We start from the raw sequence: 199089 nt of genomic DNA on the forward strand, positions 1-199089 counted from the left end.
TTGATGCTTGGTACCACCAAGGTAGCAGTGACAACCGTGTGCCCGCCCTGCGATTCACTCAGATCGGCGAAGAACCTTTTTTTTTGCGTGTTGATTGGCAAACCCGGCTTGCCAATCCATCAAGCTGCGGCTGGCTGGCGCCTGGCACAGCTTGTTCATGAAGTCGCGCCTGCCCCGGTGCGGGTACAAGCTCGCGGCAAGGCGGGCCTGCTGCTGCCAGGGTTGGCGCATTGCTGCAGAATTGGTTACACCTGCGCCCGCCCGCGCGTCTTCGCCAGTCTCCCTGTGCCGCCGCCTGGCTTGCCTGGCGGCGGCGTCATGTTCAAGCCCCCCACGCTGCCAAGCAGTCCTGCCATGCCCTTGATTTCCGGAGCGCCCACAACATGCTGATGGCAGCTGTCCGCATCGCGCTCAGCCGCCCGTACACCTTCCTGGTGATGGCGCTGCTGCTGCTGATCGTCGGGCCACTGGCAGCCTTGCGCACGCCGACCGACATCTTTCCCGAGATCCGCGTGCCGGTGATTGCGGTGGCATGGCAATACACAGGCCTGCCGCCAGACCAGATGGCCGGCCGCATCGCCACGCTGTTCCAGCGCACCCTGACCACCACGGTCAACGACATCGAGCACATCGAGTCCAACTCCTACCCCGGCGTCAGCGTCGTCAAGATCTTCTTCCAGCCCGGCGTGAACGTGGCGGTGGCCAACGCGCAGGTCACGGCCGTGTCGCAGGTCGTCGTGCGGCAGATGCCGGCCGGCATCACGCCGCCGCTGATCCTGAACTACAACGCCGCCACCGTGCCCATCCTGCAGCTGGCGCTGTCGGGCAAGGGCCTGAGCGAGCAGCAGCTGTTCGACCTGGGCTTCAACACCGTGCGCACGCCGCTGGTCACGGTCTCCGGCGCGGCGATTCCGCTGCCTTACGGCGGCAAGCAGCGCCAGGTGCAGATCGACATCGACCCTGCAGCACTTCAGGCCCGCGGCCTGTCGGCCCAGGACGTGGCGGCGGCGCTCGCCGCGCAGAACGTGCTCACCCCCATCGGTACGCAGAAGATCGGCGAGCTGGAATACACGCTGCAGCTCAACAGCGCGCCGTCGGTCATTGCCGAGCTGGGCCGGCTGCCGGTGAAGGTCGTGGGCGGCAGCACCATCTACCTGAGCGACGTGGCCGAGGTGCACGACGGCAACGCGCCGCAGACCAACATCGTGCACGTGGACGGTGGCCGCTCGGTGCTGATGTCGGTGCTGAAAAACGGCGCGGCGTCGACGCTGGCCATCGTCGATGGTGTGCGCGCCAAGCTGGCCGAACTCAAGCCCTCGCTGCCCGAAGCGCTGAACGTGGTGCCCATCAACGACCAGTCGATCTTCGTGCGCGCCGCGGTCAAGGGCGTGGCGACCGAAGGCGCGATTGCCGCGGCGCTGACCAGCGTGATGATCCTGCTGTTCCTGGGCAGCTGGCGCTCGACGCTGATCATCGCCGTGTCCATCCCGCTGTCCATCCTGGGCGCCATCATCGCGCTGTCGGCCATTGGCGAGACGCTGAACCTGATGACGCTGGGCGGCCTGGCGCTGGCGGTGGGCATCCTGGTGGACGACGCGACCGTCACCATCGAGAACATCAACTGGCACCTGGAACAGGGCAAGGACGTGCGGACCGCCATCCTGGACGGCGCGCAGCAGATCGTCACGCCCGCCTTCGTCTCGCTGCTGTGCATCTGCATCGTGTTCATCCCGATGTTCTTCCTCGACGGTGTCTCGCGCTTCCTGTTCGTGCCCATGGCCGAAGCGGTGATCTTCGCGATGATCTTCTCGTTCCTGCTGTCGCGCACGCTGGTGCCGACGATGGCGAACTTCCTGCTGCGCCCGCACGCGCCACACACCGACCTGCACGGCCGCGATGGCGACCTGCCGCCCTCGCGAAACCCGCTGGTGCGCTTCCAGCGCCGCTTCGAGACTGGCTTCGAGCGCGTGCGCGAAAGCTACCGCGGCGTGCTGGCACTCGCGCTGTCCCGCCGCCGTCCGTTCCTGATTGGCTTTGTCGCGGTGGTCGCGCTCTCGTTCCTGCTGCTGCCCTTCATCGGCAGCAACTTCTTCCCGCAGGTCGACTCCGGCCAGATCCTGATGCACGCCCGCGTGCCGGTGGGCACGCGGGTGGAGGAGACAGCTGTGCGCTTCGCGCGCATCGAGCAGGCGATCCGCCGCGTGATCCCATCGGAAGAAATCACCACGCTGGTCGACAACATCGGCCTGCCGCCCAGCAGCATCAACCTGACCTACAACAACACCGGCGCCTCCGGCTCGCATGACGGCGACTTCCAGATCGCCCTGCGCGAGGGCCACCAGCCCACGGCCGACCATGTGCGCAAGCTGCGCGAGGTGCTGCCCAAGGAATTCCCGGACACCACCTTCTCGTTCCCACCGGCCGACATCGTCAGCCAGATCCTGAACTTCGGCTCGCCGGCACCCATCGACCTGCAGATCCGCGGCCGCGACATGGACGCCAACTTCGCCTATGCGCAGCAGCTGCTCAAGCGCGTGAAGGCCATTCCCGGCGTGGCGGACGCACGCATCCAGCAGTCCAACAAGGCGCCGGTGTTCAAGGTCGAGGTGGACCGCACCCAGGCCCAGCTGCTGGGCCTGAGCACACGCGACGTGACCAACAGCCTGGTGGTCAACCTCGCGGGCAGCAGCCAGGTCGCGCCCACCTACTGGCTGAACCCGGTCAATGGCGTGAGCTACCCCATCGTGATGCAGACGCCGCAGCGCGAGCTGGACTCGCTGTCCGCGCTGGCCAACCTGCCGGTGGGCAATGGCGCCAGCACCGGCAGCACCACGCTGGGTGGCCTGGCGCGCTTTGAGCGTGGCACCGGCAGTTCCATCGTCAGCCAGTACGACATCCAGACCATGGTGCAGATCCACGCCACCACGCAGGACCGCGACCTCGGTGCCGTGGCCGCCGACGTTCGCCGCGTGATCGCCGAGACCGCGGCCGACGTGCCCAAGGGCTCCAACGTGCAGTTGCTGGGCCAGGTGCGCACCATGGACCGCGCCTTCTCCGGCCTGCTGTTCGGCCTGCTCGGCGCCATCGTGCTGATCTACCTGCTGATCGTCGTGAACTTCCAGTCCTGGCTGGACCCGGCAGTGATCGTGTCTGCCCTGCCCGCGGCACTCGCCGGCATCGTCTGGATGCTGTTCGCGACCGACACCACGCTGTCGGTCCCGGCCCTCACCGGCGCCATCATGTGCATGGGCGTGGCCACCGCCAACAGCGTGCTGGTGATCAGCTTCGCGCGCGAACGCCTGGCCGAGCTGGGAGACGCGACCGCCTCTGCGCTGGAAGCCGGCTTCGTGCGCTTCCGCCCTGTCCTGATGACTGCGCTGGCGATGGTCATCGGCATGCTGCCGATGGCGCTGGGCCTGGGCGAAGGCGGCGAGCAGAACGCGCCGCTGGGCCGCGCGGTGATTGGCGGGCTGGTCTTCGCCACCTTTGCCACGCTGGTCTTCGTGCCCGTCGTCTTCAGCCTGGCGCATCGCCGGCATGGGCACGCGGCCCCTGCCGCCGACCCGCTTCTTCCTTCTTCCGGACATCCCTCCCATGCGAACTGAAACCACCCGTTCCCCGCGCCTGCGGCTGGTCTCCCTCACCGCGGTGGCGCTGGCCGTCGTGGTGGTCGCCACCGGCCTGTGGACGCGCAAGTCGCGGGCAGAACAGCTGCGCGAAGGCATCACCGCCAGCGCCGTGCCCACCGTCACGCTGATCTCGCCGGCCGCGCTTGCCTCGACCAGGCTCGAACTGCCCGCCCGCATCGAAGCCTGGGCCCGCGCGCCCATCTATGCGCGTGTCAGCGGTTACCTGAAGAACTGGCAGGTCGACATTGGCGGCCCGGTCAAGGCCGGCCAGCTGTTGGCGGAAATCGAGACGCCGGACCTGGACCAGCAGCTGATGCAGGCCAGGGCCGAACTCGCCGCTGCGCGCAGCAATGCGGCCCTGGCCGCCAGCACCGCGCAGCGCTGGCAGACCCTGCTGGCGACCGATTCCGTCTCGCGCCAGGAGGCCGATGAGCGGGCCGGCGACATGGCCGCCAAGCAGTCCGCCGCGAATGCGATGCAGGCCAACGTCGACCGCGTGCAGGCGCTGCAGCGCTACACCCGGCTGGTCGCGCCGTTCGACGGCGTGGTTACCGCGCGCAACACCGACATCGGCGCGCTGATCGGCGTTGGCGGCGCGCCGGGCAGCGAGCTGTTCGTGGTGTCCGACGTGCGCAAGCTGCGCGTCTACGTCAGCGTGCCGCAGCGGCAGATCGCCGCGCTGCGCCCCGGCACGCAAGCGGTGTTGACGGTGCCAGAGCGGCCCGGCCAGCGCTACGTGGCCACCGTCGCCTCGCTGGCCCAGTCCATCAACGGCAGCACCGGCGCCATGCTGGTGCAGCTCACGGTGGACAACGCCAAGGGCGAACTGCTGCCCGGCGGCTTCGCCAGCGTGAGCCTGGACAACGCACCCGGCACCGGTGGCATCGGCGTGCCGCCGGGCGCGCTGATCATCGGCAAGGCGGGCGTGCAGGTGGCCACTGTTGGCCAGGACAACCGCGTCAAGCTCAAGCAGGTGGACGTGGCACGCGACCTGGGCAGCGTGGTCGAACTGGCGAGTGTGCCGGCGGGTGGCCTGGCCGCGGCGGACCGAGTCATCGCCAGCCCGCCAGATGGCATCCAGGATGGCGACACGGTGCGTGTGCTGGCCGAGCCGAAGAAGGGCGCGTGATGCGGCGCGGTTTCATCGCGATCTGGTCCGCAGCCTGTGTGGCGGCTTGTTCGCAGGCACCGCTGATGCACTTGCCTGAAATCCCCAGCGCAACGGCCTTCAAGGAAGCGCCGCCCGCAGTGGCGGGGACAGAAATGCCGCCGCTGCAATGGGACAGCTGGTGGCAGGCCTTTGGCGACCCGGCGCTGGACGGGCTGGAGCAGCAATTGCTCCAGAACAGCCCCGACCTCGCCAGTGCCCTCGCCCGCTACCAGCAGGCCCGTGCCGCCACCGATGCGCTGCGCGCAGCCGAGTCGCCCGCGCTGGGCACGTCGCTGAATGTCCAGCGCAACCGGCAGTCGGACCGCCGGCCGCTGCGCGTGCTGGGCCCGAACTCGCCCGACGAATACAACAGCGCCACGCTGGGCCTGGACTTCCAGTACGAGCTGGACCTGTGGGGCCGCGTGAAGCAGCAGGTGGCCGCGGGCAGCGCCAACGAGCGGGCCGCGCAGGCCGACCTGGCCGCCGCCCGGCTCGCGCTGCAAGCCCAGCTGGCCGACACGCTGGTCGCCCTGCGCGGCCTGGACCAGGAAGCCCGCCTGCTGCAGGAAACCGAAGCCGCCTACCAGCGCGCCGCGGAGCTGATCGGCCGCCGGCATGACGCCGGCATTGCCTCCGGGCTGGACCTGGCACGTGCCGAAGGCCAGCTGGCCTCCACGCGCTCGCAGCTGCGCCAGTCGCGCGCGCAGCGGGCGGTGCAGGAACATGCGATTGCGGCGCTGGTGGGTGCCAGCGCGTCGAGCTTCTCGCTGCCCGCCGAACCGGTGCCGATGACGCTGCCCCAGGTGCCGCTGCTGCAGCCCTCCACGCTGCTGCAGCGCCGGCCTGATGTGCTCGCCGCGCAGCAGCGCGTGCTGGCCGCCAATGCCAGCGCCGGTGCCGCACGCGCCGCATTTTTCCCGGCGGTCCAGCTCAGCGGGCAAGCCGGCTTCCAGAGTTCGGACCTGGGCCGCTTCATCGAGATGCCCAACCTGTTCTGGGCCCTGGGGCCGACGCTGGTGTTCAACCTGCTGGACGGCGGGCGCCGCCAGGCCGACAACGCACGGGCAAACGCCGCCGTGGAAGAAGCCGCGCAGCGCTACCGCGGCGTGGTGCTGGCCGCCTTCCAGCAGACCGAGGACCAGCTCGCCTTGCTGGGCCGCTACGGCGAAGCGGCCGTGGCAGAGCGCGAGGCCACCGTGGCGACCGCCCGCGCGCTGGCGCTGGCCACCAACCGCTACAACGCCGGTGCGGCCAGCTACCTGGAAGTCGTCAGCTCGCAAACGGCCAACCTGCAGGCGCAACGCAGCGCGCTGGACCTGGGCACCCGCCAGCGCCGCGCCACGGTGCAACTGGTGCGCGCGCTGGGCGGCGGCTGGTCGGCCGAGCTCGCGCAGACCGCGGCTGCCGCGACCGACGCCGCAGCCCAGCGCTGACCACGGACCCACAGCACCATTCCCACCTCAACGGAAACCGCCATGCAATACAGACGACTCGGCCGCAGCGGCCTGAAGGTTTCGCCCCTCTGCCTGGGCGCGATGATGTTCGGCGACCAGAGCGATGAGGCCACCGCGGTGCAGATCATCGACAGCGCACGCGAAGCCGGCATCAACTTCATCGACACGGCCGACGTGTACGCCGGAGGCCGGTCCGAGGAGATCGTCGGCCGCGCGGTAAAGGCGGACCGCGACCGCTGGGTCATCGCCACCAAGGTCGGTTTCCCGGCGGGCAACACCGCACCAGCCGGGCCGGACCTGTCGCGCAAGTACGTGATGCTGGCCGTCGAGCAAAGCCTGCGCCGGCTGGGCATCGATTGCATCGACATTTACTACCTGCACCGCGACGACGCCAGCACGCCGCTGGAAGAGACCGTGCACGCGCTGGCCGACCTGGTGCATCAGGGCAAGATCCGCCACATCGGGCTGTCGAACTTCCGCGCGTGGCGCCTGGCCGAAGTGGTGCGGGTGTGCGATGAGCTGGGCATCGACCGCCCGGTCGCCTGCCAGCCACAGTACAACGCGATGAACCGCATGCCCGAGGTCGAGCTGCTGCCGGCCTGCGCGCATTACGGCATTGGCGTCGTGCCCTACAGCCCGCTGGCGCGCGGCATCCTCACCGGCAAATACGCCAGCATGGACGTCCTGCCTGCCGGCAGCCGCGCCGCACGCGCGGACCGGCGCATGCTGCAGACGGAGCTGCGGCCAGAGTCCATCGCGCTGTCGCGCCGCATCCACGACCACGCGCAGGCACATGGCAGCAGCGCCTCGCACTTCGCGATCAACTGGGTGCTGAACAACGCACAGGTGCATTCGGTGATCGCCGGCCCGCGCACGCTCGAACAATGGCAGGACTACCTCGCCGCGCTGGCCTCGCCGTTCACCGCCGAGGACGAGGCCCTGGTGGACACGCTGGTGGCGCCCGGCCATCCGTCCACGCCCGGCTTCACCGACCCGCAGTACCCGGTGACCGGCCGCGTGCCGTGCACCGGCAAGGCCGCCGGCTGAGGCAGGCTCAGCGCTGGGCCAAGCGCTGCAGGCGGCTCAGCCGCACGCTGCCGCCCGACAAACCTTGCGCCACGCCCATCGCCGACAGCAGCGCCGTCTCCTGCGAGTCGAAGGGCTGCGTGTAGCCGCCGGCGAACCAGATGCCGCCGCGGCCCTGTTGGGCGGCCAGCAGCTTCTGCGACTGGATCGCGCCCACCGTCGGCAGCATGTGGCGGTATTGCTCGGTCGCCAGCACCTGTTGCGGCGGCGCGCGGTGGCTGATCCAGCTCTTCCACAGCCCGCTGCTGCCGATCACCGGGTCCAGCCACATCGAGGCCTCGCAGGCGCTGCCCTCGGCGCTGCAGTTCAGGAAGGACCAGTGCCGTGCATCGGCCGGTGCGAAGGCTGGGTCGGTGTGCAGCGCCAGCGTCGCGTCGTAGAACGGAATGCCCTGCAGCGCGCTGCGTTGCGCCGCGGTACCGGGCAGGCCGGCCAGCAACGACAGCGTGGGCGGGCCGGAGGCGGCGAAGACAAGCGCATCAAAGTCCGCCGCGGGCAAGCCTTGCGGCTGCACACGGAACCCGCCGCCCGGCGCCGGTGACACCGCTTCGACCGCTGCGCTGATGTGCATCTGCACCGTGCCGAACTGCGCCACCATGCGGTTCAGCGGCTCGATCATGCCGCGCTTGAGCACGTAATACAGCACCGGGTCGGTCAACGCGGGTGGCAACGCGCCGGCAGCGAACACCATCAGCGCCCGCGCCGAAAGCCCACCCGTCTCGCTCACGTCACCCGAGTTCAGCGACGCGGCCCACGGCAGGATCATGGTCTCGGCCTGCGCCGGCGTGAGGTTCAGCGACGCCAGCCAGTCGCCCATCGACAGCGACCAGCTCGCATCCCGCTGCTCGCGCCGCTGCGCCGCGTTGAACGCCGTCTGGAAAGCCTGCACGCCGGAGCGGTTCCATGGTGCCAGCAGCGGCCACGCGCGCCCGGGCAGCACCGGTGAGACAAAACGCGGCGTCGCCTCGTCGGGCGACGACAAGGTGATCGACGCCACGAAGCTGTGCGACTCCCCGCTGTCCACCGGCCACAGCCCCAGCTGCGACAGCAGCTGCACGTAGGTTGGATATGGCCCCGGATGGAAGAACTGCGCCCCCATGTCCACCGGCAGCACCTGCCCGCCCACCGGCACCGACAAGGTCCGCACGTTCCCACCAATCGTGTCCCGCGCCTCGTACAACTGCACCTCGCACACGCCGTCCAGCAGCCACGCACAGGCAATGCCCGCCATGCCGCCACCGATGATGGCCACCCGCGGCAAGGTCGCGGCGCGGGCGCGTCGCTGCGGCAAGGCCGCTGCGACTGTGCCGGCGGCCAAGCCGCCCAGCACGCGCCGTCGCCGCGGCCCGTCGGCTGGAGACAAGTCCGAAGCGATGGCTGTGGATGGGTTATCCGCTGACATGGCAAGCACCTCCGTGTTGGCGGCATCGTAGCCAGCCTGCACGGCAAGTCGATGGGGGTTTGCCAAATCGAATTGCCCAGCGTCAGATTGAGAAGACGGAGGAGAGCCCTGCACCAGATCCTCACCGCTGGCACAGCGCGACCTGCGCTGCCTCAGCGAGCGGTGTTGTAGGGTGCGAATACTTCCACGACCCAGTCGACGAAGACCCGCAGCTTGGCGCTCAGGTGGCGGTTGGGCCGATAAGCCACATGGAACGGCATGGGCGGAGGCGCCCACTCAGCCAGCACCTCGACCAGGGCGCCACTCTCGATGTGCGGCTGCACGATGGGTCCGAAGGTCTGCACGAGACCGAGACCGGCCAAAGCAGCGTTGACGTGCGCGGTGCTTTCGTTGACGGAGATCGGGCCCTGGCCTGCGATCTCGAAGCGCTCTGCGCCGCGTACGTATGGGGCCGGAACGATCCGGCCGGTGCCGGCCGAGAAAAAACTGGCCATCGCATGCCTGCCGTCCAACAGTTCCTGCGGGCTTTCCGGCACGCCATGCCGCTTCAGATAGGCTGGCGAGGCGACAGTCGTGAAGGCCATCCGCGCAATGCGACGGGCCACCAATGACTGGTCGGTCAACGCGCCGCCGCGGATCACGCAATCGACCGCTTCACCCACCAGGTCCACCGGTCGGTCACTGACGCCCAGCGCGAGTTGGACGTGAGGAAAGCGCTGGTAGAAGCCGGGCAGCCGCGGCATCACGATCAGATTGGCAACGACCGATCCGACGTCGACACGGATGCAGCCCTTGGGATCGGTCCGATCCTGCCTCAGATCGGATTCGATCTCGTCAATGTCCCTCAGCACGCGTGCCGTGCGCTCGTAGTAGGCCGCCCCCTCGGGGGTGACGGTCACGCGCCGGGTGGTGCGCTGCAGCAGCTTCACCTTCAGGTGGGTTTCCAACTGTTGTACGAGCTTGGTCACGCTGGGCTTGGGCATCTGCAACTGGTCTGCTGCGCGCGCGAAAGCGCCAGCCTCGACCACCCGGGCGAAGACGCGCATGGCGGTGATCTGGTCCATCTGGCCATTATTAGCGGATCGGAAATGGACAAGTGCCCGCCGCGATCTTGGCCAGGTTCGGATGCGCACCCAAACTGCGTTGCATCTCAGGCCAACGCAAGGACTCCACCATGACCAACAAACTTACCGACAAGATCGCCCTCGTGACCGGCGGCACCAGCGGCATCGGGCTGGCGACCGCCAAGCGCTTTGTCGCCGAAGGCGCCCACGTCTTCATTACCGGCCGACGGCAGGCGCAGCTTGATGCGGCAGTCGCAGACATCGGTCGCAATGTCACGGGCGTCCGCAGCGACGTTGCCAACCTGCAGGACCTCGATCAGCTTTTCGCCACGATCCAGAAAGAAAAGGGCCGACTTGATGTGCTGTTCGCCAACGCGGGCGGCGGTCAGGTGGCGGCGCTGGGCCAGATCACCGAAGCTCACTTCGACAGCATCTTTGACACCAATGTGCGCGGCCTGGTGTTCACCGTGCAAAAGGCGATGCCGATCATGCCAAAGGGCGCCACCATCGTGCTGAATGCGTCGACGACTTCCATCAAGGGCACGCCTGGGTTCAGCATCTACAGTGCCAGCAAGGCGGCGGTGCGAAATCTGGCGCGAAGCTGGATGCTGGACCTGAAAGATGCGGGCATTCGGGTCAACGTGCTGAGCCCGGGCGTGGTGCCCACGCCGGCCTATGAGCTGCTGGGCTTGACGGGCGATCAACTCGAAGGCTTCATCGAGATGCAGGCGCGGACGATCCCGTTGGGCCGCGTCGGCAGGACCGACGAAATCGCCAAGGCGGCAGTGTTCCTTGCCTCTGACGACAGCAGCTTTGTCAATGGCATCGAACTGTTCGCCGACGGTGGCATGACGCAGGTATGACGGCTTTGTGGCAGACGATCGCCGCGCGGTTTGAAGGCAGCCGCAACGCGATTGGGCGAAGCGGGACTGATCTTCCACAGTGACCGCGGCAGACAACACGCCAGCCAGGACTTCCGGGGCGTGCTGCCCGAGTACGGCATCACGGCCTCGATGAGCCGCAGGCCCGATGCAGTTGGAGGAAAATTGGCTGGCCCATCAATCAAAGCAAGCCAGCGCGTAGCAGCCATGGGACACGGCATCCAGGGGCAAGGTCCATGCAGCGGACCGAGAAACCGCCTCGCGATGTCTTGTCCGCTGAATTCGTTTGCATCGAAGTCCACCACCCAAGTGAACAATATCCTCAGGAATCAACTGCTTGCCATGGCCTCCAGGGACGAGCGGGTCCGTGCCGAGCTGCAAGCCGAGGGCACGCTGCTCGAGGGTTACCACCCGCGCATGGAGGCAGTTCATCGCGCAAATGCGGCCGATCTACGCGCGCTGATGGAGGAGCACGGTTGGCCGAGCGAGGCCTTGGTGGGGCCGGAGGGTGCAGAGGCAGCGTGGCTGGTGCTTCAGCACTCGATTGCCGAACCCGGTTTCATGCGCCACTGCCGCACATTGATTGATGAAGCCAGCCGCATCGGGCTCGTTCCACGATGGCAGTTTGCCTACCTGGATGATCGAATTCGTGTCTTCGAAGGCAAAGCGCAGCGCTTCGGTACGCAGTTCGATCTCACACCTGATGGGCCAGAGCTCAATGCACTGGAAGACCCGAGCCAAGTCGACAGGTGGAGAAGGGAGGCAGGTCTGGGGCCTGTCAGCGAAGTTTTGTCGCGGGCCCGGGGTCTCCCGCTCCCCTCGCACGAGGAGTACGCATCCAAGCAAGTCGCCGGCAATCTCTGGCGCCGCGATGTCGGTTGGGTCACATGAGTCGATCCACTCCCAAGCAGCGCATTGGTCAGGCCGCGATCAAGGCCTGACTCAAATCGATCAGACTCCAAAGCCTTCCTCGCGGTAAGCACGCGGCCGAGCCATCGGGTCAGGCCATCGAAGTTCAATCTCCAAAAGGCCGAGTTCAGGTTGCCCATTCGGGGGCTGTTTGCCCCAGGCCCCGTCGCCTATCTTCCAGTGATTCGGACACAAGGAAGAAGCAGCATGCGCCTGACGCACCTCATCAAGCACGTCGACACTCCGGGCCACGCGGCCGCGCATGAAGGGAGTGCGCCATGACGCGCCGCCGCGACGTGTTGCAGGCGCTTGGTGGTGCAGCGATCTGGCCGGTGGCATCGGCCACCGCATCCGCGAAGGAAGGCACGGTCGTGCACCCAGACCTCATCCTGACCAACGGTCGGTTCACCACGCTGGATCGCACCAATCCCAATCCGCAGGCCGTCGCCATCACGAACGGCCGCTTCAGCGCCGTCGGCGATGCCAAGGACATCCTCGCGACGCGTGGCCCGGTCACCAAGCTGATCGACCTTCGCAACAGGCGCGCCATTCCCGGCCTGATCGACAGCCACATCCACGTGATCCGCGGCGGGCTGAACTACAACATGGAGCTTCGCTGGGATGGCGTGCCCTCCCTCGCCGATGCCATGGAGATGCTGCGCAGGCAGGCCCAGAACACGCCGGCGCCGCAATGGGTGCGCGTGGTGGGCGGCTTCACCGAGCACCAGTTTGCCGAGAAGCGGCTGCCAACCATCGACGAGCTCAACGCGGTGGCCCCGGACACGCCGGTGTTCATTCTTCACCTGTACGACCGTGCCCTGCTCAACCGGGCCGCGTTGCGCGCGGTGGGCTACACGCGCGACACGCCGAACCCTCCGGGCGGCGAGATCGTGCGCGACGGGGCGGGCGAGCCCACCGGCCTCCTGATGGCGCGCCCGAACGCCACCATCCTGTACGCGACGCTGGCCAAGGGCCCCAAGCTGCCACCGGAGTACCAATTGAACTCCACGCGCCACTTCATGCGCGAGCTGAACAGCCTGGGCGTGACCAGCGTGGTGGACGCGGGCGGCGGGTTCCAGAACTACCCCGATGACTACGAGATCATCGAGAAGCTCCATGCAGACGGTGAGCTGACGCTTCGCATCGCCTACAACCTGTTCACGCAAAAGCCCGGCGGCGAGGTCGACGACTTCTCGCGCTGGACCAAGAGCGTCAAGCCCGGACAGGGCGACGACACCTATCGGGTGAACGGCGCAGGCGAGATGCTGGTGTATTCCGCCGCCGACTTCGAGGACTTTCGCGAGCCCCGGCCCGAGATGCCCCCCAACATGGAGGGCGACCTGGAGCGCGTCGTCCGCCTGCTGGCGCAGAACCGCTTCCCCTGGCGGCTGCACGCAACCTACAACGAGACCATCGATCGCGCATTGAACGTCTTCGAGAAAGTCAACCGGGAGATTCCGTTCGACGGCCTGCACTGGTTCTTCGATCACGCCGAAACGATCACGCAGAAGAACATCGATCGCATCGCGGCCCTGGGCGGCGGCATCGCCGTCCAGCATCGCATGGCCTACCAGGGCGAGTACTACATCGACCGCTATGGCCAGAAGAGCGCCGAGGCGACACCCCCGATCTCGAAGATGTTGGCCTCCGGTGTGCCGGTTGGGGCCGGCACCGACGCCACGCGCGTGGCCAGCTACAACCCCTGGGTTTCGCTCGCCTGGCTGGTCACCGGCAAGACTGTTGGCGGCGCGCAGCTCTATCCGCCGAACAACCGCCTCGATCGCGAGCACGCACTGCGCCTCTGGACGGAGGCCAACACCTGGTTCTCGAACGAACAGGGCAAGAAGGGCCGGATCGCCGTGGGCGAGCTGGCGGACATGGCCGTGCTGTCTGAAGACTACTTCCAGGTGCCCGAGAGCGACATCGCGCAACTCTCCTCGGTCATGACCCTGCTGGGCGGCCGCGTGGTCCATGGCAAGGGCGACTTTGCGGACTTCGCCCCACCCGCTCTCCCCGTGCTGCCTGACTGGTCGCCAGTGAAGCGATTCGGCGGCTATCAGCAGCGCAGGCTGGGGCAACCGGGTGCCGCTCGCATGGCATCCATGTGCGGCTGCAGCGCCGGCTGCAGCGTGCACGGACATGACCATGCCGCCGCCGCCCGACGCGATGTGCCGACGAGCGATGCACAAGGCTTCTGGGGCGCGTTTGGATGCGGATGCTGGGCCGTTTGAGCGTGGACGGCGGCCGTACCATGGCGCGCGGCGCTCTTCGATTCAACCTGGATACAAGGCAAGGGAATTTCCAATGAAACTGAGCGTTCCTGTCTTCATGAGCTTCACAGCGGGCTACATCGACACGGCGGGCTTTCTTGCCCTTCAGGGCCTGTTCACCGCGCACGTGACCGGGAACTTCGTGACGCTGGGCGCCGCCCTGGTCCTCGGCACCTCAGGGGCCACGGCGAAATTGCTGGCGCTTCCCGTCTTCTGCGCGGTCATCCTCGTGACCCACCTGGCCTCTTTCCCGGTGGCCAGGGCCGGGTTGCCGGTGCTGCGCACGATGCTGTCACTGCAGGTGCTGCTGCTCCTGTTCGGGGCCGCGCTGGCGATCTTCGTGGGGCCGCAGCAGAAGGGAGATGACGTCCTCACCATCGTGGCCGGCATGTCCTTCGTTGCCGCGATGGCCATTCAGAACGCTGCCTCGCGCGTGCACCTTGGCAGCGCCCCGCCAACCACCTTGATGACCGGTACGACGACGCAAATCATGATCGACATCGCGAACCTGGTTCGCGGACTGGAGGGTGAAAAAAGGCAGGAGGCAAGCACTCGCCTGTCGAAAATGCTCGCCAACGTGGCGGCGTTCGCAGCGGGCTGTGCGGCAGGTGCCATCCTGTACAGCCAGTTGAGCATGTGGTGCTTCGCGATCACGCCCGTGCTCGGGCTCGTGCCCATTCTGGCGAAGGCAACGCGCGCAGCCGCACCCTGACCAGCCGGCAGCGTTCCGGCTGCCGTGCTGCGTCCACCGCCAAACCGGGCTCGGTAGTCATCTGGCGTGATGCCGAGCCGTTTCACGAACAGCTTTCTCGAAGACTGCTCGGTCGCAAAGCGGACCCGGCATGGCCGCACGGCCCGCCGGTTCCGCCATCGACATCGACATCGGTTGATTCGCGTTCGAAAGCACCCACGGCGCGTTCTGGCTGCCGCGGCGGCTCGTGCTCTGGGTCGCCAGATGCACGCGGTACTGCGACTGCCCACCCGGACGTTTCAAGATCCCAGCGGGTAAGCTGGCGGGTCATGCACATACTGGTATCGCGCCGCAGCACTCGCCCATGCCGAAGCCTCCACTCGCACGCGCGCAGCACGCGGCACGCGGCGCGCCACGGAAAGTCAATCATCTCGCGTTGGCTGGCAGGGCTGGTCTGGACGGCCCTCGCCCTCAAGTTGACCAGCGCCTCAGCGCTTGCAATCGCGGACTACGAGCACACCGTCTGGGGCGAGAAGGACGGCCTTGCAGCTGCGGCGGGTCAATTCATCCAGGTGCCGCACGGCATGCTCTTGATGCGGACCACCGTGGGCCGCCAGGTCTTCGATGGCGTTGAGTTCCACTCGTTCGACAAGGCGCCGGCGGGCGGGCCGTTCGTGGACTCCGCCGACGTGCTGGGACAAACCAGCCCCACGGGAGCGGTCTACTACATCCATCCCGAAACGTTCCGCCTGATGCGGAGGTGGCAGGGCCGCACCGAAGCGGTCGAGGACAAGTTTGGCGCAGGTCCTTACGCCAGGTTCATCTTCGATCAGCAAGGGGTTGGGTGGTATCACCAGAGAGGTGTCCTTCTTCGGCTCGAGGGGCTCCATCTCGAGGCCCTCGACGATTCATGGGGCATTCCAAAGGGGACGAGGGCAATCCACCGTCCGGTCGTTGACGCGCAGGGGGCTGTCTGGTTTGTCAATCCTGTGGGCCTGTACAGGCTGCCCAGGGGCGCGCGGGTGTTCGAGCGCGTTGACGTGCGGGATTGCGAGCAGATTGCCTTCGCGCCGGATGGATCGCTGTGGTGCACAGGCGCCGAGGGCATCGCCGTGATCGACATGAAAGACGGCCGCCCTGTCAGCCAGCGGCGCCTGACGCGGGCGCCCCACGGCATCATGTTGTTCGACAGCCGGGGCGGTCTCTGGATGCATTCGCTGATCGGCATCGAGCACGCGGCCGACTGGCGACGGGTTCTCGAGCCCGGAGGCGCCGCCGCCCTGCGGGCAGACGCCATCACGCCTGAGCGCGGCCTGTCGTCTCTTTCAGTGAACGACTTGCACGAAGATGCCGACGGGAACATCTGGCTGGCAACCGCGACTGGCATCGAGCGGTTTCGGCTCCCGCGCTTCACGCAGGCGAAGTTCCCGCGTTACGTGACCTCTGCCGAGCTGACACCCGATGCCGATGGCGGTCTTTGGCTGGGCCAATGGAACAGCAGTTTGAAGTACGTCGCCAATGGCAACGTCAAGGAGATGCCTCAGATCAAGGACGTCACGAGCATCCGGCCCGGCGCAAATCATCGGATCTGGGTGTCGACCCAGAACGCGCTGTGGCGCAAGGAGGCGGGTGCCGACTTCACCCTTGTCCCGACGCCCGATCTGTCATGGCGTGGGCAAATACATCAGATTGCTGAAGATGACACGGGAGCCGTGTGGCTTCAGGCTGGCGATCAGTTGCTGCGCCTTCAAGACGGTCGCATTTCTCAACCCAGGGGGCCTGTCACGCCGCCTGCCGATGGACGCTACATCCTCCATGCCGACACGCAGGGCCAGCTCTGGTTTGCCGGCAAAGCGCGCCGCGGTCCCTTCGTGCTGCGTGGGGGCCTGTTCCGCGAGATCAGGTCCGAGCCTTACCATGACACGGTGACCGAAGCCTGGGTGGCCTTCGCGCGCGGCGCAAGGGTCTGGATCGGCGGGCTGAACGGCGTGGGCGTTTTCGAGGGAGACCGGTTCCGCCCCTTGCAGAGCAAGGGCAATGCTCTCAAAGCGATCACGGGCATCGTCGAGACGCCGCAGGGTGATCTGTGGCTGTCCGGGCTGAACAAGGTCTTTCACATTCCCGCAGCAACGCTCAAGGCCGGCTTGAGCGGGCAGGCGGTGATGCCCAAGGTCTATGACCACCACGACGGGCTGCACGGCGTCGCAGATCCCGGGGATGCGCCCAGATTGGTCCAGGATGCCGCAGGCCTCATCTGGGCCTCGACCAATGAAGGTCGCTTCTGGATCGATCCCGGTGTCAAGCAGGCCGTGCCCAAGCCACCCGTGGCACAGGTCTGGGCGGTCAAGAGCGATGGCGCGATCACGCCAGCGGGAGCCGGGGTGCAACTGTCCGCCAATCCCGGCCAGATCGAGTTCAACTATTCGGCGGCGGCGCTCTCCATCGCGGACCGGGTTCGCTTTCGGTATCGCATCGAGGGCATCGACAGCGAGTGGCAGGAGGCCGGGGCTCGGCGCACCGCGTACTACACGCAGTTGCCGCCGGGCCGCCATCGCTTCGAGGTCATGGCCAGCAACGAGGATGGCCAGTGGGCCGAAGTGCCCACGTCGCTGGCGTTCGAGGTGCTGCCGGCCTGGTACCAGACGCTCTGGTTTCGCATGCTCGCGCTGTCGCTTGTGCTCGGATGCCTCTGGCTGGTCTACCGGCTGCGCGTGGGTGTCCTGAGGGCTCGCGAGCGGTCGCGCATGCGCGAGATCCTGGCGGAGCGCGAGCGCATTGCGCGAGACCTGCACGACACCTTGTTGCAGAGCATGCAAGGCGTGATCCTTGGATTCCAGGCCGTGGCCACCGCATTGCCGGCCCAGGACAACACCCGCGGTTCGATCGAAAGCCAGCTCGACCACGCCGACCAGATGCTGGGCGAGGCACGCGACCGGGTGCGCGATCTGCGCAGCACGGATGCCGACGCCGTCGGCCTGCGCGAAGCGTTCGAATCGGCCGCAGCCCAACTGGCGGGAACAGCACAGGTGGAGATCGTGGAGGCCGGGCGAGCTCGGGCCCTGAGGCCTCTCACCCGCGACCGCATCTACCTGATCGGCCGTGAGGCGCTGCTGAATGCCGTGATCCACGGCAAGGGCAGCGACATCCGCGTGGACCTGCAGTTCGAGTCGCGCCGATTCACCCTGCGCGTGCACGACAACGGCCCGGGCATGGCCCCGGAAGTTCTGGCGGCTGGCGCCCGCCCCGGCCACTACGGACTGCTGGGCATGCGCGAGCGAGCCGCGCAGATCGGCGGCAGCCTCACGATCACAAGTCGACCCGGAGGTGGCACAGAAGTCGAACTTCGCGTGCCTGCCGCCCAGGCTTTCGAGGGCACCGCGTCGAACAGGCCGTGGCGCCAGATCTTGCGAATCCCCAGAGAAGGTCGCCAGCCGATGCGCCGGCAGGCATAGGCAAGAGCTGCAACGGACGGCCTATTGCATGCACCAACTGAGGTACTCGCGATTGGTGAACCGATAGGGCCCGCACGCAAAGGCCGGACTGGTAGCAGCACGGCCAGCAGCGCCGCCACCGGCGGCAAACAGGATGACGCCGTGCCCCCTGCAGGCCACGAAGATGAGCAACCCCAGCGCAAAGAGAACGATCAGGAGAGACATCGAGTGGCTCCAGTGCGGTTGGTCGGCCGACTAAGTGCCCAGGCCCTTGACGGCGGCCAGGATGACATTCGCCACCTCGGCAGGCTTGGCCATCATCACGGCATGTCCCCCGTCAAGACTGGTGACCTTGGCGCCTGCACGTTGCGCCATGGCTTTCTGCGCGGGCGGTGGAATCATGTGGTCCTGCTCGGCCAGTACATACCAGCTGGGCTTGCTCCGCCAGGCCGCCACACTCACCTTGTCGCCGAAGCTGCGCCCTTCGATGGGCTTCTGGCTCACTGCCATCAACCGGGTCCTGGCCGGCGCCAGGTCCTGGGCGAAGTGCTCCCCGAAGTTCCTGGCGCTCATCCACAGATAGCCGTGTGAATCCTGCTCGATGCCCGCCAGGCCCGGAGGTTGCGGCAGGCCCTTGTTGGCGGAAAGGTCGTTCACCGATTCCCCGTCCGTCGGCGCAAAAGCCGCGACGTAGACCAGGCCCGCGACCTTCTCCTGCCGCCCCACCTCGGTGATGACCACTCCACCCCAGGAATGGCCGACCAGCAGCACCTTGCCCGCTTGCCTGTCGATGGCTCGCTGCGTGGCGGCCACATCGTCGGCCAGCGAACTCAGCGGGTTCTGCACCGCAACCACCGTCAGCCCCTTTTCCTGAAGCAACGGGACGACATCGTTCCAGCAGGAGCCGTCTGCCCAGGCGCCATGCACCAGGATGACGGAGACCTGTTGGCTCGCAGCTGCCGCTGGCGCTGCCGCGACGACACCCGGACTCAGCCAGGCGCCGAACGCCAAGCCGGTCGCGATGGAGAAGGCAGTCAGCTTGGGAACAAGGGGGGCATTCATGGCAGTTCCAGTCATCAAAATAAGAGCATTCAATGTCCTTGGAAGCTGGGTCGCCAGCTTCCTCCCGGGGGTTGGTGCCACCTCCTCCGTTGGTGGCAAGCGCTGCTTGACGGCTGGCGAACTCGATCGCCAGGCCTGCGCCGAGCAAGCTGCAGCCCAAGTCGGCGACCTGCCTCTTCTGGCCACTGTGGTGCCTTCCTCCGTGCACACAGCTGCACGCCGCACGCCCGGCACACTCGAGGCGAACAGCGACGGGAAAGCCAGCTGGCACGCACTGCTGCGCGGGTGCCCGTTCCAACTCGGGGATGAATCCATGAACGACCTGTTGATCTCACTCGCGCTCGGCCTGGGCATTGGCGTCGCCTGCCGCTGGTTCGACCTGCCACTGCCGGCGCCACCCAAGCTGGTGGGCGCGCTGCTTGTCCTGTCCATCACGCTCGGCTTCACCGGCGTTGACCACCTGCTGCGAGGCGCCGCATGAAAGCCGGCCCGACACAGAAGACCAGGATCGTGATCGGCCTGCTGCTCGGCGTGGCGATTGGCGCGCTGTGCCGCTGGGCCGGCATCCCGTCGCCAGCACCGCCCGTGCTGGCCGGTGCGCTGTTGGTCGTGGCGATGACCCTCGGGTACATCGCCACGGATCGCTGGGTCGCGAAAAGGGAAGCCAGGCACCGGGACCTGTGCGGCGGGCCGGACGGCTCGCTCAAGCAAGGCCGGTGACATCGCCAGGCCCTCCCTGCCGGACCTCGCAGCGCGGCTCTACCCAACCGCGGGCGCCTGCGCCGCTTACGCCCAGAGGCCTAGCGCGCGCCAACCCGAGTGCGGGTGCCGGCAGGTGATCGGTTCGGCAAAGTGGCCGGACATTGCCCACCTGCTCCGAACACGACGACGGCCACACCCGGCGGTCGCCTTCGTCACAGGCGGGTGGTGGTGGCTGGCAAATGGACCTGCCCGTGGCGCAAGCCGCAGGCTCCGTCCGCATTTTCAACAACGCCTCGAAGCGAGGCTCACACGCAAAGGTCATACATGGCACACGTACTCACCACCGGCGGCGGAAAAGCGCTGCTCGATGCCTCCGACGTCGCGATCCTGCTGCTGGATCACCAGTCAGGCCTGCTCCAGACCGTGAAGGACATCGAGATCAGCGAGCTGAGAGCCAACGTCGCATCCCTGGCCAGGGTCGCGGCCTTGATGGACATCCCGGTCATCACCACCGCATCGGTGCCAGATGGCCCGAACGGTCCGCTCATCTCCGAGATCGAGCAGTTCGCGCCTCGCGCAACCTACGTTTCACGCAAAGGGGAGATCAGCGCCTGGGACAACGAAGACTTCGTCAAGGCCGTGCGCGCGACGGGCAAGAAGACGCTGGTCATCGCCGGCATCTGGACCAGCGTCTGCGTGATGTTCCCGGCCCTGGACGCAGTGGCCGCTGGATTCAAGGTCTATGCGGTCATGGACGCCTCTGGCGACCCCAGCGAGTTGACCTCGCGGGCCACGCTGGCCCGGTTCACCCAGGCCGGTGTGGTGCCGACCAGCATCAGCGCGATGGTTTGCGAGCTGCAGAGAACCTGGAACCGGCCCGACGCAGCAAAGTACGCCGAGATCTATGCCCTCTTCTCCCCGCACTACGCCGCCGCCATTGAGAGCTACCAGCGCGCGCAGCAGGCTGCGAAGGCATAACTCGGACGGTGCGGCACAGGGAGAGCCGCCCGAGTCTTGGGCGAGTTCTCAGCTGAGCGATGTGAAAGGGCCGCCGGATGGTGCAAGAACACCACCCGGCGGCCCTTTCGCACTGGTTGAGAAAAACAGTCAGGCCACCTTGGTGGTGGCCTGACACTGATCATTCAACCTGCCCGACGCTGCAGCCCGGCGTTCAGCGAACCACCCGCTGCAGGAACTCGCGGATCAGGTCGCCAATCTGCCGGCTGTGGTCTTCGAGCGCGAAGTGGCCGGTGTCGAACATGTGGATTTCGGCGTTCGGCAGGTGACGCTTGTACGGGGGCGCCCCGGCCGCAGGGAAGATCTCGTCATTCGCTCCCCAGGTGATCAGCATCGGCGGCTGGTACTTGGTGAAGTACTCGTGCCAGGACGGATACAGCGGGACGTTGGTCCGGTAGTCGTAGAACAGGTCAAGCTGGATCTCGGCGTTGCCAGGCCGGTCGAGCAGGGCCTGGTCGAGCGTCCAGGCGTCGGGACTGACCAGCGACATGTCCTTGAATCCGGTGCTGTACTGCCAGTACGTTGCCTTCAGGGTCGTCAGCCACCGGATGGCCTCGCGCTCCTTGGCGGCACCGGTTTCCCAGTAGGCCATGATGCCGTCCCAGAACGGGTGCCCGAAGCCCTCCATGTACGCGTTGCCGTTCTGAACCACAAACGCAGTGACGCGCTCCGGGTGCTTGACCGCCAGGCGAAAGCCCACCGGGCCGCCGTAGTCCATCACGTAAAGCGCGTACTTCTCGATGTCGAGCTGGCGGGTCAGCTTGTCGACGATGTTCGTGTAGTTCTCGAAGGTGTAGGCGAACTTCGCACGATCAGGGCTCTCGCTCTGGCCGTAGCCCGGGTAGTCCGGGGCGATGACGCGAAACTTGTCCGCCAGCTGGGGGATCAGGTTGCGGAACATCTGCGACGACGTGGGGAAGCCGTGCAACAACAGAAGCACCGGGGCGTCCATCGGACCCGCATCCCGGTAGAAGACTTCGACGCCGTCGACCTTGACTCGTTCATACCGGATGTCGGTCGGCGATGATGTGCGGGGGGTAAGCTGGTCCATGTGATTCCTCGTCAGTAGATGGTGGGGCGCCTCCGGTCTGCGGATGCAGCAAGCCTGGAGGATGTCGTCATGACATCGCGTGTCTCAGCGTGTGATGACGGACGTTTCAAGGTTAGGCACCAGCACTGCGAGGCACATCCTGCAGAGGGTGGTGTCGAGGGTGGCCTTTGGATGGAAAGGACAGCAGACATGGCGCGATCCGGATGCGCGATATCAGGCTGATTCGGACAAAGAGGCACCTAAATTCACGACCCGGAATAACTGAGAATTCAATGCGGCGGGCCTGATGACGCATCGACACGCCAGCATCAACGACCTGCCCATCGCGCAAGCGGATCGGAAGTTCTTCTGGCCCCTGGGCCGGCGGCCCGACGATCATCCCGGACTGACTGAACTGGGACTTTGAAGGTCCACGCCTCCTTGCGCCACAACTTGCCATTCGCCAGCGCAAAGCCCTTCGGTCGCGGCTGGGCGGCATCAGCCCCTACTCATCACCACTTTCGTGATGCCGGGGGAAGATGATTTTTCGTCGCCCGAACAAGCGGGCATCCAACGAATAAGCCCCGGGGCCCAGCATTGCGAGCGCCGCGGCCTCAAGGATCGTGCAGACGGGCCCCAAGTCCATCTCGCCGGTGCCATTGACGCAAATCGCCAGGACCAGGGGCACGCACATCGCCGAGAAGACGGGCGTGAAAAGCCCGATCCAGAGCGCGATCGCCACCGTCCAGGGCGCCAGCATGGCCACACCGGATGTGAACGGGCCAGGCGGCCGGAGTGCGCCGTCCAACAGGAGAACGCTCAGCGCAATCCGCATGATGAGCAGCGCGACGCCCGGTGGCCCGCCAGGGAACGCGGAGAACAGTCTTTGCATTTGCTCGCATGCTATGAAGACGCCATCGAACGGAAAATGCCAATCCGGGTAACGGCCACTCAGCCCTTGGAGTGATTTCGAGTGCCGCGCCGCTCGATAGAGTCGAATTCACCACCATTCGAGTCGAGCGCCAATGAAGCGAAGCCTGCGGCGGTTGCCATGGTGCCGGCTTGTCTGCCTGCTCAGTTGTGGCAGCGTTTGGGGGGCCGACCAGGGCCCGGCGCCGCCGCTCGCCTTCATCCGCTCAGATGGGTTCATCGTTTTCTGCGGCGTTGGCGTGGCGCTGCTGGCCTTGGCCGCTTTCCGGTTCTGCGTCCAGCGGGCCGCCGCTCGCATGCGCGCCCGCTTCGAAGAACGCATGGCCGAGCAAACATGCATCGCACGGGAACTCCAGGACACGCTGCTGCAAAGCACACAAGGCCTGATCCTTCAGTTCCAGGCCGCGGTGGACCACATGTCCCCCGAGGATCCGGCCCGCGCCGCCCTGCTGGAAGCGCTGGACCGCGTCGAAGCCATGCTGACGACAGGCCGCGAGAGGGTGCTTGACCTGAGGACCTCGGAGGAGCCGTTGGGCGACCTGCCGGTGGCCTATGCCGCCACCGGCGAAGCGCTGAGGCAAGGCCGCAATGTGACCTTCCGCACCATCGTCGATGGCACGGCACGTGACCTCCAGCCCTTCGTCAAGGCCGAGCTCTATCGCATTGGCAGGGAGGCGCTGCTCAATGCATTTCGCCACGCACATGCGGCCACCATAGAAATCCAGATCGTCTATGGAGAAGACAGGCTGAGCATCCGCATCCGCGATGATGGAACAGGTGTTGATGCGCGCATGCTCGGGCAGGACAAGGGCCCTGCTCACTGGGGTGTCGTTGGCATGCAGGCGCGCGCGGCGCGAATCGGCGCCCGACTCGATTTCTGGAGCCGCGCGGGTGCCGGCACCGAAATCGAGTTGCGCATTTCGGCTGCGCTTGCCTACAAGCCACCGTCGAAGATCGGCCGATGAAGAGACGACTCAGAGCTGTTCGTTGAGGATGCCCCGGCGCATCGCGATGACGACGGCCTGAAGGCGGTCACTCGCACCGAGCTTCACGAGAATGCTCTTCATGTGGGTCTTGACGGTCTCTTCCGAAACCCCGAGGCGATCTGCGACCTGCTTGTTGGCGCCTCCCGCGGCCACCTCGCCAATGACCTCCACCTCGCGCGGCGAAAGCGCCTCGTCGGTCAAGCGCAGGGAAAGCTCCTGCGCCACCTCAGGCGCGATGAAGCGCTTGCCGCCATGCACGGCATGCACAGCGGCCACCAGTTCCTTGCGAAGCGCGTTTTTCAACAGGTAGCCGCTGGCGCCAATCTTGAGCGCACGAAGGGCTTGCACGTCACCGCGGTAGGTGGTCAGCACCACGATGCGCGCTGACGGATCCCTGCTCAGCATTTCACCCATCGCGGCCATGCCATTCATGCGTGGCATCTGCAGGTCCATGAGCGTGACATCAGGCTTGTGCTGCTCGAACAGCGCCAGCGCTTCGATGCCGTCGCCCGCCTCGGCGACCAGGGCCATGTCAGGCTGGCCGGAGATGACCGCGGCTATGCCCGCGCGGACCATCGGGTGGTCGTCAACCACGAGGAGGCGAATGGGGCGATCGTGAGGCTCAGACATGTTGGTTGGCGCGCCCTGCAGCGTTCAAGGTTCGTGCGGGACGTTACCGCCCTACCGGGACCATCGTCAACCTGCACGGCGCGCGACTCCCTCTATCGAGTGAGGCGCCCGTCCCTGCGTCGCGGCTGGCGAGGCTTGACCCGGCTCCCTAAAGTCCTGATCCATCAAGTCACCTCATCTGCCCATTGGAAGTCACGATCGATTGCGGACGACACCCTTCGCCAGCCACGTCAATGCGCAGGCATGGGCGCCTGGGTTGCCGCTGCGATTTTCCCAACTGTGAGGTCTGCACCTCGTGTGATGGAGAAGATCATGAAGCCTGAACCCCGGGAAGCCACGCCAAGTTCATATGAATTTGGAAAATTCCTGCTTGTTCCTGAACGTCAGGCGCTGCTGGAAAGCGGTACTCAGGTCCGGATTGGCGGCCGCGCATTCGAGATGCTGACTGTCCTGGTGACTTGCGCCGGCGAAGTGGTCAGCAAGCGCGAACTGCTTGAACGCGTCTGGCCGGACACGGTGGTCGAGGAAAGCAACCTCAAGGTGCACATGGCGGCGCTGAGGCGTGTGCTGGGTGACGATCCATCAGCGGCCAGGTACGTCGCGACGGTGACGGGGCGCGGCTACCGATTCATCGCAGAGGTCACGGCCCACACCTCGCCCGCGGGGCGGGCATCTTCTTCGACGTCAACGCCACGGCGCAGCAATTTACCGGCCGGTCGCGCGAGCGTCCTGGGCAGGGACGATGTGATCGACATGTCGTGGGATGAGTTGACCCAATGCCGCCTGATTTCCATTGTTGGCGCGGGCGGCGTGGGAAAGACCACGGTCGCGCTCGCGGTGGCCGAGCGAGCGCTGGGCGCGTTCAAGGATGGTGTGTGGCTGATCGATCTGGCGTCACTCACAGAACCCCACGAGATGCCCGGCGCAATCGCCAGCGCGATGGGTCTTGCACTGCATGGCCCTGGCGAATGGGCGGCATTGTGCGAACACCTGCGCGAGCTCGCGCTGCTGCTGGTGCTCGACAACTGCGAACATCTCATCGATGGCGCGGCCCGCTACGCCGCGCAGATTCTCGCGACCGCGGCCAACGTGAAGATTCTCGCCACCAGCAGAGCACCGCTACAGATGGCGGGAGAGCGGGTGCGCAGGCTCGCCGGATTGTGTGCGCCGCCTCGATCAGAACGTTTGAATGCGACACAAGCGCTGCGTTTTCCCGCGATCCAGCTCTTCGTGGAGCGGGCGACATCGAGCTTTGAACGGTTCGAGTTCCACGACGCCGACGCTGCTGCGATCTCGGAAATCTGCCGAAGACTCGATGGTCTCGCGCTGGCGATCGAACTGGCTGCGGCGTGCATACCTGCTTTCGGCGTCGGCGGTTTGCTGGGGCAACTCGACAATCGCCTGCATCTCCTGATGGGTCGCCGAGCGGGACCAGAGCGCCATCGGAGCCTGGCTGCGAGCTTCGACTGGAGCCATGCCCTGCTTTCGGAAGCCGAAGCCACCGTCTTGCGTGCTGTCTCGGTGTTCGACGGCGAATTCGATTGCCCGGCCGCCGCGGCCGTCACGGACCTGAGCCTTGAGCAAACGACGGAGGCGCTGGGCACGCTCGCCGAAAAGTCGCTCGTCACGGCAAATTTCGGTGGCCCCACAGTCAGCTACTTCCTCCCGGAAACGACAAGGCACTGCTGCCTTGAGCGCCTGGCGCTGAGCGGGCAGGAACACCTGGTCCGCTTCAGGCTCGCGCATCACCGGCGTGGTGCGCTCGATCAGCAAGGCGCGGCACTTTCGCCGCGGGACACAGGCCAGCAACCACCGAACTCCCCGTGCAGCCACTGCGGCACGAAACGCGGAGCTGCCTGCGAGGCGCCGCCAATCACACCCTCCAAGGGCCATCATGACCAGTCGAAGAAACTTCCTGAACACCTCAGCCGCTGCAGCGGCTGCCACGCTCGCGTCCACGCCGGCCCTTGCCGCACGGCGGCCACCATCGCCTGACATCGCGACCACCGTTCCCGATGGCCTCAACCCCGTCGGCGTTCGCACGGCAGGCGTGCGCCTGGTCCCGGTCGTCGGTGGCAAGTACAAGGTCTGGACCAAGCGCGTCGGCAACGGCGCGACCAAGGTCTTGCTGCTGCACGGTGGCCCCGCCTTCTCGCACGAATACCTGGAAGTCATGGCGGCATTCCTGCCCGAGGCCGGCTACGAGATCTATTTCCATGACCAGCTGGGCGTCAACAACTCCGATCAACCAGCCGATGCGTCGCTGTGGACGGTGCCGCGCTACCTGCAGGAGGTGGAGGAAGTCCGGCGTGGCCTGGGCCTCGACAAGTTCGTGCTGTTTGGCCACTCGTGGGGCGGCGTGCTGGCCATCGAGTACGCGCTGAAGCACCCCCAGGCGCTGAAAGGCCTGGTGATCTCCAACATGGTGGCCGGCATGCAGGCTTACCTGAAGCGGGTCAACCACCTCAAGGAGACCTTGCTGCCTGCGCCGCTGCTCAAGCAAATCAATGCACTCGAACAGGCCAAGGACTTCGACAACCCGGCCTATGAGCAGATCATCATGGCGAACCTCTACAACAGGATCATCTGCCGGCTGGACCCCTGGCCCGATGCGCTGATGCGCAGCTTCAAGCACATGAACAAGGACATCTACATCCAGATGCAGGGGCCCAGCGAGTTCGAGGTGAGTGGCAGCCTGAAGGACTGGGAACGCTGGGATCGCCTGAAGGACATCAAGACCCGCACCCTCATCCTCGGCGCCATGCACGACACCATGGATCCGGAAGACCTCCAGCGCATGGCAAAGATGATGCCGAACGCCAGGGCGGAGATCTGCCCCAACGGCAGCCACCTGGCGATGTGGGACGACCAGGATGCCTACTTCGGCCACCTGCTGCGCTTCCTGGCAACCGTCTGATGCGTCAGTGAGCCTGGTGCCGCGACGTTCACTCGCGGCCCTGGGCTGGCAACCCATGTGGCGCTGGCACTGCCGGCGCCACATGGCACGGGTCACCGGAGGTTGCGCCCGAGAAACGCCATCATCCAACGCGCAATTTCGTCGCCATGCGAGGCCAATGCGAAGTGACCGGCGCCATCGATCATGTGGACCTCCGCCTTGGGCAGGTCGCGCTTGAATGCCTCTGCGCCGGCGGGCAGAAAAAACGGGTCGCCAGCGCCCCAGACCGCCAGCAGTGGCGGTTGGTGCTTGCGGAAGTAGTCGTGCACCGCCGCGTACTGCTTCAGGTTGGACCGGTAGTCCAGCAGGATGGCCAGCTGGATGTCTTCCTGACCCGGGCGATCCAGGAATTGCTGGTCGAGCAGGTAGTCATCCGGGTCGATCCGGGACGGCTCTTTCACACCCTCCAGGTACTGCCAGCGGGTGGTCTCGAGCTTGAACAGCTTGCGCAAGGGGTCACGATGCTGCGGTGAGGGGTCCGCCCAGAATTCGCGCATCGGTGCCCAGCCAGGGCTGAGGCCCTCCTCGTACGCATTTCCGTTCTGGGTCACGATGGCCGTGATCCGGTCTGGATGGGCGACGGCCAGCCGCCAACCGATGGGCGCGCCAATGTCGAAGACATAGAGCGCATAGCGCTTGACCGCCTTCACCTCGGTGAACCGGTCGACCACCTGCGAAAGCTCGTCAAAGCTGTAGTGAAAGGACCCGCCATCCTTCACCTGTGTCAGCCCAAAACCCGGGAGGTCGGGCGCAAGGACGCGGTATCGAACCGCAAGCTTCGGAATCAGCGCCCGGAAAAGGCGGGATGACGTGGGGAAGCCGTGCAGCAGCAGCACCACAGGTGCATCCGCAGGGCCCGCCTCGCGATAGAAGATCTTGTGGCCATCCACCTCCGCAAACTCATGTCGCACGACCACTTCGGCATTCGCGGGCGAGGCGGCATGCACCTTGGCCCCCACGAGCAGCAAAGCGAGCGCCACCAGGGAAATCCATCGGAATGTGTTTCGGAGTGAGCGCATGGCAGGTTTCCTGGTGAATGACAAAGCGTGGGCGATCGAAAGAATCCCTCATTGAGGACCCTGAATTTGTCAAGTCTGATGAAGCCGCGTGCGGCGAACCAGGTGGCTGCCCGCTACCAGAAGTGGACCCGGGCCTCCGGGGCCAGGTAGAGCTTGTCGTTGGGCTGAACGTCGAAGGCCTTGTACCAAGCGTCCATGTTGCGCACCACGCCATTGAGCCGGAACAGCGGCGGCGAGTGGGCGTCGATCAACACGAGTTGACGCAGCGTGCCTTCGCGGATCTTGGTGCGCCGAAAGCGCGCATGCGCGAGGAAGAAGCGCTGGTCACCGGTGAGCCCATCCAACACCGGCGCCCGGCCGTGCTTCTGCTGGTAGAGCTGGTAGGCGAGATAGGCCGCTTCCAGGCCGCTGAGGTCGCCGATGTTTTCGCCCATGGTGAAGGCGCCGTTGACCTTCAGGCCTGGCAGCGCCTCATAGGCGTCGAACTGCTGGCGCAGCGCCGTGGTGCGGGCCTGATAGCCGGCCTTGGCGGCATCGGTCCACCAGTTCTCCAGCTTGCCTGTGGGTCCGTGGCCGCTGCCCTGGTCATCGTAGGCATGCCCCATCTCATGGCCGATGAGCGCGCCGATGGCGCCATAGTTCACCGCTGGGTCCGCATCGGCCTCGAAGACCGGCGGCTGCAGCATCCCAGCCAGGAAGGTGATCTGGTTGGTGGACGGGTCGTAGTAGGCATTGGGTGTTTGCGGCAGCATCAGCCAGCGCGCTTTGTCCACCGGCTTTTCGAGCTGCGACACGGCCCGGCTGCGCGCCAATGCCGCATGGCTCATCATGCTGGCCAGCAGGTTGGCACGGTCGACCTTCAGCGCCGAATCGTCCACGCGGTAGGCCGGCGCACCGATGCGGGCTTCAAAGGCCTCCAGCTTGGCCAGGGCTTTCTGCCGGGTGGGTGCATCCATCCAGGCGGACCGACGGATCAGCATGCCGTAGGCGGTGCGCAGGTTGTCCACCAGCTCTGTGACCTGCGCGGCGGCGGCCGGCGGGAAGTTGCTCGCCGCATAGGCCTGGCCCACGGCTTCGCCCAGCACGTTGTTGACCAGTTGAACGCCGAGCGCCGAGCGGAGCCGCTGCCGCTGCACGCCGTAAAGCGTCTTGCTGTGGAACTCGAAATGGGCCTCGCCAAAGGCCTTGGGAAGGTAGGCCGCGTTGTCGTTGACGAAGCGGAAGGCAAGGTAGTCCTTCCAGGTTTGCAGCGGGGTCTCGGCATAGATCCGGCCAATGGCGATCACCGCGGTGTTGTTGCCCAGCACCACTGCGCGCGGCGACTTGAAGCCGTAGGCTGCGAGCCAGCGCTTCCAGTCGAACTGCGGGACAGTCGCCTGCAGCGCAGCCAGCGTCTTCGGGTCGTTCATGCTAGCCTCGTCGCGCGATTGCGTGCCTGACCAGTGCACCCGCGCCAACGCCGTCTCCAGCGTCATGATGGCTTCGGCCCTGGCGGCCGCAGCGTCGAAGCCGGCCAGCGCCAGCATGCGCTGCACGTATGCGCGATAGGCCTGGCGGTTGGCTTGGTACTTCTCGCCTTCGAGCAGGTATTGGTCGCGGGTCATGCCCAGTTCGCCCTGGGCAACGGCGATCACATGATGGTCCGGGTTCTCGAAACCCGGCACGACGTCGATGGCGATCGGCGAGGCGTACCCTGGCGCCGCGAAGAGCGCCTGAAGGTCGGCGCGGCTTGCGACAGCGGCGGCGCGCGCAAGGTAGGGCTTCAGCGGCTGGACACCACGCGCCTCGATCTCGGCAGCGTCCATCCAGCCCGCGTACAGATCGCCAGCCATGCGCATCGAGGCGCTCACCGTTTCCGGATGGGCCGCGGCCATCTCCAGCAGTTCGCGCACTTTCGCCTCCGCATCGGCCGAAAGCTGGGCGCTGGTGCCGACCACCTCGCGATCCGCCGGGATCTCGGTGCGCGCCGCCCACCTGCCGTTGGCGTAGTGCCAGAAATCATCGCCTGGCCGCACGGTCTCGTCGCGTGCGCTCAGGTCGATGCCGCTGGGCAACACGGTGGCCGAGGCCGGTTGGTCCCAGCCGGAGATGGACATGGCCACTGCAGCGAGCAACGCTCTCAACTTCAATTTCAAAACAACCTCTGTCAATCCGGCATGGAAATCCAGCCGTGGCAGATGGCCACGGTGGCAAAAATCTCGCAGCGCCCATCGGCCACTGCGAGGCGTCATGCGGGCAACGCTTGCAGGACGCCTGCGCTGGCAAAACTCCGCGACTGAGCGCCGGTGGCGCGTGGCACGCTCCTGCCACCCGTTGCCGGCGCTCGCCTGGGCGCCGTGTTCCCATCGGAACCCGCATCTGCCGACCGGTCGATGAGCCCTCGCTGGGAAGCCACCCACAAGGCTTCGGTCCTGCAACGCGCACCGAGCTTCGTCAGCAGCCCTCGCATGTGAGACTTCACCGTGCCCACGGAGATGCCCAGGGTGCGAGCCACCTCCTTGTTGTTGTTGCCGCGGAAGACCAGGGCGAGCACCTCGGTTTCGCGGGAGGTCAGGACAGGCTGCGCCAGGCTGTCCGCCATGCGAAGGGTGGCGGCGGTGCAGAGATGCCGGCGCCCTGCCGCGACCGCACGCGCCGCGTTCACGATCTCGTCTGCCGAGCAGTCGATCAACACATAGCCACGCACGCCAGCAGCAAGTGCACTGCGGATGTCGCTCTCCTGTCCCATCATGGACACGACCAGGACGTTGGTTCGGGGGTGAAGTTGATGGCTCTTCGCCCAGCTGATCCCCTTGTCATGGTCCAGCACGACCACGTCGGGGTCGCTCGGCTGTGTTGCAGGGCCGCCAGCTTCTGCGCCCCCTCGTACTTCAAACTCTGGCCACGAAGCGAGGATGCGGCGCAGCCCTGCCTCGATAACGGCGTTCTGGTGCGTCACGTCTATGACGGCGGGTGTGACCAAAGCCATGGCATCGCTCCTTCAATCTTGATGCATGCATGGTCGCCCTCGGCGGCAAACAAGGCCAGTTAACCGCGGTTAAATCTCATGCCCCCCCAGCCGCCGACAGTCGCTCCTCCGCAGCAGCGCACGTGCAAGGATGCGCATGGGGCGTCCCGTCCGACTCAGGACTCTGCGGCAAGGCAACGCGCACCAACGCGCCGCCCGACCCAGGAGCGCCGCCTTCGCTTGTAGGCGATCCTTGCCGGCACCTCGATGGCCACCGTGGTGCCCTGCCCACCCGAGCTCACGTGCAAACGCGCGTTCAACCGCTGCGCCCGTTCCTGCAGGCCGATGAGGCCCCAGCGTCTGGCGTGCGGCTGGTCCGGCTCGAACCCGTGACCGTCGTCTGTGACTTGCAGATGGAACTGCCTGGGCGCATGGGCAATGCGAAGCTCGACGCGCGTGCCCTGCGCATGGCGAAACGCGTTGCTCATGGCTTCCGTGGCGATGCGCTGGCATTCCTGCACGGCGACAGGATCGAGTTCGCGCAGCGGGCCCTCGATGCGCATGTCGAAGGAGATGCCGGTGTCGCGCGACCAACGCTCGCCGATGAGTTTCAGATCCTGCGCAAAGTCGGTCGGACGGGCTGTCGCCAGACGCAGGTTCGTCACGGCATCACGCCCGTCTGCAATCACTTCGTCGGCACAATCCAGCGCGTCTTTCATCAAGCCCCTGGCGTGCTCGTGCGGCGGGATGCGCTCCATCACCGCATGGAACCGCAACACCAGGCCATTCACGGCTTGCAGGAAGGTGTCGTGCAGTTCGCGCGCGATGCGCTCCCGCTCGACCATCCGCTCCTCCAACCGCAGGCGCAAGCGAGCCTTGATCGAGCGCAATCTCGACCAGTACAGCAGCCCCAATGCCGCAGCGGCGGCTGCACCGCACAGCGCGATGAACCAGGGCGTCTGTACGAAGGTGGGGGGAATGACGAACTCGATGCTGGCGCCCGTTTCATTCCACACGCCGTCGTTGTTGGAAGCGAGGACCTGGAAACGATGGTGGCCTGGCGGAAGGTCTCTGAAGTACGCCTCCCTGCGTGTCCCGACCTCCTGCCATTCGCCATGCCCATCGCCGAGGCGATAGCGGAACATCACGCGCTCGGGCATCGTGAGGCTGGTCGCGGTATAGGAGATGTTCAGATCGCGGGTGTGCACCGGCAGTTGCGTGGGCATGCCTGGTTGCAAGGCGTACACGGTGCCGTCCGCAACGATCGACTTGATGATCACCGTGGGGGCGATGACGTTGCGCGCCGTGCGCGAGGGCTCGGTCCAGACGACACCGTTGACCGTTGAAAACCAGATGCGGCCGCCATTGCCCATCGCCGCTACTGGCAGCCCCGACAAGCCATCCAGGTAATTCAGCAACGCATAGCGGACGGGACGTTCAGGCCGGCCGAGCGCCGGGGCCAACTCATCGGCGGTGATGTGCACCACGCCCTCGACCGTGCTCAGCCACAGGTCACCGGTCGGACCCGGCACGATGCCAGAGACCCCGATGAACGCGCCGCGGGTTCCCGTGACAGGCCGCAGCACACCGCCCTCCAGGTGCCACAGCCCTTTCTCGGCGCCGACCCAGATGCGATCGCCTTGCTGCCCGAATGAAGCCACGGCGCCCAGGCTCGCTTGCGGCTGAGCGTCCTTCGGCGAGGCCATGATCGCCAGGCTGTCGCCGTCAAGGACCGCCACCGTGCCATCGTCATGGCCGAACCAGACCCGGCCCCGCGTGTCGGTGAACAAGGCCGTCGTGTTTTGCGTGGGCATGTCGGTGCGTCCGCCCCACAAGGTCCACGCATCCCCGACCACCCGGTACACACCAACCCGCAGCACGGACACCCACATGGCACCTTGGGCGTCCTGTGTCATGGTCTGGATGTTGGAGTAGGCGTAAGCAGCCGGGCCACCCTGTGCGCCAGGCCGGGCCGAGCGCCGCCAACGGCGATCAGGCTGAAGCTCCCAGATCGAATCCCCACCTGCCACCCACAGCGAGCCCGCAGCGCTGCTGTAGACGGTATCCACTCCCACGCCCGCCAACTTGTTGAAGTCGATCTGCGTCCGGGAGACCGGCCCGGCGCGAAAGATGTTGCCCCGCGACGTGCCGATCCATGCGCCGCGCTCACCCGCAGGCGCCAGTGAAAACTCGTTCGATCCGACATCCAATGGCAATTTCAACAGGGCCGGCGCACGAAAGCGATCAAGTCCGGCGCGGGTTGAAAACCACAGATTGCCTTCCCGATCCTCCAGCGCGGCCGAGACGGATTCGCCGGTCAAAGGCGCGAGATCCGCCTTGTAGCCGCGCCACCCATTGGCCGTGGATGCTGCGTTCTCCGAGGACGGTGGGAAACGGCTCGCGCCCTCGCTCCCCCCAACCCACAAGTGGCCTTCCCTGTCGAAGACACACGTGGCCTCTTCGCTGACGGTGACCTGCCTGTCGTGCCATTCCGGCACCCACGCGCTGGCGCCGAGCGGCACTTTCAGCGCCAGCGTGCGCACGTGCCCCGAAGTGCACAACATGGCCGCGCCGCCGGGCGCCAGGAGCATGGTGATGAACACGGACTTGCCGAGCGTGATCGGCAATTTCTCGAACCGTGTCGCGCCGTCCCTGAGATAGAAGATCTGCCCGTTACCCTTCACCCACAAGGTGCGATCGCGATCGACAACAAGCGCCTCCAGGGGGCCTGTCGGCGCGTTCCAGGCGGCGCCCACCGCCTGCCACCGCCCGCTTTCGAGTCGGAACAGCCCTCGTGTCGTCCCGGCCCATACCTTCCCATCCCCTGCATGCCCGATGGCCGTCACGGACGAAGCGGGCAACCCCTCTGCCCGGCCGTAGTTGACCAGGCGGCCACCCTGCAAATGGCTCACGCCGCCGAGGTGGTGCCCGATCCACAGGCCACCATCCACCGCCACGTGCAATGAATAGATGTCCTGCGACAGGAGCGAAACCTCGTTCGTGCCGGAGAAGCGCTCGAACGCCACACCGTCGAAGCGAAACAACCCACCCGAGGTACCCAGCCACAGAAAGCCGTCGGGCGTCTGGGCGATGGCCTCTATGCCCGTCGGCACGCCATCATGGACGGTCCACTGCGTGTGATAGAGCTGCGAGACGCTGTATTGCGCAGGCAATGCCTGCGCGGCCGGAAAGGTCAGCGCATTGACCAGGAATGCCTGCACCAGGCACACGCTCCAGGCGCGCAGGCACCGCCAGGTCATGAGGAAGTCGAGCGCCTGCGACGGGTGCTGGCCATGGTGGTGTGCGGGCAAGCGTCGCGTCGTACTCACATCGCTTCGAGGATGCGGCGTGCGTTTCGCAGGTCTTTCGTTTCAAACCCCTCGTTGAATTGCCGGTAGATGGACGACAGCATGTCCTTGCCCCGACCGCGGGAGCCGGAATCTGCCCACAGCGCCGCCAGGTTGGTTGCCGAACGCAGTTCCCAGGCGAGCGCCCCTTGCGCGTGTGCCATGTTGATCGACTGGAGGTAGCACTCGGCCGCCGCATCGGCCCACCCTGCCTGCCTGCCCGCTTCGATGAATGTTCCTTTCAGGCGCAGCATCTCGGGGATGCCCCAGACCTGACCACTGCTGGCGGAAAGCGAGAGCGCTTCGTCGATGTTCGCGAGCGCACCCGTGGTATCGCCGCGCAGCGACAGCACGTGACCCAGGTTCGCAATGAATGGCGCATATCGAATGCCAACGCTGCCGTCGCGAATCTGGACCAGCGTTTCCTCATACCGCTTCAGGTCAACCTCGCGGCCGGAATCGAGCAACCATTTGATGCGCACGCACTCGGTCATGGCGCCCCACATCGGCAAGCCATGCGCTGCCGCATGCCGTGCGGCGAAATTCAAGGCCTGCTCCGCACCAGCAAAGTCGCCGGTATAGATGGCAAGAGGCGCTGCGGTCATTGCAATGGCGGAACAGATGGGCACCGCGTGGTTACTTTGCTCTGCCTCTACGCGATGGCGCTTTGCGGTCGCGAGGGCCTGTTCTGGAAAACCGAGCAACCACTGCACAAACGCCAAGGATCCACGGGCCTCCAGACGCTGATTGAACTGGAATCGGGCGGTCTCCCAGCCTGCTCGCGTTTGAACCGGTGACGCGAGGAAGTCTTCAAGGTGGCGGTGCGACTGAGACAGGTCGCCCAGGTAGTGCAAGGCAGATCCCGCGTGAGCGTCCGCATTGGCGACCGAGATCAGGTCCCCCTCCGCGCTTGCGAGCGCTCGTATCTCGGCGGACAGTGCCAGGGATGACCGCGAGTCGCCCTCCCACAAATGGTATTCCGACAGTCTCTTGAGGCATTCCAGCCGCAGGTCCGCACGGTTCAATTCTTCGGCAAGCGCCAAAGCCTTCGTGAAGAGGTCCTTGACTTCCTGCATCGGACCGCGCGTGAACAATTGCGCCCCACCGGCGGCCAGGCACAAGGTCAGTTCGTCCTGCCTGGTTCGGTCGGTCCCGAGGCTGTTCTCCAGTGCCCGCTTCACGAACAGCCGGCATTCCTCGAACAGCGACAAGCGTTCCCAGAACGGGATTGCCGCCACGGTGAGCTTCACGCCCAGTGCAGCGTGTGCCGAGCCGGCAAAAGCCCAGCCAATCGCGGTGCGGATGTCGTCGATCTTTTCGGCGTGACGAGCGAGCCAGTCCGGCCCAGTCAAACGAACATCATCTGCCTTTGCATTCCCAGCCAGCTCGAGGAAATGCAGTGCATGGCGCAGGTGAGCACTGTCCGGCTCGTCGTGTGCGGCGAGCTTCTCCGACGCATAACTGCGGGTGGTGTCGAGCAGCCGATATGCCAGCTCGATCTCGCCGGGCTCCGCCGCAAGCAGCGATTTGGCGACAAGGTTGGCCACGCCCTCGACCACCTTGACGCGGTCAATGCCGTCGTCAGCGGCAACAGCACAAGCGGACGCCAAGGTGAACGCGCCTGCGAACACGGAAAGCCGAGACAAGATTTTCTGATCGTTGTTCGACAGGAGATCAAAACTCCAGTCGATGGTCGCCATCAGTGTCTGGTGCCGGTCCGGACCCGACCGGCGTCCTTTCAGCAGCCGGAATCGGTCGTTGAGCCGGGCCAGGATTTCGCCGATCCCGAAAACATCGACTCGCGTGGCGGCCAGCTCGATTGCAAGCGCGTGGCCGTCCAGACGCCGGCAAATCTCGGCCACGGCGGGGGCATCCGCATTGCTCAGGTTGAACGATTCGAGTCTGTCCACCGCGCGTTCGACGAAGAGCTCCACAGCCGGAAAGGCCACGGCTTGCGCTCGGTTGATCGCCGGTGTGACCGGTGGTGTTTTCAATCCCGGCAGCCTTCGAACCCGCTCGCCCTGCAAGCTGAGCGGCTCCCGGCTGGTGACCAGGATCCTGACTTTCGAAGCCTCCGTGAGGAGGCGGTCCACGCAAGTGGCTGCGGCGTCGATGATGTGCTCGCAGCTGTCGAGCACCAGCAGGATCTCTCGATCACGCAAGAAGCTGCACAGCGCGGCGAGCACATTGGCCGAATGCGCCGCCATGCCGATGGCGGTCGCGATGGCATTGGGGATCAACGACGAATCCTTCAGCGGCGCGAGGTCCACCAGCCAAACACCGTCCTTGAACGACGGGAGCGCGCGGTCAGCGGTGGCAATCGCAACTGTCGTCTTCCCGATGCCGCCCGGCCCGACAAGCGACACGAGCCGCGATCCTTCCAGGTCCTGCTGCAGGGCGGCGATCACTTCCGCCCTTCCAACAACCCGTGTCGTGCCGGTGGGCAGGTTGTGCTTGCGCATGGGCTGCGCATGGTCCACCAAGGATTCGGCCAATCCCGAGAACTGAACATCGGCCACGAACCGATAGCCTCTGCCGATCACGGTCGCGATGTACCGGGGGGCGCCACCCTCTTCGCCAAGCAGGCGCCGCAAGCCAGCCATGTTCACCTTGAGATTGCTCTCGTCGACGATGGTGGTCGGCCATGCGCGCGCCATGAGTCCCCGCTTGGTCACCATCTCCCCCGGACGCTCGACCAGCGCGGTGAGAATGTCGAGCGCACGCCCACCGATGCGCAGCGGCGTTTCACCTTTCAGCAGCAACCGTCGTTCAGGCAAAAGGGTGAACGGCCCGAAGGCGAATGCCCTCCGAGCCTGCTCCGCCGCGTGGTTCATGACTCTCCGTACTCCTCGCGACCAAAAATTGCAGAAATCAATTCGGCAAGTGAAGGCTATCTTCCGATGCACACCGGATCAATTCTTCTTTGGTCGACGATGGGCGACGAGAGGTGGGGCGACGCTAGACTTTGGTCGAGTTGCACCTCCTCTTTGTGCAGACTGCCTGGCGATTGCAGCACGCAGACACCTGCCACGCCGTCGCGCCGCTGCCATCCGGTGGCCCCTTAGCGATTGGTCGAGCAGCCCTAGACCATGGTCGAGTTGGATGCGACATCGGGCACACGGTAAGCTGCTCGCCTGCGACCGGGCGCGAGAAGCGGCTGCGCTCGCACGGATGGAACATGGTCCTGGCTGAGCCAGCCGCGAGGAACTTCTGTGAGTGAACTATCACCGTCTGGTCCGCTGGATGCGGCTCGCCAGGCGACGCTTCCACACGCGGTCGCTGAAGACAAGGCATTGCGGCAGAGCGACGACGACTTCGAACATCTCGTCCGTCTTGCGTCGACCTGGCGGGGACGGGACCCAACGGCCATCGTCGAGAGCATGCTGGAGACGCTGATCGACATGCTCGGCCTGGACTTCGCCGCCCTTCGCTTCAGCCACACCATCCATCTTTTCCTGCGGACCGGCAACGCCCTTTCGACCACTCAACCCGCTGGAGATCTCGTCCCTTCGATTGACGCCTGGCTTGCGGCCCACCCGCAACTGGGGTCGGCATCGATGGTGGTTGGCGGCGAGGTGCTGGGTGTTGCGGCGGTGCCGCTGGGCGAGATTGCCAGCATGGGTTCGCTGGTGGTCGGCTCGCGGCGCGCTGGCTTTCCGCTGCGCTCGGAATGGCTGCGTCTGAAGGTCTCAGCCATGCAGGCGGGTCTGGCGTGCCGGGAGATCCGCGAGCTGAACGACCTGCGGCCACCTGCCGACACCCGCATGGAGAAGCCCACCGGTGCGGCGCTCGCAGAAAGCGAATGGCGGCTGAACCTCATCATCAACACGATACCGGCGATGGCCTGGTCGGCAACGCCGGACGGCATGCTGGACTTCTGCAACCAGCATTTCCTGGACTTTGTGGGACTCTCTTCCAGCGAGATCCTGGGCTTGGGCTTCTATCGCATCTTTCACCCGGATGACATGCCCCACCTTCTGGCCGCGTGGCAGGAGATCATGGCGTCCAAGCGCGTCAGGGAAATCGATGGCCGGATTCGGCGCGCCGATGGTGAATACCGGTGGTTCACACTTCGGCAGAACCCTTTGCGGGACCCCAGCGGCAAGGTCGCGAAATGGTATGGCGTCGTCCTGGACATCGAAGATCGCAAGCGCGCGGAAGAAGCCCTGAAGGAGGCTCGGTCGGCCCTGGTGGCCAGCGAGCAGAACCTTCGCCTCATCGTCGACTCGCTGCCTGTCCTGGCGTGGGTGGCCCGGCCAGATGGCACCGCTGAGTTTGTCAATCGACGCTGGGCCGAATACGCGGGCGTGGAGGCCGAGCAGATTCTCGAGTGGGGCTTCCTCAACTTCTACCACCCCGACGACGTGGCGGGCATGGTCGAGACATGGAAAGACGCGCTGGAGACGCGCGACCGCATGGACCTGAAGGGACGGATCCGGCGATTCGATGGCGAGTACCGCTGGTTCTATTTTTCCGGGCGCAAGATCACCGACGCGAACGGCGTGGTCCGGTGGGTCGGTGCCAATGTCGACTTCGAAGATCTTCAGCGCGCCGAAGACGCACTCAAGGCCAGCGAGCAACGCCTGAAGTTGATCATCGACACCATCCCCGTCATGGCATGGTCTTCCGAACCGGATGGCTACGTCGATTTCTTCAGCAAGAACCTGCTCGATTTCTGCGGGCTTCGGTACGAAGACGTGGTGGGAGAAGGCTACAGCCGCATGTTCCATCCCGAGGACCTGGATTACATGCTGCGCCGCTGGGAGAGGGTCCGGTCAATCAAGCGCGGCGAAGAGATCGATGCACGCGTTCGTCGGTCTGATGGGGAATACCGCTGGTTCACGTTTCGACAGAGCCCTCTGCTGGACGCCAACGGGGACGTCGTGAAGTGGTATGGGGCGCTCATCGACATCGAAGATCGCAAGCGCGCGGAAGATGAGCTGCGCCAGAGCCAGAACGAGCTGGCCCGCGTGGCACGCATGACCACCCTGGGAGAGCTGGCCGTGTCGATTGCACACGAGGTGAATCAGCCGCTGATGGCCATCGTCACCGATGCAGGGACCTGCATGCGCTGGCTTGACGAGGCGCAATTCGACGCCACTCGTGCGCGGCAGGCGGCCGAGCGGGTGGTCCGGGAGGGACATCGCGCCGGAGAAATCGTGGCCGGCATCCGCGCACTCGCTCGCAAGGCGCCCGCGCGCATGGCGCCCATGGACCTGCATCAGGCGATTCGTGACGTCCTGCTGGTGTTGAACGGCGAGTTCCGGCGACGCGGCGTCGATGCGGGCTTCGACGTCGGGCAGCAACCCCTCACGGTGCTTGGCGACCGCACACAATTGCAGCAAGTGCTGCTGAACCTGCTGATGAACAGCGTGGAAGCGATGGCAGACACCGAGCAAGCAGGCAAGCGCCTGACGATCTGCAGTACCGCGCGTGAAGACGGGTTTGGCGAGGTGAGCGTCATCGATACCGGCACCGGTGTCGAGCGCAACGACCTGGACCGCATCTTCGACGCCTTTTTCAGCACCAAGCCAGGCGGCATCGGCATGGGCTTGTCGATCTGCCGCTCCATCGTCGAAGCCCATGGCGGAACGGTCTCCGCCAGGAATGATGTGCCGCGCGGCAGCATTTTCAGTTTCACGGTGCCTTTGGCAGTGGGAGCCATGGAATGAGCCAAAGGTCGGAAACCGTCGTCGTGATCGATGACGACGCCAGCGTGTGCGAGGCCTTGCGAGGCCTCTTCGAGTCGGTGGGTCTGCTCACCAGGACCTACGGGTCTGTGCAGGCGTTCCTTGCAACCGAGCCGCCGGAAGGCTCATGTTGCGTCGTGCTCGACATTCGGCTGCCCGGGCAAAGCGGCCTCGAGTTCCAGGAAGCCCTGGCGAGAAGCGGCTCCCCTCAAGCAGTCATCCTGATCAGCGGCCACGTCGATGTCCAGATGGCCGTGCGTGCAATGAAGGCAGGCGCCGTCGACGTCCTCGCCAAGCCGGTGCGCGAACAGGACTTGTTGGAAGCCGTCAACCGCGCCATCAAACAGGCGGCAAAACGGCGCAGGGACATCGAACGCATGGCGGCGCTGCAGGCCAGGCATGCACTTCTGACAGACCGTGAGCGCCAGGTGATGGCCTTGGTCACCGCAGGCCTGCTGAACAAGCAGATTGCCGAAAGAGTGAGCATCGCCGAGGCCACGGTCAAACTCCATCGCGGTCAGGTAATGCGAAAAATGGGCGCCGAATCGGTGCCTGAGCTGGTACGGATGGCGGATTTTCTCGGCCAGGAAGGCGGCCACGAGAGCGGGGACGCCGGTCCGCTTGGGCCGCAGTAGCCAGGCACGGTCGGCCCACGAATGGGCTCACAGCCCGCCACGCCTGGGAAGGCCGCGCGGACCCGAGGTCTGGATGCGGCGGTGCGCAGAGCGGTAGCCATGGCCCGCAGGGCGCACGGAAATCGTCACGCGTTCCGGCGCCAACCCGCACCAGACGAGCAGCACGCCGGCGTCCTGCAAATGGCGTCCTGGTTGGTCGTACCCACGACGACCATTGCCGGGCAGACGCCACAAGGCAAGACAGGCCGCATGGTCGTCGGTATGGAGCGCGCGCCGTGCGCGCGCCGGGCCCAACTGGCCAAGGTCGTCGGCAACGGCATCGCGATGGCTCAGCGCTTCGCCGTGGCTTCGTCTTCTTGGTCCACCCCGCTCGGGACGAAGCTCACGCCATGGTGATCCAAGTAGTCCCGAATCAACCGCCGGACCACCTGAGACGGCGTCACGTCTTGCCTTGCGCAAAGAGCTTCGAAGGCCTTCTTTTTGGCGGGGTCGACCAGCACCGTCAGGCGCGCAGTTTTGAGTTCCATGCGATCTCCGTGTGTCTTTCCGTATGCCATTTACATTATCATTTTAGTAACATCCAGAGCAAATTAGATTGCACGGTTACGGCAGAGACCTCGGCCAGCAGCACCCTCGTTCTGGCGCTTCTTCCTCTGCCTCACTTCTGGTCCTCCCTCATCGCCTCACTGCTTGCCCTGCCCCGCCATGCCAGAAACCCAAGAGTCGGCGCAATTCGTCAAGCCGTTCGTTTACGAGAGTTTGAGCTCCAAAGCCCTGCACTTCTCGATCTGCGAGATCCAGAGCCGGATGCTGATCCAGGACCCGCATGCGCTGGACCTGGAATACACGCGCACGATGATGGGCTTCCTGCTCTTCAACCCCGATCCGGAGAGCATCGCGATGATCGGACTCGGCGGCGGCTCGCTGGCAAAGTTCTGCTACCGCCATCTGCCGCGGGCACGCATTCAGGTGGTCGAGATCAACCCTCATGTGATTGCGCTGCGCGATGAATTCCACGTGCCGCCCAACGACGAGCGTTTCACGGTACTGCGTGGCGACGGTGCCCAGTTCGTGCGGCTGCGCGCAACGCGGCCCGATGTGCTCATGGTCGATGGCTTCGACAGCCAGGGCCAGCCGGCCCGCCTGAGCTCGCAGCGCTTCTACGACGACTGCGCCAAGATGCTGCAGCCGGACGGGATCATGGTGGTCAACCTGCACTACGGGCACATCAGCTACGACAAGCACCTGGAGCGCATCCGGCGCAGTTTCAACGACGCCGTGCTGGTCGTGGACGATGGCGAACTGAGCAACAGCATCGTTTTTGCAAGGAAGGGCCATCCGTTCGAGCAACTCCCGCCCGGCATCATCCGTCCCCCCAAGAACCTGGATGTGGTGGCTGCGAAGCAACTGCTGGCCGCCTTTGCGCTGATCGCGTCCGCGCTCAAGGATTGAGGCGACGGCGCCACCGCAGCCAGGCTGTGTTGAGCGGGCATCCTGTCCGGTTTGTGCCCATCCAATTCACTGTCGAGAAGACAAACCTCGAAGGAATTGCTGGCCCGAGGCATGCGGATGGGCAAGGACCGGGTGCAAAAGCTGATGCAACTGCACGGCGCAGTGTGGGTGGCGACATCAGCAACATCGCCACCGAAGGGAGCTGCTTGTTCCTGGCCGTGGTGATTGCCGCTGAATTTGCAGCGCCATGCGAGGTGCCGATGGCGATGGCCAGGGCATCGACACCGGTGCGGGCAAGGAAGTCGGCTTCGGAATCTCGAACGGCGGCGATGTCCAGCCGAGTGCCTGGCGTGTCAGGGCGATCTCGGCGTCGCCGAGCAGTGCACCATGCGCATCCGCGCTGCCAGCGCGATTTGGCGAACCTCGGCCGATGGTCGTCCCGCAGCGGACGAGCACCGGGCGGCCGGCGGCTCGCGCCGCGTCCAGCGCGCGGTCAAGGGAGCTTGCGTCGTGGCCGTCGATGTCGCGCAGCGCCGTCCTGAGCGCCTAATTCGACCCGGCGTTGCGAGCAGTTCGGAAATCGCTGCGATCTCGGTGCGCCTGGCGGCGGTGTTCGCGACGACGTGCCACGGGCTCGGGCTCGGCGAGCGTTCGGCGCATCGAGCGCCGGCCGCGAACTGGAAGCCGGGCTGCCGCTGCGCCGCCATGATCGCAAGCCGAGCTGGCAGCTGGCGCCGCGCGTGTTTTGGGCGCATGCCGCGGCCCGCGCGTTTTGCCAATTGAAACAAGGGCTTGCGAGCTGCGTTCGGGGTTTTCCCGCGAGGCCCCGAAAGCTGGCTCGCGACTTGTAATCAAAGCAGCAGCAGCCGGTGTACCGGCGACCCCGGACCTTGAAGCAACAAGAGGAGACAGCTCGCATGGAGACGTTCTACGAGGTGATGCGCCGCCAGGGCATTTCGCGCCGCAGCTTTTTGAAGTACTGCTCGCTGACCGCGACCTCGCTCGGCCTCGGCCCGGCCTTCGTGCCGCAGATCGCGCACGCGATGGAAACCAAGCCGCGCACACCGGTGCTGTGGCTGCACGGGCTGGAATGCACCTGCTGCTCCGAGAGCTTCATCCGATCGGCGCACCCGCTCGCCAAGGACGTGGTGCTGTCGATGATCTCGCTCGACTACGACGACACGCTGATGGCCGCCGCCGGCCACCAGGCCGAGGCCATCCTCGAAGAGATCATGGTCAAGTACAAGGGCAACTACATCCTGGCCGTGGAAGGCAACCCGCCGCTCAACCAGGACGGCATGAGCTGCATCATCGGCGGCAAGCCCTTCATCGAGCAGTTGAAGCACGTTGCGAAAGACGCCAAGGCCATCATCAGCTGGGGCTCGTGCGCCTCATGGGGCTGCGTGCAGGCGGCCAAGCCGAACCCGACGCAGGCCACGCCGATCCACAAGGTGATCTTCGACAAGCCCATCATCAAGGTGCCGGGCTGCCCGCCGATCGCCGAGGTCATGACGGGCGTGATCACCTACATGCTCACCTTCGACCGCATCCCCGAGCTCGACCGCCAGGGCCGGCCGAAGATGTTCTACAGCCAGCGCATCCACGACAAGTGCTATCGCCGCCCGCACTTCGACGCTGGCCAGTTCGTCGAGGCCTGGGACGACGAGAGCGCGCGCAAGGGCTACTGCCTCTACAAGGTCGGCTGCAAGGGCCCGACCACCTACAACGCCTGCTCCACGGTGCAGTGGAACGAGGGCACGAGCTTCCCGATCAAGGCCGGCCACGGCTGCATCGGCTGCTCGGAGGACGGCTTCTGGGACAAGGGCTCGTTCTACAACCGACTGACCGACATCCACCAGTTCGGCATCGAAGCCAACGCCGACAAGGTCGGCGGTGTGGCGGCCGCCGTCGTGGGTGCGGCAGCGGCGGCGCACGCGGCCGTCTCGGCGATCAAGCGCGCGAACCAGAACAACGACACCACCACCAAGGTCTGAAGAAAGTACACCCATGGGCGCTTACGAAACGCAAGGCTTCAAGATGGACAACACCGGCCGGCGCATCGTCGTCGACCCGGTCACGCGCATCGAGGGCCACATGCGCTGCGAGGTCAACCTCGACAGCAACAACGTGATCCGCAACGCCGTCTCGACCGGCACGATGTGGCGCGGCCTTGAGGTCATCCTGAAGGGCCGGGACCCGCGCGATGCCTGGGCTTTCGTCGAACGCATCTGCGGCGTGTGCACCGGCTGCCATGCGCTGACCTCGGTGCGCGCGGTCGAAGACGCGCTGGGCATCAAGATCCCGAAGAACGCCTACCTGATCCGCGAGATCATGGCCAAGACGCTGCAGGTGCACGACCATGCCGTCCACTTCTACCACCTGCACGCGCTCGACTGGGTCGATGTGGTCTCGGCACTCAAGGCCGATCCGAAGAAGACCTCGGAGCTGCAGCAGCTCGTCTCGCCGTCGCACCCGCTGTCCTCGGCCGGTTACTTCCGCGACATCCAGAACCGGCTGAAGAAGTTCGTCGAGAGCGGCCAGCTCGGCCCCTTCATGAACGGCTACTGGGGCAGCAAGGCCTACGTGCTGCCGCCCGAGGCCAACCTGATGGCGGTGACGCACTACCTCGAAGCGCTCGACCTGCAGAAGGAATGGGTCAAGGTCCATACCATCTTCGGCGGCAAGAACCCGCACCCGAACTACCTGGTCGGCGGTGTGCCTTGCGCAATCAACATCGACGGCAACGGTGCCGCCGGTGCGCCGATCAACATGGAGCGGCTGAACTTCGTGAAGGCTCGCATCGACGAGATGGTCGAGTTCAACAACAAGGTCTACATCCCAGACGTGCTGGCCATCGGCACGATCTACAAGAACGCCGGCTGGCTGTTCGGCGGCGGTCTCTCGGCCACCAACGTGATGGACTACGGCACCTACTCGAAGGTCAACTACGACGCCAGGACCGACCAGTTGCCCGGCGGCGCGATCCTCGACGGCAACTGGGACGTGATCCACCCGGTCGACCCGCGCGACCCCGAGCAGGTGCAGGAGTTCGTGCCGCACAGCTGGTACAAGTATGCCGACGAGTCCAAGGGCCTGCACCCGTGGGACGGCGTGACCGAGCCCAACTACGAACTCGGCGCCAGGACCAAGGGCACGCGCACAGACATCAAGGAGATCGACGAGAGCGCCAAGTATTCGTGGATCAAGTCGCCGCGCTGGCGCGGCCACGCGATGGAGGTCGGCCCGCTGGCGCGCTACATCCTCGGCCATGCGCATGCGCTGCAGGGCAACAGGTATTCGCAGCGCGTCAAGCAGCAGATCGATTCGTCGGCGGCGGCGATCAACAGCGTCATCCCGAAGGCGCTGGGCCTGCCCGAGACGCAGTACACCGCCAAGCAGCTGCTGCCCACGACCATCGGCCGCACGCTGGCGCGCGCGCTGGAAAGCCAGTACTGCGCCGAGATGATGCTCGACGACTTCAACGAGCTGGTCGCCAACATCAAGGCCGGTGACACCAGCACCGCCAACGTCGAGAAGTGGGACCCGGCGACCTGGCCCAAGGAGGCCAAGGGCGTGGGCACGGTGGCCGCGCCACGCGGTGCGCTCGGCCACTGGATCCGCATCAAGGACGGCCGCATCGAGAACTACCAGTGCGTCGTGCCGACCACCTGGAACGGCAGCCCGCGCGACAACAAGGGCCAGATCGGTGCGTTCGAGGCAAGCCTGATGAACACGCCGATGGCCAATCCGGAGCAGCCGGTCGAGATCCTGCGCACGCTGCATTCGTTCGATCCGTGCCTGGCCTGCTCGACCCACGTGATGAGCCCGGACGGCCAGGAACTCACCAGCGTGAAGGTGCGCTGAAGCCGCAGGCCACGAACCACAAACATCCAGGAGACAACGACATGCTCACGAAAAATCGCTCGCGCGCGATGGTGGCGGCCGCGCTGCTGCTCGCGGCATCGGCCGCGCAGGCCCACCCTGGGCACGGCGTCGACGGCCTTGCCGCCGGGCTCATGCACCCGTTCACCGGCCTCGACCACCTGCTGGCCATGCTGGCAGTCGGCCTCTGGTCTGCCGCTTCGGCGCGCGGCGCGCAGCGTGCCCGCGGGCCGCTGGTCTTCCTGGCGATGCTGCTGCTCGGCGGCCTGCTCGCCAGCGCCGGCCTGGTGCTGCCGGGCGTGGAAGCCGGCGTGGCACTCAGCGTCGTGCTGCTGGCCGTGCTGATGCTCGGCGCGCGCCACATTCCGGCGCCGGCGGGCCTGCTGATCGTGGCCGCCGCAGCGCTGCTGCACGGGCAGGCGCACGGCGTCGAGTGGCAAGCCGGCGCATCCTTCGCCGCCTACGCCACTGGTTTTGTTCTCGGCTCGGCGGCACTGCACGGCGCCGGCCTCGGGGCCGGGGCCTGGCTGCAGCGTGTGCAGGCCTGGGCCTGGCGCGCGGTCGCCGCGCTGATCGGCGGCGGCGGGCTCGTGATGCTCGCCACCCGCCTCTGAGACCCCCCGTCCGGAACCCGCGCAGGAGAACACCACCATGTCCACCAGCTCCCCTTCCGCACCCGCCGCCGTCACGGTGAACGACGAGCGCGTCGTCGCCCTCGCGCAGTCGATCAAGTCGGTGTATGTCTTCGAGGCCCCGGTGCGCATCTGGCACTGGATCAACGCGCTCGCCATCACCGTGCTGGCCATCACCGGCTACTTCATCGGCTCGCCGCTGCCCACGCAGCCCGGCGAGGCCAGCGCAAACTACCTGATGGGCTACATCCGATTCGCGCATTTCGCGGCCGGCTACCTGCTGGCGGTGGGCATCCTCGGCCGCCTCTACTGGGCCGCAATGGGCAACCACCACGCGCGCGAGCTGTTCTGGGTGCCGATCTTCCAGCGCGCCTACTGGGCCGAGATGTGGGGCATGGTGAAGTGGTACGCCTTCGTCAGCGCCCGGCCCGGCCGCTATGTGGGTCACAACCCGCTGGCGCGCTTCGCGATGTTCTTCGGCTTCTTCCTGCTGACGCTGTTCATGATCGTCACCGGCTTCGCGCTGTACGGTGAAGGTTCACAGATGGGCTCTTGGCAGGAACGGATGTTCGGCTGGGTGATCCCGCTGTTTGGCCAGTCGCAGGACGTGCACACCTGGCACCACGTGGGCATGTGGGGACTGATCTGCTTCGTGATCATCCACGTATACGCCGCAATCCGCGAAGACATCATGGGCCGCTCGAGCGTGGTCAGTACCATGATCTCCGGCCACCGGACGTTCAAGGACTGACATGAGCCACCCGGCTGACCGCGACAACACCATCACGGTGCTGGGCATCGGCAACCTGCTGTGGGCCGACGAAGGCTTCGGCGTGCGTTGCATCGAAACGCTGCAGCAACGCTGCGAATTCGCGCCGCACGTGCAGCTGATCGACGGCGGCACGCAGGGTCTGTACCTGATCCAGCATGTGCAGCAGGCGGGCAGGCTGCTGATCTTTGATGCGATCGACTACGGCCTCGCACCGGGCACGCTCAAGCTGGTCGAGAACGACGAGGTGCCACGCTTCATGGGCGCGAAGAAGATGAGCCTGCACCAGACCGGCTTTCAGGAAGTGCTGATGCTCGCACTGCTGACCGAGCAGTACCCGAAAGACGTGCTGCTGATCGGCTGCCAGCCTGAAGAGCTGGAGGACTACGGCGGTAGCCTGCGCCCTGTCGTGCGCAGCGCGATGGAAGACGCACTGGCCCTCGGCATCGACACGCTGCGGCGCTGGGGCGCACAACCGGTGCCGCGCATGCGGCCGCTGGCCGAACACGAAAGCGTCGGCTTCGCCCAGCTCGAACTCAGGCGCTACGAAGGCGAGCGCCCGCCCGAAGCGGTGGCCTGCCGCGTCGGCGACGAACGTTTTTTCCCGGCCTGAGCATGTGCATCGGCATCCCCATGCAGGTGGGCAGCACCGAACCAGGTCACGCGCTGTGCAGTGGCCGCGGCGAAAGCCGCCGCGTGCGCACCGCGCTGGTCGGCGACGTAGCGCCTGGCGAATGGCTGCTGGTCTTCATCGACAGCGCGCAGGAACGGCTGGAGCCGCAACGGGTGGCGGAGATCAACGCCACGCTCGACCTGCTGCAGGCCGCGATGAAGGGTGACGCACAAGACCCCGCCAACGCCGCGTTCGACCTGCCCTCGCGCTGGACGGCTGCGCAACTGCGCGCGTTGTCCGGCGCGCCTGCCCTACCCACCCCGGAAAGCATTCCATGAGCACCAACAAACAAGGCTCCGAAACCCTGGTCAAGCTGCCCGTGCAGGCGCCGAAGGTCGTGACCTCGGCACTCATCGAGCGGCTGGTCGAACAGTTCGGTGCGAGCTGGGTCGACGAGACCAACATCGACGCCTGGGCGGCCGAAGGCGGTGACCGTGTCGTGCTGTTCGCCGGCGACCCGGTGCAGTTCCCCGAGGGGCTCGACGTGGCCGTGGTGCTGCCCGAACTGCAGCGCAGCCTGCCTGGCCGCTTCAAGGTGGGCGTGGTGCCACGCGAGCGCGAAGACAAGGTCGCCCGCCGCTTCGGCTCCCAGCGCTGGCCCACGCTGCTGTTCCTGCGCGACGGCCAGTACGTCACCACCGTGAGCGGCATGCACGACTGGGAGGTGTTCATCGAGCGCGTGACGCAGGCGCTGGCGATGCCGGTCTCGCGCGCACCGACCATCGGCATCCCGGTGGTCAGCGCCGGCGCCGGCGACGCGTCCTGCCACTGAACTGAAGAGGACCCTCGCATGAAAGACTTCCCCATTCCTGTGGTGGCCATCGGCATCGGCCCGGGCAGCCAGCCCGAAGAAGAAACGCTCGACTACCTGCCCATGCCACAGGGCATGGAGACCTTCCGCGCGCCGCTGTTGCCCGAGCCGGAAGACGTGGCCGGTTGCCATCGGGCACACCGCGCGCTGCGCGAGGCGCTGGCCCAGCTCGACCGCGTGCGCCAGGGCGGCGCCAACCTCGGAGTCGACCTGACCGGGTTGCCGGTGGCCGACCGCCAGCTCATCAACCAGGTGCTCGGCGAAGGCGAGGTCAGCGCGGTCGTGACCGGCGGCGACTCGGGCTACGAGGTGCGTGTGCAGGAGTCGGTGTTTGCTGGCGTGTGGCGCGTGGTGTGCTCGGTGAACGGCGTGGTCAGCTCCGACGTGATCGAACTCGGCGCGGTGCCGCAGGCGCTGAAGACCGCCGCGCTCGAAGACGTGCTGCCGACCATGCCACGCTGGCAAGGCGCCCTGCCCCCGAACGTACAGAACGCTCCGACGCTGCTGTCCGAGATCGAAGACCAGTGGCACGCCTGGCGTGCCGGCCAGCCGGCACAGGTGGTCAACCTGACGCTGCTGCCGATGTCGGTCGAAGACATCGGCTTCCTCGACCACCACCTCGGCACCGGTCGCGTGTTGATCCTGTCGCGCGGCTATGGCAACTGCCGCATCACCAACACACGCATGCCGAACTGCTGGCGTGTCGTGTACTACAACTCGCAGGACGTGGTGATCCTCAACACCGTCGAAGTGGTGGAACTGCCGGACGTTGCGCAGGCCGCGAAAGAAGACCTCGATGACTCCCACGAGCGGCTCGGCGAAGTGCTGACCTGGGTGGAGGGCGCATGAACGGCGCGCGGTTCGAAGGCAGTTATCTCGGCAACCTGTCCAAGCTGCCGGCCGGTGCGCGCCTCGAATGCAAGATCTGCTGGTGGGTGTACGACCCGGCGCTCGGCGACCCGGTCTGGCAGGTCGAGCCCGGCACGCCGTTCAGCGGCCGGCCCTCGCACTGGCGCTGCCCGCAATGCGATGGCGACGCCGAGCAGTTCATGGTGCTGGCAGACACCGACTGACACCTCATGAGCCCGCACCCCGCACCCGTCGACCGCCTGAGCGCCCGCGTGGCCGAGCTGGCCGCGCTGTTCACGACCGTTGCACACACGCGCATGGCCGGCATGCCGGTGTTGAACACGGCCTTGCAGGTCGAGGCCATCGGCTTCGAGTGCCTGCCGGCGGGCGAGGGTGAGCCGGCGGGCCTGGGCATTCTGGTCACGCCGTGGTTCATGAACCTCGTGCGCCTGCCTTTGCAACGCGAAGACTCGGCCGCTCAGGTCGGCCGCACCCACGAAGAGCCGCTGGCAGGCCAGCGCTTCGAGTTCATCGGTGCGCACGAAGCGGCGCTCGGTGCATTTTGTGCGTGCTCGCTGTTTTCGCCGATGTTCGAGTTCGCTGACCAGTCCACTGCGCGCGCCACCGCGCTGGAAGTGCTGGCACAGCTGCGCAGGCCGCCGTTGCCGGCCGTGCGCACCGAGCCCTTTCCGGCACGCCGCTCGTTCCTGTTCGGCCGCAGTGCCGCGTCCGAAGTGCGGCCATGAACACGCACGAGCCGCTCGTCGGTGCACTCTGGTGGCGGGCAGGCCAGGCCCGCCCGCACAACCTGCGCAGCACGCGGCCCGACTGGGTCGGCCGCATTGCCAGCGGCCTGCCGGCGAGCCGCCTGCCGGCCACGCTGGGCAGCCTGTTCAGCTTGTGCGGCCACGCCCACAGCTTGTGCGCCGGCATGGCGGTGAACGCAGCGCTCGGGCGAGACGACGGGATCACCCGCGCCACCCGCAGGTCGCTCGCGCAGCAGACCTTGCGCGAACACCTGCGCCGCATCGCGCTCGACTGGCCGCGCCAGCTCGCAGCAGAGCCCGCGGCCGACACGGCCCTCGACGCCGCCGCGCGCTGGCTGGCGCGCTGCCCCGCTTTCGCGTCGGCCGCCGCGCCGGGCGAAACCGCTGCATGGTTCGAAGCCGAGCTGCTCGGCACGGCGCCAGCCGAATGGCTGGCAGCGTGGGAACACGACCCGGCCACATGGCTGGCGCATTGGTGCGAGCACGGCAGCGGCCGGCTGGCGCTACTGCTCCAGGCCTGCCGGCTCGCCACCAGCTCCACGCTGCCGAAGGTGCCGGCCTTGCAACTGCATGCCGACGCCGGCGAGCTGCGTGGCTTCGCATCGAATCTGCTCAACGACCGCGCCTTCGCGCGCCAACCCCGCTGGCGCGGCCACTGTGCAGAAACCGGCGTGTGGACGCGCCTGAACGAAGCCGCGCCGCAGCGCCTGAACAGCGCCTGGCTGCGCTTCGGCGCGCGTCTGGCCGAGTGTGTGCGGCTCGCGCTGCCCGATGCGCCGGCCCGCTGCGGCGCGCACTGGCTGAGCCTCGGCGCCTTGCCGCTCGCGCCCTTCGAGGCGATCGCCTGGGTCGAGATGGCGCGCGGGCTGCTGCTGCACCACGTACAGCTCGAAGGCAGCGGCGACACGGCGCGTGTGGTGGCTTGCCACGTGGTCGCGCCGACCGAATGGAACTTCGATGCCGACGGCGCGGTGGCACGCGTGCTGGAGCAATTGCCAAAACAGCCTGCAGACAAGGGTTTGCGCCGACTCAGCGCGCTGATGGCCGCTTACGATCCTTGCGTGCCCCACCAACAGGATCTGCCCATGCCCCACGAGGCCGCCCATGCATGAAGCCAGCCTGGCCGGCGGCATCCTGAAGCTGGTCGAAGACAACGCCCGGCGCGAAGGCTTCGTGCGTGTCACCTCGCTGCGCCTGGAAGCCGGGCAACTCGCCGGCGTGGAGCCGCGCGCGCTGCGCTTCGCGCTCGAAGCGTTGGCGCCCGGCACCTGCCTGCAGGGCGCGGTGTTCGAGATCGACGAACCGCCCGGCCAGGCTTGGTGCATGCACTGCTGCGGCACCGTGTCGATCGCGCAGCGCGGCGCGGCCTGCCCGGGCTGCGGTGGTTACCAATTGCAGCCTGTCGGCGGCACCGAATTGCGGGTCGTGGACATGCTGGTCGAAGACGTGTGAAGGAGAAGCGCTGATGTGTGTCGTTTGTGGTTGTTCAGAGACCGGCCCTGCCGGTGTGGTGGCTGAAGGGACGGGGCACGCGCATGTCCACGCGCACGGCAGCGAGCACGAGCATGCCCACGTGCAGGTCGACCCGCGCCACGGCGACCTGCACTTCGGGGCCGGCACGGCACGCGTTTCGGTGCCCGGCATGAGCCAGGCACGCGCGGTCAAGCTTGAGGCCGACATCCTCGGCGAGAACAAGCGCATCGCGCGCCACAACCGCCAGCACTTCGAAGCGCATGGCGTGACGGCGCTGAACCTCGTCTCCAGCCCCGGCTCGGGCAAGACCACACTGCTGTGCGCCACCATCGAAGCGCTGAAGGCACGTGCGCCGCGGCTCGCGGTGTCGGTGATCGAAGGCGACCAGCAGACCAGCTTCGACGCCGACCGCATCCGCGCGACCGGCGCGCCGGCGATCCAGATCAACACCGGCAAGGGCTGCCACCTCGATGCACCGATGGTGGCAGAAGCGTTCGCGCGCCTGCACGATCACGATCACCACCACGACCACCGCGATCACCACGACGCGCGCAGCCTGCTCTTCATCGAGAACGTCGGCAACCTCGTGTGCCCCGCGCTGTGGGACCTGGGCGAAGACGCGAAAGTCGCGATCCTGTCGGTCACCGAAGGCGAAGACAAACCGCTGAAGTACCCCGACATGTTCGCCGCCGCCACGCTGATGCTGCTGAACAAGACCGACCTGCTGCCTCATCTGCACTTCGACGTGCAGCGCTGCATCGAGGCGGCGCGGCGCGTGAACCCCGCCATCGAGGTGATCCAGCTCTCGGCCACCACCGGCGAAGGCATGGGCGCGTGGCTGCAGTGGCTGGAGCAGCGCATGGCCGCGCCCGCCTGAGAGACTGAGCCGATCATGGACCACGCAGCGTTCACACACTTGCCCGACGTGCTCGCACTCGGCGCGTGGCTGAAGAACGCCGCATGCCGACTGAGCGCGGGCGAGCCGCGCTTCTCGGCCGTGCACGGCGACCTCGGCGACCCGCAGGCCTGCATCGCGCTCGAAGCCTCGGTGGCCGCGCTGTTGAACGACACGCCGCGCAGGGTCACCGCGATCGCGCACGATCTGCATCCCGACTTCTTCAGTACCCGCCTCGCGCTGCGGCTGGCAGCCGAGCTCGGCGTACCGGCCATCGGTGTGCAGCATCACCATGCGCACATCGCGGCGGTGATGGCCGAACACAGGTTGCAGCAGCCGGTGATCGGCCTCGCGCTCGACGGCGTGGGCCTGGGCAGCGACGGCCAGGCCTGGGGTGGCGAACTGCTGCACGTCCATGCGCAGGGCTTTCGCCGCCTCGGCCACCTGTACCCGCTCGGCCTGCCCGGTGGCGACGTGGCTGCGCGCGAGCCCTGGCGCATGGCGGCCTCGGCCCTGCACGCGCTCGGCCGTGCCGACGAGATCGAAGCGCGCTTCGCGGCGGCGGTGGGCGCGGCCAGCGCCAAAGGTGTGCGACAGATGCTGGACAAGCGCGTCCAATGCCCACCCACCAGCAGCACCGGCCGCTGGTTCGACGCGGCCGCTGCCGCACTCGGCCTGAGCCTGAAGCAGACGCAGGAAGCCGAAGCCGCAATCGCGCTCGAACAGGCCGCCACCCGCTGGCTCGGAACCGGGCACGAACCGCGCGTCGGCAGCACCGCGCCGACCGTCGATGCCCGAGGTGTGCTCGACCTGCGCCCCTTGCTCGCCCCCTTGTTCGACGTGCCACCCACGGCCACCGACGAAGCCGCCGCTGGCTTCCACACCTCGCTCGCGGCCGCACTCGCCGGCTGGGCCGCGTCGGCCGCCGAGCATTTCGACATTGGCACCGTGTGCCTCGGTGGGGGTTGTTTCTTCAATGCCGTGCTCACCACGCACCTCACGCAACACCTCGAACGCCGCGGCCTGCGTGTGCTGCGGCCGCTGCGGCATTCGTGCGGCGATGCCGGTCTGGCGCTCGGCCAGGCCTGGGTCGCGGTGCATCAGCTTCGAGTCGCCACCGACTCGGCCTGCCTCAACGAAAGTTCCTCATGTGCCTCGCCATCCCAGCCCTCCTGATCGAGATGATCGGCCCAGACCAGGCCATCGTCGAGCTCGGCGGCATCCGCAAGCAGGTCTCGACCGCGCTCGTGCCCGACGCGTTGGTCGGTGACTACGTGATCGTGCACGTCGGCCACGCCATCGGGCAGATCGACCCTGAAGAAGCGCGGCGCACGCTGGCGATGTTCGGCGAATTGGCCGGCGCCACGCCCGCGCTGGAGACGCAGCCATGAAGTACATCGACGAGTTCCGCGACGGCGGCGTGGCGCAGAAGATCGCCGCGCGTCTGCGCGCCGAGGCCGCACCCGAGCGCCAGTACAGTTTCATGGAGTTCTGCGGCGGCCACACCCACGCGATCTCGCGCTACGGCATCACCGAGTTGCTGCCGGCCAACGTGCGCATGATCCACGGCCCGGGCTGCCCGGTGTGCGTGCTGCCGATCGGACGCATCGACCTGGCCATCCAGCTCGCGCTGGACAAGGGCGCGATCGTCTGCACCTATGGCGACACGATGCGGGTGCCGGCTTCCGACAGCCTGTCGCTGGTGCGGGCCAAGGCGCGCGGCGGCGACATCCGCATGGTGTATTCGGCGACCGATGCACTGCAGATCGCGCGCCAGAACCCAGGCCATGAGGTCGTGTTCTTCGCGATCGGTTTCGAGACCACCACGCCGCCCACCGCGCTGGCGATCCGCACCGCGCACCTCGAAGGCCTGGCCAACTTCAGCGTGCTGTGCTGCCACGTGCTCACGCCTTCGGCGATCACGCACATTCTCGAAAGCCCCGAAGTGCGGCAGTACGGCACCGTGCCGATCGACGGCTTCGTCGGCCCGGCCCACGTGAGCATTGTGATCGGCTCGGCGCCCTACGAACACTTCGCGCAGGAATACCGCAAGCCGGTCGTGATCGCCGGCTTCGAGCCGCTGGACGTGATGCAGGCGGTGCTGATGCTGGTGCGTCAGGTCAACGAGGGCCGCACCGAGGTCGAGAACGAGTTCACCCGCGCGGTCACCTCCGAAGGCAACCTGACGGCACAGGCGCTGGTGTCTGAAGTGTTCGAGTTGCGCGCGAGCTTCGAATGGCGTGGCCTGGGCGAAGTGCCGTACAGCGCGCTGAAGATCCGGCCCGCGTTCGCGAGTTTCGATGCCGAGCGCCGCTTCGGTCTGGGTTATCGGCCGGTGGCCGACAACAAGGCCTGCGAGTGCGGTGCGATCCTGCGCGGCGTGAAGAAGCCGACCGACTGCAAGATCTTCGGCACCGTGTGCACGCCCGAGAACCCGATGGGCTCGTGCATGGTCTCGTCCGAAGGGGCGTGCGCGGCGCACTACTCGTATGGCCGCTTCCGCGACATTCCGGTGCGGGTGGAGGTGGCGGCATGACAATCAAGAAAGACTACGTGCGCCCGCTCGACCTGAAGAACGGCCGCATCGACATGGGCCACGGTGCCGGCGGCCGCGCGGCCGCGCAGCTGATCGAGGAGCTGTTCCTGAAGGCCTTCGACAACGAGTACCTGCGCCAGGGCAACGACGGTGCCGTGTTCGACATTCCCGCCGGCCACAAGCTCGTGATGGCCACCGACGGCCACGTGGTCTCGCCGCTGTTCTTCCCCGGCGGCGACGTCGGGGCCTTGAGCGTTCACGGCACGATCAACGACGTGGCGATGTGCGGTGCCCGCCCGCTGCACATCGCCGCCAGCTTCATCCTCGAAGAAGGTTTTCCCCTGGCCGAACTCAAGCGCGTGGTCGATTCGATGGCCGCCGCCTCCCGCGAGGCCGGCGTGCCGATCATCACCGGCGACACCAAGGTGGTCGAAAAGGGCAAGGGCGACGGTGTGTTCATCAGCACCACCGGCATCGGCGTGGTGGCGCACGGCGTGAACGTTAGCGGCGCCAACGCGCGGCCGGGCGACGTGGTGCTGCTCTCGGGCACGATAGGCGAGCACGGCGTGGCGGTGCTGTCGCAGCGCGAGTCGCTGGAGTTCGAGACCACCATCGCTTCCGATACAGCGGCGCTGCACACGCTGGTAGCCGCCATGCTCGAAGCCTCGCGCGATGGCGTACGCGTGCTGCGCGACCCAACCCGCGGCGGCCTGGCCACCACGCTGAACGAAGTGGCGCGCCAGTCGGGCGTGGGCATGCTGCTGGAAGAAGCCGCGATCCCGGTGCTGCCGCAGGTCGACGCGGCCTGCGAACTGCTCGGGCTCGACCCGCTGTACATTGCCAACGAGGGCAAGCTGGTCGCCGTCTGCGCCCCCCAGTCGGCGGCGGCCGTGCTCGCAGCGATGCGCGCCCACCCGCTCGGTGGCAACGCGGTGCGCATCGGCACCGTCACCGAGGACCCGCACCACTTCGTGCAGATGGCAACACGCTTCGGCGGGCGCCGCGTGGTCGACTGGCTCAGCGGCGAGCAGTTGCCGCGCATTTGTTGATGCGGCGCGGCCCTCGCGTGCCCACCGACCGGTGCAGTACCGATGAACCTGCCTCTCGACCGCGTCTACCGCAAGACACCCACCGGCAGCGCCGGTGCGGCCGAAGCCCGCGCCTGCGCCATGAATGGCCCCCTGCGCATCCTGCTGCTGTGCCACAGCTTCAACAGCCTGACGCAGCGCCTGTTCGTCGAGCTGAATGCGCTCGGCCACAAGGTGGCGGTGGAATTCGACATCGCCGACCGGGTGACCGAAGAAGCGGTGGCGCTTTTCCAGCCGCAGTTCGTGATCGCCTCGTTCCTGAAGCGGCGCATTCCCGAGCCGGTGTGGCGCAGCACCGTGTGCCTGGTCGTGCACCCCGGTCCGCCCGGCGACCGTGGCCCGGCTGCGCTCGACTGGGCCGTGCTGGACGCGCCAACGCGCTGGGGCGTGACGGTGCTGCAGGCGACTGCAGACTTCGACGCCGGCCCGGTGCAAGCCCACGCCGCCTTCGCGATGCGTGAGGCCGCCAAGGGCAGCCTGTACCGCGGCGAGGTCGCCGAAGCGGCTGTGACGGCCACGCTGCAGGCGGTCGCACGCCACGGCGCTGCCATGGCCGGTGGCGGCGAGCCTGCGAACACCGCAACGCCTGCCGGCCATTGGCGGCCGGCGATGCCGCAGTCGGCACGCCGCATCGACTGGCAGACGGACACCACCACGCGCGTGCTGGCCAGGCTGCGCAGCGCCGACGGCCAGCCCGGCGTGGCCGACGAACTGTTCGGCCAGCCTTGCCACCTGTTCGATGGCCACGCCGCCAGCGACGCGGTGCTGCACACGCTGCCCCCCGCCCGGCCCGGCGACGTGATCGCGCAGCGCGACAGCGCGCTGCTGCGCCGCACCGCCGATGGCGCGGTGTGGCTTGGCCAGGCCCGCACCGCGCAAGCCTGCGGCAACGGGCCTTCGTTCAAGCTGCCTGCCGCGCTGGCGTTCGCCCCGCAGGCCGCGCGGCTGCCCGAGCGGCCGGCGCCGCTCGAACGCGCCGATGGCGAATGGGCCGAGCTGCGCTACCGCGAACTCGGCCCGCCCGGCGCACGCGTGGGTTGCCTGTCGTTCGACTTCTACAACGGCGCGATGTCGACCGCGCAGTGCGAACGCCTGCTCGCCGCGCTGCGTGAAGTGAAACGGCGCGACACGCGTGTGCTGCTGCTGCTCGGCGGGCACGACTTCTTCTGCAACGGCATTCACCTGAACTGCATCGAGGCCGCCGCCCACCGGCCGGGCGACAGCGCCGCCGACGAATCGTGGCGCAACATCAATGCGATGAACGACCTTGCGCTGGAACTCATCACCACCACCGACCGCCTGAGCGTTGCCGCGCTGCGTGGCAACGCCGGTGCCGGCGGCGCTTTTCTGGCGCTGGCGGCCGACGAGGTCTGGGCGCATCGCAGCGTGGTGCTGAACCCGCATTACAAGAACATGGGCAACCTGTACGGCTCGGAGTATTGGACTTTTCTGTTGCCGCGCCGCCTCGGCGCGGAGGGTGCGCGCGCGCTGATGCAGCAGCGCCTGCCGCTGTCGGCCACGACGGCGGCGCAGATGGGCCTGATCGACCGCTGCGTGAACACCCCCGCCTCGGACTTCGGTGATGGGGCTGTTGCCGATGCGCTGGCACTGGCGCTGTCGCACAATCTGCCGCAGCGCCTGGCGCACAAGCGGGCAGCACGCGCCACGGACGAAGCGCTGCGCCCACTGGCTGCGTACCGCCAGGACGAACTTTCCCGCATGCACCGCAACTTCTACGGCTTCGACCCCAGCTACCACGTGGCGCGCTACCACTTCGTCCACAAGCTGCCGCACGCCTGGACGCCGCGTCACCTGGCGCTGCACCGCGAACCGGGCTTCAATCTGATGAAGGCCCCATCGTGAGCGCCGTGCTCGACCTGCCGCGTGTGCTGATCGTCGACGACGAAGTGCGCTCGCAGGACGCGATCCGCCGCACGCTCGACGAAGACTTCACCGTGCTCACCGCGAGCAACGCCGACGAAGCCCGCAGCCAGCTCGAACGCTTCGAGGTCAGCGTGATCCTGTGCGATCAGCGCATGCCAGGCCTGACCGGCGTGGTGTTCCTGAAGGAAGTGCGCGAGCGCTGGCCCGACACGGTGCGCATCGTGATCTCGGGCTACACCGATTCCGAAGACATCATCGCCGGCATCAACGACGCCGGCATCTACCAGTACATCCTCAAGCCCTGGGTGCCCGACCACCTGCTCGGCGCCGTGCGCACCGCCGCCGAAGCACAGACGCTGCAGCGCGACATGAACCGGCTCGACGTCGAGCTGCGCACCAGCACCCCGGTGCTGCGCCAGCGCGCCGCGAACAAGCTGGAGCGGGCGCGCCGGGTGTTCGACTTCGACCGCATCGAACGTGCGTCCGGCAGCCCGCTCGACGGCGTGTGCGAGATGGCCGCGCGGGTGGCGCGCTACGACCTGAGCGTGCTGGTGCTCGGCGAGTCGGGCAGCGGCAAGGAACTGCTGGCGCGAGCCTTGCACTACGCGAGCCCGCGCGCCGGGGCGCCGTTCGTGGTGGAGAACTGCGCGGCCATTCCCGACACGCTGCTCGAATCCGAACTCTTCGGCCACAAGCGCGGCTCGTTCACCGGCGCTTACGAAGACCACCCCGGCCTGTTCCAGCGCGCCCACAACGGCACCGTGTTTCTCGACGAGATCGGCGAGACCTCGCCGGCGTTCCAGGTGCGCTTGCTGCGCGTGCTGCAGGAAGGCGAGGTGCGGCCAGTGGGTGGCGCGCGTGCGGTGCCGGTCGACGTGCGCGTGATCGCCGCGACCCACCGCGACCTGGAACAGCGGGTGCACGAAGGCCTGTTCCGCGAAGACCTCTACTACCGCATCGCAGGCGTGTCGCTCACGGTGCCGCCGCTGCGCGAGCGGCCTGGCGACATCGGCCCGATTGCGCAGCGTCTGGTCGGCGAAGTGGGCGCCGAACTCGGCCGCCCGCGCGTGGCCCTGAGCGACGAAGCGATGGCCTGCCTGATGAGCTACCCCTGGCCCGGCAACGTGCGCGAGCTGCGCAACGAGATCGCCCGCGCGATCGCGCTGAGCGACGCTGAAGTGATCGAAGCGCAGGCTTTTTCCACGCGTGTGCTGCACGGCCAGGCCGGGCGCTCGGCGGCGCTGAACGGCCAGGGCACGCCGCTGCCCGCCAGCGGTACGCTGGGCGAGCGGCTCGACGCGATGGAAGCGATGGTGCTGCGCGAGACCCTGCTGCGCCACCGCTGGAACAAGACCCGCGCGGCCAAGGAGCTGGGCCTGTCGCGCGTCGGCCTGCGCGGCAAGATGCAACGTTTCGGGCTGGAGGGCTGATGGGCGCCGTGCAGACTTCACCGCCGGGGTTGAACGTGTTGTGGCTGCAGTCGGGCGGCTGCGGCGGCTGCAGCATGTCGCTGCTGTGCGCCGACACCACCGACTTCCATGGCCAGTGGCGCGACGCCGGCATCAACCTGCTGTGGCACCCTTCGCTCTCGCTGGCCAGCGGCAGCGAAGTGATCGAGATGCTGAACGCGGTGCTGGCCGGCACGCTGCGCGTCGACGCGCTGTGCATCGAAGGCTCGCTGCTGCGCGGCCCGAACGGCACCGGCCGCTTCCACGTGCTGGCCGGCACCGGCCTGCCGATGATCGACTGGGTGAAACGCCTCGCTGCGAAGGCGCGGCACGTGGTCGCGATCGGCAGCTGCGCGGCCTGGGGTGGCATCACCGCGGGCGGCGACAACCCGACTGACGCCTGTGGCCTGCAGTATGACGACGACCGACCTGGCGGCCTGCTCGGCGCGGCGTTCCGCTCGGGCAGTGGCCTGCCGGTGATCAACGTGGCCGGTTGCCCCACGCATCCGGGCTGGGTCACCGACACGCTGATGGCGCTGGCGGCCGAAGGCCTGTCGGAAGCCGAGCTCGACACACTGGGCCGCCCGCGTTTTTACGCCGACCAGCTCGTGCACCATGGCTGCACCCGCAACGAGTACTACGAGTTCAAGGCCAGCGCCGAAAAGCCATCGGACCTGGGCTGCATGATGGAGCACATGGGCTGCAAGGGCACGCAGGCGCATGCTGACTGCAACACGCGGCTGTGGAACGGCGAGGGCTCGTGCACGCGCGGCGGCTACGCCTGCATCAGTTGCACCGAACCGGGCTTTCAAGAGCCAGGCCACCCGTTCCACCAGACGCCGAAGATCGCCGGCATTCCGATCGGCCTGCCGACCGACATGCCCAAGGCCTGGTTCGTAGCACTCGCGTCGCTGTCGAAATCGGCCACGCCGCGCCGCGTGAAGCTCAATGCCACGGCCGACCACATCGTGGTGGCGCCTGCCGCGCGGAAGACGCGGCTCAAATGACTGCGCGCAAGACGCGGTCGAGGTGAGCGGCGCATGACGACCCGTTTGCTGGTGGGCCCGTTCAACCGCGTCGAGGGCGATCTCGAAGTCACGCTCGAGCTCAAGGACGGGCGCGTCGACTCGGCACGCGTGAACGCACCGATGTACCGCGGCTTCGAGCAGATCCTGCAGGGCAAGGCGCCGCAAGACGCGCTGGTGGTCGTGCCGCGCATCTGCGGCATCTGTTCGGTGTCGCAATCGGTCGCGGCGGCGCGGGCGCTGGCCGACCTGGGCGGCATGCAGATGCCGGCCAACGGCCAGCACATCACCAACGTGATCCTGGCCACCGAGAACCTCGCCGACCACCTGACGCACTTCTACCTGTTCTTCATGCCCGACTTCACGCGCCCGGTGTACGCCGCGAAGGCCTGGCACGCCGAAGCGCTGCGGCGCTTCGCGCCGCAGACCGGCGAGCAGGTGCGCGCCGCGATCTCGGCACGCCAGCGCTGGTTCGAACTGCTTGGCACGCTGGCTGGCAAGTGGCCGCACACGCAGAGCATCGAGCCCGGCGGGTCGACGCGCCCGGTCGAAGCGGCCGAGCGCACGCGCCTGCTGGCGCGGGTGCGCGAGTTCCGGAGCTTTCTGGAACGCCAGTTGTTCGCGGCGCCACTGGAGCAGATCGCCGCGCTGCGCAGCGAAGCCGAGCTGCAGGCCTGGCATGCCCAAGACCCGTGGCGCGGCGACTTCCGCCTGTTCCTGAGCGTCGCGCAGGACACCGGTCTGGCCGCACTCGGTCCCGGCCCGGAGCGTTACCTCAGCTACGGCGCCTACCCGCAGCCGGGCGGCGGGTACCTGTTCGCGCCCGGCGTGTGGTCAAGCGCCACCGATGCGCTCGGCCCGCTTGATGCCGGTGCGATCCGCGAAGACGCCACACACGCCTGGTTGGCCGACGCCGGTGGCCCGCTGCACCCGAGCGCCGGCCTCACACGGCCCGAACCCGACAAGGCCGACGCGTACACCTGGAACAAGGCGCCGCGGCTGGGGGGCCAGGTGGTCGAGACCGGCGCCATCGCACGCCAGCTCGCGTCGGCCCACCCGCTGGTGCGCGAGGTGGTGGCGCGCCACGGCGGCACGGTCTACACGCGCGTGCTGGCGCGGCTGCTGGAGCTGGCGCAGGTCGTGCCGATGATGGAACGCTGGCTGCAGCAACTGGTGGTGAACGACGCCTATTGCGTGAACACGGCGCTGCCCGAAGAAGGCCTGGGCGTGGGCCTGAGCGAAGCCGCGCGCGGCAGCCTGGGACACTGGGTGCAGACCCGGCGCGGGCGCATCGTGAACTACCAGATCGTGGCGCCGACGACCTGGAACTTCTCGCCGCGTGACGCCGCCGGCACACCCGGCGCGCTGGAACAGGCGCTCGTCGGCGCGCCCGTGCTCGACGGCGAAACCACGCCGATCGCGGTACAGCACATCGTGCGTTCGTTCGACCCGTGCATGGTGTGCACGGTGCATTGAGCGGGGTTGAAGCATGGCCGGCACAGACCCCGAAAACGAACCTGCGAGACGCAGCCTGGGCCTCGCAGGGCTGGTGCCGCATGGCGCAATGGAAGGCGTGGACGAATCGACCTGGCTGGACGTGATCCACAAGATGGACGAGGTCTACTCGCAGCTCGTGCACGACGAGATCCAGCTCGAACAGAAGAACAACGAGCTCGAGCAGTCGCAGCAGTTCATCTTCAGTGTGCTCTCGGCGATGTCGGACGTGCTGCTGGTCTGCGACGAACACGGCCGCATCGAAGAGACCAACGCAGCGCTGTGCGAGCTCGTGGGGCGCAGCGACGCAGAACTGCGCGGCACCTCGTTCTACGACCTGCTCGCGGACGAGCCCAGCGCCGAGCGCGCGCGCGCGGTCCTGTCGCGCAGCAAGCCCGCACGCGGCGGGGAGGCGACCGAGTTGAACCTGACCGGGCCGCATCACCAAAGCGTGTCGGTCGATGCCAACTGCACGCCGCGCGTCGGCGTCAATGGACGGCGTGTGGGCACGGTGTTCGTGGGCCGCCCGACTGCCGAGATCAAACGCGCCTACCACGAGCTGCGGGCAGCGCACGAGTCACTCAAGCTCGCTCAGCAGCAGCTCTTGCATTCCGAAAAAATGGCCTCGCTCGGGCGGCTTGTGGCCGGCGTCGCTCACGAACTGAACAACCCGATCAGCTTCGTGCTCGGCAATGTGCATGCCTTAGCCCGCTACAGCGAGCGGCTGCGCCAATACCTCGCCGCCGTGCATGCCGGGCAGGACGCTGAGGCGCTCCAGGCCCTGCGCACGACCTTGCGCATCGAGCACGTGCTCGGCGATCTGCCGTCGCTGATCGAAGGGACCCTCGAAGGCGCACAGCGCACCGCCGACATTGTGGGCGGGCTCAAGCGCTTCTCGGCAATGGACCCGGAGGCGCGCACGCCTGTGGATCTCAACGAGGTCATCGAGCGGGCCATTCACTGGGTGCGCAAAGGCACGGGCGCGGGCTTCGAGATGCACTGGCAGAGCGGACCGCCCTGTGTGGTCAACGGCAGCGCCGGTCAGCTGCAGCAGGTGCTGATGAACCTTTTACAGAATGGCACCGACGCAGCCTCGGGTGCCCACGGCAAGCAAGCCAAACTCCGGCTCACGGTCGAGCGCGACCACACCCGGGTGCGCGTGCGCCTGCGCGACAACGGGCCAGGCATCCTGCCCGAACACCTGTCGCGTCTGTTCGACCCGTTCTTCACGACCAAGCCCGTTGGGAAAGGAACGGGCCTGGGCTTGTCGATCAGCTATGGCATCGTCGAACAGCACGGCGGTCGCCTGACGGCCAGCAATCATCCAGAGGGTGGGGCAGAGTTTCTCTTGGAGCTGCCCCTGGCGCCTGGATAGCATGGCCTCAGCCCTTGAGGGCTGCCGTGTGTGACGGCGCGCATCGTCTCAGCCGTCGGTCGGCCTGTGTTCACGCCTTTGTTTCTCGCACTTGGCGCGCAATATTTCTGCTGCGGCCCGCATTCAGGTCCTGGTCAGCGGCGGCAAATCGTCTTCGAGGGCGCAGACAGTACCCAAATGGCCGAAAATGGTGAATTTGGTAGAGAGCAAAGCCGGACGACGATGGAAACCCCTGGCAATCTTTTCGTGGTGGCCGCCCCCAGCGGCGCCGGCAAGTCCAGCTTGGTCAAGGCGCTGCTGGAACTGGACTCGCACCTGAAGGTGTCCATCTCTCACACCACGCGGGCGCCGCGCGGGCAGGAGCAGCATGGGCGCGAGTACTGGTTCGTCAGCCTGGATGAATTCCAGGGCATGGTCGAGCGGGACGAGTTCTTCGAATGGGCCGAGGTGCACGGCAACCGCTATGGCACCTCGCGCATCGGCATCGAGTCGCGCCTGATGTCCGGCGAAGACGTGGTGCTGGAGATCGACTGGCAAGGCGCGCTGCAGATCAAGCAGCTGTTCCCGTACGCGGTGCTGATCTTCATCCTGCCGCCCAGCTGGGAAGAGCTGGCGCAGCGGCTGGCTCGCCGCGGCGAGGACCCGCCGGAGGTGATCGCCCAGCGCATGGTGAACGCCCGCCATGAGGTGGCCCAGGCCCGGCATTTCAACTACGTTATAATCAACGGCTTATTCGAGACCGCGCTTTTCGATTTGAAAACCGTGGTGCACTCGCAGCGCCTGAAGTATGCGGCACAGCGCCGCGCCAAGTCCGCCGTGTTCACTGCACTGGATTTGGGCTGACGCTTCAGGCCCCGCAGGGCTCACTGCCTGCTTTTCCTGACCTGGATACCCCATGGCCCGCATCACCGTTGAAGACTGCCTCGTCAAGATTCCCAACCGCTTCCAGCTGGTGTTGGCCGCGACCTACCGGGCACGCATGCTGAGCCAGGGCCACACGCCCAAGGTCGAGTCGAAGAACAAGCCTGGCGTGACCGCGCTGCGCGAAATCGCCGCTGGCGAAGTCGGCATCGAGATGCTGCGCAAGGTTCCGACCTGAGCTTCCGGCTCACTGCATGCCAGCTGCAACGCCGGCCTGCCATCCCAAACGGGCGCCACTTGGTGCCCGTTTTGCTTTCCGGCGGCAACAAAGCCCGCAAAGCCCTGCGGTCGGGTACGGCCCCTCGCAGATCGCCGCGGCCGGCCCGGGTTATGGGCTAAATTCCAGGCATGGGTATTCGTTCCTTCGCCGCCGACCTCCTGCCTTCCGCACTGCAGGGTCGGCCGCGGCTGCCCACCGTGACCACCGGACAGACCCCGGTGGAGGTCAACACATTTGCCGACCTGGCCGACAAACTGGGCTACCTGGGCAAGTCCGACCTGAAAAAGGTGCGCGACGCCTACAAGTTCGCCGACCAGGCCCACCTGGGCCAGTTCCGCGCCAGCGGCCAGCCCTACATCACGCACCCGATCGCGGTGGCCAGCCTGGTAGCCGACTGGAAACTGGACGCGCAGGCCATCATGGCCGCGCTGATGCACGACGCGATGGAAGATTGCGGCATCACCAAGGTCGAGCTGATCGAGCGCTTTGGCGCGCCGACGGCCGAGCTGGTGGATGGCCTCACCAAGCTGGACAAGCTGCAGTTCTCGACCCGCGCGGAAAGCGACGCCGAGTCCTTCCGCAAGATGCTGCTGGCGATGTCGCGCGATGTGCGCGTCATCCTGATCAAGCTGGCCGACCGGCTGCACAACATGCGCACCATGGCGGCGATGGCCGTCAACAAGCGCGCCCGCATCGCCCGCGAGACGCTAGACATCTACGCGCCCATCGCCCACCGCCTGGGACTGAACCAGACCTACCGCGAGCTGCAGGAGCTGTCGTTCGCCTACATCAACCCCTGGCGCCACGCGGCACTGGAAAAGGCCGTGCTGCGCGCGCGTGGCTACCGGCGCGACATCGTGACCCGCGTGCAGGACGACGTGGGCAAGGCCTTTGTGCACAACAAGATGAAGGCCGAGGTCAGCGGGCGCGAGAAGACGGTCTATTCGATCTACCGCAAGATGCGCGAGAAGCACGCCGGCTTTGCGCAGGTCAGCGACATCTTCGGCTTTCGCATCGTCGTGCCCACGCTGCCGGAGTGTTACCTCGCGCTGGGCGTGCTGCACCAGCTTTACAAGCCGGTGCCGGGCCGCTTCAAGGACTACATCGCGATTCCCAAGCCCAACGGCTACAAGTCGCTGCACACCACGCTGGTGAGCCCGCTTGGCACGGCGGTGGAGTTCCAGATCCGCACCGAGGAAATGCACGCGGTGGCCGAGGCCGGCATCGCCGCGCACTGGCTCTACAAGGTCGGCCGGGACGCCAACCCCGGCGACGTGGCGCAGCGCCTGGGCGCGCTGTGGCTGAAGTCCCTGCTGGACATCCAGGACGAGACGCGCGACGCGGCCGAGTTCCTGGAGCACGTGAAGATCGACCTGGTGCCGGACGCCGTCTACGTCTTCACGCCCAAGAGCAAGATCCTGGCGCTGCCACGCGGCGCCACGCCGGTGGACTTCGCCTACGCGATCCACTCTGACGTGGGCGACCATTGCGTGGCCGCGAAGATCAATGGCGAAGCCTCCACGCTGCGCGCCGAGCTGCGCTCGGGCGACGTGGTGGAAGTGCTGACCGCCCCCGGCGCGCGGCCCAACCCGGCCTGGCTGAACTTCGTGCGCACCGGCCGCGCGCGCTCGAAGATCCGCCATTACCTGAAGAACATGGAGCTGGAGGAATCGCAGGCGCTGGGGCACAAGATGCTGTCGCAGGCGCTGCGGGCCGAGGGCCTGACGATGCCGGCGCGCGAGCCGGCCGCAGGCGAGCCACCTTCGATCTGGCCGGCGCTGCTGCGCTGGAGCGGCAACCGCACGCAGGCCGAGCTGCTGATCGACATCGGCCTGGGCAAGAAGATCGCGACCATCGTCGCCAAGCGCGTCGCGCAGTCGCTGCGCGAACAAGGCCAGAAACCTGATGCGGTGATGCTCAGCATGGGCCGCTATGGCCATGACGAAAACACCCCCGCGCAGGGCCTGGTGGTGATCGACGGCGCTGAAGGCGCTTCGGTCTCGCTGGCACCTTGTTGCCGGCCGATTCCCGGCGACGACATCGTCGGCTACCTGGGCCGTGGCGAAGGCCTGCTGGTGCACACCGCCGACTGCCAAGTTGGCAAACGCCTCTATGAGCGCGACCCCGAGCGCTGGATGCAGGTGGAATGGGCCGAAGAGCCAACCCGCGCGTTCGAAACCGCCATCACCGTGCTGATGCGCAACAGCAAGGGTGTGCTGGCGCAGGTCGCGCAGGCCGTCAGCAGTGCCGAGGCGGACATCACGCACATTGACATGGGCGATGAAGCGGTGGGCGAAACGGCCGAGATGCGGCTGCTGGTCAGCGTGCGCGACCGGCTGCACCTGGCCGATGTGCTCAGGACGCTGAAGCGCAACCCCACGGTGCTCAGAGCCCAGCGCGTGCGCCCTTAACCCGAAATGTGAGCACCCGGTGATGCGAGTACGCATCACCACCCGCCAGGCGGGTAGCGGGCCCGCTTGGGGCGGCCCTGCGCTGGCCCGCGTCAGTTTCCCGGTTTCGGGTACTTCACTTCCAGCACTTCCAGCGTCTCGGCGCCGCCAGGCGTCATCAGTGTGACCTCGTCACCCTCGCGCGCCTTCACCAGCGCACGCGCGATCGGCGAGATCCAGCTGACTTCGCCGGCCAGGTGGTCGACCTCGTCGATGCCCTTGATCGTGATGGTGCGCTCTTCGCCCTTGCTGTTGGCGTAGGTCACCGTCGCGCCGAAGAATATCTGGTCGCTGCCATGGTGGGCTGACGGATCGGCCACTTCGGCAATGTCCAGCCGCTTGGTCAGGAAGCGGATGCGGCGGTCGATCTCGCGCAGCCGCTTCTTGCCGTAGATGTAGTCGCCGTTTTCCGAGCGGTCGCCGTTGGACGCGGCCCAATGCACGATCTCGACGATCTTCGGCCGCTCCTCGTCGATCAGCTGCAGCAGCTCGGTGCGCAGCGCCGTGTGGCCTGCCGGCGTCATGTAGTTCTTGCCACCCGCGGGCAGCGGCGGCAGGCCGCCGCCGTCATCGTCATCGTCGTCGCCCTCGGGCTCCTTGGTGAAGGCCTTGTTCATTCGGCAGACTTTAGCCCAGCGTGCGAGCGGTCAGGCCGCTCGCGCCGCACCGAGGTAGGTGTCGATCACACGCGGGTCGGTGGCGAGTTCGGATGCCGGCCCTTGAAGCGCCAGCGCGCCGGTTTCGAGCACGTAGCCGTGGTCGGCCACTTCCAGCGCCGCGCGGGCGTTCTGCTCGATCAGCAGGATGCTGACGCCGGTGGCGCGCAGCGCGCTGATGGTGCGGAAGATCTCGCGCACCACCAGCGGCGCCAGGCCCAGGCTGGGCTCATCCAGCATCATCAGCTTGGGCCGGCTCATCAAGGCACGGCCGACGGCCAGCATCTGACGCTCGCCGCCGGAGAGCGTGCCGGCCAGTTGTAGGCGGCGCTCCTTCAGGCGCGGGAACAGCGTGTAGACCTCGTCCAGCGTGCTGCGCCAGCCGGGCACGCGCTGGCGCATCGGCCGAAAGCCGCCCAGCACCAGGTTGTCTTCCACCGGCATGGTGCCGAACAGCTCGCGCTTTTCGGGCACCAGCGCCAGGCCGGCCATCACCCGCTCTTCCAGCGTGCTGCCGGCCAGCTCCAGCCCGTCGAAGACGATGCTGCCGCGCGAGGGCAGCACGCCCATGAGCGCATTGAGCGTGGTGGACTTGCCTGCGCCATTCGGTCCAATGACGGTGACGACTGCGCCGCGGCCAACCTGCAGGTCCAGGCCGGACAGGACCTCGGCACGGCCGTAGCCGGCATGCAGGCCTTGCACATTGAGGATTGAACTGCTGCTGCTCATTTCAGTTGCTCCACGCTCCCGGGCAGCACCCGCGACACAGGAAACCGACCCAAGCCAGCAGCGCTCCAGGATCCGGCTTTGCCGGTCCTGCGGGCGCGCCCCCTTGAGGGGCCGGCGAAGCCGGTAGGGGGTGTTTCACTTCAATGCTCCGTGCCCAGGTAGGCCGCGCGCACGGCTGGACTCGCCTGCACTTCGGCCGGCGTACCGGCCATCAGCCAGGTGCCGAACTCCATCACCGTGAGGTGGTCGACCAGGCCCATCACGAAGTCCATGTCGTGCTCGACCAGCAGAATGGACAGGCCTTCCTGCTTCAGCTGGCGCAGCACCTCGGCCAGCGCCTGCTTTTCCTTCAGCCGCAGGCCGGCGGCAGGTTCATCCAGCAACAGCAGCGACGGATCGGTGCACAGCGCGCGGGCAATCTCCATCAAGCGCTGCGGCCCCAGCGCCAGGTTGCCGGCGCGCTCGAACATCAGCTCGGCCATGCCGATGCGACGAAGCTGCCGCTCGGCCTCGGCCAGCAACTGGCGCTCCTCGGCGCGGTCCAGCCGCAGCATGGCGCGCAGCAGGCCGCCGCTGCTGCGCAGGTAGCCGCCCAGCGCGACGTTTTCCAGCACCGTCATGTCCGGCACCATCTTGACGTGCTGGAAGGTGCGGCTCATGCCGCGCCGCGCAATGGCCCGAGAGCTCAGGCCGGCAATCGCCTCGCCGCGGAACAGCACCTCGCCGCTGGTCAGCGACAGCACGCCCGAAACCAGGTTGAAGGTGGTGGACTTGCCGGCGCCGTTCGGCCCGATCAAGCCCATGATCTCGCCGGCCTTCAGCGAGAAGTTCACGCCGTTGACCGCCACCAGCCCGCCGAACTGCTTGCGCAGCGCCCTGGCCTCCAGCAACGGCTCGCCTGGGGCCGGCTTGGGGCGGGACGGCAGCGGCGGTGCGCCTTCCCAGTCCCGCACCCGCTGCGCCGGCGGCCACCAGCGCTGGATGAAGGGCCACAGGCCGTTGGGCGCGTACTTCAGCGTGGCCACCAGCACGATGCCAAAGACAATCACCTCGAAATTGCCGCTGCTGCCCAGCAGGGCCGGCAGCAAGGTCTGCAACTTGTCGGTCAGCAGCACGACCATGGCCGCACCGGTGAACGCGCCCCAGACTTGGCCGACGCCGCCCAGCACCGCCATGAACAGGTATTCAACGCCCTTGTTGAGGCCGAACGGCGTGGGGTTCACGCTGCGCTGGAAGTGGGCGAACAGCCAGCCCGAAAGCGCCGCCAGCACGGCGGCCAGCACAAAGGCGGTCAGCTTGTAGCGGAAGGTCGAGATGCCCATGGCCTCGGCCATCATCGCGCCGCCGTTCAGCGCCCGCAGCGCGCGGCCCGGGCGCGAGTCCAGCAGGTGATTCAGCGCCACGGCGGCCGCCAGCGCGACCAGCCATATCAGGCTGCACATCGAGCGCCCATCGGCCAGGCTATGGCCGAACAAGGTCAACGGCGCAATGCCTTGCAGCCCGTCGTACTTGCCGAGGAAGGCCATGTTGGCCATGCCGAAGTTCAGCGCCAGGCCCCAGGCAATCGTTGCCAGCGGCAGGTAGTGGCCGGACATGCGCAGCGTGATCAGGCCCAGCACCAGCGCCACCAGCACCGCCAGCCCCACGCCGATGAACAGCGTGAGCCATGGCGACAGGCCGGCATTGAGCGTCAGCCAGGCCGTGCTGTAGGCGCTCACGCCGACAAACGCCGCCTGGCCAAACGAGGTCAGCCCGGCCACGCCGGTCAGCAGCACCAGGCCCAGCGAGACGAGGGATGCCAGGCCGATGTAGTTCAGCTGGGTGATCCAGAAGTCCGGCAGCGGCAGCAGCGGCGCGGCCAGCATCAGCAGGCAGAACACCGGCAGCCGCGAGGCCTGCAGCCGGGACGGGCGCCGTGCGCCAGCGGCAACTTGCGGAGAGAAAACCGCCATCTCAGTGCTCCTCGCCATGCGGGTCGCGCAGCGAGCGCCACAGCAGCACCGGCAGGATGGCCGAGAACACGATCACCTCCTTGAACGCGCTGGCCCAGAACGAGCCGAAGCTTTCCAGCAGGCCCACGCCCAACGCGCCGACCAAGGCCAAGGGATAGCTGGCCAGCCCGCCGAAGACCGCGGCGACAAAGCCTTTCAGGCCGATCAGGAAGCCGGAGTCGTAGAACACCGTGGTCGTCGGCCCGATCAGCAGGCCGGACAGCGCGCCGATGAAGGCCGCCATCGAAAACGACAAGCGCCCTGCACTGCCGCTTGAAATGCCCATCAGCCGCGCGCCCAGCCGGTTCACCGCGGTCGCCCGCAAGGCCTTGCCCCACAGGCTGCGCTCGAAGAACAGCCACAACATGACGATCAGCGCGAAGGACGCCGCCAGCACGATCAGCGTCTGGCCGCTGAGCATCAGCGGACCGGCGTTGAAGCGTTCGTCCCAGAACGGCGGGTTGCGGTAGCCCTCGGCGCCGAAGAAATAGAGGCCAAGACCGGTCAGCACAAAGTGCACACCAACCGACACGATGAGCAGCACCAGCACGCTGGCGTCTGCCAGCGATTCGTAGGCCGCGCGGTAGACCAGGCTGCCCAGCGGCGTGACCACGGCCAGCGTCAGCGCGGCCTGGGCCAGCAGCGGCCAGTGCCGTGGCGCGGCCCAGATGGTCAGCAGTGAAATCGCGATGGGCCAGGCCAGCGTGCGCAGCGCGGCCAGCAGCAAGGCCTTGGCCGAACGACGCTGGCGCCAGCCATTGACCAGCTCACCCAGCGCGACACCGGCCGCCAGCAGCAGCAGCAGCCAGACAGTGCCCGGCACCGCGCCGGTCTGCAGCAGCGCCAGCGTCAGCGCGCCAAAGGCCACGAACTCGCCCTGCGGGATGAAGATCACGCGGGTCACGGCAAACAGCAGCACGATGGCCAACGCCAACAAGGCATACACGGCCCCGTTGGTGATGCCATCCAGGGCCAGGATGCTGGCGATCGAACCATCCATGCGTACTGCTGCCTTTCCTGGCCCTGCCGGCCTTCACGTCTTCACGGCGCCTTTTCGCCGGCACTCGAACCGAATAGTTCGACCGGTCGGTCAGGTAATGAAGATATGCGCAAGCGACACAAATCCGGTCACGGGTTTTCCCAGGCTGGCGGCTTGTGACGAACGCGGAAAAGGCTCAGGCGTCGTAGCGCGACGCAGCTTCGCGAAGTCGCTCGGAGACCTGCTTCACCAGCGAGGCTGGCGACAGCACCTTGACCTGAGGCCCGTGGCGCAGGATGTCCATGATCAGCTCGGTCGCGTCTGCATACGGCAACTTCAGCTGCAGGCTGCCATCGGCCATCTCGCGCTGCTCCTGCTTAGGGTGCCACTCTTCCTGCGCCACCCAGAGGGCAGTCTCGGGCGTGAACTGCAAGGTAGCCCAGCTGAGTTTGTGGCCACTGAAGATGCCGTAGCCGCCGTCCAGCTCGGCCTCAACCGTCTTCAGGCTGACGTCTTTGGCGCGCTGGTCCAGCAGCCTGGCTGAACGCACTGCATCCATCGCAAAACGCCGCAAGCCTTCGCTGCTGTGGCACCAGGCGTCCAGGTACCAGGTGTTGCGGTAATGCAGCAGGCGCTGCGGGGAAACAATGCGCTGCGACTCGGTCTTGCGGCCACGGCTGAAGTAGCTCAGGTCCAGCCGGCGCCGGGTCAGCAAGGCACTGCCGACCGATTCGAACCAGCGGCCAGGCACGGCGCGCCGCGCCGGGTTGACGATCTTGACGCGCTTCATCAGCTCGCGCGAGGCGCTTTCTCCCGTGCCCAGCATGCTGTTGAGTTTGTCCTGCAGCGGCTGCAGGTGGCGCCCCAGCACGCCGCCCGAGTCCAGCCCGGCGATCAGCTGGTGCATGGTCAGCAGCGCGTGGATCTCCGTCTCGCTGAACCAGACGCCTGGCAACTGGTGCGACACCTCGCCGCCCGCACTGCCACCGTCTTCGAAGCGGTAGAGGTTGTCGTGGCGGTCGTAGACGATGGGGGCGTCCATGCGCTCGCGCAGGTACTGCAGGTCGCGCTTGAGCGTGGCGCGCGAGACCTCCAGCTCGTCCAGCAGGGTCTCGAAGCTGACACCGCCGCGGCTGCGAATCAGCACTTCGATCTTGTAGAAGCGTTCAGTCTTGTTCATCGGGCAACCACGCGGTGAAGAACTGGCCAGGCATCGCCTCAAGCCGCCCCGCGGCGTCACTGCTAGCGCATGCAAGGCTCATGGCTTGAGCCTCCAGCATAGCGCATTCCCCAGTCTGTTTTTATCCACAGTGCTTTGGCTGGCTCATGCCATGAGCCCAGGGCCGCACAAACTGGCTCCTATCGTGAACAGGGCCTTCCGCCCCAGCGCCCGGCGGGCCGTACCGCCGACCGAAACGACTTTCAGGAGTTTTGCACCATGGCCCAGACCGCTTTCGCTTTCGACATGCCCGCCCAGAACTCGGCGCTGCCACCCGCGCCCTTGCCGATCAGCTTCCGCGGCACGCCACCCACCCACGGCGGCCTGGCCAGCTCGGACGACGAGTTCGGCGCCGGCTTCGAGATCGGCCAGGAACACGCGCGCTACGGCGTGGTGCCGCCGGCACAGCACCTGCTGCCAGGTCACCCGGTGCGCCAGGGCTGGGCGCTGGCACAGCCAGGCTTCAGCGGTCGCACCCGCCGTGCCGACCCTGCCGTGCGCATCTGGCTGCAGCTGCGCCTGCACGCCTGGCAGCACCGGCAGGCCTTCGACACACTGCAACTGACGCCGCATTACCTGCGCCAGCTGGCCGTGAGCCGCTGCCCGGTGGCGCGCCGGTCGCTCAGCCTGGCCGAGGCCCACATCACGCCGCTGGCGCCAGCCGGTGCCTACACGGCCGGCCAACTGGTCGCGCTGAGCCCGGAGGCCGCCAAGGCCCGCGCCCAGCTCAGCCTGGCGCAGGTCCAGGCCCGCATCGGCCAGGCGCGCGCCGAGGTGGACGGCATGACCGAAGGCCTCAGCGCAGCTGAATGGACCCGGTTGGCCGCGCTGATGGCCCTGGTCACCCCGCTGCCAGCGGAAACACTGACGGACATGCCCATGGCCGCGCTGCCGCCGAACCGCGTGCTGCTGGCCAACCCGCTGCAAGGTCTGCAAGCGCTGGCCATGTTGCAGCTGGCGCAGCCCGATTGGGGCCTGCGCGTCGGCCGGTTGGTGGATGCCTTGCCCAATGCCGCGCTGCGCCGCGCCTTCCACCTGTGGCTGCACCGCCTGCTGCCGCGCGTCTGGGAAGGCGGCCGCCCGACCACGCCGGTGCAATGGCGCGAGCGGCTGGAAGATGCTGCATTGGATGGCAAGGTGCTGGTTGCCTGGCAACGCTTTGCTTCGCAGTTGAGCGCGACGCAAACAGAGGCTTTGCTGAATCAGGTCAGCCGGCTGCGGCTACCAGGCTGGCAGGTGCTGGACCACGCAGCCGGCACCGTCGATGCAAGCGCCAGTCCGGTTCGGCATCCAGCCGCCGCGGGTGCCGCGCTTCACTGAAGGTGGCCGCCTGCTCAGGCGTAGGTCTGCAGCGCGCGGCCTTCGGCGTCGTCCAGGTGCGGCAAGGTGTTGAAGCTCAGCAGCAAATGGCCGCGATGACCGGCGACCAGCTCGGTGACGGCGCTGTTGCGAATGCGCAGGTTCAGCTCGACGATGGCGGCTGAAGAGGCGCCGAGCAAATGGCCCACGGCGACCGAGATCGGCCCGCCGCTGGAAACGATCAGCACCTGACCTTCGTGGTGGGTTTGCGCATCGCGCAGCGCGAGCTGCACGCCGTCGACAAAGCCGCGGTAGGTCGGCATGCCTTCGGGCGAGCTTTCACCCTGCATCCAGGCCAGCAGCCCCTGGCGCAGCAGCCGGAAGTGAGCCCGCACCGCGTCGGGTGTGCCCACTTTCGGCAATTCGCCGGTATGCACTGCACGCACCAAAGCTTCGGGCAGGTACTCGTCCAACCCGGGTCGCATGCGCGGGGTCAACGGCGTGCCCATGCCTTTGGCGATGGCCGCCAGCGACTGTGCATGGCGCTTCAGCGTGCCGGTGTAGACCGCGTCGAAGCGCTGGCCACGCGCCGCGAAGTAAGCCCCCAGGCGCTGGCATTGCTGCTCGCCTAGGGGGCTCAGCTGGTCATAGTCAGCCGCGCCGAACGAGGCTTGGCCATGGCGAACGAGGTAGACACTTCCCATGGCGGCAAGTGTGCGCCTGTGGCGCTCCGGCAGCTGTCACGCGGGTGACCTGCCGAAATACCCGCAGGCTCAGCTCACGCCCAGGCTGCGCAGGAAGTTCTCGACAGTGTCGGTGTACGCACCCGGCTCACCCAGCTTGCCGTTGATGTCGCCATGGTTCATGCCCTGCGGCAGCACCGTGGCCTTGCCGCCCAGAGAGATGACCTTCTGCGCAAAGGCCTGGGCCTGTGGGCAGGAGTCGGCGCGGCCGGTGCCGCAGACCATCAGCACCGGGCCCGGCGGCGCCTTGGTCAGGCGGTGGTACGGCGAAACCTGGCGCCAGAAGTTCGGGTCGCTGCCGAAGACCTTGTCATAGAAGCTGTAGTGCTTGTCTTCCATGGTCTTGACCACGTCCATCGATGCACTGTCCAGCGACACGGTACCAAGCCAGGGTTTGGCCCCGGCGCCGTAGGCGATCTGCGGGTCGGCCGAGAGCAGCGTCACCAGATGTGCACCGGCCGAATGGCCCATCAGCACAAAGCGGGAGGCATCTGCCCCCCAGCTGACTGCGTTGGCCTGGGCCACGGACAGGGCCTTGGCGACGTCGCGGGCCTGCTGGTCGACAGGCGAATTCGGCAGCATCGGGTAGTTGACCGACACGATCACATAGCCCTTGGGCAGCCATCGCGCGGCCTTGTTGATGATGACCTTGGACATGCCCTTGTCACCGACCATCCAGGCGCCACCGTGCACCATGAAGATCACCGGCGCCAGCCCCGTGTGCTGGGGGATGTAGATGTCCATCTTCTGCGCCGGATCGCTGCCGTAGCTGAAATCCTTCTCCAGACGCGCGCCGGGCGGCAGCGGCACGGGCAGCATCTGCCCTTCCATTGCCGCGGCGCCACCTTCTTGCGCCTGCTCCAGCTTGCGCGTCAGCATGCGGTCGACGATGGCGTCTTTCAGGGGGCCAGCAAAGACAGGCATCAGCAGACTCGCGCCCAATGCGGCCAGGCCGCCCCGCAGGATGAATCGTTTTCGGACCAGGGACATGGTTCGTTCTCCAGGGTGCTTGCATGAGGAAGCGCCGGGCCGCTCCCAAGCTTCCTCATCCCCCTCGGGGGGCCTGCAGCGAAGCGGCAGGTTTGGGGGTATGCACTCGCAACGTCCCAGCGGGCGAAGATGGTTGACACGGTGACGAACTGTTTCGCTTCAGTCGCGCGGGCTGCCCAGGAACACCTCGCAGCCACCTCGCGGATTGGGGATGTAGCGGTCACCGTTGAGCGGCATGATCTTCGGACCAAACGGATTCGCGGTGCCGATGAACATCCCGTGGGGGGTAGAGATCAGCGTGCGCAGGCCCATGTTGTACGGGTTGCCCATGCCATCGGTGGTGACCGGCACCCAGTTCTTGCCGTCGCAGGTGCGATAGAGGTCGAAGCCCGAGGAATGGTCCAGCAGGAACTGCGGCGTCAGCTTGTTGATGATGGTCGTGAACGCTTCCGGCCAACGCCGCCGGTTGGCATAACCCAGCACCGAGCTCCACTCGAAGGTGCCCATGTACAGCCAGCCATCATGCACGCACATGCGCCAGAAGTAGCCGTTGAAGAAATTGTCGAACCCCGGCAGGTAGCCAGACAGCGCTTCCTTGCGACCCAGCGGCGTGTCGCGCGTCTCACCAACCAGCAGGTCCCAGCTGCCATCCGGCGCAATGCGCAGCAGCTCAGGCGGCGCAGGGCCGATGCGGTTTTGGGTGTCCACCCCCCCGCCCTGGATGCCACCGCCCACATAGAGGTGCCCCTTGAACGGGTACAGGCTGAGCACGCACTGGTTCAGCGGGCCGCGGTAGGCCCCCTTCTCGATCACGCGCTCCCAGTGGTAGGGCTTCTCCCCTTCCACCGTGCTGCGCCAGATCTGGAAGCCTTCCAGATTGAAGGTGCCGATGTAGAGATGGTCACCGAAGCCACACATCTCGAAGATCGTTTTGTTGCCGGAATCGCCGAAGCCGAAGTCCGATACCGGCTCCCATTCGCCGCTGGCGGGGTCGGTGCTCTCGTAGACCACCGAGTGGCCGGAGACGTTCGGATTGCCGCCGCGCGAGCCAGCCGGCGTCGTGAACATGCGGCCCTTGAACGGGACCATGGTGCGGATCGTCGTGACCGGCAGGCCCAGGCCGGGCTCGCAGGTCGGCTCGAAGTGATGCCCGTCGGTCGAGCGCAGGATGTTCGGGCCGGGGCCGCGCGCGGGCGACCAGGTGCTGACGTACAGCTCGGGCTCGTTCGGCCTGCCAGGCGGGGTGTAGACCACCATGCCGCGGAAACCCAGCTCACGCGGGATCAGCTTGCCATGGCTGCCGACGATCATCGGCGCCTTGAAGCGCTTCTCCCACACGCCTTCGTGCGGGTCGTAGCACCAGATCTCGGCACCCATGTCCAGATCGAACGGACTCTCGGGGCACTCCACCGGCCAGATGTCCATGCCGATCGGCAGGCGGGCCTTCATGAACGGGAAGTTGCCCCGCGTGGTCGCCACGTACAGCCGGTCCTTGTACCAGGCCATCGAATGCGCATAGGCATTCAGGCCATCGCCAAAACCACCGTGGGCAACCAGTTTGAAATCGCGTTGACCGAGTCCGGGATGAACGCCGAGCTTGTTCTTATTGCGAGACTGCACTGAGTTGTTCCGTTGCCATCGCGGCAATGAAAGAAGCCAGGACCTGTTCGGCCTCGGCTCGGCTGGCCGCAGGGCCGACACGGGCGTGCTCCCGGGTCGTGAAATACCAGGCTTCGCCAGCCTGGAAAATGCGGTCGCTGCGGAAGAAGTTGCGCTTGGGCTCGCCGGTGCGCAGCTCGTGGCGCACGCCAAACTCGCCGCCCCAGAAGCGGTTGCAGCCGGAAATCAGTTCCTGCGGCCGGGACGACGGGAAGAAATGCCCGCCATCGCGCACGCGGCGGAACACCGCGTGGCCCCAGACTTCCAGCAATTCGCGGCCGGTCAGCCGGGCTTGCGAATGGTCGCCGTACATGGCCATGATGGGGAACTGCAGCTTGCGCAGTTCGTCCAGCCGCAGCCCGTCGTCGCCCATCAGTTCGGTGCAGGCCTTGGTCTGGTCCATCAGGCGGATCCACTGGCTGGCCGTGCGGTTGCCGTACTTGCCGATGAACGGGCTGACCATCTCCTGCAGCACCGCGGGCACTTCCTCACTGCGCAGTTGCAGGTGGGCCACCTCGGTCAGCAGCTTGTAGCCGAAATACGGGTCGCGGGTGTCCAGCCCGATGCCGTGCTCGTCCAGCACGGCCTGCATCTTGGTGCCGAACTGGCCGGCTTCCCAGTGGTGTTCGTGGCGAGCGGCTGCGATATGGGTGTCTGCCAGCACCAGGCTGCTGAAGCGGTGCGGCGCCAGGCAGGCGGCGTTCAGCGCCACCACGCCGCCGTAGCTGTGGGTCAGGAAATGCGCCTTGCGGATGCCCAGGTGGTCCATCAGGCCCAGCAGGTCTTGCGCGAGGTCGGGCGGCTCGTAGCCGCTTTCGGTCATCTCCGAGCGACCATGGCCGCGCAGGTCGAACAGCGTGACGCGGAAACGCTGCGAGAAAACAGGCGCGTAGTGGAAGTACCAGAAGGCCATGTTGGTGGCCAATCCGTGCACCATGATGAGGTCTTCGACCTCATCGGTGGCATCTTCCGGCGCCATCTGAACATAGTTCAGCCGGGCTCCATTGACTTGAGCGACAGGCATGGCAATTACTCCGAAAGGCTCAACATCTGCGGTCGCATCACGAACCGGTGGTACGCGGCAAGCTTGCGCTCACGTCGACGTTGCCGAGGGTTCAGGGACGCTGATGCGTGACTGCTCAGACTGAAAGCAATAAACACACCTGCATGCCACCGCTCCGCCGGTCCGCGCACGGGGCGGGTTGAGCGGCAGTCGGCTGAAATACGAGGCGCGGCGATCCTGCTGTCACGCATGGTTACGCATTCTGCCGGCTCCACCCCTGCCTGAGCCAGGCCACTTACAAGCGTTTCCACCAGCGTCCCCACTTCAGTGGACCTCGACCCGGTCGCCGCTCTCTGTGGCCAGTGCGATCAGCGAGCCCTCGTCGCGATAAATCGTCACCGCCAGCAGTGCCTGGGCATGGCTCACACGGGCCTGCAGGCCGGCTGCATCGAGAAACTCCACCGCAAAGGCTTCCGGCTGGCCTTGCAGGCCCAGGCCCAGGCACTTGGCCGCAGCTTCCTTGGCGCACCACAGCGCCAGCAAACGGCCAGCCTGCTGATCGGCCGGCAATGCGGCCAGTGCAGCCCGCTCGGCCGCGGTCAGCGAGGTCGCAAACAGCTCGGGGTTCTGGATGCGGCCGTGTTGCTCCGCGTCCACGCCCACCGGTGCATCCGGGTGATTCACCGCCACCAGCGAACCAGCTTCGTTGTGTGACAGCGACACCTGCGGCGCCGGCACCAGATGGTCGCGCCACCAGCCGTCCACCCAGGGCGCGCCCAACTCGTCGTGACCAACCAGGATGTCGGACGAATACAGCAGCTGGCCGGTCTGCAACTGGATCCACTGGCGCACGGCTTCCTTCAGACAGGCACGACCCAGCAGCCACTCCCGCTTGCGACGCACGCTGCCCGTCAGCGCCGCCCACTCCTCGCGCTCTTCGACGCTCAGGTAGATGTGCGCCAGGATGCGCAGGAAGATGTTGCCCGACTGGGCGCAGAAGTCTTCCGGCAGGTGTTCCAGGCGCCACAGCAAGGTGCCCTTTTCAGCGCCAGCCGCCAGCGGCTGACCCAGCCAGCCGTTCAGCGGGTCACGGCGGACCTGGTAGAAGCGGTTGGGTACCGAGAAGAAGATGTTGACCAGCTTGTTGACGCGCACCAGCGGCTGGCCGCTGGCGTCCAGGCATTCGAACTGCCAGGCGCGCGGCGCCGACACCTCATTGTTGGACGCGTCCAGCGAGTAGTGACGCGCACGCAGCTGCATGCCAGGCTGTGCGTTCGGGCACGGCGTGTAGAGCTCGATGCGGTCGATGGTCGACGGGAAGCAGTTGAAGTCCGTGCCCACGTACTGGGCGATCCAGAAGGCTGCCAACTGACCCATTGCGTCCAGCAGCACCGGGTTCAGCACCAGCGTGGCCTGCTGGCCCGGGGTGAAGAAGCTGTCCAGCGAGACCGGCGACAGCGCGCAATCGATGCCCGCGTCGTCCCAACCGTGGATGTGCTCGATGCTGTGGAACACCGGGCCATGGAACATGCCGCAGGTGTAGAGCTCCTGGTCGTTCCACAGCGAGCTGCGCCACTCCGTCAGGTTGCTGGCGGCTGGCAGTTGCCACACCGGTGCAAAACGGAACTCCGCGCTCACCAGCCGGCCCGACGGCCCGGACAGCAAGGCGCTGAAGCGCTGCTGCTCGCGGTTCATCACCTTGGCCTGCACCTTCAGCTCGATCTCGCCATCGTCCAGCGCGATCCAGTCGAAAGCGCGCACGTTCTCGATCACGCAGACGTTGACGCTGCCGGCCAGTGCAGCGGCCGCCTGGGCCATGATCTCCAGGCTCACCATCAGCGGCACGCAGGACAGGCCGACCAACTGCGGGTCATCCGCGGAGACACGGCCGGACAGCACGTGGTCGCGCAGGAAGTTGTCTCGCTCCAGGCTCAGCGCGGAACGCGCCACCAGGTGTTCTTCGTCGAATTCCAGGATCTCGTCAAGGAATCCCATGGCAGCCGCCACCGGGTCCTGCTCCGCGGCGACAGCCTCGGCTGACTCGTCCCAGTCGGACTCGATCGGCAGGCGATCCATCACCGCGCGCTGCTGTTCCAGGAAGCCGCGCATCACGTCGAAGTATTCGCCCATGACCTGGCCACGCAGCGCGACCTCGCTGTCCAGCGGCGACAGCTCCTCCATGGGAGCAGGCGCTTCGACCGGCACAACGGCTGCAGCAACGGGCGCCTGCACTGCTGGCGGCAAGGCAGCCAGCACGGGTGCAGCCACCGGCACCGCTTCGGACGGCAGTGCGGCGAGGTCACGCAGGCGGCAGCGTTCACCTTCGTTCAGGTGCATCTGCGGCATGGTGTTGTCCAGTAACACGCCCTTGGGCGCCGGCACGGTCAGGTCCGTCAGCTCCACGGTGTTCAGCTTGCGGCCATTGAACAGCGTGGCCAGGCCCACCGGCTTCTGATGCACCCACAGCTGACCCAGCACGCTGAGCAGCTGTTCCATGCCGCTGCGGCGGCGCTGGTTGGTGGCAATGGCGGTGTATTCGCGGCCGGCCAGGATGTCGTTGACAAAGGCCGTCAGGTTGGCCGACGGGCCGACCTCGATGAACCAGCGCACGCCGTCGTCGTGCATCTTCTGGATGGTTTCGCGGAAGCGCACGGTGGTGGACCACTGGGCCGCGGCCTGCTGGCGCAGCGCGGTCGTGCCTTCGGGGAACAGATTGGCCGAAGCGCACGAGTACATCGGCACGCGCGGCGCGCCGAGCTTGATCGCGCGGTAGTACTTCAGGAAGGCCTTGGTGACGGTGTCGAACGCAGGCGTGTGATAGCCGCGGTCGAACGGCAGCATCATGCAGATCGCACCAACCTGCGTCAGCTTGGCCTGCAGCGCGGCCATGGCTTCGGCCGAGCCGTACAGGATCACCTGGTTCGCGCAGTTGTCCATCGCAACGTACACACCGGCACCGGCTTCGGCGACAAAGCCGTCCAGCTGCTCGCGCGGCAGCGCGCCGACGGCCAGCAGCGCGCCGGTCGGGATCGAACCATCGGCCAGTTCGGCACGGTAGACCTTGTTCAGCTCACGGATGAACTCGGCCAGTTCCTGCGGCGTGGCGGCAGGAATCGCACCCGAAGCCGCCAGCGCCGACGATTCGCCTGAACTGTGGCCCAGCATCACGTCCGGCTGCACGCCCAGCGTGCCCAGCAGCTGGTTCAGCGCCTGGCCGCCGACGAACACGGCTTCGGAGCCGACGTCCATGTCGTTCATGCGGCGCTCGAGCATCGCCCGGCGTTCGGCGCTCAGGCCAGTGGACGGCGGGTAGGCAATGTCGGTGCGGCGCTCGCCCGGTTGGTCCGGATACAGGCTGCACCAGAAGTCCAGCCAGTTGCGCACGTCGTCGAAGCACAGCGCCAGATCGCCCAGCATGCCGGGGTACTGCGAACCTTCACCCGGGAAGATGAAGGCCAGCTTGCCCTGCATCGGCTGGCTGCTGTAGACCATGCCATTGCGGGTGGACCAGTTCGGGTTGCCATCACTCAGCTTCTTGACGGCTTGTGTCAGCTGCTTGGACAGGCTGGCCTTGTCGGACGCGACCAGCGCCAGGCGGCAGGCGGCTTGCGCATCGGTGGCAGCCAGCGTGCCGGCCAAGTCGGACAGCGTCAGGTCATGGCGCGCTTCGATCAGGGCCTGCACCTCGGCCACGCGCGTCTTCAGCGCCTCGGCGGAATCGGCCGACAGCACGAACAGCTCGGCCGACCAGGGCATGAAGCGCTGCGGCGACAGGGCCGCAGCCGGCGCTTCTTCCAGCACCGCGTGGGTGTTGATGCCGCCAAAACCGAAGGAATTGACACCCGCGCGGCGCGGCGCGCCTTGCGGTGCAATCCACGGCCCGGTCTGGTTGTTGATGTACATCGGCGTCTGGTCAATGCCCAGATCCGGATTGATCTCGCCGCACAGCATCGGCGGCAGCACCTTGTGGTGCAGCGCCAGCGCGCTCTTGATCAGGCCTGCCATGCCGGCGGCCGGAATCGTGTGGCTGATCATGGACTTGACCGAGCCCAGCGCGATCGTGCCCTGCTCTGCCGTGCGTTCGCCGAAGATGCTCTTCAGCGCGCCGATCTCGGTCTTGTCACCCAGCGGAATGCCTGTGCCATGGGCCTCGATCAGGCTGATGGTGGATGGGTCCACGCCACAGTCAGAGTAGGCGCGCTTCATCGCCAGCGATTCGCCTTCCATGCTGGGCGCGAGCAGGCCGGTGCCACGGCCGTCGCTGGACTGGCCCACGCCACGCACCACAGCGTAGATGCGGTCGCCATCGGCCAGCGCTTCGTCCAGCAGCTTCAGCGCGACGATGCCCAGGCCTTCGCCCAACAACGTGCCGTCACTGCCTTTTTCGAACGGGCGCACCTTGCCGCGGCCGCTCAAGGCGCCGAGCTGGGTGAAGATGACCGAGACTTCCGCAGGCAGCGAAGCGTTCACGCCGCCCGCCAGCATCAGCTTGCTGCGGCCCAGGCGCAGTTCGTCCATCGCGGCGTTGACGGCCAGCAGCGAAGACGAGCAGGCCGCGTCGACCAGGTAGTTCGGGCCCTTGAGGTTCAGCCGGTTGGCAATGCGGCCAGTCATCACATTGGGCACCAGGCCAGGCGCGATGTCGGCGCTGGCGGCCGGCAGCTTCTTGGCCAGCATGCTGCGCACGGCCTCGATCTGCTCTTCCGTCATGTGCGGGCAGCTGGCACGCAGGATCTCGATGGTCTGGTCGACCACGATGTGATTCTGGATCAGCGTGCCCTGCCCACGGTGCAGGTAGGTGCTGTGACCCAGCACGATGCCGGTGTCGCGGTGGTCGTACTTCGGGTCGGCGTAGCGGCCACCCGCATCGCGCAGCGCATCACCCGCCACCTTCAGCGCCAGGAACTGGTCCGGCTCACCGCCGTCCAGCGAGTTCGGCATGATGCCGAATTCGCGTGGATCGAAGCGGTAGAGGTCCTTCAGGTAGCCGCCAAACGGCGTCTTGATGCGACCAGTGTCGAGGTAGCGCTGGGCGTCCCAGGACTCGACCGGCTCGGTGATCGCGTCGACCCCTCCGATGATGTTGCGCCAGAAGGCATGCATGCTGCCGGCCTGCGGGTACATGCAGGCCATGCCGATGATGGCAACGGCGGCAGGCACGTCGGCCTTGCTGGAGATGCCACCGGTGGCGGCGGCGCCTTGGGTCGATTCAGTCATGGTGCGCAATCAGGAGCTTCAGACAGAGGACTTGGCTGCCAGCCGGGCCGTGCCGCCCAGGCGGTTCAGCGCGTTGCTGGAGATGCACTGCATGTCCTCGATCATCATCACCACCTCGCCGGCGGTGTTGGTGTAGTAGACGTTGGCGCCGACCAAGCTGCTGTCTTCCAGCGGCACGATCTCGATTTCCATCGTCATCTGCGCCGGCAGCTGTTCCACATAGCGGGACACGCGGCCGAAGCGGGTCGGCAAGCAGGTCTCGTCACGGAACAGGCGGTCCCAGACGATGGCCAGCTGCGGGCCGGCATCGATCAGCGCCGGGTCGAACACCCAGCGGTCCTGCTCGGCCGGCACATGGCCCATCCATTCGGCCGGCTTGCTGGGTGCGACGGTGGCGGCCGCGGCATCTGCCGACAAGCCCTTGAGCGTCTTCATCACCTGGAAGCGCGGACCGTGGAACAGGTACTCGTCATAGGCCTGGGCCACCGGCAGCTTCTTGTCGAAGCGGGCACGCGGCGCCCGAGTGAAACCTTCGGGCATGCGCTGCTCCAGCCGCAGCACGGCCTTGTAGTGCACCACCGACTTGCCACCCTGCTGTTCGGACTGCAGCGTTGCGTTGACCTCGAAGCCTTCCGCGCTGCCATACGGCGGCGGGTTGATCACGATGTCGAACTTGCGGGTGGCCTCCTTCAGCTCCACGCCCTTCATCAGGCGGAAGTCGCGCACCTCGACCACGTTCCAGCCCGGCCACAGCGTGCGGCCGGCCTGGGCCAGCAACTCCAGCGCGGCGGCTGCCGGCAGCACCGGCGTCTTGTCGATGCAGTGTTCCTGCAGGTAGACGTGGTTCGCGTCGACGTTGAAGGTCACGACCTGGCCGCCCATCGGCAGCGTCATCATCTCGGCCGGGCCGAGCAGCGAGCCCAGCACCTCACGTGGGGCCGGAGGGTTCTGGCGCCGGATGCGGCCAAGGTCGGCCTCGCGCGCTTCCCACGGACCGGCGCCGCAGATGATCTCGATGTTGTCCACGCCGCTGCGCATCAGCTCGTCCTTGAGCAGGCGGCGGCCCATCTCGGCGGTCACCAGGTACACGCCCTTCTCGGCGAACTTGGCTTCGGTCTCTGCCGTCACCATGCCGGCGCCGAACATCGTCGGGCCCCATGGGCCCCAGCACAGGGCGTTGACGTTGACCTTGTATTCCCAGCGGCGCTGCAGCTGGCAGCACAGCCGGTTCATCAGTTCGTTGGCGGTCGCGTAGTCGGACTGGCCGCTGTTGCCGTAACGGCCAGCGACCGAGCTGAACACGCTCAGGAAGCGCAGCGATTCGGGCTTCAGGTACTTCTGCAGCAGCAGCAGGCCCATGACCTTGGTGCCGACCACACGGTCCCAGCTGTCCGAGGCCTTGTCGACCAGCAGCTTGTCCTCGATCACGCCCGCGCCGTGCAGCACGCCGTGCACCGCGCCGTGGCGGGTGTACAGGTCGGCCAGCAAGGCCTTCATGCCGTCGTCGCTGCCCACGTCGACCGGGTGGTATTCCACCTTGGCACCGCGCTGCTCGAAGTCGGCCTTGTTGCCGTGCATCTCGCGCGCGGCCAGCACGGCCTGCACCTTCTTCTGCACTTCCGCCGGCTTCATACTGAGCTTGCCCGCACGCACCAGGGCGATGAAGTGCGCACGCAGTGCGCCTTCCGTGGTCAGCGCGGCCTGTTCGGCCGGCTCGGCTTCGGGCCAGGCGCCGCGGCCGGTCAGCACCAGCGTATTGCCGGGCAACGCGAGCTCGCGCAACACTTCGGCCGTGATGCCGCGGGCACCACCGGTGGCCAGCACCACGATGCCCTTCAGTTTTTCCAGGTTCGCAGGGTCGGTCGGCACCACCACCGCCTCGGTGCGGAACACCGTGCGCTGGCCAGCCGGATAGCCAACTTCCTGGCGGCCACCCACGACTTCGAGTTCCGACATCACCGTCTGGATCTGGGCCGCAGCCGACTGGCCCGGGTCCAGGTCCACCGCCTTCACGCGCAGCTCAGGCCGCTCTTCGTGGAAGGACTTCAGCATGCCGACCGCGCCGCTCTGCAGCGACAGGCCGGCAGGCGTGTGCTCACCCGCCCGGTTGAAATGACCGCCCAGCGCGCTGACAGCCATCACATGCGAGCCTTCGGTCAGGCGGGAGGCCAGTTCCTTCAACAGCAGGAACAAGGACTTTTCATGCGTCAGCAATTGCTGGCGCCATTCGGCCACCGAACCTTGCGGCGCGAGCAGTTCCCCGCCCAATGCCGCCAGGTGGATGACACCGGCCAGCGGTTGCGCCTGCTGGCGCAGGGCCGCTGCCCATTCAATCAAGGCCGATTCGCTGCCCAGCACGGCCCGCCCGACCAGGACGGACTCGCGCCCCTGCTCGCGCAGGGCGCCAGCCAAGGCCTTGGCCTGGCCTGCGAGATCTTCTGTGATCACGAACAGGCCGGGTTGCAGCTGTTTCAGCGCATCGGCGTCGATGCTTTCGTGCGCAGGCACCATGACATGCCGAGGCGGGTGGCTGTCGCTGCTCGCAGCGATAACCTTTGATCCCGTCTCGGCAACATCAAAAGGGCTTGCCACCACGCTTCCTGCTTTGGCGGAGGACAGGATGTCCAACATGCCATTCAAGGTCGGCTGGGTGTTCAGCTTGCTGCGGCTTTCGGTCAGGCTGGCACGCAGCCCTTCCGGAAGCTTCTGCAGCATGGCGCCGACCACTTCGATGCGCTTGATCGAGTCGATGCCCAGGTCGGATTCAAGGTTCTGGTCCAGGCCCACCATGTCGCGCGGGTAGCCAGTCTTGTCTTCGACGATGGCAAGCAGCATGTCGATCATCTGGTCGCGGCCCATTGCAGCACTCGCAGCACCAGCAGCGGCAACAGGTGCCGGTGCGGGCACTGCCGCCACGGCAGGTGCAGGCGCCGGGGCGGCCTTGGCCACCACCGGAGCAGGCACGGCAACCGGTGCGGGCACCGGTGCCGGCATCGCAACGACCGGCGCAGGCGCAGCCACCACCGGTGCCGGAGCGGCAACCGGGGGCACCACGGCAGCGACCGGTGCGGGCGCGGCGTACTCCGTCACGCGCGGCAGTGCCATCGGCTGCGCAGCGCGCTGCAGACGGGGAGCTGCCGGGCGAGCCGCCATCGGCTCACCTTGACCGACAAACATGCCCATGACGCGTTCCTGGGTCTCCAGGAACTGACGCATGGTCTCGAAGTATTCCGACATGACGCCGGAAGATCCTGCCGGTGGCAGGGGACGTCGTTCATCCATACGGGACTCTTTTCTCCAACGTGGGGGGGTGACGGGCGGGATTGCTTGAACAGGGGTGTAGGCCACCGGCGCGGGTGCGATGGCGGTCGAAGCGGGGGACGCGGCAAGGGCCGGCGCGGCGGCAGTGGCCACAGCGGCAAGCACAGGCGCAGGGGCGGCCAAGGCGGCGTTGCGCACCTCTGCCTGCTCCAGCGTCATGCCGATCTGCTGCACCGGCTCGGTGACCTTGCGGGCACCGCTGCCATTCAGCATCCAGGCATGCTTGGGCACGGTGACGGTGCGCTGCAGCGCGGCCGGCTGGGTGGCATTGCCAATGCGGCAGTCGCGCTTCTCGAACAGCGGCGAAATGTCCAGGTCAACGCCGGCGCACAGCATCTGCGCCAGGCCGTTCAGCAGGCCAGGCAGGCCGCTGCCGTCGTCGATGGCAATGGCCTTGTGCGGCTGGCCTGCCAGGATCTTGCCGGTCAGCTTGCTCAGCACAGCCTTCGGGCCGATCTCGATGAAGGTGCGGGCACCAGCGGCGTACATCGCCTCGATCTCGGCCACAAACTCGACCGACTGCACCAGGTGGTCGGCCATCTGGCGCTTGACCGTGGCGACATCGTCCGCGTGCGGCTTGCCGGTGGCATTGGCATAGACCGGCATCATGCCGGTGTGCCAGTCGGTGGCCTCGATCAGCTCGGCCAGTTGGGCCTGGGCCGGGGCGACCAGTGCCGAGTGGAAGGCGGCGGCGACCGGGATCGGCGTAACGTCCACACCAGCGGCCTGCAGCTTCTCCAGCGCAGCCTTCACGCCGGCATGGGTGCCGGAGATGATGGTTTGCAGCGGTGCGTTGTGGTTGGCGATCACCACGCTGTCCAGGCCGGCGATGTGCTTCTCGACATCGGCGCGTTGCGCCTGCACCGCGGCCATGGTGCCCAGCTCGGCACCACCGGCCTTGGCGGCGTCGACGATGAAGCGGCCACGGGCTGCCGACAGCGCCATCAGCGCTTCCAGGTCATAGGCGCCTGCGGCATGGTGCGCCACGAACTCGCCGTAGCTGTGGCCTGCCGCCATGTCGGCCTTCAGGCCGAAGCCCTGCATCAGGCGCAGCAGGCCGACTTCCAGCGCACCCAGCGCGGGCTGTGCCACATCGGTGCTGGTCAGCGCAAGCTTGGCTGCGTCCTTGGCGGCGTCGTCATAGGCACCGCGCGGGAAGATGAAGCCACCCAGGCTGGCACCGCGGCCGAAGCGGGTCTCGAAGGCGCCCTTCAGCGCAGCGTTGGCACGCGACAGCGCGTCGGCGACGACCGGGAACAGCACAGCCAGTTCGCGGCCCATCATCGGGTACTGCGAACCCTGGCCGGGGAACAGCACGGCCACCTTGCCAGCGTCCGCACCGGCAGCACCGAAGTGAGCGCCCGGCGGCAGCATGGGCGCCTGGCCGCGCAGGAAGGCAGCAGCCTTCTCCAGCTTGCTGGCCAGGTCGCCAGCGTCCTTCGCGACGACGGCCAGCGTGTCGCTGCCGGCTTCCCATTGCTGGGCCAGGCTGGCAGCCAGGTCGCGCAGCACCAGGTCCTTGAGCGAAGGCAGTTGCGTCGAAAGTTCGGCGGCGCGGTCGGCCAGTTCAGCCTTGCTGGCGGCACTGAACAGCATCAGCTCGGCCGGCCATTGGCTCATGGTTGCGCTGCGCACCCACGGGCGGTACTCGCGGGTGTACTCCTCCATCACGACGTGGAAGTTGGTGCCACCAAAGCCGAAGGCGCTGCAGGCCGCGCGGCGCGGCTTGGCATCCACCGTCAACCAGGGCTGCGCATCTTCCAGCAGGTGCAATGGCGCGTCTTCGGCTTGCAGGATCGCGACCGGCTTCTTGACGTTCAGGTGTGGCGGCAGCACGCGGTGCTGCAGCGACAGCGCGGCCTTGATCAGGCCGGCCACGCCGGCCGTGGCCTTGGTGTGGCCGATCATGGTCTTGACCGAGCCGACCACGGCGCTGCGCGGCGCGCCGTTTTCTTCGCGCATCAGCGCGGTGGTGCTTTCCAGCTCCGCCGTGTCGCCGGCCACCGTGCCGGTGCCGTGTGCCTCGAACAGGCCCACATCGGACGGGCCGAAACCGGCTTGCGCGTAGGCGCGGCGCATCGCGCGCAACTGGCCAGCCGGCAGCGGTGCTGTCATGCCCTTGGCATTGCCGTCGCTGCTGCCGCCGGCGCCCTTGATCACGGCATAGATGCGGTCGCCATCGCGCTCGGCATCGGCCAGGCGCTTCATCGCGATCATCGCAATGCCTTCGGAGATCGCGATGCCGTCGCCGTTCTGGTCAAAAGTGGAGCAGCGGCCACGCGGCGACAGCGCCTGCGTCTTGCTGAAGCACAGGTAGCCGAACGGGCCCTGCACCGTGTCGACACCGCCGGCCAGCACCATGTCGCTGCGGCCATCCACCAGTTCGTTGACGCCCTGGTACACGGCAGCCAGCGAGGAGCCGCAAGCGGCATCGGTGGTGTAGTTCACGCCCCCAAAATTCAGGCGGTTGGCAATGCGGCCGGCGATCACGTTGACCAGGATGCCGGCGAAGGAATCTTCGGTCCACTCGGGCAGGCGATCGGCCACGTCGTCAGGCAGTTGGCCCTGGAAGCGCGGCAATTCCGACCGCAGGCCGTATTGCGTGCCCACGTCACCGGTACCACCGCTGGCGCCGATGATGACCGAGGACCTCTCGCGATTGAAAGCCTTCTCGTGATAGCCCGAGTCCACCAGCGTGCGCTGCGCGACTTCCAGCGCCATCAGCTGCATCGGATCAATCGCTTCGATGGACTTCGGCGGCATGCCGAAGCGCGTCGGGTCGAAGGCCATGTCGTCCAGGAAGCCGCCCCACTTGGAGTAGATCTTGTCCTTGGCGTAGCGGTTTTCGTCGAAGTACAGGCGCCAGTCCCAGCGGTGCGACGGGATCTCGGTGATCGCGTCGACCTTGCCCAGGATGTTGTCCCAGTACTGGCGGCTGTCGTTGGCCTTGGGCAGCAAGGTGGCCAGGCCGACGATGGCGATGTCGGCCGGACCGGCAGTGGCGGCGCGCGGTGCATCGCCCAAGCCGGCCAGGCGCTCGGCCATCATCGCAGCCGCGTCTTCGGTGACCTGCCGGTGCAGGTCTTCGATCTGCGTGACTTCGTTGCGCAGCGTGGCGACCTGGCCCAGCATGTACATGCCGTCGGCACGCTGCTGCTCCGGCGTCAGGTTTTCCAGCTTGCCGTTCAGGCCGACGCGGGTCGTGCCTTTGGAAGCCATGCGCAGGCGGCCCAGGATCAGGTCGTCCAGCACGTGACGAGCTTCATCGGCCGGCACCTTCGCGGCCTTCAATTCGTCACGCTTGCGGAAGAATTCTTCGGCGAATGGCGTGTAGCCGCAGCGGCTGGCGTGGCCCGGGCCGGATTCGAGCGCCACCGTGTGGTCGCATTCGATCACTTCCTTCTGGAACTGCTCGACGATGGCGCCGCTCTCGACGATTTCCCTGGTGAACAGGTAGGCGCTGCCCATCAGGATGCCAACCTTGACGCCCTTGGCCGCCAGCGGGGCGATCATGGTCTGCACGAAGGCGGACGACACAGCGTCGTGCACGCCACCGGCGAACAGCACCTGCAGGTCGCCGGGAGGCACCTTGCTGCCGGCCAGCTCGGCCAGCAGCTTGTCGACCATGGTGCTCCACAGCACGAAGCTGCTCAGCGGGCCGATGTGGCCACCGCATTCGCGGCCTTCGAAGATGAAGCGGCGCGCGCCTTCGCCGACGAACATCGGGATCAGGTTGGCCGACGGCACATGCAGAAAGGTCGGGATGCCTGCGCGTTCCAGCGTCACGGCCTGGTCGGGCCGGCCGCCGGCAATGATGGCGTAGCTCGGCTTGTACTCGGCCGCCATGGCCAGTTGCTCGTCGAGCAGCGACTGCGGCGCAAAGCCCAGCAGGCCGATGCCCCAGGGCTTGGTCGCCATGCGACGGGCCGAGTCTTCCAGCAGTTCGCGCAGTGCAGCGCCCTTGAGCAGCGCAAAGGCCAGCATCGGCAGCGCACCACCGTCGGCGACCGCCTGGGCAAAGGCTGCACTGTCGGACACGCGGGTCATCGGGCCCTGGACCAGCGGGAACGTAATGCCCAGGGCCTCTGCCAGCGGCGCGTCCTTGCTGATCGCATTGGCGGCGACTGCCGCCTTCAGGTGGCCGGCCACCGCCTCGTCGAACGCGCGCAGCACGGCGGCGAGGTGCTTGTACTGCTTGCGCCAGGTGCCGGCAAAACAGACGTCCTGGCCCAGCGGCAGCAGGCCGGCGCGCAGGTTGCGCCAGTCGGCCTTGCCCTTGACGATCTCGGCCAGCTTCGCAAAACCCAGGCCTTCGCCATCGACCACCAACTGCCGCGCGAAAGTGTGGCCAGGCCGGACCAGCACGCGAACGTATTCGCCATGTTCGCCGTCGCCAATCGCGGTGGCTTCGTTGCCGGACAGGTTGCCCAGCATCGCAATCAGCGCGTCGCTGGGGCCGGCTTCTTCGAGCAGCAGGACTTGCGAGTCGAGCACACCACCGGCCATGCCGATGGCGCTGCAGGCGGCCGCCACATGGGGCGTCAGGCCACCGCGCAGGTACAGCGGCAGCGCGCTCAGCTTGCGCCACTTCTGCAGCAGGATGAATGAAGCATCTTCACCGACAAAACCGCCAGCCTCGTTGCCCTTCAGCAACCAGCCTTCGACCACGCCTTCGGCAGGCAGCACCGGCAGCACCGGCGCGCAGACTTCCACCAGCAGGCGCACACCGCGGGCCTGCAGCTGCGTCATCAGCGGCCATGCGGCTTCGACCAGCGGCGCCTCGACGATCAGCCAAGCCAGGCCGGACAGCGCGGGCGATTGCAGCGCGGTTTCCAGCGTCAGGTCCAGCCGGTCCAGCTTGAGGCCGTAGCCTTCACCACCGTGGCGTGCCACCTGGGCCAGCATGGCCAGCACGACCTGGCTGTCAGGCTGCCATTCGGCATTGACAACGCCGACGGCGCCGGCACGACAGGCGGCAATCGCCAGACTGGCGTCGTCCTGACCTGCGGGGGTGAACACAAACTGGGTGAACAAAGGCTGCTGCATGTCTTCAGGCCCGTGCGACATGGCGTTCGTGGTGGGCATTCACGACACCGGAAACTTGGAACGGGACCGCCTTGCACAGCGCGGCCTCGACAAACAGGGCAGTGCGCATTGCGAACGCAGATGCGGCACCCAGCCTCACCATCAGATACCGACCGGCTTTCGCCAGCCTTGCCTTCTCCACCCATCTGACCACCGGTACGTGGCGCGGGTTTGACAGCTCTTCAACCGGGTTCATGCGCGCAGGTTCTAAGCAAATACCGCCAGTCGCTAATGTCACTTGGAGGCCGACCTAGCGACTATCCCTAATCTGTGTCGTTGAAGAACGTTGGCGACTCAAGCCGACTTATGCGTGGGGGAAAAGTCACATAGATAGGCTGTTAATGCACTTTGCAACCGCCATGCCAGCCACCGGACAGATTACGAGGCATTTTCGCGCGCAATGTCCCCAGAATGGTGCGTCTCCAGCGAAAAGAGGCAATATTTCCCCTTTTCTCACGCATATGCCGGAAACAAACGCGAAACCGGCGCCAACAAAAAAACAAGCCACCCCCCGAAGGAAGGTGGCTGTTGTGATGTCGCGCCTTTGAGGGACAACGCGCAACAGATCTGGCGCGCCAACAAGGCGCGCCATCCGTGTCATCAGGGAATCCAGGACCAGACCTGCACGTTCAGGAAGCGCTGGATGGCCAACGAGAAAGCTTTCCACACCGGCATGGTGCTGCCGTCGATCTTCGCGTAGCCCGTCATGCCGGTGCGCAGCGATTGATCCGGATTCTTGACCTTGGCCACGACCTTGACGACGGTGCCAAACGACTGCTGCGTGACATTGCGATCGATCGTGATGACCTCGCCGTCGAAGAACTTGTCGCTGAAGGCGATCGGCCGCACGCGCACCTTGGTGCCGACCTTGATGTAGGCCAGGTCGGTTTCAGGCACCTCTACCTCCACCGTCACATCGTTGGTGTTTTCCACCGACGCAAACGGCGCGCCCTTCTCGAGATAGCTGTTGGTGCGATCCTGCAGGTGCAGTGTCAGCAGGTTGCCATCGAAAGGCATGGTCAACTCGCCGCGGCCGACCTTGCTCTGGTACATGTCGCGCTCTTCGTTCAGGCTTTGCAGCTTCGCCACGGCAGCGTCGATCTGATCCTTGGTCGCACCGGTCTTGGCGAGCGCCAGCGCCGCCTTCTTTTCGGCCACCTGGCTCACGTCGACCTGGTATTCGCGGCGAGCCGAGTCCAGTTCCTCGAATGACACCGTGCCATCCTTGTACATGGACTCCAGACGCGGCACGCGGTCCCTGGTGAAGCGCTCATGCTCCTGGGCCACCTGCAGCTGGCGCGAAGCCACCTCCACCTCTTCCGGCTTCGGGCGCGCCTTCAGGTCGGCCACGACGGATTGCTGCTCCGCAATGCGGGCGTTGTAGACGCTGACTTCGGACTGGTAGTCCAGCGTCGACAGCGTCGCCAGCACGGTGCCTTTGGCAATGCGCTCACCACCGTCGAAGTTGACCTTCTGGATCACGCCACCGATGTCTGAAGTGATGATCTGCTTCTGGAACGGATAGACCAGGAATCGGCCACCCGGCTCGTACGGATACGGCATCACCAGCAACAGCAGCAAGGTGACCACCAGCGCGATCTTGCCGTAGTGGCTCCAGGCGCTGCGCGGCTTCAGCGTGTCCTCGGCCTCACCCACCGCATCGGGCAGCGTGCGCTTGCGCCAGCGGTCGAACTGCACCGAGCGGTCATAGGCCGCCTCTATCATCTGCAGGCGACGGATCGAACGCCGACCCAGGTAGATCGCCATCAGCGCCGCAAGGAACAGCGCGGTGCCGCCCAGCATCACCGACTGCAGGTAGACCCCGACGATGACGGCCGAGATCAGGATCAGCACGAAGGCGTACACCGTCGATGCCAAGGCGTAGGCCGCCAGCACGCTGTTGTCCGACTCCTTGAAGGTCTGGCCGCGCATGCGGTTGAGCAGCGTCTTGTATGACTTGCCGCGCAGGTGCGGCTCGTTCATGAAGGCCGACAGCAGGTGGTAGCCACTGCCCTTGACCAGCGGGTTGCCCGAGGCAAACACCAAGTCGATCGCGCAGATGATGCCCAGCGCCAGGCCGATCTTGGCCGCAGTGCCCGCGGAGTCACGGGTGTTGTACCAGATCAGCATGCCCAGGCTGAACAGGAACACGCGCACCAGCAGCGGGCCTGCGTTCAGCCACATGCGCTCGCGGCGCGTCATCTGCTCGGTGTGCGTGACAACGTTCAGGAAGCGCGGCAGGAAGCCCATGAACACCGAGATGCCGAACTTCGCCACGGTAGCGCGGTAGGCATGGGCGATGAAGGCCTGCGTCAGCGTCACCGCCAGATTCACCGTGAACAAGCTGAACAGCACGTGCTCGAACAGCGTGGTGTAGTTGTGCAGGTTGGCCAGGTCTTCGCGGATCAGGTGGCTGTATTCCAGCGACAGCAGCACGGCCGCGATCGCCATCAGCGGCATGATGTAGACGAGGAAGCGCAGCGGCGCGACCACCGGCGCCAGCAGCTTCAGCATCGGCCGCGGATCGAACAGCTTCAACATCCAGCGCGTGGCGCGCGGATCGAAACCAGCGGCATCGTTGACGCCGGCAGGCAGGTCGCCCCCAGGCGCGGCAGCGCCAGCGCCGGGTGCCTTCGGCGGCGCAGGCGGCGCGGCATGGCCGGCAGCGGAGGCCACCGCGGCAGCGGCCACCGTGGCCGCCTCGGCATGCGAAGCCGCCACATTCGCCACATGCGACTTCACCGTCGCCGTGCCGTCCTTGATGTCGTAGCCCTTGGTGCGAAAGCGCTGCAGCAGCTCATGCGTCGGGTTCTCCATGTCCAGCAACTGGCGGTCGGCCAGGCTGGCGAAGAATTCCTCGATCTGCTTTTGCGTGATCGGCCGGCCGAAACGGTCCTCGAAGACCGATTGCAGCTTGGGATAGGTCTCGCAGCCAGGCAGCACTTCCAGCAGGAAGAACTGCCAGGGCTCCAGGTCGTGCACCTTGTTCAGCAGCTTGTCCCGCAGCAGGTAGCTCGGCTGATCGTCCTTGGAGATCTTGAACGCCTCCAGCCGCTTCGGCAGGTAGGCAGGCAGGGCCACCTTCTTGGTTTGCTCACTCATGACCGAATCTTTCTGCTGTTAATTCGTGCTGCTGCTGACAACTGCAGCATTGCTGTCGAGGATGTCCGGTGCGGCCACCTTCCAGCCACCGCCCATGGCCTTGTAGACCTGGATCAGCGAGAGCTGCGTGTCGCGTTGCACATCGACCTGCAGCCGCTCGGCCGAGGTCAGTTGGCGCTCGGCTTCCAGGGCCTCGAAGACCGTGCCCATGCCACCTTCGTAGCGCTTGCGGGCGTAGCGCGCGCCTTCCTGCGCAGCCTTCAGCTGGCGGGTCAGCACGTCGGCCCGCTCGCGGGTCTTCTGGTAGAACAACAATGCGTCCTCGACCTCGAAGAAGGCGTTCTGAACCGCCTTGCGGTAGGCATCGACGTGCAAGGCCTGCACCGCTTCGGCCTGGCGCACGTTGGCATCCAGCGCACCGCCATCGAACAGCTTGGCCAGCACTTGCGTGCCGGCGCTGCCGAAGCTGGCCGGTGCGGTCAGCAGCTTGGAAAGGTCGGTGCTGGCGTAGCCGAACAGGCCGGTCAGCGAAATCACCGGAAAGTATTCGGCCTTGGCCACGCCGATGCGGGCATTGGCAGCGATCAGGTTCTGCTCGGCCATGCGCACGTCAGGCCGCTGCGCCAGCACCTGCGACGGAATGCCTTGCGGCACCGGCGGCGCCTTCAGGTCGTTCAGCGCCCTCGCCCGCGCCACCGCCGAAGGCTCCACGCCCAACAGGATGGACAGCGCGTTTTCGGTTGCGGCAATCTCGCGCTCTTTCGGCGGGATCGCTGCTGCGGCCTCTTCCATCACCATGCGCGACTGGAACACCGGCAGCATCGAGAAGCCGCCCTTGGCCTGGCGCGACTCGGTTAGGCGCGCGGTTTCCTGGCGGCTGGCCAGTTCCTTCTTCAACAGCACCAGATCCTGGTCCAGCGCCAGCAACTGCACATAGCTGGCGACCACGTTGGCCACCACGGTCAGCGTCAGCGCGCGGCGGTTTTCGTCAATCGCGGTCAGGTCGGCCAGGTAGGCCTCGTTGGTGCGGCGCACCCGGCCCCAGATGTCCAGCTCCCAGCTCACCTGGGCCTGCAGCTCGTAGGCCGCGCTGTTGACCGGCGTGCGGTTGGACAGCGGCACCTGCCGCTCCTCGCTCATCTTCTCGCGGTTGGAGCTGCCGCGGGCGCTGACGCTGGGCAGTTCCTGGGCCTTGGCGATGTCGAGGCGGGCGGCGTATTCACGCACCCGGCCAGCGGCAATCTTCAGGTCCTTGTTGTTGTCCAGTGCCAGCTGCACCAGCGCTTCCAGCTTGGGGTCGCCAAAGGCTTTCCACCAGGCCAGGTTGGCCATGTCTGCCGAAGCGACAGGGGCAGCAGCAGCGGGCTCCGCGGTGGCCTGGGCTGGCACGGGCAGCGTGGTGCGCCAAGCAGCAGGCTCGGTCACCTTGGGGCGCTCGAAATCCGGGCCGACAGCGGCGCAGCCGGACAAGGCAGCCGCCAGCACGGCGGCGGCGACAGGAAGTAGGCGCATGGTCGTTCCCTCGCCACGGCGCGGCATGTCTGCCAGCGGGGCGCTCTGCACAAGATGCGGTTGAGGAGGATGGATGCGGCGCATGCTCATTCCTCGGTGAACCGGTCGGCCAGCATGTCGAGCGCGTGGTCCTCGATTTCCTTGACGCGCACCAGGCGGTTGTGCAGCTCTTCAAGAATCGCCTCGAACCAGCGGATCTCATACTCGATGTGGCGCCGCTCGGCGATGATGTCCTCCATCGGCATGTTGGGCGGTGGCCGCCCTTCCTCGTCGAAGAGGAACTTGATGCCTTCGGCGATGCGCTGGTTCGTGTTGATGTGCTGAACCTGCTTCTCGACGAACTTCTTGACCTTCTTGGCCTTGAATTCCTTGATGACCGCCAGCCGCAGTGCGCGCTGGTTCTCGGACAAGGTGTCGAGTTTCGGATGGCTGGTCACCGGATCGCCATCGATGTGGCCGATCTTGGGCCGGTTGCCCGGCGGACGCTCGTTTGGATCGCTCATGCCAGCCCCTCGGCCGACGAGTACGCCGGCCGATCCCCCGAGGGGGCGAGCGCGGACGAGAGTCGTCCAGTGGACGACTCTCGCCAGCGAGCGGCCGGCTTGGGAGCGGCCCGGCGCTCGGCCCGCACGGAATAAGTTGACACGGGGTGTCTCATACTGAGTCGTTTCTCAATCTCTGGCGCCGCCGGTCAGCGGTAGCCGAATTCATGCGCCAGCTCGATCACGCGCGGGTCCAGGCCCTTGCCGTCGGGTCGCCAGGCCAGCGGCTTGTCCAGCGGCGGCACCTTGACCTTGTGGGCACGGAAGGCCGGGCCGCGGAGGAAGTTGGGGTCGTTGCCGAACAGCGCGGTGATGGGGCCGAAACAGGCAAAAGGCGAACGCTCGGGATGCATCATCGCGTCGATCGCCTCGGCATCGTCACGAATGCCCAGCCAGCGGCAGACCTCGCCCAGGAAGTGGGTCGGGTCATGCATGATGTCCTCGCCGCGCACCCGGATCTGCTGCTCGGGCGGCACCATCTGCAGGAAGTTGAAGATGTTGGTGTTCAGGTCGTGCCAGGCGAACTGCGGGTCGACGATGGCGCGGTCTTCCAGGAAGTCGATCGAGTTCACATACATCGCGAACGCGCCGTCGTTCAGCGCCATGATGGACTTGCAGGTCGCCACCGGGTGCCGCACCAGGTGCAGGAAGCGGGCGTCCGGGAAGGCCCGGTAGATCGCCTGCATGCGCTTGAGCGAAATCGTGTACGACGGACTCTTTTCCACCGCGATCAGCGGATCGATGTCGCGCACCAGTTCCTGGTAGACCTCGGCCGTGCTGCGGTGCTGGCGCGCGAAGCACCAGTGGTTGGCCATCTTGATGGTGGCCGTGGTCTGCTCGCCGCCATAGATCTCGGCGACCGCACGCAGCAGGCCCTGGCGGGTCTTGGAGAAGTTCTCGATCTCGTCGCTGGTCCGCGTCCAGAGCTGGATCAGCGTCTCGACGTTGAACAGGCACAGCTCCGGCAGACCGAAGGTTTGGGGATGCTGGCCGATCATCGCGTTCATCAGCGACGTGTACGACCTCGGCGGGGCGAGCAGGAACAGCGGGGCGGCCATGGTGCGTCCCGCTCAGGCGAACAGCGCGTGCGCTTCGGCGATGGCCCGGCCGGCGGCGCACATGCCATCACCAGCGCTGCCCACCTGGAAGTACACCTTGTCCAAAACCATGACCCCAACTCCCGCTGTATTCAGCCGTTCCTTGCCTGCACCGGCCGCCCGAGGGGACGACACGACACGCTGGAGGTCAGGAAACGCCCCTCCAGCCCCAATTCTTCGCTGCCAGCACACCCGCCAGCGCCGCTTTCGCCACGCCCGCCAGCCCAAGCTCAGCGCTTGCTCATGGGACATACCCGGAGCCGCCATGCAAGGCCGGCCGGAATGCCTCATGATGCTGGGTTGACCTTTTGCAGTATGCCCGCTCTTGGTGCCTGCCCCGAGGGCCTTCTTGGCACCCCAGCAACGCAACCCCTAGAAGCAAAGCCATCTGCAACCAACATCGGTCTCACGTCGCCATCCTCCGTCAGCAGCGCTAGGGTGCTACGAGTCCGGTGGCGTTCAGACCGGGTTTTCACCTGGGTTGGCTTATGCAATTTGTACGCCTGCTCATGCGAAAGATATGCATGAACCCCACGAATGCAGGGGGTCAGCCGATCTGAAAGAGAACTGCAACGGCACATGGGTCAACGTCCCACAGATGTGGCTTGACCGGAGACGGCCGGCAGCGCAGGCCCTTCAAGCCGAACGATGTCGGCCTGGCGAGGGCCGGACATGCTGGCCACCACCTCGCCCTGCGGCGTGATGGCAAACGAGCGATACAACCGAAGCTGGCCCGGTGGCAACGTGAAAGCGATCCGCGGCGCGGCGCCCAGCTCGTCCCGCCGCACCACCTGGTCCTGCTCGGGCCCACGCTCGACCAGCCACAGCGCACCGTCATGCCACTGCCAGTTGGCCCAGTCTTCCGAGCCCAGGGCGTCGGTGACCAGAGTTGGCGCACCAGTGCGGCCGACCTGGTCCAGCGGCCGCCGCCACAGCCCCGGCTTGCCCAGCCGCGCGTAATACAACCAGAGACCGCTGCGTGTGCGCACCTCGCGGCCGAAGTGGCCCTGGTCATCGGTCAGGCGCTGGAAATCGTGGCGCTGCAGGTCGAAGCGCCACAGGTCCCAGCCGCCGCCGCGGCCGCTGGCCACCAGCAGGCTGCGCCCATCCAGTGACCAGCTGACGCTGTTGTAGCCACCGGTTTGCGGCAGCACCTGCAGCGGCTCGTCACGGTCCAGGCGGCCGATGACCAGCGCGTCGTGTTGCGCCCCGGGCGCCCGCAAACTGGTCGCAAACCGCGGCTCGGTCGCCGAGCAGCCTGGAGGGTCTGGCGTGCCGGGCGGCAGCGCGACCTGGCGCGCCGCAGCACCCTGGCCGTCACCGGTCCACAGCGCAATTCGGCCGCTGCGCATCGACAGGAACAGCACGCGCCCGGCATCCGGGCAGGCCTGGGCGTACAGGTTGCGGCCGCTGGAGGCAATGGCCGACAGCAGGCGCCCATCGGCCAGCGAGCGCAGCTCGATGGTGTCGGAGAAATGGTGCAGGCTGGCAGCAACCGCCTGCGGCTCGCCCGGCAGGGTGGCCAGGTTGGTGGCGGTGCCGGCGCGGGCGAACAAGGTCGGCTCGCCGCCGGCGGGTGCCACGCGCCAGGTCGCAAAAGCACCATCGCGGGCCGAGTTGAAGACGATGCCGGCATCGCCCGACAGCCAGGCCAGGCCGCCCACCGGTGCCTGGTCGTGCGTCAGCCGGGTTTCGGCGCCAGTCTGGATGTCGACCACGTACAGGTCGCCAACGATGGCAGTGCCACGCATGAAGGCGACCCGGTCGCCGCGTCGAGAGAAGCTGATCTGCGCGTCGTCCAGCCCGCCGGCCGGACGGGTCAGCTGCCGCTCCTGGCCGTCTGCAACCCGGTGCAGCACCAGGGCCACGCCCGCCTCGCCCTGGTGCCGGGCCAGCACCAGCCACTGGCCATCCGGCGAGGCATCGACAAAAGCCTGGTTGCGCTCGTAGAAGCAGCTGGCCAGCCGCCGGGCCGGCCGTTCGGGCTGCGTCACGTCGACCACCACCACTTCGCAGTCGGCCGCCTCGCGCGCCCTGGCATAGGCCAGCCGGCGCGCGCCCAGCCACATCGGCCGCGCCAGCGTGTAGCCCTCGTCGCGGATCTCGACCGGCGGTGCGTCGGGCGCATGCCGGTCGACCACCTGAAGCCGCGCCGGGCTGCCGGCGCGCGACCAGAGGTAAGCCATCCAGCGCCCGTCGGCACTGAAGGCCGGATACTCCTCGACGCCATCCCGCATCGTCAGCGGCAGTGGCGGTGCCGGCAGCGCCGCCGCGGCCAGCACCGGCACCGAGTGCGGCCACCACAGGCCGGCAAGGCCCAAACTCGAGGCCAGCACCACCATCAGCACCGGCACCAGGCCCCACAGCGCTGCCCGGTGCCAGCGCCTGCGGCCCCAGGGCGCGGCCGGGTTCACCGAGACAGCCGGCGCGTCGGCGGGCTCATCGGCATGCGCCACGCCGGCCGCGGGAATCCAGGGCGCGGCCGGCAGCAGCAACTGGTAGCCGGCCTTGGAAATTGTCTTGATCGCGCTCTCGCCGCCCGCCGCTGCCTCGGTATCCAGCACCCGGCGCAGTTGCCAGATGGCCTGCGTCAAGGCGCGCGAACCGGTGTACGAATTGCCCTCCCAGACTTCGGCGATCAGGCGCTCGCGTGGCACGACCTCGCCAGCACGTTCGGCCAGGCGCTGCAGCACCGCTGCGGTCTTGACCGACAGGTTTTCGCTCAGCGCGATGCCGTCAGCACCAGGCCCGGCGCTCAGGCTGCGGGTTGCCAGGTCGAGGCGAAACCGGCCAATGGTCCAGAAACGGGCGGCTGTGGCGGCCGCTTCAACGGGAGCCGATGCGTTCACAGCGCCGGGCACGCCGCGTGAGCCGGCGCGTAACTGCTTGATTTCACGAGGAAAAATCTTTTCGTGAGAAAAATACGAGAAAAGCTTGGCAGCCCAAGCATTGTCGGTGCCAGGGTGGCCCCGTCAAATCGGCACAGCCCCTGCATTGCGGCACAAGGCCACGTTGCATGCACTTATGCGCCATCTTTCCGGAGTGTCCCGATGTTCCTTCCCCGCCCTCCTCGCTCAACTGCCAAATGGGCGCTGTGCCTGTCCTGGCTGGGCCTGGCTGCCCTGCCTGCGCATGCCGACGTCTGGGGCCGCCTGTTCGACGCGAGCACGCAGCAAGCCTTCGTGGCCGACGACTACCCATCCGTCGAACTGCACCGCTGCAGCGCGCCAGGCGACACGCTGTGCGCCGAATTCGTGGCCGGCGCCGAACCGGCGGCCGACGGCAGCTACCGCTTTGCCGCCGGCAGCTTCGACAGCCCCGGCCGCTACCAGCTCTGGGGCAGCGCGCTGAACCACGAATACACGCACTCGGCCCCGTTCTCGGTGACCGGCAGCGAAGACCATCCGATGGACATGCCACTGGACCTGCTGCCGCTTCAGGCCAGCAAGCTGCAAAGCTGCACCACGGTGGACGCCGAAGGCTTCTGCAGCGTCAGCTACACGCTGCGCAACGTCGGCAGCACCAGCCGCCAACTGCAGGCCTGGGTGCTCAATTCCACCACTGCCTTCATGCCGGCCGGATGGTCGCAATACACCTATGGCGACGGCGACACCAAGCGCGTGCAGCTGACGCTTGGCGCCGGCAAGCAGAAGACGCTGACTCAGAAGGTCTATGTCGGCAAACAGCTGCCGCGCGGCGCGTACGCCTCGATTTCGCTGTTCGTCTCGCCCAAGGACCTGCCGCAGCAGGCGCTGATCTGGGAAAGCCTGCCCACCGTGTTCTCCGAGGGCGACGGCACGCTGCGCCCGATCTCGGCCGCGGCCGAACAAGCCCGCGCCTTGCGTGCGCGGCGGCACGCCGGCCTGATCGCGGCCGGCACACCCGCCGCCCGGCCGGACGCCAAGCTCAGCTTCCTGTCCGGCCAGGTGCTGGCGGCGGACACTGGCGCGGCGCTGCCGCTGGAACTCGCGCCCTCGGTGCGGCTGATGAGCTGCGACCGGTCCGACGACGAATACTGCCGCTGGATCGAAGGCGACGGGCTGGCCCTGCCGGCGGATGGCAAGTTCTACCTGAACCTGGCCAAGCTGCCAGCCGGCCGCTACCAGATTCACGCGCTGGCCAATGCCCACTACGGCATGCAGTTCTCCAAGACCTTCGACATCCCCGGCACCAGCGCCAGCTCGTTGACGCTGACCATGCCGCAGGTGGTGGTGGACCTGGACGACGTGGCGCGCTGCAGCAACACGCCGGTGGGCGATTGCCAGCTGGCCTACACGCTGCGCAATACCAGCGCACGGGACCAGACCGTCTCGCTGTGGCTGTACCTGAATGCGCTGCAAAGCGAATCACAGGCCGGCAGCGTGGTCTACGACATTGGCAAGAAGGGCAAGGCACTGGGCCTGCCGGTCACCGTGACCCTTCCGGCCGGGCAGACCCAGGTGGTGACACAAGCGCTGGGCTTGACCGGTCTGCCTGGCGGCTCGACCGGCTGGCTGCGGCTGTTCGTTGCGCAGGCCAGCGACATCGCGCACGCCGAAGCCTATTTCTCGCTGGGCAACTACGCGCTGAGCACCGGCGACGATGGCGTCACACGGGTCACCGTGTTGCCACGCCCGCCGCTGCCGACCGGCGCGGCGCGCTGATCACTTCAGTGCAACAGGTCGCAGGTGGGTGGGCGACAGGCCGTCGGCCCACTGCGTGCCCTCACCCATGCCGCGCTCGGGCAGGATGTAGACCACGCCGGCCTGTTGGCCCAGCAGGGGTTGGACAACGTCCAGGTAAAACGACACCGGCACGACCACGCAGCCCGCGGAGGCGCGGTTGTCTTCCGGCGTGACCGATGCAAGCCGACGCAGCCGCTCGGCCTGCGAAGCACCGGGGCGCAGGCGGTGTATGGCCAGCGCAGCGGCATGGTCGACCCAGACCACGTCTTCGCCCACGCGATTGCGGCCGGGCTCGGACTCGAAACGGCCAGCCGGCGTGGTTAGGTCCTCGGGCAGCAGATGGCCGGTCTGCGTGCGCTCGCCAACCCCCGGCTGCGTCAGGTCACCCCGGGTGCGGCCCAACAACACCGTGGTGGCGCCGGCCAGGCTGCCGTCGGCGCGGTAGACACGCAGGCTCGCTGCTTGTTTGTCGACCAGCACAAACGGATGGCCGTGGTTGTCGCCGGTCTCGGCAATCCAGTTCACCAGTCGCTGCTGGTCTGCGCTGGCACCGCCAGCATCGGCCGCATCAGCCGCTTCCGCAGACTGTGCCGCAACGGCCGTGGACACCGCCACGCTGGCTTGAACGCCAGACGCGACACACAAAAGCACCCATGCCGAGGCCGCAGCCTTCAGCCAACGCCGAGCAAGCAAACCCATGCACCCCGCCTCGCCAATGGTCCAGCGACACGATTGACGCGGATCTCCGATCCGGTCGTGTCAGGCAGGAATACTAGCAGCGCAGGGTTTGCAGGCTTTACAGCAAATACTGGCGTTTTCTGGCGTTATTGAGTGTTCAGCTTCCTTGCTGTGCTAAGCGAATGCTGGAACGGGCGGCCCGCGCTGAAGGACATGGGCAGAAAGGGCATTGGACAAGGGCAAGCCGCCGGCCCGAGCAGCGCGCCATGTCGTTATCCGGCCGGCCGGCCCACTCAGCCCTTGGCGGCGAGTGCGGCCGCCGCAAGCGGCGCACGCAGCGAAGTCATCGTTGGCATCGTTGGCATTGCGGCCGGTGCTTCGGCCGTCGTGGCCGGTGCATCGAACCGATCGGGAATGCCGAATACCATTTGCAGGCTCTTGACCTCGGGCAGCACATAGACCACTGCGCGCTGTTTCGCGAAGGTCGGTGCCAGCACCTGTTCGAAGAAGGCCACCGGCATGTTGATGCAGCCGTAGGAGATGCGGTTGTCCGCGGTGGTCGGTGTGGCCAGGCGTTCCAGCCGGCGCTCGCTGGCGTTGGTGGTGCGCACACGGTGCATGGACACGGCGGCGTCGTAGTCCACCCACACCACATCCTGGTTGATCGCGTTCATGCCGCGCTGGCCGAGGAAACGGCCAGCGGGTGTGGTGCGCTCGTCGGGGCGCACGTCGGCAATCGGCTTCTGGCCAATGCCGGGCACCGAGTCATCGCCGACCTTGGAGCCCAGCAGCACCGGCGTGGCGCCCTTGAGCTGGCCGTCGGAGGCAAACACGAACACCTTGGTGTTGTGCTTGTCGACGATCACGAAATCCATGCCTTCGTTGTTGTGCGAAGCTGCCACCCATTGCGCCAGCTTGCGGGCCGGCTCGGAGGCGGATTCACCGTGCCAGTCCACCACCATCGGGCGCACCGGCGGCGGCGGCGTGACGGCAAGCGGTGCCTGCGGCTGCAAAGCCGCGGGCGCCTGTTCGGCACCGGGCGCCATCGCGACGGCCGCAGACCGCTGCGCTGCCAGCCGATGCTGGCGCAGTTGGTACTGCACCGGCAGGATGACGGCCGCCGCCGCCAGCCCGATCCACAGACCCCGTCGGATGCCATCGAACCAGGCAGTGTCGCGAGGCGCCACTGGAGCAGACTCAGGGCGACGCACGGAAGGATGCTCGGGGTTCGTGTTCATGGGGTCAGGACCGGGATGGCTGGACGAGTCGCTCAGTTGCGGTCGGCTTGCGGGGCTGGCATCGAGGTCGAGCCGCTGTTCATGGCGCTGTTGTCGGTGCTGCTGTTGTAGCCCTGGTCAGGCGTGGGGGTGGTCGTGCCGCTGCTTTGCGTGGCGCTGGGTTCCGGGGTGGCCGGGGCCATCGGCGCGGCTTGCTGCGCAGGCTCAGCGGTGCTGCTCATGTTGGCGCCATAGGTCGGCTCGGCCGCCTGGCCAGCCTGCGCCACCGAGGCTTCATTCGCAGCGCGCTGGGCTTCAGCGGCGTCCAGCGCCTGCTGGCGAGCTATCTCGCGCACCTTTTCACGCTGCTGCTCAAGGTCGTGCCATGCCTGCAACTGGGCCGACGATTCGGTCGTCGGGGCCTGCACCGAGGTCGGCGACGGGGCCGGTTCGGACTGGGCGTAGGCCATCGACAGGGCACCGGCGACGCTGGCGGCGGTGATGACGGAAAGCAGGGTCTTGTTCGTGTTCATGGGAACTCCTTTGAAAGTCCGCACAGGTGACTGCGCGGTTTGGGGAGGGAAGTGACACCCGGTGTTGACCGGATGAATGTCAGCGTACGCCCCTCAAAAGACCCCGGGTGTCAGGCGATGCCAACCGGACCTGTAGGACTTGGCCCACGGCCCCGCGGCATCACCGTCAGCCGCCAGGCGGCAGTTCGCTCAGGTCTTTGGCCAGGCGCAGGCCGCTGAACTGCCAGCAGGCGGTGGCCGGAAAGAAGTTGCGGTAACTGGGCCGGGCATGGCCGGCCGGCGTCGCGCACGAACTGCCACGCAGCACGTACTGGTTGACCATGAACTTGCCGTTGTACTCACCCACCGCGCCTGGCGCGGGCCGGAAGCCGGGGTAGGCCGCGTAGCTGGACTGGGTCCACTGCCACAGCTCGCCAAACCACTGGGCCTGGGCTTCTGCAGCGTGCTGGGGGTGCAGTTGGTCGGGGCCCCGCAAGCCAGGTCTAGCTTCCGCCCAGGCCGCGCCAGCGGCATGCTCCCACTCGGCCTCGGTCGGCAGCCGCGCGCCGGCCCAGCGGGCGAAGGCATCGGCCTCGAAGTAGCTCAGGTGGGCCACCGGCTCGGCGTCGCGCAGTGGCTGCAGGCCGCCCAGCGTGAAGGCCAGCCATGCGCCCGGTGCGCCGGGCTCCCAGTACAGCGGGTGCCGGTGCTGTGCCGCCTGGCGCCATGCCCAGCCTTCGGAGAGCCACAACAGCGGGTCGTCATAGCCACCATCCTCGACAAAGGCCCGGTACTCGCCATTGCTGACCAGCCGATCGGCAATCGCGTACGGTGCCAGGTAGACCTTGTGCCGCGGCGATTCGTTGTCGAAGGCAAACGCCGTGGCCTCGTCATCCAATGCTTGGCGCGCATGGCCGATCTCCACCAGGCCACCGGCAAACTGCTGGAAGCGCAATGGCCTGGCCGCCCTGGACGCGCCTGCGACCTCTGCCGCATCCACCGGCGCCGGCCTGGCCACATAGGCGGGCCGCAGCGGGTTGGCAAACAGCAGATGCTTCAGATCCGTCAGCATCAGCTCCTGGTGCTGCTGCTCATGCTGCAGCCCCAGCGTCACCAGTGCCTGGACCTCGGGGTTGGCATGCAGCTGCTGCAGCAGCGTGCCCATGCGGGCATCAACCTGCTGGCGGTAGATCAGCACCTCGGCCAGCGAAGGCCGGGTCAGCAGCCCACGCGCGGGCCGCGGATGGCGCTCACCCACGCTGTCGTAGTAGGAGTTGAACAGCATGCGGAAGCCGGGGTGGAAGGGCGCGAAGTCCGGCTCCCAGCGTTCCAGCACAAAGGTCTCGAAGAACCAGGTGGTGTGGGCCAGGTGCCACTTGGCCGGGCTGGCATCCGGCATGGACTGCGCGCAGCAATCCTCGGGCGAGAGCGGCGTGACCAGCCCCAGCGAATGCTGGCGCACGGCGTGGTAGCGCTGCACCAGCGGCACGACCGCGTGCGCGGGAGCCGTCGCCAGCACTTCATCGATCAGCATCGCGGCGCTCATCGCGAACTCAAGGCTGGGCCAGCACCACGGCGAACCAGCCGCGGGCATCGGTCCAGCAGCGCACGCGCGAGTAGCCGGCGGTGGCCAGCAAATCCTGCAGCCGGTCCGGCGTGTACTTGTAGCTGTTCTCGGTGTGGATGCGCTCGCCGGCTGCAAAGCGCCGGCCGCCGCCCGCCCAGCGCACTTCCAGCTCCCGGCTGGCCTCCAGGTGCATCTCGACGCGGCTGCGCTGCGCATTGAACAGCGCCACGTGCCGCCACTGCGCGGGCTGGAAGTCGCTGCCGATCAGCGTGTTCAGGTGCGTGAGCACATTGCGATTGAACGCCGCGGTGACTCCGCCATGGTCGTCGTAGGCGGCCTGCAGGATCTGCGGGTCCTTGACCAGGTCCACGCCCAGCAGCAGCGCACCATCGTCGCCGCTCAGGCCGCGGGCGCGGGCCAGCAGCGCACAGGCCTCGGCCGGCTCGAAGTTGCCGATCGACGAGCCCGGGTAGAACACCAGCCGGCGTTGCATGGGCAGCGCCGGCGGCAGCTCGAAAGGGCGGGTGATGTCGGCCACCACCTGGTGCACCTGCATCCACGGCAGCCCGGCCTGCAGCACCCGTGCATGGGTGGCCAGGAAGTCGCCGCTGATGTCGACCACGACCAGGTGGTCCGGGTCCAGCAACTCGCACAGCGACATGGCCTTCTTGCAGCTGCCGGCGCCCAGCTCGATGATGCTGCTGCACTCCCCCACCGCGCTGGCAATGCTTTCGTGATGGCGCACCATCACCGCCCGCTCGGTGCGCGTCACGTAATACTCGGGCACCTCGGTGATGGCCTCGAACAGCGCGGAGCCCTGCTCGTCATAGAAGTACTTCGGCGAAATGCTCGCCGCCGGCTTGAGCAGTGCGGCGACGATGGCCGCCCGCTCCGGATCCTCGGGGGCGGCATCCACGGGCGTGAGGCCCCGTGGCTGGGTGCGCGACACCACGTCGCGGAGGGTGGGAATCGAGTCGAACACGGCGCGCATGGCTCTCCCTGGGCTTGCGGTGGACTGGCGCAGCATCGCCTCTCGCGCCCGGAGCGCAGTGTAGGACTGCGCCGCGTTTGCAGCCTGACACGCGCGCGGGCGCCAGCCCCAAGGGAATACCCCAAAACCCGAGCCAGGCGATCAACAATGCGCGAAGCCCCGGCCTGGGCTCACCCGGGCTGAATCTGGCTGGCTCAAGGCCCCGTCCTACAAGCCGCCTGCGCCGCCACCGATGGCCCCCCAGGCTGCCGCTTTCTACAGTCCCACCATGCCGCAAAACGCTCGCCAGCGGCCCTGCCTGGCGAGCGGCTTCGCGGCCACCTTCGTCGACTCAAGAGGACAACATCATGCTCAAGTGGGCCCTTATTTTTGCGGTGATCTCGGTGATTGCCGGCCTGATGGGATTTGGCGGCGTGGCCGCTGGCGCCGCCGGCATCGCCAAGGTGCTCTTCTTCGTGTTCCTGGCCATCTGCCTGCTGTTTGTCGTGCTGGCCTTGCTGGGCATTGGCGCGCTGAGGAAGTAGCGCGTTCGCTTCAACCGCATTGCCAATTTGCGGCCGCGGCCGTGAAACGTCGCGCCCGAGGCGACGAAATGTGTCACGCCCGGTCGCCCTGGCGGCCGTCCACCGCAGTCCGGAGCCGGGCCGCAAGGCCCTGAAAGTGAAAAATCGTAACAGCGCTGGCGACGCAAAAACAGGACTCTCCCTCGTACGGCCCGGCAACATGCAGGCGGCACGCTGGCAGCAGGCCCGCGGCTGGCGCGGAACCTGCAATGACTTGCCTGCAATTCCTGTTTTTCGTTTGAGAAGGACCGGCGACGACGCTGGTTTTTTTGGTGGCCCGCCACGGCAACGTGGCGGGCCCCTTTTTATGGGCCTGCCGGGGCTTCAGAGCCCGCGCGGCAGCATCAACTCGAATTGCGTGCCCTCGCGCGGCCGCGAGCGGCCGACCAGCGAGCCGCCATGCGCGCGCGCCACCCGCTCCGGCAGCGACAGGCCGGACCCCACGCGCGGCGCGGCCATGCCTTCGACGGCCTCGCCGCCGCCAAACAGGTGCTGGCTGGCCGCGTCGCCGAGCAAGCCGGCAAAGCTGATGCGCAGCAGCAGCGAGCGCCGCTGGTCGCCATCCAGCTCGATCTTCAGCCCGGACTCGCCAGCATAGGTCGTGGCCTGCAGCAGCAGGTGGTCCAGCGCCTGCTGCAGCATCGCCCGGTCCATCAGGCCCTGGGTGTCGCCCAGCACTTCGAAGGCTGGCAGCTGGCTCAGCAAGCCATTGCCCTGGGCCGTCTCCAGCCGCTCCTGCGTCAGCGCGGCCAGGTCCGTCATGACGGGGCTGGGGCGCAGCTCGGCGCTGGGCAGCTGGGCCAGGTTCACCAGGTGGTCGACCTGCCGGCTCAGCATCGCGGTCGCGGCCTTGATGCGGGCACCAGCCGAACCGGGGCCCGGCTTGTCGGAGCGCAGCAGCAGCTCGGCATTCAGCGCCAGCGCGGCCAGCGGCGCGCGGATGTCGTGCGACAGCGCCGACAGCATGGTCGAGTTGAGCCGCGTCAGCCGCTGCAGTTCCGCCATGTTCTCGGCCAGCGTGGCCTTCTGGCGGTGCAGGTCGGCGAAGATCGCCACCTTGCTGCGCAGCACCCGGCCGTCGAAGGGCTTGTAGAGGAAGTCCACCGCGCCGGCCTCGTAGCCGCGGAAGCTGCGTTGCTCCTCCATCGAGCCCGCGGTCAGGAAGATGATGGGCACGTGGCGGGTGCGTTCGGCCCCGCGCATCAGCTCGGCCAGCGCATAGCCGTCCATGCCCGGCATCTGCACGTCCAGCAGCGCCAGCGCCACGTCGTGCTGCAGCAGCAGCTCCAGCGCAGCATCGGCCGAGTCGGCGGTTAGCACGTGCCAGTCGTCTGCGGCGAGCAGCGCGCGCATCGCCAGCAGGTTCTGCGGCACGTCGTCGACGACCAGGATGTTCAAAGGTTTGGCAGCCATCATCTCTCTCCCCCCGTCTGGGCCTGGCCCAGGGCATCACACATCATTTTCAGGCTCATCACCTGGTCTGCGCCGGCCAGGTCCAGCGCGGCCCGCGGCATCGTCGGGACCACGGCCTCGGCCGGATCCTGCACCCAAAGCCGGCCGCCGTGCGCGCGCACAGCCAAAGCACCGGCCGCACCGTCGGCACTGGCGCCTGTCAACACGATGGCCAGCAGGCCAGCACCGTACTCGTGCGCCGCGCTCTCGAACAGCGGGTCGATCGCCGGTCGCGACCACAGCACCGCATCGTCGACCGACAGCGCAGCCACCGGCCCATCCGGCCCCGGATCGACCAGCAGGTGGTAGTCGGCCGGTGCCAGCAACACCCGGCCCGGCTTCAGCGGCTGGCCGGCCCATGCGTCTTCGACCGGCAGCGCGCAGCGCCTGGCCAGCAGCGCCGCGGGTGAAAGTTTGCCTTCCGGCTGAGGCGCCCGGTGCAACACCACCAGCACCGGCGCCGGGAAATCGGCAGGCAAGGCTGCCGTCAGCGCCAGCAGCGCTTCGACGCCGCCGGCCGAGGCGCCGATCACCACCGCCTTGAGCGACAGGTCAGGCCAGTTCATGGACATGCTCCTTGGCTCACAGGCGTTGGTAGAGCCGAACGTCCGGCTGCGGGTGGAACGGCTGGAACAGGTGCGCATGGGCGCCGAACTGCAGCGACTCGCGGCTGCCCAGCCCGAGGAAACCGCGCCGCACCAGCGCCTCGCGAAACAGGCCGACCGCGCGGTCCTGCAGGTCGCGGTTGAAATAGATCAGCACGTTGCGGCAGGACACCAGGTGCACCTCGGAGAACACCGCGTCGGTCGACAGGCTGTGATCGGCGAACACCACCTGGCGCTTCAGCGCCCGGTCGAACATCACGCCCTCGTACGCGGCGGTGCAGTAGTCGCTCAGCGAGGCCTTGCCGCCGGCCGCCAGGTAGTTGCGGCTGAACAGCGGCATGCGCTCGCGCGGGTAGATCCCGGCCTCGGCGCGCTGCAGGGCCACCGGGTTGATGTCGGTCGCGTAGAGGATGCAGCGCTCCAGCAGCCCCTCCTCGTGCAGCAGGATGGCCAGCGACCACAGCTCTTCGCCATGGCTGCAGCCGGCCACCCACAGCTTCAGCGACGGATAGGTGCGCAGCTCCGGCACCACCTCCTCGCGCAGCACCCGGAAGTAGGCCGGGTCACGGAACATCTCGCTGACCTGGATGGTCAGGAACTGCAGCAGCTGAGAGAAGGCATCCGGCTCGCGCAGCACCCTGTCCTGCAGTTGCGACAGCCGCTCGCAGCGCATGGCCTGCAGCGCCTGGTGCAGGCGACGCCGCAACGAGCTGGGTGCGTAGTGGCGAAAGTCGTGCTGGTAGCGCAGGAACACGGCTTCGAGCAGCAGCTTGATCTCGATGTCGAACAAGGCATCCGCCTGGGCCACGGCGTCACTGCGCTCGCGCTGCGCAGCGTCGGCACTGCCCGCGGCCGACACCGCAGCCGCCGGCAGCTCCGGCGAAGAAACAGGGCGGCGCGGGCGTGTCATTTGGGCATCCAGACGCGGCACAGCGAAACCAGCCGGTCAACGTCGATCGGCTTGGCCAGGTAGTCGTTGGCACCGGCCTCCAGGCACTGCTGGCGGTCGTCGGCCATGGCCTTGGCGGTCAGCGCGATGATGGGCAGGTCGGCGCCATCGGGCCGGGCGCGGATCCGCCGCATCGCCTCCAGCCCGTCCATCTCCGGCATCATGATGTCCATCAGCACCAGGTCCACCGGCGGCTGGCGGTCCAGCCGTTCCAGCGCCTCGCGGCCGTTGCGGGCGATCTGCAGCTGCACGCCCAGCGGCTCCAGCACGCTGCTGAGCGCGAAGATGTTGCGCACGTCGTCTTCGGCCAGCAGGATCTGCCGGCCTTCCAGCACCGCGTCGCGGCTGCGCGCGGCCTGCAGCAGGCGCTGCTGCTCGCCCGGCAGCGCCGCCTCCACGCTGTGCAGGAACAGCGTCACCTCGTCCAGCAGCCGCTCGGGCGAACGTGCGCCCTTGACGATGATGGAGCGCGAATAGCGGCGCAGCAGCGTTTCCTCGTCGCGGCTCAGCGCCCGGCCGGTGTAGACGATGACCGGCGGAAAGCCTTCGCGCTCGCCGCGCGCCATGCGCTCCAGCAGGTCGAAGCCGCTGCCGTCGGGCAGTGCCAGGTCGGTCACCATGCAGTCGAAGGTGGTCGCGCCCAGCGCGGTCAGCGCGTCGGCCACCGTGCCCACGGTCGTGATCTCGACCTGCGGCGCGGCCAGCAGCAGTTGCAGGTTCTGCCGCAGCGCCACATCGTCTTCCACCACCAGCACCCGGCGCAACGGATGGTCCAGCCGGTGCCGCAGCCGCTCGATGGCCTCGACCAGGTGCTCGCGCAGCGCCGGCTTCACCAGGTGGCCGATGGCGCCCATGGTCATGGCCGCGTGGCTGCGCTCCAGGCCCGAAACCACGTGCACCGGAATGTGCCGGGTGCCGGGGTCGCGCTTGAGCCGCTCCAGCACCGACAGGCCGGACACATCAGGCAGCCCCACGTCCAGCAGCACGCCGCTGGGCCGCAGCTCGCGCGCCAGCGTCAGCGCCTGCTCGCCGGTGTTGGCCACCACGCAGTCGAAGCCCAGTTCCTCGACCAGCGTGCGCAGCGTGGCGGCAAAGGCGCTGTCGTCTTCCACCGCCAGCAGCACCCGCCTGTCCTCGCCCAGGCCAGGCGGCAGCTCGATCGGCAGCGCGGCCGGCGTGGGCGCGGCGGGGCCGGCGGGCCGCGGCGTCGGCGCGGCAGGGCGGGCCATGCGGGGTTCGTCCGGCGCCGGCTGCTCGGGCAGCTCGGCCGGCAGGTCCACGCTGAAGCAGCTGCCCTGACCAGGCTTGCTGTGCAGCGTCATCGTGCCGCCCAGGCGCTGCGTCAGTTCACGCGAGATCGACAGGCCCAGCCCGGTGCCACCGAACTGGCGGCTGGTCGAACCATCGGCCTGGCGGAAGGCCTCGAAGATCACCTCGTGCTTGTCGACCGGAATGCCCACCCCGGTGTCGCGCACCTCGAAGCGCACCGCGCCACCGGCCAGCGGCTTCAGCGCCAGCGTCACCTTGCCGCTGACGGTGAACTTCACCGCATTGGCCAGCAGGTTCTTCAGCACCTGCTGCAGGCGCCGGCTGTCGCTGAAGATGTGCTCGGGCAGGCCCTGGTCCAGCACCACCTCGAAGCCCAGGCCCTTCTTCTCGGCCAGCGCGGCAAACACCGTCTGCAGCCGCGTGGCCAGCTCCTGCAGCGGCACGCGCTCGCGCTGCAGGTCGGCATGGCCGGCCTCGATCTTGGACAGGTCCAGCACGTCGTTGATCAAGGCCAGCAGGTCGTTGTTGGCATCGAAGATCGCGCGGGCGAAGCGCACCTGCTCTTCGCTGAGCCGGCCGTCCTTGTTGGCCGCCAGCAGCTGCGAGAGGATCAGCGAGCTGTTCAGCGGCGTGCGCAGCTCGTGCGACATGTTGGCCAGGAACTCGGACTTGTAGCGGCTGGCCGCTTCCAGCGCCTCGGCATTCGCCTGCAGCGCCGCCTGCGACTGCAACAGTTCCTGCTGCTTGTCGGCCATGGCCCGCGCGTGCAGCGCCAGCTGGCCGTTGACGCGCTCCAGCTCGGTCTGCTGCGTCTCCAGCTCGGCCTGCGACTCGCGCATGATGCGGCCCTGCTCTTCAAGTTCCTCGTTCGACACGCGCAGCTCTTCCTGCTGGGCCTGCAGTTCCTCGGCCTGGCGCTGGGTTTCCTCCAGCATGGCCTGGCGCTCCAGCCGGTAGGCGGCGCCGCGCAAGGCCAGGCCGACCACTTCGCTGATGCCGCGCGCCAGTTCCTCGCAGAGTGCCAGGTCCAGCTTCGCGCGCGCCACGCCGAGTTCGATCACGCCGACGTTGCGGCCCTCGGCATGCAGCGGCATCAGCAGCAGGTGCTCCGGCAGGCTGCGGCCCAGGGCGGACTGCAGCCCCAGGTGGCCCTGCGGCGCCGGGCTCAGTGCATTGAATCGGTCCTGGCGTGCGGCCTCGCCGAGCAGGCCGTCCTGCAGCGTGAGCGTCGCCGGCAGCGTGGCCAGGTCAGCCGCGTGGCTGCCAAAGCGCCGCAGCCTATCACCGTCACGCCGATAGGCCGCCGCCACCGAAGGTGTCAGCCAGCCACACAGCATCGCGCAGCTGACCTCGCCCACCTGCTCTATCGTCAGCTCGCCGGCCAGGCGCTGCGCCAGTGCCGATTCCGCCTGCTGCAGCCACAGCTGCCGGCGAATGGCTTCGCGCTGGCCCAGCACCTTGGAGATCACCACCGCCATCACGATGAAGGCGGTCGATCCCATGCTGCGGTTCACATACAGCAGGAACGGCGAGGCCAGGCCCGGTGGCGACCACTGCATGCCAAGGAACGTGAAAACAATGGCCAGCGCCAGCAGCAGGTAGGGCACCCAGCGCCGCCGCTGCAGCAGCGAGAGCGACAGCGGCAGCAGGTACAGCACCCATTCGGCAAATCCAAGCGGCGTCAGGATGTCGACGACCAGCAGGCCCACCTCGAACAGCAGCGCAGCGGCCAGTACCAGGTGATCGCGGCGGTCTACGGTTTGGTACGACGAAAACGGCATGTAGGCAGGCAGCAGGCAGGGGCGATGCAGAGGAATTTTTGCCGACGGTCCACGCGAAGTCTGTAGGCCGGAGCCTACATGTCGCCGCGGCGGCCACCGGTGGCAGGACCATGCGGCTCAGCGTGACACTGCGATCACGCCAAAGGACCGGCTCATCACCTGATACCCCAACGGGTGATGAAGCAGCGGGCCACGGCAAGGACAGAAGGCGGGATGTGTGGCAACTGCATGGACCCGGGCCGACCCGGGTTCACCCGCCTGCAGAGCAACCAACCTCATCTAAGGACAACATCATGAAAACTTCCAAGCTGCTGAGCCAATCCCTTGTGGCCATTGCTGCGGTCTGCTGCCTGGGCGCCGCCCAGGCCAACAACTTCAGCAAGAGCGCCTACGACGGCGCCAAGAAGGACATCGAGACGACCTACAAGGCAGAAAAGGACAGCTGCGACAAGCTGTCGGCCAATGCCAAGGACATCTGCGTCGAGCAGGCCAAGGCCAACGAGAAGGTCGCCAAGGCCCGTCTCGAATACAACTACACCGGCAAGCCGACCGACGAAGCGAAGCTGACCGAAGCGCAGTACGACGGCCGCTACGACGTGGCCAAGGAAAAGTGCGATGACCTGTCGGGCAACGCCAAGGACGTGTGCGTCAAGGAAGCCAAGGCTGCGCATGACTCCGCCAAGGCCGACCTGAAGGCGCACAAGAAGATCGTCAATGCCGAGCAGGACGCGATCGACACCAAGATGACCGCTGAATACAAGGTCGCCAAGGAAAAGTGCGACGGCCTGTCGGGCGACGCCAAGGACACCTGCGTGGCCTCGGCCAAGGCCCGCTACAACCAGAGCTGGTGAACTGACAAGGTCATGCCCCCGGCCTGACCTTCACCCGCAACAAGGCGCCGCTTCCACGGCGCCTTTTTCATGGCCCGTCGGGCTTCAGGCCGCGAGCCAGTGCCAGGCGGCGCTGTAGCAGGCCAGCAGAACCGCGGCAATGCCGAGGTTCACCAGCAGCGGCCGAAGGCCGGTGCGCAGGTCCAGCCCCATGCGGGCGCCCAGGCTGAACCACCAGACCATCACCAGCAGCGCGCCGACCTCGTCGGCGCCCACCTGCGGGTTGGCCTGCACCATTGCGGCCACGCCGCACAGCCACAAGCCCAGGCCGATCACCGAGGCTTCGGTGAAGGCCTTGAAAGTCGGCTTGCGCCATTGAACGCCAAGGATCTGCATGGGCGGGATCTTAGCGACGGCCCGCCCATCGCAAGCCCGGAACACCGGCGTCATCCCGGGTCTTTCGGGGCATTTGCGGCACACCGCCTCTGCAAGTGGCCGGTGGTGCATGCATGCCCCTCGCCGAGGCGGCAAGGGGCGGCTGACGCTTCAGCTTGGTGCCTTGCCCTGCGCTTTTTGGCGCCGAGGCCTGGCACATCGCTTGCATGCCCGTCTGCCCGAGAGGGACGGCCGAGACAGCGCCGTTCTTTGAATGGTGGCTAGGGTTCCGATCGCTTCGGCGGTGTCTGGTCCGAGAGCTGCCGGCGGGCCGCAAGGCACGTTACACGGCGGGACAAAAACCCGGGAGGCGGCTTCGTCAGAGGTCCCTCTCGCCATTCGTCCCTACAACGCCGGAGTGCCCCGCCCATGTCTTCCGTTGCCCAATTTCCCGTCCTTGTCGCCGCTCGTTCGGCGCTGCGCCGCGCCACCTTTGCAGTGGCCCTGCTGGTCTGCACGGCCGCTGCCGTTTCGCCCCAAGCGGCGCAAGCCGAGGTCAAGGTCGGGCTGTCCGACTGGCCAGGCTGGGTGGCCTGGTACATCGCCGACCAAAAGGGGTACTTCAAGAAATACGGCGCCGATGTGAAGCTGGTCTGGTTCGCCAACTACACCGACTCGATCTCCGCCCTCTCCTCCGGCCAGCTGGACGCCAACAGCCAGACCTGGAGCGACACCCTGGGCCCGCTGGCCAAGGGCATCAAGCTCAAGGCCGTGCTGGTCAACGACAACTCGGCCGGCAATGACGCGCTGATGGTCTCGCCCAAGATCAAGGGCTATCCCGACCTGAAGGGCAAGAGCATCGCGCTGGAGCAGTACAGCATCTCGCACTTCGTGCTTGCCACCGCGCTGGCCAAGAACGGCATGAAGCCGGCTGACGTGAAGATCGTCAACCTGCCGGCCGGCGACGCCGCAGCGGCCTTCCTGGCCGGGCGCGTGGACGCCGCCGTGGTCTGGAACCCGTGGGTCAACCAGATCCAGCAATCCGGCAAGGGCCGCGCCCTGTTCACCTCCAAGGACATGCCTGGCCTGGTGCCGGACCTGCTGGTGGCGCAGGAGAAGGCCATCGCCTCCAAGCGCAAGGAGTTCGTCGGCATGATCCGCGCGTGGTTCGAGGTGGAGAAGTTCGTGCGCGAGCAACCGGCCGAAGCCGCCAAGATCATGGCCAAGGTCGTCAGCATGAAGCCCGACGAATACCAGGTCTTCCTGCCCGGCACCCGCTTCTTCGATGCCGCCACCAACAAGGCCGCCTTCGACGCGAAGAACCCGCAGTCGCTGGTCGCCGTGGCACCCACCATCGCCGCCTTCCTCACCGAGCACAAGCTGATCGACGGCAAGCCCGACGCCGCCGCCGGCGTGGACGGCACGCTGCTGCAGGAGGCCCTGGGCACAGCCACCGCGGCCAAGTAAGGGGCCGCCGTGTCACAGCTTCTGCAGATCCGGCAGGCCATCGGCCGCCGCGCCTACCTCGCGCTGGCGCTTGCCGGGCTGATCCTGCCGCTGGCCGGCTGGGCCCTGCTGGCGGCCAGCGGCCAGGTCGAGGCGGTGTTCATGCCGGGGCCGCAGAAGGTGCTGGGCCGCATCGTCACCTGGTGGTCCGAGGACGACCTGCTGGGCGATGCCGGCATCAGCATCCTGCGCGTGGTCGCCGGCTGGGCGCTGGCCGCGCTGCTGGCGCTGCCGCTGGGCCTGTTCATCGGCAGCTGGCGGGCGATGCAGGCGCTGCTGGAACCGCTGACCGACTTCATCCGCTACATGCCGGCGGTCGCCTTCGTGCCGCTGGTGATGCTGTGGGTGGGCATTGGCGAGGGCGCGAAGGTGGCCATCATCTTCATCGGCACTTTCTTCCAGATGGTGCTGATGGTGGCCGAGGACGTGCGGCGGGTGCCGATGGCGCAGATCGAGGCCGCGCAGACCATGGGGGCCACCCGGCGCGAAGTGGTCGAGCAGGTCATCGTGCCTTCGGCCAAGCCGGCGCTGCTGGACACCTTGCGTGTGACCATGGGCTGGGCCTGGACCTACCTGGTGGTGGCCGAACTGGTGGCCGCCAACTCGGGGCTGGGCTTTGCGATCCTGAAGGCCCAGCGCTTCCTGCAGACCGACAAGATCTTCGCCGGCATCCTGCTGATCGGCCTGATCGGGCTGGCCATCGACCAGTTGTTCCGCCTGCTGCACCGCAAGGCATTCCCCTGGCTATACGGGAGAAATTGATGACCCTCGCGACATTGGACGTGATGCCGTCCCTCTGCTGCCGGGCCCTGGGCAAGACCTACCCCGGCGGCAAGCAGCCGGCACTGGTGGACGTGAACCTGGACATTGCGCCCAACGAGTTCGTCACGTTGGTTGGCGCGTCGGGCTGCGGCAAGTCCACGCTGCTGCGCTGCATGGCCGGGCTGGAGCGGCATGACCAGGGGGAGCTGCGCGTCTGCGGCCAGCCCATTGCCGGGCCGGGGCCGGACAGAGCCATGGTGTTCCAGCACTACAGCCTCTACCCGTGGCTGACGGTGATCGAAAACATCCGCTTCGTGCGCCGCCTCTCCGCCCACACCCGGGACCGCAGCAGCAGCGATGTGGAAGCCGCCAGCGGCCGCGCCGATGCGCTGCTGCGGCTGATGGGCCTGGACGCCGTGCGCGACGCCTACCCCAACCAGCTCTCCGGCGGCATGCAGCAGCGCGTGGCGATTGCCCGCGCACTGATGAGCGCACCGCCCATCCTGCTGATGGACGAGCCTTTCGGCGCACTGGACGCGCAGACCCGCGAGGTCATGCACGACCTGATCGCCCACGTGCACCGGCAGGAGCGCAGCACCATCGTCTTCGTCACGCACGACGTGGAGGAGGCGCTGTACCTGGGCCACCGTGTGGTGCTGATGGCGCCCCGCCCCGGCCGCATCGACACCATCTACCCGGTGCCGCTGCCAGCCCGCCGCAATCAGGACATGAAGCTGGCCCCGGAGTTCCTCGCGCTCAAGCGCGAAATCCTCGAACGCATCCGCGACACCTCGGGCATGAAGACCGACCTGGAGCTGCTCGAAAAACTCAGCCAGGCCGCCGCGTAAAGCGGCACCTCATTTGGAGACCACCCCACATGAAAACCTTGGTCCACACCCTGGACAACCCGCCGGCCAGCGCGCCGGTGGACACGCCCGCGCTGTGGCGCGAGTTCGCGCCCACGCTGCCGGCGGATACGGTGATCTGGTCCGACATCGTGCCCGGCGGCTGCCACGGCGCGCGCCTGCTGCGCCGCGGCAGCTCGCTGCGCATGGTCGCGCTGGACGCCTCGGCGAATTTCAGCCTGGTGCTGTACGCAGCAGCCGACCTGCTCGAGCGCTACAACATGCCCGACACACTCAAGGCCCAGCACACCGCGCACCTCACCCGCGGCCATGTGCTGATGAGCGACATGGGCCGGGCGATGGCTTCGATCACCGAGGACACGCTGGGCTGGCACGACCCGCTGGGCGCGCTGCTGGACGAAACCCTGCTCGTCGCCAAATACCCGGCCCAGCGCTACGCCACGCACCGCAATGCGATGGCCCGCGCCGGCCGCGAGGGCCTGCAGGTCGAGCTGGCCAAGTTCGGCCTCGCGCCGCGCGACCTGATCGCCCCGGTGAATGCCTTCAGCAAGGTGCAGGTGGACCTCGAAGGCCGCTTCCAGTTCGCCGAGCGCCACGCCAAGCCCGGCAGCGCGCTGGAGCTGCGCTGCGAGATGGACCTGCTGGTCGCCTACAGCAGCGCACCGCATCCGCTGGACCCGGCGCCCGTCTACACGCCCGGCCGCATCGGCCTGGCCGCCTGGCATTCCGGTACCGCACAGGCGGACGACTTCTGCCGCAGCTTCCGCCCGGAAAACGCCCGCGCGCTGCACAACACCGAATTGCTGTACCTCTGAGGTCCGCCATGAGCCAAGCCACCGCATTCCGCATTCAAGAAAGCCTGCTGGACCCGGCCGACGCACTGCACGACCACACCGTGCCGGCCGGCGAGCCCTGCCTTCTGTCCATCAAGGCCGGCCAGACGCTGCGCCTGATCGACCTCGAAGGCAACCAGGCCATCGACGCCCTCTTCTACGCCCAGGCACCGCTGGGCGAGCGCTACAGCGCCACCAACACCATGCTGGCCCAGGGCGGCATCTACCTGACCACCGGCTCGGTGCTGATGAGCAACACCGGCCGCAAGATGGCCACCATCGTGGCCGACACCTGCGGCCGCCACGACACCCTGGGCGGCGCCTGCTCCACCGAGAGCAACCAGGTGCGCTACGCCCTCGGCAAGCGCCACATGCACGCCTGCCGCGACAACTTCCTCAGCGCCCTGCTGGCGGCCGACATCGGCCTGGGCAAGCGCGACCTGGCGCCCAACATCAACTTCTTCATGAACGTGCCGGTCACCCCCGAAGGCGGGCTGAAGTTCGACGACGGTGTGTCCGCCCCGGGCAAGTACGTGGAGCTGCGCGCCGAGATCGACCTGTGGTTGCTCATCTCCAACTGCCCGCAGCTGAACAACCCCTGCAATGGCTACGACCCGACACCGGCCCAGGTGCTCGTCTGGTCCTGAAGCCCTTCACAGCCTTCAGGACGACCTGAGCCCGGCTGCCCAAGACCGGCGGGACGACCCGCCCAAGCCTTGCAGACCATGTCTTTCAATACAGTCCTCATCGCCAACCGCGGCGCCATTGCCTGCCGCATCATCCGCACGCTGCATGCGCTGGGCCTGAAGGCCGTGGCGGTCTACTCCGAAGCGGACGCAGATGCGCGCCATGTCGCCATGGCCGACCAGGCCGTCTGCATCGGCCCGGCACCGGCGGCACAAAGTTACCTGAATGCCGAGCGCATCCTCGCTGCCGCACGCGACACCGGCGCCGGTGCCATCCATCCCGGCTACGGCTTCCTGTCCGAGAACCCCGGCTTTGCCGAAGCCTGCGAGGCCGCCGGCTTCGCCTTCATCGGCCCCACGCCAGCGCAGATGCGCGCCTTCGGCCTCAAGCACAGCGCACGCGAACTGGCGCTGGTGCATGGCGTGCCGTTGCTGCCCGGCAGCGGGCTGCTGGCGGACGCCGCCGAGGCGCAGCGAGAGGCGGCGCGCATCGGCTACCCGGTGATGCTCAAGAGCACTGCGGGGGGCGGCGGCATCGGCATGCGGCTGGTGCGCGACGAAGCCGAACTCGCGGCCGCCTGGGAGGCAGTGTCCCGCCTGGCGCGGGCCAATTTCAAGGACGCGGGGCTGTTCCTGGAGAAGTTCGTCGAGCAGGCACGGCACATCGAGGTGCAACTGTTTGGCGACGGGCAGGGCAAGGTGGTGGCACTGGGCGAGCGCGACTGTTCGGCCCAGCGGCGCAACCAGAAAGTCATCGAGGAAACCCCGGCCCCGCACTTGGCGGACGAGACACGCCAGGCGCTGCAGGCCGCAGCACTGCGACTCGGCGAAGCCGTGCACTACCGCTCCGCAGGCACCGTGGAATTCGTACTGGACGCGGCCAGCGGCGCCTTCTACTTCCTGGAGGTCAACACCCGGCTGCAGGTGGAGCATGGCGTGACCGAGCAGGTCACCGGCGTGGACCTGGTGGCATGGATGGTGAAGCTCGCGCGCGGCGAGGCCTTCCCGCTGGTCGCCCCCGCGCCGCAAGGCGCGTCCATCCAGGTGCGGCTGTACGCCGAAGACCCGGCGCGCCATTTCCAGCCCTGCGCAGGGCTGCTCACCGAAGTGGTCTGGCCAGACGACGTGCGGGTGGACGGCTGGGTCGAAGCCGGTACCGAAGTGCCGCCGAGCTACGACCCGATGCTGGCCAAGCTGATCGTCACCGCCGCCACGCGCGAGGAGGCCGTGGCCAAGCTGGCCGAAGCGCTGGACGCCACGCGCCTGGCCGGCATCGAGACCAACCTGCGCTACCTGCGCGCGGTGGTGGCCAGCGAGACCTTTCGCGAAGGCCGCGTCATCACGGCCACGCTGGGCCAGTTCAGCTGGGCGCCGCGCGCCATCGAAGTGCTGGAAGCCGGCGTGCAGACCAGCGTGCAGGACTGGCCGGGCCGGCAAGGCTTGTGGGCCGTGGGCGTGCCGCCTTCGGGCCCGATGGACAGCCTGGCAATGCGCCTGGCCAACCGGCTGGTGGGCAATGCCAGCGACGCCGCGGCGCTCGAATGCACCCTCGCCGGCCCGGCGCTGCGCTTCCATGCAGACGCGGTGATCGCACTGACCGGCGCCGACATGGGCGCCACCTTGGATGGCGCGCCGCTGGCGCCCTGGCGGAGCCACGCAGTGCGCGCCGGCAACGTGCTGCGGCTGGGCGCGGTGCAAGGCGCCGGCGCCCGTGCCTACCTGGCGCTGCGCGGCGGGCTGGACCTGCCGCAGTACCTCGGCAGCCGCAGCACCTTCACGCTGGGCCAGTTCGGCGGCCACGGCGGGCGCACGCTGCGCACGGGCGACCTCCTGCACATCGCGGACGACACGAGCCTGCCGCCAACCGGCACGGCCCTCAAGGAAACGCCAGGCCGCCCCAAGTTTCCTTGTCCCCCTGGGGGGGCGGGTCGGGTGCGACCCGGCCCTGGGGGCGCTGTTCGGCCGCCTGCCTATGCGCAGCACTGGGACATCGGCGTGCTCTACGGCCCGCATGGCGCGCCGGACTTCTTCACGCCTGCCGACATCGCAGCCTTCTTCGGCGCCGATTGGCAGGTGCACTACAACTCCAGCCGCACGGGGGTGCGCCTGATCGGCCCGAAGCCCGAATGGGCGCGGCCCGATGGCGGTGAAGCCGGGCTGCATCCCTCCAACCTGCACGACAACGCCTACGCCATCGGCGCGATCGACTTCACCGGCGACATGCCGGTCATCCTCGGGCCGGACGGGCCCAGCCTGGGCGGCTTCGTCTGCCCGGCCGTGGTCGTGGCGGCCGAGCGCTGGAAGCTGGGCCAGCTGCGGCCAGGCGACACGATCCGATTCCGATGCCTGAATGCCGAACAGGCTGCGGCACTTCAAGCCGCCGAGGACGCGCTGGTCGAGTCGCTGGACGCGCCATGGCCCCAGCTGCCCGATGGCACGCCAGCCGACCAGGTCACGGCCCTTCACAGCCCGGTCTTGTTGCGCGACCCGGCCGAAGGCGAGCTGCCCGAAATGGTGGTGCGCCAGGCGGGCGACCGCTACCTGCTGGTCGAATACGGCCCGCAGGTGCTGGACCTGGAACTGCGCATGCGCGTGCATGCGCTGATGATGGCACTGCAGGCCAGGCGCGATGCGGGCGAGTTGCCCGGCATCATCGACCTGACGCCCGGCATCCGCTCGCTGCAGGTGCACCACGACCCGACGCGCCTGAGCCGCAAGGCCCTGCTGCAACTGCTGCTGGCCACGGACCACGCGCTGCCGCTCAGCGGCGATTTCGAAGTGCCCTCGCGCACCGTCTGGCTGCCGCTGTCCTGGGACGATCCGGCAACGAAGCTGGCCATCGAGAAGTACATGCAGTCCGTGCGGCCGGACGCGCCCTGGTGCCCCAGCAACATCGAGTTCATCCGCCGCATCAACGGCCTGGCGGACATCGAAGCCGTCCACCGCACCGTGTTCGACGCGCGCTACCTGGTGATGGGCCTGGGTGACGTGTACCTGGGCGCGCCGGTGGCCACGCCGGTGGACCCGCGCCACCGCCTGGTCACCACCAAGTACAACCCGGCCCGCACCTGGACGCCGGAAAACGCCGTGGGCATTGGCGGCGCCTACCTCTGCGTGTATGGCATGGAAGGCCCCGGCGGCTACCAGTTCGTCGGCCGCACGGTGCAGATGTGGAACCGCTGGCGCGATGCGCGCAGCGGTGCGCTGGAATTCGAAGCCGGCAAGCCCTGGCTGCTGCGCTTCTTCGACCAGATCCGCTTCTATCCGGTCAGCGAGGCCGAGCTGCTGCAGATGCGCCGTGACTTCCCCGCCGGCCGGCTGCGGCTGCGCATCGAAGAAGGGACCTTCCGCCTGAAGGACCACCGCGCGCTGCTGGTCGAACACGCCAACGAAATCGTCGCCCACAAAACCCACCAGCAAACCGCCTTCGATGCCGAGCGAGAACGCTGGCGCGAGGCCGGCCAGGCCGAATACGTCGGCGAGCCCGAGGCCGACACGCCGAGCGACGACGGCCCACGCCCCCTCGGCACCCGCGCCGTGCACCCGCAAGTGCCCGGCAGCGTCTGGCGCGTGCTGGTCAACGAAGGCGACAGCGTGGCCGAAGGCGACACGCTGGTCATCGTCGAGTCCATGAAGATGGAGTTCGCGGTGGTGGCACCCTGCGCCGGGCAGGTGTGGCGCGTGGCTTGCCGCGAGGGCGGCGCCGTCAACGCGGGGCAGGAAGTGGTGTTGCTGGCGCCCTGACACGGACACCGAGAAAACGGAGGAAAAGGGCGGAAGAAAAACTCCGGGCGGCGGAACAAAGAGGCCGCGTGGTGGCGGCAAAGCCTCCGCTGTGAAGGGCGTTTGCGCTTCTACATTGAAGCCATCCCAACCACCCGGACAAGCCATGTTCCACCGTCTCTCTGCCGTCTCCACCGCCCTTATTGCAGCCACGCTGGCCATGCCCTGCGCATCGGCGCTGGCCACCAACGTTGACGTGCAGATCCTCAGCGCCACGGTGCGCGACCAGCATATCGAGGGCGCGTCGGTCACGCTGCAGAAGAACGGCGAGCAGTCGGCCAGCGGCAGCACCAACGCGCAGGGCCAGGTCTCGCTGCCGACCGCTTTCGCCGACGACACCAACGCGCTGCTGATCGTCAAGAAGCCCGGTTACTCCAACCTGGTCGTGAAGTGCCCATGCGCAGGCACGACCTACGCGATCAGCCCGGTGATGAACAACCTGGACGGCATGCGCATCGTGCTGAACTGGGGCGCCGAGCCGCGCGACCTGGATTCGCACGTGGTCTACCCTGGCAACCATGTCTACTTCAGCCACATGCGCGGGACGGACGCCATGCTGGACGTGGACAACACCCAAGGCTTCGGCCCCGAGACCATCACGCTCTCGCGCAAGCACGTGGGCGAACGCTACGTTTACGCGGTGCACAACTTCTCGGACCGCACCGATCCGCAGTCGGCGCGCCTGTCCATGAGCGGCGCGAAGGTCTTTGTCTACGTGGGGCAAACGCTGGTGAAGACCTACTACGTGCCACCGCAGCGGGTGGGCAACCTGTGGTCGGTGTTCGCGGTGACCGAGGCGGGTGAATTCCAGGACCTGAACACGATCAAGTACGTGCAAAGCCAGGACCGGCTGGAGCTTGCAGGCTTGCAGGAAACCGTGAGCCAAACTGCCGCAGCGGTAAGCTACAGCGCCGCCAGCCAGGCCGATGCCCGCCCGCTGAACGCGCAAGGTGAAGCTGCTTACCATGCCGGCAACCTGGACGAGGCGATCCGGCTGTACCAGGCGGCCATCGAGCTGGACGGCAACTTCGGCCAGGCCTGGAGCAACCTGGGGCTGGCCTTCCAGAAAGCCGGCCGCGTGGCCGAAGCCATGTGGGCCAATCGCAAGGCCATTGCGCTGGCCAACGGGCCCACGGCCGCCAAGGTGCGCGCCAGCTCGCACTACAACAACGGCAAGATCTACGAGGACGCCGGCCAATGGAGCGATGCGCTGCGCGAATACCGCGAGGCCAAGGCCGAGTCCCCGAACGCCAGCTACGACAAGGCCATGCTGCGCATGCAGCAGAAAGGCGCGCAATGAGCCGGCATCGCGAACTGGCAGCGGCTTGCGTGGCCTTGGCCGCCATCACCGCGGCCTGGGCTGCCGCCGTGCTGCTGCCGGCCCCGGCGCACGCGGCCCCCAGCGCGTCCGTCGGCCCGGCGGTCGTGGCAAAGGCGGACCTCTCGCTGTGGCCGGAGGCGATCGACCAGCGCGCCGGCTACGACAAGGCCTCGCGCGCCGCGATCCTGGTCTACGTGGGCGTGCTGGGCGAAATGCGCAAGCTTTCGGACGCCGACATGATGGCCGCGTTTTCGATCAAGAGCGTCAACCGCGCGTCGACAGACAAGTGGTTGCAACGCGAGCTTGAGCAGGCGACGGCCAACTACCGGGCGGCTGCAGCCAAGTGTGCCGAAGGCAGCGCCAACAAAGACTGGACCTGCCAGGCCACCTTGCCGCCTTCACCCCAGGATTTCTCCAGCGCGGCCATCGAATGGCAGGCGCGTGTGCCAAGCGCGTCGGCCGCCTGGCGGGCCAACCTGGCCGCCTTCTCACGCGCCTACCTGGGCGAGCAGATGCGGCTGGCCGCCCTCTTCCCCAAGATCAGCAGCGAGATCGACCGTTTCGGCGACAACGAATGGACCGGCGACACCCTGCCCGACGGCCAGTTCCTGCTGAGCTTCGACGACGGCCCGACGCCGCCCGGCGGCAGCACCGACGAGACGCTGCGCATGCTGGCGGCGCAGCAGCGCAACGCGGTGTTCTTCATGCTGGGCGGCAACCTGCAGGCCCGCGCCAGCAAGCTGGGCGCGCCGGCGCTCGCGCAGGCCTACCAGGGCCAGTGCGTGGCCTCGCACGGCTGGGAGCATCAGTCGCATGCACGCTGGGACGGCTGGCAGGACTCGGTGCGCCGTACGCAGGCGCTGCTGCAGGCCAGCTTCGGCAAGGACCAGGTCATGCCCTGGTTCCGCCCACCCTACGGCCAGCGCACGGCAGACAGCGGCGCGTTCTTCACCGAACAAGGCCTGCAGGTGGCGCTGTGGAACCTGGACTCGCAGGACTGGAATGCGCGTGTCACGGCAGCGGACGTGACGGACCGCATGGTCACACTGATGCTGATCAAGCGCCACGGCGTGATGCTGTTCCACGACGTGCATGCCAAGGCCTTCGTGGCCTTGCCAACCCTCTTCGCGAAGGTGGGCGAAGCGGTGGTCTGGCGCGACTGTCACGCCGGCCCGCGCTGAGTTCCGCCCGGGGCTCGCGAGGTCGGGCGAGCTTGGGGCGACCTTCGGGAGCAAGTCGGCGAAATCATGCAATTAAGAAGCATTCTCAATATAATTCATGGTTTTCCCGTAGTCGCCTTCTCACTTCATGCCCCATCGTTCCACCGCCTTCGCTGCGCCGCACCTGGCGCTGACCACCCTTGCTGCCACACTGATGAGCCTGGGCGCCCAGGCCCAAACGGCTGGCGATGCGCCAGCGGTCACCCCGCCCCCGACGCCTGAGCAGGTGGTGGTCACCGCCACCCGGGGTGGCAAGGCGGTGGAGAAGATCCCCGGCGCGGTCAGCGTGATCGGCCGCAGCGAGATCGAGGCCCAGGGCCTGGTCAGCGAAGACCCGAGCGCGCTGCTGGCCGTCCAGGTGCCGGGCTATGCGCCTTCGCGCCAGAAGCTGAGCAACTTCGGCGAGGGCCTGCGCGGGCGCAATGCCCTGCTGCTGCTGGACGGCATTCCGCAGACCAACCCGCTGCGCCTGGGGGGCCGCGAAGGCTATTTCGCCGACCCGATGATCGTGCAGCGCATCGAGGTGGTCAGCGGCGCTTCGGCGGTGCAGGGTATGGGCGCCACCGGCGGCATCGTCAACACCATCACCCGCACGCCACAAACGCCCGGCACCCACCAGACGGTGGAGCTGAAATACAGCACCCAGGGCCACAGCAACAGCCAGGGCTGGAAAGCCGGCTACATGCTGGAGCACCTGAGCGAAGGCGAGAACCCTTACGACGTGCTGCTCTACCTGGGCAAGCGCGAGCAGGACATCGGCGTGGACGGCGACGGCCGCTACCTGGCCACCGAGTCGCTGCACGAGGCCAGGGATGCCTACCTGAAGCTGGGCCAGCAGGTGGGCACGCAGCGCTTCCAGCTGATGCTCAACCAGTTCCACGCGGATGGGTTTGACGACTGGGTGGATGTGGACGGCGACCGCGCCACCGGCCTGCCCACCTCGGCCCAACACGGCACGCTGGACTGGCAGGCGCCGCGCAACCAGGTGCGCTCGACCAGCCTGGAATGGAGCGACAGCGATCTCGCCGGTGGCGTGGCCTCGGTGCAGTTGTTCAAGCAGACCTTCAGCGCCCGCTACACCGGTGGCGTGATCACCACCTTCCAGGACGCCAGCCTCGCCCCCACCGGCACGCTGGTGGACCAGAGCCAGATCGACGCCGACAAATGGGGCCTGCGCAGCAGCTGGGTGCGGCCGGACTTCGGCCTGCACGGCCTGGAATTCACCGGTGGCGTGGACCTGCTGCACGACACCTCGTCGCAGACGCTGACCATGACAGGCCGCACCTGGGTGCCGCCGCTCAAGTACCGCAGCCTGGCGCCCTTCACCCAGCTGGAATACACCTGGAACGACCTGACGCTGCGCGCTGGCCTGCGACACGAAAACAGTCACCTGAACGTGGACAGCTACACCACACTGGCTTTCTACGGCAACCGCGAGGTGCAGGGCGGCACGCGCGACTCGGCCAAGCTGGTCAAGAGCCTGGGCGGCGTCTGGCGCTTTGGCGACAGCGGCTGGTCCAGCTTCGTCTCGTACAACGAAGGCTTCGGCATGCCGGACGTGGGCCTGATCCTGCGGGCCATCAAGACGGCAGGCCAGTCGGTGGACAGCCTGGTGGACCTGCAGCCCATCGTGACCTACAACCGCGAGCTGGGCCTGGCCTGGCGCGGCGCCGGTGCGAGCTTCAGCGCTTCGGTCTACGACTCGCGCTCCTCGCTGGGCAGCCAGCTGGTGGTGAGCAACGGCATCGGCACCGTGCAGCGGGTGCCCATCCAGGTCAAGGGCTTCGAGTTCAGCGGCCAGTGGCGCGTGCTGCCCACGCTGAAGCTGGACGCCAGCTACGCCCTCACCCGCGGCCGCACCGCCGCCGCAGCCGGCCAGCCGCTGGACCTGGATCTCGGGGCCCGCTCGCAAGGGCCGGACAAGCTGGTGATGGCCGGCCAATGGGACTTCGCACCGGACTGGAGCAGCCGCCTCACCGTTTCGCACTTCCGGCCGCGCAATGCCAATGAAGACAAGCTCTCCGGCACCACCAGCCTGGCCGAACACTTCAGCGGCTACACCGTGCTGGACCTGGCCACCAGCTGGCATTCGCGTTGGGGCGATCTGGGCCTGGGCGTCGAGAACCTGCTGAACCGCCAATACTTCACTTACTACGGCCAGGCCAATTACTCCGGCGGCAATGACGACTACTACGCAGGTCGCGGCCGGACCTTCACCGTGAGCTGGAAGCGGCAGTTCTGATGAGGAAATGGTGGACATGGGGCCATCGCTGGGTGGGCCTGCTGGCCGGCCTGTTGATGGCGATGATGGGCCTCACCGGCAGCGTGATGGTCTGGCAGGCGGAACTGGATGCCGCCTTGAACCCGCACTGGTTCGGGCCCAGTGCCTGCGCCCGCGCCGGCACCGCGATGCAGCCGGACAAGCCGGTGGCGACAGTGCTGGCCGTGCTGGCCCGCGAAGCACCGCAGGTGCGCCCGGCCATCATCGTGGCGCCCAGCCGCCCTGGCGCCAGCTACCAGGTCTGGGAAGCGCGAGATGCGCGCACCGGCCTGCGCCGCGAACACTTCGTGGACCCGGCCTGCGGCCGCTACCTGGGCCAGCGGGACCGCGGCGCCTGGGTGATGGACCGCGCCCATGCAGTCCCCGCGCTTTATGAACTGCACAGCCGGCTGCTGGCTGGCGAGACCGGCCACCTGATCATTGGTAGCGGTGGCCTGCTGCTGCTGGCGCTGGCGATCAGCGGCGTGGTGCTGGCCTGGCCGCGCCGCAGCAGCCGCGAGGCCTGGCGCCGCACGCTGAGCATCAAGACCGATGCCTCGGCCGTGCGCCTGTGGTTCGATGCTCACCGCGCGCTGGGCCTGTGGTTGGCGCCGCTGCTGCTCTTGCTGCCGCTGACCGGCGCGATGCTGGTCTTCAGCGACAGCGCTCGAACTGTTGTGTCGGCGGTGCTGCCTACACAGCCGCGGCAGGCAAAGCCGATGACGGTCGATGCCAAGGATACAGGCCCATCTGCGCCCAGCCCAGCGCTGCCATTGGATGAGCTGGTGCAGCGCGCGCAGGCCCGCTTTCCCGCCGCCACCTGGTCACGCCTGAGCCTGCCGGCCAAGGCCGGTGCGCCCATCGAGCTTCGCTTGCTGCAGGCCGGCGAGCCACGGGTGGACACCGGCAACACCCGCGTGCGACTGGACGCCAGCGGCCGGGTGCTGAGCCAGTCGGACCCTCTGCACGCACCGGCAGGCAATGTGCTGCTGGACTGGGTCTTCCCGCTGCACAGCGCCGAAGCCCTGGGGCTGCTCGCGCGGCTGCTGTGGACGGTGTTCGGCCTGCTGCCTGCCCTGCTGTTCGGCACCGGCCTGTGGCTGTGGTGGCGCCGCAGGCGGGCCAGCGCAGCCAGCCGCGCGCGCAGCCGCCCGACATCTGCCTCGCCTGGCAGTTATTGATGTTTTCAAAATTCGTGATACAGCCCCCCGTTCGGGCTGAGCCTGTCGAAGCCGGCGCGTACCTCGACGCAGGCACTTCGACAGGCTCAGTGCGAACGGATTCAAAACTGTCTCGAACAAGGAAAGCCTCAATAAGGCAGCACTGAAGCAGCGTCCAGCCGGTCCTGCCGGTCGCACAAGTCCTCGGAAAAGCGCGCCACGAACATCAATGCCCGCACCTGGGCGGCGGCGGCCGGCCAGTCCTGCCGCTGGTCGATGAGCTGATCCAGCGTGGCCAGCATGGCGCGCTGATGCGCCTGCACCTCGCTGGCCAGCGTGGCCACCGCCTGCGCGGTGGTGGCGGCTTCCAGCGCTTCGCGCCAGGCCATCTGCTGCATCAGGAAGGCCACCGGCATCGCGGTGTTGCGCTCGGCGTCCAATGGCACGCCATGCAGCTGGCACAGGTAGGCGGCGCGGGACAGCGGCTGGCGCAGGCGCTGGTAGGCCTCGTTGACGCGCAAGGCCCATTGCATGGCCAACCGCTGCGCCGCCGCACCGGCGCTGGCAAAGCGGTCCGGATGCACCTGGGCCTGCAAGGCCTTCCAGCGCCGCGCCAGTTCGGCCAGGTCCAGCGCCTGGCGCGGGGGCAGGCCCAGCAGCCTGAAGTCGTCGTCTTCCAGCCGGACGACGGGCTGGGCCGGTGCGGCGTCAGAGGTCATCGGCCAGTGCCTCCACGGCGATCAACTGCTCGCGCAAGGCCCAGCGTGCGCGCCAGCCGCCGGGGCGGTCGTACAGCGCGTCGGGCTTGTCCACGGCAATCAGCGCGTGCGCTTCACCTTCATAGAAACGCCACTCGCCGCCGCGGGCGCGCAGCGCAGCCCGGCAGGCATCGACCAGGCGCACCGGCTCGGCCTGGTAGAGCCCGGGCGCCTGCAGGTAGTCCGCGCGGAAGAGCGGCGTGTCCCAGCCCTGCCCTTGCCCCAGCGCATGCAGGCCGGGCAGGCGCTGGTCCAGACCTGGGGCCTCGGGCAGCTCGTCGAACAGCGCCAGCAGTTCGCGCGCGCTGGCGCTGTCCCAGATCTCGAAGTCTTCGCGCGCGTCGCCGCTGGCCACCTTGCTGAGCAGGTCCGCCTCGTCAAAGGCAAACCAGGCCTGAGGGCGACCCGGGCCACCTTCAGGCGGCACTTCAACCACGTAGATCATGACGGGGCTCCCGCTTCAGCTCGTCAATCCGCGCCATCGGCCATGGTCTTCTGCCAGACCGCCTGGCGCAGCCGCTCGCTGACCGCCCGCGGGCTGCCGTCGTAAGTCTCGTGCGCCCGCCGCAGCGCGGCCTGTGCGACAGAGGCCTGCGGCAGCGTCAGCGGCACCCGGCCCGCCACATGCGTGGCCCCCGGCACCGCCTTCAGGATGGCCTGCCGGTTCGGGTGCTCGTCCAGCACCACCAGGTGGTCCGCCTCGGGCTGCCCCGCAATGCACACATGCCGCCCGATCACCTCGACCACGCGATCGTCGGAAAGGTGCTTGACATACACCGCTGCGGAATCGGCCATTGCATCCCCTTGACTGAAAGAACGCCCTTGAGAGTTCCCTCAATCGAAACAGTTTTGAATCCGTTCGCACTGAGCCCGTCGAAGTGCTTGCGTCGAGATACGCGCCGGCTTCGACAGGCTCAGCCCGAACGGGGAGCTGTGTCGCGATTCTGAAAACCTCGACGGAGTAGATCGGCCTCGCGACTGCGCGAGACCGGGTGCTCCATCCCCAAAGGGCCGAGCGCCGGGCCGCCCCAAGCCGGCCCGCATCCCCTCGGGGGATCGGTCGACGTACCCGTCGACCGAGGGGCACCATTCACCTGATGATGTCGTAGCTGTAGTCGGTCTTGCCCGGGACGATGGTGTTCGCGTCCAGGGTTTCGAAGAACTCGTCCAGGAACATCACCAGCGTGCGCAGCGCGCCGTCGTAGCCCCAGATGGGATAGCGGTGGTAGTGGTGGCGGTCGAAGATCGGGAAGACCATGCGGATCAGCGGCACGCCGGTGTCGCGCTCCAGGTACTTGCCGTAGGTGTTGCCGATCAGGAAGTCCACCGGCTCGGTGTGCAGCAGCGAGCGCAGGTGCCAGAGGTCGCGCTTGGGGTAGGTCTTGCAACCGGCGCCATAGGGCGAAGCGTCGAACAGCTTCTGCACCTTGGCGGCCCAGGCGTCGGTGCCGTTGGTGGCCAGCACATGCGCCGGCTCGGCGCCCAGCTCCAGCAGGAACTGCGTCAGGCCCAGCATCATGTCCGGGTCGCCGTACATCGCGTAGCGCTTGCCGTGCAGGTGGGCCTGGCTGTCGGCCATCGCGTCCACCAGTTGGCCACGCTCCTTCTCGAGCAGCGCGGGCACCGGCTTGCCGATGAGGCGCGACAAAGCCATCACGAAGGCATCGGTGCCGGCCACGCCGATGGGGCTGTTGAGCACCACCACTTCCTGGCCCTTCTCGCGCAGGTACTTGATGGTCTTCTCGCAGCTGTACTCCTGGAAGACGATGGTCGCCTTGGCGTTCAGCGCGCGGATCACCGTCTCCTTGGTGGTGCCGCCTTCGTACATGCGGAACTCGCCATCGGTGGGCGTGTTCCAGGTTTCCGACGGGTCGCACAGCACGTTGTAGTCGGCGCCGAACAGGTCGAAGATGCGCTTGATTTCCTTCATGTTGCCGACGACGAAGCCGTCGAAGCCGCCAATGAAGTTGATGCTCTCGTCGGCCTGGCGTTCCAGCGCCGGCGCGGTGCCGGCCTTGCCGTCCCAGAAATGCTGCAGGATGCCCAGCAGCGCGTTGTCGTAGCCGGTCACGTGGCTGCCGACGAAGGCGGGGGTGTGGGCAAACGGCACGTCGAACTCTGCCGGGATGCTGCCCTTTTCCTTGGAGGTCTTGATGAAGGCGTTCAGGTCGTCGCCAATCACCTCGGCCATGCAGGTCGTCGAGACGGCGATCATCTCCGGCTTGTAGAGGTTGAAGGTGTTGGCCAGGCCGTCGATCATGTTGTTCAGGCCGCCGAACACCGCCGCGTCTTCCGTCATCGAGGACGACACGCAGGACGTGGGTTCCTTGAAGTGGCGGCTGAAGTGCGAGCGGTAGTAGGCCACGCAGCCTTGCGAGCCGTGCACGAAGCTCAGCGTCTTGTGGAAGCCGTTGGCCACGAACACCGCACCCAGCGGCTGGCAGGCCTTGGCGGGGTTGACGGTGAGCGCTTCGCGGGCGAAGTTCTTTTCCTTGTATTCGACGCTCTTGGTCCAGTCGCGGATCTCGGCGATCTTGGCGTCCGGATGGTTGAACTCGAACTCGTTTTTCTTGCGCGCGAAGATGTCCTGGTACTCAGGCTCGCGGAAGAGCATCTCGTGGTCAATGACCTTGTCTGCGTTCTGGGGCATGGTGAACTCCTGGTGAGGCAGTGATTGGGTTCCGTTCGCCCTGAGCCTGTCGAAGGGTCCTTCGACCGGGCTCAGGACAGGCTTCGACAGGCTCAGCCCGAACGGTGAGGGGCGGCTCAGCGCGAACGGTGAAGGGTGGCTCAGCGCGAACGGAAGTGGGTCAAGCAGCGTTCTTCCACGGGGCTTTCGCCAGTGCCCACACCGGGCTGGCAATCGCCATGTCCATGTCGCGGGCGAAGATGGCAAAGCCGTCGTAGCCGTGGTACGGGCCGGAGTAGTCCCAGCTGTGCATCTGGCGGAAGGGCACGCCCATCTTCTGGAACACGTACTTTTCCTTGATGCCCGAACCCACCAGGTCCGGCTGCACCTTCTCGACGAACTTCTCGAACTCGTAGCCGGTCACGTCGTCATAGATCAGCGTGCCGTCCTTCACGTAGTGGGTGGTGCGCTGGTAGTCGTCGTTGTGGCCGAACTCGTAGCCTGTGCCCACCACTTCCATGCCCAGGTCCTCGTAGGCGCCGATCACGTGGCGCGGCCGCAGGCCACCCACGAACAGCATGACCTTCTTGCCCTGCAGGCGCGGCTTGTACTTGGCGATCACCGCCTCGGTCAGCGCCTTGTACTTGGCGATGACTTCTTCAGCCTTGGCCTTGATGGTGTCGTCGAAGTGAGCGGCGATCTCGCGCAGGCTCTTCTCGATCATGGTCGGGCCGAAGAAGTTGTACTCGACCCAGGGCACCCCGTACTTCTCTTCCATGTGCCGGCTGATGTAGTTCATCGAGCGGTAGCAATGCAGCACGTTGAGCTTGGCGCGCGGGGTGTTCTCCAGCTCGGCAATGGTGCCGTCGCCAGACCACTGCGCAATCACACGCAGGCCCATCTCCTCCAGCAGGATGCGGCTGGACCAGGCGTCGCCGCCAATGTTGTAGTCGCCGATGATGGCCACGTCGTAGGGCGTGGAGACGAAGTCCGGCCGCTTGTTCGGGTCCGCCTTGTCGAAGACGTAGTCGCGGATCGCGTCGTTGGCAATGTGGTGGCCCAGCGACTGGCTCACGCCGCGGAAGCCTTCGCAGCGCACCGGTACGATGGTGTGGCCGCCGTATTCCTTGGTCTTCTTCTTCGAGACCGCCTCGATGTCGTCGCCGATCAAGCCGATCGGGCATTCGCTCTGGATCGAGATGCCCTTGTTCAGCGGGAACAGCACCTGGATCTCGTCGATGATCTTGTCGAGCTTCTTGTCGCCACCGAAGACGATGTCCTTCTCCTGGAAGTCGGAGGTGAACTGCATCGTCACGAAGGTGTCGATGCCGGTGGTGCCGATGTAGTAGTTGCGGCGCGCAGCCCACGAATACTGGCCGCAGCCCACCGGGCCGTGCGAGATGTGGATCATGTCCTTGATGGGACCCCACACCACGCCCTTGGAGCCGGCATAGGCGCAGCCGCGGATCGTCATCACACCTGGCAATGACTTGATGTTGGACTTGACGCCGCAGTCGGGCTTGCCCTCCTCGAACTGGCCGAGGTGCTTGGCGCGTCGCTTGGCCATCTTCTCCGGATAGGCCTTCAGGACTTCATCGATCAAGGCCTTGTTCGCGGCCTTGCGGTCTTCAACCGTCATGCTCATGGTGTGTGCTCCGTGGGTGCTGCGCGAGGGTCAGCTGAGAGAGGAGCGGCACCGGTGGGCGCCGCTCCGGGGCGTGCCGTCAGGCGACGAGTTCAGCGGCGGTCTTGCCAACCTGGCTTTCGTCCACGGCCTTCATGATCCCGTGCTCCATCAGCAGGTCTTCCAGCTGGTCCATCGTGATGGGCGTGGGGATGGTGCCGTTGCCGGCGTTGTTGTGGATCTTCTCGGCCAGGGTGCGGTATTCCTGTGCCTGTTTGGATTCCGGCGCGTACTCCAGCACTGTCATGCGGCGAAGCTCTGCGTGCTGCACGATGTTGTCGCGCGGCACGAAGTGGATCAGCCGGCTGCCCAGCATCTTGGCCAGCGAGTCGGCCAGCTCCAGCTCCTTGTCGGTCTGGCGTTCGTTGCAGACCAGGCCGCCCAGGCGCACGCCACCGCTGTTGGCGTACTTCAGGATGCCCTTGGAGATGTTGTTGGCCGCGTACATGGCCATCATCTCGCCGGACATCACGATGTAGATTTCCTGCGCCTTGTTCTCGCGGATCGGCATGGCGAAGCCGCCGCAGACCACGTCGCCCAGCACGTCGTAGGACACATAGTCCACGCCGTCATAAGCGCCGTTTTCTTCCAGGAAGTTGATCGAGGTGATCACGCCGCGGCCAGCGCAGCCGACACCGGGTTCCGGGCCACCGGATTCGACGCAACGGATGTCCTTGTAGCCCACCTTCATCACGTCTTCGAGTTCCAGGTCCTCCACCGAACCGGCTTCCGCGGCCAGCGAGAGGATGGTGTCCTGCGCCTTGGCGTGCAGGATCAGACGGGTGGAGTCGGCCTTGGGATCGCAGCCGACGATGAGGATCTTCTGGCCCAGGTCGCTCAGCGCGGCCAGGGTGTTCTGGGAGGTGGTGGACTTGCCGATGCCGCCTTTGCCGTAGAAGGCGATTTGCCGCAGTTTGGACATTGCTTGTTGCTCCAGTTGGATTGAAGGAGGTAGACGAGACACAAGGGGTTCGTCGCGATCTCAATGCAGCCTTCGGTGCCTGTGTGGGTCTTCTTATGAAGGTCCCTCGGTGCTTGACATGGGGTCCGCGCCAACTGCTTATCGCAATGGGCGTGCCACCCCTTCTGAAGCGATACAACTCGTTGTTTTACAAAGGAAAAGTGCCATTCCACCAGGACTGAAGCGGGGTGGTGACCTTTGTCCGGAAACCGACAAATCGGGGGCTTGCGACAAGGCCGCAGCAACATGCAGGCATGCGCGCTGAGGGTCGCAGCGGCGGGTCCGCTGCGAGGAGAAAGCGGCATGCGAACACCGCCTCGGGCGCGCTGGTACGGGGGTTGCAGAGAAGGGCCCATGCAAGCCCTTCCTGCATCTGTTCCCAACGCCCCGCCCGCCCCCTCGCACCTGCTGCGGCTGGGCGGCCGCGAGGCCGTCGTGCGCCTGGTGAACGCCTTCTATGCGGCGATGGACACACGGCCCGAAGCTGCCGTCATCCGCGCCATGCACGAGGCCGACCTGACGACCACGCGCGCCGTGCTGGTCGATTACCTGACGGAATGGATGGGCGGCGAGAAGCGCTACAGCGCGCTGCACGGCGCACCCATGCTGCGCCGCCGCCACCAGCGCTTCGAGGTCGACGACGCCGCAAGCGATGCGTGGATGAACTGCATGCGCCAGGCACTGGCCGAGACCTGCGCGGACCACGCGCTGATGGCCGAACTCGACGCGGCCTTCGACAAGGTCGCCCGCGCCATTCGCAACAAGCCGGCCCCGGATCCGGCCGGCCCTCCCTCCATGGCTGGCACCACCCACCTGCCCGTCCTGCCCTCTTCCTTCCACCCCCACCGAAAGCCGCTTCCATGACCACCCTTGCCCAGACCGTGCTCGGCCGCCTCGAGACCGAAGGCCGCCTTCTCAATTGCGTACTCAAAGGCCCGACCAGGCAAGCCGGCCGCATCGGCTTTCGCGGCGACCTGGCGCTGAAGTTCCAGGCCAAGATGGCCGACGAAGCGCGCCCGCCCGAAATCAGCTGCGAACAGGTGATCGCCGTGGCGCACGAAGGCGAACCGCACCTGCGGTTCCTGGCCGGCTTCCTGCTGAGCTTCGAGTACCTGCAATTGCTGGCCGAGGTGCTGGGCGACGCCCTCTCACCCGATGGCAAGTACTTCCTGTTCTGCGACAACATCGACATCTCCAAGCGCTACCAGGTGGCGTACGGCGGCGCCACGTTCTACGTGCTGCCCATCGACGAAGCCACGGTCTACAACGAGACCCTGGAACTGCTGTACCTGGAGAAGACCGAACTCAAGCGGCTGGACACCGCCGGCAAGGTCGACGCCATTGCGGACAAGGCCAGCAGCTTCACGCAAAGCTTCCCCACGCTCAGCTTCGAGGAGGGGCTCAAGCTGATGGGCCCGGTGCGCAACGTCTACGAAAACCGGCCCGTCTGACCGCGACGCAGGAGGCTTGCGCATGCCGCTCTACGACTACCACTGCCCGGCCTGCCTGGCCGAGTTCGAAGTGCTGGTGCGCGCTGGCACCGTGCCCACCTGCCCGCACTGCGGCGCCACCACGTTGGAGCGCGCCGTCTCACGCATTGCGCCGGCCGGCAAGATCGAAGCCATCCGCATGTCCAACCGCCGCCAGGCGGCGCGCGAAGGCCACTTCAGCCACCTCAGCACCGCCGAGCGCAACAAGCTGCTCAAGCTGAAGTAGCGCCAAGACTGCGCTCGAAACCCGGACCCCAACCACACGCTTACTGGAGATTCCCATGGAGCTGGTCTACAAGGCCGTGATGCTGAGCCAGGGCGGCCGCAGCGGCACCGTGCAGAGCGACGACGGCAGCGTGAAACTCAAGCTGGCCGTGCCCGCCAGCATGGGCGGCAAGGGCGACGGCCCCAACCCGGAGCAACTCTTCGCCGGCGCCTTCGCGGCCTGCTTCGAGCAGTCGGTGCGGCACATCGCAAAGAAGGCCCACTTGCCGCTACGCGGCTGCTATGTCGAGGCCGAGCTGTCGATGTACATCACATTCGAAGAGGCCTACCGCATGGCGCTCACGCTCACGGTGCACATGGCCGGCCCGCTGGACCAGGCGGCGGCCGACAACCTGCTGGAACGCGCCAAAGGCATCTGCCCCTACGTGGACGCGACCAAGACCAACATCACCCTCAACCTGAAGGCAGTGCTGGACACGCCGGTCACGGCCTGAGCAAGGCCGGACTGACCCAGGTCAATGCCGGGCACCGGACCACGGCGCAGACTTGCATCACAAGCCGGCCCCTCGGCCGGTGTCAGGAGACTGCCCATGCCACGCAATGAAGGCACGCTGGATCGCGCTGTGCGCATCCTCTTCGGACTGGTGTTGATCGCCCTTTCGCTCACCGGCCAGATCGGCGTCTGGGGCTGGGTGGGCGTGGTGCCGCTGCTAACCGGCGCGCTGGGCTGGTGCCCGCTCTACACCGCGCTGGGCTTCAACACCTGCACCGTCAAGCAAGGCTGAGCGCCGCTGGTTGCAGGCCGGCCTGCTAGCGGGCCCCGGCTGGACTGCGGCCCTCACCCGTTCAGCCGGGCGGCCACCCCTTGCAACACCTCCCCAAAGTCCATGGGCTTGGCCCAGTAGGCTTCGGCGCCGGCGCGCCGGGCGGCCTCGATGTCTGCCGCCATGGCGCTGGCCGACAAGGCGATCACCCGAAGATGGCCGGTGCTGTCCCGGGCCCGCAGCCTGGCCAGCAGCTCCAGTCCCGTCATGTCCGGCAACTGCATGTCCAGCAGGATCAGGTCGGGCCGCAGGCACTCTGCCAGCGCCAGCCCCTGCGCGCCGGTGGAGGCGATGACGACCTGAACCTCCGGCCAGTGGCCCAGCAACTGCTCGACGAGCATCGCATTGACCGGGTTGTCTTCGATGTAGAGCACCCGCCCCTTGGGCCCGCTGCCGGGCGCCAGGCCGCCTGAAGCCCTCATGGGGTCAAGATCAGCGATGCGCACCGCGCCTGAAGCGCCCTCGCCATGGGGCAAGCGCAGCGTCACCTGCGTGCCTGCGTTTTCCTGGCTCGCAACAGTGAGCGTGCCACCCAACAACTCGACCAGCTGACGCGAGAGGTTCAGCCCGATGCCGGTGCCCTCGATGGGGGTGTTCTCCCGGCCCAGCCGATTGAAGGCCTGGAACAGGCCGGCCATCTGGTCCTGCGACATGCCGATCCCGTGGTCGATCACCCGGATCTGCAGTTGCGTGTCCAGCTGGTCAACTTCCAGCATCACGCGCCCGCCGGGCCTGCTGTACTTGATGCCATTCGAAACCAGGTTGAGCAGCACCTGCCGCAACCGCGTCGGGTCGGTGTTCACGCACAGCACCGGCGTGTGCGCATACGCTGCCTGCAAGGCAATGCCGGTCTTCTCGGCCAGCGGCTCGCTCATCCTCAGCACCCCGTCGAGCAGGGGCTGCAATCCGGTTTCCATCATTTGCAGCGAGAGCTGCCCGGCCTCGATCCTGGACACATCCAGCACGTCGTCGATCAGCGCGCGGAGCTGCGTGCCCGCCAGGAACACGTTGTCCAGCCGCTGGCGGGCCGTCTCGTCCAGCGCCTCGCGGCTGTGCAGTTGCAGCAACTGCGTGAAGCCGAGGATCGCATTCAGAGGCGTGCGCAGTTCATGGCTCATCCTCGACAGGAATGCCGTCTTGGCCTGATTGGCGGCTTCGGCGTCCATCAGCGCCACTCGCGCCGCCTTGCGCTTGTGCGAGTCGAGCGCGAGGGTGATGTCATGCATCATGTTTTCCAGCAGCGCAACCAGGGGCTCGTCGAAGATGTCGCCCCCGCCCACGCCGAGCCCGAGCACGCCGACCACCGCACCGTCGCACATGAAGGGCACCACGATCAGCGTGCTCAGCGCATGGCGCCTGCGGAACTCGTGCCACCCGGCGCCACCCTCGGCGCCCGCCAGGTCATTCGCAATCGTCGGGCGGCCCAGGCGCAGTGCGGTCGAGATCGGCCCTTCCTGCGCCTGCGAGTCAGCATCGAGCGTGATCAACAAGCCCTCGGTGCCGCCCTCGCCACGGCCCACCCAGGCGACGGGCGCCACCACCCAACCCTGCGTTGTGCCCCGCACCTCACCGATCCACGCCACCTCGGCCAGCCGCGTGCGCACGCAGATGCCGCACACCTCCTCGAACAAGGCCTGCGGCTCCGGGCCGCGTGCAATCGCCTGGTTCATGCTCGACAGCGCCTCGTACAGCTTGCTGACCCGAAGCGCACGCCGCTCGGACACCCGGAGTTGCGCTGCGCTGTCCTCCTGCCGGTTCATCAGCCGGTTGAACTCCACCGCCACCTCACCGAACTCGCCGGGCAGGGTTTCGTCGGCCCGCATGCCTAAGCCCCCTGCTGCAAGCTCGCGGGTGGTCGCTGCCATGCTGTGCAGTGGCAATGCCAGCCTGTGAGCCCCAATGAAGGCCGCCAGAAGGCCAAGCAAGGTGACGAGCCCGACGGTCGCGGCGCGCCAGAAGATCTCGTGATTCGAGCTGGCATACAGCAGCGAGGCCGGCGTCCCCGCCCACACGCTCAGGTCGTACTTCGCAAGGTTGGCCGTTGCGTAGGTGCGCTCAATGCCATCGGCCCCGGTGGCCACGATGATGCCGGTGGGCGACTTCCGGCGCTTGTCCTGGACGTCCTGTGACACGGTGCGGCCGATCCAGAGGTCCGGGTCGGGGCTGCGCGCCAGGAACACTGCGCGGGACTGCACGATGGCAATCGTGCCCTGCGCCGGCAGGTCGCCCCGAGGCAGCAGCTCGGCCAGCTGACGCAGGTCGATCGAGGCCGTGAGCATGCCAACCTTGGTTCCCAGGCGAGACTGGACCGGCAGTGTCAACACCGCCGCCTGCTTGCCGGTGAGCCGACCGATGACGGGCCGGCCCAGGTTGAAGCCATCGGTCGCCATGCCCTGCTTGAACCATTCGCGATCAGCAAAACTGACGGGGACGGCCGCCCCTGCCGCCGCGCAGACGAGCTGCCCTTCTGCGTCGACCAGCAGCACGTTGTTGAAAGGCTGCCCGATGTCGGCGCCGCCACGCAGCAACTCGACACAGCGGCTGGCACTCATGGCCTTGAGTTCCTCCCGCGAGGCCAGGAAGGTCAGCAGTTGCTCGGCACGCCCCAGCACCACCTCCAGGCGCCCGGCCACGATGGCCACCCTGGCTTCCAGATTTCGATGGACTTCGGCCTCTGCCGCCTGCTTGTCGCGCAGCAGGCCCACCACCTGCAGCGCGGTCAGTGGCACGACCACGGACAGGACCACTAGCACCAGGCGGGAGAGAAGGTAGCTGCGCCGCCAGGGAAAGCGACGGGCCGGGGAGTCACTGGCAAGCGGAAGGACTTCCCCTCCCAGCACGACCGGAGCGCCTCGCCACCACCAGCGCCGATCGGCTCTCATCCCGCTGGACCCCTTCAGTTGGCACAGGCACTGAATGTATGCGAACCATGTCGCTCATGCCGATGCGCGAATTGCATCAGGGATGGGGCTTTTTCACCATGGGGCAACTCTGGAGCGGCCTGGGCACGCCGCTGCCCCAAGCTCAGCTGAGGGACAGCGCTGCAGGCGGCAACCCGGCCTGATGGCGAGCCCACATGGCGCGGTAGAGCGTCTCCAGGCTGCGCGCATGGCCAGGCACGTCGAACAGTGGCGCATGCACCCGCAGAGCCGCCAGCCTGAGGCGCAGGGCCCGCAGCCGGGCCGGGTCGGTCGCCAGCGAGGCGGCCAGTGCGGCATAGGCCACCAGGTCATGCGTGACAAGTTCCGGCAGGCCCACTGCGCGCAGCAGGCTGCCCGCCACGCGGGAGGCAAAGGTCTCGCCCGCACAGGTCACCAGCGGCACGCCGGCCCACAGCGCATCGCTGGCCGTGGTGTGGGCGTTGTACGGCGAGGTGTCCAGCGCCAGGTCTGCCAGTTGCAGCCTCGCCAGATGAGCCGCGTGGGGCTGGTCCTCGGCAAACACCAGGCGATGCGGCGCAATGCCGCGCTGCATCGCCTCCTGCCTCAGGTTGCCCTCGGCCTGATCGCTGTGCAGCAGCCACAGCACGCTGCCGGGCACCTGGGCCAGCAGCTGGCACCAGATGTCGAACATCGCCGGCGTGAACTTGTAGGCCTGGTTGAAGCAGCACAGCACCAGTCCCTGCTCGGGCAGCCCGGCCGCGGCACGGCTGGGCGCTGGCGGCAACGCCATGCTGCGGCCGTGCGGCTGGTAGCTGTGCGGCATGCAGGCCAGTGCCTCGCTGTAGTCGCCTGCCCGGTCCTGCGGGGTGATGAAATGGTCGCTGATCAGGTAGTCGCAAAAGCCGCCGCCCAGCGTGCCTGGATAGCCCAGGAAGCTCACCTGCAGCGGCGCCGGCCGGTAGGTCAGCAGCGCGGTGCGGGTCCCGGCGGTGTAGCCCTTGAGATCGACCAGGATGTCGATGCCGTCGGCATGAATGGCGCGCGCGGCCTGCAGGTCGTCCAAGCCGCTGATGTCGTGGAACTGCGCGAAGCATCTGGCCAGCCGCTGGCGCATGCCCAACCCGTCGTCCGCGCCATGGCTGTAGGCGTGCAGCTCGAAATCGGCCGCGTCGTGCGCCTCCAGCATCTCCACCATCAGCAGCGCGGTGGCGTGCTGGTGAAAGTCGCAGGAGAGGTAGCCGATGCGCAGCCGGCGCGTGGCAGGCCCAGGGCCGGGCGCTGCCAGCAGATCGGTGCTGGCGAATTCCCGCGCCAGCAAAGCGCGCTCGTCGGCACTGGCTGCAAGTCGCGCGGCCATCCACTGGTCTGCGCAGTCACGTTGATCGGCTGCGCTGATGCCCGGCAGCGACAGCAGATGGAAGGGTGGCAACCGGCCCTGCTCGCCAGGGTCTGCCAGCATGGCCAGGGCCCGCGCTGGCCACTGCGCAAAGTCTTCCCACTCGCACCAGGCACGACTGCGCGCGTAGTGGTGCATGGGCGAGCGGGGCGGCGTGCACGCGATGGTCATGCGGGCAAGCCGCAAGATCCGCGCCGCCAGCGCGCCTGCCCATGCGACAGCGCCTTGCGCAAGGTCAAGACCGGGACGACAGGCCGTGCCCAGACTCGCTTCATTCTTCAAAGCATGACTGCAGTGCGCAAGCGCGTGTGTCCCATGACCACCACCACCCCGAACACCACCAGCACCAACACGCCTCTTCCCCCATCGACAGCAGCAGCGCCAGCCGCAGGCAAGCGCCTGCTCGTCCAACGCGCCGGTCTCCTGGCCGGGCTCGCCGCCCTGCTGGCGGTGCTGCTGATGCCTGCTGCCACCGGCCTGCCGCCGGCCGGCCAGGTGATGCTCGGCATCCTGGCCTTCGCGGTGATCGTCTGGATCACCGAAGCCCTGGACTACGCCGTCAGCGCCGTCGTGATCGGCGCCTTGATGACATTCGCACTGGCCCAGGTGGCGGAACCCGGCAAGGCCGCGGCCAGCGCCATGGGCACCAGCGCGGCACTGAATCTCGCGCTCTCTGGCTTCTCCAACAGCGCCGTGGCCCTGGTGGCCGCGGCCTGCTTCATCGCTGCCGCGATGAGCGCCACCGGGCTGGACCGACGCATCGCGCTGCGAGTGCTTTCGCATGTGGACGCCAACTGCCGCCACATCGTCATCGGTGCCATGGTGGTTGGCTTTCTGCTGTCCTTCATCGTGCCGAGCACGACCGCCCGCGTGGCCTGCCTGGTGCCCATCATGATGGGCTTCATCCGTGCGTTCCAGGTGGACCGCAAAAGCCGCTTCGCAGGCTTGCTGGTGATCACCGCGGCGCAAACCGCCAGCGTCTGGAACATCGGCATCAAGACCGCCGCCGCGCAGAACATGGTGGCCATCGGCTTCATCGAGAAACAGTTCCAGACCAGCATCACCTGGCTGGACTGGTTCATCGCCGGGGCGCCCTTCTCTGCGGCGCTCACCATTGCGCTGTACTTCATCATGACGCGCATGATGAAGCCCGAGATGGACGAAGTCCCCGGCGGGCAGGCAGCCATCCGCCAGCAGCTGGCCGAGATCGGCCCCACCACCGCGCGCGAGTGGAAGCTCCTGGGCATCGTGCTCGCGCTGCTGGGCCTGTGGTCCACCGAGAAGGTGCTGCACGACTTCGACACCTCTTCCACCACCATTGCCGCCGTTGCGCTGATGCTGATGCCACGGATCGGCGTGATGGACTGGAAGGAATCCCAGCGCGGCTTTCCCTGGGGCACGGTGCTGCTGTTCGCCGTGGGCATCAGCGTGGGCACCGCGCTGCTCAAGACGCAGGCGGCCAGCTGGCTGGCCCAGCTCATCGTGCAGCACCTGGGCCTGCAACAGGCCAGCGCCTTCGCGATCCTGATCCTGCTCTCGCTGTTCCTGATCGTCATCCACCTGGGCTTCGCCAGCGCCACCGCACTGGCCTCGACCATGATCCCCATCGTCATCAGCGTGCTGGGCGCAGTGCAGACCCCAGGCATCAACATCATCGGCATGACCATGCTGCTGCAGTTCGTCATCAGCTTCGGCTTCATCCTGCCGGTCAACGCCCCGCAGAACATGATCGCCTACGGCACCGACACCTTCGAGGCCCGCGACTTCGTCCGCACCGGCCTGGTCATCACCGCCGCGGCCACCGCGCTGCTGCTTCTCTTCTCCCTCAGCTACTGGCCGTGGATGGGGTATCTGACGGTGAAAGGCTGACCGCCAGGGATTGCCGAGTAACCGCCCGCCAATCTTCGCGTTCGGCCACGGCGGACCCACGCGATAGACTTCTTGAGTTCCAACCACCGCGCGTCTTCGATCAACCAGACCTGAACGTCGATTGGCGACTTTCGGCCATGCCCAACGCGAGCGTGGCCACAGCAAGGTCAGAAGCGCGGCTCATCGGGTTCAAGCTCGGATATGCCATGACGGAGTCCAAGTACCAGGGCAATGCTGAACAAGTCCTGCGTGCCGCGGCGGATTCAGGCGGGATGCCGGACTAGGCGCGTGCCTGGGCAAGGTTCGCAACGACGCCTGGCGCCCGCCTGAACCGCCCTGGAGGACTGGCGAGATAACGGGCCGCCTCGGTCGTTGCGCCGCTCGGCGTCGGGCAGAGAGCCCGACCTTCGCGCCGCGCCTACGATCCGGCCTGTTCTCTCGCCAGCGCAGCACGCAGGACTTGTTCAGCATTGCCCCAGAGCTGGCTTGGCGGGGTGGATGAAATGTCGAGCGGAAACGGCGTCGCGCGTCAACTCATGCGGCTGCAACATGAGTGGGTGCGAGGCCAGGGATACGCGCTGCTGGAAACCTCGACGGACCAGGGCAACCTGGCGATGGCGCGCCTCAATCTGCAGGAAGGCTTCGAGGTGTGCGGGACGCGCGCGGAGCCTCACCGCTTGCAGGTTCTGTACCTCAAACAGCTGCGAGAATTGCTCGCGTCCTGATGCCTGCAGTCGGCCAGTAGCCGTCCTTCCCGACGCGCTCGAAGACCTTGCCTCACGCGCCGCCGTGGCCGTGTTCGGCAATTGGCCCGGCGAAGTCCAGCAGGTGCCGTGTGAGCAAGCAGCTGCGAGGCCGCGTCTGCTTCGATCAGGCCTGCCAGGCCTGCCGATGGTCACGGGCGTAGCGCTCGAAGCTGCCCGGCGCGCGGCCGGTGATCTGCGCCATCGCGTCGGTGGTGCGCTCGGCGTAGCCGGCCTTGAAGAAGCCCAGGAGCATCACCATGAGCTCGGCGTTGGGCTTCGGCAACCCGGCGCCCAGCAGCCCGTCGAGCATCGCCTCGGGCGGGATGTCCTGGAACGTGATGCGGCGGCCGCTTTCGCGCGACAGGATGGCAGCCACCTGGTCGTGGTTCAGCGCCTCGGGTCCGGTGAGGTCGAAGTCGCGGTTGGCCAGCGTGTCGCTGGTCAGCAGCACGGCGGCGGCGGCGGCGATGTCGCGTGTGTCGATGAAGCTGCCCTTGGCCGTGCCCACCGGCAGCAGGATCGTTCCCTGCGTGACGATGCTGGGCAGCCAGAAGGTATTGAAGTTCTGCATGAACCAGTTGGGGCGCAGGATGTTGTAGGGCAGGCCCGAGGCTTCGAGGTAGCGCTCGGCCCTGCGCAGCGGCGCGTTGTCGTCGGCGTTGGCGCCCATCATCGACATCAGCACCACCTTGCGCAGGCCATGGGCGCGCGCGGCGTCGATCAGCGGTGCCAGCAACTCGTCCTGGTTGGCGTGCCCCGGCAACGCCAGCAGGAAGGCAGCATCGGCGCCGGACAGGGCTTCGTTCAGGCCGCGTCGCGCGACGACGTCGAGCTGCACCTGGTCGGCAGCGGTCGGCGCGCGGCTGGTGGCCTTGCGCAGCTGATGGCCCTGCGCCGCGAGCACGCGGGAGAGTTCGGATCCGACGGTGCCGCTGGCGCCGACGACAAGGATCTTGGACATGATGACGGTCCTGTGGGGATTGAAGACACATTCATCGTCCATCCATTTGGTTGAACCATGAATGGACAAACGTACATATTTCATGTCCTGTAGTACGCGATTCATGGATAATTGATCAATGACAGCCGACCTGCTTGCCGACCTGCTGCGCGACAGCGGACTGCACCGCCGTGTGCTCGACCTGCATGTGCTGGAGTCCACGGTGGCGCTGCGCTTCCCCTGCGACCGCAGCATCGGGCTGCACCTGGTGTTGCGCGGCCCGGTCTACGTGCACGCGGCCGCACTGGCCGAACCGCTCGCGCTGGACAGCGGCGACGTCGCGGTGATAGCACGCGGCTGCGACCATCACCTCAGCGCGCAAGGGCGGATCGAGGGCCTGGAGGTGCGGTTCATCGGCGCCCCGGCCGACGCCGACGACGTGCCGGCGGCCGACGCCGGCTCGGTGATCAGCGGCGTCTACCAGTTCTGGAACACGCCGCTGCATCCCTTCTTTGCCGAGCTGCCAGCGTGGACGGTGCTGCGTGCCGCCATGCTGCCCAAGCTCGGGCCGCTGGCGCTCAGCACCAGCCTGGTCGAGGCCGAGCTGCGCGGCAGCCAAGCCGGTCGCTCGATCATCGTGCACGGCCTCCTCGACGTGGTGTTCGCCTATGCGATGCGCGAGGTCTGCGCACGCTGCGCGCAGGCCGGGGCCGGCTGGAGCCAGGCCTCGCGCGACCCGCAGCTCCAGCGTGCGCTGGCGCTGATGCACGAAGACTGCGCCCACCCCTGGACGCTGGGAGAGCTGGCGCAGCGCGCAGGTCTGTCGCGAACCGCGTTCGCCCAGCGCTTTCGAGACACCATGGGCGACACGCCGCTGAACCACTTGCGCACGCTCCGCATGCAGCGCGCGATGCAGCTGCTGTCCGAGACCGAGCAGCGGCTGGAGGTGGTAGCCGCAGCAGTGGGCTATCAGGACGCCTTTGGCTTCTCGAAGGTGTTCAAGCGCACCCTGGGCCTGTCACCGCGCGAGTTCCGCCAGCGCGACGCCGCCGAGCGCCAGCTGCCTTGGCGCTTTCGCAACGGCTGAGCGGGCCGCACGCCAGGCTTTGCCGGCTGGCGGCGGGCTCGTCCGTTGTGCAACAGGCCGGCGACGGCCCGCTTCCTCGTCCACTCTCGGCCAGGAACTTCTGGCCGTGGCGGGATAGCTTGATACCCCGGCACACGGCGTTCTTGACCGCTATGCCCTATGGCAGACGACCTTCGCCGACAAGCGCTTCTGGCCGGTTCCCGGAGGCCGTGGGCGGCTGCTTCCTGGATGCGCAACGCGTAGAGCCGTGGTTTGACTGTCGGGCAGCATTGGAGAGAACCGAAGGGCAGCTGAGGGTCGATAGCAGCTGACCGATCGCCCCGTTTGACCGGCCCTGCAGCAGCCGCCATGCCCTCAATACCCCACCTCAAACCACACCGGCTGCTTGCGCCTCAGCTCACGCAGCAACTCCAGGGTCTGTGGCACCAGGCCGTTGACGGCGTACCAGATTTCTTCGCGGCGGGGCTGGATGCCGTGGCGCAGCTTGTCGTGCAGGGTGGCCCAGCCGGGCCAGTCGACCTGCAGCAGGCGCTGGTGCAGCGCGGGGGTCATGTTGCCCATGGTGTGGGCCATGATGAGCAACTGGGCTTCGACGGCGCGCAGCGTGAGCGTGCTGGCGAAGAGTTCGTCTTCGTTCTGCATCTCGTGGGTGAGCGTGCCGATGGCGCGGCCGGTGTCCATCAGGATGTCGAACAGCGAGCGGTGGTACATGGTTCAGGCCGAGCTGCCCGGCACCACGGCGCAAGCGTCGTTGGCAGCGGCTGAAGGGCGCGGCAGCGGCTCTGGTCGCGCTGCGATGCCTGCCGGCGCCAGCTGGCTGCGCAGCCGGCCCGCCGCCACCAGCGCACCTTCGAGATAGCCGCAGCCCCGGTGCGCCGTCTCCGAGCCACCGAAGAACAGCTTGCCGCCCCAGTGCGGCTCGGCCAGCAGCGGCTCGCCCTGTGCGGGGTGCCCGGGGTGCGCAGGGTGGGCGGCGGATGGCTGGTCCTCCTCGGCAATGTCGGCCGGGCTGCAGGTCCAGCGCTCCTGCGCCCAGTCCTGCCAGAAGCGGCCGGTGCACAGGGCTTCGTCCACCGCCTGGGGGCCGAAGAGCTGGGCCATCTGGCTGCCGAGCAGCAGCTCGCGGCCCTTGCTGAAGCGCTCGCGCTGCGTGGCGCCCAGCGCGGCGAAGCCGGCCAGGGCACCGGCTGAAGACAAGCCTTCGGGCCCGCTGGCGTCGAAGACCTCGGCCAGCATGGCTTGCGCATGGGTGACCCAGGCATTGCCGCTGAGCCCGGCCTCGCGCCAGAACGGGCGGCGGTAGGCAAAGCCCGCCTTGGCGGCGGTGGCCATCCAGGTGGGCGTGCGCCGCAGCGCGGCCTGCACCGGCGCTGGCAAGGCGGGCGTGAACTGCAGCAGGGACTCGGCCACCCGGGGCGGCAGGGCCAGCACCACCCGGCGCGCGTGCACGGCCTGGAGGCGCTCGCCCACCTGCAGCCGCAGCTCGATGAATTCGCCGTGGTCGACCAGCGCCAGCGCGGCGTGGCCCAGGCGCAGGCGCTCGGGCGGCAACGGCCGGGCCAGCGCGCCAATCAGCGCCCCCATGCCGCCTGCCAGGCGGCGGGCGCCGCCATGTACCGCGCCGGACGTGGCGGGGGCGGTGGCGTCAGCGGCCGGGCGCTGGTCCGGCCCCAGGGCGACGGCCTGCGGCACGCGGTTGGGGTCGGCCAGGTGCAGCACCCGGCCATCGTCGACCTGGGCCAGGTCGGCCAGGCCCAGGTCGGCCACCAGGCCGGCCATGGCCGGCTGGGTGGCCGGCCAGTACCAGGTGGCGCCCAGGTCCAGCGGCGTGCCGTCCTGCGACTGCGCGGTGAGCACGCGGCCGCCCAGGCGCTCGCGCGCCTCGAACAGCCGCCAGTCCCTGCCGCGCGCGTGCAGGCTGTGGGCCAGCGCGAGGCCGCAGGCGCCACCGCCGACGAGGGCCAGGTCCAGCATGGCCACTCCCTCGCTCAACCCGACAGCGCGCCGAGCAGCTCGACGGTGACCGCCTCGGTGCCCAGCAGCGTGACCTGGCAGGCCAGGCGGGACTTGCTGCCGATGCCGATCAGGCTGTCGAGCCGGGCGTTTTCGGCCGGCGTCATCTTCGAGATGCCCTTGCGGCCCTCGGTGACGAACAGGTGGCAGGCGCCGCACTTGGCTTCGCCGCCACACTTGCTGACCAGCTTGACGCCAGCGTCCAGGATGGCCTGCAGCAGCGAGGTGCCGGCGGTGAATTCGGTGGTGGTGCCCGAAGGCAGGATGGTGAGCGTGGTCATGGCGATGGCTCCGGATGGGGCGGGTGGGGAAAACAGGAAGGAAGCGGCGCGCTCAGGCCGGCTGCGGCACACCAGCAACGAGCTGCGCGGCCACCTCGGCCAGCGGCAGCGCAATGCGGGTGATGCCCTGCTCTTCGAGGAAGCGCTGCTCCATGCGCGTGGGCTCGTCTGGCAGCACCGCGAAGTGCGGGCCGGCCGAGCGCTTCATGATCTGGCGCGCGAAGGCCCGCGGCAGCTGGTCGTTGAAGCGGCAGCCGAGGAACACGAAGCCCAGCGCAGCGCGGCGCTGCTGCACCACGGCGGGGATGGGGGTCTGGATGTCGATCTCGGTCAGCACCTCGACGTAGTCGGTGTCCGAGACCAGGTAGTTGCCGGCCGGCGCATGGCCGCCCCAGGGCTTGTAGAGCACGGTGGTGGGCGCCAGCGGGTCGGGGCTGAGCTGGCCGTCCGGCTGGTACCAGCCGGTCCAGGTGCCGAAGTGTTCGGACTGCGACAGGCCCTGAACCTCGGCCCAGTCGGCCCTGCCAGAAAGTGCGGCGCGCACGGTGTCGTCGTACCAGGTATCGACGATCAGCGGCGCCGGCAGCGAGGCCAGCCAGCGGTGCAGCGGCGAAGGCTGGGGCGTGGCGGCAAAGGCCTCGTTCATCGCGGTGACCAGGGTCTTGCGGTGCTTGAAGTTCTCGATGAACTGGGCCACTGCGGTGAGCCGGTTGCGGATCTTGCCGGGCACCGAGGTCTTGGCATTGAGAAAGCCGGCCAGCGCCAGCGGCGTGGCGGGCACTGGCTGCGTGGGGCACAGTTCCAGCACCAGCGGGCCGAGATAGGGGGCGAGCTGGCCGCTGGCCAGGCCTTCGATCAAGGCCGCGGGAAGGGTGTGAAGCGGGTCGGACATGGCAATGCTTTCCAAAGTCGGTGTCAGTAGATGGCGGCACCGGCGCCGACGTTGACCGAACTGTCCTTCATCGTCTTGACGATGAACTTGACGTGGTCGGCCGCCAGGTGGGCGTGGAAGGGCAAGGAGACGGCCCTGTCGGCAATGCGCTCGCACAGCGGCAGCTGGCCGCGCTGCCAGCCCTGCTGGATGTAGTGGAACTGCTGGTGCAGCGGCTGGCAGTAGAGGACGGTCTCGATGTACTGCGCGGCCATGTCGTCGATGATCTGCTCGCAGGTGCTGACCGAGAAACGCTTGCCCAGGTGCACCGTGTAGAGCATCCAGTGCACCTCGTCCACGTCCGGCGCGATGTACGGCGGCTTGATGCCCTCGAAGCTCTGCATCTGCTCCTGGTACCAGCCCTCGACCTGCTTGCGCGTGGCCAGCAGCTCGTCCAGCCGGGCCAGCTGGCCGGCAGCGAGTGCGGCGGTCGGCTCGCTGATGGCCGCCTGCAGCGGCACCCTTGAGCCGACCGAGACCGAACGCCGGTCGCGCAGCGAGCGGGTGCGCAGGTAGCGCAGCTCGCTGGCCAGCGCGTCGTCGTCGGTCAGCACCATGCCGCCTTCGCCGCAGCACAGGGCCGAGGGCTGCGAGAAGTCGAACACCGCCAGGTCGCCGAAGCTGCCCACCTGCCGGCCCTGGTAGCGCGAGCCGATGGCCTCGGTGGAGTCCTCGATCAGCGCCAGGCCGCGGGCGTCGGCCAGCGCACGGAATTCCTTCCACGCAGCCGGATGGCCGTTGACATTGCCCACCAGCAAGGCCTTGGTGGCCGGCGTGATGCGGGCCTCGGCGCGCACCGGGTCCAGGCAGCCGGACCAGTAGTTGATGTCGGCGAACACCACCCGCGCACCGACCAGCGCGACGGCGTGCGCCACCTGGTGCCAGCCATAGGGCGAGGCGATCACCTCGTCGCCCGGGCCGATGCCCAGCGCGCGCAGCGCCAGCCAGGTGCCCAGCGTGCCGCTGGCCACGGCCACGCCGTGCTTGCGGCCCACGCGCTGGGCAAAGCGCTGCTCGAAGTGCTGCACCATGGTGCCGGCCGACAGGCTGGGCTGGGACAGCGCCGCCTGCACCAGCTGCTGCTCGACCTCGCCGATGTCTGGCGCCGACAGCAGCAGCCAGTCGTCGGGCAGTTGCAGCTCGGGCTCATCAGCCTCGGCCGCTGCGGCGTGCGGCAAGATCACCATCGGGTCCATCAATTCGGGCGCGTTCATGCCGGCCCCCTGTCGATACATGCCGGAGCCCTGTCGGTCAGGAACAGCCCGGCGGCCTGCGCCGGATCCTGGGTCACGGTCCAGCAGTGGCCGTCACTGGCGCCGTAGTACAGGGCGCGGGTGGGGCCCAGCGCGGCGGGGGTTTCGTCGCGCATGTCCAGCGCGTCGACCACCACCACGCGCAGCGGCGCGAAGCGCTGGCGCAGCGCCTGGGCGGCCTCGCGCACGGTGGCGGCGGCCTCGGCCAGGCCCAGGGCTTCGGAGGTGGTGGAAGCGTCCATCGAGGGCCGCCTCAGTCCGCACCGCCGGAGAGCCGGCGCGCCTCGACGGTGATGGGCAGCGAGGTGCCGGCCGCCATCTCGGGCAGGGCCAGCACCCAGCCATTGGCCAGCGTGACATTGCCGCCCCAAAGCTCAGGCATGTCCTGCGAGACGATGGGCTCCTCCAGGTCCTTCTTCGGCACATAGGCGGAGAGCACCCCGGCGGAACTGCGGCGGATCATGACTTTCATGGGGGATCTCGGGTTGGGGTGACGGACAAGGAAGAAGCTCAAGCGGGCACGGCCTCGGCAAGCGCCGGGCTGGCCTCTGGCAGCAAGGGGCCGATGGCCTGCACGACCGCGGCAATGGCGCGGGCGACATCGGCCTCGCGGGTTTCGCGGCCCAGCGACAGGCGGATGCCGGCGCGCGCCAGCAGCGCCGGCTCGCCCATGGCCAGCAGCACATGCGAGGGCTGGGTGCCACCGGCCGAACAGGCCGCACCGGACGAGGCCAGCACACCGGCGCGCTCCAGCTTGCCCAGCACCTGCTCGGCATCGAGCTGGCCAAAGCGCAGGCAGCTGGTGTTGGGCAGGCGTTCGGCTTGCTCGCCGTAAAGATGCAGGCCGGGCAGCGCAGCGCGCAGGCCGGCTTCGAGCTGCAGCTGCAGCGCGCGCAGCTGGGCCAGGTCTTCGGCCAGCGTGCGCAGGCAGCGCTGGGCCGCGGCGGCAAAGCCCAGCGCTGCGGGCAGGTTCTCGGTGCCGCCACGGCGCTGGCGCTCCTGCCGGCCGCTGATCAGCGCGGGCCAGCTCAGGCCCTTGCGCACCACCAGCGCGCCGATGCCCTTGGGGCCATGCAGCTTGTGCGCCGAGACCGACCACAGGTCCGCCCCGCTGCGGTCGAAGCGCTGCAGGCTCTTGCCCAGCAGCTGCGTGGCGTCCACATGCAGCAGCGCACCGGCGGCATGCGCCAGCTCGGCCAGCGCCTCGGTGGGCATCAGCACGCCGGTCTCGTTGTTGGCACCCATCACGCTGACCAGCGCCACATCGGGGCCGATCAGGGCCTTGGCCGCGTCCAGGTCCAGCCGGCCCTGGTGGTCCACCGGAATGAGGTCCACCGCATGGCCCTGACCGCGCAGGCGCTCGGCCAGCGCGAGCAGGCCGGGATGCTCCACCGCGCTCAGCACCAGGCGCTGCCGTCCTTGGGCACGGCCCAGCTCCAGCCCGCCCACCACGGCCATGTGGTTGGCCTCGGTAGCACCGCTGGTGTAGACCAGCTCGGCGCCCTGGCAGCCGATCAGGCTGGCCGTGCGGGCCCGGGCATCGGCCAACGCGCGGCGCGCGGCCTGGCCGCTGGCATGCGTGGACGACGGATTGGCCCACAGGCGCTGCAGGCCATCGAGCATTTCCTCCACCGCTTCGGCGCAGGGCTGGGTGGTGGCGTTGTGGTCCAGGTAGAGCCAGTCAGGCATGGGGGGTCTCAAGGCCAGAAGATGCGAGATGGGTCTTGCTGCAGGTGCAGCAGCACGGCGGGCAGGCTGCGCTCGTGGTGGCGCAGTTGCCAGCAGTCCTCGGCGTGGTCGCGGGAGAACAGCAACCAGCCGCCGTCGTCCGAAGGGGCCAGCCAGGCGATGTCGATCTCGCCACCGGCCTTGTCGACATTGCGCGAGCAGTTCGGGCTGACGACCTTCCAGCCCTGCCCTTCGGCCAGCAAGCGCGGCTGCACATACTTGTAGCGAGCCCGCTGGGCCAGCGCCCGGCGGATGCGGCGCGCATCCAGCGAAGCGACCGGCTCGGCCCGCACGCCAGGCTCGCTTTCCCGGGCCCGAAGCGCGCTCACAAAGGCACCTCTTCTGGCATCGGCGCGAGGGAGGGAAGCGCACAGAAGTCCGCGCCCTCCACGGCGATCTCGTCTTCCAGGCAGCCGATCACGGCCACGCCGAAGTCCACCATGTAGACCGGCGCCTGGCTGTCCACATGCTGGCCGACCTGGACGATCTCGCCCGGCCCGCCGGCCACCACCAGCAGCTGGTCTTCTTCGGCTTCGGGGTGGCTGCCATCGTTGTAGAGGTCGACCGCGGCGATCACGGCCTGGCCCCATTCGTAGCGGGGAAGGCGTTGGTCCATCATGGCGAAGCTCCGGTGAGGGAAAAAGTTCAGCGCAGGCTTTGCAGCTCGGCCACGCGATCGCCGAGCTGGGCCAACACTTCGTCTGGCAGGTGGTCCAGCGTGCACAGTTCCTTGGCCCGCATGCCCACGCGGTGGCCCGAGTCCACGAACTCCACCGCGTAGATGTAGAACTGCTGCAGGAAGGTGCCGATGGAAGTGACAAAGCCGATCTCGCCCTTGTTCACCAGCACCTCGCCGATGTCCCGGCCGTTGTAGGTGCCGTCATTGCGGATCACGGTGCGGCTGATCACGCGCTCGCCCATGGCAAAGCGCGGCGGCTGGGCCACTTCGATCACGTCGTCGTCGCGGTTGATGTCAGCCATGCTGGGCCTCCTGGCTGGCCAGCGCCTGGCTTTGCATCAGCCGGGCACGGGCACGTTCACGAATCTCTGCATCGGGGTCGCAGGCCAGGCGCGCCAGCAGCGAAGGCGCAGCCCGGCCGGCCACCTCCCAGCGCACCAGCAGGTCCGGGTCGTCCGCGAAGACCGGCAGCAGCGGCACAGGCAGGTGCTCGGCAACGATGCGGCGCACTTCAGGCTCGCGGTCCTCCACCATGCGCCACAGCGAAGGCATGCGCACCCGCCGGGCCACCTCTCGCCGTACGGTCAGGTCCGGGTCGCTGATCAGCAGCGGCAGCAAGGCCTCGGGCAGGCGGCGGGCCACGGTGGCGCGCACCTGGTAGTCCTCGTCATGCAGCATCGAAGCCAGTTGCTCGGGCGCCAGGCGCTGGGCCACGCGGATGCGCACCTCGCGGTGCGAGTCGGCGCGCATCTGCATCAGCTGGCGCTGCGGCAGGCGCAGGGCCAGTTGCAGGCGCACGGTCTCATCGGGGTCGTCCATCAGCGGCGGCAGGCAGAACAGGTCCGCGTAGCGGGCGGCGATGGCGCGCACCTCGAAGTAGCCGTGGCCCAGGTGCTGGGCGGCCAGTTCGGGGTGGCTGCGGAAGAAGCGGTCGATGCGGCGGGCGTAGGCGTCCTGCATGCAGGACACACCAGGCTCGCAGCCGCCTTGCGAACGCAGCACGGCGTGCGGGCAGCTCGCACAGTCCAGCGCGCCGCCTTCCCAGTGCAGGGCCGGGATGTCCTGCCAGGATGCGGTCATGAGCGCCCCCGCACGGCCGCCCGAAGGGGAGCGCGCCGTCCCTCTTGGAGGGACCCGCGAAGCGGAGGGTGCACCAGTGAGCCCCGTCCCAGGCTGGCGGTGGCCGCCACGCGCGCCCAGGCGGCGGCGCCGAACACCGGCAGCGCCGGGCCGTCATCGTCACCCTCCAGGCCTTGCCGCTGCCGCACGGCTTCGAGCAGGGCCGCGCCCACGCAGTCCTGCGGGTCCAGGCAGCGCAGCTTGGCCAGCGCATCGCGGGCCTCCACCGGGTCGTCCATGCGCAGGCTGAGGTAGGCGTAGCCCTTCAGCACCCAGAGGTAGAAACGCGTGGCGGGCTCATCGCGTGCGCCGGCCAGGGCCTGGTCGGGCACCTCGCGCCAGAGCGCCGGCAGGCCCAGTGCGCCCGCACCCACCACCAGGGCCTTGCGCGCCACGGCCCGCGCCAGGCGCAGGCGGTGGCTGTAGAAGTAGTGGCGATAGAAGGCGATCAGCACGGCCGGATGCTCAGGCGCCAGCACGCAGGCCCGCATCAGCGCCGCCATCACCTGCAGCGAGTCGCCCCGGGCCGCGCCGGCCTCGGCCAGCGCCTGCTGCGCCTCGGGCGGCAAGCCGCCGCCAAGCACGGCGTCATCGAAGTCCAGGCGGCTGTCCATGGCGGTGGCGTCCGGGGTGGCGAGGCTGCGCTCAGTGGCTGGACGTAACCGGCGGACGCCGGGCGATGGAGGCCACCGAGACGGTGGCCTGGGCGGGCGCTGCGGCGCTGTCGCCGGACGTGGAGCAGCCGCAGGCGGCAGCGTTCGGGTTGAAGAAGGTCAGGCCGCTCTGGGTCGGCGTGTCGGCGAAGTCCACCGTCACCCCGTCCAGCATCAGCCGGCTCTCGGCCGGCAGGAAGACCTTCACGCCGTTGACCAGCAACTCGCTGTCGCCCTGCTGCGCGGCAGGCACCACGGTGAACTCGCTGTTGTAGCCCGAGCAGCCGCCAGGCGACACGCTCAGGCGAAAGCCGCCCGAAGGGTGCTCCGAAAAACGCACCATGCGCTTGATGAATTTTTCGGCGGCGGGGGTGACGGTGACGTTCGGTTGGATCATGAGGTCTCCTTTGAAATCGGGTCAAGCTGCTTTGATGCAGTTGTCGACAGGGCAGACGGCAACGCATTGCGGCGAGTCGAACTGGCCTTCGCACTCGGTGCATTTGTTGGGGTCGATGATGAAAGTGCCGCCCTTTTCGCGGATGGCGACGTTGGGGCATTCGGGCTCGCAGGCGGAGCAGCCGGTGCACATGGAGGCGATGATCTTCAAGGCCATGGAAAGAACTCCTTCGGGCGGGGGCTGGAGGGATGGAAATGCTGCTCAGGCAGCCTGTTCGGTGGCGCTGGAGAAGGCGCCCTGGCGGATCTGCGCGTCGCCTCGCGCCTGGTGCTTGACCTGGCCGGTGGCCACGCGGCTGCGGTAGTCCGCGAACCAGGACAGCGCGGCCTTCTCGATGAACTCGTGGGCATAGGCGTCCACCGGCTCGATGCCGGCGGCACTCAGCTCATCTTTCGGGCAGGCGCCGATCTTGGACACCAGCACCGCGTGGCAGTCGTTGATGGCATTGACGACCGAGGGCAGCGCCTCGTCTTCGCCGTAGCCGCCCTGGCAGTACAGGTCCACCCGGCGGTGGCCCACGAACAGCGCCTGGCTCTTGCTCACCTGGAAGATCTGGAACTCGGTGGCGTGGCCGAAATGCTGGTTGACCTTGCCATGGCCTTCGGTGGCCACGGCCACCAGCACGGTCATGTCCGGGTCCACGCCATCGTCCACGCCGGCGGCTTCCAGCGCGGCCACCTTGGCCGCGTGCTGGGCCTGGCGCTCCACTTCCACGGCGTCCTGGTAGCGCTTGCGCTTGTCCAGGTCGTAGACGACTTCCATCTCGTCGATCTTGTCCAGCGTGAATTCGGCGCTGCGGTCCTCGCCCAGCAGGCCGACCGCGTCAGCCCGGCACTGGCGGCAATGCCGCATCAGGTTCGCGCCCCCCATGCAGGCGTCCTGCACGGCCTTGAGCTCCTGCGCCGATGGGCCGCGCTGGCCGGTCAGGCCGAACACCGTGCCGTGCTCGGGCTCGCTGATCAGCGGCATGATGTTGTGCAGGAAGGCGCCGCGCTTCTTGACCTCGCGGTTGACCTCGATGAGGTGCTCGTCGTTGATGCCGGGGATCAGCACCGAGTTGATCTTGGTGAGCACACCGCGCTCGGTGAGCATCTCCAGCCCCTTCATCTGCTGCTGGTGCAGGATGGTCGCGGCCTCGATGCCGGTCACGCGCTTGTGGTCCCAGAAGATCCACGGGTAGATCTTCTCGCCCACCGCCGGGTCCACCATGTTGATGGTGATGGTGACGTGGTCGATGTTGTACTTGCAGATCTCGTCGGCCATCTCGGGCAGCGCCAGGCCGTTGGTGGACAGGCACAGTTTGATGTCCGGCGCCTGCTCCTGCAGCATGCGGAAGGTCTCGAAGGTCTTCTTCGGGTTGGCCAGCGCATCCCCGGGGCCGGCAATGCCCAGCACCGTCATCTGCGGGATCTCGCTGGCCACCGCGACCACCTTCTTCACCGCCTGCTCCGGCGTGAGCTTCTGGCTGACCACGCCCGGCCGCGACTCGTTGCTGCAGTCGTACTTGCGATTGCAGTAGTTGCACTGGATGTTGCAGGCCGGCGCCACGGCCACGTGCATGCGGGCATAGTGGTGATGCGCCTCTTCCGAGTAGCAGGGGTGGTTCTTGACCTTGTTCCAGATCTCCTCGGGCATGTCGCCGGGGCCTCCCGAAGAACCGCAGCTGGCCTTGCCGTCGCCGCCCGTCGTGCCGCAACCGCCGGACGCGGCGGTCTCCAGGATCTGGCTGACGGCCTGGCGGGATTTGCCAAGTTGAGAAGCATCTACATAGGCGGTGTTGGTTGACATCGGCAGGCCTCTTGAATCGGGGGTGGATGGCCCTCTATTGCGAGACGCGTGCCAGCGCGATTTCCTTTGGAATCAATCACTTGCGTGTGTCGCATGGTGTGGGGATGCCGACAAACCGGACACGTCGTGGAGCGACACACCGGCCTCGTCCGCGAGCGCTTCCCGGCAGCGCGCCACGGCATGGGGACGGCATGGCAATTGCAGCCGGCACGCCCTACCGCTTCATTCCTTCAGGAGACCGTCATGCAGATTGGTGTGGACACCCAGCGCGCCGTGGAGACCAAGCGCGCCTTCATCATCGACAGCGATGACATCAGCGCCATGGGCCTGCAATTCATGCTGGCCGACGAGCTGGAGGTCAATGTCGTGGCCAGCAGCGCCGAGGCGATTGCGCGCGCCGCGGGCGCGCCGCTGGACGTGATCCTGCTGGGCGCCAGCGTGATCGAAGCCGAGGGGGCTCAGGTGGTGAGCCAGCTGCTGGCCGCGCTGCCCGGCGTACCGGTGATCGCCTGCGGCCCGGCCGGCGATGCGGGCGTGGCCGAGGCCCTGGCGCTGGGCGCGCGCTCGGCCATCGTGCGGCCGTTCAAGCTGGAAGCCGTGCGCCAGCGCGTCAACGCACAGATCGGGCGCCGGGCCGTGTTGACGATTCCGGTGGTGCTCGGATAGGTGATGGGACCGGGGTCAATGCCCGGTCCATCCCGCAGTCGTCAGTCGACGCGGATCATCACCATGGTCTGGTTGAGAAGCTGATAAGCGATCTCACCGAAGGTGGCCGGACCCTGCACGCCCCCGATGGCCTTGCCCTCGAGTTCGCCGAAGACGAAGTTCAGGATGCAGTTGCAGCCCATCACCACGCCCTTCGAATCGACCTCGGCCAGGCGCGCGCGAAATGCTGCGGCATAGTCGACCACCGGCTTGGCGAAGCGATAGTCCACGCCCGTGAACACAGGCGCGTACAGATTGACGACCCCTTGCGCGTCGTCGATGCCCTGCAGCGAGACGTTCAGGTGCGCACCAGCGAAATCACCCACCATCGGCAGCTTGCCGTGGTCCAGGCCGACACGACGCACATAGTCGACAAAATTCACGCGCTCGCCGTTGACCTCGCACTCGCGCACATGGAACGAGGTGTCATGGAAGCGCAGCACGTCGCCACTGCCGGGCTCGAACAGATTGACGATTTCCAACGACGCCATCTTGTCTGCCGGCAGCTCGACATAGGCCACGACCGCGCGATCCTCGTGCTTGGCGGCAGTGCGCCCGTCGTAGACCTTCGGCGTCGCGTGCGCCAGGTCGGAGAGGTGCACGCCGGCAATCCAACCCACCGTGGGCTTGAGGAAGGCGTCCGGGTAGTTCGCGGCCTCGGCAGAGAAGCGCTGGAGCGTCTGCCCGCCCGCCGGGATGATGGTCAGCGAGAAACCGTTGTCCGGCGCATGGCCGACGATGCCGGCCAGTTCGTCGGCACCATAACAAGCAATCCGGACCTGACCGATGTGCGACAGGTCGGTGACGAACACCCTGTCATCGGTCACGACGGTGCCGCCATCGGCGACCATGAAGTAAGGAATCGTGCCACCGATCCAATTGCCTGCGGGCAGTTGGTCAAGTGCGGCCTCCGGGCCCGCCACGCTCAGTGGCACACCGCGGCGGATGAGTGCGGCGGCGGCCGCCACAGTAATCAGTTCATTCATGGCGGTATCCGATCAAAGATGGGTGAGTTGCTGGATTTCATTGGGGAGGACGCGCTCCCACTTGGCGAAGAACGCGTGAAGCTCGCTCGCCTTGACCGAGAGCGGATCGGTGCTGCGCTGAAGCCGCTTGGTCAGCAACTGGATGCCCAAGTGCTGGGTTTTCAGATTTGCCAGGGCACCGCCTGCAAGGCGTTGCCAGCAGGCGTGTGTGATCGTTGGAACAGCCATGATGTGCCTCCTTCTAAGGATGTTGTCCGGATGCGTGATGTCGCTTCGCTGGGGGACATCGGGCATATCGTCGCGGGGGGCCGACGAGTTGATGGGTCAGTCCAACAAACAGACTCGCTCTTGCGCCAGATCAAATGTCGAACGATTTCGGCGCGGTGAGGTGAACGCAGTCACCGCGCGAGCACCACCGGCGCCGCCGCTCAGAGCTTGCGCACTTCAATGCGGTGCTTCTGCAGGGCATAGCCCAGTTGGCGCGGCGTGACCTTCAGCAGCCGCGCGGCCTTGGCCTGGACCCAGGCGCATTGCTCCATGGCCCAGATCAAGCGCTCGCGTTCACCGTCCGGCGGCTCGTTGCCGAACTGGCGCTCCGTGCCGTTGAGGTGGGCCGTCGGACCGATGCGCAGCACCTCGTCGTCCAGTTCGCCCGCGTCGAAGTCCTCGTCCTCCGGTTCGATATCCGCCGGGCGCACGGGCGCAGGCAGGCGGGCGTCGCGCGCGCCGGGCCGGCCGGTGCCGGGCACCGGGCCGCTCATGCGGATAGGCGCCACGGCATCGTCCTTGTCCAGGTGATGCAGGGTCTGGGTCAGGCAGCGGTTGTGCCGGCACGGGAAAGCCAGGCCGCGGATCACCTCGCCCTGCACCATTGTGGCGGTGCGCTCGATGCAGTTCTCCAGCTCGCGGACGTTGCCTGGCCAGTAGCAATGCGTCAGCACCTCCATCGCGTCCGGTGCGATCTTGAGCTTGCGGCGGTTGTCCTTGTTGTAGCGCTCCACGAAGTGGGCGACCAGCGGGGCAATGTCGTCGCGGCGGTCGCGCAGCGGCGGCAGGAAGATGGAGACGACGTTGATGCGGTAGTAGAGGTCAGCCCGGTACTCGCCGCGCTTGACCATCTTCTCCAGGTCGCGGTTGGTGGCGCAGATCAGCCGCACGTCCACCTTGATCGAGCGGTTGCCGCCCACGCGCTCGAACTCTCGCTCCTGCAGCACGCGCAGCAGCTTGGCCTGGAACGAGGGCGAGATGTCGCCCACCTCGTCGAGGAACAGCGTGCCGGTGTGGGCCTGCTCGAAACGGCCGCGCCGGTCGCCCACCGCGCCGGTGAAGGCGCCGCGCTCGTGGCCGAACAGCTCGCTCTCCAGCAGCGACTCGGTGAGCGCTGCGCAGTTGACCTTGATGAAGGGCGCATCCTTGCGCGGCGACAGGAAATGGATGGCCCGCGCCACCGCCTCTTTTCCGGTGCCTGATTCGCCGCGCAACAGCACCGTGGCGCGCGAGGGTGCTGCCTGGTGCACCTCGCCGAAGACCTGCTGCATTTCCTTGGACACGCCCACCACGTTGTCCAGCGCGTAGCGGCCTCGTGGCTCGGGTGCCAGGGCCTTCTGCAACCGGGTGGTCTCGGTCTGCAGGCGCTGGTGCTCCTCGGTCACCGCGCGCGCCAGCACGATGGCCTGCGCCAGCAGCCCTGCCACCATGTGCAGCAGGCGCTGGTCGTCCGACAGGCGCGCATTGCCCTGGACCTCGCGCTGCGCGGCCAGCACGCCCAGCACCGTGTGCTCGGTCTTGATGGGCTCGACCTGGAAGGACATCATCTGCCCGTCGCGCTGGCTGAAGGCACCGGTGCGGTCGATGAATTCGGCCGACTGGGTGACGTCCGGCACCGTGACCGGCACGCCGGAGCGGAAGGTGCGGCCGATCACACCCTCGCCGCGATGCCAGACACCGCGCGCCAGTTGCTCACGGTCCAGGCCCACGGCGCTGTGCACCCGCAGCAGCTCGTCGTCCTCGTCGACCAGCACGATCATCGCGCGCGACAGTCCGATGTGGGCCGTCAGCACGTTGAGCACCTCGCGAAAGCTGCGTTTGAGGTCCAGCGAGGCGCCCAGGATGCGGCAGATCTCGTAAACCGTGATCAGCTCCACGTGGGAGCGATCTTCCTGACTGGTGCGGGCCATGGTCCACCTCACTCACGGTTGCGCACCGGGTGCATGCATGTCGACGCACACCGGTGCATGTTCGAACGCCACGAGGCGCAAATGCCGGCGGCGCGGGCCGCTGTGTCTCGCGCTGCAAGAAATTGGCCTGTTTGCCCTCGGCGCAGGCGCCTGCGCGCGGCTTTGGCACGCGGGCTGATGCACATCAAGGAAATGCCATTTCGCCAGCCATGCCGGCCCAGGTCACAGGCAGGCATTGGCCAATGCGAAGACCGAGTTCGGGCCGCGCGGCAGCCGCGGTGGGCGCGGGCCGCCGGTGCCGCCCAACAAGGATGCGCCCGCCAGCCCGGTGCCGGCACCAGCCTCGTGCTGCCGCGCCTGCATGGCGGCCCGCTGCGCGTCCACCAGGGCCAGCAGCGTGAGGTCCGACAGCCAGGCCATGGACTGGGTGTTGAACGCCTCCCAGAGCGCCTGGGTGCAGGCCTCCATCGGGCTGGCAGGCCGGCTTCCGGCGCCGCCAGGCACGGTGCCCGTCCGGTCTTCTTCATCGAGGAACGGCGCCGCTGTGGGTGGCTCCACCGCGCGCACGATGTCGGCCACGCTGATGGTGCCGGCCGGCCTGGCCAGCACGTAGCCACCGTCGCGCCCGCGCAGCGAGCGCACCAGGCCGGCCCGCCGCAGCTTGCCGAACAGCAGGTCCAGGTAGGACTTGGAACTGGCCGGCTGCGGCTGAAGGCGATGCAGCGGCACCGGCCCGCCGCGCGAGCTGAGGGTCAGCTCGATCATCGCGGCCACCGCGCGCGAGGCCGAGCCGCTCAGGCAGCGCTGCATGGGGTAACGTTCATCCGAACTTGAACAGCACACCGTGGCCGCCGCGCGGGTACTCCCAGGCGACGTTGGCGTGTTCGGTGCAGATCACGCGGCAGCTGCCGCATTCCAGGCAGCCGTCGGTGATCAGCGTCACGGCCCCGTTGCCCTCGGCCTTGTAGCAGGCCGCCGGGCAGACGAAGGTGCATTGCTGCGCTTCGCATTCGTTGGCGCAGACGGCGGCGTCCTTGATCTGGATGTGCGGCCGGCCGGGGTCGACCTTGTAGCGGTTCTGGAACAGCTTGTCTTCGACATTGACGGTCATGGCGGCCTCTTGCGTCGGATGCGTGGTGTGGGGTCGGTGGGAAGGCAGGCTCAGCGCGTGGCGCGCCAGAGCCGGAAGGCGTCGCCCAGCAGGCCGCGCAGGCTGCGCGCCGCCGTGAAGCTGCCCATCACCTCGCGTTGCTTGGTCATCTTGTCCACGCCGTCCACGGTGAACAGGGTCTTGGCGGCGTTGTTGACCAGGCCGGGGTAGGCAGTGAAGAACTGCGGGCTCTTCTCCAGCACCTCGGGCAGCCGGCGGTACTTCTTCAGGTCCTTCATCACGAAGCTCTGGTCCAGCGCGTCCTTGTAGGCCTTGAGCGTGCGCGCGCTCATGGGCTTGCCGGCGGCCTTGGCCTGGATCACCGTCTCGGCAGCCAGCCGGCCACTGGTCATGGCCAGGTTGGAGCCTTCGCGGTGGACGGCATTGACGAAGCCACCCGAGTCGCCCACGATCATCCAGCCCTCGCCATAGACCTTGGGCACCGCGTTGAAGCCGCCTTCGGGGATCAGGTGGGCGCAATACTCCTTCATCTCGCCGCCTTCGATCAGCGGCGCGATGGACGGATGCTGCTTGAGCTTCTCGAGCAGCGCATACGGCGCGGTGCGGTTCGGGTTGGACTTGAAGTCGGCCAGCATGCAGCCCACGCCAATCGTCAGCGAGTCCTTGTTGGTGTAGAGGAAGCCGGTGCCCACCATGCCTTCGGTGACCGAGCCCATCATCTCGATCACCACGCCCTCTTCCTCGTTGATGTTGAAGCGGGCCTGGATGGTCTCTTCCGGCATGAAGAGGATCTCTTTCACCGCCAGCGCCACGTTCTTGGCCGACAGCTCGCCATGGAAGCCGGCCTTGCGCGCCAGCGTGGAGTTCACGCCGTCGGCCAGGATCACCACATCGGCGAACACGTCGCCGCCCAGGCGGTCGCAGTGCACGCCCATCACCCGCTCGCCATCCATCAGCAGGTGCTCCACCGTGGTCTCGCAAATCAGCAGCGCGCCGGCCTCGCGCACCTTGGATGAGAACCACTTGTCGAACTGCGCGCGGATGATGGTGTAGCGGTTGTAAGGCGGCTTGTTGTAGTCGTCGCTGCGGTAGTGGGTGCCGACGAAGCTGTGCTCGTCCAGCATCCACATGCGCTGTTCGATGATGTGGCGCTCCAGCGGCGCATCGTCGCGGAAGTCCGGGATGATCTTCTCCAGCGCGTCGCTGTAGAGGATGGCGCCCTGCACGTTCTTGCTGCCGGGGTATTCGCCGCGCTCGATCTGCAGCACCTGCAGGCCAGCCTTGGCCAGCGTGTAGGCCGCGGCATTGCCCGAAGGGCCGGCGCCGACGACGATCGCATCAAACTTTTCGTTGGCCATCTTCTTGCTCCTGTGGGGTCGGCGTTCAGGCGACTTTGCGGATCTGCGGCGTGAGCCGGGCGCGGAAGGCTTCGGTGAGCGCCGGCAGCACCTGCAGCGCATTGCCGACGATGCCAAAGTGGGCGAAGTCGAAGATGGGCGCGTTGGCGTCGGTGTTGATCGCGACGATCACGTCCGCCGCCTCCATGCCCACGCGGTGCTGGATCGCCCCCGAGATGCCGGCAGCGATGTAGAGCTTGGGCCGCACCGTCTTGCCGGTCTGCCCCACCTGCCGCTCGGCCTCCACCCAGCCGGCCTGGACCACCGGCCGCGTGGCGCCCACCTCGGCGCCCAGCACCCGCGCCAGGTCCCAGACGAGCTTGAAATTGTCCGGGTGCTTCAGGCCCTTGCCGCCGGAGACGATCACGTCGGCATAGGCCAGGTTGACGGTGTTGCGCTTGGCGTCCGGGATGAAGGCCAGCAGCTTGGTGACGATGTCGGTCTCGATCATGCCCAGCGTGGCTTCGGTGATCGTGCCGCTGCGGCTGGCATCGCGCCGGGGCATGGGCATCACGCGCGGGCGCACGGTGGCCATCTGCGGCCGGTAGGCCAGGGTCATGATGGTGCACAGCAGCGAGCCGCCGAAGGTGGGCCGGGTGGCGGCCAGCGCGCGGGTGGTGCCGTCGATGTTCAGCTCGGTGCAGTCTGCCGTGAGGCCGGTGGCCAGCGTGGTCGCCACCGAGCCGGCCAGGTCGCGGCCCATGGTGGTGGCGCCCAGCAGCACGATCTCCGGCTGGTACTGGTTGACCAGGTCGGTCAGGCCCTTGGTGAAGGGCTCGTTGCGGTAGCCCTTGAGCACCGGGTCGCGCATCACATAGCAGGTGTCGGCGCCGAAGGCGTAGGCTTCCTTGGCGAAGCTGTCCAGCGGCTCGTCCGGCCCACCCAGGATCACCCCATGCAGCGTCACGCCCAGCTTGTCAGCCAGCACCCTGCCCGCGCCCAGCAGTTCCCAGCTGACGGTGTGCACCTGCCCTCGGTCATGCTCGATGAACACCCAGACGCCCTTGTAGGCCTTCAGGTGCTCGGGCAACTCCATGTTGCGGCCCGCACGGCCAGCGGGACGGGGGGCAGCGGGTTTGGCGGCTTCAGCCATGGCAGCGTCCTTGGTCAGACAGAGAGTTGAGACACGATCTCTTCTTCCAGCAGCGGGTGCTGGGTGAAGATCTTGTCGAGCAGGTTCAGCGTGACGTCGTTCAGGCTGGTGTCAACCACGCTCATCAGGTCGGCCTTCTGGCTGCGCGGCGTGGGGCCGAAAACCTTGCTGACGACGGTGGGCGAGCCCTTCAGGCCGATCTTCGTCAGGTCCTCGATGCCGGCGTCTTCCTTGTTCCAGCGGCGCACCGGGAAGCGCGCGGCACGCAGCATGTCGTCCATGCCGGCAAAGCGCATTTCGTTGGTGCCTTCGAGCATCGTGATCAGGCTGGGCAAGGTGGTGTCCAGCAGTTGCACACCGCCTTCGGCACGCCGCTCCACCTGCAGGCGGCGGGCGTCCAGGTCCACCTTCACGACGCGGCTCACGTAGGTCAGCAGGTTCAGGCCCAGGCGCTTGGCCACGCCGGGGCCGACCTGGGCGGTGTCGCCGTCAATCGTCTGCTTGCCGGTGAACACCAGGTCCACCGCCTGCTCCTGGGCTATCTTGCGGATGGCCGCGGCCAGCGCGTAGGAGGTGGCCAGCGTGTCGGCGCCGGCGAAGGCGCGGTCGGTCACCAGGATGGCGTCCGTCGCGCCGAAGCTGATGCATTTGCGCAGCGCGTCTTCGGCCTGCGGCGGGCCCATGCACAGCATGGTGACGCGCCCGCCGAATTCGTCCTTCAGGCGCAGCGCCTCTTCCAGCGCAAACAGGTCGTAGGGGTTGACGATGGCCGGCACGCCCTGGCGCATGATGGTGTTGGTCACCGGGTGGACGCGGATCTGCGCCGAGTCCGGGACCTGCTTGATGCAGACGACGATGTGCATGGGTGCTCTCCTGTGCTGCGGCCAGCGGTGGGGGATCAGGCGGCGCGGCGCTGCGCCAGGCTTTCGCGCAGCGAGCCCAGCGACACGTGCTGCTGGCCCTGCGCGTCCTGGAAGACCTTGAAGACCTTCTCGGTCACGGCGTTCGAGGTGGTGAAGTCCTGGTAGGCCCGGCCCAGCAGCGCGCGGTAGCGGCTGAACAGGCCGATCTCGTCCAGATCGGCCAGTCCCTCGGCTCGGTGCAGGTACTGGTAGAAGCGCTTGAGGATGTGCAGGCGGTTCACGTTGACGACCTGCTCGTCGTACGCGATGCCGAAGAACTCCAGGAACTCGTTGGCACTGGAGAGGGCCTTCAGGCGGGTGGTAAGGTCGGTCATCTCGGGTCTCCGGGTGGCGTGGGGTCGGTGGGCTGAGGCGGAAAGTCGGTTGACTGAGGCGGCGTCAGAGCGCTGGCTGGAAGGCCTGGTAGAACTGCAGCAGCTCGGCCCGCCCCGGTGTGCGCTTGGTGGCCAGCACATGGCCGCGGATGCGCTCCAGCAAGGCCGGCACCTGCTCGGCAGCCAGGCTCAGGCCCAGGCCCTGGTAGGCCGCCTGCACCGCATGGCTGCCGCTGTGCTTGCCCAACACCGTGGTGTGCTGCCGGCCCAGCTCGGCCGGGTCGAAGCCCTGGTAGTTCAGCGGGTCCTTGAGCAGGCCGTCCACATGGATGCCGGACTCGTGCGTGAACACCGCCGCGCCAACGATGCTCTTGTTCGCCGCCACCGGCCGGCCCGAGGCCCCGGCGACCAGGGCCGAGATGGCCGGCAGCGCACGCGCCTCGACGCCGGTGTGCACGCCGTGCAGGTGGCGCATGGCCATCACCACCTCTTCCAGCGCCGCATTGCCGGCCCGCTCGCCCAGGCCGTTGACGGTTGTGCTGGCATGGGTGGCGCCGGCGCGCCAGGCGGCCAGCGTGTTGGCGGTGGCCAGGCCCAGGTCGTCGTGGGCGTGCATCTCGATGTCCAGGTCCACCTCGCGGCGCAGCAGGCCGATGCGATGCGCGGTCTCGAACGGATCGAGGATGCCCAGCGTGTCGGCATAGCGCACGCGCTCTGCGCCCGCGGCCTGCGCGGTGGTGGCGGCGCGGGCGAGGAAGGCATCGTCGGCGCGCGAAGCATCCTCGAAGCCCACGCTGATGCGCGCGCCAGCGTCCGCCACGCGGCGCACGAACTGCGTGATCGTGGCCAGCACCCAGGCCCGGTCGCGCCGCAGCTTGCGCTCGATCTGGATGTCGGAGGCCGGGATCGACAGGTGCACGATGTCCGCGCCGCAGCGCAGGGCCGCAGCAAGATCGGCCTCGCACATGCGGCCCCAGACCATGGTGCGGGCGTTGAGCCGCAGCTGCTGGATGGCTCGGATCACCGCCTCTTCATGCGGCCCCATCGCCGCCACGCCCACCTCCATCTCCGGCACGCCAGCGGCGTCGAGTGCGCTGGCGATGGCCAGCTTCTCGTCGTCGCTGAAGGCCACGCCCGCGGTCTGCTCACCGTCGCGCAGCGTGGTGTCGTTGATTGTGAAGGGCCGGGGAGATCCAGGGGCTTGCATGTGCCTTCCTTGCATTGCTGAGTGCTTCATCGCAAGCGGTGTGCCATGCCACTCAGGTCACTCAAGTCATTGATTCACAAGGAAATCTCTGACTTGTTCGGGCGCGCGGAGGGCCTGTGTCATTTGTCGCTTGTTCGACAGCCGACGCGCAGCGGGTGAGGCTCGGCTTCTTAGCGCTCACGCGCATGGTTCTTGGTGTAGCGCGGTAGCTCAATCACCAGGGCCTCGCCCTTGACCCGCACGCAGCAGGACAGGCGCGACTGCGGGTCCACGCCCCAGGCGTCATCGAGCTGGTCTTCCTCTTCCTCGTCGGCCGGGGCCAGGGACTCGGCGCCAGCGCGCACGTGCACATGGCAGGTGGCGCAGGCGCAGACCTTCTCGCAGGCGTGCTCGATGGCCACGCCAGCCGCCAGCAACTCGTCCACCAGCTTGCGCCCTCGCCTGGCCTGCAGCACCAGCCCTTGCGGGCACAGCTCGGCATGCGGCAGCACGGTCACCTGGGTGCGCTCCGGCGTGGCGGCCGAGGTGGCGGCGGCGTTGGCAGAAGGGACGGACGCAGGCAGGGCCTGCGGATCGGCGGAGGAGCTCATGGCAGGCCTTTTGGAGAACGGAGATGAAGAGGCGCCTCAATCGGCACCCGGATGGGCGCGACGCCCTATGCAGCGAACTGGTCCAGCGAGCGGCCGGACAAGGCCTCGCGCACGCGCAGGTCCATGCGGCGCGCGGCAAACGGCGTGGTGGCCGCGTTGAGGCCTTCGGTCGCGTCGCGCAAGGCCTGGCGCAGCTGCTGGTGCGCCGTGGCACCCGTTCCTTCGTCGCTGGCGCATTGTTCGAGCAGGTCGGCCACGTCCTGCATGGCGCGCAGGATGAGGAACTGCTCGCGCGGCAGCAGCAGCGCCTGGTCGGCGGCCAGCGCACTGTCCACCGCGTCCAGCAGGCGCCTCGCATCCAGCTCGGCCTCGCGCAGCATGCGCGCGGCTGCATCGGCTTCGGCGCTGTGCATCGCGCTGCGCAGCATGTCGGCCACGGTGTGGTGCGCCAGGCCGTAGCTGGGCTTGACCTCCACATGGGTCTGCACCCCGGTGGTCTGCTCGCTGGCGCTGACGGACAGCAGCCCATCGGCATCGATCTGGAAGGTCACGCGGATGCGCGCCGCGCCGGCCACCATCGGCGGAATGCCGCGCAGCGTGAAGCGGGCCAGCGAGCGGCACTCGCTCACCAGCTCGCGCTCGCCCTGCACCACGTGGATGGACATGGCCGTTTGCCCATCCTTGAAGGTGGTGAATTCCTGCGCGCGGGCGGTGGGCACGGTGGTGTTGCGCGGGATGATCTTCTCGGCCAGGCCGCCCATGGTTTCCAGCCCGAGCGACAGCGGGCAGACGTCCAGCAGCAGCAGGCCGGTTTCGCCGCCAGGGCCGCGGGCATGGTTGCCTGCCAGCTGGTCGGCCTGGATGGCGGCGCCCAGCGCCACGGCCTGGTCGGGGTCGATGTTGGTCAGCGGCGGCTTGCCGAAGAAGTCGGCCACGGCCTGGCGCACCAGCGGCATGCGGGTGGCGCCGCCGACCAGCACCACGCCGTCGACCTGGTCGACCGTGAGCCCGGCGTCGCGCAGCGCGCGCCGCAGCGGGCCCAGCGTGCGCTGCACCAGCGGCTGGGTCAACGCCTCCAGCGTGGCACGGTCCAGCCGCGCACTGGCTTGCTGGCCCGAGGCATGGCGGCATTGCATCCACACCTGGTCTTCTGCGCTGAGGGCTTCCTTGGCCTGGCGCGCCGCGGAGTGCAGCGCGCCGGCATCGGCCTCGGCCCAGATGAGGCCGGCACCGCCGGTCTGCGCCACGAACCAGCGGGCGATCTCGGCATCGAAGTCGTCGCCGCCCAGCATGGCGTCGCCATGTGTGGCCAGGACTTCGAAGACGCCGCGGCTGAGCCGCAGCACCGACACGTCGAAGGTGCCGCCGCCCAGGTCGTAGACCACATAGGCGCCCTCGCTGGCGTTGTCCAGCCCGTAGGCCACGGCCGCGGCGGTGGGCTCGTTGAGCAGGCGCAGCACCGTCAGGCCGGCACGTTGGGCGGCGTCCTTGGTGGCCTGGCGCTGGGCATCGTCGAAATAGGCCGGCACGGTGATGACGGCGCCCACCAGCGGCCCGCCAAGTGCGGCCTCGGCGCGCTCGCGCAGCGTGCGCAGCACCTCGGCCGCCACGTCCACAGGGCTTTTCAGGCCGGCCCGCGTGGGCACGCCGATGGCGCCCGGCCCCAGCGCCTCCAGCGCGTAAGGCAGGCTGCCGGGCGCTATGTCCTGCAGCGCGCGGCCGATCAGCCGCTTGGCCGAAGCCACCGTGTTCTGCGGATCGGCCGCGGCCATCTCGCGGGCCTCGTGGCCGACCAGCGGCGCGGTATCGGCCCCGTAGTGCACCACCGAAGGCAGCAGCAGCCGGCCCTGCGCATCGCCCAGCACCGTGGGCACGCCGCTGCGCAAGGTGCCCACCAGCGAATGGGTGGTGCCCAGGTCTATGCCCACCGCCAGCCGGTGCTGGTGCGGCGCCGCCGCGCGGCCGGGTTCGGCAATCTGCAGCAAAGCCATCATGTACCTCTTGGAGTGAACAGGGAACAGCCGGCGATCAGGCTCCCCCAAACCCAGCGACCGCCGCAGGACGGCTTTGCCGGCCTGCCAGCGGTGCCCCCCTTGAGGGGGCGCGCGAAGCGCGTAGGGGGTGGGCCCGTCTAGACCGCGAAGGACTCGCCGCAGCCGCAGTTGGCGGTGGCGTTCGGGTTGTGGAACTTGAAGCCTTCGTTGAGGCCTTCGCGCACCCAGTCCAGCTGGGTGCCGTCGACCAGCGGCAGGCTCTTGGCGTCCACTAGCAGGGTCACGCCTTCGCTGGCGAACTGCAAGTCTTCCGGTGCGGGGGACTCGGCGAATTCCAGCGCGTAGGCATAGCCCGAGCAGCCGCTGGTCTTCACGGCCACGCGCAGGCCGAAGCCGCCGCCGCGCTGCGCCAGCGCCTTCTGGATCTGCCTGGCGGCCTTGGGCGTCACACTGAGTGTCATGACGGCCTCACACGCTGAAGGAGCTGCCGCAGCCGCAGGTGCTGGCGGCATTCGGGTTGCGGATGATGAAGCGCGAGCCGTCCAGGCTTTCCTCGTAGTCGATCTGCGCGCCCATCACGTACTGCAGGCTGGAGGCATCGACCAGCACCTTGATCGCGCCGGCCTCGACGCAGAGGTCGTCGTCCTTGGCCACGTCGTCGAACGCGAAGCCGTACTGGAAGCCGGAGCAGCCGCCGCCGGTCACGAAGATGCGCAGCTTCAGCTCAGGGTCGCCCTCTTCGGCCAGCATCGCGCCGACCTTGCCGATGGCCGCGTCGCTGACCTGCAGCTTGGGCGCGCCCTCGGGCAGAACGAAGGGCTCTGACGGCGGGCGAGGCGTGGTGGCGCAGCTGCTGCCGGCGTTCGGTTGGGATTGGCAAGCGGACATGGTGGGTTCCTGTTCGGTGAATGGCCACTGGGGCCAGGGAGGCGAAGGAAATCCGCGGCGCTCAGGCGACGGCAGTGGCGTTCGCGGCGGACGGGCTGCAGGCGGGCTGTTCCAGCGTGGTCGCGGCGCCCGCATCCGTGGCGACATGGCGCTGCCGGTAGTCGGCCACCGCCGCCTTGATGGCGTCTTCGGCGAGGATGGAGCAATGGATCTTCACCGGCGGCAGCGCCAGCTCCTCGGCGATGCTGGTGTTCTTGATGGCCAGCGCCTGGTCCAGCGTCTTGCCCTTGACCCATTCGGTGACCAGCGACGAAGAGGCGATGGCCGAGCCGCAGCCATAGGTCTTGAAACGTGCGTCCTCGATCAGGCCGGTGGCCGGGTTCACGCGGATCTGCAGCTTCATCACGTCACCGCAGGCGGGCGCGCCGACCATGCCGGTGCCCACGCCATCGTCGTCTGCGCCAAAGGCGCCCACGTTGCGCGGGTTCTCGTAGTGCTCGATGACTTTTTCGCTGTAGGCCATGGGGGCTCCTGGGGCTCTGGGAATGAAGGGGCGGGTTGGGTGGGGTTCAGTGCTCGGCCCACTGCACGCTGGCGAGGTCCACGCCGGCGCAGTGCATGTCCCACAGCGGGCTCAGCTCGCGCAGGCGGGCCACCGTGGCTTTCACGCGGGCCAGTGCGGTGTCGATGTCGGCCTCGGTGGTGAAACGGCCGAACGAGAAGCGGATCGAGCTGTGGGCCACTTCGTCGGACAGGCCCAGCGCGCGCAGCACGTAGCTGGGCTCCAGGCTGGCCGAGGTGCAGGCCGAGCCGGAGGACACGGCAATGCCCTTCATTCCCATCAGCAGCGACTCGCCTTCGACGAAGGTGAAGCTCAGGTTCAGGTTGTGCGGCACGCGCTGCTGCAGGCTGCCGTTGACCAGCACCTCGGGGATCTCGCGAGCCCCCGCCAGCAGCCGGTCGCGCAGCGCCGCGATGCGCTGGTTCTCGCTGGCCATGCTTTGCCGCGCCAGCCGGTAGGCCTCGCCCATGCCGACGATCTGGTGCGTGGCCAGCGTGCCCGAGCGCATGCCGCGCTCGTGGCCGCCGCCGTGCATCTGCTCCTCGATGCGCACGCGCGGCTTGCGCCGCACGTAGAGCGCGCCAATGCCCTTGGGGCCGTAGGTCTTGTGGGCCGACAGGCTCATCAGGTCCACCGGCAGCGTGGCCAGGTCGATCTCTACCTTGCCGCTGGCCTGCGCCGCGTCCACATGGAACAGCACGCCCTTGCTGCGGCACAGCGCGCCAATCGCGGCCACGTCCTGGATCACGCCGATCTCGTTGTTGACGAACATCACCGAGACCAGCAAGGTGTCTGGCCGCAGCGCGGCCTTGAGCACGTCGATGTCCAGCAGGCCATCGGGCTGCACGTCCAGGTAGCTCACCTCGAAGCCCTGGCGCTCCAGTTCCCGCATGGTGTCGAGCACGGCCTTGTGCTCGGTCTTCAGCGTGATCAGGTGCTTGCCCCTGGCCTGGTAGAAGCGGGCCGCGCCCTTCAGGGCCAGGTTGTTGGACTCGGTCGCGCCCGAGGTCCAGACGATCTCGCGCGGGTCCGCGCCGATCAGCCCGGCCACGTGCTCGCGGGCGATCTCCACCGCCTCTTCGGCGGCCCAGCCGTAGGCATGGCTGCGGGAGGCCGGGTTGCCGAACTGCTCGTACAGGTAGGGCACCATCGCATGGACCACGCGCGGGTCCACCGGCGTGGTGGCGGCATAGTCGAGATAGATCGGCTTGCCGTCCAGCTTCAGATCCAGCGAACCCCGTGTCGAGCCATTCATCGCACCACTCCCAGTCAGGTCAGGTGCTCCTTCTTCTCAAGGAACGTGCCAGTTCCGGCGGCTCGTATTCCGGCACCGGAAACATCAAACGAATCAGGCACTTGGCGCCATTCGAGCGGGCTGGGAATCGATGCCGCACGACCACCGGCCCCTGTCGTGCGGACAGCCGCTGTCGGCTTTGTCGGATGTACGACGCAGCGGCGCCGGGCCGCCCGGGGCCCTGCCCTGCGAAGGCGCTGCGGGCCCGTTGTTTGCGTCAGCAGCAAGGCAGCACCCCGCGCAAGACGCAACCCGACAAGCGACCGACCATGAACCTCTTCACCGGCGAATCAGCAGACGAATTCTTTGGCGGCGAGATGCCGGCGGCCGCTCGCCAGGCGCTTCGCCTGGCAGCCCACGCGCCGCGCGAGGAAGTGGCCTCGCTGCTGTGGACCGCGCAGGCCATGGCGCCGCAGGCGCTGGGCGTGTATTACGTGCTCTACAAGCACCACGCCAGCCAGCGCGAACTGGCCGAGGCCGAACGCGCCGCGCGCCGCGGCCTGCAGGAGGCCGCCCGCCAGGCCGGCCTGGCGGCAGACTGGCGCTCGGTCACGCCGGCCACGCTGCCGGCCGGCGTGGACTTCCAGGGCAGCGGCCCGGCGCGCTTCTGGCTGTTCACGCTCAAGGCCCTGGCCTTCCTCAGCCTGCGCGGCGGCCACCCTGAGGAGGCCCGTGAACTGCTGGCCACCATCGCCGCGCTGGACCCGCAGGCGCGCATCGGCGACGAGGTGGTGGCCTCGCTGCTGGCCTCGATCAGCGGCGGTGCCGGCGTCTGAAACAGGCGCCTGAATTCACCGAAGCCCGGTGTCCCTCACCCTTGCTCACCGGCAAGGGCTGCGACGTCCGACAGGCAAGTCGACACCAGCCTGCTGCTTCAAGCCGGCACCATCAGCATCAGCCCGGAAGCGGTGTTCGAGATGGGGATGTGGTAGTTCCGGTGCAGGCAGCGCACCGGGCCGCCGAGCGCTGCGCGGGTGGCCAGCCACATCAGCAGCTCCACGCCCTGAGTGCCGGCCTTCTCCACCAGTTCGGGGATGCTGAACCGGGTTGCCCATTCGGGATCGTTCACCAGGCTGTCCATGAACTGCAGGTCGAAGGCCTTGTTGATGAAGCCGGCGCGCTGGCCGTCGAGTTGGTGGCTCAGCCCACCGGTACCGAGCACGGCCACGCGGGCATCGCCAGGCCAGCAGGCAATGGCCCGGCCCACCGCCTCGCCCAGCGCCCAGCAGCGGCGTGCCGAAGGCAGCGGGAATTGCACGGTGTTGATGCAGATGGGCACCACCTTCACCGGCCACTGCTGGTCCGGCCAGAGCAGCGCCATGGGCAGCGTGAAGGCATGGTCCACCACCATCTCCTGGCAGGTCGTGAGGTCGAAGTCCTCGGCCATCAGCTGCTCGATCAGGTGCCAGGACAGCGCCGGGTGGCCCTCGAAGGCCGGCAGCGTGGGCAGGCCCCAGCCTTCGTCGGCATTGCGGTACTGCGGCGCGGCGCCCAGCGCGAAGGTGGGCATCTTGTCGAGGAAGAAGTTCAGGCCGTGGTCGTTGTAGAAGACGACCAGCACGTCCGGCCGGGCTTCGGCCAGCCAGCGGTGCACCGGGGCGAAGGCGTCGAAGAAGGGCTTCCAGTAAGGGTCTTGCTGCAAGCCTTTGGCAATGGCGCGGCCAATGGCCGGGACGTGGGACGTGCAGATGCCGCCGATGAGTTGGGCCATGGGGTTCTCCTTCAGCGCGCGGCCAGCAACTTGGCCTGGAATTCGGCCTTGGTGGTGCCGGTCTGCTGGGCGCCGATGTCCTGCATGTCCAGCCCGAAGATGCCGGCCAGCTTGGCCAGGTAGTAGGCATTGCCGCCGGCCTCGATCATCTGCAGCACCTGGCGGCTGCGCACCGCCTCGCGCTGCGGCGGCGTGAGGCCGTAGCGGGTGCAGTAGGCATCCTCGTCCTGCAGGAAAGCGGCGCGGTTGGCGGCTTCGTTGAACGAGAAGCACATCTTGTTGAGCGCGTAGCCCTTGATGGCCTGCCGGCCATCGAACAAGGTGGTGCCGGGAATGTCGGGTGTGCACATGGCGAGCCCTTTCTCGGGGTTTCAGCACGGGGTTTGATGCCGCTCAGTATTCCGGCGCCCCGGCGCCGGATAAAGGCCGCCACACTCATGCAACCCATGAACGCCATCGATCATTTGGACCTGGACGGCCACCTGCTCGCGCTGCTGTTGGCAGTGCATGAAGAGGGCTCGGTGACGCGCGCTGCGCAGCGCCTGGACCTCACGCAGTCGGCCGTCAGCCACGGGCTGGACCGGCTGCGTGCCATCGTCGGCCACCCCTTGTTCGTGAAGTCGGGTCGCGGCATTGCACCCACCGCGCAGGCGGACCTGCTGGCCGGCCGTGCGCGCCGGCTGCTCGACGAGCTGCGCGGCTTCAGCCTGGCCGCAGGCTTCGAGCCGGCCCGGCTGCAGGCCTGCATCACCGTGGCGGCCAACGACCTGCAGCGCGACCTGCTGCTGCCGCGGCTGCTGCGCCGGCTGCGGTCGCAGGCACCGGGCCTGACGCTGAGGGTGATGGATTCAGGCGCGCCAGAGCCAGCGACGCTGCGCGAGCAGGCCTGCCAGCTGATCCTCACGCCGCGCCCACCTGAAGGCGCGGACCTGATGCAGAAGCGCTTGTTCGAGGACGCCTACCGCGTCTTCTACGATCCGGCCTGCCGCGCCGCACCCCAGGGGCTGGCGGACTACCTCGCGGCCGAGCATGTCAGCGTGCTGTACGCGCCGCGCCGCACGCTGGCGGTGGACGACTGGCTGGCTGCGCAAGGCGTGGCGCGCAGCATCGTGGCCACGGTGCCAGGCATGGCCGGCCTGGGCGCGATGTTGCGCGGCAGCGCCTGGCTGGCCACGGCGCCCAGCCTGTTGGCACAAGGCGCACTGGCCAGCCTGGCCTCTGTCGCGCCGCCGCTGGCCACGCCACCGCTGCCCATGTATGCCGTGTGGCACCTGCGGCACCAGGAGGACCCGGTGCACCGCTGGCTGCGCGCCGCATTGGCAGCGGAAGTTGAAGCGGCATTGGCCGCCGCGATCAATGCCCAGGACTCGGGCGGTGAACCCAGGTCCTGAAGATGGGACTCACTCCGCCTGCGGCGTGATCTTTTCAAACCTCAGGATGGCCGAACCGGTGTTGTCGTAGCAAGGCTCGTCGATGACGATGGCCGAGAACTTGCCAACGCCCTTCACCTTGAACTGCTGGGCTTTGCCAGCCTTCACGGCCAGGCCCCACCCCGTCTTGGCCGCGCTGCCACCGCGGATGACGACGGTGTCAATGAGGCAACCACCGGTGGGATCTTCACCGCCACAGCTCATGTCGTTGTCCACCAGCGAAACGGTGTAGCTGCCGGCGTCCAGCTGGAAGGTGGCCCGGCCGCCGGTCATCGTGTCCAGGCTCAGGCAGGCCGCCTTGGCGTCGATCAGCACGTCCTGCGCGATGGCACTGGTAGCGGCCACGGCCGCAAAACCCACAACAGCAATTTTCTTGATCGCGTTCAACATTTCGATTCCCCTTGATGATTCATTCCAAATGACGGCGGCCTGCACTTCCTGATGCTTGTCAGAAGCGAGGGGCCGCAGGGCTGGCAGCCGCATGTGCTCGCCTCGAAGGCGGGAGCCAGCAGTTGCCATGGCTGCGCATGCTAGGCAGCCTGCGTAGTCGGCCCGTAGTCAGAACCTGCGGGGATGGAAGGTTGACGGACCGTCAGGCCACCGGACCCGCCACGACCGACAGCAAGGTCTCGCCGGTGGCAACGAGCTTCTCGGCACCGGCCGCCTGGGCATACAACTCACAGGCGGTGAACACCTGCGACTTGCCTGGCTTGACGACACGCGCCCTGGCCACGAACCGCTCGCCCGTCGCCGGGCGCAGGCAGTTGACTGAAAAGTGCGAGGCCAGCACCCGCCCGGCGACGGTCGCCGCGGCGAAGCCGCAGGCCGTGTCGATGAGCGCGCCGATCAGTCCGGCATGCAGGAAGCCAGCGTACTGCCCGACTTCCGGCCGCCATGCCATGGCAATTTCGACCTTGCCAGGCTCCGCGCTGATGACCTCGATGCCGCACCATCGATTGAAGGCCGCAGTCTGGTTGATGGCTCGGATCTGGGCCAGCGGGTCAGGCAGTGAGTCCATTGCGATGCGTCCCGAGAAGGTAGACAAGGGCAATGTAGGCCGCGGGTTCGGGCGCGGCTGTCAAGGCGGGGACAATTGCCGCACGGCCCTTCCCGCTACCGGCCAACCAGCACAGGCGTGTTGCCTTGCACGATCACGCAGTTCTTGCTTTCCTTGCAGGCCTCCGAATAGCGTTTGATGCCCTCCAGCTGCACGAACTGCGCCGCGTCCAGCTTCATCTGCTCGCGGTAGGCGTTGTCCGCGTTGGCGCGGCTTTGCTCCGCCTGCAACCGTGAATCCTCGGCAAGCTTGCGCTGTGTCTCCGTCTTCTTGCGCTGCTGCTGCACCGCAGTCGCATTCATCTCGGCGATCACCGGTGCATCGGGCAAGGCCTTGCCCATGTTCACGTTGAGCAATTCGACGTGCAGGCCGGTCGCCTTGATGTGCTCCCGAAACTGCCGCGCGATTTCCTTTTCGATCGCCGCCAGGGTCTCCGGGTCCGTCATGATGGGCGTCATCGAATACTTCTTCGTCACGTCCCGGACGATGGTCCGGTATTGCTCCTTCAGGTTGTTCTCATACCAGCCGCTGGCACCGAACTTCTTGACCAGCTCGGCCGGATCCTTCCATTGGATGACGACGTAACTCGCGTAGTTGATGAAGTTGTTGTCCCCCGTGGCCAGATGCTCCAAAGGTTCGTCGCGTTTCGTCGGCACCAGCGAAACCTCCAAGCCATCGGTCGTCAGCCAGTACCAGGACAGACCCGGCTTCTGGGTTTCGTCGCGCGGGCCGCCGTGCCCGAAGAACCAGGGGTTGTCGATCAAGACGGTCTCCGACCCCGGCGGCGTCACGATGCGGTGACAGCCCGACAGGAGCAAGACGGAAAGAAGCAAGTTCAAGTGCCGCATGTTGGGTCCATGATGAAGAGAATGTCGGATTGCATCGCGGCGCAAGATCATTGCGCTGGTTGTTCGCAGGACGGCGTCGCAGGAGCCTCGTCACCTGAACCTTGCGCGCCCAGGGCGGCAGTTCGGCCGCCCGCGGAGACCGAAAACGGTCGGCAGTGCCCATTCTTCACCGTTGGCTGAGCAAGCAGGCAGGCCGTGTTGAACTGAACCATCACGGCGCCCCCGGCCTGGAGATGCGGTGAGCCATGCGCGGGATCGCCCCCCGGCGCTTTTTTCGGGCCATTATGGTCACTGGCGGGGTCGCGTAAAGCGCTGGTGAATGGCCAATCGGCATCAAGCCTTGCGCTCGAACACCACCTTCACATCTGCGGGCGCGGGCGAGACAGGGCGCTGAACTGACGAGGAAGTCGGCGCCGGCTTGGGCGTTAGCCAGGGCGTTGGTGGCGCTGACGCCGCCTGCGGGGGCAACGAGGGGCGCAGGCCGCGCTCGGCCAGGGCTTGGGCCTAGCTGCCCCACTTCCACGACCAGGCGCTTTTCGGGCTGGGCAGCGCGCAGCGCGGCGGGCCAGGAACAGGCTGCGTTCAGGGAAGACCAGCAAGGATTCGGACAGGCCCAGGCGGGGCATCACGGCGCCACCCGCGGCCACCGCACGCACGGCCGGCGCGCCGCTGCAGAGTGGCGCGTCTTCCGCCACCAGCAGCGCAGCAGTTCGTCGCTCAGGCGGTCCATGGCGCGGGCGCCCCACGCAGGTTTCAAAGGCGGGGAATGTGCTGCGGCGGCACGATCTCGAATCCGCTGTGGTGAGCCCGGCCGCCGCAGCTGCCCTCGCCTTCGATGACTTCCACGGTGCGCAACCACTGGCCGTTCAGGCAGCGCCAGGCCTCGAAGTCTTCGGCGCGCAGCATGCGCATGCAGGGCTGGTCTTCGTCGTCGAAGCTGTAGTCCCACTGCGAGAAGTGGTGGCGGTAGTAGCAGAGCAGGCCCAGCGCGTCGTAGCCGCGCCACTTGGAGGCAGGCACGCCGTCGTCGTGGTGCGATTCGATGCGCACCGGCCAGCAGACCTGGGCCTGCAGTTCGGCCGGCAGGCGCGCCTGCCAGCTCTGGGGTTCACGCTCCATGGTGTGTCTCTCCTTTGACCGGCCCTCAGCGACATTCAGCGCCCTTCAGCGCATCAGCGAGACGGCCTTGATCTGGGCGAAAAGGGGCTGGCCCACCGCCAGTTGCAGGCCTTCGAACGAACGCCGGGTGATGCGGGCAAGCAGGCGTGTAGCGGCGGGCATGGCTTGGGTGGCATGGCCCAGGCGCAGGCCCAGCAGCGCGGTGGCGGCGCCCAGCTGCACCTCGGCCAGCGTGACGGGCAGCACGTTAAGGATGCTGCTGTCGGCCGCGGCGCTGCGGGCCACGCTCACGTCCCGCGCCAGCACGCGGGCGCGCACGGGGCTGCCGGGCGGCTGCGCCAGCGCGCCTACCCACAGCCCCAGTGCTTGCTCACCGCCGCCTTGCCCGGCGCCGTCCAGGCCGAGCAGGCTGAGGCCGAACGGCGGGTCATGCGCCTGCACCGTAGCCTGCAGCACCACGCCGGCATCCTCGGCGGAGGCCAGTGGCAGGTCTGTGCGGGCCAGCAGCTCGGCCAGCGGGCCGGAAGCCTGCACCCGGCCGGCGGCCATCAGCACCAGGTGGTCGGCCAGGCGGGCGACCTCGTCCAGCGCGTGGGTGACGTAGACGATGGGCATGGCCAGCGCCACATGCAGGCGCTCCAGGTAGGGCAGGATCTCGGCCTTGCGGGCAGCGTCCAGCGCGGCCAGCGGCTCGTCCATCAACAGCAGCTGCGGGCTGGTGAGCAGTGCGCGGGCAATGGCCACGCGCTGGCGCTCGCCGCCCGAGAGCGTGACGGGCTGGCGGGCCAGCAGGTGATCGATGCCCAGCAGTGCCGCGGCCTGCGCCAGCTCGATGCGGGCGCTGCCAGGCGCCACGCGCCGCAGGCCGTAGCGCAGGTTCTTCTCCACGCTGAGGTGAGGGAACAGCGCGGCTTCCTGGATCACGTAGCCGATGGGGCGCTGGTGCGGCGGTAGGAAGCGGCCGGCCGCATCGTCCTGCCAGACCTGCTCGGCGGCCTGGCCCACGGCGACGCTGCCCTGCGCGCGCTCCAGCCCGGCCAGCGCGCGCAGCACGGTGGTCTTGCCGCAGCCCGAAGGGCCGAACAGCGCGGTGATGCCGCGCGCGGGCAGTTGCAGCGCCAGGTCCAGCGTGAAGTCACGCCGGGGCAGGCGCAGCCGCAGGCTGATCATGGCGCGCCCGCCACGGTGGACGCGACCCGCGCCGCTGCGCGCGGCCGGTTGACCAGCTGCAGCGAGACCAGCACGGCCAACGCGAACACGACCATCGCGGCGGCCAGGCGGTGCGCGTCGGCAAACTCGGTGGCTTCGACGTGGTCGTACAGCGCCACGCTGAGCACGCGCGTCTTGCCGGGGATGCTGCCGCCCAGCATCAACACCACGCCGAATTCGCCCAGCGCGTGGGCAAAGCCCAGCACCAGCGCGGTGACCAGGCCGGGGCGGGCCAGCGGCAGCGCGATGGAAAAGAAGCGGTCCAGCGGGCCGGCGCGCAGCGTGGCGGCGGCCTCCAGCAGGCGCGGCGGAATGGCCTCGAAGGCCTGCTGCAGCGGCTGCACCACGAAAGGCAGCGAGCACAGCACCGAGCCCACCACCAGCCCGGCGAAGGTGAAGGGCAGCCGGCCCAGGCCCAGCGCCTGCGTGGCCTGGCCCACCGGCCCTTGCGGGCCCATCAGCACCAGCAGGTAGAAGCCCAGCACGGTGGGCGGCAGCACCAGCGGCATGGCCACCAGCGCCGTCCACAATGGCTTGAGCGCCGATCGGGTGCCCGCCAGCCACCAGGCCAGCGGCGTGCCCAGCAGCAGCAGGAGCACGGTGCTGAGACCGGCCAGTTGCAGGCTCAGGGTGATGGCCTGCCAGTCAGCCGGGGAGAAGGCCACGGAGAAGGACAGCGTGGTCACAGGTGCCTCAATGGCCGTAGCCGTAGGCGGCGATCACGGCGCGGGCGGCGGGGGTCTTGAGGTAGTCCAGCAGTGCACGCGCGGCGGCGCTGCCCTCGCCGGCCTTGAGCAGCACCGCGTCCTGGCGAATCTCGCCATACAGCGTGGGCGGCACCAGCCAGTACGAGCCGCGCGGCGGCTTGCCGGGCTCGGCCACCTGAGAAAGCGCGACAAAGCCCAGCTCGGCATTGCCTGTGAGCACGAACTGGTAGGCCTGGGCGATGCTCTCGGCGGTGATCAGCCTGGGCGCCACGGCCTCGGTGAGGCCGCGCGCCTTCAGCACTTCCATGCCAGCCGCGCCATAGGGCGCGAGCTTGGGATTGGCCACGGCCAGGTGCTGGAACCTGCCGCCGGCCAGCACCTGGCCCTCGGCGTCCACCAGGCCGGGCTGGGCGCTCCACAGCACCAGCTTGCCCAGCGCATAGGTGAAATTGCTGCCGCGCACCGCCAGGCCTTCCTGGACCAGCTTGCGCGGTATTTCGTCGTCCGCCGCGAGCAGCACCTCGAAAGGCGCGCCAGCCTGGATCTGCGTGTAGAACTTGCCGGTGGCGCCGCTGGTGCTGAGCAAGGTGTGGCCAGTGGCGCTGGCAAAGCCCTCGGCGATGCGGGCCAGCGGGCCGGCGAAGTTGGCGGCGACAGCCACCTGCACTTCGGCCGCACCGGCCTGCGCTGCCAGCAGGCCGGCGAGCAGGGCAAAGACCAGGCGGCATGTAGCAGGCATGGCGGGCCTCAATGCGCAGCCTCTTCCGGACCGAAGCACAAGGCCTGGTCGGTGCACACGCCGCAACTGGGCGCGCGGCACAGGCTGATCTCGGCCTGGTCGCACAGTTGCTTGTAGAGGAACTTCTTCCACTTCATGTCGCGGTCATTGCGCGCAGCAAGCCGGGGGAAGCGGGCCTGCATCAGGGCCGAGAGCTCGCGGCGCGACGGCAGGTGCAGGTCCTGCCAGAGGTGGTCCTGGCCCAGCGTGGCCTGGGCCAGCGCATGGGCCAGCCAGCGGTCTTCGGCAGGGCACTGCGCCCCGGCCTCGCCTGCGCAGGTGGTGAGCAGGCCCACCAGGTCCTCGATCTCGTCTTGCCGCGGCTCCGGCCGCGCAGCGCTCTCCAGCGCGGGCCAGTCCAGTGCCAGCGCACGGTCCACGCCGGGGAACCAGCGCGCGAGCAACTGCCGGGTGTCGGCCGCGCCGAGGTCGGTCAGCGGCAGCCAGGCCAGCCCGTGGCGGGACCAGGCGGTGGCCAGCACGCCTGCCATGGCCTGCACCTCGGGCGCCTCGCCCTCGGGTGCATGGCACATCAGCGTGGTCCACAGGCGCAGGCGCTCGCCCGTGGGCAAGGCGCCGTGCGGCGGCAGCGAAGGTCGCGTGGTGCGTGCTTCGGCAGCCATGGCTCAGACCGGCAGCGCCGCGTGCGTGTAGCACTTCTTCGGGCAGATCTTGGCGCAGGCGGTGCAGCCGATGCACAGCTCGCCGTGCGCGATCGTCATCACTTTCTTCTCGTATTCCTCGTCTTCGTCCTCGTCCTCGCCGACGGCCACGCGCTCGCCGTCTTCGTTGAGGCCGACCATGGCCAGCACGCCGCGCGGGCAGACCTTGAAGCAGCGGCCACAGCCGATGCAGCTGGCCTCGTTGATCTGCTGGACGAACGTGGGCACCCAGACCTTGCCGCTGGGCAGCGTGACGGAGAAGTTGTTCATGTCATCTGCTCCCCCGGCCTCAGGCCTTGGCGGACGCGGCCGCTTCGGCCTCGGCCACGCGCGCCCGTGCGGCCATCAGCGCGGCGTGGGCGTCGTGCGCGACCTGGGCCACGGCGAGGATGCGCTCCCAGTTCGTCGGTAGGTCCTCGGACAGGTCGTGCAGGTCCATCTTGGCTTGCGTGGCCTTGGCGTTGAGCTTCCTGGCCTCGGTCTTGAGTTGGTCCAGCTCAGCCATAGGTGGCCACCTCCTTGTAGCGCTCGACCATGCCCACACCTTCGTCGACCAGCTTGGTCCCCGCCTCGGCCAGCTTGGCCAGGCTGGCGTAGCCGAAGCGGTGCACATCGCGCAGGTGGCGGTTGACAACGATGAGCCGGCCGGCGGTGAGCACGGCACGGCCAAAGCCTTCGTGGCTCATCTTCATCATCGGGCTGACCATGCAGCCGGTGGCCCGCTCGATGCACAGGCCGATGGCGTTGTGGAACAGGTCCAGGCGCCACAGGGTGTCCGGGTCCGGGTCGCCCATCATGGGCAGCGCGCGGCGCTGCTCGGCGCTGAGCACGTAGGGGGCGAGCAGCGTGATGTCGCGCTTGCCCTCCCAGGTGCCGTGGGTGTCCTGCGCGCGCAGCTGCTTGACGAGTTCGCGCAGGAAGGGGGTTTGCAGCAGTGCTTCCTCGGCTGCGGCTTCGGCCGCGGGTTCTGTGGCGATGGCATCGGTCATGGGGTCACCTCTTCGTCTTCAAAGTCGGGGCGCAGTGCGGCGTCTGGCGCTTGGTCCTTCAGCAAGGCCTTGCGCAGCCAGGGCGGCGGCGTACCTTGCAGCACCACCTGCATGCGGTCCAGCAACTCGGCAATGGGCTCGGGCTGGTTGACCTTGATCGGGTGGATCTTGCTGGCCACGACGCGGGCCGCGGCCGAGCCGCCGATGGCGGCCACGTAGACGATGGCGCAGTCCCGGATGGCTTCGAGCTTGGGCGCGAGCTTGTCTTCGTTGCCGTCCTCGGCCAGGTCGTCGCCGAAGGGGAAGTCCTGCACGAAGTTGTGACCCTGGGCGTCGATCTCATAGACGGCCAGGTGCTTGGCCCAGCCGAAGTGCGCGTCCACGCGCTGCTGGTCCTGGGTGGCGAAGGCGATTTTCATGGGCGCTCCTGGAAGGGGATGGAGGGGACGACTCAGACCGAGGCTTCGGCCACCGAGCTGCCGCGCGGGGGGTGGGAGATGCGGGGGATCTCGGTGCTGAGGTGCTGCACGGCCGGGTCAGGCAAGGTGCTGAAGACGGGCATGGGCTGCGGCTGGCCCTGGGCGGCGGCCAGCGCGGCGGCGGGCAGCGGCCAGTCGGCCGGGCCGTGGTGGGGGATCTGTTCCATCAGCAGGTTGCCCACTTCGTAGACGAACTGGCGCGTGCCGCGGTAGCCGACGTAACAGCGATGCGCATTGCCGATGCGGTCGAAGATGGGCAGGCCCAAGCGGAACAGGGGCTTGGCCAGGCGCTCGGCCGCCTGCCTGCCGTGGGAATGGGTCATCAGCAGGTCGCAGCCGGCCGCCTGCGCAGCCTGCTCGAAGTCCTCCAGGTCGCCGATGACGACCTCGGCCGACGGCATGCGGGCCAGCAGCGGCGAGGCGGTGGTGGTGACGCAGACCGCCAGCTCGGCGCCCATCTCGGCGAGCATGCTGCCGGCGGCGAACAGCAGGTCCGGCTCAGCGCCCAATGCGACCTTCACGTTGCCGAAGTGGAAGTGGCCGTCCAGCATCGCGTCCACCAGTTGGCTGCGCTGGCGGCGGATGCGCTCGGGCACGGGCTGGCCGGAGAGGCGGGCGAGTTGCTGCACCAGCGCGTCGGTGGCGGTGAGGCCAGTGAGGCGCTCGAACAGCGTGAAGGGCACGCCGCAGCGGGCCTGCAGGGCCTCGGCGGCCGGCCGCATCTGCTCGCCAATGGCGAGGGTGTGGGCCGCCGTGCCCAGCGTGCGCAATGCAGGAAGTGGCGTGCCGCCCAGCGTGGTGCCCAGCCAGTCTTCGGGGATGTGGCCGTCCAGCGAGCCGGACAGGTCCGGCACGAAGACGGGCTGCAGGCCGAAGGCTTCGATCAGTTCGCGCAGCTCGTCGATGTCGCCCGGCGTGAGGTGGCAGCCGGGCAGCACGTTGATGCGCTGCGGGTCTCGCGGTGCAGCCTCTTCCTGCGGCACCTGCTGGACCAGCGCCGTGACCGCCTTGGCCCAGCCGTCCTGGAAGGCGCCGCTGTAGTCGGGCGTGGAGACGTAGACGATCTCGGTGTCGGCCAGCTCGGGGTGCTTCTTGCGGGCCAGCGCGATGTAGCCCAGCACGTCATCGCCCTTGGTCTCGGTGAGGCCGGTGGAGCAGATGGCGATGAGCGCGGGGCGGGTGCGGCTGCGGATGTTGAGCAGCGCCTTCTCGAGGTTGTCGTAGCCACCCATGATGGTGGTGGCTTCGTTCATCGCCGTGGTCTGCAGCGGAATGGCCTCCTTGAAGTGGCGCACGAGCAGCACCAGGCCGAAGGAGGTGCAGCCCTGCGATCCATGCATCACCGGCATGCAGCTGGCCAGGCCCATGAAGGCGAAGCTGGCGCCCAGCGGCTGGCTCATCTTCAGCGGGTTGACCGCGCAGGCTTTCTTGCTCTCGCTGACATGGGCCATGGGTGCTCCTGAACCGACTCAGGGGCTGCATTTGCAGGTTTGATGCCAGCGAATATTCCCTTATGAATCAGCCACTTGCGGAAATCATCAAGAGCCGCTGGCAGTCCACTCCAGCATGGCTTTTGAAGGGTTTGAGACAAACCGACGCTGGCTCGGCGACACTGCGCCCCTTGTTCACCTCTGGTCCGCCCTGAGCCCCTTGCCCGTGTCACTGCCTGCCCTGCCCGCCCCCCATCTGGCCACCTTGCCCAACGGGCTGCGCGTGGTCGCGCTGCCCATGCCGTGGCGCTCCACCGTGTCGCTGAGCGTGTACATCCGCACCGGCAGCCTGCATGAGAGCCAGCGCCTGGCCGGCATCAGCCACGTGGTGGAACACATGGCCTTCAAGGGCACGGCCACGCGAGACTGCCAGCGCATCAACCTGGACGCCGAGCGCCTGGGCGCCGAGGTCAATGCGCACACCGACAAGGACCACACCGCCTTCCACATCGAAGGCCTGGCCGAGGACCTGCTGAGCTTCGTGCCGCTGCTGGCCGACATCGTGCTGAACCCCAGCTTCCCGGCGGACGAGCTGGAGCGCGAGCGCCAGGTCATCCTGCACGAGCTGGCGGAGGTGGAGGAAGACCCGGCCGCCGTGGCCTTCCAGGCTTTCGACCGCGCCTGCTACGGCCGGCGCCATGCGGCGGGCCGGCCGGTGATCGGCCTGCGCGCGAACATCGAGCGCTTCAGCCGCGAGGACCTGCTGGGCTATGTGCAGGCGCAATATGGCGCCTGCAACGTGGTGGTGGCCGCGGCCGGGCCGGTCGAACCCGATGCCTTCCTGCGCGCCGTGGAAGCGGCCTTTGGCGGCATGCCGCGCGGCGAACCGAACCTGGCCACGGCGCCGGACTGGGTGGGTGGCATCCAGCAATGCCGGCTGGCCGGCAGCTCGCAGTGCCAGGTGGTGCTGGGCTTCGAAACCCCCAAGCTGACGGACAAGCGCCACGTGGCCCATGTGCTGGCCGCTGCGCTGCTGGGCGAAGGCATGAGCTCGCCCTTGCTCGACGAAATTCGCGAGCGGCGCGGGCTGGCGTACTACGCGGCCTGCACGGCCGATGTGCTGCCGATGACCGGGCAGTTCGTGATCGAGGCCGCCACCGCTTCCAGGCAGGCGGCCGAGCTGTTCACCGAGGTGGCGCGCCTGCTGCGCCGGCAGGCAGACGAGGGGCCGAACAAGGTGGGCCTGGCGCGTGCGCGCCGGCAGATGCAGGTGCGCTTCCTGCGCGGGCTGGAGCAGCCGAGCCGGCGGCTGGAAGCGGCGGCGCAGGAGCTGTTCACCTTCGGCGAACTGCGGGACGCCAATGAAGGGTTGGAGCGCCTGCTGGCCGTCCGCCCGAAACAGGTACAGGAAGTCTTCGAGAAGATGCTGGCCCGACCGGCGGCGGTGGGCCTGGGCGGCAGCGTGCCCACCCGCCTGGCCGACCAGGCGCGGGAACTGTGGACCTTCGCGTGACCCCCAGCGCGGGCCTCGGCTGATTCAGGCAGCCGCTTCGGCGGCAAGCTGTGCGGCGTCCTGCTCGACCAGCAGCGGATCCACCGTTTCCCAGGGCGCGGGCGTGCGCACCTGGGCCCACATCGGGTTGAACAAGGCCTTGTCGATCTCGGCAATCATCGTGACCATGCCTTCGTAGCCGGCAAAGGCGTGGTGGCGCTCCTGGTTGATGTCCATCCAGGGCATGCGGGCCTTGAGGGCCACGAACTGGCTGCGGCCACCGCTGAGCATGATGTCCGCTTTCGCCTCGCGCAGCATGGCGTACATCTGGCGCGGGGTCATGTCGTCGATCATGTGGGCATCGGCCTCTTCGCCCATGATCTGCTTGATCTTTTCCTTGTCTTCCCTGGTGCTCTTCTTGATGCTGGTGCCCACCACTTCGAGGCCAGCTTCCTGCAGCGCGGCAACCACGCTCCAGCTCTTCACGCCGCCGGTGATCAGCAGCACCTTCTTGCCGGCCAGGCGCTGCTTGTAGGCGCGGATGCGCTCCCAGGCCCTCGCCTCTTCCACCGCAATCAGGGCCTCGGTGCGGTCCTGCAGCTCCGCCGGCGCGCCGCGCTCCACCAGCAGCCGGGCGATCTCGCGCAGCGTCTCGCTCATGTCGCCAATGCCGTAGAACGAGCCCTCGAAAAACGGGATGTCCCAGCGCTGCTGCATGCGCGTGGCGATGTTGATCATGGACTTGGAGCAGACCATCATGTTGGCCCGTGCTCGGTGGGCCGAGGCCACCTCGGCGTAGCGCCCATCGCCCGAGATGCAGCTGAGGATGCGCACGCCCAGGGCGTCCAGCAGCGGCTTGACCTGCCAGAGCTCACCCGAGAGGTTGTACTCGCCGATGATGTTGATGTCGTAAGGCGTCGTGTGCGTGGGCTCGACGGTGCCGATCACGTAATCCAGCAGGGCCTCGGCGCCCAGCTTGTTGCCCAGGTTCTTGGGGCCGGCAAAGCCGGGTGCGTTGACGGGGATGACCGGCTTGCCGAACTTCTCGGCGGCGCGCTTGCACACGGCTTCGATGTCGTCGCCAATCAGGCCGGTGACGCAGGTCTGGTAGACGAAGATGGCGGCCGGGTCGTACTTCTCGCAGATCTCGCGGATGGACTTGAACAGGCGCTTCTCGGCGCCGTAGATCACGTCAAGCTCGTTGATGTCGGTGGTGAAGCCGGTGCGGTAGAGCTGCGAGCCGGAGGACGCGCTGTGGCGGTTGTCCCAGGAGTTGCCTTCGCAGGCGATGGGGCCGTGCACCAGGTGGGCCACGTCGACGATGGGCTGCAGCGCAATCTTGGCACCGTCGAAGGCGCAGCCGCCGGCCGCAGCGCCAGGCGTGAGCTGCTTGGTGCAGCCCTTCTTGCGTTCCTTCTCGCTCTTGCCCTGGTTCTTGTCGCAGCCGGGTTCATCGAAGACCTGGGCAATCTTGGCTTGGAGCGATGCGGACATGACGGGCCTCCCGGCTGAGCGACGAACAAACAAGGCGGTTCGTGCCTGCCATTGCAGCTTCGGTGCCAGGCGTGCCGGGCCGCGCCAAGGTCTTGCAAAATCAAGGGCTTGCAGCGCCGGCATGGCCGGCATCCGCCGGTGCGAGGCCTGCCGTGATTGGCGGCTTTGCGACAAAGGCCGCAACAGTGCCTCACTTGACCCGCTGTTTCTCCAGCTTGCGCGCCAGCGTGCGGCGGTGCATGCCCAGGCGGCGCGCGGTTTCGGAGATGTTGAAATTGGTCGCGGCCAGCGTGTCGTGGATGTGTTCCCACTCCAGCGTCTTGATGGACGTGGTGCGCTCGGTCAGCTCCACTTCGGTGTTGCCTTCGCTGCGGTCGAAGGCGGCAATGATGTCGTCGGTGTTGGCCGGCTTGGCCAGGTAGTGGCGCGCGCCCAGCTTGATGGCTTCGACCGCGGTGGCGATGCTGGCATAGCCGGTGAGGACCACCACCACCATCTCCGGGTTGTGCGCCAGCAGCACCTGCACGCAGGCCAGGCCTGAAGAGCCGTTGGCGAGCTTGAGGTCGACGACGGCGTATTCGGGGCTGTGCAGCGGCAGCAAGGCCTGCACGCCGTCCAGGCTGGCGGCGCGGCGCACCTCGTAGCCGCGGCGCTCGAAGGAGCGGGCCAGCGTGCGCGCAAACGCGTCGTCGTCCTCGACGATCAGCAGTTGCGGTTCAGTGTCCATGGCGGCTTCTTTCGGATTTCTGCAACGTGAGGCTGGCCAGCGGCAGCGTCACGCTGACCTCGGCACCACCCTCGGCCGGGTTGCGGGCCATGATGCGCCCGCCCAGCAAACGGGCCACGTTGACCGACAGGAACAGGCCCAGGCCACGACCAGGCTTGTTCTTGGTGGATTGGTAGGGCTGGCCGAAGTGGGCCAGCATGTCCTCGGCAAAGCCAGGGCCCTGGTCCTGCACGCGCAGCACCAGCATGTCGTCTTCACAGCTCGCCAGCAGGTGCAACAAGCCCTGCGGCGCGGCTTCCAGCGCGTTGTCCAGCACATTGCAGATCATCTGCTTCAGGGCGGTATCCGACACGATGGGAAGGTCGGGTGCGTCGCTGCGCTCGTAGACGAATTCGGCTGGCTGGCGCGTGAGCTGCCATTCGGTGGCCAGTTCGTCCAGGAAGGCATGCAGCGTGGTCAGCACAGGTGATTCACCGCGGGCCTCGCCGGCGGCCATCAGGATGCCGCTGACAATGGTCTTGCAGCGCTTGAGCTGGGCCTGCATTTCCTCGATTTCCTCGCGCAGCTCCGGGTCGCCGGCAAACGGCGCCATGCGCGACCAGTCGCCGACGATGACCGACAGCGTGGCCAGCGGCGTGCCCAGCTCGTGGGCCGCGCCGGTGGCCAGCAGGCCCATACGCACGATGTGGCCCTCTTCGGCGGCGCGCTGGCGCAGGTCGGCCAGGCGAGCGTCGCGCTGGCGCAGGTTGCTGCCGATGCGGCCGATGAAGATCACGAGCAGCGCAGCGTTGATCAGGAAACACATCAGCAGGCCGCCGATGTAATGCATGGACAGCGGCGAGTCGTCCAGGTCCGGCAGGATCAGCAGGTGATGCCATTGGGTCAGCGCCACCAGGCACAGCGAGGTGAGGCCGACCATGGCCCAGACAAACGGCGTGCTCAGCAGCACGGCAGTGACGACCACCTGCAGCAGGTAGAGGAAGACGAAGGGGTTGGTGATGCCGCCGCTGAAGAACAGCTGGCCGGTGAGCACCAGCACGTCCACCAGCAGGCCGGCGAACAGCTCGGCCTGGCTGATCTCGCGGCTGGCGCGGGCCCGCAGGCCGCAGGCCAGGTTGAACATCGCCAGCGAGGCCAGCAGGATCAGCATTTCGCGGATCGGCAGCGCCAGGTCCAGCACCAGCTGCACGGTGCCGATGGTGGCGAGCTGGCCTGCCACGGCGACCCAGCGCAGCTGGATCAGCTGCAGCAGGTTCTTGCGGCCGGCCAGGCGTTCGGGCGCACGGCCGATTTCGGCAGTGGGCCGCGTAGGCTCAGCCTCGGCGATGGTCAGCGGGGTCAGGAGCGGCATGGGCGGTGGTGGCGGCAGGAAGTTGCCGCTGCCAGGCCCGGCGGGACAGCCAGATCAGCGCTGCGGCCAGCATGGCCGCCAGGGTGAACCAGGTGACGGCGTAAACCAGGTGATTGTTGCTGAAGTTCAGCACCGTCAGGCCTGCGCGCGGCCAGGTCTCGGGTGTGCCGTCGGTGCCTGCAGCTCCGGGCGGCAAGGCCTGGTCGACGAAATACGGGGCAACCAGACCGTTCAGGCCACGCGCGGCGGCAATGGCCTGCACGTCACGCGAATACCAGCGCCCTGCCGCCGGCTCGTTGGCCTGCAGCAGGCTGCCCTTGGGTTCGGTGAGCCGCAGCAGGCCGGTCAGCACCTGCGGGCCTTGCGGCTCGGTGGCCAGCCGGCTTTCGCGGCTGCGGAACTCGGGCGGCACGTAGCCGCGGTTGACCAGCAGCCAGAAGCCCTGGCGGGTGCGCAGCGGGGTCAGCACCCAGTAGCCGGTGCCGTATTCGGTGCTGGCACGCACCAGGGTTTCGCGGCTGTGGTCGAACTCGCCCTGCAACTGCAGGCGACGATATTCGTCGGCGTTGCGGTTCAGCGCCGGCCAGTCGGCCTGGACCGGTGCAGCCACCGGCGGGGCGACCTGCTGGCGCGTCACGCGGGCGATCAGGTCCTGCTTCCAGGCCAGGCGCTTGACCTGCCAGGTGCCCAGCGCGAGCAGCCCGGCCAGCACCAGCCCGCCGGCCAGCAGGGCCACGAACAGCGCCAGCCGCCCGCGCGGCGTGTGCGCGGCGTCAGCGCCCTGCGTCATGTGCCTGGCGTGCGCTCGCACGAGGAAACGCCGGGCCGCCCCAGGTTTCCTCATCCCCCTCGGGGGGCCTGACGCCCAGCGACAGGTCTGGGGGCACCGTTACGGCGCGGTGCGCATGTCGTGCATCGGCATCATGTTGGTGTTCAGGTGGTACATCACCCAGATCGAACCCGACAACATGATGAAGACGACGCCAGCGGTGAAGATCAGCGCCAGCATGGACCAGCCGCCTTCGACCTTGGCATTCATGTGCAGGAAGTACACCATGTGCACGACGATCTGCACCGCGGCAAAGCCGAGGATCACGGCCGCGGTGGCCCCGGAGGACGGCAGCACCTTGGCCATCACCAGCCAGAACGGAATGGCGGTGAGCACGACCGACAGCAGGAAGCCGACCAGGTAGCCCTTGAAGCTGGCGTGGTAGGCGATGTCGCCGTGGTGGTCGTCATGGTCATGGTGACCCTGACCGCGCTTTTGCAGGTGGGAGTTCGTCTCGACGACGTGGGTGCGGTGGTCGCTCATGGCAGCGTGCCCATCAGGTAGACAAAGGTGAAGACGCCGATCCACACGACGTCCAGGAAGTGCCAGAACATCGACAAGCAGACCAGGCGGCGCTTGTTCTCGAGGATCAGGCCACCCCGGTTGACCTGCACCATCAGCGTCACCAGCCAGATGATGCCGAAGGTGACGTGCAGGCCGTGGGTGCCGACCAGCGTGAAGAACGAGGACAGGAAGGCGCTGCGCTGCGGGCCGGCACCTTCATGGATCAGATGGGCAAATTCATACAGCTCCAAGCTGAGGAAGGCCAGACCGAACAGGCCGGTGATGCCCAGCCACAGCAGCACGCCGTTCTTGCGGCCAGCCTGCATCTGCAGCATCGCGAAGCCGTAGGTGATGGACGAGAACAGCAGCATCGCGGTGTTGGCCGCGACGAGCGGCAGGTCGAACAGGTCGGCGCCCGACGGGCCGGCCGCATAGCTGCGACCGAGCACGGCGTAGCAGCCGAACAGCACCGCGAAGATGAGGCAGTCGCTCATCAGGTACAGCCAGAAGCCCAGCAGCGTGCCCTGCTCGGGGTGGTGGTGGCCGTCGTCGTAGAAGACCGGCGCTTCGGCGCCGGCGGCTAGCGTGGGGGAAGAACTCATGTTGGACTTCTCAGGTGATCGGTCGGCTTCAGGTCAAGCCAGCGCGGCCAGGGCCTTGGTGCGGGCGTCTTCGGTGCGGGTGACCTCGTCAGCCGGGATGTGGAAGTCGCGCTTGTAGTTGAAGGTGTGCACGATGACGGCCACCAGCATCGCGACAAACGACAGGCCGGCGAGCAGCCACATGTGCCAGATCATTGCGAAACCGAAGGCCGCGCAGATCACCGAGATCACGAAGCCGGCGGCCGTGTTCTTGGGCATGTGGATGGCCTTGAAGCCGCTGGTCGGGCGTTGATGGCCGCGCTGCTTCATGTCGTGCCAGGCGTCGTTGTCGTGCACCAGCGGCGTGAAGGCGAAGTTGTAATCCGGCGGTGGCGACGAGGTCGACCATTCCAGCGTGCGGGCGTTCCAAGGGTCGCCGGTCAGGTCGCGCAGCTGTTCGCGCTTGAGGTAGCTGACCAGCAGCTGGATCAGGAACGAGCCGATGCCCAGCGCGATCAGCACCGCGCCGAAGGCAGCGATGACAAACCAGATCTGCAGCGACGGGTCGTCGAAGTGGCTCATGCGGCGGGTCACGCCCATCAGGCCCAGCACGTACAGCGGCATGAAGGCGAAGTAGAAGCCGATGACCCAGAACCAGAACGAGCACTTGCCCCAGAACGGGTCCAGCTTGAAGCCGAAGACCTTGGGGAACCAGTAGCTGATGCCGGCGAAGGCACCGAACACCACGCCGCCAATGATGACGTTGTGGAAGTGGGCGATCAGGAACAGGCTGTTGTGCAGCACGAAGTCGGCTGGGGGCACGGCCAGCAGCACGCCGGTCATGCCGCCGATCACGAAGGTGATCATGAAGGCCACGGTCCACATCATCGGCAGCTCGAAGCGGATGCGGCCACGGTACATCGTGAACAGCCAGTTGAAAATCTTCGCCCCGGTCGGGATCGAGATGATCATCGTCGTGATGCCGAAGAACGAGTTCACGCTGGCACCGGAGCCCATCGTGAAGAAGTGGTGCAGCCAGACCAGGTAGGACAGGATGGTGATGACGACGGTCGCGTAGACCATCGAGGCATAACCGAACAGGCGCTTGCTGGAGAAGGTGGAGACGACTTCAGAGAAGATGCCGAACACCGGCAGCACCAGGATGTAGACCTCCGGGTGGCCCCAGATCCAGATCAGGTTCACGTACATCATCGCGTTGCCGCCAAGATCGTTCGTGAAGAAGTTGGTGCCGACGTAGCGGTCCAGGCTGAGCAGCACCAGCACGGCGGTCAGGATCGGGAAGGCCGCGACGATCAGCACGTTGGTGCACAGCGCAGTCCAGGTGAAGACCGGCATCTTCATCATCGTCATGCCGGGCGCGCGCATCTTGATGATGGTGGCGATCAGGTTGATGCCTGACAGCGATGTGCCCACCCCCGCAATCTGCAGGGACCAGATGTAGTAATCCACCCCCACGTCAGGACTTGCCAGGATGCCCGACAGCGGCGGGTAGGCCAGCCAGCCGGTGCGGGCGAATTCGCCGACGAACAGCGAGGCCATCACCAGCGCACCGCCGCTGGCGGTCATCCAGAAGCTGAAGTTGTTCAGGAACGGGAAGGCCACGTCACGGGCGCCGATCTGCAGCGGCACCACGTAGTTCATGAAGCCGGTGACCAGCGGCATCGCCACGAAAAAGATCATGATCACGCCATGGGCGGTGAAGACCTGGTCGTAGTGGTGCGGCGGCAGGAAGCCGGCCGAGTCGCCGAAGGCCATGGCCTGCTGGGCCCGCATCATCAACGCGTCGGCGAAGCCGCGCAGCAGCATGATCAGGCCCATCACGATGTACATGATGCCGATCCTCTTGTGGTCGATGCTGGTGATCCAGTCGCGCCAGAAGGGGCCCCAGACGCGGTAGCGCGTCATCAGCGCCAGCAGCGTCAGGCCGCCCAGCGCGACCATGATGAAGGTGCCTATCAGGATGGGCTCGTGATAGGGGATCGCCTCAAGACTGAGGCGACCAAAGATGAGCGTGCTGAGGTCGTGTGGATCGGACATCATGATCTCGGAAAACTGGTGCCGCGGCGGCCGTGCGCATTGTCACGGCCGAGGCGCGCGGCGGGCAGATGGAAAAAGCGGGGTCTCTGGCCTCAGGGGCGGGCCGCGCCAGCCTCAGGGGCGGGCCAGCAGCGGCCGGCCGTCCGGATTCTCCGGCGTGCAGATGGCCGCGACATAGGTCTGGTCGGCTTCGCGCCAGGTGCGGCTGGCCAAGCCGGTGACGCTGCCCTTGCCCAAGCCGCCAGCGGCGTCGATCGCCATCATCTGGCCGGTACACATCTTGTTGGTGTCGACGCAGCGGTTCAGGATCGCGTCGTACAGCGCCTTGTCGACACTGGCGTAGCGCCGCACCGGCTCGCGCTCGCTGGGCTTTTCCAGCTCGGTGTAGACCGCGCGGTCCAGCGGCGTGCCCTGGGCCTTGTTGCTGTCGACCCACTTGGTGAAGTCGGCGTCCGACAGGCCCTGGAACTTGAAGCGCATGTGCGAGAAGCCGGCACCGCTGTAGTTGGCCGAGAAGCCGTCGTACACGCCGGCCTGGTTGATCACGGCGTGCAGCGAGGTTTCCATGCCGGGCATGGCGTAGATCTGGCCAGCCAGCGCGGGCACGTAGAACGAGTTCATCACCGTGGAGGCGGTGATCCGGAAGCGGATGGGGCGGTCCACCGGCGCGGCCAGTTCGTTGACCGTCGCAATGCCTTGCTCGGGATAGATGAACAGCCACTTCCAGTCCAGCGCCACGACCTGCACTTCCAGCGGCTTCACGTCGGCCGGCAGCGCGCGGGCGGCGTCGATGCGGTCCAGCGGGCGGTACGGGTCCAGCTTGTGTGTGCTGATCCAGGTCAGCGCGCCCAGCGCGATGATGATCAGCAGCGGTGCACCCCAGATCAGCAACTCGAGTTTGGTCGAGTGGTCCCAGTCGGGCGTGTAGATTGCCTCCTGGTTGGACTGGCGGTAGCGCCACGCGAACAACAAGGTCAATGCGATCACCGGAATGATGATGATCAACATCAGCAGCGTGGACGTGACCACCAGCTGGGCTTGCTGGGCGGCAATGTCGCCCGAGGGCTTCATCACGACCATGTTGCAGGCCGCCAGGGGCAGCGCAGCAAGCGCAGCAGCCAGGCGGGCGAGAGTTCTAGGCTTTGGGAACAACATCAGGAGAAACCAGACCAACGGGTAAACGACAGTTGTGCAGCGCGGCCGAATGTAAGCGGATTGCGCAAAACAAGCCATTGGACGTTTTGTCCAAGCCATGACCTTTCTTGCCGCAATGTCCGACTGTACTTTTTGTGGTAAGGACCCGGGGTATCCCCAGGCGTTCAGTGCAGTGATTTCAACCTATAACACCTCATGAGCAGCACACCTACCCAAACTCTGTCGCACCCAGGCCTTTCAACGCCCAGCCGCGGCCATGTGCCGATGGTGGACCACCAGAACGAGCCGAGCGTCGCCCCTGGCGACATCGCGGTCGGCGTGGTCATCGGACGCGCCTCGGAATACTTCGACTTCTTTGTCTACGGCATCGCCTCGGTGCTGGTCTTCCCGTCGCTGTTTTTCCCGTTCGTGGACCGACTGGAAGGCACCTTGCTGGCATTTGCGTTGTTCGCAGCCGCTTTTGTCGTGCGGCCCGCAGGCACGCTGATCGGCATGCAGATCCAGCGCCGCTTCGGCCGCAGCACCAAGCTGACGGTCGCGCTGTTCCTGCTGGGCACGTCCACTGCGGTGATGGCCTTGCTGCCCAGCTACGAGCAGGCGGGCACGATGGCCATCGTGCTGCTGGCGCTGTGCCGGCTTGGCCAGGGACTGGCAATGGGCGGCTCCTGGGACGGCCTGCCCTCGCTGCTGGCCATGAATGCGCCCGCAGGCAGGCGCGGCTGGTACGCGATGCTGGGCCAGCTGGGTGCACCGCTGGGCTTCCTGATCGCCTGCAGCCTGTTCGCCTACCTGTGGAACGGCCTGACGACGGTGGACTTCCTGAGCTGGGGCTGGCGCTACCCGTTCTTCGCGGCCTTCGCGATCAACGTCGTCGCGCTGTTCGCCCGGCTGCGCCTGGTGGTGACCCATGAATACGAGCAGGAACTGCAGGCACGGGAACTGGAACCCTGCAATGTGGCCGACCTGGTCGGGCTGCAAGGACCGAACCTGTTCATTGGCGCCTTTGCCCCGTTGGCCAGCTACGCGCTGTTCCACATCGTGACCATCTTCCCGCTGTCGTGGATCCTGCTGTATTCGCAGCAGAACGTCGGCAGCTTCCTGTCGCTGCAGATCGTCGGCGCACTGCTGGCAGGCGCCGCGATGCTGCTGTCGGGCCGCCTGGCCGACCGCATTGGCCGGCGCCGCACGCTGGGCCTGCTGGCCGGCCTGATCGCGGCATTCAGCCTGTTCATCCCCTTGCTGCTCAATGGCGGCAAGAGCGGACAGGACTTGTTCGTGCTGATCGGTTTTGCACTGCTGGGCCTGTCCTACGGCCAGGCCGCCGGCACCGTGACCTCGAACTTCCTGCCGCGCTTCCGCTACACCGGCGCTGCGCTGACCGCAGACCTCGCCTGGCTGATTGGCGCAGCCTTCGCGCCGCTGGTGGCACTCGGCCTGTCGGCCCGCTTCGGGCTGGTGTCGGTGACGGTCTACCTGCTGTCCGCGGCGGCCTGCACGCTGCTGGCGCTGCGCTTCAACCGCATGATGCGTGACAGCGGCGAATGAAAGCCGTGGGCATGCGCTCTTCGTGTCTGTGGGCAGCGAAACGGCCGCCCTGTCACCTGCGCTTGCAAAAGTAGGCTTCGTCCTACAACCCAGCGCCGCGCAGGGGGCTAGACTTCTCACGGGGCCGACATCCTCCCTCCCTCCCTTTCAGTCGGCCTCTTTGGCACCCTCGCGGTGCCATTTCTTTTTGTGCCGCGCGTTTTGACTTTTCAAGCGGGAACGGGCGATGCAAATCGCCTCCAATCGCCTCCCTCCGGCCCAGCAGCTTGGCTGCTGCCCATTCCACCGGTTTTCCGAAAGCGCAAAGAAAAACGCCTCAGAGCCATGAGCTCTGAGGCGTTGATCTGAACCGAAGTTCTGGTGCGGCTGGCAGGATTCGAACCCACGACCCCTTGGTTCGTAGTTCCCTACTTGTCCGCAAATAGTTGATTTATATGGGGAAAGACGCCGTCCGTTCCAACATCTCTACTCTATCGCGTACTGTCCGAGGCATGGCAGTCCCCCCAAAATCCCCCGGCCATCGCCGCCTGCGAATGCCAATTCAGCGGGGCTCCGCCCGAGTGTGGCGCTCGAGTAGTCATGTTGTGGCGGCTCATTGCAGGCCGGAGACGCTCTGCATGCGTCCCAATGCGTCATAGGTTCGGGTGACCGTGCGCACCAGGGTGCGGGTGGCCGGGTCGGTGCCCTTGTAGTAGCTCTCGCTCGTCCGGTTGCCGGCGTTGTCGAGTTCGTAGTGCTCGCTGT

174 protein-coding genes, 3 pseudogenes and 1 riboswitch are annotated in these 199089 nt (G+C 67.4%); of the genes and pseudogenes, 71 read left to right on the top strand and 106 right to left on the bottom strand.

Features of this window, described 5'->3' with window-relative positions; all coding sequences use genetic code 11:
• Nucleotides 1-386 precede the first annotated feature (386 nt).
• Genes LRH25_RS22810 through LRH25_RS22825 form a run of 4 tightly spaced genes read left to right on the top strand, consistent with a single transcriptional unit; the run spans nt 387 to nt 7280 of the window.
• Nucleotides 387-3605 carry an efflux RND transporter permease subunit gene (locus LRH25_RS22810; protein WP_211361537.1) on the top strand — a complete coding sequence of 1073 codons (3219 nt, stop codon included), beginning with the start codon at nt 387-389 and terminating at the stop codon, nt 3603-3605.
• Nucleotides 3595-4758: an efflux RND transporter periplasmic adaptor subunit gene (locus tag LRH25_RS22815; protein ID WP_231012332.1), complete on the top strand. Its 1164-nt coding sequence runs from the start codon at nt 3595-3597 to the stop codon at nt 4756-4758. Before LRH25_RS22810 ends, LRH25_RS22815 begins: the two co-directional genes overlap by 11 nt.
• A complete protein-coding gene (locus LRH25_RS22820) occupies nt 4758-6212 on the top strand; it encodes an efflux transporter outer membrane subunit (protein WP_259374126.1) in 1455 nt (484 codons plus the stop codon). Before LRH25_RS22815 ends, LRH25_RS22820 begins: the two co-directional genes overlap by 1 nt.
• Before the next feature lie 42 nt (nt 6213-6254).
• Complete coding sequence (locus LRH25_RS22825) at nt 6255-7280, top strand: aldo/keto reductase (RefSeq protein WP_141284325.1); 1026 nt, start codon at nt 6255-6257, stop codon at nt 7278-7280.
• Between the two features lie 7 nt (nt 7281-7287).
• On the opposite strand, the gene LRH25_RS22830 is transcribed toward LRH25_RS22825, so the two are convergent.
• Together LRH25_RS22830 and LRH25_RS22835 are read right to left on the bottom strand one after the other, a co-directional pair.
• On the bottom strand, nt 7288-8721 hold the full coding sequence (locus tag LRH25_RS22830) for an FAD-dependent oxidoreductase (protein WP_141284327.1): 1434 nt from the start codon (nt 8719-8721) through the stop codon (nt 7288-7290).
• A gap of 152 nt (nt 8722-8873) precedes the next feature.
• A complete protein-coding gene (locus LRH25_RS22835) occupies nt 8874-9785 on the bottom strand; it encodes a LysR family transcriptional regulator (protein ID WP_141284330.1) in 912 nt (303 codons plus the stop codon).
• A 110-nt stretch (nt 9786-9895) separates the two neighbouring features.
• On the opposite strand from LRH25_RS22835, the gene LRH25_RS22840 reads away from it, so the two are divergent.
• From LRH25_RS22840 to LRH25_RS22860, 5 genes are all read left to right on the top strand, one after another.
• Complete coding sequence (locus tag LRH25_RS22840) at nt 9896-10648, top strand: SDR family oxidoreductase (RefSeq protein ID WP_141284377.1); 753 nt, start codon at nt 9896-9898, stop codon at nt 10646-10648.
• A gap of 282 nt (nt 10649-10930) precedes the next feature.
• A complete protein-coding gene (locus LRH25_RS22845) occupies nt 10931-11557 on the top strand; it encodes a DUF6624 domain-containing protein (protein WP_310733296.1) in 627 nt (208 codons plus the stop codon).
• A 296-nt stretch (nt 11558-11853) separates the two neighbouring features.
• Nucleotides 11854-13806, top strand: a complete 1953-nt coding sequence (locus LRH25_RS22850) for an amidohydrolase (protein ID WP_141284334.1) — start codon at nt 11854-11856, stop codon at nt 13804-13806.
• A gap of 73 nt (nt 13807-13879) precedes the next feature.
• A complete protein-coding gene (locus LRH25_RS22855) occupies nt 13880-14557 on the top strand; it encodes a DUF1275 family protein (RefSeq protein ID WP_141284336.1) in 678 nt (225 codons plus the stop codon).
• 308 nt (nt 14558-14865) lie between these two features.
• Complete coding sequence (locus LRH25_RS22860; protein WP_141284338.1) at nt 14866-17988, top strand: sensor histidine kinase; 3123 nt, start codon at nt 14866-14868, stop codon at nt 17986-17988.
• A 21-nt stretch (nt 17989-18009) separates the two neighbouring features.
• Here LRH25_RS22860 and LRH25_RS22865 read toward each other — a convergent pair whose 3' ends face one another.
• Together LRH25_RS22865 and LRH25_RS22870 are read right to left on the bottom strand one after the other, a co-directional pair.
• Nucleotides 18010-18192, bottom strand: coding sequence for a hypothetical protein (locus LRH25_RS22865; RefSeq protein WP_170200683.1), 183 nt, complete (start codon nt 18190-18192; stop codon nt 18010-18012).
• Nucleotides 18193-18222: 30 nt separating this feature from the next.
• Nucleotides 18223-19029: an alpha/beta fold hydrolase gene (locus LRH25_RS22870; RefSeq protein WP_141284340.1), complete on the bottom strand. Its 807-nt coding sequence runs from the start codon at nt 19027-19029 to the stop codon at nt 18223-18225.
• Between the two features lie 313 nt (nt 19030-19342).
• On the opposite strand from LRH25_RS22870, the gene LRH25_RS22875 reads away from it, so the two are divergent.
• The 3 genes from LRH25_RS22875 to LRH25_RS22885 all read left to right on the top strand — a co-directional run bounded on the left by LRH25_RS22875 (nt 19343) and on the right by LRH25_RS22885 (nt 20709).
• Nucleotides 19343-19510, top strand: coding sequence for a DUF1427 family protein (locus tag LRH25_RS22875; RefSeq protein WP_141284342.1), 168 nt, complete (start codon nt 19343-19345; stop codon nt 19508-19510).
• Nucleotides 19507-19749: a DUF1427 family protein gene (locus LRH25_RS22880; protein WP_141284344.1), complete on the top strand. Its 243-nt coding sequence runs from the start codon at nt 19507-19509 to the stop codon at nt 19747-19749. Before LRH25_RS22875 ends, LRH25_RS22880 begins: the two co-directional genes overlap by 4 nt.
• A 306-nt stretch (nt 19750-20055) precedes the next feature.
• Nucleotides 20056-20709 (top strand): isochorismatase family protein, encoded by a 654-nt coding sequence (locus LRH25_RS22885; protein ID WP_141284346.1) that lies wholly within the window; start codon nt 20056-20058, stop codon nt 20707-20709.
• 193 nt (nt 20710-20902) lie between these two features.
• Here the strand turns inward: LRH25_RS22885 and LRH25_RS22890 are convergent, their stop codons facing one another.
• Nucleotides 20903-21799, bottom strand: coding sequence for an alpha/beta fold hydrolase (locus LRH25_RS22890; protein WP_141284348.1), 897 nt, complete (start codon nt 21797-21799; stop codon nt 20903-20905).
• A 265-nt stretch (nt 21800-22064) separates the two neighbouring features.
• On the opposite strand from LRH25_RS22890, the pseudogene LRH25_RS22895 reads away from it, so the two are divergent.
• Nucleotides 22065-22205: pseudogene (locus tag LRH25_RS22895) on the top strand (DUF1348 family protein); the annotation flags it as partial.
• 78 nt (nt 22206-22283) lie between these two features.
• Here LRH25_RS22895 and LRH25_RS22900 read toward each other — a convergent pair.
• On the bottom strand, nt 22284-22670 hold the full coding sequence (locus LRH25_RS22900; RefSeq protein WP_141284350.1) for a hypothetical protein: 387 nt from the start codon (nt 22668-22670) through the stop codon (nt 22284-22286).
• A gap of 277 nt (nt 22671-22947) precedes the next feature.
• Here LRH25_RS22900 and LRH25_RS22905 point away from each other — a divergent pair, with 277 nt between their 5' ends.
• Nucleotides 22948-23673 (top strand): sensor histidine kinase, encoded by a 726-nt coding sequence (locus LRH25_RS22905; protein WP_231012338.1) that lies wholly within the window; start codon nt 22948-22950, stop codon nt 23671-23673.
• 9 nt (nt 23674-23682) lie between these two features.
• Here LRH25_RS22905 and LRH25_RS22910 read toward each other — a convergent pair whose 3' ends face one another.
• Nucleotides 23683-24288, bottom strand: coding sequence for a response regulator (locus LRH25_RS22910; RefSeq protein WP_231012340.1), 606 nt, complete (start codon nt 24286-24288; stop codon nt 23683-23685).
• A gap of 348 nt (nt 24289-24636) precedes the next feature.
• On the opposite strand from LRH25_RS22910, the gene LRH25_RS22915 reads away from it, so the two are divergent.
• Nucleotides 24637-26319 (top strand): ATP-binding protein, encoded by a 1683-nt coding sequence (locus LRH25_RS22915; protein ID WP_231012342.1) that lies wholly within the window; start codon nt 24637-24639, stop codon nt 26317-26319.
• Entirely contained in the window at nt 26219-27241 is a 1023-nt protein-coding gene (locus tag LRH25_RS22920) for a proline iminopeptidase-family hydrolase (RefSeq protein WP_141284358.1), read from the top strand. Before LRH25_RS22915 ends, LRH25_RS22920 begins: the two co-directional genes overlap by 101 nt.
• A gap of 92 nt (nt 27242-27333) precedes the next feature.
• On the opposite strand, the gene LRH25_RS22925 is transcribed toward LRH25_RS22920, so the two are convergent.
• From LRH25_RS22925 to LRH25_RS22945, 5 genes are all read right to left on the bottom strand, one after another.
• Nucleotides 27334-28260, bottom strand: a complete 927-nt coding sequence (locus tag LRH25_RS22925) for an alpha/beta fold hydrolase (RefSeq protein ID WP_231012346.1) — start codon at nt 28258-28260, stop codon at nt 27334-27336.
• Nucleotides 28261-28412: 152 nt separating this feature from the next.
• Nucleotides 28413-30395 carry a M13 family metallopeptidase gene (locus tag LRH25_RS22930; RefSeq protein WP_170200687.1) on the bottom strand — a complete coding sequence of 661 codons (1983 nt, stop codon included), beginning with the start codon at nt 30393-30395 and terminating at the stop codon, nt 28413-28415.
• Nucleotides 30396-30526: 131 nt separating this feature from the next.
• A complete protein-coding gene (locus LRH25_RS22935; RefSeq protein WP_141284365.1) occupies nt 30527-31267 on the bottom strand; it encodes a response regulator transcription factor in 741 nt (246 codons plus the stop codon).
• A 155-nt stretch (nt 31268-31422) separates the two neighbouring features.
• On the bottom strand, nt 31423-34557 hold the full coding sequence (locus tag LRH25_RS22940; RefSeq protein ID WP_141284367.1) for a sensor histidine kinase: 3135 nt from the start codon (nt 34555-34557) through the stop codon (nt 31423-31425).
• 14 nt (nt 34558-34571) lie between these two features.
• Nucleotides 34572-37427: an ATP-binding protein gene (locus LRH25_RS22945; protein ID WP_141284369.1), complete on the bottom strand. Its 2856-nt coding sequence runs from the start codon at nt 37425-37427 to the stop codon at nt 34572-34574.
• A gap of 930 nt (nt 37428-38357) precedes the next feature.
• Between LRH25_RS22945 and LRH25_RS22950 the strand changes: the two genes are divergently transcribed.
• Together LRH25_RS22950 and LRH25_RS22955 are read left to right on the top strand one after the other, a co-directional pair.
• Nucleotides 38358-40265 carry a PAS domain-containing sensor histidine kinase gene (locus LRH25_RS22950; RefSeq protein ID WP_141284379.1) on the top strand — a complete coding sequence of 636 codons (1908 nt, stop codon included), beginning with the start codon at nt 38358-38360 and terminating at the stop codon, nt 40263-40265.
• The gene (locus LRH25_RS22955; protein WP_141284371.1) at nt 40262-40918 is read left to right on the top strand and encodes a response regulator transcription factor; all 657 of its coding nucleotides are present in this window, start codon (nt 40262-40264) and stop codon (nt 40916-40918) included. The genes LRH25_RS22950 and LRH25_RS22955 overlap by 4 nt, the downstream gene beginning before the upstream one ends.
• Before the next feature lie 329 nt (nt 40919-41247).
• Here LRH25_RS22955 and LRH25_RS22960 read toward each other — a convergent pair whose 3' ends face one another.
• On the bottom strand, nt 41248-41445 hold the full coding sequence (locus LRH25_RS22960; protein ID WP_141284373.1) for a ribbon-helix-helix protein: 198 nt from the start codon (nt 41443-41445) through the stop codon (nt 41248-41250).
• A gap of 178 nt (nt 41446-41623) precedes the next feature.
• Between LRH25_RS22960 and LRH25_RS22965 the strand changes: the two genes are divergently transcribed.
• Complete coding sequence (locus LRH25_RS22965; protein WP_141284375.1) at nt 41624-42370, top strand: spermine/spermidine synthase domain-containing protein; 747 nt, start codon at nt 41624-41626, stop codon at nt 42368-42370.
• A gap of 241 nt (nt 42371-42611) precedes the next feature.
• On the opposite strand, the pseudogene LRH25_RS22970 reads toward LRH25_RS22965, so the two are convergent.
• A pseudogene (locus LRH25_RS22970) lies at nt 42612-42686 on the bottom strand (class II fructose-bisphosphate aldolase); the annotation flags it as partial.
• A gap of 50 nt (nt 42687-42736) precedes the next feature.
• Nucleotides 42737-42901: pseudogene (locus tag LRH25_RS22975) on the bottom strand (thiamine pyrophosphate-binding protein); the annotation flags it as partial.
• A 386-nt stretch (nt 42902-43287) separates the two neighbouring features.
• On the opposite strand from LRH25_RS22975, the gene LRH25_RS22980 reads away from it, so the two are divergent.
• From LRH25_RS22980 to LRH25_RS23100, 25 genes are all read left to right on the top strand, one after another.
• Nucleotides 43288-44364: a hydrogenase small subunit gene (locus tag LRH25_RS22980; protein WP_141290510.1), complete on the top strand. Its 1077-nt coding sequence runs from the start codon at nt 43288-43290 to the stop codon at nt 44362-44364.
• 13 nt (nt 44365-44377) lie between these two features.
• Entirely contained in the window at nt 44378-46234 is a 1857-nt protein-coding gene (locus LRH25_RS22985) for a nickel-dependent hydrogenase large subunit (RefSeq protein WP_141290508.1), read from the top strand.
• Nucleotides 46235-46275: 41 nt separating this feature from the next.
• Nucleotides 46276-46866 carry a HupE/UreJ family protein gene (locus LRH25_RS22990; RefSeq protein ID WP_231012348.1) on the top strand — a complete coding sequence of 197 codons (591 nt, stop codon included), beginning with the start codon at nt 46276-46278 and terminating at the stop codon, nt 46864-46866.
• A gap of 37 nt (nt 46867-46903) precedes the next feature.
• On the top strand, nt 46904-47635 hold the full coding sequence (cybH, locus tag LRH25_RS22995) for a Ni/Fe-hydrogenase, b-type cytochrome subunit (protein WP_141290114.1): 732 nt from the start codon (nt 46904-46906) through the stop codon (nt 47633-47635).
• A gap of 1 nt (nt 47636) precedes the next feature.
• Nucleotides 47637-48266 carry a HyaD/HybD family hydrogenase maturation endopeptidase gene (locus LRH25_RS23000; protein ID WP_141290113.1) on the top strand — a complete coding sequence of 210 codons (630 nt, stop codon included), beginning with the start codon at nt 47637-47639 and terminating at the stop codon, nt 48264-48266.
• Nucleotides 48267-48268: 2 nt separating this feature from the next.
• Entirely contained in the window at nt 48269-48604 is a 336-nt protein-coding gene (locus LRH25_RS23005) for a HypC/HybG/HupF family hydrogenase formation chaperone (RefSeq protein WP_141290112.1), read from the top strand.
• Complete coding sequence (locus tag LRH25_RS23010; RefSeq protein ID WP_141290111.1) at nt 48601-49098, top strand: thioredoxin domain-containing protein; 498 nt, start codon at nt 48601-48603, stop codon at nt 49096-49098. Before LRH25_RS23005 ends, LRH25_RS23010 begins: the two co-directional genes overlap by 4 nt.
• An 18-nt stretch (nt 49099-49116) precedes the next feature.
• The gene (locus LRH25_RS23015) at nt 49117-49986 is read left to right on the top strand and encodes a hydrogenase expression/formation protein (RefSeq protein WP_141290110.1); all 870 of its coding nucleotides are present in this window, start codon (nt 49117-49119) and stop codon (nt 49984-49986) included.
• Complete coding sequence (locus tag LRH25_RS23020; RefSeq protein WP_141290109.1) at nt 49983-50210, top strand: rubredoxin; 228 nt, start codon at nt 49983-49985, stop codon at nt 50208-50210. Before LRH25_RS23015 ends, LRH25_RS23020 begins: the two co-directional genes overlap by 4 nt.
• A gap of 6 nt (nt 50211-50216) precedes the next feature.
• Nucleotides 50217-50732, top strand: a complete 516-nt coding sequence (gene hybE / locus LRH25_RS23025) for a [NiFe]-hydrogenase assembly chaperone HybE (protein WP_231012350.1) — start codon at nt 50217-50219, stop codon at nt 50730-50732.
• Entirely contained in the window at nt 50729-51865 is a 1137-nt protein-coding gene (locus LRH25_RS23030; RefSeq protein ID WP_231012351.1) for a hypothetical protein, read from the top strand. Before hybE ends, LRH25_RS23030 begins: the two co-directional genes overlap by 4 nt.
• The gene (locus tag LRH25_RS23035; protein ID WP_141291549.1) at nt 51858-52205 is read left to right on the top strand and encodes a hydrogenase maturation nickel metallochaperone HypA/HybF; all 348 of its coding nucleotides are present in this window, start codon (nt 51858-51860) and stop codon (nt 52203-52205) included. The genes LRH25_RS23030 and LRH25_RS23035 overlap by 8 nt, the downstream gene beginning before the upstream one ends.
• Nucleotides 52206-52218: 13 nt before the next feature.
• On the top strand, nt 52219-53103 hold the full coding sequence (hypB, locus tag LRH25_RS23040) for a hydrogenase nickel incorporation protein HypB (RefSeq protein ID WP_141291547.1): 885 nt from the start codon (nt 52219-52221) through the stop codon (nt 53101-53103).
• Between the two features lie 15 nt (nt 53104-53118).
• Nucleotides 53119-54297 carry a Kae1-like domain-containing protein gene (locus LRH25_RS23045; protein WP_231012356.1) on the top strand — a complete coding sequence of 393 codons (1179 nt, stop codon included), beginning with the start codon at nt 53119-53121 and terminating at the stop codon, nt 54295-54297.
• Nucleotides 54270-54512 carry a HypC/HybG/HupF family hydrogenase formation chaperone gene (locus LRH25_RS23050; RefSeq protein WP_141290428.1) on the top strand — a complete coding sequence of 81 codons (243 nt, stop codon included), beginning with the start codon at nt 54270-54272 and terminating at the stop codon, nt 54510-54512. Before LRH25_RS23045 ends, LRH25_RS23050 begins: the two co-directional genes overlap by 28 nt.
• Nucleotides 54509-55657 (top strand): hydrogenase formation protein HypD, encoded by a 1149-nt coding sequence (hypD, locus tag LRH25_RS23055; protein WP_141290426.1) that lies wholly within the window; start codon nt 54509-54511, stop codon nt 55655-55657. Before LRH25_RS23050 ends, hypD begins: the two co-directional genes overlap by 4 nt.
• Nucleotides 55654-56706, top strand: a complete 1053-nt coding sequence (hypE, locus tag LRH25_RS23060; protein WP_141290424.1) for a hydrogenase expression/formation protein HypE — start codon at nt 55654-55656, stop codon at nt 56704-56706. The genes hypD and hypE overlap by 4 nt, the downstream gene beginning before the upstream one ends.
• 42 nt (nt 56707-56748) lie before the next feature.
• A complete protein-coding gene (locus LRH25_RS23065; protein ID WP_310742440.1) occupies nt 56749-58608 on the top strand; it encodes an enoyl-CoA hydratase-related protein in 1860 nt (619 codons plus the stop codon).
• The gene (locus LRH25_RS23070) at nt 58605-60059 is read left to right on the top strand and encodes a sigma-54-dependent transcriptional regulator (protein WP_141290138.1); all 1455 of its coding nucleotides are present in this window, start codon (nt 58605-58607) and stop codon (nt 60057-60059) included. Before LRH25_RS23065 ends, LRH25_RS23070 begins: the two co-directional genes overlap by 4 nt.
• The gene (locus tag LRH25_RS23075) at nt 60059-61084 is read left to right on the top strand and encodes an NADH-quinone oxidoreductase subunit B family protein (RefSeq protein ID WP_211361550.1); all 1026 of its coding nucleotides are present in this window, start codon (nt 60059-60061) and stop codon (nt 61082-61084) included. Before LRH25_RS23070 ends, LRH25_RS23075 begins: the two co-directional genes overlap by 1 nt.
• Nucleotides 61085-61117: 33 nt before the next feature.
• On the top strand, nt 61118-62578 hold the full coding sequence (locus LRH25_RS23080; RefSeq protein ID WP_231012358.1) for a nickel-dependent hydrogenase large subunit: 1461 nt from the start codon (nt 61118-61120) through the stop codon (nt 62576-62578).
• A 13-nt stretch (nt 62579-62591) separates the two neighbouring features.
• Entirely contained in the window at nt 62592-63971 is a 1380-nt protein-coding gene (locus tag LRH25_RS23085; protein WP_211361362.1) for a sensor histidine kinase, read from the top strand.
• Nucleotides 63972-64193: 222 nt separating this feature from the next.
• Complete coding sequence (gmk, locus tag LRH25_RS23090; RefSeq protein ID WP_141287370.1) at nt 64194-64814, top strand: guanylate kinase; 621 nt, start codon at nt 64194-64196, stop codon at nt 64812-64814.
• 52 nt (nt 64815-64866) lie between these two features.
• Nucleotides 64867-65070, top strand: coding sequence for a DNA-directed RNA polymerase subunit omega (gene rpoZ, locus LRH25_RS23095; protein WP_141287369.1), 204 nt, complete (start codon nt 64867-64869; stop codon nt 65068-65070).
• Nucleotides 65071-65240: 170 nt separating this feature from the next.
• The gene (locus tag LRH25_RS23100) at nt 65241-67523 is read left to right on the top strand and encodes a RelA/SpoT family protein (protein ID WP_141287368.1); all 2283 of its coding nucleotides are present in this window, start codon (nt 65241-65243) and stop codon (nt 67521-67523) included.
• Nucleotides 67524-67615: 92 nt separating this feature from the next.
• Here the strand turns inward: LRH25_RS23100 and greB are convergent, their stop codons facing one another.
• From greB to LRH25_RS23125, 5 genes are all read right to left on the bottom strand, one after another.
• Complete coding sequence (gene greB / locus LRH25_RS23105; RefSeq protein WP_141287367.1) at nt 67616-68179, bottom strand: transcription elongation factor GreB; 564 nt, start codon at nt 68177-68179, stop codon at nt 67616-67618.
• A gap of 30 nt (nt 68180-68209) precedes the next feature.
• On the bottom strand, nt 68210-68947 hold the full coding sequence (locus tag LRH25_RS23110; RefSeq protein WP_141287366.1) for an ABC transporter ATP-binding protein: 738 nt from the start codon (nt 68945-68947) through the stop codon (nt 68210-68212).
• Nucleotides 68948-69087: 140 nt separating this feature from the next.
• On the bottom strand, nt 69088-70899 hold the full coding sequence (locus LRH25_RS23115) for a branched-chain amino acid ABC transporter ATP-binding protein/permease (protein ID WP_141287365.1): 1812 nt from the start codon (nt 70897-70899) through the stop codon (nt 69088-69090).
• Between the two features lies 1 nt (nt 70900).
• On the bottom strand, nt 70901-71938 hold the full coding sequence (locus LRH25_RS23120) for a branched-chain amino acid ABC transporter permease (RefSeq protein ID WP_141287364.1): 1038 nt from the start codon (nt 71936-71938) through the stop codon (nt 70901-70903).
• A gap of 175 nt (nt 71939-72113) precedes the next feature.
• Nucleotides 72114-73097 carry a helix-turn-helix transcriptional regulator gene (locus tag LRH25_RS23125; protein ID WP_141287363.1) on the bottom strand — a complete coding sequence of 328 codons (984 nt, stop codon included), beginning with the start codon at nt 73095-73097 and terminating at the stop codon, nt 72114-72116.
• Nucleotides 73098-73355: 258 nt separating this feature from the next.
• On the opposite strand from LRH25_RS23125, the gene LRH25_RS23130 reads away from it, so the two are divergent.
• The gene (locus LRH25_RS23130) at nt 73356-74456 is read left to right on the top strand and encodes a hypothetical protein (RefSeq protein ID WP_231012360.1); all 1101 of its coding nucleotides are present in this window, start codon (nt 73356-73358) and stop codon (nt 74454-74456) included.
• 14 nt (nt 74457-74470) lie between these two features.
• On the opposite strand, the gene LRH25_RS23135 is transcribed toward LRH25_RS23130, so the two are convergent.
• From LRH25_RS23135 to LRH25_RS23190, 12 genes are all read right to left on the bottom strand, one after another.
• Nucleotides 74471-75139 carry a histidine phosphatase family protein gene (locus LRH25_RS23135; protein WP_141286891.1) on the bottom strand — a complete coding sequence of 223 codons (669 nt, stop codon included), beginning with the start codon at nt 75137-75139 and terminating at the stop codon, nt 74471-74473.
• A gap of 69 nt (nt 75140-75208) precedes the next feature.
• Nucleotides 75209-76168, bottom strand: a complete 960-nt coding sequence (locus LRH25_RS23140) for an alpha/beta hydrolase (protein ID WP_231012361.1) — start codon at nt 76166-76168, stop codon at nt 75209-75211.
• Nucleotides 76169-76327: 159 nt separating this feature from the next.
• Nucleotides 76328-77788 carry a hypothetical protein gene (locus tag LRH25_RS23145; protein WP_141286890.1) on the bottom strand — a complete coding sequence of 487 codons (1461 nt, stop codon included), beginning with the start codon at nt 77786-77788 and terminating at the stop codon, nt 76328-76330.
• Complete coding sequence (locus LRH25_RS23150) at nt 77772-78851, bottom strand: alpha/beta fold hydrolase (RefSeq protein ID WP_141286888.1); 1080 nt, start codon at nt 78849-78851, stop codon at nt 77772-77774. Before LRH25_RS23150 ends, LRH25_RS23145 begins: the two co-directional genes overlap by 17 nt.
• Nucleotides 78852-79154: 303 nt before the next feature.
• Nucleotides 79155-84047, bottom strand: a complete 4893-nt coding sequence (locus LRH25_RS23155; RefSeq protein ID WP_141286886.1) for a type I polyketide synthase — start codon at nt 84045-84047, stop codon at nt 79155-79157.
• 18 nt (nt 84048-84065) lie between these two features.
• Nucleotides 84066-92453: a type I polyketide synthase gene (locus LRH25_RS23160; protein WP_231012371.1), complete on the bottom strand. Its 8388-nt coding sequence runs from the start codon at nt 92451-92453 to the stop codon at nt 84066-84068.
• Nucleotides 92419-92649, bottom strand: a complete 231-nt coding sequence (locus LRH25_RS23165) for a hypothetical protein (RefSeq protein WP_141288282.1) — start codon at nt 92647-92649, stop codon at nt 92419-92421. Before LRH25_RS23165 ends, LRH25_RS23160 begins: the two co-directional genes overlap by 35 nt.
• Nucleotides 92650-93053: 404 nt before the next feature.
• Complete coding sequence (locus LRH25_RS23170) at nt 93054-95555, bottom strand: HlyD family secretion protein (protein ID WP_231012374.1); 2502 nt, start codon at nt 95553-95555, stop codon at nt 93054-93056.
• A gap of 18 nt (nt 95556-95573) precedes the next feature.
• Nucleotides 95574-97067, bottom strand: a complete 1494-nt coding sequence (locus LRH25_RS23175; protein ID WP_170201000.1) for an efflux transporter outer membrane subunit — start codon at nt 97065-97067, stop codon at nt 95574-95576.
• 86 nt (nt 97068-97153) lie between these two features.
• Nucleotides 97154-97570 (bottom strand): hypothetical protein, encoded by a 417-nt coding sequence (locus LRH25_RS23180; protein WP_141289691.1) that lies wholly within the window; start codon nt 97568-97570, stop codon nt 97154-97156.
• Nucleotides 97571-97758: 188 nt separating this feature from the next.
• Complete coding sequence (locus LRH25_RS23185; protein ID WP_141289692.1) at nt 97759-98667, bottom strand: sulfotransferase family protein; 909 nt, start codon at nt 98665-98667, stop codon at nt 97759-97761.
• Nucleotides 98668-99290: 623 nt separating this feature from the next.
• The gene (locus LRH25_RS23190; RefSeq protein WP_231012386.1) at nt 99291-101555 is read right to left on the bottom strand and encodes a winged helix-turn-helix domain-containing protein; all 2265 of its coding nucleotides are present in this window, start codon (nt 101553-101555) and stop codon (nt 99291-99293) included.
• A gap of 201 nt (nt 101556-101756) precedes the next feature.
• On the opposite strand from LRH25_RS23190, the gene LRH25_RS23195 reads away from it, so the two are divergent.
• The gene (locus LRH25_RS23195; protein ID WP_231012390.1) at nt 101757-103349 is read left to right on the top strand and encodes a hypothetical protein; all 1593 of its coding nucleotides are present in this window, start codon (nt 101757-101759) and stop codon (nt 103347-103349) included.
• Here LRH25_RS23195 and LRH25_RS23200 read toward each other — a convergent pair whose 3' ends face one another.
• From LRH25_RS23200 to egtD, 5 genes are all read right to left on the bottom strand, one after another.
• Nucleotides 103350-104069 carry a L,D-transpeptidase gene (locus LRH25_RS23200; protein WP_231012391.1) on the bottom strand — a complete coding sequence of 240 codons (720 nt, stop codon included), beginning with the start codon at nt 104067-104069 and terminating at the stop codon, nt 103350-103352.
• A 272-nt stretch (nt 104070-104341) separates the two neighbouring features.
• The gene (locus LRH25_RS23205; RefSeq protein WP_211361442.1) at nt 104342-105286 is read right to left on the bottom strand and encodes a hypothetical protein; all 945 of its coding nucleotides are present in this window, start codon (nt 105284-105286) and stop codon (nt 104342-104344) included.
• Nucleotides 105287-105318: 32 nt separating this feature from the next.
• Nucleotides 105319-105798, bottom strand: coding sequence for a hypothetical protein (locus LRH25_RS23210; protein ID WP_141288649.1), 480 nt, complete (start codon nt 105796-105798; stop codon nt 105319-105321).
• A gap of 166 nt (nt 105799-105964) precedes the next feature.
• Nucleotides 105965-107311 (bottom strand): ergothioneine biosynthesis protein EgtB, encoded by a 1347-nt coding sequence (gene egtB, locus LRH25_RS23215; protein WP_141288652.1) that lies wholly within the window; start codon nt 107309-107311, stop codon nt 105965-105967.
• A gap of 19 nt (nt 107312-107330) precedes the next feature.
• Nucleotides 107331-108335 (bottom strand): L-histidine N(alpha)-methyltransferase, encoded by a 1005-nt coding sequence (gene egtD / locus LRH25_RS23220; protein ID WP_141288650.1) that lies wholly within the window; start codon nt 108333-108335, stop codon nt 107331-107333.
• 347 nt (nt 108336-108682) lie between these two features.
• Here egtD and LRH25_RS23225 point away from each other — a divergent pair, with 347 nt between their 5' ends.
• Nucleotides 108683-108859, top strand: coding sequence for a DUF1328 family protein (locus LRH25_RS23225; RefSeq protein WP_141288651.1), 177 nt, complete (start codon nt 108683-108685; stop codon nt 108857-108859).
• A 363-nt stretch (nt 108860-109222) separates the two neighbouring features.
• Here the strand turns inward: LRH25_RS23225 and LRH25_RS23230 are convergent, their stop codons facing one another.
• From LRH25_RS23230 to LRH25_RS23245, 4 genes are read right to left on the bottom strand one after another with little or no spacing between them, the layout of a single operon-like run.
• Nucleotides 109223-110311 carry an ATP-binding response regulator gene (locus LRH25_RS23230; RefSeq protein ID WP_231012393.1) on the bottom strand — a complete coding sequence of 363 codons (1089 nt, stop codon included), beginning with the start codon at nt 110309-110311 and terminating at the stop codon, nt 109223-109225.
• A complete protein-coding gene (locus tag LRH25_RS23235; RefSeq protein ID WP_141290218.1) occupies nt 110311-110916 on the bottom strand; it encodes a chemotaxis protein CheB in 606 nt (201 codons plus the stop codon). Before LRH25_RS23235 ends, LRH25_RS23230 begins: the two co-directional genes overlap by 1 nt.
• Before the next feature lie 16 nt (nt 110917-110932).
• A complete protein-coding gene (locus LRH25_RS23240) occupies nt 110933-111865 on the bottom strand; it encodes a CheR family methyltransferase (protein ID WP_141290219.1) in 933 nt (310 codons plus the stop codon).
• Nucleotides 111862-114954 carry a response regulator gene (locus LRH25_RS23245; protein WP_231012395.1) on the bottom strand — a complete coding sequence of 1031 codons (3093 nt, stop codon included), beginning with the start codon at nt 114952-114954 and terminating at the stop codon, nt 111862-111864. Before LRH25_RS23245 ends, LRH25_RS23240 begins: the two co-directional genes overlap by 4 nt.
• Nucleotides 114955-115247: 293 nt before the next feature.
• Here LRH25_RS23245 and LRH25_RS23250 point away from each other — a divergent pair, with 293 nt between their 5' ends.
• Nucleotides 115248-115805 carry a hypothetical protein gene (locus tag LRH25_RS23250; protein WP_141289830.1) on the top strand — a complete coding sequence of 186 codons (558 nt, stop codon included), beginning with the start codon at nt 115248-115250 and terminating at the stop codon, nt 115803-115805.
• A gap of 84 nt (nt 115806-115889) precedes the next feature.
• Here the strand turns inward: LRH25_RS23250 and LRH25_RS23255 are convergent, their stop codons facing one another.
• On the bottom strand, nt 115890-116180 hold the full coding sequence (locus tag LRH25_RS23255; RefSeq protein ID WP_141289829.1) for a hypothetical protein: 291 nt from the start codon (nt 116178-116180) through the stop codon (nt 115890-115892).
• A gap of 249 nt (nt 116181-116429) precedes the next feature.
• Nucleotides 116430-116531: riboswitch (guanidine-I (ykkC/yxkD leader) on the top strand.
• Nucleotides 116532-116588: 57 nt separating this feature from the next.
• Between LRH25_RS23255 and LRH25_RS23260 the strand changes: the two genes are divergently transcribed.
• The 10 genes from LRH25_RS23260 to LRH25_RS23305 all read left to right on the top strand — a co-directional run bounded on the left by LRH25_RS23260 (nt 116589) and on the right by LRH25_RS23305 (nt 130577).
• On the top strand, nt 116589-117626 hold the full coding sequence (locus LRH25_RS23260; RefSeq protein WP_141289828.1) for an ABC transporter substrate-binding protein: 1038 nt from the start codon (nt 116589-116591) through the stop codon (nt 117624-117626).
• Nucleotides 117627-117635: 9 nt separating this feature from the next.
• A complete protein-coding gene (locus tag LRH25_RS23265; RefSeq protein ID WP_231012397.1) occupies nt 117636-118427 on the top strand; it encodes an ABC transporter permease in 792 nt (263 codons plus the stop codon).
• Nucleotides 118427-119275 carry an ABC transporter ATP-binding protein gene (locus tag LRH25_RS23270; protein WP_231012398.1) on the top strand — a complete coding sequence of 283 codons (849 nt, stop codon included), beginning with the start codon at nt 118427-118429 and terminating at the stop codon, nt 119273-119275. The genes LRH25_RS23265 and LRH25_RS23270 overlap by 1 nt, the downstream gene beginning before the upstream one ends.
• A 29-nt stretch (nt 119276-119304) precedes the next feature.
• Nucleotides 119305-120108 (top strand): urea amidolyase associated protein UAAP1, encoded by an 804-nt coding sequence (locus LRH25_RS23275; RefSeq protein ID WP_141290329.1) that lies wholly within the window; start codon nt 119305-119307, stop codon nt 120106-120108.
• Nucleotides 120109-120116: 8 nt separating this feature from the next.
• Nucleotides 120117-120773 (top strand): urea amidolyase associated protein UAAP2, encoded by a 657-nt coding sequence (locus tag LRH25_RS23280; RefSeq protein WP_141290330.1) that lies wholly within the window; start codon nt 120117-120119, stop codon nt 120771-120773.
• Nucleotides 120774-120851: 78 nt separating this feature from the next.
• Complete coding sequence (gene uca, locus LRH25_RS23285) at nt 120852-124556, top strand: urea carboxylase (RefSeq protein ID WP_231012400.1); 3705 nt, start codon at nt 120852-120854, stop codon at nt 124554-124556.
• A 145-nt stretch (nt 124557-124701) separates the two neighbouring features.
• Nucleotides 124702-125895: a tetratricopeptide repeat protein gene (locus LRH25_RS23290; RefSeq protein WP_141290409.1), complete on the top strand. Its 1194-nt coding sequence runs from the start codon at nt 124702-124704 to the stop codon at nt 125893-125895.
• Nucleotides 125892-127097, top strand: coding sequence for a polysaccharide deacetylase family protein (locus tag LRH25_RS23295; protein WP_231012401.1), 1206 nt, complete (start codon nt 125892-125894; stop codon nt 127095-127097). Before LRH25_RS23290 ends, LRH25_RS23295 begins: the two co-directional genes overlap by 4 nt.
• Before the next feature lie 127 nt (nt 127098-127224).
• On the top strand, nt 127225-129378 hold the full coding sequence (locus LRH25_RS23300) for a TonB-dependent receptor (RefSeq protein WP_231012404.1): 2154 nt from the start codon (nt 127225-127227) through the stop codon (nt 129376-129378).
• The gene (locus LRH25_RS23305) at nt 129378-130577 is read left to right on the top strand and encodes a PepSY-associated TM helix domain-containing protein (RefSeq protein ID WP_231012406.1); all 1200 of its coding nucleotides are present in this window, start codon (nt 129378-129380) and stop codon (nt 130575-130577) included. The genes LRH25_RS23300 and LRH25_RS23305 overlap by 1 nt, the downstream gene beginning before the upstream one ends.
• A 128-nt stretch (nt 130578-130705) precedes the next feature.
• On the opposite strand, the gene hscB is transcribed toward LRH25_RS23305, so the two are convergent.
• The 6 genes from hscB to nifH form a co-directional block, all read right to left on the bottom strand.
• Nucleotides 130706-131275: a Fe-S protein assembly co-chaperone HscB gene (hscB, locus tag LRH25_RS23310; protein ID WP_231012407.1), complete on the bottom strand. Its 570-nt coding sequence runs from the start codon at nt 131273-131275 to the stop codon at nt 130706-130708.
• Complete coding sequence (locus LRH25_RS23315; protein ID WP_231012408.1) at nt 131265-131759, bottom strand: hypothetical protein; 495 nt, start codon at nt 131757-131759, stop codon at nt 131265-131267. The genes hscB and LRH25_RS23315 overlap by 11 nt, the downstream gene beginning before the upstream one ends.
• A gap of 23 nt (nt 131760-131782) precedes the next feature.
• Nucleotides 131783-132109, bottom strand: a complete 327-nt coding sequence (locus LRH25_RS23320) for a hypothetical protein (protein ID WP_141285910.1) — start codon at nt 132107-132109, stop codon at nt 131783-131785.
• A 295-nt stretch (nt 132110-132404) separates the two neighbouring features.
• The gene (nifK, locus tag LRH25_RS23325) at nt 132405-133964 is read right to left on the bottom strand and encodes a nitrogenase molybdenum-iron protein subunit beta (protein WP_141285908.1); all 1560 of its coding nucleotides are present in this window, start codon (nt 133962-133964) and stop codon (nt 132405-132407) included.
• A gap of 160 nt (nt 133965-134124) precedes the next feature.
• Complete coding sequence (gene nifD / locus LRH25_RS23330; RefSeq protein ID WP_141285906.1) at nt 134125-135588, bottom strand: nitrogenase molybdenum-iron protein alpha chain; 1464 nt, start codon at nt 135586-135588, stop codon at nt 134125-134127.
• A 79-nt stretch (nt 135589-135667) separates the two neighbouring features.
• A complete protein-coding gene (nifH, locus tag LRH25_RS23335) occupies nt 135668-136549 on the bottom strand; it encodes a nitrogenase iron protein (RefSeq protein ID WP_141285904.1) in 882 nt (293 codons plus the stop codon).
• A gap of 393 nt (nt 136550-136942) precedes the next feature.
• On the opposite strand from nifH, the gene LRH25_RS23340 reads away from it, so the two are divergent.
• From LRH25_RS23340 to LRH25_RS23360, 5 genes are all read left to right on the top strand, one after another.
• Nucleotides 136943-137452, top strand: a complete 510-nt coding sequence (locus LRH25_RS23340) for a group II truncated hemoglobin (protein ID WP_141285903.1) — start codon at nt 136943-136945, stop codon at nt 137450-137452.
• Nucleotides 137449-138039 carry a hypothetical protein gene (locus tag LRH25_RS23345; protein ID WP_141285901.1) on the top strand — a complete coding sequence of 197 codons (591 nt, stop codon included), beginning with the start codon at nt 137449-137451 and terminating at the stop codon, nt 138037-138039. The genes LRH25_RS23340 and LRH25_RS23345 overlap by 4 nt, the downstream gene beginning before the upstream one ends.
• A 22-nt stretch (nt 138040-138061) precedes the next feature.
• Complete coding sequence (locus tag LRH25_RS23350; RefSeq protein ID WP_141285899.1) at nt 138062-138304, top strand: FmdB family zinc ribbon protein; 243 nt, start codon at nt 138062-138064, stop codon at nt 138302-138304.
• Nucleotides 138305-138359: 55 nt separating this feature from the next.
• A complete protein-coding gene (locus LRH25_RS23355) occupies nt 138360-138797 on the top strand; it encodes an Ohr family peroxiredoxin (protein ID WP_141285897.1) in 438 nt (145 codons plus the stop codon).
• A gap of 96 nt (nt 138798-138893) precedes the next feature.
• Nucleotides 138894-139088 (top strand): YgaP family membrane protein, encoded by a 195-nt coding sequence (locus LRH25_RS23360; RefSeq protein WP_141285895.1) that lies wholly within the window; start codon nt 138894-138896, stop codon nt 139086-139088.
• A 53-nt stretch (nt 139089-139141) separates the two neighbouring features.
• On the opposite strand, the gene LRH25_RS23365 is transcribed toward LRH25_RS23360, so the two are convergent.
• On the bottom strand, nt 139142-141880 hold the full coding sequence (locus LRH25_RS23365; protein WP_170200761.1) for an ATP-binding protein: 2739 nt from the start codon (nt 141878-141880) through the stop codon (nt 139142-139144).
• 271 nt (nt 141881-142151) lie between these two features.
• Entirely contained in the window at nt 142152-143576 is a 1425-nt protein-coding gene (locus LRH25_RS23370; protein ID WP_231012410.1) for an O-linked N-acetylglucosamine transferase, SPINDLY family protein, read from the bottom strand.
• A gap of 144 nt (nt 143577-143720) precedes the next feature.
• Between LRH25_RS23370 and LRH25_RS23375 the strand changes: the two genes are divergently transcribed.
• Both LRH25_RS23375 and LRH25_RS23380 read left to right on the top strand, forming a co-directional pair.
• Nucleotides 143721-145274 carry a DASS family sodium-coupled anion symporter gene (locus LRH25_RS23375; protein ID WP_141285891.1) on the top strand — a complete coding sequence of 518 codons (1554 nt, stop codon included), beginning with the start codon at nt 143721-143723 and terminating at the stop codon, nt 145272-145274.
• A 470-nt stretch (nt 145275-145744) separates the two neighbouring features.
• Nucleotides 145745-145999, top strand: coding sequence for a GNAT family N-acetyltransferase (locus LRH25_RS23380; RefSeq protein ID WP_141285889.1), 255 nt, complete (start codon nt 145745-145747; stop codon nt 145997-145999).
• 145 nt (nt 146000-146144) lie between these two features.
• Here the strand turns inward: LRH25_RS23380 and LRH25_RS23385 are convergent, their stop codons facing one another.
• On the bottom strand, nt 146145-146981 hold the full coding sequence (locus LRH25_RS23385; protein WP_170200760.1) for an NmrA family NAD(P)-binding protein: 837 nt from the start codon (nt 146979-146981) through the stop codon (nt 146145-146147).
• A gap of 118 nt (nt 146982-147099) precedes the next feature.
• Here LRH25_RS23385 and LRH25_RS23390 point away from each other — a divergent pair, with 118 nt between their 5' ends.
• The gene (locus LRH25_RS23390; RefSeq protein ID WP_141285885.1) at nt 147100-148047 is read left to right on the top strand and encodes an AraC family transcriptional regulator; all 948 of its coding nucleotides are present in this window, start codon (nt 147100-147102) and stop codon (nt 148045-148047) included.
• A 354-nt stretch (nt 148048-148401) separates the two neighbouring features.
• On the opposite strand, the gene LRH25_RS23395 is transcribed toward LRH25_RS23390, so the two are convergent.
• The 16 genes from LRH25_RS23395 to nifB all read right to left on the bottom strand — a co-directional run bounded on the left by LRH25_RS23395 (nt 148402) and on the right by nifB (nt 158949).
• Nucleotides 148402-148758, bottom strand: a complete 357-nt coding sequence (locus LRH25_RS23395; RefSeq protein ID WP_141285883.1) for a ribonuclease HepT family protein — start codon at nt 148756-148758, stop codon at nt 148402-148404.
• Nucleotides 148759-148761: 3 nt separating this feature from the next.
• Nucleotides 148762-150021 carry a flavin monoamine oxidase family protein gene (locus tag LRH25_RS23400; RefSeq protein WP_231012413.1) on the bottom strand — a complete coding sequence of 420 codons (1260 nt, stop codon included), beginning with the start codon at nt 150019-150021 and terminating at the stop codon, nt 148762-148764.
• A gap of 14 nt (nt 150022-150035) precedes the next feature.
• Nucleotides 150036-150341, bottom strand: coding sequence for a 2Fe-2S iron-sulfur cluster-binding protein (locus LRH25_RS23405; RefSeq protein WP_141291347.1), 306 nt, complete (start codon nt 150339-150341; stop codon nt 150036-150038).
• A 52-nt stretch (nt 150342-150393) separates the two neighbouring features.
• A complete protein-coding gene (locus tag LRH25_RS23410; protein ID WP_141291345.1) occupies nt 150394-151233 on the bottom strand; it encodes an SIR2 family NAD-dependent protein deacylase in 840 nt (279 codons plus the stop codon).
• Between the two features lie 23 nt (nt 151234-151256).
• A complete protein-coding gene (locus tag LRH25_RS23415) occupies nt 151257-152405 on the bottom strand; it encodes a DegT/DnrJ/EryC1/StrS family aminotransferase (RefSeq protein ID WP_375142183.1) in 1149 nt (382 codons plus the stop codon).
• A gap of 77 nt (nt 152406-152482) precedes the next feature.
• A complete protein-coding gene (locus tag LRH25_RS23420; RefSeq protein WP_231012416.1) occupies nt 152483-152767 on the bottom strand; it encodes a hypothetical protein in 285 nt (94 codons plus the stop codon).
• Between the two features lie 11 nt (nt 152768-152778).
• Nucleotides 152779-152997, bottom strand: a complete 219-nt coding sequence (gene nifT, locus LRH25_RS23425; RefSeq protein WP_231012419.1) for a putative nitrogen fixation protein NifT — start codon at nt 152995-152997, stop codon at nt 152779-152781.
• A gap of 38 nt (nt 152998-153035) precedes the next feature.
• Complete coding sequence (locus tag LRH25_RS23430; RefSeq protein WP_231012422.1) at nt 153036-154214, bottom strand: cysteine desulfurase family protein; 1179 nt, start codon at nt 154212-154214, stop codon at nt 153036-153038.
• Between the two features lie 8 nt (nt 154215-154222).
• A complete protein-coding gene (locus tag LRH25_RS23435; RefSeq protein ID WP_211361611.1) occupies nt 154223-154582 on the bottom strand; it encodes a DUF3024 domain-containing protein in 360 nt (119 codons plus the stop codon).
• Complete coding sequence (locus LRH25_RS23440; protein ID WP_141291072.1) at nt 154579-154872, bottom strand: nitrogen fixation protein NifZ; 294 nt, start codon at nt 154870-154872, stop codon at nt 154579-154581. Before LRH25_RS23440 ends, LRH25_RS23435 begins: the two co-directional genes overlap by 4 nt.
• A 26-nt stretch (nt 154873-154898) precedes the next feature.
• Nucleotides 154899-155234 (bottom strand): nitrogen fixation protein NifZ, encoded by a 336-nt coding sequence (locus LRH25_RS23445; RefSeq protein ID WP_141291073.1) that lies wholly within the window; start codon nt 155232-155234, stop codon nt 154899-154901.
• The gene (locus tag LRH25_RS23450; RefSeq protein ID WP_141291074.1) at nt 155227-156012 is read right to left on the bottom strand and encodes a 4Fe4S-binding leucine-rich repeat protein; all 786 of its coding nucleotides are present in this window, start codon (nt 156010-156012) and stop codon (nt 155227-155229) included. The genes LRH25_RS23445 and LRH25_RS23450 overlap by 8 nt, the downstream gene beginning before the upstream one ends.
• Nucleotides 156009-156665 (bottom strand): hypothetical protein, encoded by a 657-nt coding sequence (locus LRH25_RS23455; protein ID WP_231012424.1) that lies wholly within the window; start codon nt 156663-156665, stop codon nt 156009-156011. The genes LRH25_RS23450 and LRH25_RS23455 overlap by 4 nt, the downstream gene beginning before the upstream one ends.
• A 31-nt stretch (nt 156666-156696) precedes the next feature.
• On the bottom strand, nt 156697-157101 hold the full coding sequence (locus tag LRH25_RS23460; RefSeq protein WP_211361600.1) for a HesB/IscA family protein: 405 nt from the start codon (nt 157099-157101) through the stop codon (nt 156697-156699).
• Between the two features lie 21 nt (nt 157102-157122).
• Nucleotides 157123-157317, bottom strand: coding sequence for a 4Fe-4S binding protein (locus LRH25_RS23465; protein WP_141290929.1), 195 nt, complete (start codon nt 157315-157317; stop codon nt 157123-157125).
• Between the two features lie 45 nt (nt 157318-157362).
• Nucleotides 157363-158949: a nitrogenase cofactor biosynthesis protein NifB gene (gene nifB, locus LRH25_RS23470; protein ID WP_141290931.1), complete on the bottom strand. Its 1587-nt coding sequence runs from the start codon at nt 158947-158949 to the stop codon at nt 157363-157365.
• 243 nt (nt 158950-159192) lie between these two features.
• On the opposite strand from nifB, the gene LRH25_RS23475 reads away from it, so the two are divergent.
• Complete coding sequence (locus tag LRH25_RS23475; RefSeq protein ID WP_231012426.1) at nt 159193-159615, top strand: response regulator; 423 nt, start codon at nt 159193-159195, stop codon at nt 159613-159615.
• A gap of 41 nt (nt 159616-159656) precedes the next feature.
• On the opposite strand, the gene LRH25_RS23480 is transcribed toward LRH25_RS23475, so the two are convergent.
• The 16 genes from LRH25_RS23480 to LRH25_RS23555 form a co-directional block, all read right to left on the bottom strand.
• Nucleotides 159657-160622 carry a DUF6976 family protein gene (locus LRH25_RS23480; protein ID WP_231012428.1) on the bottom strand — a complete coding sequence of 322 codons (966 nt, stop codon included), beginning with the start codon at nt 160620-160622 and terminating at the stop codon, nt 159657-159659.
• A 30-nt stretch (nt 160623-160652) separates the two neighbouring features.
• Nucleotides 160653-160868, bottom strand: a complete 216-nt coding sequence (locus LRH25_RS23485; RefSeq protein WP_141291740.1) for a hypothetical protein — start codon at nt 160866-160868, stop codon at nt 160653-160655.
• A gap of 200 nt (nt 160869-161068) precedes the next feature.
• The gene (gene nifA, locus LRH25_RS23490; protein WP_231012429.1) at nt 161069-162817 is read right to left on the bottom strand and encodes a nif-specific transcriptional activator NifA; all 1749 of its coding nucleotides are present in this window, start codon (nt 162815-162817) and stop codon (nt 161069-161071) included.
• A gap of 222 nt (nt 162818-163039) precedes the next feature.
• Nucleotides 163040-163627 carry an RrF2 family transcriptional regulator gene (locus LRH25_RS23495; protein WP_231012432.1) on the bottom strand — a complete coding sequence of 196 codons (588 nt, stop codon included), beginning with the start codon at nt 163625-163627 and terminating at the stop codon, nt 163040-163042.
• 10 nt (nt 163628-163637) lie between these two features.
• Nucleotides 163638-163928, bottom strand: a complete 291-nt coding sequence (locus LRH25_RS23500; RefSeq protein WP_141288000.1) for a ferredoxin family protein — start codon at nt 163926-163928, stop codon at nt 163638-163640.
• A gap of 50 nt (nt 163929-163978) precedes the next feature.
• Nucleotides 163979-165286 (bottom strand): FAD-dependent monooxygenase, encoded by a 1308-nt coding sequence (locus LRH25_RS23505; protein WP_141288001.1) that lies wholly within the window; start codon nt 165284-165286, stop codon nt 163979-163981.
• Nucleotides 165287-165311: 25 nt separating this feature from the next.
• Nucleotides 165312-166418: an electron transfer flavoprotein subunit alpha/FixB family protein gene (locus tag LRH25_RS23510; RefSeq protein WP_141288002.1), complete on the bottom strand. Its 1107-nt coding sequence runs from the start codon at nt 166416-166418 to the stop codon at nt 165312-165314.
• 14 nt (nt 166419-166432) lie between these two features.
• Nucleotides 166433-167281, bottom strand: coding sequence for an electron transfer flavoprotein subunit beta/FixA family protein (locus LRH25_RS23515; RefSeq protein WP_141288003.1), 849 nt, complete (start codon nt 167279-167281; stop codon nt 166433-166435).
• 35 nt (nt 167282-167316) lie between these two features.
• Nucleotides 167317-167655 carry a nitrogenase stabilizing/protective protein NifW gene (gene nifW / locus LRH25_RS23520; protein WP_141288004.1) on the bottom strand — a complete coding sequence of 113 codons (339 nt, stop codon included), beginning with the start codon at nt 167653-167655 and terminating at the stop codon, nt 167317-167319.
• Between the two features lie 64 nt (nt 167656-167719).
• The gene (gene nifV, locus LRH25_RS23525) at nt 167720-168862 is read right to left on the bottom strand and encodes a homocitrate synthase (RefSeq protein ID WP_231012450.1); all 1143 of its coding nucleotides are present in this window, start codon (nt 168860-168862) and stop codon (nt 167720-167722) included.
• A 170-nt stretch (nt 168863-169032) separates the two neighbouring features.
• Nucleotides 169033-169452: an ISC system 2Fe-2S type ferredoxin gene (gene fdx / locus LRH25_RS23530; RefSeq protein WP_141292005.1), complete on the bottom strand. Its 420-nt coding sequence runs from the start codon at nt 169450-169452 to the stop codon at nt 169033-169035.
• Nucleotides 169453-169517: 65 nt separating this feature from the next.
• Nucleotides 169518-171443 carry a Fe-S protein assembly chaperone HscA gene (gene hscA, locus LRH25_RS23535; RefSeq protein WP_231012452.1) on the bottom strand — a complete coding sequence of 642 codons (1926 nt, stop codon included), beginning with the start codon at nt 171441-171443 and terminating at the stop codon, nt 169518-169520.
• A 140-nt stretch (nt 171444-171583) separates the two neighbouring features.
• Complete coding sequence (locus LRH25_RS23540; protein WP_141290464.1) at nt 171584-171907, bottom strand: HesB/IscA family protein; 324 nt, start codon at nt 171905-171907, stop codon at nt 171584-171586.
• 7 nt (nt 171908-171914) lie between these two features.
• Entirely contained in the window at nt 171915-172334 is a 420-nt protein-coding gene (erpA, locus tag LRH25_RS23545; RefSeq protein ID WP_141290466.1) for an iron-sulfur cluster insertion protein ErpA, read from the bottom strand.
• A 61-nt stretch (nt 172335-172395) separates the two neighbouring features.
• Nucleotides 172396-172857, bottom strand: coding sequence for a Fe-S cluster assembly scaffold IscU (gene iscU, locus LRH25_RS23550; RefSeq protein WP_141290469.1), 462 nt, complete (start codon nt 172855-172857; stop codon nt 172396-172398).
• A 46-nt stretch (nt 172858-172903) separates the two neighbouring features.
• Nucleotides 172904-174151: an IscS subfamily cysteine desulfurase gene (locus LRH25_RS23555; protein ID WP_170201081.1), complete on the bottom strand. Its 1248-nt coding sequence runs from the start codon at nt 174149-174151 to the stop codon at nt 172904-172906.
• Between the two features lie 308 nt (nt 174152-174459).
• On the opposite strand from LRH25_RS23555, the gene LRH25_RS23560 reads away from it, so the two are divergent.
• Complete coding sequence (locus LRH25_RS23560) at nt 174460-174966, top strand: hypothetical protein (protein WP_231012454.1); 507 nt, start codon at nt 174460-174462, stop codon at nt 174964-174966.
• Nucleotides 174967-175064: 98 nt separating this feature from the next.
• Here the strand turns inward: LRH25_RS23560 and LRH25_RS23565 are convergent, their stop codons facing one another.
• Nucleotides 175065-175901 (bottom strand): class III extradiol dioxygenase family protein, encoded by an 837-nt coding sequence (locus LRH25_RS23565; protein WP_141291697.1) that lies wholly within the window; start codon nt 175899-175901, stop codon nt 175065-175067.
• Nucleotides 175902-175912: 11 nt separating this feature from the next.
• Nucleotides 175913-176251 (bottom strand): protocatechuate 4,5-dioxygenase subunit alpha, encoded by a 339-nt coding sequence (locus LRH25_RS23570; RefSeq protein ID WP_141291695.1) that lies wholly within the window; start codon nt 176249-176251, stop codon nt 175913-175915.
• Nucleotides 176252-176347: 96 nt separating this feature from the next.
• Between LRH25_RS23570 and LRH25_RS23575 the strand changes: the two genes are divergently transcribed.
• Nucleotides 176348-177292 (top strand): LysR family transcriptional regulator, encoded by a 945-nt coding sequence (locus tag LRH25_RS23575; RefSeq protein WP_231012455.1) that lies wholly within the window; start codon nt 176348-176350, stop codon nt 177290-177292.
• A gap of 9 nt (nt 177293-177301) precedes the next feature.
• Here LRH25_RS23575 and LRH25_RS23580 read toward each other — a convergent pair whose 3' ends face one another.
• The 13 genes from LRH25_RS23580 to nifN all read right to left on the bottom strand — a co-directional run bounded on the left by LRH25_RS23580 (nt 177302) and on the right by nifN (nt 186630).
• The gene (locus LRH25_RS23580; protein ID WP_141290289.1) at nt 177302-177721 is read right to left on the bottom strand and encodes a hypothetical protein; all 420 of its coding nucleotides are present in this window, start codon (nt 177719-177721) and stop codon (nt 177302-177304) included.
• 202 nt (nt 177722-177923) lie between these two features.
• Nucleotides 177924-178349, bottom strand: coding sequence for a PaaI family thioesterase (locus LRH25_RS23585; protein ID WP_141290288.1), 426 nt, complete (start codon nt 178347-178349; stop codon nt 177924-177926).
• A 95-nt stretch (nt 178350-178444) separates the two neighbouring features.
• Nucleotides 178445-179287 (bottom strand): SPFH domain-containing protein, encoded by an 843-nt coding sequence (locus LRH25_RS23590; protein WP_141290287.1) that lies wholly within the window; start codon nt 179285-179287, stop codon nt 178445-178447.
• 702 nt (nt 179288-179989) lie between these two features.
• Nucleotides 179990-180355: a hypothetical protein gene (locus LRH25_RS23595; protein ID WP_141290286.1), complete on the bottom strand. Its 366-nt coding sequence runs from the start codon at nt 180353-180355 to the stop codon at nt 179990-179992.
• Nucleotides 180356-180400: 45 nt separating this feature from the next.
• Nucleotides 180401-181525 carry a molybdenum ABC transporter ATP-binding protein gene (modC, locus tag LRH25_RS23600; RefSeq protein WP_231012458.1) on the bottom strand — a complete coding sequence of 375 codons (1125 nt, stop codon included), beginning with the start codon at nt 181523-181525 and terminating at the stop codon, nt 180401-180403.
• Nucleotides 181522-182229, bottom strand: coding sequence for a molybdate ABC transporter permease subunit (gene modB / locus LRH25_RS23605; protein ID WP_231012477.1), 708 nt, complete (start codon nt 182227-182229; stop codon nt 181522-181524). Before modB ends, modC begins: the two co-directional genes overlap by 4 nt.
• Before the next feature lie 28 nt (nt 182230-182257).
• A complete protein-coding gene (gene modA, locus LRH25_RS23610) occupies nt 182258-183010 on the bottom strand; it encodes a molybdate ABC transporter substrate-binding protein (protein WP_141291917.1) in 753 nt (250 codons plus the stop codon).
• 8 nt (nt 183011-183018) lie between these two features.
• A complete protein-coding gene (locus LRH25_RS23615) occupies nt 183019-183672 on the bottom strand; it encodes a nitrogen fixation protein NifQ (protein WP_231012460.1) in 654 nt (217 codons plus the stop codon).
• A 3-nt stretch (nt 183673-183675) separates the two neighbouring features.
• Nucleotides 183676-183981 (bottom strand): ferredoxin III, nif-specific, encoded by a 306-nt coding sequence (gene fdxB / locus LRH25_RS23620; protein WP_141289928.1) that lies wholly within the window; start codon nt 183979-183981, stop codon nt 183676-183678.
• Nucleotides 183982-184000: 19 nt separating this feature from the next.
• On the bottom strand, nt 184001-184216 hold the full coding sequence (locus tag LRH25_RS23625; RefSeq protein WP_141289927.1) for a CCE_0567 family metalloprotein: 216 nt from the start codon (nt 184214-184216) through the stop codon (nt 184001-184003).
• Nucleotides 184209-184700, bottom strand: coding sequence for a NifX-associated nitrogen fixation protein (locus LRH25_RS23630; RefSeq protein ID WP_141289926.1), 492 nt, complete (start codon nt 184698-184700; stop codon nt 184209-184211). Before LRH25_RS23630 ends, LRH25_RS23625 begins: the two co-directional genes overlap by 8 nt.
• The gene (gene nifX, locus LRH25_RS23635) at nt 184697-185119 is read right to left on the bottom strand and encodes a nitrogen fixation protein NifX (protein ID WP_141289925.1); all 423 of its coding nucleotides are present in this window, start codon (nt 185117-185119) and stop codon (nt 184697-184699) included. The genes LRH25_RS23630 and nifX overlap by 4 nt, the downstream gene beginning before the upstream one ends.
• 32 nt (nt 185120-185151) lie before the next feature.
• Nucleotides 185152-186630, bottom strand: coding sequence for a nitrogenase iron-molybdenum cofactor biosynthesis protein NifN (nifN, locus tag LRH25_RS23640; protein ID WP_141289924.1), 1479 nt, complete (start codon nt 186628-186630; stop codon nt 185152-185154).
• A 205-nt stretch (nt 186631-186835) separates the two neighbouring features.
• Between nifN and LRH25_RS23645 the strand changes: the two genes are divergently transcribed.
• Nucleotides 186836-188122: a M16 family metallopeptidase gene (locus tag LRH25_RS23645; RefSeq protein WP_231012462.1), complete on the top strand. Its 1287-nt coding sequence runs from the start codon at nt 186836-186838 to the stop codon at nt 188120-188122.
• Between the two features lie 24 nt (nt 188123-188146).
• Here LRH25_RS23645 and nifE read toward each other — a convergent pair whose 3' ends face one another.
• The 8 genes from nifE to cyoA form a co-directional block, all read right to left on the bottom strand.
• On the bottom strand, nt 188147-189595 hold the full coding sequence (gene nifE, locus LRH25_RS23650) for a nitrogenase iron-molybdenum cofactor biosynthesis protein NifE (RefSeq protein WP_141289893.1): 1449 nt from the start codon (nt 189593-189595) through the stop codon (nt 188147-188149).
• 190 nt (nt 189596-189785) lie between these two features.
• Nucleotides 189786-190322: a response regulator transcription factor gene (locus tag LRH25_RS23655; RefSeq protein ID WP_141289892.1), complete on the bottom strand. Its 537-nt coding sequence runs from the start codon at nt 190320-190322 to the stop codon at nt 189786-189788.
• On the bottom strand, nt 190312-191673 hold the full coding sequence (locus tag LRH25_RS23660) for an ATP-binding protein (RefSeq protein ID WP_141289891.1): 1362 nt from the start codon (nt 191671-191673) through the stop codon (nt 190312-190314). The genes LRH25_RS23655 and LRH25_RS23660 overlap by 11 nt, the downstream gene beginning before the upstream one ends.
• Complete coding sequence (locus tag LRH25_RS23665; RefSeq protein WP_231012464.1) at nt 191636-192463, bottom strand: SURF1 family protein; 828 nt, start codon at nt 192461-192463, stop codon at nt 191636-191638. The genes LRH25_RS23660 and LRH25_RS23665 overlap by 38 nt, the downstream gene beginning before the upstream one ends.
• Nucleotides 192464-192562: 99 nt before the next feature.
• On the bottom strand, nt 192563-192985 hold the full coding sequence (gene cyoD / locus LRH25_RS23670) for a cytochrome o ubiquinol oxidase subunit IV (RefSeq protein WP_141288681.1): 423 nt from the start codon (nt 192983-192985) through the stop codon (nt 192563-192565).
• On the bottom strand, nt 192982-193608 hold the full coding sequence (gene cyoC, locus LRH25_RS23675) for a cytochrome o ubiquinol oxidase subunit III (RefSeq protein ID WP_141288683.1): 627 nt from the start codon (nt 193606-193608) through the stop codon (nt 192982-192984). The genes cyoD and cyoC overlap by 4 nt, the downstream gene beginning before the upstream one ends.
• A gap of 33 nt (nt 193609-193641) precedes the next feature.
• Entirely contained in the window at nt 193642-195645 is a 2004-nt protein-coding gene (gene cyoB, locus LRH25_RS23680; RefSeq protein WP_141288685.1) for a cytochrome o ubiquinol oxidase subunit I, read from the bottom strand.
• A gap of 114 nt (nt 195646-195759) precedes the next feature.
• Nucleotides 195760-196800, bottom strand: coding sequence for a ubiquinol oxidase subunit II (cyoA, locus tag LRH25_RS23685; protein WP_141288687.1), 1041 nt, complete (start codon nt 196798-196800; stop codon nt 195760-195762).
• A 264-nt stretch (nt 196801-197064) separates the two neighbouring features.
• Here cyoA and LRH25_RS23690 point away from each other — a divergent pair, with 264 nt between their 5' ends.
• Entirely contained in the window at nt 197065-198345 is a 1281-nt protein-coding gene (locus LRH25_RS23690; protein WP_170200937.1) for an MFS transporter, read from the top strand.
• The last annotated feature ends 744 nt before the right edge of the window (nt 198346-199089 follow it).

This window comes from Ideonella azotifigens (assembly GCF_021043325.1).
In the GTDB taxonomy this organism is placed as follows: Bacteria; Pseudomonadota; Gammaproteobacteria; order Burkholderiales; family Burkholderiaceae_C; genus Ideonella; species Ideonella azotifigens.

Coding starts and splice junctions, on each gene's coding strand:
- LRH25_RS22815 (WP_231012332.1), top strand. CDS start 3,595: ATGCGAACTGAAACCACCCGTTCCCCGCGCCTGCGGCTGGTCTCCCTC.
- LRH25_RS22820 (WP_259374126.1), top strand. CDS start 4,758: ATGCGGCGCGGTTTCATCGCGATCTGGTCCGCAGCCTGTGTGGCGGCT.
- LRH25_RS22825 (WP_141284325.1), top strand. CDS start 6,255: ATGCAATACAGACGACTCGGCCGCAGCGGCCTGAAGGTTTCGCCCCTC.
- LRH25_RS22830 (WP_141284327.1), bottom strand. CDS start 8,721: ATGTCAGCGGATAACCCATCCACAGCCATCGCTTCGGACTTGTCTCCA.
- LRH25_RS22835 (WP_141284330.1), bottom strand. CDS start 9,785: ATGGACCAGATCACCGCCATGCGCGTCTTCGCCCGGGTGGTCGAGGCT.
- LRH25_RS22840 (WP_141284377.1), top strand. CDS start 9,896: ATGACCAACAAACTTACCGACAAGATCGCCCTCGTGACCGGCGGCACC.
- LRH25_RS22845 (WP_310733296.1), top strand. CDS start 10,931: ATGTCTTGTCCGCTGAATTCGTTTGCATCGAAGTCCACCACCCAAGTG.
- LRH25_RS22850 (WP_141284334.1), top strand. CDS start 11,854: ATGACGCGCCGCCGCGACGTGTTGCAGGCGCTTGGTGGTGCAGCGATC.
- LRH25_RS22855 (WP_141284336.1), top strand. CDS start 13,880: ATGAAACTGAGCGTTCCTGTCTTCATGAGCTTCACAGCGGGCTACATC.
- LRH25_RS22860 (WP_141284338.1), top strand. CDS start 14,866: ATGCACATACTGGTATCGCGCCGCAGCACTCGCCCATGCCGAAGCCTC.
- LRH25_RS22865 (WP_170200683.1), bottom strand. CDS start 18,192: ATGTCTCTCCTGATCGTTCTCTTTGCGCTGGGGTTGCTCATCTTCGTG.
- LRH25_RS22870 (WP_141284340.1), bottom strand. CDS start 19,029: ATGAATGCCCCCCTTGTTCCCAAGCTGACTGCCTTCTCCATCGCGACC.
- LRH25_RS22875 (WP_141284342.1), top strand. CDS start 19,343: ATGAACGACCTGTTGATCTCACTCGCGCTCGGCCTGGGCATTGGCGTC.
- LRH25_RS22880 (WP_141284344.1), top strand. CDS start 19,507: ATGAAAGCCGGCCCGACACAGAAGACCAGGATCGTGATCGGCCTGCTG.
- LRH25_RS22885 (WP_141284346.1), top strand. CDS start 20,056: ATGGCACACGTACTCACCACCGGCGGCGGAAAAGCGCTGCTCGATGCC.
- LRH25_RS22890 (WP_141284348.1), bottom strand. CDS start 21,799: ATGGACCAGCTTACCCCCCGCACATCATCGCCGACCGACATCCGGTAT.
- LRH25_RS22900 (WP_141284350.1), bottom strand. CDS start 22,670: ATGCAAAGACTGTTCTCCGCGTTCCCTGGCGGGCCACCGGGCGTCGCG.
- LRH25_RS22915 (WP_231012342.1), top strand. CDS start 24,637: ATGAAGCCTGAACCCCGGGAAGCCACGCCAAGTTCATATGAATTTGGA.
- LRH25_RS22920 (WP_141284358.1), top strand. CDS start 26,219: ATGACCAGTCGAAGAAACTTCCTGAACACCTCAGCCGCTGCAGCGGCT.
- LRH25_RS22930 (WP_170200687.1), bottom strand. CDS start 30,395: ATGTCCATCTCCGGCTGGGACCAACCGGCCTCGGCCACCGTGTTGCCC.
- LRH25_RS22935 (WP_141284365.1), bottom strand. CDS start 31,267: ATGGCTTTGGTCACACCCGCCGTCATAGACGTGACGCACCAGAACGCC.
- LRH25_RS22945 (WP_141284369.1), bottom strand. CDS start 37,427: ATGAACCACGCGGCGGAGCAGGCTCGGAGGGCATTCGCCTTCGGGCCG.
- LRH25_RS22950 (WP_141284379.1), top strand. CDS start 38,358: ATGGAGAAGCCCACCGGTGCGGCGCTCGCAGAAAGCGAATGGCGGCTG.
- LRH25_RS22955 (WP_141284371.1), top strand. CDS start 40,262: ATGAGCCAAAGGTCGGAAACCGTCGTCGTGATCGATGACGACGCCAGC.
- LRH25_RS22960 (WP_141284373.1), bottom strand. CDS start 41,445: ATGGAACTCAAAACTGCGCGCCTGACGGTGCTGGTCGACCCCGCCAAA.
- LRH25_RS22965 (WP_141284375.1), top strand. CDS start 41,624: ATGCCAGAAACCCAAGAGTCGGCGCAATTCGTCAAGCCGTTCGTTTAC.
- LRH25_RS22980 (WP_141290510.1), top strand. CDS start 43,288: ATGGAGACGTTCTACGAGGTGATGCGCCGCCAGGGCATTTCGCGCCGC.
- LRH25_RS22985 (WP_141290508.1), top strand. CDS start 44,378: ATGGGCGCTTACGAAACGCAAGGCTTCAAGATGGACAACACCGGCCGG.
- LRH25_RS22990 (WP_231012348.1), top strand. CDS start 46,276: ATGCTCACGAAAAATCGCTCGCGCGCGATGGTGGCGGCCGCGCTGCTG.
- cybH (WP_141290114.1), top strand. CDS start 46,904: ATGTCCACCAGCTCCCCTTCCGCACCCGCCGCCGTCACGGTGAACGAC.
- LRH25_RS23000 (WP_141290113.1), top strand. CDS start 47,637: ATGAGCCACCCGGCTGACCGCGACAACACCATCACGGTGCTGGGCATC.
- LRH25_RS23005 (WP_141290112.1), top strand. CDS start 48,269: ATGTGCATCGGCATCCCCATGCAGGTGGGCAGCACCGAACCAGGTCAC.
- LRH25_RS23010 (WP_141290111.1), top strand. CDS start 48,601: ATGAGCACCAACAAACAAGGCTCCGAAACCCTGGTCAAGCTGCCCGTG.
- LRH25_RS23015 (WP_141290110.1), top strand. CDS start 49,117: ATGAAAGACTTCCCCATTCCTGTGGTGGCCATCGGCATCGGCCCGGGC.
- LRH25_RS23020 (WP_141290109.1), top strand. CDS start 49,983: ATGAACGGCGCGCGGTTCGAAGGCAGTTATCTCGGCAACCTGTCCAAG.
- hybE (WP_231012350.1), top strand. CDS start 50,217: ATGAGCCCGCACCCCGCACCCGTCGACCGCCTGAGCGCCCGCGTGGCC.
- LRH25_RS23030 (WP_231012351.1), top strand. CDS start 50,729: ATGAACACGCACGAGCCGCTCGTCGGTGCACTCTGGTGGCGGGCAGGC.
- LRH25_RS23035 (WP_141291549.1), top strand. CDS start 51,858: ATGCATGAAGCCAGCCTGGCCGGCGGCATCCTGAAGCTGGTCGAAGAC.
- hypB (WP_141291547.1), top strand. CDS start 52,219: ATGTGTGTCGTTTGTGGTTGTTCAGAGACCGGCCCTGCCGGTGTGGTG.
- LRH25_RS23045 (WP_231012356.1), top strand. CDS start 53,119: ATGGACCACGCAGCGTTCACACACTTGCCCGACGTGCTCGCACTCGGC.
- LRH25_RS23050 (WP_141290428.1), top strand. CDS start 54,270: ATGTGCCTCGCCATCCCAGCCCTCCTGATCGAGATGATCGGCCCAGAC.
- hypD (WP_141290426.1), top strand. CDS start 54,509: ATGAAGTACATCGACGAGTTCCGCGACGGCGGCGTGGCGCAGAAGATC.
- hypE (WP_141290424.1), top strand. CDS start 55,654: ATGACAATCAAGAAAGACTACGTGCGCCCGCTCGACCTGAAGAACGGC.
- LRH25_RS23065 (WP_310742440.1), top strand. CDS start 56,749: ATGAACCTGCCTCTCGACCGCGTCTACCGCAAGACACCCACCGGCAGC.
- LRH25_RS23075 (WP_211361550.1), top strand. CDS start 60,059: ATGGGCGCCGTGCAGACTTCACCGCCGGGGTTGAACGTGTTGTGGCTG.
- LRH25_RS23080 (WP_231012358.1), top strand. CDS start 61,118: ATGACGACCCGTTTGCTGGTGGGCCCGTTCAACCGCGTCGAGGGCGAT.
- LRH25_RS23085 (WP_211361362.1), top strand. CDS start 62,592: ATGGCCGGCACAGACCCCGAAAACGAACCTGCGAGACGCAGCCTGGGC.
- gmk (WP_141287370.1), top strand. CDS start 64,194: ATGGAAACCCCTGGCAATCTTTTCGTGGTGGCCGCCCCCAGCGGCGCC.
- rpoZ (WP_141287369.1), top strand. CDS start 64,867: ATGGCCCGCATCACCGTTGAAGACTGCCTCGTCAAGATTCCCAACCGC.
- LRH25_RS23100 (WP_141287368.1), top strand. CDS start 65,241: ATGGGTATTCGTTCCTTCGCCGCCGACCTCCTGCCTTCCGCACTGCAG.
- greB (WP_141287367.1), bottom strand. CDS start 68,179: ATGAACAAGGCCTTCACCAAGGAGCCCGAGGGCGACGACGATGACGAT.
- LRH25_RS23110 (WP_141287366.1), bottom strand. CDS start 68,947: ATGAGCAGCAGCAGTTCAATCCTCAATGTGCAAGGCCTGCATGCCGGC.
- LRH25_RS23115 (WP_141287365.1), bottom strand. CDS start 70,899: ATGGCGGTTTTCTCTCCGCAAGTTGCCGCTGGCGCACGGCGCCCGTCC.
- LRH25_RS23120 (WP_141287364.1), bottom strand. CDS start 71,938: ATGGATGGTTCGATCGCCAGCATCCTGGCCCTGGATGGCATCACCAAC.
- LRH25_RS23125 (WP_141287363.1), bottom strand. CDS start 73,097: ATGAACAAGACTGAACGCTTCTACAAGATCGAAGTGCTGATTCGCAGC.
- LRH25_RS23130 (WP_231012360.1), top strand. CDS start 73,356: ATGGCCCAGACCGCTTTCGCTTTCGACATGCCCGCCCAGAACTCGGCG.
- LRH25_RS23135 (WP_141286891.1), bottom strand. CDS start 75,139: ATGGGAAGTGTCTACCTCGTTCGCCATGGCCAAGCCTCGTTCGGCGCG.
- LRH25_RS23140 (WP_231012361.1), bottom strand. CDS start 76,168: ATGTCCCTGGTCCGAAAACGATTCATCCTGCGGGGCGGCCTGGCCGCA.
- LRH25_RS23150 (WP_141286888.1), bottom strand. CDS start 78,851: ATGCCTGTCGCTCAAGTCAATGGAGCCCGGCTGAACTATGTTCAGATG.
- LRH25_RS23155 (WP_141286886.1), bottom strand. CDS start 84,047: ATGACTGAATCGACCCAAGGCGCCGCCGCCACCGGTGGCATCTCCAGC.
- LRH25_RS23160 (WP_231012371.1), bottom strand. CDS start 92,453: ATGCCCACCACGAACGCCATGTCGCACGGGCCTGAAGACATGCAGCAG.
- LRH25_RS23165 (WP_141288282.1), bottom strand. CDS start 92,649: ATGAACCCGGTTGAAGAGCTGTCAAACCCGCGCCACGTACCGGTGGTC.
- LRH25_RS23170 (WP_231012374.1), bottom strand. CDS start 95,555: ATGAGTGAGCAAACCAAGAAGGTGGCCCTGCCTGCCTACCTGCCGAAG.
- LRH25_RS23175 (WP_170201000.1), bottom strand. CDS start 97,067: ATGCGCCTACTTCCTGTCGCCGCCGCCGTGCTGGCGGCTGCCTTGTCC.
- LRH25_RS23180 (WP_141289691.1), bottom strand. CDS start 97,570: ATGAGCGATCCAAACGAGCGTCCGCCGGGCAACCGGCCCAAGATCGGC.
- LRH25_RS23185 (WP_141289692.1), bottom strand. CDS start 98,667: ATGGCCGCCCCGCTGTTCCTGCTCGCCCCGCCGAGGTCGTACACGTCG.
- LRH25_RS23195 (WP_231012390.1), top strand. CDS start 101,757: ATGTTCCTTCCCCGCCCTCCTCGCTCAACTGCCAAATGGGCGCTGTGC.
- LRH25_RS23200 (WP_231012391.1), bottom strand. CDS start 104,069: ATGGGTTTGCTTGCTCGGCGTTGGCTGAAGGCTGCGGCCTCGGCATGG.
- LRH25_RS23205 (WP_211361442.1), bottom strand. CDS start 105,286: ATGAACACGAACCCCGAGCATCCTTCCGTGCGTCGCCCTGAGTCTGCT.
- LRH25_RS23210 (WP_141288649.1), bottom strand. CDS start 105,798: ATGAACACGAACAAGACCCTGCTTTCCGTCATCACCGCCGCCAGCGTC.
- egtB (WP_141288652.1), bottom strand. CDS start 107,311: ATGCTGATCGATGAAGTGCTGGCGACGGCTCCCGCGCACGCGGTCGTG.
- egtD (WP_141288650.1), bottom strand. CDS start 108,335: ATGCGCGCCGTGTTCGACTCGATTCCCACCCTCCGCGACGTGGTGTCG.
- LRH25_RS23225 (WP_141288651.1), top strand. CDS start 108,683: ATGCTCAAGTGGGCCCTTATTTTTGCGGTGATCTCGGTGATTGCCGGC.
- LRH25_RS23230 (WP_231012393.1), bottom strand. CDS start 110,311: ATGGCTGCCAAACCTTTGAACATCCTGGTCGTCGACGACGTGCCGCAG.
- LRH25_RS23235 (WP_141290218.1), bottom strand. CDS start 110,916: ATGAACTGGCCTGACCTGTCGCTCAAGGCGGTGGTGATCGGCGCCTCG.
- LRH25_RS23240 (WP_141290219.1), bottom strand. CDS start 111,865: ATGACACGCCCGCGCCGCCCTGTTTCTTCGCCGGAGCTGCCGGCGGCT.
- LRH25_RS23245 (WP_231012395.1), bottom strand. CDS start 114,954: ATGCCGTTTTCGTCGTACCAAACCGTAGACCGCCGCGATCACCTGGTA.
- LRH25_RS23250 (WP_141289830.1), top strand. CDS start 115,248: ATGAAAACTTCCAAGCTGCTGAGCCAATCCCTTGTGGCCATTGCTGCG.
- LRH25_RS23255 (WP_141289829.1), bottom strand. CDS start 116,180: ATGCAGATCCTTGGCGTTCAATGGCGCAAGCCGACTTTCAAGGCCTTC.
- LRH25_RS23260 (WP_141289828.1), top strand. CDS start 116,589: ATGTCTTCCGTTGCCCAATTTCCCGTCCTTGTCGCCGCTCGTTCGGCG.
- LRH25_RS23270 (WP_231012398.1), top strand. CDS start 118,427: ATGACCCTCGCGACATTGGACGTGATGCCGTCCCTCTGCTGCCGGGCC.
- LRH25_RS23275 (WP_141290329.1), top strand. CDS start 119,305: ATGAAAACCTTGGTCCACACCCTGGACAACCCGCCGGCCAGCGCGCCG.
- LRH25_RS23280 (WP_141290330.1), top strand. CDS start 120,117: ATGAGCCAAGCCACCGCATTCCGCATTCAAGAAAGCCTGCTGGACCCG.
- uca (WP_231012400.1), top strand. CDS start 120,852: ATGTCTTTCAATACAGTCCTCATCGCCAACCGCGGCGCCATTGCCTGC.
- LRH25_RS23290 (WP_141290409.1), top strand. CDS start 124,702: ATGTTCCACCGTCTCTCTGCCGTCTCCACCGCCCTTATTGCAGCCACG.
- LRH25_RS23295 (WP_231012401.1), top strand. CDS start 125,892: ATGAGCCGGCATCGCGAACTGGCAGCGGCTTGCGTGGCCTTGGCCGCC.
- LRH25_RS23300 (WP_231012404.1), top strand. CDS start 127,225: ATGCCCCATCGTTCCACCGCCTTCGCTGCGCCGCACCTGGCGCTGACC.
- LRH25_RS23305 (WP_231012406.1), top strand. CDS start 129,378: ATGAGGAAATGGTGGACATGGGGCCATCGCTGGGTGGGCCTGCTGGCC.
- hscB (WP_231012407.1), bottom strand. CDS start 131,275: ATGACCTCTGACGCCGCACCGGCCCAGCCCGTCGTCCGGCTGGAAGAC.
- LRH25_RS23315 (WP_231012408.1), bottom strand. CDS start 131,759: ATGATCTACGTGGTTGAAGTGCCGCCTGAAGGTGGCCCGGGTCGCCCT.
- LRH25_RS23320 (WP_141285910.1), bottom strand. CDS start 132,109: ATGGCCGATTCCGCAGCGGTGTATGTCAAGCACCTTTCCGACGATCGC.
- nifK (WP_141285908.1), bottom strand. CDS start 133,964: ATGCCCCAGAACGCAGACAAGGTCATTGACCACGAGATGCTCTTCCGC.
- nifD (WP_141285906.1), bottom strand. CDS start 135,588: ATGAGCATGACGGTTGAAGACCGCAAGGCCGCGAACAAGGCCTTGATC.
- nifH (WP_141285904.1), bottom strand. CDS start 136,549: ATGTCCAAACTGCGGCAAATCGCCTTCTACGGCAAAGGCGGCATCGGC.
- LRH25_RS23340 (WP_141285903.1), top strand. CDS start 136,943: ATGCAAGCCCTTCCTGCATCTGTTCCCAACGCCCCGCCCGCCCCCTCG.
- LRH25_RS23345 (WP_141285901.1), top strand. CDS start 137,449: ATGACCACCCTTGCCCAGACCGTGCTCGGCCGCCTCGAGACCGAAGGC.
- LRH25_RS23350 (WP_141285899.1), top strand. CDS start 138,062: ATGCCGCTCTACGACTACCACTGCCCGGCCTGCCTGGCCGAGTTCGAA.
- LRH25_RS23355 (WP_141285897.1), top strand. CDS start 138,360: ATGGAGCTGGTCTACAAGGCCGTGATGCTGAGCCAGGGCGGCCGCAGC.
- LRH25_RS23360 (WP_141285895.1), top strand. CDS start 138,894: ATGCCACGCAATGAAGGCACGCTGGATCGCGCTGTGCGCATCCTCTTC.
- LRH25_RS23370 (WP_231012410.1), bottom strand. CDS start 143,576: ATGACCATCGCGTGCACGCCGCCCCGCTCGCCCATGCACCACTACGCG.
- LRH25_RS23375 (WP_141285891.1), top strand. CDS start 143,721: ATGACCACCACCACCCCGAACACCACCAGCACCAACACGCCTCTTCCC.
- LRH25_RS23385 (WP_170200760.1), bottom strand. CDS start 146,981: ATGTCCAAGATCCTTGTCGTCGGCGCCAGCGGCACCGTCGGATCCGAA.
- LRH25_RS23390 (WP_141285885.1), top strand. CDS start 147,100: ATGACAGCCGACCTGCTTGCCGACCTGCTGCGCGACAGCGGACTGCAC.
- LRH25_RS23395 (WP_141285883.1), bottom strand. CDS start 148,758: ATGTACCACCGCTCGCTGTTCGACATCCTGATGGACACCGGCCGCGCC.
- LRH25_RS23400 (WP_231012413.1), bottom strand. CDS start 150,021: ATGCTGGACCTGGCCCTCGTCGGCGGTGGCGCCTGCGGCCTCGCGCTG.
- LRH25_RS23405 (WP_141291347.1), bottom strand. CDS start 150,341: ATGACCACGCTCACCATCCTGCCTTCGGGCACCACCACCGAATTCACC.
- LRH25_RS23410 (WP_141291345.1), bottom strand. CDS start 151,233: ATGTCCGACCCGCTTCACACCCTTCCCGCGGCCTTGATCGAAGGCCTG.
- LRH25_RS23420 (WP_231012416.1), bottom strand. CDS start 152,767: ATGGACGCTTCCACCACCTCCGAAGCCCTGGGCCTGGCCGAGGCCGCC.
- nifT (WP_231012419.1), bottom strand. CDS start 152,997: ATGAAAGTCATGATCCGCCGCAGTTCCGCCGGGGTGCTCTCCGCCTAT.
- LRH25_RS23430 (WP_231012422.1), bottom strand. CDS start 154,214: ATGCCTGACTGGCTCTACCTGGACCACAACGCCACCACCCAGCCCTGC.
- LRH25_RS23440 (WP_141291072.1), bottom strand. CDS start 154,872: ATGATGGACCAACGCCTTCCCCGCTACGAATGGGGCCAGGCCGTGATC.
- LRH25_RS23445 (WP_141291073.1), bottom strand. CDS start 155,234: ATGGCTGACATCAACCGCGACGACGACGTGATCGAAGTGGCCCAGCCG.
- LRH25_RS23450 (WP_141291074.1), bottom strand. CDS start 156,012: ATGACCGCATCCTGGCAGGACATCCCGGCCCTGCACTGGGAAGGCGGC.
- LRH25_RS23455 (WP_231012424.1), bottom strand. CDS start 156,665: ATGGACAGCCGCCTGGACTTCGATGACGCCGTGCTTGGCGGCGGCTTG.
- LRH25_RS23460 (WP_211361600.1), bottom strand. CDS start 157,101: ATGATCCAACCGAACGTCACCGTCACCCCCGCCGCCGAAAAATTCATC.
- LRH25_RS23465 (WP_141290929.1), bottom strand. CDS start 157,317: ATGGCCTTGAAGATCATCGCCTCCATGTGCACCGGCTGCTCCGCCTGC.
- nifB (WP_141290931.1), bottom strand. CDS start 158,949: ATGTCAACCAACACCGCCTATGTAGATGCTTCTCAACTTGGCAAATCC.
- LRH25_RS23475 (WP_231012426.1), top strand. CDS start 159,193: ATGCAGATTGGTGTGGACACCCAGCGCGCCGTGGAGACCAAGCGCGCC.
- LRH25_RS23485 (WP_141291740.1), bottom strand. CDS start 160,868: ATGGCTGTTCCAACGATCACACACGCCTGCTGGCAACGCCTTGCAGGC.
- nifA (WP_231012429.1), bottom strand. CDS start 162,817: ATGGCCCGCACCAGTCAGGAAGATCGCTCCCACGTGGAGCTGATCACG.
- LRH25_RS23495 (WP_231012432.1), bottom strand. CDS start 163,627: ATGCAGCGCTGCCTGAGCGGCTCGGCCTCGCGCGCGGTGGCCGCGATG.
- LRH25_RS23500 (WP_141288000.1), bottom strand. CDS start 163,928: ATGACCGTCAATGTCGAAGACAAGCTGTTCCAGAACCGCTACAAGGTC.
- LRH25_RS23505 (WP_141288001.1), bottom strand. CDS start 165,286: ATGGCCAACGAAAAGTTTGATGCGATCGTCGTCGGCGCCGGCCCTTCG.
- LRH25_RS23510 (WP_141288002.1), bottom strand. CDS start 166,418: ATGGCTGAAGCCGCCAAACCCGCTGCCCCCCGTCCCGCTGGCCGTGCG.
- LRH25_RS23515 (WP_141288003.1), bottom strand. CDS start 167,281: ATGCACATCGTCGTCTGCATCAAGCAGGTCCCGGACTCGGCGCAGATC.
- nifW (WP_141288004.1), bottom strand. CDS start 167,655: ATGACCGACCTTACCACCCGCCTGAAGGCCCTCTCCAGTGCCAACGAG.
- nifV (WP_231012450.1), bottom strand. CDS start 168,862: ATGCAAGCCCCTGGATCTCCCCGGCCCTTCACAATCAACGACACCACG.
- fdx (WP_141292005.1), bottom strand. CDS start 169,452: ATGAGCTCCTCCGCCGATCCGCAGGCCCTGCCTGCGTCCGTCCCTTCT.
- hscA (WP_231012452.1), bottom strand. CDS start 171,443: ATGGCTTTGCTGCAGATTGCCGAACCCGGCCGCGCGGCGGCGCCGCAC.
- LRH25_RS23540 (WP_141290464.1), bottom strand. CDS start 171,907: ATGACACTCAGTGTGACGCCCAAGGCCGCCAGGCAGATCCAGAAGGCG.
- erpA (WP_141290466.1), bottom strand. CDS start 172,334: ATGTCCGCTTGCCAATCCCAACCGAACGCCGGCAGCAGCTGCGCCACC.
- iscU (WP_141290469.1), bottom strand. CDS start 172,857: ATGGCCTACAGCGAAAAAGTCATCGAGCACTACGAGAACCCGCGCAAC.
- LRH25_RS23555 (WP_170201081.1), bottom strand. CDS start 174,151: ATGAATGGCTCGACACGGGGTTCGCTGGATCTGAAGCTGGACGGCAAG.
- LRH25_RS23560 (WP_231012454.1), top strand. CDS start 174,460: ATGAACCTCTTCACCGGCGAATCAGCAGACGAATTCTTTGGCGGCGAG.
- LRH25_RS23565 (WP_141291697.1), bottom strand. CDS start 175,901: ATGGCCCAACTCATCGGCGGCATCTGCACGTCCCACGTCCCGGCCATT.
- LRH25_RS23570 (WP_141291695.1), bottom strand. CDS start 176,251: ATGTGCACACCCGACATTCCCGGCACCACCTTGTTCGATGGCCGGCAG.
- LRH25_RS23575 (WP_231012455.1), top strand. CDS start 176,348: ATGAACGCCATCGATCATTTGGACCTGGACGGCCACCTGCTCGCGCTG.
- LRH25_RS23580 (WP_141290289.1), bottom strand. CDS start 177,721: ATGTTGAACGCGATCAAGAAAATTGCTGTTGTGGGTTTTGCGGCCGTG.
- LRH25_RS23585 (WP_141290288.1), bottom strand. CDS start 178,349: ATGGACTCACTGCCTGACCCGCTGGCCCAGATCCGAGCCATCAACCAG.
- LRH25_RS23590 (WP_141290287.1), bottom strand. CDS start 179,287: ATGATCTTGCGCCGCGATGCAATCCGACATTCTCTTCATCATGGACCC.
- LRH25_RS23595 (WP_141290286.1), bottom strand. CDS start 180,355: ATGGAGCGTGAACCCCAGAGCTGGCAGGCGCGCCTGCCGGCCGAACTG.
- modC (WP_231012458.1), bottom strand. CDS start 181,525: ATGATCAGCCTGCGGCTGCGCCTGCCCCGGCGTGACTTCACGCTGGAC.
- modA (WP_141291917.1), bottom strand. CDS start 183,010: ATGCCTGCTACATGCCGCCTGGTCTTTGCCCTGCTCGCCGGCCTGCTG.
- LRH25_RS23615 (WP_231012460.1), bottom strand. CDS start 183,672: ATGGCTGCCGAAGCACGCACCACGCGACCTTCGCTGCCGCCGCACGGC.
- fdxB (WP_141289928.1), bottom strand. CDS start 183,981: ATGAACAACTTCTCCGTCACGCTGCCCAGCGGCAAGGTCTGGGTGCCC.
- LRH25_RS23625 (WP_141289927.1), bottom strand. CDS start 184,216: ATGGCTGAGCTGGACCAACTCAAGACCGAGGCCAGGAAGCTCAACGCC.
- LRH25_RS23630 (WP_141289926.1), bottom strand. CDS start 184,700: ATGACCGATGCCATCGCCACAGAACCCGCGGCCGAAGCCGCAGCCGAG.
- nifX (WP_141289925.1), bottom strand. CDS start 185,119: ATGAAAATCGCCTTCGCCACCCAGGACCAGCAGCGCGTGGACGCGCAC.
- nifN (WP_141289924.1), bottom strand. CDS start 186,630: ATGGCCCATGTCAGCGAGAGCAAGAAAGCCTGCGCGGTCAACCCGCTG.
- nifE (WP_141289893.1), bottom strand. CDS start 189,595: ATGTCCGCATCGCTCCAAGCCAAGATTGCCCAGGTCTTCGATGAACCC.
- LRH25_RS23655 (WP_141289892.1), bottom strand. CDS start 190,322: ATGGACACTGAACCGCAACTGCTGATCGTCGAGGACGACGACGCGTTT.
- LRH25_RS23660 (WP_141289891.1), bottom strand. CDS start 191,673: ATGCCGCTCCTGACCCCGCTGACCATCGCCGAGGCTGAGCCTACGCGG.
- LRH25_RS23665 (WP_231012464.1), bottom strand. CDS start 192,463: ATGACGCAGGGCGCTGACGCCGCGCACACGCCGCGCGGGCGGCTGGCG.
- cyoD (WP_141288681.1), bottom strand. CDS start 192,985: ATGAGCGACCACCGCACCCACGTCGTCGAGACGAACTCCCACCTGCAA.
- cyoC (WP_141288683.1), bottom strand. CDS start 193,608: ATGAGTTCTTCCCCCACGCTAGCCGCCGGCGCCGAAGCGCCGGTCTTC.
- cyoB (WP_141288685.1), bottom strand. CDS start 195,645: ATGTCCGATCCACACGACCTCAGCACGCTCATCTTTGGTCGCCTCAGT.
- cyoA (WP_141288687.1), bottom strand. CDS start 196,800: ATGTTGTTCCCAAAGCCTAGAACTCTCGCCCGCCTGGCTGCTGCGCTT.
- LRH25_RS23690 (WP_170200937.1), top strand. CDS start 197,065: ATGGTGGACCACCAGAACGAGCCGAGCGTCGCCCCTGGCGACATCGCG.